Consider the following 230,686-nt stretch of genomic DNA (forward strand, 5'->3'; position numbering starts at 1 on the left):
ACGGGGCGGTGGCTTTTCAGCCCTACCGGGAGTTGTTTGCCAACGAAGTCTTTCCGTCCTCGGCCATCAATTACCTCGAAATCTATAACGCATCGGAAGGCTTTTTTGCCATTCAGGACGATCTGAAGCGCGTCGGCGAAATGCTGGTCATGCTGGATTACGGTATTTTCTACGAGTTTGTGCCGATGGAGGAAGCCGACAAGCCGTTCCCGAAAGCGCTGACCATCGAAGAGGTCGAACTGAATAAAAATTACGCGCTGGTGATTTCGACGAACGGCGGCCTCTGGCGCTACCGCGTCGGCGATACGGTCCGGTTTACCTCGCGTTACCCGTTCCGGCTCAAAGTCAGCGGACGAACCAAACATTTTATCAACGCCTTCGGGGAAGAGGTCATCATCGAAAATGCCGAAACCGCCATTACGCGGGCCTGCGAAGCGACGGGCGCGACGGTGAGTGACTATACCGCCGGACCGGTGTACATGGGCAGCGGCACCAACGGGCGTCACGAATGGATCATCGAATTTTCGAGCCTACCGAACAATTTCGACCGGTTCTGCACCATCCTCGACCAGACGATCCGGCAGGTCAATTCGGATTACGACGCCAAACGGTATAACGACATGGTGCTGAAACCGCCGATCGTTCACGCCGTGCCGCGCGGAACGTTTTACGACTGGATGAAAACCCGGGGGAAACTGGGCGGACAGCATAAAGTGCCGCGCCTGAGCAACAGCCGGGAATACCTCGACGATATTCTGGGTCGCCTGACAACGTTTTCCTGAAAACCGGTTTTCCTGAACGATGCCGCTCCGGCCGTTGTTCTTCCTCTGGAGTCTGTCTAATTTTGCGTGAATGAAATCCTTCAATATTCCGGCTTATTACCGCAGTCATATCATCAGTCCGCTGAAAGAATTTCGCCGGAAGCGCGATAAACTCAAGCGCGATTTTACGGCCACCGAACTTGATTTTGGGCCGGTACGATTTCTGGTGGCCCGGCACTTCGGTTTTTGCTACGGTGTCGAAAACGCCATTGAAATTGCCTACAAAGCCATTGCCGAGAATACCGGGAAACGCATTTTTCTGCTGAGTGAAATGATTCACAACCCGGATGTCAACCGGGATTTGCAGGAGCGGGGTGTCCGGTTCATTATGGAAACCTCCGGAAAACAGCTTATTCCGTGGGACGAGCTGCGATCCGACGACGTAGTGGTGATTCCGGCGTTTGGCACTACGCTGGAAATCCAGCAGAACCTGACGGACATTGGCCTCAACGTCGAGCAATACGATACAACCTGCCCGTTTGTCGAAAAAGTCTGGAACAAAGCCAGCCAGATCGGCCAGAAAGACTATACCGTAGTGGTTCACGGAAAACCGTCGCACGAAGAAACCCGGGCAACGTTCTCGCACAGCAAGGAAGCCGCCCCGACGGTGGTGGTCAAAGACATGAAGCAGGCCCAACGGCTGGCAACCTATATTACCGGCGAATCGCCCCGGGAGCAGTTTTACCACGAATTCAGCGGTCAGTATTCGGTCGGTTTTGATCCGGAGCGGGATTTACAGCGCATCGGTGTTGTAAACCAGACGACCATGCTGGCGTCGGACACGCAGCACATTGCCGACTACCTGAAAACCGTCATGATTCATCATTACCGGCTGATGCCGGAGGAAGTCGATAACCGCTTCGCCAACACCCGCGACACGCTCTGCTACGCGACCAACGACAACCAGGATTCGACGTACGCCCTGCTCACCAATCCGGCGCAGTTTGCCATCGTTGCGGGCGGCTACAATAGCTCCAACACCCAGCATCTTGTCGAGTTGTGCGATGAAAAACTGCCGACGTATTTCATTGAAACGGAGCAAAAAATCCTGTCCCGGACGTTAATCCGGCATTTTAATCTGTCCACCAAACAGGAAGTAGTGACCGAGCATTTTCTGCCCGATCAGGAACCGGTTACGGTTTTACTAACCTGCGGAGCTTCCTGCCCGGATGCGGTGGTCGAAGGCATTCTGCTGAAGATCGTTTCGTTCTTCCCGACGGCCCGGCCGGTGGCTGATGTCATGGCAGACGTAGAACAGCGGTTTGCGTCCTGAATAAGAAATCCGGACAAATGTCAGCCGATGGCAGTAAAAAGTAGACCGCCGGTTCTTTGTTTTGTCTGAAAGAAAGAACGACTACGAGCGGCCCGACCCCGGTCTGGAATGCCTGAAAACCGCCGTAGTAAACCAGATCATTAACAAATCATCAGAATGTACACCATCGGTATCAACACGTTTTTATTTACGTCACCCTTCACGAATGAGAGCGTGAAGTGGTTTGCAAAATTTGCTGAATGGGGTTTCGATACCGTCGAAATCGGCCTGGAAGATCCCGCCAACGTCGATCCACAACTGGTTAAACAAGCCCTCCTCGACGCCAAGCTGGGCTGCAAGACGGTTTGTGCCGCCATGGGCCCCGACCGGGATTTTCGCGGGGACGCCGAACAGCAGCAAAACGCCATGACGTATCTGAAAGGGTTGCTGGATGTTATGGAAATCATCGGGGCCGAGATGCTGGTGGGGCCGTTGTACTCCAGTGTGGGTCGGGCCGAGGCTACGCCCAGAGACGTGTATGCCGAACAGCAGAAAGCCGTCGTGAAAAATCTGAAAGAACTGGCCGCTTACGCCCAGAGCAAAGGTTTAAAAATTGCACTCGAACCGCTCAACCGCTTCGAAACGGACTTCATCAATACCGCCGATCAGGTCATTGAACTGGCCGATCTGGTAGGGAGCGATAATGTCCGTTTGCATTTGGATACCTTCCACATGAACATTGAAGAAAAGTTCCAGGCCGACGCGATCCGGAAAGCCGGGGCACGGCTGGAATTGCTGCACAGCTGCGGTTGCGACCGGGGGATTCCGGGTAACGACCACATCGACTGGGATTCGATCCGGCAAGCGCTGAAAGACATTGATTTCAAAGGCCAGCTGGTGATCGAGTCGTTTACGCCCGAAGTGAAAGCCATCGCCAAAGCGGCCGCCATCTGGCGCGACATCGAAGCCTCCGGCGAAGATATTGCCGTCAAAGGGCTCGCCTTCCTGAAAACCGTATAGGTTTTTAGAGCAAACGGGATAAGCAAGGAAAGACTTCGGGTAAAACCGGTGAAAGTCTTTCCTTTTTATTTTTCCCACCGTTAGTACGGATTGGAAAACCGGTGGTTCGGGCCGGTCTTTATTCCGAAAAAGTGATGAAGGTTTTTCCATCATAACGGCTCAACCCAAACGCTCGGGTGCCAAACCACAGATTACCCGTTTTATCCTCCAAAATGCTCCGAACCGAATTATTGACAAGGCCGTCTTTCGTCGTATAGTTTTTAAACGTTTTTCCGTCGTAACGAAATACGCCATTTTTATCGGTAGCGAGCCAGAGATACCCTTTTTTATCCTCCAGAATGGCAGTGATTCCATAACTCACAAAGCCTTCCTTTTCCCGGAAACTGGTGAATGATTTCCCATCGTAACAACAGGCGCCGTGTCTTCTGGTGGCAAACCACAGATTACCCGCCCGATCTTCTGCCATCGAAAAGATCATATCGTCCGTAAGATGTTCCCTGGACAGCGGATAAGTCACCTTGGGCACGTAGGAAGCTGCGGATCGCTGGTCTTCATTCGATCGGTAATATTCAGCAGCGGGCAAAAAGTTTTTGAACGATTTTCCATCATACTGCCAAACACCCCCACCGTTCCACGAGCAGAACCATAGAACACCGTTTCGGTCCTGTAGAATATCCATGATTAGCTGATAATGAGCTCCCAGATTGAAAGGATGATCATCATTATTCAGGAAATTAGTCAGGGTTCGACCGTCGTACCGATAAAGCCCTGTTCCCATCGTTCCAAACCACAGATTACCGCCCCGATCTTCGAACAGGCAAGTAATCCGAACCTTCGCCAATAGGCCCGGCTTTAAGTAGTTCGTAAACGTTTTCCCGTCATATTGACAGATACCGCTTTTCGTACCAAAGAGAATATGACCCGCTTTATCTTCTATAATTACGCTCACCTCGTTATCACTCAGTCCATTCCGGGTTGTAAAATTGGTAAAAGACTTTCCATCATAGCGATAAACGCCCTGTCCTCCGGTACTAAACCAAAGGTTACCCGCTTTATCCTGTAACTCACAGCCAACATTACCCGACTCAACACCCTGCGTCCGGATCAGTTTCGGTTGCCCTTCCCAAATTGATGGGCGCTTGCCGGGGCCGCCCCTGGGCGCGTTTGGCCCAGCCTGGCCGTAGCCGGACGTTGAAAAAACGAAGGCGAAAAGAAGAACTGCGCCGTAGGAAGCAACGGCGTCAAGCAACCCTTTCATCATGGGAATTCCGGTTGGATTTATCGGCAAATTAATACCGGCCCAAAACCGGTCAACAAAACCCTGTAAAAGAAGGTGAACGAAATGTAAAAGTTGCTGACTTACTGCTCCGACGCCCGAACGTTAACCTGAACCGGCGCGCTTTCATTGTGCAGACGATCCAGGGCCGTAACGACGTAGATGTAACGGTTATCCGGTGAGGTGGTACGATCGATAAACCGGGTTGTATTCTCACCTACGCAAATGGCTACAATCCGGGTGGGATCTTCGGTATCGATTTTATCCTTCCGGTCAAACCGGTAGACGACGTAGTACCGGGCCTTATCGCCGTCGGGGGCCGGATCGGGTTGCGTCCAGAACAGCTCCACTCCTTCGGGTGTGGAACTGGCTTTCAGCTCTTTAGGCGGCAAAGGCGGTTCCGGATCTTTCCACGGCATGGGAGGAATTAAAGCCGGATAGCGGTAAAAATTCGTCAGTAAGGTATCCCGCACCCCGTTCAGGTTGTCGGTCAACGACTTGGAGCTAAAGAAAATGCTGCCGTGAATCTGACTGAACTGGCGGTTGTAGTTCAGTTGCGTGCTCATTTCGTTCGGATCGTTCCAAGCGCGGTCGCGGGGCGTCGAGCGATTGATCCGAAACGCGCCCTGCCCAATATAGAGGTGTCGATTAAAACCGTTTTTCACCCACCAGTCCGTCAATAACCGATACGGAACCTTCTGAAAATCCGTGCTGAAATAAACCTGGGGCGCAATGTAATCGACCCATCCGTCGCGCACCCACTTGCGGGTATCGGCATACAGGTCAAAAAAAGACGTTAAACCGCCTGTCGTTTCCGACCCCTCGGGATCCTGGCTGCGGTTTTTCCAGACGCCAAACGGACTGACTCCGAACTTGACATACGGTTTAATGGTCTGAATCGAATCCCGAAGCTGGTGAATCAGCTGGTTGATGTTCTCGCGTCGCCAGTTCTGGAGGTTCATGCCGTTGGCATACGCCTTATACGTGGCTTCGTCCCGGATGACCTGTCCCGCAATGCCATACGGATAAAAATAATCGTCGAAGTGAATGCCATCCACATCGTAGTTACGAACAATATTGGTTACAACCCGGGTGACATAGTTCCGAACTTCGGGCAACCCGAGATTAAAGAGTTTCCGCCCACCGTACTGTAGCATCCACTCCGGTTTGCGGTTGCTGATGTGGTCGGACGTCACGACGGAAAGCTTACTGAACGTCGCGCGGTCGAGGTTAAACCAGGCATGAAATTCCATGCCGCGGTCGTGGGTTTCCCGAATCATGAATTCGAGCGGATCGTAAAACGGAACCGGGGGCAGGCCCTGTTTGCCGGTCAGCCAGAACGACCAGGGCTCGAAGCTTTTGGCATAAAAAGCATCCGCAGCCGCCCGGATCTGCACAACTACCGCGTTGATCCCCGCCCGCTGGTGCAGATCCAGAATCTTGATAAACTCCGCCCGCTGGCTGTCGGCGGGCATGCCGCGTACGCTCGGCCAATCGATGTTATCCACCGTTGCAATCCAAACCGCCCGAAACTCCCGTTTAGGTGGATTCTGCGCCACCAACGTAGCGGATAGCCCAGAGAACAGACAAACAAACACAGCCAAGAGAGCCCGGTAACAAAAGCGCATGCACAAACGGTTGATCACGAAAAGAGAATGGTCAAAGATACGGAAGAACCCCTTCGTCTTTCAAACTTTATTGGTATCGGGTTTATTGCCTATTCCTTCCGCCAACGCGCCGGAAGGCAGCCGTAAGTTTTTGGATTTTAAGAAGAAAGCGGTTTTTACAGAAAATGCCAAACGGGGAAAACCGCCTTTTAAGTACCGAATATTATTTGGAAAAAAATTAAGAACGGCCCATATTAATGTTGAACAGTATTTGGTATAACTATTGTATACAGTAATTTTGAGCAGAAAATGAGGCCGTAAAACCAATCATTATTTTACTTTTTAGTAAAAAATCCATATTTTTTTATAAAAATACAAGGATTGTGTTTAGTTTTGTGCGATCTCAGATTGGTTGGATAAAATTTTAAGTTCTCTACTCTTATGTCAAGCATCAAACTCGATCAGATCGATCGGAAAGTATTAGAAATTTTACAGACAAACGCCAAAATCACCAACGCTCAACTGTCGAAAGAAATAGGGTTATCACCAGCTCCGACGCTCGAGCGCGTTAAAAAATTAGAAACTTCGGGAATCATTCAGAGCTACCACGCTCAACTCAACCGGGATAAAGTAGGTCTGGGTGTCACGACCTTCGTGCAGGTGTCGCTGGTGGGCCATAAAAAACAGGTAACAGAATCATTCGTCAATGCCGTCAAAGAGATTCCGGAAATCATCGAATGTCACCATATCACTGGTTCGGGCGACTTCCTGTTGAAAGTAATTGCCAAGGATATCGCTTCGTACCAGGTGCTCATGCTGGAAAAAATCAACGAAATTGAAGAGGTTGCCAATACCCAAACGATGGTGATTCTTTCGACCTTCAAAGAAAGCAAAGTACTTCCCATTCCCTGATGGAATTAAGAGTTAAGAGTTATGACGGGGCCGTCCGGCGGTTGCTGACGCGTTCATAACTCTTAACTCATAACTCTTAATTTTTTAATTGCTACTTTACCCTTTTCTTCCCTTTCTTCGCTCTTCTCTGCGGATTTTCTTCAGGTTATCCAGGCCCTCTTTGGCTTCTTTGTGCTGGCTGGATTTGCGGTCGGCTTTGTCGATCACTTCCTTGAAATACGCCTGTGCCTGGTCGTAGTTCTTCTCCGAACTCGCAATTTTCCCCAGACTCAGCACCGACGCCCAGTAATAAGCCGCATCGTAGGAATTGGTCTGTTTGGCAAAATCAATGGTTTTCTGGTAGTATTGTTTGGCCTTCGCCGGATCGCGAAAATAGTGGTGGTGGTTGTACGCCAGAATGTAAGCCGCTGTCCGCCCGCCCACGCCTTCGTAGCCATCCATGCCATGCTCAATTTTACTCAGGATGCTGCTGGCAGCCGCCGTTGCTTCGTTGCTGTAGCCACGCACGAACGCCGTCCGGGCATAATACCGTTCGAAGTACGGATTATCCGGGTATTGCTGCCACATGTATTTCGCCAGATCATAGGCTTTACCGTATTCGTTCTCCATGCTGTAAATCTGGAGCAGAAAATACCGGGCCTCCGTGCGGGTGTAAAAAGCGTTGTTGGCGGTTAACTCCAGTTGCCGGATGCCTTCCGCTTTGTTGCCTTTCGGGAAAAACATTAGAATGGGTTTCAGGGCCGGGTAATTCTTCGGAATCCACTGGGCGTAATAATTGAACAGCCCGTCGCCAAAGAGCAATTCCGGCGTCAAATCGCCATTTCCCTTGCACTTGTCGAAGTATTTCAGCGCGTTTTTTCCGGCCCAGGTGGCCTTCGCCCACTTCTTCCGTTCGGAATACAGGCGGCCCTTAAAACCGTAGGCGGCCGCCAGGAAAAACGAGGGTTCTACCTTGTTGTCTTTGGTATCATACAACTTCTCTGCCTTCGTAATGGTCGTGTCCAGATACGCCAGACACTTGTCGTCGAAGTCGGTGTTTTCAGTATTCGGCACAATCTTCCACCACTCAGCCAGGGCCATCAGGAAGTACGGCATCGGATGATCGGGATACCGGAGCCGGAGCCAGTGAAACTCCTTGTCGGCTTCGTAAAATTTGTAATTATACAAGCTGTTGATAGCCTCCGCCGATTCGATCTGAACGCCGGGATGCTTCAGCAACATGTCGTATTTTTTGTCAAAATCAGCCAGTGAGTAGACCTGAGCTTGCGCCATGAAGGTCAACAAAAGGCCGATTAGAACAAGAATGCTTTTTTTCATTTTTTCAGGACACTAGTATGGTCTCCTATCAACGAAGTTTTTGAATTTCCAGTTTACGCAACCAAAAGTTTTTACGAACCCCCCGGATGCCTTACCTTTGACTTTTGCACAACTGGCACCGTATGCTGACCATTAAAGACAAAACGTTCGTCCCGTTTATCGATCAAAACAAGCTGAAAAACCGGATTGTTCAGTTGGCCAGCCAGATCAATCAGGACTACCGCGACAAAGAACCGCTGCTGGTGGTGGTGCTCAACGGCGCCTTCATTTTTGCCGCCGAATTGATGACGCACCTGACCATTCCATGCCGGGTTACGTTTATTCGGGTCAGTTCGTATCAGCAAACCGCGTCGACCGGCGTTGTCCGGGAAGTGCTCGGTTTAGGCGAATCGCTGGCCGGGCAGGATGTCATTTTGATTGAGGATATTATCGATACCGGTTTGACGATTCAGGAGGTTTCGCGCCAGCTGGCCGATCAGCAACCGGCCTCGCTCGAAATCGCCACCATGCTCTTTAAGCCGGAAGCGTTGAAAGTCGAAGTTGCCGTCAAATACGTCGGTTTTGAAATCGAAAACCAGTTTGTGGTGGGTTACGGGCTGGATTACGACGGTTTGGGGCGCAATGCGCAGGAAATCTTCGTGCTGGCTTAACGATCCACTTCGCCCATGACCACGTCGATGGAGCCAATAATGGCGACCAGATCGGCAATCATGGCCCCTTTCGAAATCTCGCTGATCACCGACAGGTTGTGGTAGGAACACGAGCGCGCCCGGCAGCGGAACGGCACATCCGACCGCCCGTCGGCCCGGAAAAAGAAGCCCAGCTCCCCTTTCGGAATTTCACCCCGGATGTAAAACTCCTGCGCTTTCGGCCGGATTTTCTTCGGCACAAGGGCCTGCGGATCAAAATCCCGGGTTCGCTTCAGATCGCCCGTCAGTTGCACCAGGCATTGTTCGGCAATTTTCACCGACTCCCAGCATTCCAGCACCCGCACGTAGTTGCGGTCCCAGCAGTCGCCCAGCGTCCCGACGGTCCCTTCGCCAATCGGAATGTCGAAATCCAGTTCGGGATACACCGAATAGCCATCGACCCGGCGTAAATCGTACCGCAGGCCCGACGCCCGCAAAACCGGCCCCGTGCAGCCGTAATTGATAGCGACGGACAATGGTAACACGCCCACGTTAGCCGTCCGCTTCACGAAAATCTTGTTTTCAGAAACGAGTTGCTGCATCTCCAGCAACTTCGGTTTCAGGTATTTCAGAAACTCCGCACACCGCTCCTCGAAGCCGATCGGCAGGTCATAATACAAACCGCCAATCCAGATGTAGTTATAGAGCATTCGTGCCCCGCTGACCCATTCGAGCATCCGTTGCAGGTGTTCGCGGTCGCGCATCATCCACAGAAAGGGCGTGTAAGCCCCAATATCCAGCGCGTAGGTCCCAATGGCGACAAAGTGCGACGCCAGCCGGTTTAGCTCAGCTACCAGCACCCGAATGTATTCAATCCGCCGACCGTCGGGGCGACTCAGCAGGTCCTTGTCGATGCCCAGCATCCGCTCCACGCCCATGCAGAACACATGTTCGCTGTTCATGGCCGCCATGTAATCCAGCCGGTCGACAAACGGCAGCGTCTGGTTAAACGGCATGGACTCGGCGTGTTTTTCGAAACAGCGGTGCAGATAGCCCAGGTGCGGCACCACATCGACAATGATCTCGCCATCCGTAACGATTTCCAGTCGCAGCACGCCGTGGGTCGACGGGTGTTGCGGCCCCATGTTCAGGATCATCTTCCCGGCGCCCAGCGAATCGAGCGTATATTTATTCGGCTCGGACGCCTGAAACAGGCCGGGCTGGTATTCGTATTGAACGGTTTGCGTGGTCATCGTAAGCCAAAGGTCGGAAGCGGGCGGGCAAAAATCAAATCCGGTTTACGGTCTACGGTTTTCCGTTTTCAGTACACAAGAACCGGTGGGTGAGCAGCAAACCCGATGGCGCGAAACCGCACCGTAAACCAGAAACCGTAAACCGTAAACTGTTTCCGCAGGCTTTTTCGCAATTATTTCACAACCAACCGTTGTGGTTCTTAAGACTTTATCTTACCTTTGCGTTCCTGTTTGAGAAAAATTTACAGCAATGGCTAAGAAAGGCAATAGAATTCAGGTAATTCTGGAGTGCACGGAGCAGAAGGACACGAATATTCCGGGGACTTCCCGCTACATCACGACCAAAAACCGCAAGAATACGCCGAGCCGGATCGAACTGAAAAAGTACAATCCGAACTTGAAACGCGTAACCGTTCACAAAGAAATTAAATAATCGTAACTGCGGGACTGCTCCCGACGATCCAAGATGGCAAAGAAAGTAGTTGCAACCCTGAAGAAGGAAGGTGGCGGTAAGAACTTCGCAAAGATTATCAAAGCCGTAAAATCACCGAAAACCGGTGCATACACCTTTAGAGAAGAAATGGTCCCGCTGGAAGAAGTACAAGCGGCTCTGAAGAGCTAGTCTTTCAGTACGTATGCTAATTCAAAGTCCCTCGGTCCTCGGTGGGACTTTTTTGTTTTTATCTTTGTTCGAGACAAAAGGCCCGGTTCTGAAACCGTCGCCTTATCCTCTACCATCAAAAGTCTAACGTCTACACAATGGGTCTGTTTGATTTTTTCTCGAAGGAAAAAAAAGAATCACTCGATAAGGGACTGGAGAAGTCCAAAGAAAGTTTTTTCTCGAAACTCAACCGTGCGGTCGTCGGCAAATCAACCGTTGACGATGAGGTGCTCGACGAGCTGGAAGAAGTCCTGATTACCTCTGATGTAGGCGTAGGCACAACCGTTAAGATTATCCGGCGCATCGAAGAACGCGTCGCCCGCGATAAATACGTTAACACCAACGAACTGGATCGCATTCTGCGGGAAGAAATTGCGGCTTTACTGTCCGAAAACAAATCCATTGATGTCGACGATGATTTTGCCCTGCCCGCCGGAAAAAAACCGTATGTCATCATGGTGGTCGGCGTCAACGGGGTTGGTAAAACCACTACCATTGGTAAACTGGCCGCGCAGTATCATAAACGGGGCAAGAAAGTGGTGCTGGGCGCGGGTGACACCTTCCGGGCGGCTGCGGTTTCGCAACTGAAGCTCTGGGGCCAGCGCGTGGGTGTTCCGGTGATCGATCACGGGATGAATACCGATCCCTCGGCGGTGGCTTTCGATGCCGTTAAAAAAGCCGTGGAGATGAACGCAGACGTGGTAATTATCGACACGGCGGGGCGGCTGCATACCAAAGTGAACCTGATGAACGAGCTGTCAAAAATCAAACGGGTCGTGCAGAAATTCCTGCCCGAAGCTCCGCACGAAGTCCTGCTCGTCCTCGACGGTTCCACGGGCCAAAACGCCTTCATTCAGGCGACGGAATTTACGAAAGCTACGGACGTAACGGCCCTGGCCATCACAAAACTGGACGGAACGGCCAAAGGCGGTGTCGTCATCGGCATTTCGGATCAGTTCAAGATCCCGGTCAAATACATTGGTGTCGGCGAGAAAATCGACGATTTGCAAACGTTCAGCAAGATGGAATTTGTCGATTCTTTTTTTAAGAAAGTGTAAAAAATAATTCTCAAATTCCACCGGTTAAGTTCATATATAATGACTGGTAATGGAAATAAACCTGCTAATTGCTTTCCCTTCTGGGCAGTCTGGGTCGTTGTAACGGCTTTTACAATCGCTTGCAAAACCAGCCCGGCCCGGAAACCGCTGCAGGGCATCTGCGGTACGGTTATTTTTAAATCGGGCAACCACATGCCCGGCCCCGACCGGCCGCAGCCGAAAGGCCAGCCGGTGGTTCGCGAGGTATTGATTTATGAATTAACCAAAACCGACCAGACCGAACCAACGGAAGACGGTTTTTACGCCCGCGTCAAAACCCGGCTCGTTAAAAAAGTCAAATCCAACCCGGACGGCACATTCTATGTCAGCCTCCCCGCGGGTACCTACTCGGTTTTCGTGCAGGAGGAAAAGGGTTTATACGCCAACCTGTTCGACGGCGACAATAACATTTTCCCGGTAACGGTCGAGAAAAACCGCCAATCCACGATCACGTTTGAAATTACGTATCAGGCGGTATATTAACCGGCTATGAACGTATTGAACACCTTTCTGATCACCACGGCCGTTCTGTTTCCCTTCGGCTGGGTTATCTACCGATTGATCCGGTATCCGGCGAAAGCCTGGGGTGAAGAGTCCCCGCTATCGATCAAAGTAGTGTACGAAGTCACGAAACGGGAATACTTTACGCGTTTCGACTTTCTGTTTTTGATCTTTTTCGTACCGATGAATGTACTCGGTCTGTATGCCTGCCTATTCGTACTGTTACCGGCGATCCAGGTCTACTGGCAAGGAATTATTGCAGCCGGCGGTCTGGCTGTTTTTACCTACACCTTATGGTGGTGCGTCCGCCTTTTCCAACTGGAATCCCAATACTGGCTGATTACCAAAGGAAAGACGATCACTCTGGACCCAACCGACCAAAGTATAGAAATCACGACGGAGGATGAAACCGTACGGATCACAGCGGATTATCTCGACAAAATTGAAAAACATTACCCAGGCCTTTCGTCGGGCAAAATGGTCGCTGGTTACGCGTATTTCATCTTCCAATTAAAGAACGGGCAGCCCGTTTACCTGAATGACAATAGAAGTTTTCTTCCGTATGTGATGGAGGCCTACTTCAAAACCGTCCCGATCCGGCGGGTCCCGCATAAAATTCCGTGGATAATTGCGCCATAACTTTCTCCTGAATTGTACTTTTCCGAACTTTGCAAAAATTCCCGGTGTTGCGTCAGGACGGTCATCGCCTTGGAGCTTAGCATTTTACTATTTTGAAAACAAAAGGATTACGTTCGAATAAAATCAATATTGTCACGCTGGGTTGTTCCAAAAATCTGGTCGACTCCGAAGTGCTTTTTACCCAACTCAAAGGCAACGGTTACAACGTTTCACACGAATCGAAGAAAGACGATGCCAATATTGTCGTCATCAACACCTGCGGTTTTATCGATAACGCGAAGGAAGAATCGATCAACACCATTCTGCGCTACGTCGATGCCAAGGATGCTGGTGTGGTCGATAAAGTCTATGTAACGGGCTGCCTGTCACACCGCTACAAGGATGAACTGGAGGTTGAAATTCCGATGGTCGATGCCTGGTTTGGCACCAACGAATTACCGCGTCTGCTCAAAACGCTGAAAGCCGATTACAAGCACGAACTGGTAGGCGAACGGCTTCTAACAACCCCGGCCCATTTTGCGTACCTGAAAATTGCCGAAGGCTGCGACCGCCCCTGTTCGTTCTGCGCCATTCCCCTCATGCGCGGTCACCATGTCTCACGGCCGGCGGAAGAACTGGTGAAAGAAGCCCAGTCGCTGGCCCGGCGCGGCACGAAAGAACTGATTCTGATTGCCCAGGATCTGACCTATTACGGGTTGGACCTGTATAAAAAACGCACGCTGGCCGACCTCATCCACCGCCTGGCCGACGTCGAAGGCATCGACTGGATTCGGTTGCAGTACGCCTATCCGTCCGGTTTTCCGATGGACGTCCTGGAGGTGATGCGGGAGCGGTCGAATGTCTGCAACTACCTCGATATGCCCCTGCAAACCGGCTCGACGGAACTGCTGAAAATCATGCGCCGGGGCATTACCCGCGAAAAAACCGAAGCCCTCATTCACAGCATCCGTGAGCGGGTGCCGGATATTGCCCTTCGTACCACACTCATCGTTGGCCACCCGGGCGAAACCGAAGCGATGTTTGACGAAACCTACGAATTTGTGGAACGGATGCGGTTCGACCGGCTGGGGGCTTTCACCTATTCCCACGAAGACAACACGCATTCGTATAGCATGCCCGACGACATTCCGGCCGATATCAAGCAGGAACGCGCCGACGCTATTATGGAGCTACAACAGGGCATTTCGTCGGAACTGAATCAGGAAAAGCTCGGCAAAACGTACAAAGTGCTGTTCGACCGGAAAGAAGGCGGTTTTTTCATTGGCCGTACGGAATTCGACTCGCCCGAAGTGGACAACGAAGTCCTGGTTCCGGCCAGCCAGTATGTGCGGCCGGGTGACTTTGCCAATGTCCGCATCACGGAGGCCCATGAGTTCGACCTTTACGGCGAAGTCGTTTTGTAACAAAAATAGCTAACTCGCTCTCCACCAAGCCGGTTTTTCAGTATATTTGGAGCCAACCCACCAGAGCGGTATGGCTTCACTCTACCGGTTTATTGCTTTTTTAGGGCTTCTGTTTCCGAGTTTCGTTCGGGCAGACCAACCGGTTATACCCATTCCGTCCGGCAATCAGTCGCTGATGCTGGACCACGACCTCTGGTTTATTCAGGATACGACGCACCAGCTCACCATCGACGCGGTGCTGGGCCCGGAAACGGCTGCCAGGTTCCGGCCCCATCCATCGCCGATTCCTAATTTCGGCTATACCAGCGGCAACCAGCATGCGTACCCGGCCTGGCTGCGTTTCAAACTCCAGAATCCTTCGAATCAGGTTCAGGCGCTATTTTGCGAGATTGATTTTTTTGCCTTCGACGAGCTGCAACTGTACATCACGGACGGCCAGCAGGTTCTTTACACCTCACCGGTCTACGGCTGGAAAACGCCCCTAACGCAGAAAATGGTTTACCACCGGAATTTCTGGTTTCCGTTTACGCTGCCCGCCGGGATGGAGGTTACCTGCTACGTCCGGGCCCTCAAAAGCCGGGGGGTGCAGGTGGTTCCGATCACCATCCGTCCCCAGGCAATTCTTGATACGTTTGTGCTCCAGGATTATGCTTTCTGGGGGGGCATTTTCGCCGTTTTCCTGTTTGTAACCGTTATTAGTCTGTTTTTTTACCTCACTACGTTTGACCGGATTTATGGAAAATACATCCTGTGCGTTCTCGGACTGGGCGGTTATTTCTTTATTAACGACGGTTTTCTCTACCAGTTTTTTTTCGAAGAACAGTTCCGAATGCCCAACCGAAATGTCTATTTCGTGTTTCCCTTGATGCTGTTTTTCTTCCAGTTGCTGTTTGTCCGCTCATTTCTGTCGCTGGAAAAGACGCCCAGCCGCCTGTGGCACCGGATTGCAACCGTTGCACTGGTGGGCGGCATTTTCTGCCTAACCTCTTTGCTGGCCGAATGGGTGTTGTACGTTCCACCCGCCGTGGAACAGGCCCTGATGCGGTTGTTTATCGTTTTCTACTGGCTCCCGATGCCGCTGATCTGGGCGTTTATCGTGATCAACCTGATTCAGAAATACCGGGTTCAGGAAGCCTGGCTCTATCTGGTGGCCGTCAGCCCGTTTTATGTGCTCAATTTTCTGATCATTCTCTGTAACCTCCGGCTCTTTCCGACGTATGCCTTTCTGGAAAGCTACGAGAACTACGCCCTGGCGGCCTTGTTCGAGGTCGTCGTGCTAACGTTCGGCCTGGCCTATCGTTACAAACTCATCCGCGACCGCAACGAACTGCTCAGCGACGAGCGTAACCAGCAGCAACGTCTGGTGTACGAAGCGCACGTTCAGGCGTTGCAACTCAAAAACGATTCCCTGCAGGAAAAAGAACGCATTGCCCGCGATCTTCATGACAATGTGGGGGCGCAGTTATCGTTCATTGTCAACAGCCTGCAGCAGATCGGCCGACAGGCTGAAAAGCAACCGGTTCCGAATACCTATCAACTCGCGACGCAACTCCGGTCCATCGTCGATTACACGCGCGAAGCCATCAAAATGCTCCGCGATACAATCTGGGCAATCCACCAGGAAAGTTTTACGCTGGACGAATTTGAGGAACGCATCAATCACTACGTCGGTCGCTACTTCCAGCAACTGGAACCGCTCCAGGTGACGATTCAGACCGAAGGCCAATTGTCCCAACCGCTAACCTCCGTTCAGGCCCTCAACATGTTTCGAATCCTGCAGGAAGCGCTGCACAATGTCGTCAAACACGCCCACGCCACGGAAGTGACGGTTTTGCTTCAGGCGAAAGAAGACGGTTCGTTCCAGTTAAGCGTCAGTGACAACGGGACGGGTTTATCCTGGAAACCGACCGACGAGGGTTCCCTGGACAATCATTACGGTCTCCGGAATATGAAAAAACGGGCTGAAGAACTCGGCGGCCAGTTCCGGATTTACTCCGATCACGGCACCGTCGTCGAAGTCGCTGTCTAACCTACCGCCGGTACGTTACTCCATCCAGACGGTTTTGATGTTCAGAAATTCCTTCATGCCGACTTCCGATAATTCCCGGCCAAAACCGGATAGCTTCACCCCGCCGAACGGCACGCGCGGATCGGAGCGCATCAGCGAATTGACAAACACCGAACCCGCCTGAATCTGGCGCGCCAGCCGGTCGGCCCGGTCCAGATCCCGCGTCCAGAGCGCCGAACCCAGGCCGTAGTTTGACTGATTAGCGAGCTTTATGGCATCGCGTTCGTCTTTGGCTTCCACGATAACCGCCAGTGGACCAAACGTTTCTTCATCGAAAGCCGTCATACCGGGTTTGACATTATCGAGCAGAATAGGCTGAACATTACAGCCGTCGCGCTGCCCGCCATGCAGCATGCGGGCGCCCTGCCGGACGGTCTCGGCGCATTGCCGTTCAATAGCATCGGCCAGATCAAGCCGCGCAACCGGCCCCATCGTCGTTGATTCCAGCCGCGGATCGCCCTGCTGAATCGCCTGAATGTGCTGAAGAACCCGGTCTGTAAATTCTTTTTTAACCGACTTTTCGACAATAAACCGCTTGGCCGCAATGCAGCTCTGGCCCGCGTTCTGCATCCGCGATTGCACGGCCACCCGGGCGGCCTTTTCCAGATCAGCGTCGGCCAGCACGATCAGTGCGTCGCTGCCCCCCAGTTCCAGAACGGATTTCTTAATCTGATTCCCGGCAATGGATGCCACCGATGCCCCGGCTTTTTCGCTGCCGGTCAGTGTGACGGCTTTTACACGCGGGTCTCTCAGAACGGTGTCTACGGTTTTCGACTCAATCAGCAACGACTGAAAAACCCCCTCCGGAACGTCACAGGCCCGAAAAATTTCTTCCATCGCCAGCGAACAACCGCTCACGTTAGCCGCGTGTTTCAGCACCCCCACATTGCCCGCCAGCAACGACGGCACCGCAAACCGGAACACCTGCCAGAATGGAAAATTCCAGGGCATCACGGCCAGCACCGTGCCCAGCGGCTCATACGTCACAAAACTCCGTTGTGCTTCCGTCTTAATGGTCAGATCAGCGAGAAATTTCGGGGCGTTTTCGATGTAATAGTCGCAACCCACTGCGCATTTTTCGACTTCGGCGATGGCTTCTTTCAGCGTTTTGCCCATTTCGGCTGTTATCAATTCCCCCAGCGGCTGTTTTTCCCGGCGCAGGTAGGCGGCTATTTTTCGGAAATAAGTAAGCCGGTTTTCCAGCGACAACGCCGACCAGTCGATAAAGGCCCGATCGGCCTGTTTAAGCTTTCGATCAAGCGCCGAAGCACTCAGGGCCGGATAGGCTTTGATTTTTTTCTGCGTGTACGGATTGACGGATGTAAAGTTCATGGCGCTGTGGTTTTCTGCATAAACCAAAAAATAACCCCAACCGATTGAGCAGTCAGGGCAAAGTAGTGGCAGAAATAAGGTTATTGAGGACAGGGAACCAGCGTTAACGGGCCCGTATCTCTCTCGATTTCCCGCACCAGCAGCACCATCGTATCAATCATCTGTTCGACCCGCTCCTGGCCGGCAATGGCATGAAAGTCCCGACGAACATCTTCCATGCAATTAAAAACCGCCACCAGCAATTCTTTGCCGCGCTCGTTGATAAAGATCAGGCTGGAACGCGAATCCCGCTCGTCCTTCATGGTATAAATATACCCATCGTCTTCCAGCAGTTTGACAATCTTACTCATCGCCTGCTTGGTGACCCCCGCCCGTCGGGCCAATTCATTATTGGTGATACCAGCGGCTTCCAGATTGCCCAGAAAGGCAATATAACTCGCTTTGAAATTCGTGAACCCTAATTCAATCAGGCGCTGTTCAATGCGCCGTCCTAAATAACGTTTTATTTTAGACATGATCCGGCCCAGCGACCGCTCACGCTCCTGATAGAAAAAATGAAAATCAAACGGTTGGGCAACCGTTACTCCATCGGTATTCATGACTCTCCTTTTTGTGTACGTATGGGCTAGACAAGTTACAATTTTTTCACGAAGTAATGCCAATAGATTCCTTTAGCGCCTGATTCAATCGCACGCCCTTATTAAAATTCTGTTAAAGCTAGCGAAAGCATGGTCAACCAAGTTGACTATCTGTTAACCAAAATTTACATTTGCACGAAGATAGTCAACCAGGTTTACCAAAACAAATTCATTAACACATCACCCGAATGGCATCAGATCAAACCACGCCCATTAAAAAGTATCTCCCGCGTCTGCTCGTGCTGGTCGTCCTGGTAGCCGCTGCTTTTTACGGTTTTCAGTCTTACCGCTACAACCAGCACTACGAAACGACGGATAACGCTCAGATTGAGGGCAGCAGCGCTCCGGTTTTGGCCCGGGTTGCCGGTTACGTCCAGCAGGTCGCCATTGAGGACTACGCAACCGTCAAACGCGGTGAAAACCTCGTCACCATCGATCCGCAGGAATATGAAGTCGTCCTGCAACAGGCCGAAGCCGATTATCAACAAACGCTGGCCGACCTTCAAACCGCCCGGGCCGATTTACAAACCGCCCAGGCCAGCCTGACCAACGTTCGGCAGAACCTGAAAGTGGCGCAATCGAATGCCGAGGTGCAATCGGCGCGGGTTTCCAAGGCGACCAACGACCTGAAGCGCGACGAAAACCTGTACAAAGGGCAATCTCTGACCCAGAAGCAACTGGACGACTCGCGCAATAACGCCGACGTGCAAACCCGGCAATACGAAGCCAATGTGCAACAGATTGCTCTGGCTAAGACTTCTGAAAACGTCGCCCAGGCGGCTATTGCCAAAGCGCAGGCCAGCATTCAGAAAGCAGAAGCGCTGCTCAACGTGAAACAGGCCGCCATCGACAACGCCAAACTCCGGCTGAGCTACGCCAGCATTTCGGCCCCCATTACCGGGAAAATCGGGAAGAAAAACGTGGTTGTCGGGCAATATGTCCAACCCGGTCAGACCCTGTTCACGATTGTCAATGACTCCACGTTCTGGGTAGTGGCCAATTTCAAGGAAACGCAACTGGAACACATGCGCGTCGGCCAGCCGGTTGACGTAAAAATCGATGCGTATCCGAATCTGGAGGTGAAAGGCAAGGTGGTTTCGCTGGCCGAAGCAACGGGTGCCAAATTCGCCCTGTTGCCGCCGGATAACGCATCGGGAAACTTTGTGAAGGTGACGCAGCGGGTTCCGGTCAAGATCGAGATTGAAAACCCCGCGAAATACAAGGACCTTCTGCGCGCCGGTCTGAGCACGGACATCGCCGTTAAAGTTCAATAACCTTATGGCACCAACAGGATTTAAAAGATGGATTGTGGTGATCACGACGGTGTCGGCGGCCATTCTGGAGTTGATCGATACGTCCATTGTCAATGTCGGACTGACACAAATGGCGGGGAATCTGGGGGTTACGATCGAAGACATTTCGTGGGTTGTCACGGCCTACGCAATTGCCAACGTGATTATCATTCCAATGACCGGTTTTTTGCAAAATTATTTTGGCCGGAAAACCTATTACATCGCATCGATCATTCTCTTCACGATTGCGTCGTATTTCTGCGGGATCGCCGACGATCTCTGGACCCTGGTCGCCTTCCGGTTTTTGCAGGGCATCGGGGGCGGAGCCTTACTGTCCACTTCGCAGGGCATCATGTACGACGCCTTTCCGCCCAACCAGCGGGCCATTGCCTCGGCGGTTTTCGGAATGGGCATCGTGATGGGGCCTACGCTGGGCCCCACGCTGGGCGGTTTTATCATCGACAACTACCACTGGAGCTGGATGTTTTTCATCAACGTCCCCATCGGAATTCTGGCGGTTTTTCTGTGCTCGACCTTCGTTGAAAAGATGCCGAACGAGTTTAACATCGACCGCAGCAAGATCAAAATTGACCAGCTCGGGATTCTGCTGCTGGCCGTCGGCATCGGTAGTTTGCAGTATGTGCTGGAACGGGGCGAAGCCGACGACTGGTTCGACGACAGCGCCATTCTGTACTTAACGGTTGCGGCCGCCATTTCCATTCCGTTATTCCTCTGGTGGGAACTCAAAACCGACAGTCCTGTCATGGATTTGCGGGTGGTAAAGAATCAGAATCTGGCGATCGGTTCCATTCTCGTGTTCATCATCGGATACGGTTTATTTACCTCGATTCTGCTGTTTCCGCTGTTTGCACAGCGCATTGTCGGTTATACGGCTACCAAAACCGGGAACATTCTGATTCCGGGCGGGGCCGTCGCGCTGATCATGTTCCCGGTGGTTGGGCGGTCGCTGGCCAGCGGAGTATCTCCGCGCCTGTTTGCCATCCTGGGTTATCTGGCGTTCATTCTGTTCTGTTTCATGATGTCGAACCTGGACGCCGACGCGGGTGAGCGTGACTTTACCTGGGCACTACTGGTTCGGGGCGCGGGTCTGGCCATGATCAATGCCCCGTTGATTAACCAGTCGATTTCAACGCTGAAACCGCAGGAACTGCCCACCGGCATTGCGTTCACGAACATGGTCCGGCAACTCGGCGGTGCGTTCGGTGTGGCCATCACGAATACCTACATCGCCCAGCGAACCGCCGTTCACCGCAGCGATCTGGTGTCGAACCTGCAAGCCGGTGATCCGGTGACCACCGACCGGCTGAATGCGATGGCCCAAAGCCTGGCATCCCGGGGCATGAATGCCCTTGATGCGGTTTCGGGCGCTTACCGGAATCTGGACGCCATTGTTTCCAAACAGTCCCTGATGATTTCGTACCTCGATACCTTCCGGTTGGCCGGGCTCTTCTTCGTTATCACCCTGCCGCTGTTGTTTTTGATGAAAAATAAAAAAATGGATGCCGCTACAGCCAAAGCAGCGGCTGATGCCGCCCACTAATTTTTAAAACGGATACGGTTTCCGCACCTATAAAGCACGTACAATGATACGAATACACCTAATTCTGGCATTGACACTGGCAACCGCCACGGTCCGGGCGCAAGCCATCCCGAACGATTTACGGGCGTTGATCAACCGGACCAATACGAATTTTCCGCGGCTGAAAGAACAGGCGCAGCAACTGCGGGCAGGACAGGTTCAGGTCGATATTGCCCGTTCGGCCTACCAGCCCAACATCACCGGCAACGGGCTCTATCAGTATGTAACGCCCGTAGCCCAGGCCACACTGCCCATCAACGGCAAGGATGCCACCATCCAGTTTCAGCCCAATCATAACGTTAACGCCAACATCGGAGTCGGGCAGACGCTTTATGATTTCGGGCGTACCGACGCCAGCATCCGGCAGGCCGCAGATCATGTGCAGATTCTGCAACATACCCTGGACCTGACCCGGCAAAACCTCGGCTATCAGGTGGCCGCAGCCTATTATGGCATCGGATTCCTGCAAAAAAGCATAACCGTTCAGGACTCCGTCATTGGAGTCGCGCAGCGAAACATTCAGGTTTTTGCCAACCGCCTGCAAAATGGGGAAGCCCTGCAGTATGATCTCTTGACGCAGCAGGTCCGTTTGAAAGCCGCTCAGAATCGAAAAATTGATTTGCAAAACAATCTGGAGCGCCAACGGGCGTTATTGACATACCTGACTGGTGATCCGAATCCGGCCATCAGTCCTGCTGCCGCTCAGTTTGAGGCACAGATCCAGCCATTCACAATTGAAGGAAGCCTGCAAACGGCTCAAACCAATAACAAAGAAATACAGTTAGCGCAAGACCGGGTCCGGGCCGCCCAGACCGATATGCTGGCTTATGAACGCAGCGGTCGGCCCAACCTGAGTTTCAGCGGGTCGGCGGGTTACCGCAACGGGTATCTGCCGGAAATTGGTTCGCTTAAATTCAACGTAGCCGCCGGAGTTAATTTGACCGTTCCGATTTATTCGGGAAAACGTTATAGTTTGCAAAACCAGGCCGCCCGGTTGAATCTGGACGCCAGCCGGTATGCCATCGAGAGTGCCAACGCACAATTGCGGCAAAATCTGGAACAACTGAATGCGGACATCCAGAGCAACCAGCAGCGGTTACAGAACCTGGAAACACAGGTGCAGCAAGCCCGGAAGGCCCTCGAAATTGCGCAGGTGCGGTTACAGTCCGGGGTAATCACACCGGTTGAATTGCAGAGCGCCGAAACCGGCGTGGAGGAAGCCGAACTGGCCCGGTTGAATTATCAGTACCAGCTTTTACTTAACCATCTGGAGTATAAACGATTGCTGGGCGAAAATTTGTGATAAACGGCAACGAAAAGTTCATTGTCTGGTAAACTAAAAAATAAAACCAGCGGTTTTTTAAGCGTGGCCCCTTACCCGAATAGCCGCTCACACCAGCAGATGCTCGTCTGCGCTATCTGACAACCTGAAAACAGCTTACGACTATGAAAGACCGCGTAACCAATATCCTCAAGAACTTTGGCGTCAACGAATCGGCCATTCACCCTACCGTTCACTTCACACGCGATCTGGGTCTGGACAGCTTGGATACGGTTGATCTAATCATGCAGTTGGAGCAGGAATTTGGCATCCGGATTCCGGACGAAGATTACTCGAAATTAACCACTTTTCAGGGCGTCGTCGATTACCTGCAAACCGAGCAGCACGTCGCTATTGTCTGACAACGACTCAACGACTCAAAAGCCGGAATATTCCCCAGGAGGAGCATTCCGGCTTTTTTTTGACCCGGTTTTTCTACTTTTTTAACAACGAAACTCCTCGTCCGATGAAACCGGGTTACATTTCCATCGATACCAGTGCGCTGCCCCGCAGCACCGGAACAACGTCGTACAGATCGTGTTGCAGGCAATAAATGATGTCTTTGTGAATACTCAGCCGATGGAGCCGCCGGACGTGGGAAGAGTTTGCCAGGAAGGCAGGCAGGTCATTTTTCCCCTGGGCGTAGAGCCGCCAGGCCATCAACCCGCTGTCTTCCGGAATCATGTATTCGTCTTTCAATCGCTCGATCAGCGCCCCGGCAAAAAGCGTATCTTCCAGGTTGACGCGCCCTTTCCAGCCCGCGCACAGAATCATGACGTCGTACCGTTCGCCCTGCAAATACCGGACAATAGCCTCCAGATTCAGGAAAGAACCTACCAGCACTTTCACCGCGTTCCGCGAACGCGTGATGGCGTACGTACCGTTCGTGGTTGTCATGGCGATGTTGGCCCCAAACAGACGCTCGTCCATGTAGCTGAACGGTGAATTGTCGAGATCGAACCCGGGGACCATTTTGGCATTCCGCTCGGCAGCCGCCAGATACCCCCGACTCTGCAACTGGCTGCATTCCTCCACCGTCGCCACCGGAATAATACTGTTGACACCGTGGGCAAAAGCCGTCACCATGCAGGACGTTGCCCGAAAAACATCGGCAACAACAACAATGGAATTTTCGAGGGAGTCCGCGTGGAGATGGAGTAAATCAGGAGTCAGACAAACGTCGATGGTTTTCATTAAAATAAAGAGCGAAAGAATGGAAGAGCGAAAGAGCGACCAGCTTTCACCCTAATCCGGTAGTAATTCGGTTAAACGATTAATTTTTTACGAAAGGTAGTTTTACGACTTGTGCTTTCAATAAACGATCGCGGACTTTGACGAAGATTTCAGAACCCGGTTTACTGTACTCCGTCGGAACGTAGCCCAGGCCGATGCCTTTGCCAAGCGTGGGCGACTGGGTCCCGGAGGTCACCTCCCCGATGCGGTTCCCATCGGCGTCGCAGAGTTCGTAATGACTGCGCGGCACCCCCCGCTCGATAAGTTCAAAACCAACCAGCTTCCGTTTCAGGCCCTGATTTTTCTGTTCCTGCAGCTTCTCGGAATGAACAAACGGCTTGGTGAACTTGGTCACCCAACCCAAACCGGCTTCCAGCGGAGAAACCGTATCATCAACATCGTTCCCATACAAGCAAAAGCCCATTTCGAGCCGTAGCGTATCCCGCGCGCCCAAACCGATGGGCTTGATGCCGTAGGGTTCGCCCGCTTTCAAAATAGCCGCCCAGACCGCTTCGGCCTGTTCGTTGGCGACGTAAATTTCAAAACCGCCCGCGCCCGTATAGCCCGTTGCCGAGACTATGACGTTGGGAAAACCGGCAAAATCCGTTTTCTCGAACGTATAATACGACATTGAATCCAGCTTGGCATTGGTCAAGGGTTGCAGCGCCTGAGCCGCCAGTGGGCCCTGCACCGCAAACAGACAGGTGCCGTCCGAAATATTGACCATCTCCACGCCATCCCCAAAATCGTTCTGGCTTTGGATCCAGTTCCAGTCTTTTTCGATGTTCGACGCATTGACCACCAGCATAAATTCGATGGGACTGATCTGATAAATCAGCAGATCATCGACGACACCACCCTGATCATTAGGCAAATAACTGTATTGCACCTTCCCGTCGAAGAGCAGTGAAGCATCGTTGGCCGACACTTTCTGAATCAGGTCGATGGCTTTTTCACCTTTCAGAATGAATTCACCCATGTGCGACACGTCGAAAATACCGACGGCGTTCCGAACGGTCTGGTGTTCTAAAAGATCGGACGAATACCGTACTGGCATCAGAAAGCCAGCAAACGGCACCATTTTTGCCCCCAGTTGTTCGTGGATTTTCTCGAGGGGGATGTGTTTTACTTCCATGCGAGTGGACGGTTGAGACTTGATCACGGGTTTTGATTCCACGCAGCACAGACGCACCGCTCTTTTTTACCCGAATTACAAAACTACCGAATTGTTGACGGTTTTCCATGTACACCAGACGCAGCTACCGGTTTCTATCCGGCTTTGTTTTTTTATTTATCTCCTCTTGCGTGTTTGCACAAGTCACCATTCAGGGTAGTGTGCAGATGGAAGGCAGCGAACAACCCGTTCCGTACGCTCTGATCAGCGAACCGCAGCACGGTTTTGGCACCTACGCCGACGCCCAGGGCCGGTTCTCAGCCCAGATTCCGGCCGGAATCGACACGTTGCTGATTAGTTGCGTGGGGTTTGAAAGTCAGCAGATTCCCCTCAGCAGCGTCTCCGACACGGCGGTTTTCCGGCTTCGTTCCAAGCCCAATGTACTAACCGAAATTGTCGTCAAAGGCCGGAAACCGCGTCTGGCCACGGTGGGTGCGATTCGGAAGCGCGCGCCGATTGTCTGGGGAAACTGTTCGGGTCGAAACATTGAATTTGCCCTGTTTGTCCGTAATCCGACCGGCATCCGGGGCTTTCTCCACCGGGTTTCATACCTGATTGCCCGCGGAGGAGTGCCGACGGCACCGTTCCGGGTGCGGATCTACGCCAATACCGATGGCGAACCAGGTCAGGATCTGCTCCCGCAAAGCGTTATTGCCGCCGGTCGCCGGGGGAATACCTGGTGCGAAGTCGACCTGTCGCCCTACCAGATTGCGTTTCCGAAAGACGGTTTATTCATTGCGATGGAATGGCTCCCGACCGACGAAGCCCGGTATAAATTTACGAATTCGTTTAAAATGCCCGATGGTCAGAAAAACGTGCGGGAGTGTTTCGGGCAATACCTGGCGTTCAACCGGGAGCTGCGAACGGCAACCTACTGGGAACGCATTAACGGTGGCTCCTGGCGACGCAACGCTCCCCTCGTCCGCACGGGTTTCGGCGAACACCCCGTCATCCAGGCCCGAATCGCGCTGGAATAAACCCCATCGCTGCTATCGCTGACCGGGATTTTAAATCCCGATCCATTGCTGCTGCGGAGTTCAACTCCGCAGCAGCCGATAACCTCATTGCTTCAGTAGTTTACGGCCCTGCAGGGTCTGGCCCTGTTCGTTCTGAATCAGGATAAAGAATAAACCCGCCGGGAAAGTTGATACGTCCAGTATGACAGAATAGCCGTTGTTAGTACGCTGCAAAACCGCCGAGCGCAGCACCAGCCCACGGGCATCGACCAGTACACTGCGGTATAACCGGTTCTGAGCCGACTCCGGAACAAACTCGATGGTCACCCGCCGGAAAGCCGGATTCGGAAAAACCCGCAGTTGCGTACCCGAACCCGGCGGAGGATTCACCGACGTAATGACATCCAGCTGAATTTCGGCGGACACGAGTTCGGCACAACCGTTTACATTCGCCCGAACCGCATACCGTCCAGACTGCGTGGCCGTGTAGGTTTGCTGCGTGGCTCCGGCAATCGGACTCCCGTTCAGGAGCCACTGGTTGCCAGTCACTGCATTGGATTTCAGGGTATAGCCGTCGCGGGTTAGGACGGGTGCCTGCGGATCCTTGAGGGTTACAACCACGGCCGTTGACGTCGCGGGCGGACATTCGCCCACGACCCGCACCTGGTAGGAACCTGCCTCCGAAACCGCCAGCGTGGCCGAGGTCGCGCCCGAAATTGGTTGCCCGTCTTTCAGCCACTGGTACGAATAGCCCTCCACCGCCTGGGCCCGCAGCGTCAGCGAGCTACCCCGGCAGATATCCGGGGACCCATCCGGCGTGATGGTTGCCACCACGGCCGAACCCGGTTTTGGCGTGACAGCCACCCGTGTCGCAGCCGGGCACCCACTGGCTTTGACCCGCAGGTTGTAAAGATAATAATAGGCATTCGTCAGGGTGTCGCTGTTGAACACCGACCCTTTCAAACTCACAATACCGGGAATCTGGAACGGAAAACCGGCAACCCCCGCATTGCTCCGAAAAATCGTGGCACCGTCTTCGTATTCGATGGCCATTTTATAGTTTCCCGCTTCGGGAATGGACAGATTCAGCAGGTATTCGGCCCCCGGATCCGTCGGATCATCGGACTGCTGGCCGGAAGGCGGATTCCCAACGGGAGTAGCAGGGTCACGCGTGGGAGTTACATCGAGGGCGACACTCGAAACCGGGGTTCCGTTCAGCCGTTGAACCGTGAAAATGATCCGCCCCGGACTGCCAATATACAAGCGCGCGCTTTCCAGCACCAGCGGCACCTGCGTGGAAATCAACGGCTGAGGACCAAAGTTGCCCGAATACGTGCCTCCTCCGAAAGTCTGTTTGGTCGCCGGGCCTACGGTTCCAGAAAACTGGTTCAGGGCGGCATAATAGGTTCCGCCGGCCGGCCGACGGAACGCAACAGCCTGGTTTCCGGCGCCAACCAGATTGCCCCCGGTGGGCGCATCGTACCAGAATGCGGTTCCGGCCCCCGTGTTGCGCAGCGACACCCCGTTGGTATCGCAGGCCGAAACCGAAAAACTGCCCTGCTCCGTCGAAGCCGCCGAGGTCGTCAAAATGCTGACGAGTTCGTCATTGGTGGTATTCTGATCACCCGCCAACCGGCTTTGAGCCGTAAACCGGTATGCCGTACCCGCCATCATCGTAACCGCCCCCCGCAGGAGTACTTGCGTTTCTTGACCCGGCCCTAAAACAGCCCGTACGGTATCGCGCAGGCTGGCAACCGCCGTTCCGAAAGGGGCCAGTACCTGCACCGTCACCGGAATATTACGTTGATCGGCAGCTCCGTAATTCCGAACCGTCACGGCCACCTGAAGCTCGGGCAAATTACAAAATCCGTTCTGGGGAGCCAGTAACGCACTAACTCCTACGTCATTCTGGGCGCGCGCAAACCGTACCAGATAGTCCTGTGTTTCGCCGTTGGCGTAATTCCCGCAGGCCAAAACCGCCCCGACATCCCCGGTTTCGACCGTTACAATCCGGAACCGGGTCAACTGACCCACCGTCAAACCGCCCGGTATGGTTACGGTGGTTGAAAAGGTGGCCGGTCCCGTCAAGACGCCCGAGGTAGCCACCCCTTCGTTGGCGTCGTCAAAATCACCATCCAGATTCCAGTCGATAAAGGCTTTCACCACAACCGGGCGGTTTTCTCCACAACTTCCCACCGCTACGCTCAGCGGCACGGGTAAGCCTACCGAAACGTCGGTCGCTACGGTTGTAAAGTCAGAATAGGTTTGACAACCGGCCCGTCCGGCCTGGTCGATCGTGCCAAACCGCACCCGGTCGATGTTGGCCGACCCCGTTGCCGTTGCAGCCGACGTACAGTAGGCCGTTCCGCCAACGCCACTAGCCACCAGTGCAAACTCCTGTTTCCCATTCCGCAGGGTGTTTTTGTGCGAAATCGTCAGCGTGTAGGTCTTCCCCGGTATGGCATCGGCCACCAGAATCTGCTCGACATTATCCCGGATGTTGTCGCCCCGCGTCGCCGGACTGGCCGGATTAGCCGGATCGAGCACCCACGGCTGGATGATCTGCGCGCCGTCGGCCAGCCGAATATCCAGGTCGTTGACCAGCCGGGGGCTGCGGTTATTCAGATTCGCCCCGGAAGCCGCCAGGGCTGTGCCTTCCGGATCCGTCCAGCAAATGGTAACCACCAGCGGCCCACGCCCCGACGCCACCAGCGATACGGTTTGCGTTTCGGACTGATTCAGCGTCCGTTCTTCCAAGAGGTGACTCTTGTCCGCATTACCAATTACGCGGGCCGCTTTTTCCGCATTCAGCAACCCCCAGCCAAACCGGTAATCGGGGCCGGGTGCATCGCCTGCTTCTTCGGTCGTATGCAGCGCCAGCCCTTTTAGCGTTGAAGAACGCATGAGTTGTCCGTCATGCAACTGAGCATAATATTCCTGCAACAACAGCAACGAACCGGATACGTTGGGAGCGGCCATTGAGGTCCCGGAAAGCGTCGTGTAGGCATTGTCATTGGCCGAACCGGTGGATAAAACACTGACGCCCACCCCCACCAGATCCGGTTTGATACGCCCGTCGTCGGTCGGCCCCCAGGAACTGAAACTCGCCAGCCGAACGTCCGCCGGTTGCCTGTATTCCGTAGCGATGCTGCTGACCGCGCCCACCGACAGAATGTTCTTGGCGTTACTATCGGTCGAAATCTGGTCGTAGCTACTCTGGTCCCTGCGCGTCGTCCGGCTCTGGGTGTTGCTACTGGCAATCCAGTGCAACGCTCCGGCACCCGGTCCGTTCTGTCCGTGCGTATTGCCCGCCGACTTCACCAGCAGATAATACGGAGCGGCTACGGCAATACGGTCCCAGTTGCGGGCGCCATTGCTGTAAATCCCAAATTTATAGTCTTCGGTCGCGCTGATGGTCGAATCCCCCCACCACTCCCATTTCACGTCCCCGGCTCGGTCGGCGTTAAACACCCAGCCCGCCAGCAGGTTATAGGAATGGTTAGAAATCAGTAAATCCGACGCGGCTGCGGCCACTTCGGCATTATCGTTCCCGAAATCATACGCTTTCAGATTGGCTCCAAAAGCCATTCCCCGCGCCCGGTTATTCAGGCCCGCCCCCATCAGGATGCCGGCCACGTGCGTGGGGTGGTTTTCTACCGTCTGCGAACTATCGCGCTGGGTCACCCGCCCGGTCAGCTCCACGTGTGTCGGACGCACTTTTCCACCGTCCCAGATGCCAAGTTTATCACGAACGGCAGCACTAGTGCCAGACAAGCGGAGACCGAGTGCTCCGCCGGTATAGAGCGCTGCGGTTCGGGTGGTTGTTCCGGCCCGGGTGGCGCTGCTGGTGGCGTTGAAAAGCAGATTCCCCTTTTCGTCCGTATCCTGAAGAATGAGCACCGTTCCGTCGGAGCGAACCTGCCGCACCGGAATAGCCCGGTTTCTGGCGATTTCAACCGCCCGGCGATAGGAAGGTCGCCGGTTTTGTTCCAGTTCCTGACTGATCCGGCTAAGGACGGTCCGTTGATTCGACGAATACAGCGGTTTCTGGGCCTGAGCGCCAACGGCCATTCCCACCAACAAGCCAACCCACAGAAATCGGAAACGTGACAGCATAAAAAAAGCTAAGCCCAACAAGTTATTAAAACTGTTGGGCTTAGCAGTAAGCTGAACGGATTTTTAATCCGTTTTCTATTAAACCGCCTTCTGGGCTGACAGTGTTACGTCTTTTACTTTTTTCGTCGTGCTGTTGGAAACCTCAACCCGGTACGTACCGTTTTCGGCATCTTTCAAACCAAAGTGGATCGTGTTGCCTTCCACCAGTTGTTGGCTGGCGATCACTTCACCGTTCATTTTCGATAATTTAACCGTAATGGGTTGATCATCGACCCGGTTGACAACAACCGTGACATTGGCTTTGGGAGCCGATTTCCCCACCAACGAACCAAGCAGTGATTGGGGGATAACGGCGTCAACGACACAAATCATAACAAAGCCCATTCCAAGGGCGAGTAACGAAGCTTTCAGTGTGGTGTTCATCTTTTTATTTGTCTACAGTGGAAAATCTCTTTGTTTTTGTTTCAACAAAGTAACTATAAAAAGATAATACAAAGTTCTCGCTAATTAAGACACTGATTTTCAGTGCAATTTCTATTTACACATCTTATTGCAATTGTATTTATCCGCACCAAATAATATTTCGAAGTTGCACAAAAAACATATGAAACATTTTTACTTATGCCGAATACTCAAGAATGAAAAATATTCGAAAAATTCAAAAATTCTTTATATAATACAATTTTATTTCTGCAGGACACGTACATTTTTCGACAAATCCTGGTGATTAGCTCCGTTGGACAGGGCCTATTCTACACGATCAGAAAGGATTTTGTGGCTAATTGGGACTTAAAACGCTGGAGAAACGTCGCTTTTGCCCCCTCCAAATAATGCAAGGGGCGCACCCGGTTTCCCTGACTGCTACCGCCCACCGGCTCAACAAATGCTTTGGGGTATCTTTTAAGACTGGCTGGTGTACCAGCCGGTTATTTTCGGGAACCGGAAGGCGGCTTGAATTTCACGCGGATAAAGCGCGGGCGATACAGATTAGGCTCTCTTTTCAGGACATCGAAAAACTTAAAACTATTAACATTGTAGGAAATCAGCAGTTCGCCCGCAGCCGAAAGCGCCGGGTGGGCCTTTGCATTGTAGGTGAATAAATCCTTGTCTTTTATATCGCTGGTCGTCCTGTAGAGAATGATCCGGGGCCCAAAAGGACCAACGGGCGATGGGCCAACCTGCATACAGATTTCCGGAAAAATGCCGCTCAACTGATACACCAGCGCATAATTCCCTTTTGACAACCGGCTCACACTCATTTCGTTGGAAACCGAATCACTCAACGCCACGACCGATTTAGGGTCGTCCGACCAGGTGGTTCCGTCCCAAAACCGCCACTGATCGAACGAAGCGATGCGATCTGGTTTGACGCGGGCGGCCACCAGTTTTTTGTTCGCCCCCTGGATGCCATAGACGTACACAAAACCATCCGGCTCCGCTTCACCGGCCGATGGTGCCCGGTTGACGATTCCGGCACCAAACGAAATGGTTTCTTCGCCGGGGGTGTAGTGGTTAAAGGGCAGGTCAATCTGCTGATGATCCGTGTAAGGAAACCGGCTGTTGCGGGGGACCCGAATCAGCGTATTCCCGGTTTCTTTAAACGGAAAACCCGACTGATCATGGGTATTGGTCATTTTATAGGCAAACAAAAACAAATCCTGGTTAGCATCGGGATTGACAAACCCATCGCCCAGCCAGAAGTACGTATTCGGATCCGGCTGACCGGTTTTAGGCGCGAAAACCGCTTTGTATCCCTCCTTGGTGCGGGCGGTTTTAAAGGCAATCAGGGTTGAATCGGGAGTGTTGCCCTTTAGCACGGCCACGGAATTATTGACCATGACGGAACCAGGTTTAAGCTGGCCGCCCGCAATTTCACCAATCATTGTATCGCTAAACACAAAGAGCAGGCTATCGCCCGGTTCGGCATCCTTTCCCGAAAACGGAATGGCATAAATCCCATCACCGCCAAACCAGCCGGATTTCCGCAGAAAGAGATGGGTCCACTCCGGGGCCGGTTCAACGGTAAACTCCGTTGCATTGACCGCTATTTCCTGCCTCGTCTGCTGTTCGTCAGCCGGTTTTGAAGTACACGAAAACCAGAAAGGCAGGATAAACAGGAGGCAATATTTCATCGATAAACGACTGGCTTTAAACAGGTAGCGGAATAAAAACCGCGTGCGCTACGACAACGCTTCGGTCGTTTCCGGCGTCACCACAACCGGTTTGGGCTCTTTTCCGGGCGGAATATAGTGCCGGAAAAAACTCCCGATTTTCATTTGCAGGACACCAAAAACGGCTTCTTTAAAAATACCGGTCGACATTTTGGATATGCCTTTGGTGCGGTCCGTGAAAATAATCGGCACCTCGGTCATCCGAAAACCGTATTTCCAGCTTAAAAACTTCATTTCGATCTGGAACGCGTAGCCGACAAAGCGAATATTATTTTGCAGAATGGCGGTCAGCACAGTCTTGCTGTAGCAGATAAAACCGGCCGTTGGGTCCATCACCGACATGCCGGTGATGAAGCGAACGTAAACCCCGGCGAAGTACGACATCAACACCCGCCCGATCGGCCAGTTCACCACATTGACGCCGGTAATATAGCGGGAGCCAATGGCCACGTCGTTACCACCGCGGGCGCAGGCGTCGTAAAGACGCACCAGATCGTCGGGATTGTGGGAGAAATCGGCATCCATTTCGCAGACATATTGGTACCCTTCGCCCAACGCCCAGCGAAAACCGGCGATGTAGGCCGTTCCCAGGCCGAGCTTCCCGCTTCGCTCCATCAAATGAAGCCGGTGGGCAAACCCGTCGGCGGCAAACTCCTGCTGCAATTCCTTCACCCGCCGGGCCGTGCCATCCGGTGAGCCATCATCGACGATCAGGATATCGAAAAGTGCCGGCAAGCTCAGGACTTTTCGGATAATAGCCTCGATGTTTTCAATTTCGTTGTAGGTCGGAATGACCACTAAACACTCTTTCAAGGTTCTGATTCGGGTTAGCGTTTCTCCCTGTAAGTTACTGGAAACCGGCCTGATTTCATGGATCTTTGGCCTTAAAATTTGTTAAAAATCACCCTCTCTACCCGCTCCGGCCAGCTGGGCGGCCAGCTCCCGGGCTTTTCGGATGCAGTCGGACAGGCTCGTGCCCTGGTACCAGTTGGCGCACACATACAGGCGACTGGACTGGAGCGCCGGAATCCGGGCCTTCACCGGTAGAATCCGGGCGTCATACTGCGGAATGGCCCGTTCCCAGCGGGTAATCCATTGCCGGTGCGGTTTTTCGGCCCGAATGCCAAACGCCTGGCTTAGTTCCTGATGCAGCCGTTGCTGAATCACCTCGTCGGGTTGCCGGGCGTTTTCCTCGCGCTGACTCCCCCCCACCAGACTGGTCAGGAGAACCTCATCAGCCGGACACCGGCCCTCGAACACCGAACTGCTCCAGATGTGACCAGAAACAAACCGGTTTTCCTGCCGGGGATTCAGGCCGCCAAAACCGTTAAGCGGGTGTTTGACATCGGCCCGTTTGTATACCGAATGAACGGCGGTCATGGGCGGATAATCGATTTGCCGGAGCAACGCAGCCAGGTCGGGCGAATGGGGCTTGAGCAAACCGGCGGCCGCGTTTGTATCGCAGGCCAGCACTACCGCATCGGCTGCGTACGAACCGCTTTGGGTTTCCAGCACCCAGCCGGTTTCGGTTTTCGTCAGCCGGTCTACCGAATCGTTCAAATTCAGGTGGGTCAGCCGGCTGGCCAGCGCCTTAGGCAGGGTTTGCAGCCCGTTGCGAAAACTGAACGACTGCCGACGGTTGGCGCCCGCATTTTTGATGAAGCCTTTCAAAACCGAACCGTACTCTTTTTCGTAGCTCAGCAACACGGGGAACGTTTCCGAAACCAGCAGCCGGTCGGGATCACCGGCGTAAATACCGGCCACAAACGGCGCCAGCGCATATTCGACGAGTTCCTGCGAAAACCGCCGACGGAAAAACTCACTCAGTGTTTCACCGGGCGACGAAACCGTTCGGTTGGTGCGTTCCCGCCAGATCGCTTTTTTGGTTTCCCAGCTAAAAAACGAGCTGAAAATCAGAGACAACGGCCCGGTTGGCAAGGGCTGGTAGGCCCCGTTCCGGTAAATAAACCGGGCTTTGCTAACCGGGTTGGCAAAGGTAATTTCCGGTGTTAATTCCAGTTGATCAATCCAGGCCAGCAAAGCCGCATCGCCCAGCAACGAGTTTGGTCCAAGTTCAATCAGGTAATCGGCTTCGCGCCGGGAGCGCATCAAACCGCCCGGTTCGCCACCGCGATCAAACAACCGATACGGTACGTGGCGCTGCTGAAGTTCATAGGCCAGCGTCAGGCCCGATATTCCTGCTCCGATAATGGCAATCATTTCTTCAGATTTTTGAGTCGGGCGGGGAGTTTGCCGGTGTTCACCGGAGCTTTTTTGCTGGTACTGTCCGCCGGTTTATTTCGCCGTTCCAGTTCTTCTACCACCTGCTTGTAAATACCGGCCATCTGGTCGGGGTTCGACGAATAATAGGTATAACTTTTTGAATACGCGGCCGTATCGACCTTATACTTCCGGAAAATCTGTTTCTCCAGCCGCTTATAAATCAGCGTATTACTATCCAGAGAAACCCGGTTCATTTTCGTCACCCGCGCTTCGGCGAGGTGAATTTCGGTCAGAACCTGGACCATTTTTGACTCCGGAATCAGATTATCCGGGGCTTCAACCACGTTATTCTGGCAAGCCTGCAACCCACTGACGAACAGCAACCAACCCAATAGTCGGAGAAAGCTGCACCGTTGCGCGTTCATTTTCGTTATTTTTGTCAACTGAGGCATTTGAGTGCAAATGTCGGGAATCCTGTTCGTATAACACGCGGCTATTCGTTCCTGAACAATTTTTAACAAAATTTTCGGTGATAATTGGTTCTAACAACACGATACACGAGTTTTTAGCGCGGCTTTACCAGTTTGAAATCCGGATCCGGAAAGCCGTCAATTCGCAGATGCGCGGAAGCTTTCGCTCCATTTTCAAAGGTTCCGGCCTGGAGTTCAGCGACTTGCGAACGTACCAGTACGGTGACGACGTGCGCGCGATTGACTGGAACGTTTCCTCGAAAGGCCACGGCACGTTCGTGAAGATTTTCCGGGAAGAAAAAGATCAGACGGTTTTTTTCCTCGTCGATGTCAGTGCCTCGCAGGAAATCGGAACCACGGGCCGCTCCAAACTCGATACGACCCGCGAAGTCTGTGGCGTTCTGGCCCTGTCGGCCATCAAGGAAGCCAGCCACGTGGGCATGTACTGTTTCTCGGATCAGAAAGAAAAATACCTGAAACCGTCGAACAGCCTTAAACAGGGTTACCAACTGATTGTCAATCTCTTCAAACTAAAACCGGAGTCCGTCCGCACCAACCTGGCGGATGCGCTGCTGTTTACGCTCAATGTATTAAAACGCCGGAGCGTGGTTTTTCTGGTGTCGGACTTCATCGATTCGGGCTACGAACACAACCTGAAAGCCCTCGCCCGGAAACACGATCTGGTGGTGATTCATACGTACGACCAGCGGGAAACGAACCTGCCCCGGCTGGGCATCATTCCGGTTTACGATACGGAAAGCCGCCGGACCGTCTGGGTCAATACTTCCTCGCCGGGCTTCCGCAACGGCATTAAACAGACCTTCCGGCAGAGCCAGCAGCAACTGGAGCGGTTTTGTAAACAATACAATGCCGATTACGTGGCGCTCGATTCGCAGGCGGATTATGTCCCGCCCCTCATTGAACTGTTTCGGGTCCGTAAAGCCCGGTGAGTCGTTAACCGTCCCTAACCATGCCGAAAGAACCCAAACCGTTTGCCCGATTCCGTCCGCAACCCGGCCTCATCCGGCGGTTTTTCGTTCTTTATGCCTGGTTTTTTCTTCCGGTTTCTTTGCTCCCAGCCTTCGCCCAGGTTCCCAAAGGCGTTTTCCTGACCGACACGATTGAGATCGGGAAACCGTTTCAGTATTCGCTCAGTATTCGCCACCGTGCGAACATCGATGTGCTGTTTCCGGATACCAGCCGGCATTTTGCGCCCTTTCTGGTACGTGATATTTCGATTTTTTCGACCAAAACCGACGCCAAAGGTAGCCTGGACAGTTCGGTTTATACCCTAATTTCGTTCGAAACCGGGCCGCTGCAGACGTTGCGCACCCCGGTGCTGCTGCTGCGAACGCCCACCGACAGTATACGGGTCTTCTCCAATACCGACACGGTCCGGCTGCGGCAGCGGATTCAAACGCTGCGCCCCGACACGCTCCGCTTATCGACGGCCACCCAGGTGGTCATGCTTCAGCAACAGATGAATTATCCGCTGTTGATGACGATTGTCCTGGGTATCTGTGCACTGGCGGGCGTTCTGTTCTTGTTTTTTGGCCGGACGATTCGGACCCGCATCCGGCGCTACCAGTGGTTCCGGCAATACCAGGATTTTCAGCGTTCGTTCCACCGGCTGACGCGCAACATTGGCCCCGAAACCGCCCACGACGATGCGGGCCGGGCCGTGGTCATCTGGAAGAAATATATGGAGCGGCTGGAGCGAAAACCGTTTACATCTCTGACCACCCGCGAAATTGTGGAACTGGTGCAGGATGATCGGCTGGCCGGTGCACTGAAAGAAATCGACGGGGTGATTTACGGCAGTATGTATTCCGACCATACTCAACAATCGCTCCGGGTGCTGAACGAAGTGGCCGACAGCGCCTACCAGCGCAGCAGTCTGCGTTTGCAGGAGGAGAATGCGGCCGTCACGACCTGAATACTTTACGGATGGAATGGTTTTCGTATCAATGGTTTACAAGTACGCAACTGCGCCAGTTCACCTGGGCGCATCCGATTTATTTGTACGCCATTCCGGCGATTTTGCTTCTTTTTGGATTGCGGGCCCTGTTGTCGGGGCGTTCGCAGCAGCGGCTGAGCGTGGCGCTGAACCGGACGGAACTCCAGCCCACCCTGATTGGGAGCCTGCGGTATTTGCTGCCGATCAGTTTGTTTATCAGCCTTGCGCTCATTCTGATGGCGCTGGCCCGGCCACAACTGATTCGCGAAGAGCCCGAGCGGGTCGCCGAAGGCATCGATCTGATGCTCGCCATCGATATTTCGTCATCCATGGCCGAAACCGATCTGAAACCGAATCGGCTGGAGGCCGCCAAACGCGTGGCCCGGGCTTTCGTCAAAAGCCGCCGGAACGACCGCATCGGCCTGGTTATTTTTGCCGGAGAAGCCTATTCCCTTTGCCCGCTAACCACCGATCACGAATTGCTGAACAGCTACCTCAACGACCTGGATGACAGCATGATCAAAACATCCGGCACGGCCATTGGCAGTGCCCTGGCGGTTTGTATCAACCGGATGCGGGAATCGAAGGTGAAAAGCAAGGTGACCATTTTGCTCAGCGATGGCGACAACACGGCGGGCAATCTCGATCCGGTGACGGTCGCTCGGCTTGCCAAAGCATTCAACATCCGGATTTATACGGTGGCCATTGGTCGGCAACCGCTGATGCAGGTTCCTAACACCCTGGCTACGGTAACGATGGACGAAGGGATTCTGACCACCATTGCCAACATTGGGGGCGGGACCTTTTTCCGGGCGGGAGATGCGCCCCGTTTGCAGGCGGTTTTTAACGAAATCGACCGGCTGGAAAAAGCGCCCGTCAAAACCGTGGTTTACAAGGATGTGAAGGATTTTTACCGCATGTACCTCTATTGGGCCGTGGTGTTCCTGCTGCTGACGCTGTTCCTGAAGAATACCATTTTTGGAAATATTTTGGAAGATTGAATTAGGGAGGAAAGACAAGAGACATGAGACAAAAGACTAGTTGCTCTCCTATCTCTTGTCCCCTGTCTTTCGTCTTTTGTCTAACTATGCTATTAGCTTATTACAACGAAAACTACATTGAAGCGGGGCTGGATGAAGTCGGGCGGGGCTGCCTGGCCGGGCCCGTGGTGGCCGCTGCGGTTATTTTGCCGAAAAACTACACGCATCCGATCCTGAACGACTCGAAACAGTTGACCCGGTTTCAGCGCGAGCAGTTACGGGAAGAACTCCAGCGCGACGCGCTGGCCTGGGCCGTGGCCGAAGTCTCGAACGAAGAGATTGACCAGATCAATATTCTGAAAGCAAGCTTTCTGGCGATGCACCGGGCGCTGGATGAAATCATGAATCAGGTGGGCGGAATCAAGCCGGATCATCTGCTGGTGGATGGCAACCGGTTTGTCAATTACCCGATGATTCCGCATACCTGCATTGTGAAAGGCGACAGCAAATTTCTGTCGATTGCGGCCGCGTCGGTGCTGGCAAAAACCTACCGCGATGAGTTGATGGAAAAACTGGCGATTGAGTTTCCACACTACGGCTGGGAACGGAATGTCGGTTATCCGACACCCGTTCACCGCCGGGCGATTCTGGAACACGGGCCGTGCCGCTGGCACCGGATGAGTTTTCGGCTGGTATAAATTTTGGAGGCAGTTTCCAACGCTTTGTCCCTCAACGGTATCCTGCTGTTATCTGCCTTTACCTAAACTCCTATGAAAACGATTCCCTGGCTGCTGTTGCTGCTGCTGGTCATGGCCTGCAACCGCAAAAACGACGATGCCATTCTGGCGCGGGGGCAATCCTTTCGCCTGATTCGAACGGATTATTACGGTCTCCCGGCCAATCCGTCTTCGTTTCGGTCAACCCGCTACGACTATGATGAGAACAACCTCATCCGCGAAGTAATTACCGACAATTCAACTGGCGCGGTCGAGACTAAACAGGTTTACCGCTGGTTGACTGGAAATGTCCTGCGCGTCGAACAGCATTTCACCAACCCGCCCTGGTCGGGTAGTTTTCTAGCGGGACTGCCGTTGAAAATGTATTCCTACAACGAGACGCTTTATAACGCCGACACCACGATTCGCGAACGGAAAAATTACATAGTTCAGCCCGATAACACCATCGACTACCGTTCTTCCACAAAGTTCGAATACGACAGCCAGAAACAAGTGACGAGACGGAATACGTACACGACTGATGGCAAACTGGCTTCCTATACGTTGTTTCAGTATGATAACCGCGGAAATGTGACAAGAGAAGATCGGTATACCGATGTGTCTAAGGGCGCCCGGCCCAATATCAGTACTACTTACGAATATGATAATGCCCCAAATCCGTATCGTACGGTCGGGTTACATTCAGAAATCAGCTGGTACATGAGTACCAACAATATCGTCCGCCAAAAATCGATCAACCTGGTTTCAGCCAGCAATACGGATGAGCAATGGACGTATGAATACCGTTCTGACGGTTATCCGGCCCGGCAGATTTACGCGGATGGCCGGAAAGAGGATTTTATCTATTCAAACTGACCATGAGAGAACCTGACCGACCACACTCACCAGTTGTAAACCGGAACCGGCCGTGTTCGAGATGGCACCTCCCAAGTCCGGTTCTTCTTCCTTTTCTGTTCCTATTGATTCTGGTAACGGCCTGTGACCGAAAAAACGATGAGGCCATTCTGCCCCGTGGTCAAGCCGTTCGCCTGATTCGACACGATTATTACGCGGACCCGGCCAAGCCCACGACCGTCGAATCGACATACTATCTATACGACCCCAATAACCGCATTCAGAAAATCATCACCCATAGACCTGATGGCAACCCGGATAGCCAACTGATTTTTCACTGGCTTAACCCGACCACCCTCCGGGTCGAGCAATACTATACGAATCCACCCTGGTCGGCGACCCGCGTTTCCAACCTGCCGTTAACGCTCTATTCCTATACCGAAACCGTTTACAATGCGGATACGACCATTAAGGAGCGAAAAACCTATACCCTCGTTGACAACAAAGCTGATTACCGGTCATCGAGCTGGTTTACCTACGATGCGAACAAGCGGATCATTCGAAGAGACATTTATGATACCAGTAACCGGCTGACTTCTTCCGTTTCTTTTACCTACGACAACCGGGGGAATGTCACTCAAGGAACAGAAAGCCCTGTATATGAATACGATACTGCCCCAAACCCTTACAAACCCGTTCGGATCGATGCGGAAATCAGCTGGTTTATGAGCGCTAACAATATTGTTGGCATCCGGTCGGTTAATCCAACGACGGGTATGGAGAACGTGGAGCGTTACCGCTACGAATACCGGGCCGACGGTTATCCCATCCGGATGATTTACCCCGATGGCCGGAAAGAGGAGTTTATTTACAACCAATAAGTATACGGTTTTCAGTATATGGTTTACGGTGTTTGCTACGCGTCAGCTACCGTAAACGGAAAACCGTAAACCGTTACCCTTGCTTCGGGCGTTTGTACAACGGCACGGTGCTACACGGTTCGCCGAACATGATGCTCTGGGCCACCGGCCGCAGCCGGCGCGTGATCTCGACATAAGCCGCCGTTGGCACCGGTACGTTGCTGCACCCTTTTACCACCACACGGGCGTCGCGGTAATCGTCGATATTGATGCGGTTGATGGCGTCGAAATAGAGTTTTTCTTCCAGATCCTGCAACGAGCCAAACACCACCGTGTGGGCGTGCGGTTCCAGCTGAATCGTCAACAGCATGTATGCCCAGGTCGGCACGATGGCATCTTCCGAACAGGTAACGGCCACATTTTTCCCGGCATACTGACTCCAGTCGTGGGTTTTGATGAATTCCCGGAAGTCTTTTTCCTTCAGAATCAGCCCCATAAACAGGTTGTCTTTCAAGTCGTACACAACCCGCTCGCCGGGATGGTAATAATCTTCCAGATCGAGCGATACCAGGCCGCTTTTGGCCACGCGATTGACAATCAGTTCGGTTTCCATACCGGCTAAACAACCAACTTCTTCGGCTTGGTTCCCACAAAATCCTTTAGGTAATATGGTTCAAAACCGGCGACATCTTCAAACCGGTTTTCCCGATAGGCCACAGCCGCCAGTTGCCCGACGGTTTTGGCCGACGGATGAATAAGCGGGTCCGGAAAAACCGCATTCGGCTGATGCCCCAAAACCGCCCGGCATTTGGCCGCGCCATTCCCGAAAAAGACAACGGGCTGTTGCATCAACAACTCCGCAAACGACTGATCATCAATAATCTGAGCCGAAGTTGGCATTCGTTCCCGGCCTTCTGCATCATAAATTGCACAATAGACTTCCATCCGCCGGGCATCGAGCATGGGGCAGAGCGCATACGAAGGGGGATAAAAACCGCTTAGTTGGCGGGTCATCGCTTCGAGTGTATTGATCGCCAGCAGCGGTTTATCGAGCGCAAAGCACAGCCCCTTCGCCGTCGAAACCCCAATCCGCAAACCCGTATAGGAGCCCGGCCCCTTGTCAACGGCAATGGCATCCAGGTCTGAAAGCTGGTAACCACTGTGTTGCACGGCATTCTGAATCAGTGTCGTCAGCATTCCTGACGACGATTTTTCGGTAAACAATTCGTAACAGGCCAGCACGGACCCGTCGCGGTGCAGCGCCACAGAACAGACCGTCGTGGACGTATCGAGGGAGAGAATGAGCACAGATAAATGATAATGATGAGTTAAGAGTGATGAGTTAAGAGTTATTTGAACGCGTCCGCCAACCGCTGGGCGGCCCCGTCTTAACTCATCACTCTTAACTCATACCTCCTTAAGGTTTTCCTTTCAAAATAGACTGATACCGGTTCATGTCGTTGAACAGGTCGAGGGCGGCTTTGACTTCCGGATCGGTCGCAAACGAAGCCTCTTTCATGCCCTTCTGCAGGTAATAATGACCGACAATTTCCTGCTCGAGCAGGGTTTTCAGTTCGCCTTTGAACGTCGCCAGATCCACTTCTTTACTGTGCGACAACTTCGTTCGCAACGCCTTCAGTTGGTCCTGAATCTGATCGAACGATTTTTCTTTCTTGGCCGAAGCTTCCAGCGTTCCCAGTTCTTTTTCGACCTGCGTCGTATAGTCATACTCCTTGTCTTTCAACCAGGTAACAAAATCCTGGTATTCGGTGTCGGTCAGGTGAAATTCGCGGGCGGGTTTGATCGTCGGGTGTTCGTGCCGGTATTTGACGGCGTAATCGAAAATCAACCCCCGGTTGGTCAGACTGAGCGCAATGGGCGCGGGCGTACTCGGTTCGACCGGCACATCCGGCGTAACGCCCCCGCCATCGTAAACCGTGCGACCGGCTTTGGTTTTGAAGGCGGTTTTCAGCGAATCCGGAATCTTGCCCACGCTGCCGTCGGGGTTGCGGTGGCTGTAGTCGATGGCCTGGATGCAACGGCCGCTCGGAATATAATATTTGGCCGTGGTGATTTTCAGTTTCGTGTTGTAGGAAAGTTCGCGGGTGGTTTGCACAAGCCCCTTTCCGTAGGTCAGTTGCCCCACCAGAACGCCCCGGTCGTAATCCTGAATAACGCCCGAAACGATTTCGGCCGCCGATGCGCTCCGGCTATTGGTCAGCACCACAATCGGCATTTCCAGATCCAGGGGCGGATTCAGTGCCGTATACGTTTTATTCCATTCGGTCACTTTGCCTTTGGTCGTCACAATCTCCGATTCGCGCGGCAACCAGATGTTGGCAATATCGATGGCCATATTCAGCAAACCGCCCGGGTTTTCGCGCACGTCCAGGACGAGTTTCTTCATGCCCTTGCCCTTCAGTTCGGTAAACGCATTTCGAACTTCGCGCGAAGCCGTTCCGGTAAAATCCTTCAAATCAATGTAACCGACCTCGTTGGTAATCATGCCGTAATAGGGTACGTTGGTCATTTTGACCACATCGCGCGTTACGTTCAGGTCGATGGGCGCATTGCTGCCAAACCGCTTGACGGTCAGTTTCACCGCCGTATTCGTTTGTCCGCGCAGCAGTTTGTCGGAATCGGCTTCACGCCGGGTTTTGATGTCGACACCGTCGATTTTGAGGATTTCGTCGCCAATCCGCAAACCGGATTTCTCGGCGGGTGTTCCTTCATAAATCATCATGACGATGCTCCGTCCCTGCCGGGACCCAATGAGCGCCCCGATGCCGTTGTAGCGCCCGGTGGTCATCGTCATGTAGTCTTCGATTTCATCTTCGGCGAAGAAGTTCGTATACGGATCCAGCGATTTCAGCATGGCGTCGATGCTGGACTTCACCATGCGGTTCGGATTCAGCTCGTCGACGTAATAGAGATTTAGTTCTTTGAACAGGGTCGCGTAAATGTCCAGGTTACGGGCGATTTCAAAAAACCGGTCGTCGTTGCGGAACGAGTAAAAGCCAAGGCTTCCTGCCAGGAGGGTCGCGCCCAGGGCGACGGTCAGACGTTTACGCGTAAACATGTTTTTATAGATTAAAGACGCAAGACAGGAGAAAAAAGACGTTGAAACAGCCAAAGTGTCGCTTGTCTATCTTCTCATTTCTTTCATCTACACACGAGCCAAAGCTAATTTCATACTTTTTTCTATCTCTTCAAACGAAATTTTCTCGCGGGCGGTATATAAAAAGACAATATAAGCCGGCGGTTGCTTCGGTTTGTCGGGTGTGCCCCATAAAAGTGACTTGTTCTTCCGGTAGGCTTCCCGAACGCGACGGCGGATGAGGTTGCGGTCGACGGCTTTTTTGAAATTACGACTGGAAACCGAAATCAGGATGGCGGGCAGCGGATCGGTCCCGGCTGGATGGCCACGTTCGGAGTCGGCGGTGTAGAGGAGTCGAAATGGAAAAAGGTAGAACGTCCGCGTGGTCGCACTACCTTTCTGAAATAACTGTCCGATGGTTTTTTTACTGCAAAGCCGTTCGGATTTCGTGAACGTTTGCTTCATGGTTCGTTTAAGGTTTGAGGTTTAAGGTTTAAGGTTGTTTTCACACATTAAACCTTAAACCTCAAACCTTAAACGACTCATTAAATCTTAAACCGATCGCCTTTTTTCTCGTCTGAAACCGTCAGTTTATGACGTCCTTTGGCGCGACGAGCGGCCAGAACCCGGCGACCATTGGCCGAGGCCATGCGCTCACGAAAACCGTGTTTGTTCCGGCGTTTGCGGTTCGAAGGTTGAAACGTTCTTTTCATGACTTAGTATATCTTAAAAATCCCTATTTTCAAATGAGTCTGCAAAGGTAGACAATGTTACGGAACGAAACAAGTTTGAATTGGAGATTTAGCGTTTTCATCAACAAGGGGTTATATTCGCAACTATGCACTACCGTATTTCTTCCAGCAACCCTTCGTCCCGAATCATTGAAGTTGAGTTTTTTCTGACGGATCTTTCCAGCCCCACCGTTGAGTTGCAACTCCCGGCCTGGCGCCCCGGTCGGTATGAACTGCAAAACTTTGCCAAAAACATTCAGCGGTTCGAAATTTTCGACCCCACCGGCAAACCGCTACCCTTTCAGAAAATCACCAAAGACCGCTGGCGGGTGCAAACCGAAGGGGTGTCGGCGCTGGTAGCCCGGTATACCTATTACAGCAACGTCATTAACGCCGGAACCAGCTACGCCGACGACCGGCTTTTATACCTCAATCCGATCAATCTCTGCCTCTATGCCGACGACCGCCTGCGGGAAAACTGCACGCTCGAACTGGTCATTCCCGACAACTGGCAGATTGCCTGCGGTTTATCAAAAACCGGTTCTCAAACGCTGACGGCTGCGGATTTTTACGAACTGGTGGATTGTCCGCTGATCGCTTCACCGGATTTGCAACGGGCCGATTATGAAGTAGGCGAAACGGTTTTTCACGTCTGGATGCAGGGCGCGATCAAACCGGACTGGGAACGCATCACGCACGATTTCCGGCGGTTTTCGGAAGCCCAAATCCGGCTTTTCGGCTCGTTTCCGGAAAAAGAGTACCACTTCCTGACCCTGATTCTGCCGACGGCGTTTTACCACGGCGTCGAACACCGTAATTCCACCATGCTCGTGCTCGGCCCGAACGACGAGGGCGAAGGACTGTATACCGACTTGCTGGGTGTTTCGTCGCACGAACTGTTCCATGCCTGGAACGTGATTCGCATCCGCCCGGCGGAATTGCTGCCCTATGATTTTACGAAGGAAAATTACTTCACAACCTGCTTCGTGGCCGAGGGGGTGACGACGTATTACGGCGATTTAATGCTTCGTCGGGCGGGCGTTTTCGACGATGCGGCCTACTTCAAAGAATTTCAGGTATTGCTGAAACGCCATTTCGAACCCAGTGGGCGGGCCTTTCAGTCGCTGGTCGAATCGTCCTGGGATTTGTGGCTGGACGGTTACGACAAGGGCGTACCGAACCGGAAAGTGTCGGTGTATTACAAAGGCGCTACTGTGGCTCTGATCCTGGATTTGCACATCCGCCGGAAGTGGAACCACGAACGGTCGCTGGACGATGTGATGCGCCTGATGTGGGAGCGGTTTGGCAAACCGTTTGTCGGGTATACGCTTGGAGAATACCGCGCCGTGACGGAAGAAGTGGCCGGCGAGCCCCTCGACTGGTATTACGACCATTGCATTTTTGGCAACGAACCGCTGGAAAACCGGCTCAACGACTACCTGGCGTTTATTGGTTTGCGACTCGAATCCGACACGACGGATCTGGTGAGTGCGCCCTCCGTTCTGCTAACGCTCGTTGATGACGCAGCAGGGCAGCAAAACCGCCTGCGCTGGCTGGGCGAACAGTCACGACTGGCGTAGCAACGTAAAAAATCCCCTGACAGAGCTTCCACTGTCAGGGAAGGACTTACTGTTTCTTCCTGGCACGCATCTCGGGCAGGGTTTGTCCGGTATCCCCCTGCGCGGCCTGGGGCGCATCCAGCGTGTTCGTAGTGGTGTCGCCCTGAATGCCCATGATGCTGGTATCCTGAGCCATTTCCGTCGAGTCAACGCTGGTGGCGGTGTTTTCCGTTTTGGAATTACAATTCAAGCAGAAGACCGTTAACAGCATTCCCAGCCCGATGGTCAGGCTGCGGCTTCCTTTTTTCAGGTTGTTTTCCATGATAGTATGAACGTTGAGTTAGTAATCCGATAACGCCGGCTGGCCGGCGTTGTTCCCAAAAACAACCCAATGGCCCCCACGCTAACAATCTTCGGAATGCGCCGTTAACTTTTAAACCGCCTTTGTTTCCGACAACATTTTTCCGTATCTTAGCTTGTTATGAATTTCAAGCTGACTTCAGAATTTAAACCCACTGGCGACCAGCCGCAGGCTATTGAAAAGCTGGTAAAAGGGATTCAGGAAGGCGAACCTTCTCAGGTCTTATTGGGTGTTACCGGCTCCGGAAAAACGTTTACGGTAGCCAACGTCATTGCGCAGCTTAACCGCCCAACGCTCGTACTCAGCCACAACAAAACGCTGGCGGCTCAGCTCTACGGCGAGTTCAAGCAGTTCTTTCCCGACAATGCCGTTCATTATTTCATTTCATACTACGATTATTACCAGCCCGAAGCGTTCATCGCGACGACGAATACGTACATTGAAAAAGACCTCGCCATCAATGAAGAAATCGACAAGCTGCGGCTGGCAACGGTTTCGGCCCTGATGAGTGGTCGGCGGGATATTGTCGTCATTGCGTCGGTTTCCTGCATTTACGGCGCGGGAAATCCGCGGGAATACCAGAAAAGCATCATCCGGCTGGGCGTGGGAGAAACCATCAGCCGCAACCAGTTTCTTTTCAAGCTGGTTGAAATCCTCTACAGCCGGACCGAAGTGGAATTTACCCGGGGCACGTTCCGGGTGAAGGGCGATACGGTCGATATCTTTCCCGGTTACGCGGATTTTGCGTACCGGGTCATTTTCTTCGGTGACGAAATCGAAGCCATTCAGCGCATTGATCCGGCTTCGGGCAAAAAACTGGCCGACGACCGGATGATTGCCATCTTCCCGGCCAATCTCTTCGTAACCGGCCGCGATACGCTGAACATGGCCATTGGCGAAATTCAGAACGATCTGGTAGCCCAAATCCGGTATTTTGAATCGGAATTCCGGAATCTGGAAGCCGAGCGGATCAAGGAACGCACCGAGTTCGACATTGAAATGATGCGCGAGCTGGGCTACTGTTCCGGTATTGAAAACTATTCGCGGTATTTCGACCGGCGACTGCCGGGACAGCGGCCGTTCTGTCTGCTCGATTATTTCCCCGATGATTTTCTGACGGTGGTGGACGAAAGTCACGTGACAATGCCGCAAATCCGGGCCATGTGGGGCGGTGACCGTTCCCGGAAAGAAGCACTCGTCGATTACGGGTTTCGATTACCCTCGGCGCTGGACAACCGGCCGCTGACGTTCCAGGAATTTGAAGAATTAACCGACCAAACCGTTTACGTCAGCGCGACCCCCGCCGATTACGAACTGCGCCGGAGTGAAGGCGTCGTGGTCGAACAATTAATTCGCCCGACGGGTCTGCTCGATCCCGAGATTCAGGTACGGCCCAGCCTCAACCAGATCGATGATTTGCTCGAGGAAATCGACAGTCGCGTCAAACGCAAGGAACGGGTTTTGGTGACGACACTGACCAAACGCATGGCCGAAGAACTCAGCAAATACCTGGAGCGGGTGGGCATCAAAGGCCGTTACATCCATTCGGAGGTCAAAGCCCTGGATCGGGTTGAAATTCTGCGGGAATTGCGGCTGGGTGTTTTTGACGTCCTGGTGGGCGTCAACCTGCTGCGGGAAGGACTCGATTTGCCGGAAGTGTCACTCGTCGCGATTATGGATGCCGACAAAGAAGGCTTCCTGCGCGACATCCGTTCGCTGATTCAGACTATTGGGCGGGCTGCCCGAAATGCCAACGGGAAGGTGCTGATGTATGCCGACCGCATTACGGGCTCGATGGAAAAAGCGATCAGCGAAACCAACCGCCGGCGCGAAATCCAGATGGCTTACAACCTCGAACACGGGATTACGCCCACGACGGTTTTGAAATCCCACGACGCCATTATGGGCCAAACCAGCATTGCCGATTCACGGCCGGCGGTCAAGCAATACTACGTCGAGCCCGACGAGTTCCGGATTGCCGCCGACCCGGTGGTGCAATACATGGGGAAAAACGATCTGGAGCAGGTGATTAAGGAAACGCAGCAAAAAATGGAAAAAGCCGCCAAGGAGTTGGATTTCCTTGAAGCGGCTCGTTTGCGCGATGAGCTATTTCAACTGCGCGATCGCTTGAAAACAGCTCAGGTATAAGATTCTGTTCCGGCGGGCTAAAACGGTATGAAGTTAGTCCGCCGGAACAGAACTAGTTTTAAGCCATGGCGGCTTCTTTCATGCGTTCCGCGTTTTCGGCGATCCGGAGCTGCTCGATAAAATCATCGATGTTACCGTCCATCACCGACGGCAGGTTGTAAACCGTCAGGCCAATACGATGGTCGGTGACCCGGCTTTGGGGATAATTGTACGTCCGGATTTTGTCGGACCGGTCGCCACTGCCCACCATCGACTTGCGCTGTGAACTAATTTCGTCGTTGTGCCGCTGTAACTCGATTTCGTACAGCCGCGACCGCAAAACCGTCAGGGCTTTGTCGAAGTTTTTCAACTGCGAACGTTCATCCTGGCACTGCACGACCAGACCCGACGGAATGTGCGTCAGCCGAACCGCCGAGTAGGTTGTGTTGACCGACTGCCCGCCCGCGCCCGACGAACAGAACGTATCTTTCCGAACGTCGTTCATGTTGATCTGCACGTCCACTTCTTCGGCTTCGGGCAACACCGCCACGCTGGCCGCCGAGGTATGAATCCGGCCCTGCGATTCGGTGGCCGGAACGCGCTGCACGCGGTGAACGCCCGATTCGAACTTCAGTTTGCCGTAGACGTCTTCGCCTTCAATCTGGGCAACAATTTCCTTATAACCGCCGGAGGTGCCTTCCGTATAATCCATCAGCGACATCCGCCACCCCATGCGGTCGCACAGGCGCTGGTACATCCGGAAAATATCTCCCGCAAAAATGGAGGCTTCGTCGCCCCCGGTTCCGGCCCGAACTTCGAGGATGACGTTCTTGCTGTCGTTCGGGTCTTTCGGAATCAGCATTTCTTTCAATACTTCCTCCATCGGTTCCCGCTGCGGCTGGAGCTCGTCAAGTTCGGCCTTGGCGAGTTCGCGTAAGTCTTCGTCGCGCTCCGTCGCCAGAATTTCCTTGGCACCATCGATATCCTGCAACAGCTTTTTATACTGCTGATACTGCTTGACGATCTTGTCGAGGTCTTTGTACTCCTTGCTCAGCTTGGTGTATTTCTTCTGATCCGAAACAATTTCCGGCATCATAATTTGCTGAGAAACCTCCTCAAACCGCTCTTTTATGGCTTCTAACTGGTCAATCATGGGATAGAAAAGATTCAGGACAATCGCATAACGAAGCAGACGGCCTAATTTTCATACAAATCTACGAAAATTCGGTCAGACCACGGTTCCGCCGTACATTTGTCAACGAAACGGCCCGTTGCATCGTTATCCAGCTAAATGACAAGAATATATCGCACTAAGTTCCTCCCCATGAACCGTATCGTTTCGAATTGGTTTTTTCTTCTCAGTGGGCTGTTTTTCGGCCTGTATTTCACGGCCTGCACACCCGACCGCAACCAGAATACCAAAGAACTGGCGCAGGAAATGAACGACCGGAAAATCAAACGGGTCACGGATGCCCAACTGACAACCACCGTCGATGAATGGGGAAAATCCCTCGTGCAAACCGCCCGGAAAGCGCTGACGACCGAGTTGCAGAAAAATACCGGCGACACCGCGCGCTGCTCCGTGGGAAACCTACCGGTCATTCAGAAACTGGCGAAAAAATACGCCGTGACCATCGACCTGCTGAGCGCGAAGGATACGGCCAACCCGGTTTTAAACACCAAGGAGCAGGAATTGCTAGCGGCTTATTTCTACAACGCCCAGAACAACCTTGAACAAAACGACAACATCCAGAAACTGAGCGACACGTTGTTTGTCTATAATGCCCCTGTCGCGCCCGACGATCTTATCTGCAAAACCTGCTCAGACCAGGCAACACCGCCATTCGTGGTCTGGCGCGTGGTTTTCAAAAAACGGGAAGTCATCCGGCGGATCGATCCGAAGAAACTGCAATAACACGTTTCGTAAAACCGTACCCAACCCTTTTGACCGCTATCCGGGCCTCAGCCAACCGAATAGCGGTTTTTTAATTCAGAAAAGAAATGGCTTTGCGCCTTTAATTGGACAAAAAAACGATCAAATAGTACCGCAGAAACAACGATTTTGTATTTTTGACACATTCGCGTTCCATCCCTTATCTATCTAGGAATTTCACGTATGAGCCATCTGAACAACAAACCAGATCAGTCGGTTAGCCGTCGCGGTTTTGTCAAAGCCTCGTCGCTGGCCCTGGCCGGAGTGACCATTCTGCCCCGTCATGTACTGGGCGGAAAACAGGCCAACGGGTCGAGGGTGATTGCCCCTTCGGACAAATTGAACGTTGCCGGGGTCGGGATCGGCGGTATGGGCAAGAGCAACCTCAACGCCTTGGCCCCTACCGAAAACATTGTCGCGCTCTGCGATGTCGATGAGAAATATGCGGCCCCGGTTTTTGAAAAATACCCGAATGCCAAGCGGTACAAGGATTACCGCAAGATGCTCGAAGCCCAGAAAGACATCGACGGCGTGGTGGTGGCCACGCCCGACCACCTGCACGGCGTTATTACCTCGGCGGCCATGAAGCTCGGCAAGCACGTTTACGTGCAAAAACCGCTGACCGTGACGGTCTGGGAATCGCGCGAGCTGGCCCGGCTGGCGAAAGAAAATCCGAAAGTTGTCACCCAGATGGGCAACCAGGGCCACTCGAACGACGACGCCCGGCTGATCAACGAATGGATTGCCGACGGCGCGATTGGGAAGGTGCAGGAAGTGCACGTCTGGACCAACCGCCCCATCTGGCCGCAGGGCATGGATTTTCCGAAAGAAGCCGTGGATGTGCCCTCGACCCTGGATTGGGAACTGTTTCTGGGGCCCGCTCCGCACCGGCCCTACAATCCGGCCTACACGCCTTTCAAATGGCGGGGCTGGGTCGATTACGGCGCGGGGGCACTGGGCGACATGGGTGCGCACCTGGTCGATCACCCCTACTGGGCGCTGGGCCTGAACCCGCCCATCAGCGTGGAAGCGTCTTCGACGCCGTTCAACAAGCAGAGCTACCCGGTGGCGTCGATGGTGACCTACGAATTTGAAACCAAAGACAAGAAAAAACCGCTGGTCATGACCTGGTACGATGGCGGTATTCTGCCGCCGAAACCGCTGGAGTTTGGCGACGGTCCCGTACCGAAAAGTGGCGGGGTCCTTTACGTCGGTACGAAAGGAAAACTCTTCCACGAAACCTACGGCTCCAAACCGCGTCTGTTGCCGCAGGAAAAAATGGATTCGTACAAAAAACCGGCGCAAACGATTCCGCGGGTGGGCATGAGCCACGAACGTAACTGGGCCGAAGCCTGCAAAGGAAATGGCAAAGCGGTTTCGCCGTTCGAATACGCTGGTCCGTTGTGCGAAACCATGCTGCTCGGCATCGTAGCCCTCTACAAACAGGGCACCAAGCTGAACTGGGATACCAAAACCATGCAGTTTACCAACGCCCCGGAACTGAACCAGTACCTGAAACGCGAATACCGCCAGGGCTGGGTGATGTAGTTGATTCGACAAGAGAGGTTAGACAAGAGACGAAGTGTACAGGTTCTTGTCCAACCTCTCTTGTCTCCTGTCTTTTCTCTTGATATTCAATGAAAAAAAACCTCCTGACCGCACTTTTGGCGGTTTTAGCGCTACCTCTTTTTGCCCAGACGCCCAACACGCTTACTCCTCAGGAAAAAAAGGACGGCTGGAAATTACTCTTTAACGGCAAGGATGTTTCCGGCTGGCATACGTACGGCAAAACCGGCATTGGCTCGGCCTGGATCGTCGATAACGGGGCACTGAAACTGAATGTACCCGAACGCGCCGGAAACAAGGCCAAAAACGGGGGCGACCTGGCCACCGATCAGACGTTCACCGGTGATTTTGAGTTTAAAGCAGACTTCAAAGTCGAGCGGTTTACCAACAGCGGGATTTTCTTTTTTGTGACCGAAGCCCCGCAGCACAAGGAAATCTACCATACGGGGCTGGAACTGCAGGTGCTCGACAACGCCATTTATGAAGGTGCGCCGGAAAACACGCACCGGGCGGGTGACTTTTTCAGCGTGGCCAACGCGCGCATCCGCGAACCGAAACCCGTAGGCGAATGGAACCAGATTCATTTCAAGCTGAAGGGCAGGGTTCTATCGGTGTATATGAACGGTTATCTGATTCAGGAACACAACCTCGACAGCGACGACTGGAAAAAACGCATTGCCGCCAGCAACCTGAAAACCGCCCCGATCAGCAAAGGACAGTATGCCGGGCGCATCGGTTTGCAGGATTGGGGCAGCAGTGTCTGGTACCGAAACATCAAGATCCGGCCGTTATAAAACGTCAGCCTAAGGCTCCATTCGCTGATTTTGTCCGTTCCTCTCTTTTGTTATTTCTTTGCCCGTTCTTCGTTATATTTGTTTTACAAAACCTAAACAAATATGAATCGGCCGTATTTAGGCGAGTTTGAAGAACTAACGCTGCTGACTGTTGCCATGCTGAACGGGCAAGCCTACGGCGTAAGCATTCTTGAGGAAATTGAAAAGCAAACCGGCCGCATGGTCAGCCTGAGCGCGATTCATGCCACCTTGCAGCGGCTCGAAGAAAAAGGCTATCTGAGTTCGAAAATGGGCGGAGCTACCACCGAGCGCGGAGGTCGGCGGAAGCGGTTTTTCACCGTTACGCTGGGCGGAACCCGGGCGCTGGAAGAGATTCACAACACCCGGAATCACCTCTGGAATCTGATTCCGAAAACCAATCTGGCCTGATTGTTGGGCCGCTTTACGGCGGCAAACCCGCATCGCTTGTATTGCCATTCATGTATTCCTGTGGAAACGTCCGAACCATGATTCCACATTCTGTGTTCACAGTCAAAAATCCCGTTTTCATGGACTGTCAGTACCTCCCGCTAAACGCTACCGGCCAGTTTTCGTCTCTGTTTCTCGACTACCTTTCCCAACACGAAGCCCTTCAGTCCTATTACGACCGTTTTCCGACCCTGGAAGCGTTTAAAGAACAAATCAAAAACCGGGCGTTCGACGATAGCAAGCGCCAGACGCTGGTGGAGGTTCTGGAACGACAGTACCACCACATTCCCAATAAACCGGATTTTACGATTCTTCTGCAACCGAACACCTTTACCGTTACGACGGGCCACCAGCTCAATATTTTTACGGGGCCGCTTTACGTGCTCTACAAGTGGATCACAACGGTCAACCTGGCTAAAAAGCTGAACGAAACGTATCCGGACTACCGGTTTGTACCCATTTACTGGATGGCGTCCGAGGATCACGATTTTGCCGAAATCAATCATTTTACCCTCTTTGGCAAAAGCTACACCTGGGAAACGGAGCAGCGCGGGGCCGTCGGGCGCATGAACCCGCAGGAACTGAAAACCGTGTTCGATCAGATGCCGGAGAAACTGTTCCTGTTTGAAGACGCCTACCTGAAACAGACTACCCTTTCCGATGCCGTGCGCTGGTACGTCCATGAACTGCTGGGCCAGGAAGGGCTGATTTGCCTGGACCCCGACGATGCGGAACTGAAGCAACTTTTTGCGCCCGTTATCAAGGACGAACTGCTGAACCAGGCCACAGGCGACATCGTGACCCAAACCAGCGAGCAACTCGAAGCGCTTGGCTACCGCACCCAGATCACGCCCCGCGCCATCAATCTTTTTTACCTGGATGACCAGCTCCGGGAGCGAATCGTGCTGAAGAAAAAGGCCGATGGAACCGAATGGTACGAAGTACTGAATACCGAACGGCGGTTTTCGAAAGACGAACTGCTGACGCTGGCCGACGAGCATCCGGAGCATTTCAGTCCGAACGTCGTGCTGCGCCCGGTGTATCAGGAAGTGATTCTGCCCAACCTGACCTATATCGGTGGCCCCTCCGAAGTGCCGTACTGGCTGCAACTGAAGGGCGTTTTTGCGTATTTCCGGATTCCGTTCCCGCTGCTGATGCCCCGCAATTTTGCGTTGTATGTCAACCCGGCCAGCGCTAAAAAAATGGAAAAACTGGGCGTATCGCCCGAAGAACTGTTCTGGGACGACGTAAAACTGCGCCGGACCTACACGCAGCGGATCAGCGAAAACTCCCTCGATCTTTCGGAGCAGAAAACCTGTCTGCAACAGTGTTTTATGGAAATTCTGCATAAGTCCGTTAAAGTTGACAAGTCGCTGGAAGGGGCTGTGCTGGCCGAGCAAACCCGGTTGATGCACACCATCGATCACCTGGAAAAGCGCCTGAAACGCACCGAAGAGAAGAATTACGAAACGGTATTAAGCCAGCTAATGACCCTGAAAAACAAGTTATTTCCGAACGGCGGCATTCAGGAGCGGACCGAAAATTACCTCAATTTCCAGTTGAACGACCCGCAATTTGTCCGGAAGCTGCTGGCGGTTTTCGATCCGCTGGAATACCAGATGCTGATAGTGAAAGACTGACCGCATGACCAAAGCCGAACTGCGCGCCGAGTTTCGCCAGAAGCGCCGGATGCTACCGCAAGCCGAGTGGCAAACCCGTTGCGAAGCCATTACCGAGCGGTTTTTCGGGATCTTTTCGCCAAAGCCGGATTTCGTTCTCAGTACGTTTCTGCCCATCGAAAACCAGCAGGAAGTCGATACCTGGCTGATTGTCCGGCGGCTCTGGCGGGATTTTCCGGCGGTTCGGGTAGCCGCGCCCGTGACGGACCTGGTGGCCGGAACGTTGGAACATTACGCCATCGCCCCGGCGACCGCATTCACGAAAAGCCGTTACGGCATTCCCGAACCGCATTCGTTGTCCCGTATTCAGCCATCGTCGTTCGATCTGGTGCTGGTCCCGCTGCTGGCCTTCGACCAGACGGGCCAGCGCGTGGGCTACGGGGGCGGTTTCTACGACCGCTTTCTGGCGGAATGCCGTCCCGACTGCCTGAAGCTGGGCCTGTCGCTGTTCGATCCGGTCGACCGGATTGCCGATGTTTTTGAAGGCGACATTCCGTTGGATGGCTGTCTGACGCCCTCCCGGTCCTGGACGTTCTCCTGATCGCTTCTATTGCTTCTTTTCGTAGATTACCGGAATGAAACGTTATGCATTCGCGTGTTTTATGTGGCTGACTATTCAAACCGCTCTGGCGCAGAAAACCGGGGCCGCGCCCGAGGTCGCACTCAACGCCGTGATGGCGCGCCATTTTCCGGCCAGTCAGCCCGGCGGGGCATTGCTGGTAGTAAGGGATGGAAAAACCGTCTACAACCGGGGCGTTGGGCTGGCGAACCGGGAAACCCAAATGCCGATTACGCCCGAAACCAATTTCCGGATGGCATCGGTTTCCAAGCAGTTTACGGCCCTGTGTATTCTGCTGCTGGAAAAACAGAAAAAGCTGTCGTTCGACGATACCCTGCTCCGGTTTTTCCCGGACTTCAACCCGCACGTCGGCCAGAAAATCAAACTACGGCATTTGCTGACGCATACCTCGGGCCTGCTGGATTACGAGTCATTACTGGCTTCCGACCGAAAAGACCAGATTTTTGACGCCGAAGTGCTGGAGTTGCTAAAACCGCAGGACTCCACCTACTTTGAACCAGGCAGCCGGTTTCGCTACAGCAATTCGGCTTTCTGCCTGTTGACGCAGGTGGTGGAACGGGTTGCGAAACAACCGTATCTGGATTTCATCACCGAGCATATTTTCAAACCGCTGGGCATGAATCAGACGACATTGTACGAACCTGGTCGCACCATTCCGAACCGGGCGATGGGCTACGCGCGGAATCCCGACAATACCATCCGGTTTTCGGACCAGAGCGTAACGAGCGGTACCAAAGGCGACGGCTGCGTCTATACTTCCCTGACGGATTATAAAAAATGGAACGATGCCCTGACTACAAATCAACTCGTTAACCTGCCCCAGCAGCTCGAACGTGTCCAGGTTCCACTCAACGGACCCGCAAACGGTTTTTACGGTCTAGGCTGGTTTTTCACCCAAACAAAGACCGGTACGCAGGCGTTGTTTCATTCCGGCAGTACGTGCGGTTTCAGCAATTGCGTGGTCTGGATTCCGGCGCAGAAAACACTGGTTGTTCTGTTTTCTAACCTGGCCGATAACCACCGGCCTTTTGCGGACATTCTGAATGCCTTAAAACCGGCTATTGAACTTTCGGGCGACATCTGGGCGTTGCACAATCTGACGAATTGACTGGCTATTTCAAATAGCATCCCACTTGAAATAGTCCCGGGAATTCTTAATTTTACAACCCGATAACTGGCTTACTAATAGCTACCTTACTATGGCATTTACTGAAACCGAGAACAATCCACTCAGCAGCCTGGAACAATGGGAAGACGATCTGCTGATCCGCTACCCTGAACCAGAGCATAAAGCAAAAGAAGAATACCGTAATTACGATAATCCGGCCCGCGATACGGTGCGGGAGTTCTACCGGCTGAACCACACGTACCAGACGTATGATTTCGTGCAACAGAAGCGGGCGGAGTTTCTGAAATTTGACAAGAAGGAAATCCCGGTCTGGGGGGCCATGGAGTTTTTGAACACGCTGGTTGATGATTCGGACCCGGATATTGAACTCGATCAGTTGCAGCACCTGCTGCAAACCGCCGAAGCCATTCGCGCCGACGGCCACCCCGACTGGTTCGTACTGACCGGTTTTCTGCACGACATGGGCAAGGTGCTCTGTCTATTCGGGGAGCCGCAATGGGCCGTGGTGGGCGATACGTTCCCGGTGGGCTGTGCACATTCCGACCGCATTGTGTATCCGGAATTTTTCGAAAGCAACCCGGATTCAAAAGACGAACGGTATAATACCAAATACGGCGTTTACAAGCCCAACTGTGGCTTGCGGAATGTCACCATGTCGTGGGGCCACGACGAGTACCTGTACCACATTACGAAGGATCACCTGCCCGAACCGGCGCTGTACATGATCCGGTATCACTCGTTCTACGCGCAACACCGCGAAAACGCCTACGATCACCTCATGGATGATCATGACCGGGAGATGTTCAAGTGGGTCAATAAATTCAACCCGTACGATCTGTACTCGAAAAGCCCGGTTACGCCGGTCGTGTCGGAGTTGAAACCGTATTACGAAGACCTGATTGCGAAGTACTTGCCCGCAACGATTCGGCTGTAAAATCTTTTTAGCTATACAGAAAGCCGGTGTTACAACATCGGCTTTTTTGTTTATCAGGGCCATTACCACGTCATAAAAGCTCTTCACCTCTTTCCCTCTCAAGCTACTCCAGAAATCAAGTTCACCGATCAACCTCCTCTTATAACTCACTGAATTTCCGAAAACGTCAGTCATTCGGCTCCATACCGGCTGAGTTTAAGTTTCCGGTAATCGACTTTGACTGCCCGATCGCAGGCTAGCTAATTTTGTGTGATGGATTAACCGCGTAGCATACCGGTAAGAAGGATCACTTTTTAGTTTAGCAGTCCGAAGAGCAATCGTAACGGGCCCACTACAGTAACCGGGAGGAATGTGAGCGGATCAACAGGGTGTACCAGTTCATTATTGATAAGTATGCCCCCGCTTCTTTTCGACCCAAACCGGTTTTTTCACTATTAGCTTCGGAATATTCAATTTTTCGTTGATTTGAAAAGCTTTTTGTAGCTTTAAATTCCGTACTAGCCACCGATTTCAATGCTCCTTACCTTTATCGCGCTTTATCTCCTTTCCAATCTTGCCATCGGGGCCTGGGCGGCCCGAAAAGTTACCAGCAGTCAGGATTTTGTGCTGGCCGGTCGGCGGTTGCCGCTGGCACTGGCAGCTTCGGCCACGTTTGCGACCTGGTTTGGGTCGGAAACGATCATGGGCGCTCCGGCCACGTTTGTTGAGGGCGGTTTGCTGGCCATTATTGAAGAACCGTTTGGATCGGCGCTGTGTCTGTTTATGGTCGGTGCGTTCTACGCCCGACCCCTCTATCGCCTGGGCATCACCACCTTTTCGGATTACTTCAGCCTGCGGTTTGGCCGATCGGCCGAGTTCATTTCGGCGGTTCTGGTCATTCCTTCTTATTTTAGCTGGATTTCGGCCCAGTTCATTGCCATCGGGATTGTGCTCAATCTGGTAACTGGATTGCCAATTTTCTGGTGTGTTGCGTCCAGCGCGATCATTGTCATGATTTACACGATGATGGGCGGAATGTGGTCGCTATCGATCACCGACTTCCTCCACAACATTATCATTGTCATTGCCCTGATTATCATCGCAGTCATCCTTTATAATCAGACAGGAGGATTGACCACGATCATACAAAAAACAAAACCGGGTTTCTTCAATCCACTCCCCGCTCCCACCTTCAAAGATAGCGTGAGCTGGGTTGCCGCCTGGATCACCATCGGCCTGGGTTCCATTCCGCAGCAGGATGTGTTCCAGCGGGTGATGTCGGCGAAAGATGAACGAACCACCGTCCGGGCGTCGTATCTGGCGTCGTTTCTGTACATCACCATCGCCATGCTGCCGCTATTTATTGGTCTGGTAGGCAAGCAATTGCACCCGAATCTGGGCCAGGACAACCAGATGCTGATTCCGAATATGGTGCTGCAACAAGGCAGTATGCCGCTCCAGATTCTGTTTTTCGGCGCCCTGCTATCGGCCATTTTAAGCGTGTCGAGCGGAGCCATTCTGGCCCCGGCCACGGTTTTTGGGGAGAACATTTACCGGTTTTTCCGGCCCGATAGCAGCGATAAAACCCTATTACTGATTATCCGGCTCGCCGTGGCTGCCATCACCGTCATCTGCGTGGGGATGACGGCCACCCGCGATGTCAACATTTTTGAGCTGGTTGGCGAGTCGTCGGCTTTTAGCCTGGTCTCCTTATTTGTGCCACTGACGGCCGGTTTATACTGGAAACCGGCCAATACGCTGGGCTGTATTCTGGCGATGCTGATCGGCATTACGGTTTGGTTCACCTGTCTGGCCATCGAAACCGACTATCCGGCCCTGGTGTACGGATTACTGGCCAGTGCCGCCGGTATGGTGATCGGTTCGCTTCTTGCCGTCAAAACCCCTTCAACCCCGTAACCGGTTTTAGAAAAAAGTCTGGTCGATCTTCCCGATGTAACCGGGGCTATTTTGCGATAACAGCAAATCCTGAATGTTCCGCCCCACGTTCGGGTATAGGTTCAGGGCGTCGAGCTGGCTCACCGGTTTCCAGGCAATGGCCCGCGCCGTCGTTTCGGCCGGATTGAGCTGCGGAATGCCACCAATCAGCTGACCGGCAAAAACCACATGCAGCACGTCCGGCTTGTCGGTTTCCGGAGCTATTACCTCCCCGAAAAACGCAACCGGGCCGATTTCGACCTCCACCCCTAACTCCTCCTGCAATTCCCGGACAAGGGTATGTTCCAGCGTTTCACCCTTGTCGGGATTGCCGCCGGGCAGGCAATAGACATCCGCATCACCGTACCGGTAATGCAGCAATAACACATGATTATTCTCGATCAGAAGCACCGCAGGGCGTACTTTCATAGTGGGGAAAGAAATTGTTGGATTGAACAGTAAAGTACGGCAAAACCGGTACTTTTAACACTATACTTTTAAACCTGTGTATGAAAACGATTCTAACGCTCCTCAGTATTTTTTGTTTGTCAACGGGTATTGCCAGCGCAAAAGATGCTATTCTGGTGTTTTCAAAAACCAAAGGGTTCCGGCATAAATCCATTGAAGTGGGCAAGGCGAGTCTCTGGAAACTGGGCCAGGAAAACGGCTTCAGCGTCGATACAACCGAAAATGCCGATCTGTTTACGCCCAACAACCTGAAAAAATACAAAGCCGTGGTGTTCCTGAGCACGACCGGCGACATTCTGAATGCCGAACAGCAGGCGGCTTTTGAGCAATACATTAAAAAAGGGGGCGGTTTTGTCGGTATTCATGCGGCTGCCGATACCGAATACGAATGGCCGTGGTATAACCAACTGGTGGGTGCTTACTTCCTGAGCCACCCGAAGCAGCAGAACGCCGAAATCGAAATCGTGGACAAGAAACATCTTTCGACCAAAATGCTGCCCGACCGCTGGAAACGCTACGATGAGTGGTATAACTACAAAAGCATTGTAGACGGCATCAAGGTGCTGGGGAAACTGGATGAGAAAACCTACGAAGGCGGTAAAAACGGCGATAACCACCCCTTCATCTGGTACCGCGAGTTCGATGGCGGCCGGTCGTTCTACACGGGTGGCGGCCATACCGACGAATCCTACAGCGACCCGCAGTTCATGGCGCACGTGCTGGGGGGGATTAAGTACGCCATGGGGAAAAAGAAATGATTATTACACAGAGTTGATCAGGGTTTATCAGAGTTAACCGGAGAAAAACCCTGATCAACTCTGTGTAACAACTTAAGCGATCTTGATCTTCCGCCCGGTTTCGGCGGCCTGGTAGGTAGCGGTGATGATTTTCATATCCTGCATCCCCTCCTCGCCCGTGATGTGTTTCGGCAGTTGTTTGCCGTCGATCAGGTCCTTACAAATCCCGTCCATGTGCATCGCCTGGTGATTGACCACCGGTTTTTCGATCGGTCCTTTGCTGGTCATGCCTTTCAGCGGCCCGTAGCCAAACGCCGGACGCAGTTCAAACCAGCCATTTTCGGCCGACGCGTACAACCGCTCCACGCCAGCCGCGTAGCTCGTCGTTGAGGTTGACGTGATGCCACCCGGAAATTCGAACTGCCAGTACATCCCTTCTTCCACGTCTTTGAATTTCTCCGGGTTCGTTTTGGGGGCAAACTGCGCCGTCACGGAAATGGGTTCCAGACCCGTCACCAGCCGCACACCCTGAATGGCGTAGATGCCCACGTCCATCATCGGTCCCCCGCCCGCCAGCGCTTTTTTGAGTCGCCACTGGTTCGGATCACCGGCTTTAAAACCGTCGCTCGCTTCCAGAAACTTCAGGTTGCCGAACACTTTTTCCCGGCCCAACCGCATCATTTCCTGCGTGAAGGGTTCGTAATGGAGCCGGTAGCCGATGGCCAGCTGGCGGTTAGCCTTTTTACAGGCGTCGATCATATCCTGACATTCTTTCACCGTAATCGCCATCGGTTTTTCGCAGATCACGTGTTTTCCGGCTTTGGCCGCCCGAATCACATACTCGGCATGCATCGAATTCGGCAAAACCACGTACACGATATCAATGTCTTTGTTATCAATGATGCGGTCAAACGTTTTGTAATCGTAGACGTTCGCTTTGGGAATGTTATATTTTCCCATCCATTCCTCGGCTTTGGAAGGTGTTCCGGTGACGATACCCGCCAGCCGGACGTGTTGGGTCTGCTGCAAGGCCGGAGCCAGCTGATTCTTTGCATAACCACCCAGCCCGACCAGCGCCATGCCTAGCTTACGGCCCTGCTGCAACGGTTCGCCAAGGTGCGAAACAAGGGTATTGATCCGGGCAAACTGGTCCTGCTGATTCAGCGTACCGGCATAACCGGCCAGTGGTAAAGAAAGCGCCGATGCGCCGATACCCTTCGAAAGTTTTTGTAGAAAATCGCGACGGTTGGAATTCATCATAGAGAAGATAGAAGTGAAACAAGAGCGTAGTGATAAAAAAAGTCATAAACCGTACATCTCTACTCTCCTGGCTACTTTCTCATGTCTTCGTACATCATTCGGCCCGGACCGTGATTTGAATGTTGGTGTTGCGGCCTTTGTCGTCGGCGCACGAAATTTTCAGTGCGCCGGGTTGCGGACTAAAGAAAACGCCTTCCGTCGGAGCCGCTTTTCGGTACAATTTATCGTTCAGGTACCAGTACACCTCTTTCACTTCGTTGTCGGCCTGGCAACTCAGCTGCAATTGCTGCGGCTGGTTCGGATTGATAAAATACTCGCTGCCGTCGTTCGGGCTCATAATCTGCGGCCCCTGCCGGGCAAAAACGCGGGTGCAGGCCGGATTGTGGGGCGGTATTTTGGCGTACGGAATCCGCCGACTTTCGTAAAAGGCAATCAGTTCGGGAGCCAGATTGGGATACAATTTTTGAACCGCATCATCGGTTCCGGCCGTTTCGGGCAGGCAATGGGCGCAATACGAAACCGTACCGATGGCGTTCGTCCAGACGGTTTTCCGATGCTGACACCGGTGGTACGGCGAAACGCCCATGATGGCGTAATCGACAATTTTGTGTTCGCAGAATTCACCCGGGACGTCCCCGGTTTCGGCGCAAACCTGGCGCATCGACAAACTCTTCGGCATCCGAAACCAGCCGCTGGACGAGTTGTAATCGATCGCGTTGAAAATACTGAATAACAAGGGCGTGGCAATATTCGCTCCGCTCAGTTCGGGAACTCCCTCGCCCGAAAAATTGCCGACCCACACACCCACCGTATACCGTTTGTTGTAGCCAATGCTCCAGGCATCCCGCCGACCGTAGGACGTGCCGGTTTTCCAGGCGATGCGCGGCAGGTGGTAGCTATTATCGAAATTATTAGGCAAATCCGGGCGCGTAATCTGCGTCAGTGTGTTCGTAATCAGAAAAGCTGCGTCCGGCGAAATCAGGCGGTTTTTTCGGGACGTTCCTTCTGCTTCGTTCGGAAGGATGTAGCTGAGATTTCGGGCCTCCCCGCCGTTGGCGAAAGCCGCAAAAAGACGAGTGAGTTCCTCCAGCGTGACCCCGCATCCGCCCAGAATAACCGATAAACCCAGACTTTTCGACTGTTTTTTGATGGTTTCAAATCCGGCTTTTTTCAGGAGATCGACAAATTTGGGCGTGCCAAGCTGCTGAAGGGTTTTTACCGCCGGAACGTTCAGCGAATTGGCCAGCGCCGATTCGACCGTGATAGGCCCGTAAAACTGCCGGTCGTAATTCTCGGGTTCGTAGCCGGAAAAGCTCGTTGGTACATCGTTCACTACGGTTTTGGGCGTCATCAACCCCTGGTCGAACGCCAGCGCGTAGAGCAGCGGTTTCAGCGTACTCCCCGGCGACCGCACCGCCCGGACGCCATCCACCTGCCCACCGTCGTAGCGGTTCCGGAAACCCGCCGAACCAACGTAGGCTTCCACCGCCATCGTCTGGTTATTGACCACCAGCACAGCCGCATTGTGAATGTTCATCGCCCGCACCCGCCCGACGTAATGGGCCACCAGTTGTTCCGTCTGCGCCTGCCGGTTGGGCAGCAACCGGGTATGAATAACCGGTTGGTCGGGATGGCTTTTCTTCAACCGCAGCGCCAGGTGGGGCGCCCGACTCGGCAAGGCCCGGCGGTAGGCATTCAGCGGTTCCGCCAGCGCGTCGACAATGGTTTCGTCGGGAAATAATCCGGTTTTTCGAAAGCGGTTTAGCCAGCGGTTTCGCTCCTGCACGATGCGTGTATTGTTTATGCCCAACCGCAGACTCGACGGACGGTTCGGAATGATGGTCAGCGTAGTCACTTCGGCCAGGCTCAGCAATTGGGGCGGTTTTCCCAAATACAGCATCGAGGCCGATTTAATGCCTTCAATGTTCCCGCCATACGGAACCAGGTTTACATAGAGTTGCAGAATTTCGTCTTTGGAATAAAAAATCTCCAGCTGAATGGCGCGAAACAATTCAATGATTTTGCTGCCATACGTCCGTTCGCGCGGTTCCAGCAACCGGACCACCTGCATGGTGATGGTCGACGCGCCGGATGTCCGGCGGCCCGTGGTCAGGTTCCGAAAAACCGCCCGAGCCATGGCGACCGGGTTGAAACCGGGGTGGTAATAAAAGTACCGGTCTTCTTTCTGGAGAATGGTTTGCCGGAGAACCGGCGTAATTTCAGCCAGTTCGGTCGCCAGCCGCCACTTGTCGTCGTCGCTCAGAAAAGCGTGGAGAACCGTGCCATCGGCCGCCGTGATTACCGTCGAATACCGGGGGCGAACTTTCAGCGGAAACGCCAGAGTCAGTCCCAGAAACAGCACAAGGACGCCCAGCACCGGCTTAACCCAGCGCTGTTTCCAGAGTTTTTTGGTGATGTGACGTAATTTTTCCAATATGCACTCCTTAAACGGTCCGTTTATCAGATCGCCATTTAGCAAGCAATAGGACGTATTTCCCGCTTTTTAACTCCTTTTGTCAATGAAAATCCAGTTTTTTGGGGCCGCCCGCACCGTTACCGGCAGCAAACATTTGATTACAACCCAACGCGGAACCCGTATTCTGCTCGATTGCGGTCTGTTTCAGGGCATCAACACCGACGATCTCAATCAGTCTTTCCGGTTTAAAGCCGCCGAGGTCGATTATCTCCTTCTCTCCCACGCCCATATCGACCATAGCGGATTGATTCCGCGACTGGTCCGCAAGGGGTTCAGCGGACCGATTTACTGCACGCCAGCCACCGCCGACCTCTGCCAGCTTATGTTACTGGACAGCGCCCACATTCAGGAAAAAGACCTGGAACGGGTCAACGAGCGCCGGAAACGACAGGGCCGTCCGTTGCTTGACCTCCTCTACGAAACCGCCGATGTGGAGCGCGCCCTGGCGCTGATCAAAACCGTCGACTACGGGCAAACCTTCTGGCTCAGCCGCGACGAAGTCAGCGTGGTGTTCACGGATACCGCGCATTTACTCGGCAGTGCCGCCATCAGCCTGACCGTTCGTGAACCCGGCCCTCAGGGCGAACCCACCGAGAAGCGGCTGTTTTTCAGTGGCGACATTGGCCGTCCGCACGACAAGATACTTAAAATGCCGGAGCCATTCCCGCAGGCGGATTACATTCTTTGCGAATCCACCTACGGCGATAAACGGCACGAACCGGAACCCGACATGCAGGCGCATTTGCTCCGGATTGTACACGATACCTGCGTGGTACGCGGAGGAAAACTGATCATCCCGGCGTTTGCTGTCGACCGGACGCAGGAACTGGTGTATGCGCTGGATCAGCTCGCCAATCGCGGTGATTTACCCCGTTTGAACGTGTACATCGACAGTCCGATGGCGGTAAAAGCGACGCACCTGATGAAAGAACATGAGGAATGTTTCAACCCGGAAATCCGGGCCTACATCGAAAAAGATGGTGATGCGTTTGCGTTCCCGAACCTGCATTACATTTCGGACGTCGAAGATTCGAAAGCGATCAACACCCGCGACGAGCCCTGCATCATTATTTCGGCCTCGGGCATGGCCGAAGCCGGGCGGATTAAGCACCACATCAAAAACAATGTGGAAGATTCGCGCTGTACGATTCTGATTGTAGGCTATTGTGGTCCCGAAACCCTGGGGGGCGCGTTGAAACGGGGCGATGCACAGGTAAAGATTTTTGGAGAAACGTTTCAGGTCAATGCCGATGTGGAGGTGATGGATTCATTCAGCGCCCACGGTGATTACCAGGAGATGCTCGATTTTCTGTCCTGCCAGAATCCGGCCCAGGTGAAACGGGTTTTTCTGGTGCACGGCGAATACGACCGGCAGGTGGTTTTCCGGCAGAAACTCCAGAGCGCCGGTTTTGAAAATGTGTATATTCCGTCCCTGTACGAGTCGGTGGAAGTGTAACCGGTTTTGAAAAATAATAAAAACCGGCTCAGCCCATAAAAATTTATGCCAGGGGGACTTGCAAATAAAATGAAAAAGCTTCATCTTTGCAGTCCCAATTCATGGGTACCAATGATGCCGAAGTGGTGAAACTGGTAGACACGCACGTTTCAGGGGCGTGTGAACGTGAGTTCATGCGAGTTCGAGTCTCGCCTTCGGCACAGCATTAAACCCGTAGCTAGCTATAAATCAGCAAGTTACGGGTTTTTTGTTTTGGTCGGGGGACGTTTTGGGGGACGGAATTCAAAATATTCTTGTGATAGATATGAACGGGTTCAAAAAAAATGAAATAGAAAAGTGGTTGTTAGGCCATGAAAACTCTTTTGGATACTACAAATGGCTTGAAAAAACAGGGCAATTTGAAGAGCGGGATGAAGTCAACCTTAATGCTTTAGAAAAATTAAAACTTCCAGCGCAGGTATTGTTAAAATATAAAGAAAAAATAGAATCAGAATTTGGCATTACAATAAATATAGTTGACTTCTGGAATAAGTATTATGCGGATCTAAATATAACAGACCCAGAAACCAAAGAAAAATTTAAAGAAGAAAGTATTATAAAGCAAATTATTAAATATGCAACAGAGGAAAAAGAAAAGTTTGAAAAAGCTGCAAATAGCATAAGGCCCGAAAAAGAGAAATCAGAACAGATCGAAATTGCAACTTATGAAAGATATTTTAGTAAGAAAGAATATTATGATTTCACAATAAATGCATTAAAACAATTTTCAATTATTAATGAACAGGGGGAGTACATGCTACAAAATCGAAAAGAAGGTATTGTGTCAGGCTTTATCGATGCACTCATAATGAATGACATTTTCCCTAAACAATCTGATAAATCAGCTCATGAAACATTTTGCAAAATACTCCGAATTGAATACAAGCGCTTTAAAAGGGAGAGCAAACAATATGATGAAATGAAAAAAAAAGTTGATAAATATTGCAAGGACTACAAAAAACACCTTCAAACACAGACTGATTGAAATTGTCCTGAAATTGTCTTAATCTGTCCTGAATTGTCCTGAAAGATAGAATTCCTTTGCAGTGTCAATAATTTAAAAAAATGAACACTGTAAGAACACTCCAAATTGAGCAAATTGACGCTCAAACGATTTTAGATAGGTTTTCTTCACTAGAAGGGGCTTTAAATGAGATTAAAGCCCACATTTCTCCGCAACAACCTAATGCTTTTCTAACTAGGCAAGAAGTAGCAGACATCTTCAAAGTTACAAAAGTAACTATCTGGGACTGGACCAAAAAAGGTTTAATAAAGTCTTATAGAATAGGAAATAAAGTAAGATACAAGGAGTCGGAGGTTATTTCAGCAGCAGCGCTTATTAAAAATAAATCCACAATCTAGATTTTGGGTCCCATATTGGATTGTAGCTTATTTAAGTCCGAAAGCTACGCCATGTCCGGACTAAAAATTTTTTGGCATTAATAACAAGTGGAAAAAAGTGTAAAAACATAAACAAAAATGATTGATACAATAGAAATAGTTCAAGATTTTGACTCGGTTAAAGAGTTGGAAGCTTGTATTCAAATTTTAGAGAAAAAGTATATTATTGATAAAAGTACAACTGTCAGTAATGATAACCTAAAACCAATAAAAACTTTCTACACATGTTGGGACAAAGGCTTTAAAATATGGATAATACAAAATAAAATATACTTACAAGGCAGTCTTACAAAATTATATTTTGGTAATAATTATCAAACATTAAATAGCAGGCAATTAATCAAAGCTTATGAAAAATTGAAAGCTAGGTACTTTTTTATTAATTGGAATAAGGCAATCCATAAAAGGATTGATTTAGGGGTAAGCTTTAGACTTTCTACACCTCCTTCGTTTACAATTAGAAAAATTATTGGAGGAAAAAGAATGAAGAAGACTGTATATAAGAGCAATGGTGAAAGTGTAATTATTGGAAATAACTCGAATCAGATAATTTTTTATGATCAAACAGAAAGTTGTAATAAAGAACTATCAAAGAATTCAAATATAAAAACGATACCAGACAATTTATTAAGAATAGAGTATAAAATGTTAAAATTGCATACAATTGAAAGGCATTTTGGAAGTAAAAATATTACTATTGATTATATCTTGACGAATATGCATTTTTTACCTAAAATTTGGTATTCAATGTACTGTAATGCTGAAAAGGATTATTCAACAAATATTGGTTTGTTTAGTAATAAAAAAGAAATGGAAATAAAAGCCATTATTCATTATGGGATTGAATCATTAAAAAATGAGCTCGTGGATAGCTACAAATCTAAAAGATTAACAAGAAGTACAAAGCAAAATATACAGAATTATTTAGGAGATATATTAAGTTATCAATCCGAATACACAAAATCCTTAAATAGTATGAAAATATTAGATAATAGAGCAGAAAGATTTGCAAACTGCAACAGTTTCATTAGAGCTAATATTTCCGTCTAGTCTTTTAACATAAGGAAAAATTAAATAAGAAAAGTATGGCTTACACAACAGTCACTTCGCTTCCTCTTAAACTAAGCTACCTTAATAGAAATGGGTTTTTGAAGAAAGGAAATAAGATTACAGGGAAATTAGTTTGGAAAAACCAATTCGGTGAAGTACTCGCCGAAGCAAAAATAGAAACATATAATTCAACTAATGAAAAAGGGTATATCAAACTGACTTACGATTTGAGGGATGGGCAGAGTGGTATTTATATGAGTTTTGATCAAGTGATATTTCTAGAATCACGAATTAGCAATTTAGGTAAAGGAAATGTATTGTATTTTATATGCCCAACAACTGCCACATGTTGCAGAGTATTATATAGAGTGGACGAAAACCATATTTGGCAAGGAAAAAATGCTTACGATACACAGATTTACTATCCATTACAAATATCCTCCAAATCCCAATACCAGAATGAAAAATATTGGAATATGAAAGACTCATTAGTAGAAATTATAAGAGAAAAATTCACCCATTATTACAAAGGAATACAAACAAGAAGAGCTAAAAGATTTTACAAAAGACTAGATAAAATATTGAAAATTGAAGAAACGATGTTAAAGCCTTAAAAATTCATTAACGTATTTTAAAAGTAAATTACCACTAAGTATATTTCACAAATATCATTATTAGATAATATCGAGAAAAATAAAGTCAACCCCAAAAAAAATTATCAGAAATGGTCGTATTCTTTAAAGATTTAGATTCACTAATTTACCAAGGATTATAGGTGCGTGTCCTTTAAATTATCACCTACCCCCCATCTATATTGTTGAAGAATAAAAATAAGTCCTGAGCCTATTACGCGAAATTTCTGACAAAAAGTAAGTGGAATTAATAAAAGTATTTTAAATGATGAAGGTTAATTTGGTTTAGTATCATCAAAATCAAATTTTATATCTAGTTTTAAAAGATAGGCTTCTATTTCCTCTCCTCCTTTTCCGCTAAATTTTGTTAACACAAAATTTTCAGATTCTGTATTGCTGCTTACCTTACTCCCCTTAATTATATAATTTGTAGATTTATCTAACCTATGAGGAGATCTATAAACATACGCTTTTTCAGACGCAACTGTAAAATAGCGCGTTACAAATTTATTATATGTCAAAGTTTCAGACTTTTCCTCAGTGTCTTTTTTCTCTACTTGCGGTTCTGGATTTTTATACCCTGCATCACTATATGGGTCGTACAATGCCCACATAATAGTTTCAGTACCCCTTGAAATTAAAGTTTCTTTAACTAATCCAATGTTATAACGATAATAATAAGCGCTTATAACAATACGGCCTTCCTTTTGTTTTTCATAAGCATGTTCAGATTGTATTACTAAGTATTTTACCTCACTACCAGCTTCTTGTATTGTCTTAAAGAAGGCTGTACATTTATTTCCATCCTCTTTTGATATCCATGTAATTTTTTCCCCAAATTTCGGAATTGTAAATAAGATAGATGGTGGATTAAATATTTCTTCACGCCTATCTGCTATTGAGCTATTTCTTATTGTTCTTGTAATTACAACTTTGTTATTAGAAACTTGTAGGTATCTGGTTATAATACTAATTGGTTTGTTTTGAAAGCTATTAATTTCTTTAATTATATAACCACCGTTCATATCATATCTAAATTCTCTTCTTCTCATCATGTCATACACCATCTTACCAGTTTTAGGAGAAACCATATAATAGAAGAAGTTCTTTAACTGACCAGCAGGTAAAATCCAATTTATTGTTTCATTTTGTGCATACATTAGGTGGCTAATAAAGGATAATGTTATCAGGAATAAATACTTTTTCATATTGTAAAGTGTTTTTTGCCACAATTTACAAAGTTATTAATACTTGTCAACGAATCCGATGACATCTTTTAGTAATCGGTCACTCAACTTGCTAGCGCTAGCAAGTTGTCATGGACAAAAAGCAATTTTTAACAGAATTAGGGAATAGGATAGTTCAATTAAGGCTGGATCGGGGATGGAGTCAGGCGGATTTAGCGCGCGCTTGTTTCAAAGATAGACAAAGTATCGAGCGTTTGGAGAATGGAAAAATTAACCCATCAATTTATTATTTGAAAGAAATTGCAGACGCTTTGGAAGTACCACCTAATAAACTATTAGAATTTTAAAAGCAAATAAGACCAATGAATGAGTGTACAAAATGTAAATAACTTTGGTAATAATATACTAATTAACACTGGTCACCAAAAAAGAAAGCCCGGAAGTTCCGGGCTAATTCATGTATAGGCATTGTCCTAATACGTATAGTTCGGTTGGGTTGTATACAAATTTGCCTTCATAATGCGGATGTTATGTCATTAAGCTTAAAAGCTACTTATAACCTCATTTCAAAAGCCGTTGATGCACTACGGCAATACATCCATTTAATTCTTCTTTGCCTTCTTTCTATCGTCAGCCTTTAGTTGAGTCGCTCCATCCAACTTACTCCTGAAATTGGCGATACTGGTGGGATGTATTACATTAAGTGTGTCAGGTTCATAAATTGAGTTTAAGCCGATCGCCAAAGATAATTGACAGTTGGGCTAACGTTTGATTCCAGTTGTGTACCGGCTTGTTCCATTTACTGGTGATATTTTCCTGTACTAAGAACAGCAGTTTCATCAGCGCTTCATCGGATTGGAAGGCGCCTTTTGATTTGGTAACCGCTCGTAATTGGCGATGGAAGCCTTCAATGATGTTCGTCGTATACATGATCCGGCGGATGTCTTTATTATACTGAAAATAGTTCGACAAACGGGGCCAGTTCCGACGCCAGGATTCAATGACTTTGGGATAGCGCAGGCCCCAGTTACTTTCAAGTTGATCCAAATACCGTTCCGCTCCTTCTTTGGTAGCCGCTTTGTAAACCAGTTGCAGGTCTTTCATAAACGGTTTGACATCTTTATGGGAAAGGTATTTCTGTGAATTACGGATTTGGTGGACAATACAGAGCTGGACTTCAGTATGTGGAAAGATCGTTTCAATCGCTTCGGCAAAGCCCTGAAGGTTGTCGATGCAGGCAATAAACACATCTTCCACACCCCGGTTCTGGAGGTCTGTCAATACCTGCAACCAGAACTTAGCTCCTTCATTTTCACCGACATATAGGCCTAATAGCTCTTTATAGCCTTCCTGGTTGAGGCCAATAATGCAGTAAATGGCCCGTGTAACAACCCGGCCTTCATGACGTACCTTGTAGTGAATAGCGTCCAACCAGACAAAGGGATAAACTCGTTCCAGTGGCCGGTTACGCCATTCCTGAATCAAAGGCAGAATTTTATCCGTCACCCGGCTGATGGTAGCCGTTGATGCCTCCAAGCCGTACATATCCATCAGATGGTCTCGAATGTCACTGTAGGAGGCTCCTCGAGCATAGAGGGCGATGATTTGTCGATCTAAATCAACGCCTAAGGTACGCTGACGTTTGGCAACCATCTCGGGCTCAAAGCTACCATTGCGGTCGCGTGGAGTAGCCAGTTCGACTGTGCCCAGGGAAGTCTTGAGGTCTTTCTTCCCCTTTCCATTCTTGCGGTTAGGCGTTTGGTCTTCCTGTAGATGAGCTTCCAGTTCGCCTTCCAGACTCTGTTCCAGAAACTCTTTCAAGAGTGGGGTTAAGACGCCATCCCGGCCCAGAAGGCTGTCACCGGCCTTCAATCGGGCTGCGGCATTCTTCTTGAATGCTTCAAAATCAAAGGTTTGCTTGTCCATAAGTTGTTAGATGTAAGGTAGTCATTTCCTTTCATCTGACACACTTTATGTAATACTCTCGTCGTCACTCAGGACACACGAATCTGCGTAAATGATGTATTGCTCGGCTTTTGTCCGGATTGTACTCAGTAAGTCGTAATCAAGCGTGGTAACAGACTCCGGTTCGTAGCAGAAGTAGTATGCTGTGCCTTCATAGACACCCAGGCGGTAAGGTTCGTCGGAGGGCTCATCAGCCACGGTACCTTTGGTTTCAGTAAACCAGATATACTGCCGGATTTTATCAGTGCTAACGGCCGGATTTAGATTGCCGTCGTCGTCAAACAGCCGTTCGCCAAGCGTGTAAAAGTTGAAGCTGCCACCGGTGCCTTCTTTATCACCGTATCCTTGCATAACCCGACGTACCCGCTCAGCGGTAATGGTTTCAGCGTATTCTTCCATTTCTACTAATATGAACTGCCTATTGCCGCTGATTCCTTTGTTAAGATTCAACACGGCTTGTGCAGTTGTACCACTACCAGCGAAAGAATCTAATACTATATCACCATTATTTGAAGCTATATGAATGATTCGTTCAAGTAAACGAACTGGCTTTGGGGTATCGAACGCTGTTTGAGTCCCATAAATTGATTGAATGTCTTTCTTCGCTTCATCAGTATGACCTACTTCTTCATGATTCCACCAAGTCCAAGGTACAAGCCCTTCAACCTCACTCAAATATCGGATAATACTTGGTTGCGCATTCCCATCCTTTCCAAAGTATATTCTACCCTCAGCTAAAAGCTGTTTGTAGTTCTCCTCGACAGTAGACCAGCATCTTCCCTCTGGAGGATTATGAACGACGCCTGTCGGAGTGGTTATGGGATACATTTGATTAGCCCTGTATCCTTGCGCTGTCATTGGTATTGTTCTGTAACGGCCTTTAGGATCATTGGTTGGATTCTTATATATTTTGGCCTGATCTTCCGTTAAGGCGACTTTATTTCTTGATTCTTTAAAAGCCAGAGGGTTTTTCGCATACACTAAAATGTACTCATGAGCATCTCCAATTGCTTCTCTATTTTCTCTGGAATACCTCTTTTGCCATACGTTACAGGCGATGAACTTATTTCTTCCGAAAATTTCATCCATTAATAATCTTAACGAAGCCACTTCACTATCGTCAATTGATATCCAGATACTTCCATCACTTGACATCAATTTTTGTAATAATTTCAATCTCGGGTACATCATACATAGCCACTTATCGTGTCGGCTGAGATCCTCGCTCTCCTTCCCTACGACTTGCCCTAACCAGCGTTTAATTTTGGGGTCATTCACATTGTCGTTATAAACCCAGCCCTCATTGCCGGTATTGTAGGGGGGATCAATGTAGATGCATTTTACTCGTCCTTCGTACTGAGGCAATAGAGCCTTTAAGGCTTCTAGGTTGTCACCGTGAATAATCAGGTTTTGCCCTTGAGTGTTGATCGTTTCGGAATTTTCTTCAGTCTTGTCGGCTGTAAACGTATATTGATGATCGAGTACGCGAAAGGGGACGTCGTGGTGGTGGTTAACAACTTTCTCTTTTCCAATCCAGTGTAAACTTGGCATGATGGGCAGCAGCGGGTAACAATTAATTCAGATTATCAAAAGTACCATAACCCAGGAAATTTGCCTGTTTTTCTGAAGATCTTTTAGCTGTTCATCACTATATTGAATGCCGTTATACCCGTCTTTTATGCAATTCACTGAGTTAATTAGTACGTTAGAAGGGCTTCATCAGCAGCTTAGTCAGCAGGTGGCTCGTCAGGCCGATCAATTATTGACCCTTCGCAACTATTTGTTTGGATTTTATATTGTCGAGTTCGAGCAGCATGGCACTGATCGTGCTACTTATGGCCAACAACTGCACAAACGCTTATCCATTGAACTGCAAAAATATGGTATTAAAGGTGCATCTGACCGTTCCCTGCGTCAGTATCGCCAGTTTTACCTAACCTATCCTCAAATTTGGCAGACGCTGTCTGCCAAATTCAAACTACGTGATTTCGAGCTCATTCGTCCGAGGGATGAAAACCGAGACGTAGGAACTGATCAAGACTTACCCGCGCTTGATCCCGCCCTTATGCTAGACCGGCTAACTTACTCGCATTTTGTCGAACTGCTAAAAGTAGATAATCCATTATTACGCCGATTTTATGAAGTCGAAGCGCTGAAAAACAATTGGAAGGTCCATGAGCTGAACCGGGCGATCACGACGCTGCTAGCTGAACGTACCAGCCTATCAACCGATAAAGCAGCCCTAATCGCTCGTATACAGGAGAATCAACCAGCTGGTCTGGAGGATTTAATCCGGAATCCGTACTTGCTGGAATTTCTGGGTTTACAGGAAAAACCAGAGTACACAGAAAATGATCTTGAAAAAGCCATCATCGACAATCTGCAAGACTTCTTGCTTGAGTTGGGACGAGGATTCTGCTTCGAGGCCCGGCAAAAGCGCATCAGTTTTGGTAACCGACACTACCGAATCGACCTGGTTTTTTACCATCGGATTTTGAAGTGTCATGTGCTGATCGATCTTAAAATTGGTGAGTTTGACCACGCAGACGCTGGGCAGATGACGGTGTACCTAAACTACTACAAGGCTAATGAAATGAGTGCTGGTGATAATCCGCCGGTTGGAATCATTCTTTGCGCTAGTAAAGACAGTTCTCTAGTGGAATATGCTACGAGCGGATTAGCTAATGAAGTATTTGTATCGCAATATCTAGCGGAATTGCCTGATAAAGAACAACTGAAGGCTTTAATCGAGAGAGAAAGCCAAGGTTTTAAAGCATAATTTTTAGGCATCTTTTGACCCTGTCCGCAGCTACAGCTTATGTAACTGCAGGTTGTGTTGTAGATGAGGCCATATACTGCTGGAATAAGGTCTTAGCGTACTCCCGACCAAAATGACGAATCAGCGGACGATTCATCAAACATAAAAACCCATATGCTACGCCACAAGCTATAAATATAGTTGTTCGACCCTCTAAATACCGATTCAAAAAATAACCGATTACAGAAAATCCCGTTGCCAACAATGCTCCACCCATCAAATTCCGCATGAACCCATAAGCAATATTACGCCGGCGAACCATCTTGTTTTCTCGAACCCGCTCTTTTATGCGTGAAACAGCTTCAACGATCCAGCGTCGGGCTTCCAAGGGGTCTGCCTGCTCCTCCTGCTGGTTAAGTAAGGTGATACTAAAATCTGTTTTTATTCGGAGATGAATGGCGTTTTTAACGCCTTTACCCATTTCCTGATTTTGATATAAAAGCATATTGGTCGTCGAGAGCTGTTCTTCAAGGGGTTGAAAAAGCATTTTTGACAAGTAAATGTTAATTTGGATTAGCAGAAAGGAAAGTGAAGCCCAAAACAGGGCTGGAGTAACCTGAACGGTTTCCCATATTGTTTTAACCGTCTGAATGTCCACACCCACCTGTTTGGCAAAAATGTCAGCTATAATAGCCAGTGGAATCGATGTTAATAAAGCTGGAGCATATTGGGCTGACCAGTAGTATTGATCAAATTTGGGGATCATGCCGGTGTGATTTGGGATTCGACAAAATAAAACATTCGGCCAGCCGGATGAATGCTACAGGATGCTTGGCCTTGACTATCTAAAATGATCATGACGGGTTCAGATGTCATATACTCTTTTTGTTGAGCAATGCTACTGAGACTTTTTAAGTCGGTAGAACTTGGTTTATTATCTCCAGTAGGGTGATAATGCCACTCGCCTAGATAAACCCATCTATTCCGCTCGTATTGATCATCTAAGAACTGCTGACAAAACTGAATATCTTTCTCAAAGAACCTTGGCTGTTTTATCGCCTTGGGACCGGGGCCGGATGCCGCCTTAATTTGAACAGTTCCTGCTTCATCTTTGTAACCGACCAATACCCCGCCGGTTTCAATGCGTCTATCCTGGGCAATCTCGTCACGCATCGTGGTCAAAATAGGATTAGGAAGGGATAGGTTAAACGGATGTTGCTCATTACAGTATGGACAGGCTGGGTTGGGTGGTAACCACCCGCGCTGCAACGTGAAAGGCTGAGCCCCGAGCGTCGGTACGTCCGGCTCGGTCGACCAGAGCCAGTGATTTTCATCTTTTGGTAGCCGGTCTTGAAGGTGATCCAGCAACAACCGGCTTGTCAACGCCGAAATCAATTTTAAGTCAGCCGCGCTGGCCGGTCGCACTGGATTATTACATTCATTAACGATCGTAGGCAAAGATGGATCTTCGACCAAAACAACAAAACGGGGATCGCCCGCTGCGGCATATAAACTCAAGCAATGAAAACACGCATCCTGCCCGGGTATAACACGGAAGATTCGGGCCGCTTTACCACCTCGTAGAGCCCGTGCGTAGAATATGGTGTGCCGACTAATCACCGCTTGTTCATTAAGATAACCTTCTACGTTATCGTCTGCGATTGTGGAAAGACCTACGGCTCCCATCTCCATATACTCGTTGATTGGAGTTACTAGAACGTTAAGGCCGTACCGAAAAATTGAAATAAAGGGGTTATGTAGCAGCAAGTGCATACCCGTCAGTTGAACCTTAGCTTGGCCCAATTCTTCAAGACCACCCAAGTGCCTCACCACGTTGTGAGCATGCAGAATTTCCTTATCTACTAGCGTAACAGTCCCGACGCCTGCTTTACCAATGGCATCCGCCACCTCACTGCCCAAAGAACCACAGCCAAGTAAAACCAGATGGTGAGCTTGCAAAGCAGTCCTATCCGCCCGGCCCTGGTTTCGTAAATGGAAAGAGGTATCACTTAGTAGTTCTGACCGGATAGCGGCTAACTGATCGTAACTCCCTTCCAGCATCTGCCCCAGTAACTCGGGCGTAAATTCGCCAATTAAGGTATGGGCCGTTTGGGTGTTCTTCGTAAGTCGAAACAACTGCCACTCTAACTCACCCCGCCGGTTTGCATATCGAACAGCAATGTCAATGTAATCCGGAAGTCGCTTAATTTGCTCACCGATTACGTTAAAAAGCCGCTGATACCCATACTGACGGTCGCCATTGCCGAGCAATTCTACAAATTCACCGATATCGGCAAAGGGCGTGGGCTCGTGATCCAAATGAAACCAGTGACCACGCAGTAAACGACCCGACTCAATTTCCTGATCGATAACCGGCCGTTTCGTTTCCAGATCGGCCTCCGTTTGAATTACTTCCGGAAGAAAAGAGTGCCATTCATTAATTGATCGGGTCACAAACAAACCCGCTTTGTTTTGATTCCGGATAAATAAGCCCCGGTAGATGGTCTTCTCGGTTAAGTAAAGGGTTCCTTTTGGGATGTAGGTTACTCGCACGGCATAAAAATCTCCCTGTTCTACGCTAGCATCCAGATATTCGGGGGGATATAATATTTCCACCGAAGTTAATTTCTGGCGGAAGTGCGTATACAATTCAACCTCCGAACTGTCAGGTGGAAAGACTCCTGTCGTTAGGCCAGCCAACCAATCCCGTACCCGGTGTAAGACTTGATCAATCGGGTAAAACTTGGCGACATTATCCAGGTAATCCGCTTCTAAAACGCACAGCTCCCCTGTCGGCATTTGATGGCGCCGGTAAAAGAACTGAACTTCATCCGCTAATTGATCCGCTAAGGCCGCAAACGTTCCAGCAGCTAACGTTTTTAGGCGTTCAGCCGAGAGCGGTCGTTGAAGTAAGAACACCGAGGGCAGCGAATAAGGAGTTGATTCGCTATAAGCAATGAGAACAGCGTAACGAAGGATGTGCTCTCCCCGGACGAGTACTTCGCCCGTGGAAAGAAAGAGGTTGTCAAGGACCTGATAATGTTCTTGGTAGTTAGCATCCTGCTTTAAACGGACGCTCTCCTGCCGAAAATAGTCTGGATGCCTTTTAAACCACCACATACCCACTGCCCATTGGTTGACGATCGATCCGAGTTCCGTGTGATCCGACGTAAGCGACGCTGGCCATTCGATCCCGCAGGGATTCTTCTTTCGGTGGATTTTTGTCAGTATCATCCGTGCCGTAGGCTTCGACCAAACGCTTATCTACCTGAATATCCATCGTGCCATCATCGGTAATGTCCACGATGACGCAAATTTTTTGACCGCCTTTGTAATCTCCCAAATGAAATATCCCCTCTTCGTCAATATGCTGTCGATAAATCGCCATCGCTTCATCATCCGGATGTTTATGGGGACTATCAGTTTGTTTAGGTGCGCTAACAATCAAGTAGGCCGGCTGCATTTGTTTAAGGTGAGCATCATACACCTCCTCGTCTTCCCGACTGTCCTTAAAAAAAGTATAGGAGCCATGGTGACTTGCACTTAATATATTAGTGGGCAGCTTATTAAAATGATAAGTAGTAATATGGTCTTGCCAAGCAGTTTTGTCTGAATCGCCAGTAATTAAAATGTGCTTGGGATTGCGACCGTACGAAAATTTGATGACCCCACACTGCTCGTGAATCCGCCGGTTGCGCGCATCGCCTTCTTCTTCGGCAATGTCATCACACAAGTACTCCGACGGCGAAAGCACCACGTAGTCAATTAACCCCAATGGTTTGATCACCTCCGTGTCGTCGGTTCGACGGATTTTGTTTATATCATCCGTTCCTTTTAAGTGATACTCATTGGCTTTCCCCACTTTTCCCAGTACGTAACGCAACTCCGCATACGCATCCTGGTGTTTACCCGCCGGTTTATGGTTCGAGTGCCATACCTCTGTGATGCCAATTTCATCATAAATGCCCCTTATCCCGCCTACATGATCGTCGTGTGGATGAGTGTTTATGAATACATCGATCTGACCACCATCGACAAACAGGTCTTTAAATAAAGCGACTAAATCCACTTCTCCCGGTTCTTTATCCCAGTCTGAGTCCACGAGTATGAATTGGTAATCGCTAGTTTGTGGCCCCGTGGGAATGACCATCAAGGTTGATTCACCCTGGCCCGTGTATAAAAAAATCGTACGGAAAATACCGGGTAATTTGGGTATGATTACGTCTTGCGCAGTATTTAGCATAAGGATGTAAATATTTTAAGATTAAAAGTATATTTACTTATAAGAATACCGAACCGTGACAAAGGTCCTTGTCACGGTCTTTACTTTAATTAGAGAAGAACTTCTTGTCCCACCATGAAGCTACTTAACCAAAAGCCTAAGACCATTCTGGATGATCCTGATGAGGATTTATTGATAATTATGTCAATGGTGGATGATCCATCAAATCGGGAAAAAGCTTTCCAGGAATTCTATAATCGATATGCTCAGTTTTTGTATAATTATATTTGCCGAATCGCCAACAACCAGTTAACCATTCATGAAATGGTCGACATATTTGATCAGACATTTTTAATCATTTATCAAAAAAGTGGACAATTTGATGCTCGGGGAGAGAGTGACTCTAATATAATTCGAATTAAAATCCAGGGTTGGCTAGCCCGAATTATAAAAAATGTCTTTTTAAAATACATAGAAGAAAGATGGAGTACTCCGACGGAATCGCTTGATTTTGAAAATGATTACGTAGACGAATCAACCTTAGAAGAGGAGGAAGAGCAAATAACGTATTCTTATCAGTTGGTTGATCAAGCTTTGAATCAGTTGCCAGAGCGGGAACGACATATGCTAGTTACCTATTTACAGTATTACAAGAAGGGGAACGGCAATCAATCGCTTAATCTTCCGGATGAAATATTAAAGGCACTATGCAAGCGTTATGGAACTACTCCCGGCTACTTTCGACAGATTGTAAAGCGCAGTAAGGATAAAGTCGATCAATACGTAAGAGCCCATTATAAACCCGAACTGGATAAAAGCCATGCAAAACGAAAATAAACGGCCAGACCAGGCAATGAATGAACCGATCAATCCCAGTTTGCTTTGGTCACTTAAGGTCCATGGTTTTCTTTTTCCAGAAACGGATGAGGAGGTAGAAGCATTTCGTATAAATCACCTATCCAATCCAGATCCTCTACCTGACTTTCTGACAGACCCAATGGCTATATTCAATCGGCCAAGACAGCAACCTAGGATCGAGCCAAAATGGGATGCATCTTCGGAAATTGGTTCAATCTTGGCAATGGCAGCTCGTGAAGGAGGAGATATACCAGAGGATGTTTTAAAACAAATGGAACAAGACCGGCAGGAGGCTCTCAGAAGGAAAAAATCATGAGCAGTTTTTTATACTGGAATGCCCGACAGCGAGTAGTGGCGGAATTAGCAGAAACAATCTCAACAGGTTATTTTAAACGTGCCCCCATAGATCCAGCCCTCATTGCCGACGAAGAAGGAATAACTTATTGCTGTGGTTACTACCAAAATGCTTTCGATGGTTTATTGCACTATCAGGATGGACGTTTTCATATATTTCTAAATCTAAATCGGTTAGAAGCCTACGAAAAACCACGCACGCGCTACACCTTTGGCCATGAACTAGGTCATTATTTCATGGATGATCATCGCTATGCTCTCCAAAATGGGAAGACGCCCTCTCACCCCTCGTTTAATCACCTTTTTCAAAAAAATCCAGTGGAACAGGAAGCGGATTATTTTGCCTCTTGCTTACTGATGCCCTCTGGTCTATTCCGCCAACAATGTTATCGGTTGCCCTTGTCGGAGACATTACTCGTTACTTTGGCAAATCATTTTCAAACCAGTATTTCGAGTGTAATTTTCAGGTACTTTAATTTGAACCAGTATCCAATGGCTATCATTATTTCGAAAAATGGTTTGATCAATCGGGTTATGGCAACAATAGACTTTCCATTTCGCAAAAAGCCGGTAAAAGATAGCCCTGTCCCCCCCTCGACGGTTGCAGGAGAGTATTTTTATCAAAACAAAAGTTACAACTCGGCTGAAATTTTATATGCTGATGATTGGTTTTCAGATGATACAGCCAGTTCCCAACAGATTTTTGAGAAATGCTATTATATAAAAAGAAACTCTATATTGAGTATAATATGGAAGAGAAATGGATAGTATTACAAATGCGTAAAATTTAGTATTTTTAATACATACAAAGTTGAGCTTATTTCGTATTGAACATTTGAAACGTTAATTATAAGACTTTTGATGAAGATAAATAGTATTATTAAAAAGCAAAGAATTGACAATGTTCTCAATTCATCTAAAGAATTGCCTTACGAGGAGAAAATGAGTAGGATATATGATTTTCTTCGAGAAGAAGAAAATGAAAGAAAGGCCGAACATGATGATATCGGTGCATTTATAGAAACAAAGAAAGAATTGCCTTCTAAACAACGAGCTTTCGAATTAATTAACTTTTATTATAATAAATATGCAAAAAATTTTGGTGATAATGAGTACATAGTATTTTTAATCAGTAGAGGAGTTGAATTTAGACATTATCAATCGTCCATCAGCTCAGTATGGAGACAAATTTCAATTGATAAGATTAAGGAGGTGAGCTTTTCATCAACCAATTTACAAACCGGAGAATATATTGAAGTTGAAGTAAATGAAAATATTGATTTAGAATCCATAGAAGTAGAAAAATCAGATACATTTCACGTACCGGATTTTTGGTTTGGTGATAGAAATGAAAGACAAACTATTGATGCAACTATGATTAGAGTAGCTCAGTGGTGTAATATTTCAGGTTTTGACCCTTATTGGCGTAGACTTTTCCATGAAACAGATATAGCAACTGTCTTCCAGACTGAAGATAGATATATGCAGTTACAATGGTTGTATTCTATGTGCCGATCGGAGAAAGCAATTAATCTGATGCAATCTAAATTACAACTTTCACTTGACATTTTAGCGTTAGGCGATTATAAAATTGGGCTGCCATGGAGGTTTAATAGTTACCATCATAAAACTGGTGATAGAATACCTTCTACTTCAACGTTTATAGCTGCTAGTTTAATATTTTGTATAATTAGATTAGGTCAAAAAGAAAAATATAAAGAACTGTTAGCTAGTGCTAAAGAATTTGTACTTAGAGCACAGGGAGAAAAAGGGGGATGGAAAGCTTGTTCATTTTATAAAAAACCTTCTATTGAAACTACGGCATTATGCATCCATGCATTGGCATTATTAAACTATGATGAATGCCTATATGCTATAAAAGAAGGAGCAAATTGGCTCATTGGAGAACAAGACCCATGGGGGCTTTGGTTTGAAGATTCAAATTATTTTGTAAGTTCTCCTTTCTTAACTGTACTTGTACTAGATTCTTTGGAGATTAGTGATGGAAATACCAAAAGCTTAACTTTTGACTTTGATTTTCAGATACAACAGTTAGCAGTTGGAAAACCTGCTGTCCATATAGAGAATCAATATGTATTTCACCAACCGCAAATTGGAGTTGTAGGTACTAGAGCAATCGCAAAAGAGAATAGTTTTCGACAACTCATTAGTGCTGATAACAGATTAAATAGTCTTATTTCTGAGTTAGAAGTACTCATACAACGCACTAAAGAAAAAGCACAGGAACCAGAAGAATTTATAGCCTTAAGTGAGGTTGCAAAAGCTTACAAGGCAGCTTCAATAGGTAATCTAGACGCAGCCAAAGAATTGTTAATTGCATCTGGAGAGAGTACAGTTGGATTAGCTAAAGAATTAAAACTTGATAATATTTTAAAATTGTTAGAATAATATCAATTAGGATGCTGAAAAAGGCTAAGCAAAAAGTACAATTTACAAGTCTTCACATTTAAAACGTGCTCAATTTAATTGAGCACGTTTTAAATGTGAATTTATTCGTTTGAAAGGTTAAGCACCAATTTGTTTTTTTATGAGATCAGTCACGATATCAACACCAATATCTTTTGCAGTAGTAAAAACCCATGTGCCCGCTGCTTTCAAATGTTTTATTACTTGATTACCATCTTGTTGTTTTGAGGCATCCTCTGCTTTTGAAACTTCTAAAACCGCTTCTAATTCTTCGGAAGTTTCTGCTTTTCTTTTGATCTCTGATTTTAAGATAGAAAGTTGTTGGCTGAGTTCCGAAAAGTTGATATCAAGAGGTAATTGATTGTTGACTTGCTGAAAAGTGTTATTGGACGCAGTAGCATGTGATCCAACGGCGCCAATTTGCGAATTATTAAATGTATTTTCGTCTCCCATGACTAATTTATTTATAGTTAACTGAAATTCACTACTAAACGCTTTGTTTTTAAATTCAATACACATTCTAATTATAGAATTTCCATATCTATTATTTAATAATCTTTCATAACAGTTATTTTCAATACTACTACATAGGTAATAACCTTTTTGTAATACTCTATTAAAAGACGCCAAATTATTGTTAAAATCTAACAGGCATCCATAACTTGAATTATGTGTTTCTAAATTAGTGTGAACAACAATTATTGAAGATAGAATCAAATGTAAAATAGAATGTTTTTGAATTAAATAGTTGTACTTATCCTCTAATACATTTCCATCCAAATATTTAAGTGATATTAAAACGACGCAGGAAGGAGTTTCGCTTGACTTTGTACCTGCTATAAATAGATTGCTTAGGCCAAATTTTGATGCCCTTAATTCTCCATTATAAAAAGCGATTAGTAAGTCATCCTTCTCATAACCTTGCTTACTCCGTTTATTATCTAAGTAATAAAGCCCTTCATCATATTCTAAAAATGGTTTCACTAACGGACTATTTATATCTTTAATAGGTGGTAAAAGATAAAAGCTGAAATCCGATTGACACGAATTTGCAATATTTATTGCGTCCCTGCAAACTGCTTCAGTTTTATGATCTGATACCAAAATTACATTCTTCAAGGAATAGGCTTTTCTATTAATTTAAAAACAAATATATAAATAAACAATATTTAGTAAATATGAAACAACTTTTAATATTAATAAATTTTAAATATGATAGTTTTTCGTCATCAATGCATCAAAACTAAAATTAAATGAAATCATGTTCAAGTTAACATAGTACATTTGTCTCAGAACTCCAACTTCTTTATTTTGAGCATCTTAGATAATTAAATAGCCACCAGGGTGTGCAAGTCAGCAGTTAAAATAAGTAAACCCCATTTATTATGATCTGACCCACACTGGTCAATTTTGCAATCTTGGCCACCCCATAGGAAAACCTACCTTGTATTCTTAGTAGCAAGCTATCTTAAATCTTGGAACCTTACCAGGTTATAAACCTAAAGGGCCACCCCGTTGCGCTTCGGTGAATTTCGACGGTTGACCTCAGCCCTAAAAACTGGACTGTATTAAATACGGATTTTGGGACGGCTCACCGCTGCAGGGATTTGAATAAACTATAATAGACAAATTGATATGAAGAAACAGGCACTGGCAATATATAGCTTTCAGTTCAATTTTGCTTGTACACAAATTCACTATATTTAAGTTTTAACAAAAGCAGTTTTTGCATAAACAATTCTCTTATGCCACATCAAGTTGATTACCTATACTCTATTGAAGTTTTATAACAAATGCATGACGCTGGTAGTGGCTTTGTGATATTCTTCTAATTTTTCGACAAGTGAGGTGTTCCACGGAGTTGGGCAGGCAAGCTTCCATCTTATTACAAGGCTTAAACGCACGTTTAAGCCTTGTAATATTTGCCGTTTTTTCATATTTTAGAGTGTTTCAAATTTATGAGCTGTGATAAGACAGGAGTTAATTCAGGCATATTTCGATATTCATGATGTGCTGTTCAAACTTGTATCAACAACGGACAAGGCGTTGCGCCCGCAGGGGCCGCGTTCGCAAATAGAAGAGCATGGCGATGGCCTTATGCAAAAAGCCTTGCTTCATGCCACAACGATACGAAGGTCCCTGGATAAAGGTTATTATTATTCTAAGTTAGAAGAAAGGCTAATTGAGTACCAGTTGGATTCAATTACAACCATGACAACAATAAGGTCAATGTATGAGGCTATGTTAACCTTTAACCATATATACATAAATCCACCAACCTTAGAGGAAGTACAGATGCGGTTTTGGTTATGGGTCATTTCTTCCGCCATATCGAAAAAAGGCTTGACTCCTGATGTGTTCTCTCCTGATACCGAGGATACAAAAGATGTAGATTACCAACTTCAGAAAATCGTTGAATTGCTAAGAAATTCTCGAATTTTTTCCACGCTCGGTCAAAAAAGTCAACAAATCCTACAAAATAAATTGTGCGCAACACCAAGTGGTAAGTGGGAATATTTTATTGCAAATGGAGATTTACAATGGGCTGAAGGAATAAAAGGACTGGTGAGCCGCTTGACTGTTCGACCTAAAATTTTTGATAACATTTATAAGGTACTCTCTTTAGACACTCATGCAACATTTGAAAGTATTAATAATATGCTGTACCCTGATCGTTTACCTCCGAGTAGTGACACCAGCAATTCTGACGATAGAGATGGAGTCATTACGCTCGCTATGATAGTTCTAGTCTTGTTGATCCATGACTATTGCACTTTTTTTAAAGGAGTACGGCAAACCTTCAATCAACTTCCAGAAAAATACAAGTTAACCGTGAATAACTTCATTGAACAAGTAAAAGGCCCTGAATTTCAACTGTGACCTAATATGGCAAAGAAAAGAGCAACTAGTGGTAATAGCCTTCAAAGGTATGTAGCCTATTACCGGGTTTCAACCGAGAAGCAGGGTCGCTCCGGATTGGGACTTGAAGCCCAGAAGCTGGCCGTGCTTGGGTTTACACAAGGGTTACCGATTGTCGCAGAGTTTACCGAGGTGGAGTCCGGAAAGAAGAATCAGCGGGTACAGCTGCAATTGGCCATTGATACAGCAAAGAAACAGGGTGCAACGTTGATTATTGCCAAGCTCGACAGGCTGAGTCGCAATGCTGCTTTCATTTTCACCCTTCGGGATTCAGGAGTCAATTTTCAGTGCGTCGATATGCCCGATGCCAATACGCTGACCATCGGGATCTTTGCGACGCTGGCCCAGCACGAACGCGAGCTGATCAGCGGACGAACCAAGGCAGGCCTGCATATCAAAAAGCTACAGGGTATAAAGTTGGGTAGCCCGGAAAACCTGACGGCCGAGGCTCGGTTGAAAGGAACCGAAGCAACCAGGCGTAATGCTACCCAAAATGAAAATAGCCGTCGGGCCTCCGCTCTGATCGCGGAGTGGAAGGCGCAGGGAAAAACGTACGCACAGATTGCGGATCGGCTAAATGAATTTGGATTTAGAACTCCCAGGGGTTGTCCGTTTCAGGGTACTCAGGTTATGCGGATTCACCAACGCGACAAAAACTTATAAAAAAGGAAATATTCAGTTAATTATAGGAAAATGAAACCGGCAAATAAGACATCAACAATGCCTCCTTTTAATCACCTAGGTGAGTACAATCATAGGCCTTTCTTGTATCTACTAAGTAAGATACCAACGGTATATACAACAAGAAATCATTCTATATGCACCGAGTATTGGTCAACTATACCGGTTGGCCTTTATGAAGGAGACGAAGCTTTTAGACTTGTTGATGACTATTATGATGTGGTTATTGAAAAGATAAAAGACATAGTTTCTAAACAATCTATAATTTATTGGAAACACCTTAGTCGTTCCTATAAACTAGATACATGGGGGGAAGACAAGCAAGGGTACACGGTGTTTAACTGCCGAGAGTTTTTAGATGCCTGCATTCATACTTATGGCAAAACAGGCCTGTGCGACAAGGTGGCTTATTCAAAAAAAACGGCAATCCACCACGTGTTAAATGGCCTTTTACTGAGGCATGAATTTACCGATGAAAGGAACTTTATTCAAAGATCAGCACCAATGATTGTGTTGACACGATTTAATGCGTTGGATTTAAATAACTACTTCTCACTCTGCAAATTGGTGTATGAACTTTGGAGAATCAGCGCAGCATATAGAACGTTTGGCTTTGGGGGGGCTCTGAGGGTAAACCATGACCCTTACAGGATGTATTGGTTAGACAGAGATGCGGACGAAGAATTTTTGGCAAATAATTTTAATTTAAGGCTAAATAAAGTCAAAACAGTAAGCTCTAGTACTGGAACGGCCTTTAATTCATCGGATCTGGAGGGTGGTTTTTCCGGGATGGTTCCTGTTGTAAACATCTTCAACCAAAAGATTCATGAAAGTTTAATCGAAGCTTATTTCGGAGTCAGAGGTGTTTTTTTAAGGCCAAATCATGTTTACAATCCTTTTTCTATTCAAAATTTTAGAACGGCTCATTTACCTTTCAATGAAGGATTCTTATCAAAGTATAAATTTTCAGTTGACTCTATTTATATAGTAATGTATGCGCTAATGAAAATATTTAGTAATCATAAGATCGGCCGGCGAGATTTAAAGGGATTTGCCCACTTCTTTAATATGGGTTATGCTGAGCCGCTGCCGAAAAAAGTGGTTCTAGATGAAAGTAAGTTAATCCTTGACGCAATCGTTAAAGACAAGTATTGGGACTTATCGGAAGAGCAGCTTCAATCAATTGATTTTGAGAAAGCTTTCGATTTTTTATGTATCCAGGAAAACAGAGACAAAAGAGATGTTCGGTTTGATGGAAATATTGAGCCTATGTTTTTTTCAGACGGCAGTGACAATTATATGATTGATTACGTCTGGCTACGAGATAACTTATTTCATATCTTCAACAAAGTCAAAATCGAGTCAGAAGATTTTAAAGGCGCACTCCTCGAAAAATATTTGGGCATTTCAACTGTTTTTGAATCATCCTCAGGAAGATGCAATAACAAGGATGGTGAAAAGCAAATCGACTTTGCCGTAATAGTTGATAAAATATTAATTATCGCTGAGTGTAAGGCTAAGACGCAGTCATTGGCCATTGCGACAGGAGACCAAAAATCTATTCAGCACAGAATCGACAATGTAATTGACCTGGCGATTAATCAGGCAGACGAAAAGGCGGTCTTTTTAGCTGAAAATCCAATAGGGTATAATTACACTATTGCGCATTTAGATTACATTTTACCCATCGGCGTCTCTGCATTTGAAGAATATCCGCCAAGTAGGGACCTTAAATACTGGATTAATGATTATACTCCTAGAATTTTAAGTGCTTCTGAATTTCAAGCTTTCGTTTCTGAATCAAGAGAGTCTTTCCAAGGGATATACAATTTAATTCCAATCAAAAAGACAATGCCACCAGTATTTGACAACGTATAAAAAAAAGAATTGAGCGATTAAGACTATTACAAAAACCGTTAATAAATAAACTCACAAAACTCAGATGGAATCAATCAGCCATGATCAGAATAAGAACACTTATAAGCATAAATAAACTGGGCGTTCCCGACTTTTTTATCCAACCGATGCCCGCTGTGCCGAGGGTTGGGGAGAAGGTCGACATTGGAAACTTCCTAGATACCGCTCCAGATGTTTACGAAGATCTGCTTGATCAGACTACAGTTGACTGGATTAAAGGGGGTATTCATGAAGTTAAAGACGTGCTTTGGCGCGCAGACAATGAGGGTTATTATGCAGTTCTAGGGTTTGACCGTTGGGATGATTTGCCGTAACGTGCTGCTCTTTAATAAGCTATCAATTTCCAATGACCTACCAGAAACAACCCAACCCTTATATTGGACCAGATGGTCGGATTATTCCAGGCATGGCTGGACTGGCCTCCGTGTTCGCTAAGCAGGAGGATGAAAAGTGGTTAGCATCCTTATCCGAAGAGGAGCGCGCGGAAGAACTTCGCCAGCGCTGGCAGCTGCACGAGCACATGAATATTTCTATGCCTGCGGAGTATAACCTTAAATAACCGCAGCCTGAAGGAGTTAGCCCGCCTGGCGAAGGTGGATCAAAAGATTACCCTTCACCCGCCCAGCATAGTTTTGCCGATAAAGCCCGCCGGCGGATGAAGGAGACCCAGCGATACCTGGACCGTTTTGATCGGGAAGGGTTAGATATAGCGATGGATGCGATGTTTGGGAATGATTTAAGTATAATCTAAATGGTTTACCATCAACATCAACTTACCATCCTTATCGCGTTGAGTATAACAATCTTTAAGTATATCGTTTTCAAGACTAATACTCCAGTCTGTTGCCTGTGTTTTACTTCTGAAATTAAGCCAGCTATTGATTATGGGATCTATGTCGACCTGCGTTAAATAATCTCCTAAGGTGACTCCAGAGGGAATAAAACTAACGGTTCCAAGTGCATTATCAAGACCGGCTAAATCGAAAAGTAGATACAATTGAATCTTCTCTTTTAGCAGGCTTTCTTTTAGATCGTTAAATTGGCTATCAGGATCATCATACAACTTAGTAGCCTGTTCTCTGTTTTCTGGCTCATGGGAAATAATGAATTTCGCCTTCTTTTTATTGTAGGTTGTAAAGTCTGCCGATTGTAACAGGCTAAATATGCACACAATCAAATCATTTTGATTCTGAGCAATCTCATCATTGTATTTAAAGCCCTTCATATGGGTTTTGTACAGCCGGGAAACCTGATGGTTAAAATCTTTTATGATTTCTTCGCCTGTAGTCAATGGTGCTACCAAAGTGTAGTGAAGGCAGGCTTTGAATAATTCAAGTAGCTTAAAAGTATTTTCCTTCTTTGTTAAGATATAATATTTCTTGCTAGGGTCAAGCGTGTAACAATCGTTAACCAAGTTCGCAAGTTCGTCTTTTGACTTTATTGATTTTTTTCCCAACCTCTTACGAGTTTTGCTTACTAACTTATGAAGAGCTTGGTCAGTCAATAATTTAAAAATTGGTGCTTCAATTGAGTTAATGTCACTATTGTCAGAGAAGTATATATTTCCCTCGTCTTGCCTTTGATTTATAACCGTTACAAAATAGTTGATTTCATCAAAACACAACCCTTTGCCTCTTTCAGGATGAGCAATAAAATGGCCTAACTCTTTCGTGAAAGAGTTTTGATCAACGAGTTCGCGCACCTCCATAAGAAGTAATTTAACGTCGTCTTCATCAAAAGTTTTCTGGCCAATTTTGTTAATGTATCCCAGGATGGCGTTCCTCCTTTTTGGGTTAAGCATATCACCGATTAAAGGCTAACTAATACTCAATTCCGACTAAACTATTGGCTGATTATCTTCCTCAGGCAGGGCGTAGTTGGGCCTCTCTTTTTGATTGTAAATACCGATAACGGCTTCCCGGGCTAGTACCCTTGATTTTCTCTCCCCTTTCCAACAAAACTAACTTATAGCTTCCGGTTTACTTCTGCGTGGAAGTAATAAGTATTGATCACTTCCACGCAGAACGCACTAGTCAAATCGTATTAATACTGCCGGAAAGTTGCTACTTGTGATTGCTTTCGGACGGGCAGGCACCGGGTTACCCTGATAACCATAAATTCATTACCGAATTTCTCCCGAGCCTCAGCGCGGCTACTGGCCTGCATGTGATAATGGGTGTTGACCCCTTCAGTGACATAGTCGATCCTATACCATCTTAATTTTCTCATTGTTCAAGTGAGGGAAAGCCACTATTTAATTTTTTGTTTAAGCTGAGATTGTATCAACCCCTATAAAGTTGGAGAGTTTTCTCAAAACAGTTTAGTCCGTTAAGCAACCTTCAGTAGTTATCCACTCGGGTTGATTCTGGAGTTGCTCTGACCGTAATTTCATACCTTCCTGCCATTTTCGATTAGGTGTCACATTCTTGATTCCTCCATGAATGCGACGCTCGTTGTAAAACTTCACGAAATCGTCAATTGCAAGCTGGGCGGCGGCGGCCGTCCGATTCATAATAACTGTCGAATTCATACCGGATCAGTAGCTCACGCTCTAAAATGCTATGATACGCTTCTATATAACTATTTTCCTCCGGCGTCGCCACGTGCGTAAACTCTTGCTCCGCCTGCTGATCACGTAAAAACCGCTTTACCAGATGCGAGACGAATTGAGAGCCATTATCATTGCGGATTTTCACCCCTTTTAAGCCATAGGCTCGCTGAATGTGCAGAAAAGCTCGGACGACATCGGCCTTCCGAATGCTTTTCTGGAAAAGGGAATAAAGAATTTTTCGGCTATATACATCCAAAATACTGTAAAGCAGATAATTCCGCTTCTCGCCTTTCACCCAAACATACTTGATGTCATGACAGAGGTACTCTAAAGGGTATTGAGCATCGATTTTCCGGTGACTTACCCACTTGCGAGGACCTGTTGATCGGATCGTGATGCCCAGTAAAAGATTATGCTCTTTTAAGAGTCGATATACTTTCTTGGGATTAATCCTATAGCCCTGTTCCCGCAGATGATCGGTCATCTTTTGATAGCCATAACAAACGAGTGGATCCTCTAGCAGTTGACGCACCGCGTCGATCACCGTCTGGTTAGTGACTCTTCCTCCACCCGCTAGTGGGGTATGAGTGGAAGCCTGGCGCCCTCTACGCCCCGATTTAGACTGATAGTAGAAGCGGCTTTGTGCTAATCCCAACCAGCGGCAAAGCTTCTGGCGTGAGATACGATCCTGATATTGATTCACCAACATCACTTTTTCATGGGATGGACACCCGTTTTTTTTAACAGTTCGGCCATTACCTCCAGCTCCAAGGCCTGTTTAGCAACGATACGCTTAAGCCGTTCGTTCTCAAGTTCGGTCTCCCGGGCTTGGTGGTCAACTCTCTTATAGCGGTTCGATAAGCCGGCTAAACCGCTGTTTTCGTACTTATGCTGCCACTTACGTAGCAGAGAAGGCGATAGATTATATTTACGGCAGGTCTCCGTTTTACCCTCTCGTGAGGCCTCCTTCAGAATCGATTCTCGATGCTCCGGTGTAAATACGCGTTTTTCCTTTTTCATTTCCTTTAAAGTTAGTGACAAATCCTTTTTAGATTTTGTCTCCAACTATTTATGGGGCTAAGACAAGATAGCTCACGAACGATCTGTTTGCTCTGATCTATTAGTTCTTTCAACTGAGCACTATCGTTGTCTATCGTGGTTATGGTGGTACGGCGGCCTTCCTTCCGGACGCGTTTATTGCCGGCCACGTATTCGCTCGTGTTATGACTACGATCCCAGTTGCTATTGTTTTCCGCCCGGAATGCGGCTAGCTCATCAGCTAACCGATTAATGGAGCCTTGTGTAATTGGCTGAATCGACGCTCGGTTCCTCTGAGCTGATGCCATCGCGCCCAGGGCTTTCTGGGAGGCAATGCCGGTGGTTTCGTGCAGCAACACCCCTTTTTCCGATGCCAGCCGTTTGACATCGGCCCACGGAAACGGGGTATGGCCGCCGTCATTGATGGCATCCAAAAGACTGGCGTAGCGGCCGGCCCGGGACTTACGGGTGATGTGCTCCCCGCCTTCGACTTCCACGTCGTTGAAGGCGCCGGTTCCCCGGATCCCGCCCTGTTCGTGGGATGGGCCTTCGAGCCAGCCCCCTTCCCGGAAGGTTTGGGAGGCACTTGATGCATTGGCGGCTTTTACCTTGGCTTTCAGTGAGGCAAACGTTCCAAGGATGGTGAAGCCCGCGGCAATAGCGGAGGCCAGACCAACGAGGCCGAATTTTGAATTAACCCGGTACTGCTCCGAAATAGCGGCAATCAGGTTAGCAACCGTCAGGGCATTCGTTGAAATCAGCGCGCCCGATTCCAGCAGCATTTGAGTTTTGATAGCCCGGCGACGTACCTGTTCTTCCTGGGCTTTTTGTGTCTTTAGGGCATCAAGCTCCATCTGCCGCAGGGAAAGATTCGAGGCCGTTCCGGACTCTTGAAGACGTTTCTCTTCCGAAATCTGCTCCTGTTTTTTTTGAATCTCCTCGTCGATCTTGCGGATGCGTTCATTGCTGGCATCGATTGACGCCTGAGTCATTATCGTGATGGTATCGGTCATTGCCTTTTCCATCGACTGGACAGCCTGCACCTGGGCCGCAAAATCTTTTGCGAGCTTATCCTTCTTTTCGGGGTCTTTTTCGTTTTTGCTTGGGTCGCCGGCTAGTAGTTCATAAATACTTCCAAAAGCGGGTTGCCGTTGTAGCTGCTTGAGTTGCCCCTGGACCGTAGTGATTCGTTTCTGGATCGCCTGCCGCTCCTCTTCGGTGGAGGAGTCTCCAAACTGCTCAATTAACTTCAATCGTTCGAGCAACCCCTGGGCTTCCACCTCCAGCAACCTCATTTGGGCCTTTCGCTCCAGATCGTAGCGGCCACTGATTTGCGCTTCCGTTACGGCCTTTTCCGCGTCAGCTAATTTTCCTGCGTTCTGCTGCTCATTTAGTTTCAGCTTGCGTTCCAAATCCAGCTGTGCCAGTTCCTGATCACGAGCTTTGATAAGTCGTACCTCATCGTTTGACCCCTGTCTGACCAGCTTTAGAATTTCACTGTATTTCTGGCGAACTTTCGTTACCTGCTGGTCGTATTCACTACCAATTAATTCATCGACCTTGTCTTGGTGCTCTTGCACTTCGTCGATCTCTTTTTTGTAGAACTCCTGCTGCTCCCGCTGCAGCCGGTCGTTGACCGCCTGACGACGGCGTTCGAACAGTTCAACTTCACCCGTTGACAATTCGGTCGACGTGTCGGCGATCGGATCCCCGTTTTTGTCGAACTTTCCGGCCTTGGCACCCGCGGCCAGCTGCTTTAATTTCAGAAAGGCCTGCTCTTCCTGATTGATCATCAGGGTATCGAGCCGGGCCTTTTCCTGCAGGTAGGCCGATGAGTCTTTTTTCAAAGACTCGAGTCGTTCCTTACCGTATTCGTTCTCCAGATCCTGCAGTTCGGACTCGTATTTCTCCTTTAAATCGAGGGCTTTTTTCTGCTGGGCGGAAAGGATTTTAGCCTGCTTTTCGCCGGCTTTCTTCTCTTTGGCCTCATCATCGAGTGCGGCCTTGGCAGTGGCTTCATCCCGCATCTGCTTCTGTTTCTGGGCCGACTTGAGCTGCTCTTCGGCCACCTTGACAGCCTGTTTCGCGGCCGTCAGCTCGGCTCCCTCCGCCGTGAAGGTTTTACCCTTCAACAGCCCGCGATCGGCCACATCCTTGTACTGGGCCCGGGCCTGAACAACCTGCTGTTTGCGGAACTCGAGTTCTTTTTCAGCAGCCTTAATCTTCGCCAGCGTTTCGTCATACTCCTTGCCAGATTCTTTCCGCTCAACCTCAAGGCGCTCGTTCAAGCTAGTCGCAACTTGTTGACGGGCCTGGCTGATAATCGACTTCACCCGGGCCTCTTTGGCAGCTGCTTTTTCCTGATCTTCTATATTGCTTCTGCGCTGTTCTAGGAATGCGTCAATGCCGGCATCTATTTTTCCTGTCAGCATATAGGCTCTTGCAAACGCAATCAATTCGCTTTTACCACTGCGGAAGCCATTAATCATCCGAGTAATGCCCTGCGTTATTTTCCGGAAAAAACCATCCTGCGACTCGCCCATGTCCCGGAACAGGCCCACAAAGGCCGTCCCCAGCTTGTCCAGATCCGTGGCCAGGTTGTTGATGTTCGTCTTTTGCTGGGCGTAGGCGGTGTTGGTGCCGGTCAGCGAAGCGGTCAGGCCGTCGATTTCCTTCCGATTATCGAGGATCTGTTTAGCCGCCAGTACGTTTTCAACCCCAAACTCCTTAGTGATCTTAGTGGTAGTATTAAATTTCTTCGAAGCGTTCTCCAGTGCCGTGCTCAGGCCTACTACAGAAGGGCGCAGGTCTTTATCGGTTGAACTCTCAAGTTTTAGGAAGATATTCCTCATTTGAGTCCCTGCCTCTGCCCCGAGCACCATATTCTTAGCCAGTATTTGGACTAAGGCATTACTCTGCTCAAAGCTGATGCCGGCCGAAGCCAGCGCAGATCCAGACGCTTTGAAGGCCGCAGCCGTGTCCTTTATCTCCGACGAGCCCTCCTTTGCTCCGGCCGCTAAGACGTTCACAAAACGGCTGGCCTCTTCCGCTCCGGCATTGAACTGGTTCAACGAGCCCAGCAGCGATTCGGCGGCTTCTTCCAGGGAAATATTGCCGGCCGCATCCTGAAGGGCTATCACCTCCTTGGTCGTCTGCACCAGCAGTTCCTTGTTCTCCAGCAGTTCGGGTTTGATTGAGCCGACCGTCTGGAAGGCCTGCACCATGGCCAGCGCCGACTTGCCGGTTTCCTTCTCAAACTCGATCGCCTGGTCCCGCAGGAACTTGAGATCGTCACCCGTGGCCCCGGTGATGGCCGATAACTGCGATAAGGCCCGGCCAAATTCAGCCGGACCCCGAACGACCAGATCAAAGGCTTTGTCCAGGGCGAACAGTCCCCCGACGATGCCCGTCAGTTTACTGCTCAGGTTCTGGCTCAGGTTTCCCAGCTGACCACCCAGACCGCCGGAACCCGAACCGGATCCGGAGCCTCCACCCCGTCCGGATCCGGGCGTAAACCGGCCCCGGCTGTCACGGCCCTGACCACCATCCCGGTTCTGGCCTTCGCGGCCGCGGTTAAACTTCTGCTGCTCGTCGTTGAGCTTTTTAAGCTGATTGGTAACGGTTAAAATTTCCTTCTGCAACCGGGCGTATTTACCGACTGCGGTAAACTCAGCCTGCCGGCGGTTTAGCTCAGCCTGAACGGCTTGCAGCCGTTTGATTTCGGCTTCGTAAGATTTAGCCGAGTTTGTGATCTGGGCGTAAATGCGGGTATTCTGGAGCAGCTTCGAATTGTAGTTGGTCGCCGATCGGGCCGCTTCTTTAAAGGGGTCACTCTTTTTGGCACGGTCTTCTTTGTCGGCTACTTTATCAAATGCAAAGCCGACCTTCTCCAATTTTTCGAGAATTCGCAGGTCAAGATCCCATATACTTTCGACTGGTTCAGCCATGTTATTTCTAGTTTAATTAGTTCGATGGATTGGTTTAACGCTTTCGTAAACTGCCTGCAAACGCTCGTTGGTAACATCCAGGAGTATCCCCATCCGGTTCACCAATACATCGGTTTTCTCGGCTCGGGCCTGCTGAAAGAACATGGTTAAGCTTAGGTAAAATAGGTTGGGCTGGGTGAGTTCGATCCACTCTTCAATGGCGTCGAGGAGCAGAGAAGGAAGGTTAGGTTCAGAGTCCTTGCCGTTCATAAACTGGGCGGCTGGAATCATGTTACCTTTTAGCGTTTGAATAATGTAGGCCTCCAGCAGAGCGCATTCATTGTCGGTATGATGTTCGGCGGTCAGCTCTTTCAATAGTCGGTCTTTTAAACTCTTATCCATTGAATGAAAATTTACTGGACCGAACACGAACCCTTTCTAGTGATAGAATTGATTTACCCGCTTCAAATAATAGCCTGAACAACAGAGGCACTTGTTGCTTATGACCGCAGTCAGTATTGAACGATTTCACTGATTTAATTCCAAAACTTTGCATCTTTTCGCTGCGGAGTTAAGATTAATGACTGTATTTCTGATACCTTCTTTAATGCCTTAATTTACAACAATTTAAGGCTTTTTACAAGCTCATATTCTTTACTGTTGATCAGTAAAAGCAGTCTCTTTTCTACAGTTCAACGAAAACTTTAATTTGTTTATGTCTCGTAATACAGGTTACAGATTTTATTCTCAGAATGAGAAAAAAAATGTTCTCAAAATGAGAAGATATCTTCTCATTTTGAGAACATTTTAAGTTTAAGTCGGGATGGAGTCGGCATTAAGTCGGCTACAGGACTTAATAGCTTATGATGTTATTTATAGTGATTAACTGCAAATACATAAGATTCCGTACCTATTTTCTCCAGCGTAACCTTAATTGAGCCACCTGACGGGGGGTACAACATTACCGTGTCTCCTAACAACATATTATTTTTCCTACCGTTAAAAACGGCATAGACTCCTGTAGCTTTACCACTAATAAACTCGTCTTGTACCCCTACAAAGTACTCCCCATCAATCGGCCGTGTGAGTGATTCGTTCCCGCCCCTTGGAAGGGTGATTCTTTTTAAGTCAACGGGTAAGTTTAGTACTTCATCGTAAAACTTAGCAGTGCCTTTGAATCTCTCCGTTTCAACAGCAATAATACTACTCGCATTGATAACGGTTTTAAATCTAGCAATCACATTGCTGATGATGCTGTCGACTTTACTTGTGTCCGAACCTGAATTATTTCTTATTTTTTTTAAGTCTTCAATTAACTTTTCTAACTCCTCATTTTCTGTAGTTACAATTGTTGATTTAGACTCAAGTATTCCGACAATCTGGCCTAATTGCCGGTTGGTGATTTCGGAATTTTTAATAGAATTTTGCTGATAGTTACTATCTCTTGTAATAATAATGTCCCCATCTGGTTTGTCTATTCTTTTTTGCAGCAAGCCAGCCCCAAAGCCAAGTGCGGCACCCAGCAGCGTAGTAACTATGGCCACAGCCCACACTTCTGATATAAACATTCTTTTTTTTGGTTTAGTAGATGGTTTCTCCATGATTTGAAAGTTTAACAGGATTTGTAGTCCTTATAAGTTGATTTAAAAATAGATAGATTACAAAATATAGTTTATCCCCTTAAGATAAGAGGTTTATAGGCAAGTGGAATGGCTTAATTCCTACATAAATAAAAAACCATCCTTTCTGCTGGATTCGGATCATAATTCATATTGACCATCTAGGTAAAAAAACTTATCTAGGTGGTCAACATTTGATAGGAATCAAGTGGGACTTGAACTTGAGAACCCCTTTGAAAAGCCATAATCCTAGTCGTATACTCCGTTCATGGCCTGGTCAACTTCATCGGTGTCCAAGTCATTTAAATAGGTTTCCGTCTGTTTTATCGACGAGTGCCCCAGCGCCTGCTTCAGAGCGTAGATATCTACCTTCTTGCGCTTTGCCATTTGAGCAAATGAGTGGCGGGCAGAATGGGTTGAGATTGGTTTTTCGAAATCCAGCAGCTGGGATGCATCCTTAAGGTACTTATTGGCCATTGTGGTCTTATTCTCAATCTCAATCAATAGCCTATATTCGTTTTCTTCGACAGTTTCGGAGGGGTCGTGTTCCCATTTGAGCCAGGGAATCAGAAAAGCGTCAGGCCGCTCCGGACAGTGGAATTCGCTGATCAGCGCCCGGGCCTTCTCGTTCAAACGGATGGACATGAGCTTTTTGGTCTTGCGCTGCACAAACTCCACCCGGCTTCCTTCTTCGGTTACATTGTGGTTGCGCAGAGTCAATACATCTGATATTCGTGATCCGTATAAGTGGAACTGGAGCAGGTAGGTTTTCAGGCTTCGGGCAAGGGGGCGTTTGTGGGTGCTCATCGCAAGTTGCTCCAGCTGCTGAATCTGATCCTGCCGGAGTTTGACCTTGGGCACTTTGATGGGTTTGGTTTTAAACCGCCGGAAGGGCAGTTTAGAAATCAGGCCATCGGCTAACGCGTCGCGTACAACCCATGCCATCCAGCCAAACCGCCTGTGCAGTGTATTCTCGTTGTTGGGTTGATCGGTTTTAGTGCGGCACCAACGAAAGAAATCAATTAGAAACTCATCGGTCACCTCCATGAGCTCCAGATCCGTTTGTTGAAGCGTATGCAAGTACTGACGTAATGTGTGCAGGTAGGAGGTGTACCGCTTTGCGCTGGCGAGGTTTTGATTTCTATTTTTTAAATGGATCAAAAATTCAGCATGTTTCAGGAATGAGGTAGATGCTGGGTCGGCTTTTGGCAGGACGGGCTGCCGGCTTGCCTTCCAGCTGGAGTAATTGATTTGTAAGATTTCCGGACCAGAGAAACCCTTCCCTTCTGCCTCGAAGGCTTCTAGGATCTCTTCTATTTGGCACCGGCGCTCCCGGATCTTTTCGTTGAGCGTCAGATAGCCAGGTTCGTAGAGGTTCACCTGGCCACTGATATTCCAATTGGCTGGATTGATATAGCATAGGGTTTGATAGGAAAGCTTACGACGGTGGAAAATTCTGATTTTGATGGGCCAGCGACCATCTTTTCTTGGTTTATTGATCAGAACAATTGCAATTGTTGCCATAATGAAAGATAAAAAAAGGCCGTAATACTACGGCCCGGATGGTGAAAAAACTGTTGGTGCTTAACGTTTGCCGTACATCTGTCTGAGGATTCGACAGAACCGAAAACCGTTCCAGATCTTAAGGATGAACAAGACTACATAAACCAGTTTAATTCCTGTATATCCCAAGTAATCAAAGACTAGCTGTATTATCATGGCTTTATTTCTCAATTAAGCTAAGCTGGCAACAAAGGCGTTTTCTTTAGGCTATCGGTCGATGCTGACGAAGTTGAAGTTCTGGAGCTTAGAAATGAGCCCTGAAACTCGTTAACAATTTGTAAGACTTTATCTAAATGGCCTAAGCGTTCGCAAGCCGCAAGAATGGACTCCCCTTTTTGAAGTTCAAACGTACTGGCATTGATACCGTAATCCTGCTTCAATCGGGCATAGATGTTAGAGTACGTTTCTTCATGGGAGAACCGCGTTCCCTGGCAATATTGATTAACCGCCTCACGAATCCTATCCCGCAGTTTAGGCTCTGAATCCGGCTCGACATAATCTTCTGTCTTTTCGTGCGACTCCTCTGTAGTAGCGGAGGCAATTTCTAATTGTTGCCCCTCGCCGGCCGGAGCTTCGTGGCTATGTGAAGGTGTTTCCGGCTCCGGTTGTGGTAAGGAAAATGGGATAGAATTGGTTGAATGTAAATTGCCCAGCACAGCATTAAGTTGCTCGAAAGTTTTGAATTGGCTGGTAACAAAACTCTTAAATGCCTCTTCCAGGATAGCGATTCGACTTTCAAGGTCTGTTGCAGGCCTGTGGTTTTCATTGGCTAGCCCCTGAGCCTGTTGATCACATGGGCGATCCTTCGTAATAAAATCAGTCAGGCTTCCCCGGGTGGGAAGGCGTTGTTTTTTTAACTCCCTTTTTACAGAAATCAGAGCAGCGGCAACATTTTTTCCTTTGCCTTTTGGCTCGTTTAAAGCAGCCTCAATGGCGGCCTCCAGGCTAAGTATGTATAGAAGCCGTTTGCCCTCGGATTTAAAACTAACGTATTGTTTCTTTTGAAGCCATCCAAATTTCAGAATACGAGCCTTCATCCAGTCGGTGAAGTAGCGATCCTTCGTGCCGCCCCACAGCTTGTAAAGGTCGTAAGCGTACACGGCCGCACGTCCACCGATTGTATAAACACTGGGGATCGTGCTACTGCCTGGCAGGCAGTTGGGTACCGCCGGTTGATCGGTTGCTATATTGCTCATGGGATTATGCGAAATCGCTCGGTTTGATGGGTTCGACGCTTGATAGGTCAACTTTTAAGGCCTTACATCCAGACTGGACTTCTGTTTCACAGGCGATGTAAGTTGGAACAGTAACGGTTAGCTTATCCATTATTCTGCCCCCCTTCCATTCGCTCGGCGAGCTGCTTAATAGCCTGTTCCGTTTCACCCAACTGAGCCACAAACGTCATCAGGTAGATCATACGGTACGTCGTATTCATCCGGTAAGGCTCCGTGTCGTCTTCGCTTCCAAAAACCCAGCGCCCAATAACATCCCTAAGGGTTTGGATCCACCCACCGGCCGAGTCTGTATCCAGAAAATCCGTAATCAACCCTTGCCTTTCGGCCTGCAACTCCCCAATTCTTTCGGATAAGCTACTGCGCAGACCACTGTTAACCGGTGGGGCGATGGCCGGTGGTGGAGGAACTAATACTGTGTTGCTGGGTTGTATACCCTCGGCTTGGTAACCCGCGCCACGATCCGACTTGTCCAGGAAGGTGTCCCTAATCTGCACCGCATCGTTAAGTTTGGCCAGGAAAGTAACTAGTTCGGTAATATTTAAGGCGGTTGCGTTGTCATACCGATTGCTTGCCTTAAAATCAACCTGGTCTATCCAGCCCTGCAACACGTCATTCAACGATTCGATCCAGGCGCCTGCGTCGCATTTTGCAAACAGTTCATCAGCTAGCTTGAGAATCTTACCCTCCCACTCTGCAATCTCCTTCGCAAACTTATTAGGCTTGCAGTCTAAATGGTTTTCGGGAGGCAGTTGTTGCTTGATGGCCTGATCAATGACGTGCTCAAAGGCTCCAAAGAGGTTGCGGTAGTGCCAGCGTTCAGCTTCCGATCCGAGCATCATAAGCTCGGATGTCAAAAAGTGACGATGGATTTTTTCTAAACGCGCCTTAAGTGCCAACCCCTTATCAGGGCGTGCCGCTTCCGTGGCAATGTAGCGTCTTGGATGGGCAATACCTGGCTCCCCAAGTGAATGTTCCCGCCGTTCGTCCTGCTGGGTTGAGGGTTCGGCCTGATTTTGCACCGATGGCTCAAAATGTGGGGTTTGGGTTGTGGAAGCCCCTTCCCGGGTGTAATTTTGTCCCGTTAACATTTTCACAAAAAGTTTAAGTGTTAATAAAAGGACCCCGTCGCTGCTACTGTCCAAGGTGTCAAGCGACGGGGTTACTCGTTTACAGACGGCTCAAATAATCAATTTCTATTCCCCGAAGGATAAGCCATGAAGCTTGTCCCTACTTGAATTAACCGTTTTTAAGAATTTGTTATTTGAGTCAACAGTCAAATTTAGACATTGCCATACTGAATAGCAAGGTGTAGCAAGCTAAAGCAAGGTGTTTATTAGAAAGTTTATAGAGGGGAAACCTTTAATCTGATAAATGGTAGAGGTTGACTTACTTTAATCCACTTAATCTTTTCTTTATTTCTTCTGACCGCTTTTTTAATGCCTCTGCACTTACTGCTTCGATGTTATCATACAGATAGTTAATCGCCCTTGAGAGAACATCTACCTGCTTTTCACCAAGAATCTCTGCCATGGCGATTATCTTACTATTATCAGATTCAGATATGGCGAATGTCTTATTATGTTTCTTCATCGGCAGACAATTTTTCTAAAATTACCATATCACACAGTATGAAACAAGGTTATCCAAGGTAGAGCAAGGCAAACTAATCATTTTGTTTCGTAGATAGGAAAGAATAACAACTCCATATGCACAAAAAAAATCAGCCCGGCTTCAATGAAGCCGGGCTGATCTAGCAGAGACTAAAATTCCTTGTTGTTCCCTTCAAAGATACACAAAAGCCCTGGGTTATAATACCATTGTCTCAGCTTTATGATATAATTATTATATAAAAGTTGCCTTGAATGGTACTTATTTGTTATAGTTGCACAGCAACAGACTAAAACTCCATGATGATTGAGCAACCTGACCGCATCGACCCCGGCGAAATTTACCGCCTTGTACCCGGTGAGCGCCTGCAAATCCCCCTGTATTCATCCTACGTAGCCGCGGGTTTCCCCAATGCTGCTGAGCACTACATCGAGAAAGTTATTGACGCCAACGACCTGTTGATCCACAACGAGGAAGCTACCTATTTTGTCCGGGTGGGTGGTGATAGTATGTCCGGCGACCGCATTGAGCCGGGGGATATCCTGGTGGTGGACTGTTCGGTCAAACCCACCGATGGGCGGATTGTCGTGGTGATCTTAAACGGTGAGCACGTCTGCAAGCGCATTCATTACGCGGGACGGATGGTGGTGCTCCTGTCTTCGAATCCCAAGTACGATCCCATTTACGTGCACGAAGGCGAAGATTTTCGGGTGTTTGGCGTAGTCACGCGGGTTATCATGAAGACGTTATGAGAGTTATTGGAATTGCGGACGCTAATAATTTTTACGTAAGCTGTCTTCGCAGCTTTAATCCGAAACTCATTGGACAACCCGTTATTGCCCTTTCCAACAATGACGGCTGTGTGGTGGCCCGCTCGAACGAAGCAAAAAAATTAGGGATCAAAATGGGTCAGCCACTCTATCAGATTCAAAAGAAAGTGGCTGACTACAACGTGCAGGTATTCAGCAGTAACTACGAGCTGTTCGGGGATATGTCCCGGCGTGTCTTTGGTACAATGCAGCGGTTCGTGGGCGAGTTTTTTCCCTACAGCGTCGATGAAGCCTTTTTCGCGTTCGACAGCTATGAGCACATAGACCCGGGCGTCGAAGAGTTCTGCCGGTTTATCCGCCAGACGGTGGACCAGTGGACCCGCATCCCCATCAGCATTGGCTTGGCCGAAACGATGACGCTGGCAAAGGTGGCTAATAAGTGGGCTAAGTCGCACCCGGAATGCCAGGGTGTGTTCTGGCTGGATACGCCTGAAAAGCGCGATGAGATCCTGGATCAGTTTCCTATCGAGGATTTATGGGGTGTAGGACGGCAGTATCAGGAGCGCCTAAAGCGGCACGGCATCAAAACGGCTCTGCAACTGAGTCGAATGCCCCACGACTGGATTCAGCAGTTTATGACGGTGGAAGGTCTCAGGCTGATCTACGAACTTCAGGGCATTCCCTGCCGCAGCCTCGACACGGAGCCCTTGCACAAAAAGTCCATCTGTGTGGCCCCCAGCTTCGGCCGCAAGGTGACCCAGTATAGCACCGTTTACGAAGCGATGGCCACCTATCTGGCCCGGGCCGCTGAGAAGCTCCGGCGGCATGGCTCAGCAGCGGGGGTGGTAACCGTGTTTCTGCATACCAACCGGTTTGACCGGATCGGTCCCCACCACTACGGTAGTCAGTCGGTGGCCTTACCCCATCCGAGCAGTTCGACAACCGAACTATTGAATTATGCCGAGCCCCTTTTAAAGGCCATCTGGCGGGACGGCTACGACTTTCAAAAAGTGGGTGTAATCCTCAACGAGATTGTGCCGGTGGAGCACCAGCAGAAGCTGATTTTTGCCGATTCGCCGGATCCGCGTTATAACGTGCTGAGTCAGGTCGTCGACCGACTGAACCAAAAGCATGGTCGGGATAAGCTCCGGGTGGCGGCCCAGGGCTACGATAAAAGCTGGAAGATCAAGCAGCGCTACCAATCGCCGTGCTACACCACGAAATGGAGTGATATTTTAACTGTAAAATAATAACCTATACTCTTAAGAATCCGCTTTTTTCGGAAGGTTTAACCGATCATCGCTTTCGGATTACACCTGCTAGACACCACTAATAAGTAAAAATATTTGACCACTCGGAAGAGACCTCAACTTTCTTTTTGACGGGGTAACTAAATTGACCGCTCTACTTTATTTGATTATTTTTGATCTCACTTCCTTTACAAACTATGTCGCATAAAGGTTGATATGGTCCTGAAAATCCGGACACGAAACTTTGTTAACTTCGTGTACCATGAACCAATTCCAACAACCAAAACGGAAGTATACCGCTGAGTTTAAGGCCGACGTGCTGCGGCTGGTTGCCAATGGTGAACCCATTATGGCCGTAGCCCGTAAGATGGGCATTAGTGATAGTCTGATTCACGCTTGGCGAAAAGCGGATGGGAAAGGGGAAAAGAAACCCGATCAAAGCCTTCAGCAGGAAGTTGATAATTTACGCAAGCAGCTACGCCAAGCTGAGATGGAGCGCGAGATATTAAAAAAAGCTGTCGCCATTTTCAGCCGACAGACGTAAGGCAAATCTATCGATTTATTCAGGCTGAAGAAGGTAATTTTCCTGTACGATTGCTCTGTAAAATACTGAACGTCAGTAAGACTGCCTATTACACATATCGTAGTGGAACAACGTTCACTCCGTCAAATAACAATCTAACTATGACCACAGCCATCGACAAGATCTTCTGGGAAAACTCAAGGCGCTATGGCAGCCGTCGTGTCCTGGAAGCGCTGAAAGAGCAAGGCATCAGGGCTGGTCGTCATCGGGTACGTCGTTTGATGCAGCAACAGGATTGGCGAGCCATTCAACCGCGTAGTTTTGTGCCGAAAACGACTGACTCCCGGCATGGCTTAACGGTTTGTGCCAATCGGTTGATTGAGTTGGGTAAGCCAACTGCACCGAACCAGGCTTGGGTGGGCGATATCACGTATCTACCTCTTTCAGGTGGTGTATGGGCTTATCTGGCGAGTTGGATGGATTTGTTCTCTCGGCGTATTGTCGGCTGGTGGGTCGATACACACATGAGAGAAAGTCTGATTATCAAAGCATTTGACCAAGCCATTCAGTTGCGTCAACCCAAACCGGGCTTGATTGTCCATTCGGATCGAGGTGGCCAGTATTTCGGGCATCATTTCAGAAAACGACTTGATAGATGGCAGTGTAAGCAAAGTATGGCCGAAGCGGATAACCCTTACCAAAATGCTCATGCCGAGTCTTTTTGGGGTCGATTAAAAGCAGAGTTGTTAGAAGGTGGCTGTTTTATGAACCTACAAGATGCTCGCGACGAGTTGTTTAACTATATTGAAGGGTATTATAATGTGCGTCGATTGCACTCGGCGTTAGGCTACCGTTCCCCAATTGCTTTTGAAAACCAATTTTACCAAACAGTTTTATCAAACTCTCAAAAGTAAAGTGTCCGGCCAAACAGGACCACCCCAGGTCCCATCATCTGCGTGGAAGATGATGAAGATGATCAGTTTTTGCTTAAACATTCCTTTCAACAACTGGATATTCCTAATCCCATTCGGTTCTTTGCCAACGGGGAAACGGCCTTAGAGTACTTACATACCACCTCGGAACAACCCTTCCTAATTCTGTGTGATATTAACATGCCCCGCCTAAACGGAATCGAATTACGCCGTCAGATCAACGCTAGTGCCTATCTAAGGAAGAAGGCCGTCCCCTTCGTGTTTCTGACCACCTCTGCAAACCCAGAAATGGTAAGAGAAGCTTACGATGAGAGGGTTCAGGGGTTTTATCAGAAAGCTGCAACAATTACTAGACTTCAGCAGCAGCTGAAACAAATTATAGAGTATTGGCAAGGTTGCTTGCACCCAAACAGTTTTGATTAATAATTTTCAACAAAACGACCTGATCAGTAGCCAAGTGGTACTAGGGCAAACACGTTACTCAAGCTGTATAACAGGTCCCCCAGGGCTACGCGTAGGATAGTGGGGCAATGGGGCAGCAACCCTGAGTCCGCAGGGTTGCGCGAGTACGCATCTTCCGTTTTCTCTGTCTTATCTGCTCCAGGCCCAACAAGTCCGGATCGTTTTTGTTATAGCTCCATAAGCGTGCTGTTTTTAAGGGAACAACCACCGTTGGTTGTACTGGCCGGGCTTCAAAGAGAGGCCCGGTTTTTTATTGCTGGCACTTGTAAAGGATGACCCGTTTGTTTAAACATCCTTTTTAAAGAGTTCAACAAACGGGTATTGGCTGGTCCACTTCCTCATTTTGAGCAACATAATTAGAAAAAAAATATTGGTAGAGCGTGTTCAAAAAGGTACGTTAACTTACTTGCAGCATGTTCCTTTATTTCTCCTACCTATCTTCGGATGGATATACACTAAACTGTAGTCTGCATTCAGAGAGCCTTGAAATCCACCTGGATACATTAAATAGCTTTGTTGCATTCGGCTATGGGCTGATAGAAGCCTATCTGATTGACGAAGAAGGCCGGCGGACCGACTTACCCATTGAAGTCTTTGATGGCCGGCCCATCGGTCCTCATTTACGGGAATTGCAAGAGCAATACCAGTTGGTATTAAGTTTCTAAAGGCCCTAGTAGGATGAAAAACGCTAGTAGTAAGATAATTGCCCCTAGATATATTAAGCACCGTAACCTGTACTCGTATGTGGTTGTTCTTTTCTTCCCGATGTCTATTTGGAGAAGTCCACCCGTTTAGTCTCTACTGCCGCCAGATTGAGGAGCACTTCGAAGTGCTCAATAGCTTTGTAGCGGCCGGTTATAGGCTGGAAGAGGCCTATGTGGTGGATGAAGGCAAACGGATTGACTTGCCACTGGAGGCTTTTGACGGTCAGCCCATGAGTGCCTCCCTGCGCGAACTGCAGGAGCAGTACCAACAGGTACTTTCCTCCTAGGTAGACTATGCATCAGCCAGGTTAGCTAGTCTCTGGAGCCTCAAGCAAAAGCCCAAAGGTGGAATAATCCCACCTGATGATCTGTAAAAGCTTCACATCATCAGGTGCAAAATGTGCACAGAAAGGTACAGCCATTATTTTCGGCGTATTTACCAGGCGCCCGAAGAAAACTTTAGTATTGCTATCGAGTAAGAGTTACAGACCCGGTTTTTTGCCGGGTTCTGTTTTAAAGAAGTGTACAGGACCATTCAATAGGACTTTTGGAAGAAGTTAGCCTCTCCATAGTAGGTGGTCGTATTTTAGGATCTTAATGATTTGAGATTCGGTGAATCGCGTCTTTTTCATAAGAGTCAGTTTAAAATTAGCATTTTTCTCTAATTCTAAACGGTCCGAATTTTAGGGATACTTACACAGCCTTATTGTTCCATTTATATGACGATGGGCTGTATACGTATCGAATTACCTGCCTCCTTTTCCCCTTTCCAACAAAAAAAGCCCCCCGTTCTGGAGGCTTGGAATGACTGAGTGGTGACGGTGGTCTACGTTTTTTGGGGCGGCTTAAGCTTGTCTTTTCGCTTCTGCTCAAACTCCTTTCTTTCCCATGCAATCAGGCTGCAATTCGCCGGGAACTGCCGACGAAGCGGTTCAATATGGCGAGCCACCTGGTTGTGATTCTTAAGGATCATCGGCTCAGCACCGGAGCGAGCGTCTAATGCTACCGCCGTGCCGTGTACGCTGATGTAAAACTCTTGCCCTGTGGCATCTTCCAGACCTATTACAAAAGACATTGTGTGAAAATCTGAATCTGAATTAACGCTCATTTTGGTCTCAGCTTATTGGGTGTGGATGTGAGCCCTTCATTCCTTTCCTCAATGTTACTATTTTTTTGGGGACTCAACTCTCCTTTCTCTTCCTGCACTTTCCTTTTAAAATCCGGCTGTTCCATGAAGCTAATGGTTTGTCCTTCCTTGATGCTAACCTGTGCCTGTGGCTTGTGAAAGCCATTACTTTGACGTTCGATAGCTTTGAAAGTAACGGTATCGTTTGGCCCATTGTGTTGGAATTCCAAATGCTTCATAATTCGCTGGATCGTCGCGGCCGATTTGCTTTCATACATAAGTGTACCGTTCTGATCCATGATAGCGTAGGGCATCCGTTGAGCCTTTTCAACCTGGCGTTTTAAATCTTCGCAAAAGTCTTTGCCACAGGATTTATCAAAGCCGATACGCTTTCTTACTCCGGCAACGTCCAGAATTACTTCACTGACGGCCTGTAGTGCTGGCCCGGTTTGAGGAACGTGGATTGCGATCTGTCCTTCCTTCTGGGCGACGTTTATTAACTGGCTGCTTAACTCTTTAACGGCTGCCGGATCATTGGCCAGCGGACTAAATTGAGCGCGCAGGTTATCATTGTACAAACTCAGCCGGTCAAGAATAGCGGCACGATGGGTCTGATACTTTTCTGACTCAGGCAGCATATAGCCTATGCGGCCCAATCCCGTCACCGTTGCAGTTATAGGCAGGTGATTCGCCACAAGCTGCTGAACAAACTGCAAATCGTACTGATGCCCCTTCGTGTCATTATCAAAGGCCAGCGTTATTTTCCAGTCTGGTGACTTATCCAGAGAAGATATGTAGCGACTGATCGTGTTAGTCTGCTCTGATGTGAGCTGGCCACCCGTTGAGAAGTAAACGGTATCGAATGCATCATCACCCTTGATCGCGCGCAGTTGTTTATGAGCCATTGCGTCCAGTACACTTTCTGTTATCACAAAGTGCTGTGGCTTGGGGGGAACGTTGGAAATGAAGACACTGGCGTACCGGTCGCTGCCAGGTGCGTGTATCTTCAGGTTGTCATTGCGAATCTCAAAACCCATTACCTCTGGCGAATGCCCGTTGTAGTAAGGAAAGGCGACATTATGAAACGCGACATAGCGCCCGGCCGGATTGTTTTGAACAGTTAAAAAGTCATCCGTACGCCCCGTGTCTTTGTTGAGGTAAGAAACCTGGGTAAGCGCCTTGCCGGAAAACTCGGGACTATTGGAAATAGAGGGGTCGATGTGGCGTTTCAGGAGATAATTATCGGGCTCCAGTGGGCGAAGATCCAGAAGATCCTTTGTGAAGGTCTGCCGGGGGTTGGGGTCAGACTTCACCTCGACGGCCTGCCGATTTCGGGCCGTTTGGCTCGGGTCAACATTCAGGTAATCATAGAGTACATCCGTAATGTTTCTAAACTCATGTTGTCCTGGCCGGTTGAATGTAGAAAAGATGGTTGGCAGGCGGTTTCGTACAAAGTCAACAATGGTACCCGAGTCCGAGAAGTCCCCCGCCCGTTGGTAAATCTGCTGGGCAGGGTCCTGTGGATTCTTAACAATGATGGTGTCATTGTGCGTAGGGTGATGTAAGACGGGGCGGCTTAACCCCTTGTGAGCCTGCGGTTCATATCCATAGTGAACCGCCAGTTCGATTATTGAGACGTTGGCCCTCATCTCCTGAACGGGAATTAAATTAGGGAACCGCGTCTTTAATTCTTCAAATTTTGTGGTCATGGCGTTTATGATGCCCGGAGTTTTGGACCTGCCTTCTTAATTTGCTCGTTACCGTCGTCAGGCGTGCTCTGCTTGATTGCCTCCTGTTGGGCGTTACTGTTAATGGTGTGTCCTGTCTTCTGTTCTAGTCCGAGGGTTTGATCGGTCTTGGCTCCCTCGTTGTTAAGGGCGAGTTGCGGCTTAAACTTGTCTTCTGTTTTGATAGAAACCCCGGAGCGGCTTAGGTCCGAGAATTGAAGGCTCTGTTTGCCGACATTAATCGATACGGTTGCATCGTAGGGTTCGCCCTTTTGGTCCTTTAGGCCGCTAAGCTTAACCGGATGACCGCAGGCTAGGGCAATTTGCTGATCGCGCGTCAAATCAATTCCTAACAGTTTAGAAGGCAGCGTTTCGGGATTCACCCGCCAAACGTCCACCGTGTTGGTTTCTTTATCCACACGCAAAAAACCTGCCACAAAACCACCCTTCTCCGGCATTTGAATAGCCTGATTTACAAATCCTTTTTCTTTAAGCTCATCACGCTCCTGCTGCGTAAGCCGAATGTCCCCTACCTTATCTGGAATCAATAAATTTTCATGTACTGGTGTGACGCGAAGCTGCGGGCCTTGCTCGGTAATGGCAATCCGAAGGCGTCCCTGTAACTGGAGATCGTTCGGTAGTTCCAGGGTTAAAACGGGTGTTGATCGGCCATGAAACAGCGCCTTTTCTACATCAGGGTTGGCTGCCAGGAATTCTTTGGTAATGCCTACCTCGTCCAGTTTCTTTTGAAACTGAGGACGCTCAGCGCCGATCTGTTTGATAATGGCCTCCTGTTCAGCGGAGTTGAGATAGCCGTCCGTAATGGCGTACTGTGTTGCGGCTGCGGCCTGCTGTTGAGTAGGGGCTAAATTGTCGATAGCTTCGGCCTGAGTGCGGGCATAGGTGCTGTTTTGCATGGCAAAAGGTGCGTTTAAGTTGACATACGTAAAACTATAAAAATACCATAAACTCAGTAGCAATTTTTATACTTTTGTTCGCCAACAGTAGCAATATATGAACACATTGATTCATTTTATTGGGATTTTGACCGCATCACTGCTCTTATGTCACGGTGTAGTGATGGCGCAGGCGCCAGAGGAACCGGACTCTGTTCGGCAGGCGTGGGACTCGCTTACGGTGTCGCTGCTAAAGACCAGCCGGACCTATGCTCAGGTTGATCGGCTGATTCAAGCTATAGACTTACAGCCGGAATATCTTGACCGGCTGCCCTCTACCTTTCCTGTGGCGGTAACCATTAAGGAGTTTAGTGTTTCATCCCCTTTCGGACTTCGTAAACATCCAGTCCACAAGCAAACCCGTTTCCACGGTGGCATTGATGTGAGAGCAAAGAAAGGATTAGCTGTAACGGCTACCGCAGCGGGTATTGTTAAGCGGGTGGGATATGATCCGGGGCTAGGTGCCTTTGTCCAGGTGGTACATGGCTTTGGCTTTGAAACAATCTATGGGCACCTGGCGAGCTATTGTGTTCAACCAGGCGAGCCGGTTAACAGGGGGCAGGAGATTGGAAAGGTGGGCCAAACGGGACTAGCGACCGGCCCACATCTACACTATGTAGTAAGAAAGAATGGAGAATCGATAGACCCGCTGCACTTCTGTTTCCTGCTTAGAAGGCGCTTATGGCTGCTTAAAGAGGGGTCTGCTGGGGCTGATTGAAATCATCGTCTACAGGCAGTATCTTTCTTTCTGCTGGCTTAAAACCTAACCTGTTCATCTGCTCCACAAGTTTTGCACGGCCCGCCGTAAAAAGCCGTTCAAATTCCTCCAGCGACTCATTGATTTCAAGCAAGCTGTTACCGGGGGCTAAGATCATAGGTACGTCCTGCTGAGTGTCTTCCAGAATCCATGTCGGATTATAGCCGTACTGCCGGTAAAACTTCAGCAGCAGCACGAGCGACTCCGTTTTACCCTTTAAACCGTCTTCCATTCGGAGAACCACCAACCGGTCTAATCCCAATCGATTGGCTACCTCTTTGGAGGTCAAGTCCTCCCCTAATCGCTCCGACAAATGTTTGCGTACAAACCGCAACCGTTGACCAATCCCTTCTTTTAGCACATTCATTGTGTTTAATAGTGAGTGCGGCTATTTACCCGAGATGCGGCTAGTTTCCGATTCAATGATGTTTTTCACCTCTGCCTTGATTTGTAAATAGTTGTCCCGCATAATCTTTTCCAGATTTTCACCGTCTTTAGCAAAAATAGAAAAGTTAGGCAGTTTTTTGTACTTCTGCTCTTTTTTAAAGTCGGCTTCATCGACTACAATCTGAGCGTTGAAAGACTTTAGGGGCGTTTCCTGCCCGAAGGTATCCGCAAACACTCCCACGAAACGACCACCGCTCAGCGAGGCGATTTTATCGGCGGGAACCTTCCAGTTTAGCTCGGTGGAAATGCCGTGTGTCACATCTTCCGACTGAATGTTGATGCTCTCTTTGCGCTGCACATTTCGACCTAGCCGCTCCTGCATCGCTTTTGCGGTTGATCCCGATACCTGGCCACAGATTACGGAACCAACGGTATTTTTGATCACCTCGGCCTCGGCTTTGCCATAGTCTTTTTCCAGCTGGCTAAAGTCCTGCATGGCAATCGTGATGGCTACCTCGTTGCTACGGGCCGTATTGATCAGCCGGTCAATGCCCCGGAAGTAAATAGTTGGCAGCTCATCAATAATGATGGATGACTTACGCTTACCCGGTTTGTTGATCAGGCGCACCAGCCGGGAGTTAATCAGACCCAGGGCTGCCGAGTAGATTTCCTCCCGATCGGGATTATTGGCTACGCAGAGGATCTTGGGAGCCTCGGAATTATTAATATCCAGGCTGAAGTCATCGCCCGACAGTACCCAATAAAGCGCGGGGCTGATAATTTTGGTTAAGGCAATCTGAGCACTGGCAATCTGCCCCTCCAATTGTTCCATGGCGTTCCCTTCAAAAGCGGATTCAAACGGACGGATCAGATTCTCCAGCTCGGGGTCAACCTTAAGAAAGGGCAGAATCGTACGGTAGTTCTGGGTAACCATTTCGGCCAGGTGCGGGAAGGTGCAGTACTTGCCTCCTTGGTAGTTTCTCAGAAACCACAGGATAGCCGATACGTACTGAATGGCCGAATCAATGAAGAAATCTCCTTCCTTCTGAATCCACTTTTTATTCAGGTTCAGCATCATCACCTTGGCCGTTTCGTTGGAGTCGGCCACGTCGGTCATGTAGCGGGGGTGAACCGGATTGCAGCGGTGAGAGTTGGCCGGGTTGTCCAGATTGATTACATAAAACTTAAAGCCTTTCAGTTTAGCCTTGTGCCGGGCCATCGCATTGAAGGCAACCAACGATAGCGAAGGGAACTTATAATCGTAGAGGTACATACAAAAGCCTTTTTCAATCTGCTGGCGAATGATGGGGTTGACCACACTAAAGGTCTTGCCGGAGCCGGGTGTACCTAGAATCATCGTAGCCCGAAAGGGATTGACAATATTGATCCACCCCTTTCGAATCATTTTTTTGAATTGATACAGGGTAGGCAGGTTGATGGAATACTCGTTTTGAACCAGGCGCTCTTCCTGCGGGAAGGTTTCGTTTTCATCATTGGAGTTATCCTCTCCCAGATTAACCTTCATGAGCCGTTTAATGCCCTGAATGCCTTTGATGATGTAGAGCAGCCCAACGAAAGATAGGCCGGCATAGGTTATGGATGTACCAAGCAACCCGAGTATTGAGATAAACCACTGGCTATGGCTTCGTAGCATCAGCGTACTACCCAAGAATAAACCCATCCCAATGGCAAGATCAACGGCTACCTTTTTGCGGGTTAGCTTTAGCGATTTAATACCTCGGGTAGATGCCGCAAACAAGACAAAAAGAACACCTGCGGCTAGCTTCAATGTCCAAGGCGTCTTAATAAGGTTGGAACTGTTGGCAAGTCTCAGTAGAGCGTTCTCAACGTACTTGTTGGAAAGTCCGAATGCCTGAAAGCTGGAATAGAGTTCCAGGTAGAAATGAAAGGCTAATACTGCAAACGCAGCATACAAAAAGGTTTCGTTGGCCTTTGTCTGGTCGCGGCGATCTTCTCTCATAAACGTGGTCCTTTTTTTCTGGTCATTTTCTTTAACTCCTGTTCACTCTCGTGTTGATCATCCCCCTGCCCTATCGCGTGTAACAGGTCACGAACCGTTGAGGCGTTTTGTTCGGGCTCTGCTTCGGGTTGTGTTTGATTGGCTTGTGGCCCAAATTCGCGCGATACAGCACGATTTTTACCCGAGCTAATTTCTGGTTCAGGTATAGCCTCAAACTCGTCTCCTAGTTTATTTTTAAGCGCAGCCGCCGAAAGTCCTTTCCCTAGCTCACTGCCGGAATAAATAGCTTTCTGCTTTTCGTCAATAAAGCTTACCCCGAAGAGGTTGCCATCCTGGCTCTGATGCGGTACAATGGCCACGTTGATGCGTTCAAGCCGCTGATGAAGCTGTGCCCAGGAGGTCACCCCCTCTAGCTGCCCCTCCAGAACCTTCCGCATGCGGGGCGCGCCATCGCCTTTGGCCTTTTTTCCGGAGTTAATTCGGCGCTCGACGGTATCGAGGGTAGGCTGTTGGCGCAGGCTGCTGGCCTTAAAGCCTACCCCCTGCCGCTCCTGCTCGTTGGCTACCGTATAGACTAGCCCGGGCTTCTTGCCTTCCAGCGGCACCTCGACGGCTTTGACATTGTAAAGACCCAACAACTGGTTATACTGCGCCATGCTGCTAAACCGGTAATCGTTAAGGACTGTCAGCACCACGTTGGTTACAGCCTGCTTCAAATCGCCCTGGCCGTACTGCACCGGCTTCAGGTCCGGCGCGCCAAGCTTTCTTCCAACCTTCTCTGCCTCGACCAGCCCGAAGTCTTTTTCCAGTTGTTGCCGCAACCTGTTAGACTTTTGCCGCTCGAACTGATCGGAGATCCGCTTGCCTTTTTCGTCGACTCGAACCGAGACGATATGCACATGGGTGTGATCGGTATCAAAGTGTTGATAGACGGCGTAAGGCTGACGGCCGAAGCCCATGCCAATCATGTACATATCCGCTAGTGAAAGCAGCTCATCCGAGGCTGGCTTTTCGCCTAGCGCCAATGACAAGCTGACGTGAAAGGTCGGCTTTGTCACCCGTTCATTAAGGGCGGCACGCTCTTCCAGGATGTAGGCCACCTGTTGTTTGCCAGCCTGCCGGGGATCGATCACGATACCCGCATAGTTGCGCAGGGCCAGCCGCTCTGCCTCCCCTTTCTCAACCTTCTCTTCGTTGTAGTAAACCGCCCCTCGGGGGTTAGCTCCAGTAGAGATTCGTGCGACCATCTGGTTATGCCTTGTTAGTAAACGCGCTCATCAAACTGCGAAGTCTGACTTCTATTTCCTGCATCCTTGAACTCATTTCCTGCGTCTCTTTTTGCAGGTTCTGATAGTCTGTTGTGCTGTTAATTCGCTTTACAGACTGGTTGATATTGGATCCTATCTTGGTTATATCGACCCGAATTTCACGTATCAAATCCAGCATTTGATCGTCTTGTGATGAGGTAGGGACGGCTAGCTGTAACGGCTTTTCTAGGCAAATGGCGCGAACAAACGTAGAGAAATCCGGCGCGTTGGTGGTCGCCATTCGGGTTTTGAGCCGCTGGTATTCATCTTCCGTAAAGCGAATCCGAACGTTCATCGTGCGCTTTTCCTTTTCTTCCTTCTTGGGTCTGCCTCCTTTATTCCTTTCCCATTCCATTCCGTCTAAATAGTTAAAAAATAAGCCGACTTCGGAGGCTTATTCGGTGCGATCATCGTAAAGATGATAAAAAGTTTTTGTCCCACAAAAACACATCTTGCTTTTCTCCACCGAGAAACTTTTTTTGGTGCTTGAACTGGGGTAGTTTGTAACTTTAGTGACTTGTCATTTTGTCAACTTAACAACCCTTCTTTCGTGCCACTCCCCACCCCAGGCATTGCCCTTATTGTTTGTCATTTTGTCACTTTATTGACTTGTCAAAGATGTAACAAGTCGCCTAAATAACCCGTATGCAATACTATAGCTTGACTTGTCGATTTGTCAGCTTCACACATAAACATATTTGTTACAATACACCCTGTTAAAATTGTTACTTGTCATTTTGTCAACAAGTAATATGAATTACAAAAAACTTTATCACTTTATCACTTTGTCGTTTAATAATTTTGTCAATAAATAATTTTGAGGTTTAGTAATTTTGTTACTTACTTTGGTTGAAAACAAACGTACTCTTCTTATGACTCCGCAAGTCGAACCACAACAAGCCGGCACTCCTGCCGAGAGTATCCAGCGCCCAACGGTTATAGCCTTCGCTACCCAGAAAGGCGGGATGGGCAAAACTACCCTTTCCGTTCTGGTGGCATCCTGGCTGCACTACAAACGGGGCATCAAGGTTGCCCTGCTCGATGTCGATAGTTCCCAGCTATCGGTCTATAATCAGCGCATAAGTGAGCACGAACACATGGACGCAGAAACCGCGGCCAAACTGGATGAGCAGGACATTGAACCTTACAAGATTTTGTCGGGTGGCCCGGGGGATGTGCCCCTGCTATTAAGCCAGCTACCCGCAAATGTGCAACTCGTATTGGTTGATATGCCGGGAAGTATTGATGTGGAAGGTTATGAGGTAGCCATCAGCAAGCTGGATTACCTAATCGTTCCCATGGAGACCTCGCGTTATGCGGTAACCACTGGCTTTAGTTACCTCAATGCAATCCGGGAGCTTGACCTGGTACCGGCTGAGCGTTGCCGTGTCGTATGGAACCGGTACAAACCGTCCCGTGATGGTGAGATTGCGGATCAGTTGGATCAGAGTTTTGCCCAGTATGGTTTTAAGTCCCTAAAAAGTCGAATCCCTCAGCGCGACTCGTATCAGGATTCGACCAACCTGTCAACACTTTTTCCAATGCCAACCTCGTACCTGCGCAACAGCGGGCTGAAGGAGTTATTTGCAGAAATAGAGTCTTTACTATTAACCACCAACAATGATGGCAGAACAACAAAGTAAAACCAAATTGTCCGATGTAGCCAAGCAGCAGCATGCCGCCAAGGCCAGTAAATTCAGTGCCATGATGGTGCCTCCTCCACCGGTTCACCAAACGCCTGCGCCCGCTCCTTCTCCGGTAGAAGCTTTAAAACAGGAGTCAACCCCAGCCGTGGAAGAAGCGCCCATCGCGGAAACTCCGTCGGCCCCTGAACCGGTAGCTGCCGTTGCTCCCGCGACAGCCCCGGCAGTCAAACAACCGGCAGTGACTCCTAAGCCAGTCCGCTCCCGAAAGTCGGCCGCCCTGTCGATGGATGATGTGATCGAAGAAGCACCGCCGAAAGGGGAGGCATACCCTCGTCAGGTTCGGGTGTCGGAAGTGCACCACAAGCTGCTCAGACGCCTGGCCTTTGAGTACGACAAAAGCATCAATCATATTTTGTATAACCTGCTGGAGCAACTTGATCAGGCTTACCAGCGTGAACAACAGAAAGGAGGGCAATGATATGTTAAGCGAATACACCTGGGGAGACTTCTGGCTAGTGGTTGGAAGTGCCGTCGTTATCTACTACATCGTTGTAGGCTGGGTCTTTTACCGTGAGGATATCCGAGACTTTTTAACTGGATCCCGGGCCAGCAAAGAAACCCCTTCAGTGGCCACAGATCCGGACGTAGAAGAAGACGACTCGGACCTGTTCGAAACGGTGCCTTATCCAAGCACCTCCGCTTCGGCGGAGGTGCTGACAGAAGCGCCCGCGAAGCCTAGGAAGGAGCGTAAAAAGCGCGAAAAGAAAGCAGCCAAGAAGTCCGTTGATCAGGAGCCCGCTCCGGCCCTAGACCCTGCCCCGGCGAGAGAGCCAGCACCGCAAGAGAAAGAGGTTGACCTTCCCGATACGCCGGTTGCAGGGGATGTGGTAGAGGAGGGTTTTTTGGGCGACTTGGTTGGCGTCTCAATACCTCTTGCTGAAGAGTCGGTTGAAAGTATTGTTGAGGCCGCCAAAGACCTTGATGTTCACGATGATGGCACCGTAACGGCTAAACCGGAAGCAGGGGAGGCCCCGCAGCGGTTAGCCAAGCTTGCCAGTCGCCGGGCCTTACCGGCTGATCTCGACAATCTGCCGTTCAATCGATAACCCTCACTAAAATGACCTTTTCACACTTCGTACTGTACTTTCTGCTAGCGGTAGGCGTTGTTCTCAGTTTCCGCCTGGTCATCTGGCTCAGCGGCTTTTCCTGCCGAGTCATAATGATGTTCACACGCATGGGATTGCCCGCGGTGGCCAAAGCCCTGCTACAGCTTGTGGCTTATGATCGCAGCACATACCTGAAATCACGTACCCTCTACTGGAATCAGGTTCACATTCGCTTCCTGCTGTTTTGGGGTGCAAATGCCCTGCTACTATTCTTTCTGCTATTTCTGCGCGCTGGCAACAAAATCCACGCCGTTGGGCCTTATTGGATGTGCTGCCTGATGCTTTTCATTGCCTACCGCTGTCTGGTTACACTCCGCAGCGATGTTGACGCTAATGATGCCGAGATAGCTCAGGAAGGACCCCGAAATCCCTACTCACCTGGGCAACCTACCTACGTGCGTCAGTTGGATTATTTGGATGAGCTTTTCAGTGTCGGATAATTTTTTTAGCCTTATAGGTGCAAAATTTGATACTAGTTATTAATTTAGAACGTCTTTTTGCACCCAAAAGGCCATATTTAGCCCAAAAGACCATTTCTAACCGCACAGGCCATGAATAACAACCCTCGTATTACTAATCGGTGGCTAGCCGTTACGGCTGCTGTTTTGTTGGCTCAGATTGGGTGCTTTGCGGGTCAACCGCTCACTGATCCTGCCTCTGACTCTGGCTCATTGGTTCGTCTGATATCTGACCACGTTCCGGAAATAGCCTTCACCGGAGCCGGGTTAACGTTTGCCTATATGCTGTTAGGGATTTTTATCGCCTGGAGAAGGGCAAGAAAGCGGGAACAATCCACCGATCAGGGCTAACACGTAGCATTCTTTTTTCAACTACATAAACTCTTCTACACATGTTACGAAAACTAGCCAATACGACAGGGCCCCTGCTTTTTGGGTTTGTAGTCGTCATCTGCGTCCCTTTTTTTATTTGGTCGATGTCGTCAAACCCTTTGGTTGCAGTGACGCCAGAGGATTTTAAAGACCACAAGGAAGTCTATACCTACTATGACCTAGTGGAGTCACAGGCCAGGGTGTGTTGGCTTTGGCTGGGCCTTATTGTAGGTGGCTTATCGCTCCGAAACATGTATTTAGGCTTCCGTAAAGCAAATCGACCTGCTTAGGGTTTCTGTGCGCTTTTTCAATCAGTTCATATAGTTCCACCTTTTAACAAATCCAGAGTTATGAATTACCGTACTCTTTTTTCCGCAAAGCGACTGGCTACTCTAGCCATCTTAATGTTTGCAAGTGCTGCCGCCATGGCGCAGCAACCCGGTGGGGGTAACGGCGCAGGGGCATTGAACAGCGCTGCTCAGACCATTCGGGGTTACGGGCAATCAGCGAACACCATTGTGCTGGCCATTGGGGTGATCGTCGGACTAGTCGGAGCCATCCGCGTCTACAGCAAGTGGCATAACGGCGACCCCGATACGATGAAAAGTGTCACCGGCTGGTTTGGAGCCGCAATGTTTTTGGTGGCTGTAGGCGCGATTTTAACGTCCTTCTTTGGTTAAGCCGGATGTTGGAAATTAACAAAGGCATTGGCAAACCCGTAGAGCTAAAGGGACTGAAAGGAAACTACCTGTACCTGGCAGTTGGTATTGTTTTCAGTAGTCTCCTCCTGGCCCTTATCCTCTACGGGATCCATGCCAATGCGTACCTGATTACCGTCGTCGTACTTACCATTACCCTAGGTGGCCTGTGGTACTGTATGCGAATGTCAGCCAAACACGGAGTCTGGGGGCTCACCAAGCAGGAGGCCACCCGTTCACAACCCAAAGCAATCATCTTTTCTTCCGCCAAACCATTCGCTCAACTCCGTGAGACTAAACGCCAGAGCCATAGAAAAGGCACTGCCTTTGCTGGCAATCGAAAATAACTGCATCGTCAGTAAGATGGCAGACATAACGGTTGGATACCGGGTGTTACTGCCGGAAATCTTCACCCAGTCCGCCGATGATTACCGGTCTCTTCATAGCGCGATGTGTAAAGCCATCAAAATGCTGCCGGTTGGGACTGTCCTTCACAAACAGGATTGGTTCATTGAAGAGAAATATCGCACCCATCAGCACCAGGCCAACGCCAGTCATGAAGATACGAGCTTCCTAACAATGGCCTTCGAGCGGCACTTTGTTGAGCGCCCGTTTCTGAATCACTACTGCTACCTCTACATCAGCAAACTGCCCAAGGCCCGGCAGAAGCAGAAAAGCAATCGCCACAGCCTGACCCGTCGGCGGCTTGTTCCGCGTGATCAGGTTGACCCTAGAGAGCTTCAAAGTTTCTATGATGCCATTAATCAATTTGAGAGTATTTTGATCGATGGCGGGATTACGGTTCAACGCCTGAAGGATGAAGACCTGGTGAGTGAGAAAGGGGATAAAGGGATTATCCCGAATTACTTCCGGCTAGAGCCAGACGGCACCAAGAAGATTACCCTGGAAGACTGGGACATTGATGGACACGTTAGGGTAGGGGATAAGGAAGTTATCTGTTTCACCCTTTCCGATGTAGATGCCATGCCTCCTGCCATTGATGTGATGGGCAAATACACCCCGCTCTCATCCGACAGTACGCAATTTGCGGTCGGCAACGTCTTGCCAGTAGGTTTGATGCTACCCTGTAATCACATCTACAATCAGTACATTACCATTGAAGACGGCCCGACCTCTTTGCGCGAGTTCGAACAACAGACACGACACCTGAACTCACTGTCTCTGTACTCCAACGAGAATGCCATCAACCGGGACTGGACGCAGCGTTACATTCAGGAGGCTATCCAGCAGCAGCGCACCGTTTGCCGGGCCCATTATAACCTGATGGTGTGGACCCAAAAGCCTGAGCAGATTGATTACATACGCGCCCGGGCTTCGTCCGCCATTGCACAGCTAGATTGCCTGCCTAAGCACAATACACAGGATGCTGCCCGTTTACTGTGGGCCGGTATACCGGGAAATGCGGGCGACCTGCCTTTTGATGATACTTTCTATACGTTCGTGGAACAGGCGGTTTGTATGTTTAACCTGGAGTCATCCTACCGCAGCTCATTATCACCCTTTGGCATACGTCTCTGTGATCGCTTCGGTAAACCGGTTTGGGTAGACCTGTCCGATGAGCCAATGGAACGGAGTTGGACGACCAACCGGAATAAGTTTATCATTGGCCCCTCTGGATCCGGAAAGTCTTTCTTCACCAACCACATGGTTCGTCAGTACTACGAACAGGGGACGCATATCCTGCTGGTTGACGTGGGGCACTCTTACCGGGGGCTATGTGAGATGATCAATCAAAAGACCCACGGTAAAGACGGCGTTTACCTGACCTACGAAGAGGATCGGCCGATTACATTCAACCCTTTCTATACGGAAGATGGGCAGTTTACCATCGAAAAGAAAGAATCGATCAAAACGCTGCTGCTGACCCTGTGGAAGAAAGAAACGGAAGCCTTCACCCGCACCGAGGAGGTTGCCCTGTCGGATGCCGTTGAGCAGTACCTGAAGGAAATCAAAAAAGACCCCAACTCTGCCAGCTTTAACGGCTTCTACGAATACTGCGATTCTGAGGATGGATTCCGCAAGTACTTGGACGAAAAGAAGTACGAGCGAGACTACTTCGACGTTCAGAAGTTTCTTCTGACCATGCAGCCCTTTTACAGGGGCGGCGAGTATGACTATCTACTGAACTCTGATTTGAAGATCGACTTGCTTAACAAGCAGTTTGTCGTCTTTGAACTCGATAACATCAAGGATCACCCGATCCTTTACCCGGTGGTAACGCTGATCATCATGGAAACTTTTGTATCTAAGATGCGCAGACTCCAGGGTGTTCGTAAGATGATCCTGATTGAAGAGGCATGGAAAGCAATTGCCAAGGAGGGTATGGCCACTTACATCCAATATCTATTCAAGACGGTTCGGAAGTACTTCGGAGAAGCGGTAATTGTCACGCAGGAGATTGATGATATCATCGGCAATCAAATTGTCAAAGATGCTGTCATCAATAACTCGGATTGTAAGATTCTACTGGACCAATCCAAGTATCAAAACCGATTTGATGAGGTTCGCCAACTGCTGGGTCTTTCCGAGAAGCAAAAGCAACTGGTGCTGTCGGTTAACAAAGACCTCGATACCCGTCGAAAATACAAAGAGGTATTTATTGCGCTAGGGCTTTACTCTAAAGTCTATGCAACCGAGGTTAGTCTGGAGGAGTATGCTGCCTACACAACTGAGCAAAGAGAGCAGGTGGAGGTTCGTCAGCGGGCAAAACAGGCCGGGGGTGATATCCAGGTCGCCATCACTGACTTTGCCGACGCGCGCCGATTTAAGACCATCGCCTGATTTCTGTAAAAACTCAGAAAAATATTCCCAAAAAACAGCCAGAAATATTCCTGACCGTTTCCTAGCGGTCTTTAAAAACCTGATGCTATGATTTTACTTCAGATTCCCGGACAGGGTACCTATGTTGATTATGGGTTCTACAGCAAGTTCGAGTCTTTCGAAAAGACTATTACCCAAGCTTACCAGGAGGTGCTTCAGGGCATGGGTCATTTTGGTGACGTGGCCGCGGGCATCGCCGGCATTGCGTCCTTTTTGTTCATTGGGTTTCGAGTGCTTCGCCACCTGGCCTACGCCGAGGGCGTGGATGTTTGGCCCCTGTTACGTCCCTTTGCTATCGGATTTCTGGCCCTCAACTTTACGATCGTAACGGATTTCGTTGGCGCCATGATCAAGCCGTTGCAGGCTGCTACCCAACAAATGGTAGATGTTCAAACATCACGGGTCCAGCAGATCGAAGCCCTGCGCCTTCAGAAACAGCACGAAAAGCTGTTGGAGCTTAACAAGCAGATTGATGACACCAGCCTATGGCAGACAGGGCAATACATCAACCTGTTGGTAGAAAAGTACCGAACGTATATTAATGAGGGTTTTGACGCCTTTCTTAAAAACCTCTTCTACGCCTTTTTTCTGGCCGTGCGTCTGGTGATACTTACTGTGCAGGCTTTCTTTTTGATTATCCTGACCATGATTGGCCCGTTAGCTTTTGCCATTGCCATTTTTCCGGGCTTTCAGGACAGTCATTTACTGTGGATTGCCCGCTTCATTCAGGTTTCGCTCTGGTTTCCACTGGCCAATATCTTGGGGTCGATTGTAGGGTATTTGCAGGGCAAGGTATTGGCCCTGCAATACCTCGAGCTAACAAACAACGTCCCTCCGGAAGGGCAGTCGGGTGACACCATTTATCTGGTGTTTATGATCATTGCGACGCTTTCCTACCTGACCATACCCACGATTGCCAGCTACATCATTTCCTCATCCGGAGTAGGCTCTGCCATGCAGCGGATTACGAGCATGAGCACCTCAATGGCGGCCGCCGCGGTCAGTGCGGCTAGTCCGGCAGCAATGGCCGGCGCGGGCCTGGTGGGTAAAGGAGCTATGGGCGTGGGAGGGATGGTTGTCGATGCGGGGAAAATGGCCCTGGGGGGTACGATTATGGCGGGACAAGCGGTGGCCCAACAAGCCGCTTACTACGGCCGGGCGGCCCAGCACGAAATGCGAAATATCACCGGTTCCAAACAACAATCCTGATAAGTTATGACCCCCAATCAAACCTTTTTTAAGTCGCTGCGGAATCTGGAGACTTCCTACCGCAATATTCGCATACTGGCCTTTGTCGTCGTGGGCGCATGTGTCGTGATCACCGTCAGTGCTTTGGTGTTTGCCTACCGGGTGAAAACCGAGGCTGACAGCCGGATTTACGTAGTGGAACAAGGTAAAACACTTATTGCCGCCCTTCGGCAGGATGTCAGAGAAAACCGGCCCGTTGAAGCTCGCGACCACATCAAGCGCTTTCACGAACTGTTCTTTACGCTGGACCCTGATGGTCGCAGCATCGAAGAGCATATTAACGAGGCCCTTGCTTATGGTGATGAGAGCATTTCCCGCCTGTATCTGGACATGAAAGAGAACGGATACTACCGGGACATGATTCAGGGCTCGGTTTCGCAGGAGATCCAGGTAGACAGCATTCAACTGGACTTAAACCAGTACCCTTACCGGTTCCGTTCCTATGCCCGTCAGCAGATCATCCGGCCTACTAAGATTACGACCAGGCGCCTGATTTCTGCGGGGTACCTGCGCAACGTTAGCCGCTCAGAGGCAAACCCTCACGGTTTTCTGATTGAAAAGTTCGAACCGATCGACAACACCGACATAGAAGAACTAAAACGATGAAATACCTGGGGAAAGTGATTCTAGGCATTGGGAACTGGATTTCCGGACTATCTAACCGGTCGCGGGCCATTCTGGTCGCTGGGATGCTACTGCTCCTGCTGGGAGGTAGTGTAAATAAGCTTATTGGCGCACTAAACCGGCCAAGAGAAGCACAACCGCAAGTTAGTCCCGATCAGATTATCAAGCCTATGCAGCAACTCTTTAAGCAGGTCAGTGTGCCGCGTTCGGATTTGCGAATCGAAAAGGACTTACGCCGACTGGACAGCCTGGCCACTGAGTATCGCACTAAACAACAAAAAACGCCATGAGTACCGCCACTGCCACGTTAGCATCATCTGATGATGCGTTCTTTCATCGGCGCAAAGCCTATCTGGTCTTCCCGGTTATCGTTGTGCCTTTCTTGGTAGCTCTCTTCTGGATTAGCTCCGGGGGTAAAGGCGCCTTACAAAGCGAGAGCGCAGCAAATTCCGGCTTCAGGGGCTTTAACATGAATGTGCCCAGTGCTGAGGACTCTGATTTAAAACAACAGACCGTTGAGCCGCCTTTAGTGGGCAATACCGGGGGACAAACCCTGTCGAAATTCACGAATGCCGAAAAGATTGCCACCAGTAATGGACTGCGGACGCTGCCCAATGACCAGGCCACTGAACCGACCGTTACTCAAGCAATGAACACGGCTTCAAATCCGCCTGCTCCTCAATCAGCGGCCCCCTCGGCACAACACACCGCCCAGCCTCAAAAGTCCCGCAGAGCTCACAAAAACGGCACGCAGCAAGGCTTTCAGTATCATGCTCCACAGCCCTACTACGTCAATTCTAACCAAACGGATCAACAGCTTGAAAATCAACTTAACTCCTATCAGTCCGTCCGCAAGGGGGCCAGTCCCAATCAGGCCACTTCATTGGCTGAGTCAGTACCCGCTGCCTCAACAACGAATTCCGGCCGCACACCGAATTTTATTCAATTGGCTGACAATACAACCGCGTCCCGGCTGGATCGAGAAACCCCTTCTCCAGTAGTGGAAAATCCATTCAATACGGCTCCGGTTGGCGGTAATCGGCAGCAGGGCGTTGTGACGTCCCTGCAAAGTTCAGGCTACAACAAGCGGTCGGTGATCACGCTGATCCCCGCGGTGGTTCACGATGATCAGAGCGTCAAGGCCGGACAACCCGTTAAACTACGGCTTACAAAGGCGGTGGTCATCGATGGGATCCGGGTACCGGCCAATACGATTGTTCACGCGAGTTGCCTGCCCGATGGCGACCGCCTGCGGCTGGTGGTGCAAAACCTGCAACTGGGGAATCAACTAATTCCGCTCGATCTGGAAGCGGTGGACCTGGATGGGGGAACAGGGTTAAACGCGCCGGGGCTATCGGATCAGTTAGGGGAGCAGCTCAAATCGTCAGCGGTGCAGGGGGTGAATTTGCCTACCCGCAGTATGCTGGTCAATACGGTCCTGAATGCCGCCCGGTTTAGTGCCTCCTCTCAGGTTCGTCAAAGTCAGATTCACCTCAAAGGCGGCTATCAGTTACACCTAAAATCCATCTAACACCATGAAACAGCTATTTTTAATTACCTTCTTTTTGCTTTCTGCAGTAAGCTCCTGGGCCCAGATCGCCTACACCCGCACGCTGGACCAGACAGCCTTCCAGTCCTCTTATAACATTGCTGTAACGGCCAATAAGACCACGCACCTGATCTTTCCTTATGAGATCAAATACGCCGATCTGGGCAGCAAGGAACTGGTCGGCGAAGCGGTGGGTAACGCCGGTAATGTGTTTCGGGTCAAAGCTGCCGGTCGGTCACTGATGGAGAGTAACCTGACCATTATTACGGCCGACGGTAGGCTGTTTAGTTTTTTGGTCAATTATGAGGAAGTTCCGCAGGTCCTGACCTACGATCTGACCAAACTTGGGGCGGCTTCACTGGCTCCCAAGTCAGCCAGGGTTAGCACCGGATCAAACGCCCGTCTGGCGGATCAACTCAACGGACTAGGGGAACTGGCCATGAGTTCTAAGCGCCGGATCAAACATATTGGCACCCAGCAGCAGGGGGTGAATCTGCACCTGAAGAATATCCTCTACCGCGAGGATGTGATGTTCTTGGTGCTGGGTCTGGACAATGATTCCAAAATGGATTTCGATCTGGATTTTCTGCACGTGTTTGTCACACAGGCCAAAAAATCCGGGGAAAGTTCTACCTCACAGGACATGTCCATCGAGCCAATTAAGGTTTTTGATGCTGATGTAACCACCGTGCCGCACCGTAAGGAGATCACCAAAGTCATTGCCATTAACCGCATGACGCTGGAGAAAGACCGTAGGCTGATGGTACAGGTCAATGAAAAGCAAGGGGGCCGAATGCTCACCTTGCCGATTGGAACCGAAGAACTAGCCGCTGCCCGTCCGCTATGAAAAAGCTTTGGATAATCGCCTCCTTTGTTTTCGGGTTGGTGACAGCCAGTAAGGCGCAGCTCCACCAGGCCGGACAAACCGCGTTCGAGTTGTCGGCGGGAGCCGTCGATGGCTTCCGGCTACCGGATCAGGACAATTTCGGCTACTTCGCTGGGTTGGCCTTTAGCAAGTACCAAACGCGTTATTTATACTGGAAGGTTGGGGCTCACCTCAACGAGAAGCGGTACGCTTACGATGCCGTTCGGGTACCCCTGCAACAATGGCTCGGTACCGCTGAAGTATATACGCGGATTCTGGGCCGGGTCAGCCGATCACTGATCATCAATGCCGGAATCGGGGCGGCCGGCGGCTATGAGTCGATCAACAATGATCGCCGGACGGTGGAGGGTGCCCGCATCACCAACCGCTCCACGTGGATTTTTGGCCCTACGGTAGCCATTGAAGCGGAATACCTGTTGACTGGCAACCTGGTGCTGCTGGTGCGAGCTAAGGAGCATTACCTGTTTCGCTCTTCGGTAACACCCACGCGCTTTAACGCTGGCATTGGAATCAAGATTATTTTACCCGCAAACGACGAAGAATGAAAAAGCTATTTAACATCAGGACTCTATGGGTCGGGCTGCAATCTGTAGTTATTCTGCTGGCCGTTGCAGGCTGTCAGCAAGAAAGCCTCGACATTCAGGGGCCCTATCGAATCAAGTTTAGTGCGGCTCCGGTTTCGGCAGTTCTAAAAGTAGGGGAGCAGACGCGGGTTTACCTGAATCTGCAAACCGATTCGTACTACTCTCAGACGGGCTATCGGCTGGTGTTTTATCAGCAAATGGGTTTAGGTCGGCTTTCGATGGATTCAACGGCTGTTCCTCAGAAAGTACCGGTACCGCTGGCGCCGGGACGCTCATCGTGCCTGTTTACCCCGGCTGCGGCGGGGACAAATCAAATTGTCCTGGTAGCCCAGCAGGAGCGGGGCTATACCCAGCCTGATACCGTGCGCATCAACTTTCAGGTCACTCCTTAATCCCCATTCCCATGAAAAAGCTACTTACACTTCTTTTCGCTGGTCTGCTGGCTACGGGCGTGGCTCAGGCTCAAATTATTAATCTATCGGGTGATAGTGAAACTGAGCAGGCGGCAAAGCTGGAAATCATCCGGATTATTCAGGAGCGTATCCAGAAAATGACCATTGCGGACATTAACTCCCGTATTGTCGTTTCCAAAGGGGTTACTAACTATTACAAGGTTGCGGAAATCTTAAAGATGCACGATGATCTCTACGGGCTCCGCTCCAGGTATGTGACAATGGCCAGCAACCTGGAAGGCCATTCAGCCTTTCGAAACGGTTTTTCATACAATTACATGGGCCAATACAATTCACTTATGGAAAAGGCGAAAATCATTAAGACCCAGCTTCAGACCGTTACCAAGTCGGGAAATATGATTCAATTGCCGCCGTTGCCTATTTTTAACGTCCAGTTTGCTACCAATACCGGTAGTAATCCAGCGAATGACCTTTCTCAGCAGATGACGGATTTGATGGCCTCATACGGTGTATTGGCTCCTGAAGACTGGGATAAACTGGATGAAGCCACCCGGCTGGAGTTGCAGGGGAAATTAATAAAAATGAAAGAAGACCTCTACAAACAGACGATTGCCAAGGGGCAGAGCAATGCTACCAAGCTGGTTACACTTGTGGCCAATATCATAGCCCCCGGATTAGGCGGCATTCTGGCGGGAGTGAGCTCAGGCAACCCCATTAACACGTTGGTGGGCTATGTGACCGATAACTTTCAGATGCCTACTGAGTTTTATACCTCTGAAACCCTGAAGCTAACCGACTCGGAACGGATTAAGATTATTGACGATCTGCACATCAGAATGTCTGAGCTTTATCAACAAACAGTCGCATTGGGTACCAACATGAGCACGGAAGCAAAGAAACGCTTTGGTGAGTTGAATGAACAGCGAAACGACATGATTTTACACGGAACAAAAAAATAGGCGTATGAAAGCGATTCGGGCGGCTACGGCATTGTTGTTTATAGCATTAATGGCAGGATGCAACAAGGATCCTGATATTGACCTGCCTGACTATCTGGTGATGCCGTCTAGCCTCGCAAATTACAAAGGGTCAGGAAGAATAACCATCAACGGTGGGATTACCCTGGCCGCTCAAGGCCGTGAACAGGTGCAGGATGGCGGCACGGTCTCAGGGGTTGGGGCTTCGGCCTCGGCTGGGGATGAGGTTTGGATGTATGCAACCTTTAACCAGCCCCGAACCTATGAGCAGTCTTCCATGGTGCCTGCCGAGCATCGATCTAATGCCACGCTAACGATCATGCGGACAATCAACAAGGGATCGTACCCTATGGGCCTTATGACGCCGAATCCGCGGGGTGAGATTGCTGATCTGGTGTTGAACTTGCCGGGACCGGTTACCTACATCACCAATGCCGGCAGCCTGACTATTGAACAGTCAACACTTGTGCGCCAGGAGGGTAGTTCGAGCCTGTACCGGATTCAGGGGACATTCGACGCCAGCCTGACCGGGTACGGCACCAATGTAACCAATAAGAACCCGCAGGTTACAGGCACATTCGATGTATTGGCTGTAGCAAACTAGCGAAATCGTCCAGCCTGTCTGGAAAAATAAAGTCTTTCGAGAGGGTGGGTATTTGATATCCACCCTCTTTTCACGTTTGCCACACGAGGGTCGTTACATAGCAATTATGCAAGTGTTCAATTATATTTGATTGCTGAGTATAACTAACAAAAAAAGACCACACCTCCGCAAGTGTGGTCTTAATGTACTCTTTTTGAACCACCGGGGACTGATTGGCATCGACGCTCCCGGACAATCAATAGCTTATGAGCGATAAAGTAAAGATAAGCGATTTAAGTATTCAAATCAACTTCCCTGCCTGGGAGAGGTTCAATCTGGAGGCCCTCACCAACGACGGCGTTGTCCTGTTTCAATACCTGGTCTTTCATTGCCAAAATGTTGCTGAATGGACCCATTCAGATAACGATATTAAGCTGGAGCTTGGCATTAAGCGCAGCCGGTTAAACACGCTCCGGGATAAGTTTCTGAAAATGGGAATTCTGGAGACCAGAGTAACGCTTAATCAATACGATAATAAGATTACCGCCTATCGTCTCCTCTACTCCGAAATTGCTAAGCCTGATAACCTGAAGAAGATCTACCGGGAAAAGACCCCCTCAGGTATTGCAATTGACTTAGCAGGATACAGCCGTCTATACAGGCAGCTGGTGCAGGATCAACCAGCGGGGGGAGCTAAACCCAAACCCAAGAGTGCCTATCAGCAAACGAGTGATCAATACAAAGCGCAAGTTTTCGCTATTAAGCTGGAGGAGCTATACGCAAGTCGATTAGAACACTTCAATAGCAAGCAAGGTGCCGGTAAGAAGATTGCCGGTGCTGTAAAATTCTCTCCCAAACATATTCAGAGCCTGGCCAACGTCATTCGTCATTTTGATAACGATGAATATGTCAGAAACGCCTTTGTTGCATTCATTGATGAGTTGTTTGCGAAAATGGTGGGAGGTAGCCCCGAGATACTGACCACTCTCCCCAGAAGTCCCTTGAACTACTTTCTAAGCTATTCAAATAAGGTCACTAATGAAGATGAAGGCGGAGACTTTGCGGGCCAAAAATATGCGATGATTTGGCGCTTTGGTGACTTTTATGCCGCTCGTTACACAAAGGGGTAATGTTGAATCCAACTAATAACCATAGGGTACGTTGAAAACAACTAACCCTATGTTGTTTTCAACGTACTGGTACGCTGATTTCGGCTATCCCGTACGTTGTTTTCTGCACTTTATATATAGAATACTTAATACAATAGTTCAGAAATAAAAAACATAAAGTAAAACTAACCGGCCAGCACAGCCTGCTGAAGCAGGTGGTTAGCTGGCTGGTTAATCTTTTTAAATAAAAAGTTGGAAAGGGGGGTAAGGATTACGAAAACTATTAAGCCCCAAGTGGATCCTGTTTCTTTAATCAGCTCAACCCCGAGCGTATAAGATCCGGAAGATTGTGTACGCATTCCATCTGACTTTTAAGTTTCAAAAAACGGCGCGTGTGAAGCGTCGGCTTTTCTCTGTAGTACTTTTTCCGATGTGGCTTGAAATAGCTGTCCAGCGCCAGCTTATATTTTGCGGTAGCATCCAAAAACGCGTTTAGCGACCGGGTATTTTTTGACATTGCCTGACGCTGATACAGTGCGCCAATTAGTGCTTTGCGAGAAACAAACCGCCCACCGCCATCCAGCAGATCACGGCAACGATCCCCGGTAACTGGACAGATCATATACCAGAATATACCCTTACCGAGGTTGCTTTTTACCGGCTCCAGATCCACTACCTGGGAGCGCACCTGGCCATCATAATGATATTCTAGGTTTAAGCATCCCCCCGTATCATCACCGTCGAGGAGTATCGTAACGTTAATGCTGGCATAGACCTTTCCAAAGCGGCTCCAGGTTAACGTTCTTGGCTGAGGTACACCACTCATCCATCCATACCTTTTAAAGTCGCTGAGCGAGAATTTTAGCTGATCCTCGAAAATGATTGGATGAATAGATCTACGTGGCATAAGCTGTAATGCAAGGAGGGGTGTCAGAGAAATTAACCTAAAACTCTAAGGAAAATGAGGTTTCGGGGGTTTGTTCAATGCTCATAACGCTTTTTTTCGTCCTTTGCCGGCATGCTCCCCCAAATATATTCATCTAAGTAGCCTCAAAAGTTTCAGGTTTTTTCAGGTTTTGAGCAGGAAACAGCCTTAAAATTGTCAGAAATACACCCTTTCTTACTCACTAACACTGCATGGTATTTCCCTTTGGCGCGCCCATAATGAGATTTAGAGCGCCTCTACTTTGATGTTTTTTATAAGAGCAAGTTCATCACCATAGTTTCTAAAGCCTACTCTACCAGTCGAGTTCATTTTAGTAATATCTCCCATAAAGACCATATCATCACCAATAAAGAGTCTTACTTCTTTTCCCCTTACCTCAACTTTATAAGGCAGCCACGTATTCTTTATTATTTTGCCGTGTATTTCGTTTAAACCGGTATTACCTGTCCAAATCGCTTCCTTAATATTTGCTCTCAACACATCCGCATTTTTAGGCTCGAAGTGGAGCGGCTTTATCTCATCTAGTCCAATTTGAAGCATAAAACCATCTTCTGGCGATTTTGCTCTTACAACAACACCAAGGCAGTGTCTTATTATATAGGCCTCAAAAGAAAATGAATAGTTCTCCCAGTCATCACCTATACGTGTCAACCCAGGAAATTCTGATCCTGTCACTTTAAGCTCGCCATTTATCACTGTCCACGAATTCACATTTTCCCAATTATCAGATAAAGGCCGGGATAGTTTGCCTTCAAAAAGTTTTTTCGGTTTGTTTCTATTGGTGATTCTATTCCGTATAAAACGATACAAATACCAGCCTGTAATGAGTATTGATATAGCTAATAATACGAATAAAGTAATTTCGAACGGGTGGTCCAACAAGTATAAATTCTTCTTGAAGTAATAAACGGCGAGCGTAACTAAAAACACTATAAGGGCCTGGATTCCTGTTGCTATCACCTTACTCCAAACAGGATCTTTCCAAATCCCAAGCCACCACGACCAGAGGTTTTTCATGCGTATAAGACTAATGAAGTTTGTATTTGCGTTGTCGTCGTGGGTCCTGGCTTCGAAGCATTTCCGCTAGTGCAGATGTATTATGATCTTTAATACGCCACGAAAGCCTGTTGAGCTGTTGAACATCTGCCCTCTATCGACAGTTGCAACTCAATCTATGGAACTCTTTATTCTCACACGTATATAATTGACCGGTGAAAAGTCTTCTATTGGTTTCAAAGGCGGCTCCTTGCACCATTCAGTAGCAACCTTTGAAGCAGAAAAATCGGCCCCGGCCGGAGCTTTTGCGCGCCGATGGGTGCCGATCTAAATAGTTAGTTGGTGTAACTACCGGCCGGCAGCGGCTCGGCCTGGTGCGGGCCAGAGCGGAGCAATGACCGGTTGTTGTTTTTGCCGGGCTTGCCATAGGTCATATTGCTGTTGTAGATCGAGCCATTGTTCCGGCGTCGAGGTCGGGAAGGCTTGGGCCAATGTAAGGGCCATTTGCGGACTGATACCCGCGTGACCATTTATAATTTGCGAAAGCGTCTTCCTGCTGACCCCTAGAGACTCAGCGGCCTGCGTGACAGACAGGCCTACGCCATCCAGGTACAAGTCTTTCAGAATTGCGCCTGGATGGGAAGGATTGTGCATAATGCTCATTTTGAATTTTTGGTTTAGTCAACATACGCAGTTCGTTTGCGCGTCCTGATCGCCATTAGTGGTAATCTTCATAGTTGACATCGTACGCTTCCAGTTTCTTTTTGTCAAAGCGGAAGGTAATACGATAATTGCCGGTCACACTGACCGCGTATTCTCCTTTTCTATCCCCTTTTAACGGGTGAAAGTTGGACCCGGGAAAATTCATCCCTCTTGGATCCCTGGCTACGTTGAGCAGTGAAAGAATATTCTTAATTCTTGGAATCTGCTTGGCGGGTAGTCCAGATTCGATGCCTTCTTCAAAGAGTTGCTTCAACCCTTTGTGTTTGAACGATGAGATCATCTGTCAGTTTGAAAAAGTAAATTCATCATAGCTCCCGTTCTTGTCGTTTGTTATATTGGATATAAGTTACTGTTACCTGTTACGTAACAGGTAGCAAAATTACGCAATAGAAATCGAAAAAAACTTATGATTAAGAATTATTTTTTGATTGATTGCCTGGCGGCTCGGCGGGGAATACTTTTAATTCTTTCCGGATTGGGTTCTACTTCAAAAAGAACCCAATCCTTTTAACGTGTTTTAACAACACTTTTAACTCTTTTAGACAAAAAATAAGCGTAGTATTTTACTGATAATCTGTCACTTATAAAGACCTGTTTAGCATTTAGGTCCGTAGTTTTAGCATTTAGGTCCGTAGTGACTCGCATTTAGGTCCGTAAAAATGGCCGTTTTTTAGCATTTAGGTCCGTAGTGACTCGCATTTAGGTCCTTAGGTAAATATGGCCTTTTACCAATCTGGATTAATCCCAAAAGTATACTTAGGCATATTGTTAGCCCCAAGGGTAACCTTATGGCCTAATAGCAAACCGATATCCGTTGCGATTTTTATTGCTCTTTCAACAACTTTCTGTGTGTATGAGAAGGTGCGGGTTGGGTCTCTCATGTAGTTCTCTGCCACCTTCCAGAAAAGGTTTTCTGCATAGATTTCTGGATTATACCCGAATTTTGTGACACCTGATGCTGCGTTAGCCTTAGCGTGAGCCAGGTAGCGGATCAGCCTGAATGTTGACTCCGGTATCTTATGCGATCCACCGTTCGCCATTACGATACGGCTTAATAGGTCTTCGGGCAGGGAGATGTATTTCGATTCGATCTGATCTCTAAAAACAGGGTTTAGGCGTATAATTACTTCAGTTGTCTGATTGATAATAACACCTTCGGAGCTAAGCTTGGTATTTTTGTGGTTGTAAACATTCAGTAGTGGCTCGAAGCCCTCTATCTCGCTGATATTTCTTGTGTTATCAGTGTTGCGTTGTTCTCTTTTATATCTGATAAGGGCCCTTTTTTCTGGATTATTTGCCAGTTCGAGGAGCATATCTAGAACAATCCGCATATCCCTGCCACCAATGTTTGAATTAGGTCGGTACTCTTTAGCAATCTCGTAAAGGGTTAGAACTAGCGTTGCGGTCTTCCTGGGCTCTCCTTGTAAGTCAGGATCTTTGCTGAACCTTAAATCTTTGCCAGTGTTGTTTTCTGGGACTACCGCATTAGGGTCCGCATTCCCGGTATAATAGTCATCAGATAATTTATCGAGATTCTGACTCTTTTGGTGCAGCAGTTTAGAAAGGCAGATCAATAGCTTTTCTTCGCCGGGGGTGAGCTTGATGCCATCCCCCCTTTCATTAATCCAGTCAGTAGAAACCCCTTTTGTGGCAGCAATTTGCCTTTGTGTAAGCGGTTTTAGTTCACTAAAGAGCGATGTCTGGTTAGACAAGGCCTGCGCTTTTTTGGCCGCCCTGGGCCGATTATCTTTAAGCGCCTGTTCGGCTAGGGTTGCTGCCATTTTGAAGTTGCCGGTTTTTACTCGACCCTGCGGCTTAGCCGAAGGCAACATGAATTCGCTCTTTTCAGGTACTATTGGCTGAGCCTTGACCTTGCGATTAGTCCGATCCTGCTTACTCATTCTGCTACACTTTATCGGAGGTTAAACTTAAACTCTGGGCATAATCTTCGTAGTACTCTCTGTCATACTCAATGCTATTTGCGTCGGGATAAATAGCAAACCGATCGTTTCGCGCCACCGCATCAGGTGTTCGACGTCCGTATTTCGGCAAAAAGGACTGTTCAGCACTGAATTCTTCAGCGACCTCGTTAAGGCGATCTACGTAGGCTTTTGGCTGATAGCCGGTTTTGCTCATAAATTCACCAATCGCCCTCATAATTGCCTTTCCTGTACGAATTAGCCGTTCTGCATGAACTCGCCATTGTGCTATAACAGGCTCCAGGGTATTATTCGGGGTGTCGGTCAGGAATTGAATTTTCTGATCGCTCACCTTAAGCTCGGCAAAATGATATTGTTCTTCCTGAAGGATATAATCAAGCATTTTCTTCTTTTTGCCCTCCTCCAGCTCCGACACCATCACATTAAAAAAGTCCTGAGTTTGTTGATAGGATTCCCACAGCATTGCATATCCGGTTATGTAGGCCATATCTTCCCGAAGTGCATACCGAAATTGCTCGAGCGAAGTCAAGGCCAATAATAGCTGCCGATCCCACTCTATGTACTGATTGAAGATGTTCTTCTCTCTTTTGGTCGATATGGAGGCATCGATAGCGGCCAGCTCCTCCTCTGTTAATAAGGGCACCTGCGCCGTTTGAATTGAAGCATGATGCTCAAAAAAGGGCATTATTCGATCCTTGATTGATTGCTTTGGCTTCGGCCTGGGCAAGACCACAGATTCGCCACTTTTTTTCTTTGTTGTCATTCTAGAAGACACTTGTTTTAAAATCCATAATCATCATCTACCTTCTCACTAGTGCCCATGGTTAAAATATGTCCATTGACATGCGGGGTTGATTGATCGTGAAAAGCCCTGTTTTTTATAACACCAGTATTGCCATCAAACAGAAGGAGCTCACCTTTTCCAACCCCCGTAGTGCGACCGCCCCGAAATTTAGTGACTTCTACATACAGATCACCATACTGAGCCAGCGCTGCCACATCCTCCAGCTCCTTCTCGGTACCCAGTGCTTTCTTGTGTAGATTCCAGAATCCAACAATGCAGTTGGCGATCTTTTCGATATCAGAGGCATCGGCGATCAGGGTATTATGCATCCGGAAAGGGTTCGTTACCTGCCGGTTGTATTGAGCACAGATAATAACGGGGAGCCCTGTATCAATGGCAGCATTTTTAAGATCCAGACAAACCTGTTTCAACTCCTCGGCGCGTGGGCCATTTTTAAACTTCTCTTTTCGTAGGAGCTGCATGTAGTCGATAAAGATCCCGCCGGCGTTCCCGTGCTTGGCCAGGTAGCGGATCGAATCAGCCAGTGCTCCGGATTCAAACTCAGTATACCGAATAGCCAGGCGCCCAGTATTGATATAGTCTTTGAAAAAGTGATCCTTATATTGAAGGAACAGATCCCGGCTCTCCCGTTCGATGTATTTTAGTTTGTCCTCGCCCTCTTCCCGGTAGTATGACCGGATGCTCTCCCGGTTATTGTTGCTGATTTTTTTTCCAATAAAGGTGCTAAGGGTGGTGATTGTCACACTGTCGGCATCCTCCTCATAGCTAAACAAATAAAAAGACTTCGCAGGGTCCGCCTTAGCGACTTTGAGTAGACTATTGATCAGAAAGGTCGTCTTACCGTGATTCGTGGGAGCACAAATCAGACTGACCGCTCCGGCCGGAAACTGGAGCTCCTCCCCATCGATGATATAGCCGGTCTTTAAATTGTTGGGCTTTACTTTCAGCCTGGCTCCAAATTCACTTTCTGCCGTCGGGATGACCAGCTCAGAAAATTCAACCTGCAAATTCTTGGCTCTGATCTCCTGAACACCTTTAGCCAGTGCCTCAATCGTGCCCTGTACATCTCCAGTGGCCTGCTTATTTTTGATGCGCCCTAATAAATCTGTTATCGCCTGGGTTTGCTCCAGTTGCAGTTTATTAAAATGCAACTGGTCGGTTTTTTCCTTTAGTGCCTCATGGCTAATGCCCAAATCCTGGAGCCCCGGCTCTTTCTCAACTACCTTTAAAAACAGATCTCTTTCGATGGGATCTGTCACCAGGCGAGAAAGCTCGGCAATTTCCTCCAGCATCGAATCAATTTCTTTCGGAGTCAGGTCCCGGCCTCCATTCGCTTCCTGTATGTCACCATATTTAGCCACGATCAGGTAAAAGCGGTAAACATATCCCGGGGTAGCCTGATCGATGATCTGTTGAAGGCGCTGGGGGCCACTCGACCGTAGCACATCGTCCGGGTCGTTACCCTCAGGAAGAATAGCAACGAATGGTTTTACATCCGGATATTTTAGCAGCAGGTCCAAGGCTTTTAGGGTTCCCGTACGTCCAGCCGAGTCGTTATCCAGCATCAGCGTGATTCGTTTGGCTTTCCCCTGGATGGCGATTTCAATCTGAGCCTGAGAGAGAAGGGACCCGCCGATGGCCGCTACATTTTCAATTCCAACCGCCGAACAATGTAAAGCGTCGAGGACACCTTCGACGATAACCAGATCTTTGTTCTGACGGATCGGCTTGAGATTAAATAAAATATTGTTTCTGTCTAGACCTTGGGAATACATGTATTTAGGCTCTTCGCCCGTGGTGGAGCGAAAGACCATGCCGCGGGCTCGGCCAACCGAATCCCGGTAGGGGAAGGAAAGAAAGTGTGTACGGCCCAGCGTCTTGTTATTGGCGAACAGATTCAGGATTTCACTTTCCGTATATCCCCTTTCACGTAAAAAAGCTTCGATGCTTTCTTTCGGCGGTACCAACCCAGCTTCCATTTTGGGATGGTCTTTATCCGAGTAGCTCTTGGCTCTGCGTAAAAAGTATTCCGTATTATAACCGCGCTTATCGACTAGATAGGTTATGATGAGCTGCGCCCGGGTTGACTTGTTGTGCGGATTTCCTGAATTATGAAGGCAATCAATGAAGAATTCGTTCAGATCTTCCCATAGCTGAACCTTTCGACGAAATGCAGCCTGGCGCTGCGCGTCCTCCTCGTTGAGAGCCGGGCCGTTCAGAGAAACGCCGGCCAGCTGCGCCATCAGCCGGAAAGCTTCTCCATCGCTGAGACTGTCACGGTCTCGTAGGTAATCCCAAATGGATTTACTGCCCTTGGTAAAATCACAAAGGCGGTTAGGGATGTCAGCCAAGACGGCGACCTTTCCATCTTTACCTTCCGACCCGTCTATTTTGACTCCAGTCGTAGACTGCCATCCTTTGTTAAATCGAACAAAGCCAAACTCCGGCAATGCTCTGTCCATGACCTCAAACAGGGCAGGGTAAATCTCCTGCTCGGCTATTTCCGTTGCTGATCGGTTGCTCATGAGTTGAAAAAGTAAAATGTCCGCTAAGAAATCTGAAAATTTGCGCTAAATGAGTTAGTAAAAATTCGCAACTTATTGAAAATCAGCGCTTTTGCTAATGTTTTTAGCTCGATTTACCATTTCGTCGCCTATAATTTCTTACAGAATCGGACATTAAATCGCGTAGGGCGTTAGAGACGTTCATTCCCCGCTCGGCACACATGGCGGAAAAGTCTTCTTTAAGTTTAACAGAAAGCTTTATTAACAAGGTGGTTTGGTCGCTATCGGACTTAATCTTATCCATCTGATTTTCTTCGTTTTATTACCGGCCGGTAAGGTAGAGACAATCTTTCTAAATTAAAAGAAAAACACCAAAAAAAGTATATACAATGTATATACTAGCACCTAAAAAAGCGTATATACTTTTTATATACACCTCTATTACAAGGCTTAAACGCTCCTTTATGTCCTGATGCCTCTCCCCTTCTGATTTTATGTTGTTGGAGGTAAAATCTTGTAAGAATATGTCAATGGCATTTTACAAACGTCCGTTTGTAAAATGCCATAAAGCCCTATCTTTGCCCATCAGGTCGGAAAAACACCGGCTGTTGACGGATAGATTTTATCGATGAAGTACGTTTGCTATTACCGCGTCTCGACCAAAGCTCAGGGCCGCTCGGGCCTGGGGCTCGGCGATCAGCAAACCATTGTGGGCCGCTACCTGCGGAACACCGATGAGATCATTGCCGAGCTGACCGAAGTGGAATCGGGCAAAAAGAGCGACCGGCCCAAACTCGTCGAAGCCATCCGCATCTGTCAGCAGCAGGGCGCCAAACTGTTAATTGCCAAGCTCGACCGGCTCAGCCGCAACGTGGCCTTTGTCATGACGCTGCGGGATTCGGGCGTCGACTTTGTCGCCTGCGATCTGCCCGACGCCAACACGCTGACGGTGGGTATGATGGTGACCTTTGCCCAGTATGAAGCTGAGCGTACATCCGAGCGTACCCGAGCTGCGTTGTCCCAAAAAAAAGCCCAGGGCTTTAAACTAGGTAAGCCCGAAAACCTGACATTACAAGCCATTCAGAAGGGTGAAGCAGTCCGGGTAACGAATGCGCGAACCAATAAAGCCAATATACAGGCTACGGAGCTAGCCGCACTCTACCGCAGTAAAGGAATGACCTATGGCCAGATAGCAGATAAGCTCAACCAAACCCATTATCAGACCCGGAGAAACAAGCAGTTTGACGGAAAAGCCGTTTATCGGCTGCTTCAACGGATAGCGACTTAAACCTTTACGACCGATCAAGAACCGGTTACCTTGAAAAATAGTTTTATTGGCGTTATATTAGACTGGTATGAAGCTGGTGTATCGATTGAAGGCTGGGGAATTGGACAAATGGGGTGAGGAAATTCGATCCAAGCTTGCCCCGGACGACTCGTTGACGATTACTATATCCATTGGTAAAGAATCAAATGTGGCTGAAATTCCTGTACAGGCCGGTTCAATTGATGCAGCAGCCGAGATAATGCAAATGATCAATTTAGGAGTTTGGCTACAAGCAATAAACCATGACACATATCATCACCATTGAAACCAAAAATGCTTCTCATTTTGAGCAGATTAAAAAGCTGGCTCAACAGTTAGGTGTATCTGCCATCGAAAAGCACGAAGAGGAAAAGCCCATCAACCAGGCGGCTCAGCAATTCTTGGACCTACAGAAAAAGTATCCCCCTCGAAAGGTATCTAAAGACATCAATATCAATGCCATTATTGACGAAGTAAACCGATAGCAAGTAGTGAAGTATTTTGATACCGATGTCATTATCAATGCTGTCGTCGAGCAAGATATAGTAAAACACCAGGAAGCTAAAGAATTAGTTTTCAACGCGCTGAATGATAATACATTTATCATTTCTACCTTGGTGATCCAAGAAACAGGTTATGCATTAGCTCGGATTGGTTTACCGGTTGAGGAAATTGAAAGAAACTTGGCTTTTTTCAGTTCGCTCAATGTCTGTTTGGTTGAACATGCTGCTTTGAATAGAGGGATTGAGCTAGCTAGTCTTGTTGGTTTTAAAAATATGAATGATTGTATCCATACAGCCGTTGCCGAAAGCATTAATTGCGAGCAGCTTTTTACCTACAACCAGTCAGATTTCAAGCGTATACAAAAGAATACCAGTTTAACTATTAGCATTCTTTAAAAATTGAATCAGGTTGAACAAGCCTTTAAGGATGTTAAATAGACTTCTTTGGACTTATATCGTTTCGATATCCTGCGTTGTGAAAACGTTAGAATGCTAAAATCAAGATGCAATAGATTTCACCGCGTCATGCCAACCTCACTTTTCGATTTGCAGTATCTTTGAACTACTGCCTCATCACCACGCTAATCCGATTATGCTATGGGAGTCGCTGACGAAATCTGGCAAGCCTTCATTACTGCTCATCCCGAAGTCGCTCAAGGCCGATTAACACTCGAGCAGGTCAACCAAAAAATGGCCGCTTTTATGCAGGCCCGCAACCAGCAGCCGCTTCCGGATTTCGAAGGCCTCTCCCCTCAGCAGATGCATTCGTTACTGGGCGACCCTTGGGGAAATAACTCACCCCTGTGTTTCCCGCCTGAGATGAATGATTCACTGCTGGATCGGATTCCTTTTTTTATCTTGATGGAAGTTCTCTATCAGCACCTACTGGTGCAGCCCATCAAACTGACCCCCAAGGGCAACCTGCCCCTGGCGCTGTGTCGAGAGCTCTATGAACGCAAGCTCCTCGTACAGGAGGATATCGAAGAAGGCATTACCAAAAAGATCTCGGAAGACAATGTGGCCTTTCTGCAGGCGCTGAAAGTCTGCCTGATGCTGAGCCCCTACGTGAAAAAACGACAAAATGCACTCACGTTGACCAAAGCGGGCGGGCAGGCTTTGGCCAAACAGCGAAGCGTGCTCTTTAAGCAGATGCTCCAGGACTATACCCACCGTTTTAACTGGGCGTATCTGGATCAGGCCCAAACTCCGGCGGGGCAGTTCGGCTGGGCCTATTCGCTGTACCTGGTCCACCGCTACGGCAGCCAGTGGCAAAGCACGGATTTTTATGCCACTAAAGTCTTAAAGGCCTTCCCCCACTTGCGAGAACCGATTCCCTCGGCTCGCCTGGCGGGTTCCTGGTTGGAATTTGAGCGGGTGTACCGCTGGCGCTTTGTCGAGCAGTTTGCCCAGTGGTTTGGGCTGGTCGAACTCCAACAGCAGTCCCGGCGGGTTTATAATCCCGATCCGCTGCTGATGAGAAAGACCCCGCTCCTGGATGACCTCTTGCGCTTTACTTTGTAAACCAGAATGCCTGCGAAAGGGCTTCCATCTTCCCCTAATTGATAAAATCTTGGAAATGGGAAGGAAGATCCCAACCAGCTAAAAACGGATCATTCAAATGAAAGATGATCCTGGTACGGGCTTCTCAGGAAGGTTACAAACGGGGAACGTCCTTTTATCATTTGCAGTAACAAACACCTCTACTTTGGTAAGGTCCACCGACATAAACCGATCGATTAAGTGACTGTTGTGAGCACAGCTGCTCTTGGGCCTGCACGGTGAAACTAATGCACATTAACTGCCGAACATTACGCTGAAATGGGGCGGCCAGGAAGCGGCCACCGAATAACCATTGGGGGCAATCTGCAAACCAAGCTATGGCATGCCAACGTTTACAGGTGAACAAGGGGAAAAACAAAATGCCTTTATTCTGCAAGCGTTCTGGAAAGGAGGGTATATCTTTCACCGTATCCGCAAACTAAACATTTTTGGATTTCCGGACTTAGTATACTAAACGGCGCTTCTGTACATACCCTGGTCATGATCCCTGAACAACAACCAACCGGCCGGGCCCTTCAAGCCAACCGCCACCTGCGAGAACGGAATGCACAGCTGGTCCTTGAAACCAAGACCCGGTATCTGGTAGCGAGTAAGCACCTAGGAGAACAAAGTGGCCTATCACTGGCCGGGGCAGGTTTAGAACCACAAGCGGCATTGAAGCTCCGGCAACCCCAAGAAGTTGAGGAGTTGAAACAGCAGAACCGCCAGAATCGGCTGGCCCTGCAACAACGTCACCTGCAGGAACAGGCTGATTGTACCCCGCCAACCGCCGGTAGGGGGCGAGCGAGCCAGCAACAATAGCCTTAACGTTGGGAATACGAAGGTATACCCCTTCAGGGGTGGTGACCGATCGGCAGGGCACGTTGGCCGGGCGTGGGTCTGCTCCTGGATTGGGGCCCGTCAACCACCGTCTCTTTGACGGATCCGGACCCAATAAGTCCGGCTAATTTTTGTGGTATCTCTAGAAGTGTACTGATTTATAAGCGTACTGTTTCTAAGGGGACAACCGCCGTTGGTTTTATTGGCCGGGCTTTCTAGGAACCCGGTTTTTCCTGGGGCAAATGAGCAAACAAAAACGGCCTGGCCAGTAGCCAGGTCATTTCGAATACCCACCGTATCAGGCACTACGTTCACTCAATAGCATACCCCTGGATAAGGAGGCAATGGGACGGGAAGGTTCATGACGCCCCAACGGAAATGGCAGGATTCAAGAGTTTATGACACAACCCACGTGGCGTCGACCCGCCCGGACGCACGAGCTGCCATTGTAGAAGAACCGTCCGTCTAATAAGGCTCTTAGACAGTATTCCAAACCATTGAATTGGACAATCAGCAAGCTCAATCGCTTTAAAAGAATGCCCCCAAAGCCCTTCCGGGTCAACTCAGGGTAATCGTTCGGTAAGCAACAGAGGTAGTGGTATCCAAGAAAATGTCCTTCGTGTACGTAGTCGTCCCTTCGGTGACCACTACCTGATAAATCCCGTCCGGCAACGCTGCGATATTAAACCGAATCCGTGCGTTAGAAGTAATGGGCTTACGGACTAAGACCTTGCCATCTTTATCAATGAGTCGAATCAATGAGTTTTTTCCTTCGGCATTCCGGACCGTCACCTCAAATCGGCTATTTTTCAGGGGCAAAACGGTTGTTTGCATCCGCTCGTCACTGTAGGGCATACTCAGGGTGCCATCCTGGGCAAAGCTGGCTGAGGAGATAAGGCCTAATAAGGTAAGCAGCAAAGAGGTGTTTAGCGTTTTCATCGTATTTAGTGTTTACTAAGGTTGGTTTCTGTTTGCCGGTGGCGATGTGCTCCCGACTTTCGATACAAAGCAACTCCAATCCAGGGGATTAAAAAAATGCAATCGACCAGTTGGGCGCAAACACCTATAGAGACCCCACTTTCACCTAACAGTCTCAGTATTAGATTCCTTTAAGCAACCTACCGGTCTTCATCGATTAAAAGGGGGAGTTTAAAGTCGTTGAGCGTCCGCTCATCGACCCACAGGCTTTTTAATCTTGGACAATGGGTAAGATCAACCCAGAAGCAAATCCGGTTTGTTCATCGCCTCACGTAACGCTGAAATAAACCCTTTCCTGACCATGCACCCCACGGACGATAAATTTTAAACCGTTAAGTAGGGTCATCCGGCAGAGGGACTCTTGATTCAACCCGCAAACGTGGTTGCGATTTATATTTATTGGTGTACTGAACTACTTTCATCCTTTATTCGTAGTAAGGATAGATCCCTCTAATTGCACGCTGAGGTAAGACCATTGGATCACCAGCGTGCCATTTGCAAGAGGAGCCCCCAGTTAATCCGATCCCGCCCTATTCGGCGGACCTGCTTGACTTTACGTAAGGAGAAAGCAATCCCGGTAAACGGCCCTTCATCACCCCTGGCCGACTCTTCATTCTTCCTTTATCGTTTTTCATCGTACCTTTTTTCATCAAGCTTATGAAAGCTCCTCTTACGCTATTGGCTGTTGGGCTGCTGAGTTCCGGCCTGGCCCAGAGCCAGATCGCCACCCCCTCCTCCACGAGTCACAGTCCGTCCTTCTCTACCGACTCCTTAAAAAGCCGCCCGGTAGCTCTTATGCCCACGACGGATCAAACGAACGTTACGACCCCGCTGGCCCGCGTAATTCAGGTTCAGGATTATTCTGCTAATCAAAGTAGCACGGCTATGACGCTGGCCCCTGGGAAGGACCAGGCCACGACTACTCCGACGACCCGGCCAGGGCAGAAACGAGATTACAAAAACGTTGCTTTGGGCGTCTATGCCGGCTTGAACACCTCCCGCTTTGCCGGAGAGAATGGCAATGGTGACGCGTTGGCGGGCCGTTTAGGCTACCAGGCAGGCGTGTTGGTACGAGCCGGTGGCCGGCTTTATGGGCAACTCGGAGTCGAGTACCTGGCGTCCAGTTCCAATTTCTACCGCTTCGCTGACGGAACAACCGTCAGCGCCCTTCAGGATCAGATCAACATTCAATATGTACAAATTCCCGTCTATGTTGGTTATAAGCTGGTGCAATCCTACCGGGGCATTTCCGCCGTTCGGTTGCAGGCGGGTCTGGAATATGCCAATCGGATCAGTGCCAATAGCCGTTCTTTTCACCTCGAACAGTCCCAGATTAAGAGTGGCACCTTCAACGGTCTGGCGCAGTTAGGCTTCGACATCGGTCCGGTGCTGATCGATCTGACGTATCACCATGGCTTTGATACTACCATCCAGGTGGTTAATGAAAGTGGATTTGCCGGCTCGCAACGCAGAGTACTGAGTGCCAGCCTGGGCTGGAAGTTTTAATTCGACAGGGTAGTCTCACCGGGTAGGTGGTCTTCGCTGGCAGCCTGGTGAGTCTTCTGTCCCTGAAACTCAGCCTGGAAAAGTAAACCGCTGATAGCATCAGTCAGGATCCTTGTTCAGGTAGCCCCTCACGCTGAATGATCCTGCCCCTGTCCACTTTTAATCGTAACGCTCTTTTTACGTAACTGTTACCCCATAAACGATGGAAACGATCCTATTAGTCCTGCTGGTTATGGTGCTGGCCACCTTCCTGGCGGGTATCAAAATTGTACGCCCGACGCATCGGGGATTAATCGAACGGTTGGGCAAATACCACACATTCGCCAATCCGGGCTTTCACTGGATAATCCCCTTTATCGATCAAATGTATAAAGTCAATACGACCGAGCAAATGGTGGATGCCCAGCCCCAGGAAATCATTACCAATGACAATCTGAATGCCCGGGTGGATGCTCAGGTCTATTTCCGAGTCATTGAAACCGAGGCCAGTGTAAAGAGCTCCCTGTACAACGTCAATGATTACAAAATACAAATTGTCAACCTGGCCCGCAGTACGCTGAGAAATATCATCGGGACCCTCACCTTGCGTTCGGCCAACAGCGAACGGGGTAAAATGAACGCGGAATTGCATACGACGCTAAAAAACGAAACGGCAAACTGGGGGATCATTATTATACGCACCGAATTAAAGGAAATCGATCCGCCCAAAGATGTTCAGGAGACCATGAACAAGGTGGTGAAAGCGGAAAACGAAAAAATTGCGGCGATTGATTATGCAACGGCGGCAGAAACGGTAGCCGATGGCGTAAAACGGGCGAAGATTAAGGAGGCAGAAGGGTATAAACGAGCCAAAGTCCTGCATGCAGAAGGCGAAGCCGAAGCCATTAAGCTGGTCAATGTGGCCGCCGACGAATACTTTACCGGGAACGCCCAGTTGCTCAGGAAGCTGGAGGCCCTGGAGAATGCTTTAAGCTCCAATACCAAGATTGTCATTCCCAGTGGCTCGGAGTTGATTAATGTAATCGGAGAAATGGCTGGCGTGCTGCCGGTGCCTGTCAAGACGGAGACGACCGAAGCGCGCAAGCAGGATCGAGTACCCAGTCCGGTCTACTAAACCGGTAATCTTCAACTCAAATAGGGTTAAAGGATTGGGCTCACCGTGGCAATCAGGCGGTCAAATCCGCTGCCAGAATCGTCAAGGCATCCGAGCGGAAAGCCCAGAGAGGTAACGAAGGCTCCGGAAGGCAGCCTCAGCCTACCTCGGGGTTGAAACTTTTCAGGTGGTCGACCCCGGTTGTGTGGGAGGACTACACCAGCACTCTGGGATAGTAGTGGCAGGAGTTTCTGTATTGCCTGACCCACAGGCTATAGAGAAATCTTTCTGTATGAAGTTGTTTTCAGGTATTCAACATTATGAACCGCTTTGTTGTGGTTTAAGATAAACAATTCACCCCTGAGCCTTTCTGCCGACGGCGGTCTTTGAAGTTGCCGGCTTAACGACTCGTAACCATCCAGCTGCCATGAACCATCAATCCGCATTGCCAATCGCCGAGTATACGCTTGCTTATCAAGCTTTACGGGATACGACCTGGCTGCTCAATCCGGCGGACCCCACCAATGGGGTAAACGGACTCATTAAAAAAGGGGAAACGATCTGGTTCCATCGGGATCATGTGGGCAGCGGACCGTCCTGGACCCAGGTTTGTCTGCGGGATCGGAGCCTTCCTTATGTCCATCTGGTGGACTTTGAGAAAATCATCGTCGAATCATCAGAAGGGCTCTGACATGCAGGCCCGGCGTTCTACACTCCTAAACGATGATCGGTATGACTCATGAAAACCCAAAAAAGACCCCAGGTGGTCAGCAAGTTCTCGCCAATCGCCACTTGAAAGAATGGAAGGCGCAGGTAGCGTTTGAAACCAAGTCGCGCTACACGTTGGCGAACCAGCATCAACACGAACGAACTCGCTTATCGATGGAAGGTAGCGGTTCTGAGCAACTTGCCGAACTGAAGGCTCAGCAAATGCGGCAGCTTCAATTCAGGAAGCTTCAGAATAATCAAACCCGTCAAGCTCTTCAAACCCGTCACCTGAAGGAAAAGGCCGAATTCAACCCAGACATAGGCATGAATGGAGCGACTGCTTCCAGGGGATCAAGTTCTCACTAGTTCGTAGGTTTGAATCAGTAGCCCCCCAAAAAGACTCCCCTGAGCGGGTAGGGTGTGATTAGATAGTTCTTGAACTGCCTACCGTTTGTTGATTGCGAATACAAGTTTAATGGGCGCAAAATGTTCCTTTGAGGCAAGTCCTCCAAAGCTGGGCCTATTCGTCCAGCCTGGAAAGGGAAGCCGTATAAGCGGCTTAGTCTATTAGTCGGTACGGCTGGCGCGAACCGCTCTGCGTCATGTTCACGCCAGCTAACAGGCCATGCAATGATCCTGACAGCCTCTACCTGGATCCCGGTAATGTCTCAGGGATTCCGTTGTGGGGAATTCTCCTGACGATTCCACTCATCAGGGTTACGACTGGGTTGGAAACCCGGGCCTGCCAGAAGTTGCCTAGGCATCGAAAGAAGAAGGCAATTAAAGCCGCCGGCCTGGCACCTTACTTGAAAATAAAGTGTTTACAAGTAGCTACCTCTTCAACGGCTCTCCTTACTCTTCCCTCGTGGGCCGTTCATCCGCTTAGCACTCGGTTAGGAGAACAACTTTATTTACCGAGTACGTTTCCTGTTGCATAAGCTTTGCCTTCACCAGTCGATTTTCACTCATTATTCACTTGCACCATGATCTTACTGCCTTTTAAAAGCCATCTTCCCATTCCGTACCTGGCGGCTGGAATCAATAGTTACTTACAAAAAGTCTTCCGGCCCATGATTGACCAGCAGTGTCGGATCCTTCGACCATTCGGACCCGGCCGGGGCAACTGGCCTCATTTCCTGGCAGCCATTCCCCTGAGGGAGCCGGATCGGTCAGACCGGCCCGCGTTTTTATCCCAATGGCCATCTGATCCACTTAACTCTTTTCATCATGAAGCTTAACTTTAATCAAATCGATATTCCTTTTCAGGTGGGTCAGGATGTATTCATCCATCAACCGCTTCATTACTGGGGAGAAAACCGCCAACTAACGGTACCTCATTTTTCGGGAGTGATTCAATCGATTGAAGTCTGTTTTAACCCTAAATCCCGGTTTCTTAAAACAGAAAGTCAGGCATTTACGCTGCTGATCGATCTGATCAAGTATGAGATTCTGCCGCATAGCCACTTCAATCCGTTTGGCCAGGTTCAGATTTTTGATTTTGTGGAGTCTTCGAAACTTTTCCAGTCGGAAGCCGCCTTGCTTGAATCTACCCGAACAGAATCTTCCCCTTATTATCCCTATTATGCCTCCAAAGCGGTGCCTGTTTAAGTAAAGGAGAAGAAAAGGTTCCGAATGCTTTATCACTAAAATTATCACCATGCTGATCCACGTACGATTTTTTGTTTACGAGGACTCGGGTCGTCATACGGCCCACCATTTACAGGCTGATACCAATGTGAATTCATTGGCTGGCTTCAACTACGGGGTACCCTTAATTCTTGCGGAACAAACACAGGAAACTAAGCCAAAGTCATATGTGATCGCCGATCTTCCTTTTCGAAAAGACCGGAGCGATTTGCTGACTGATACCGTGCCGGTCTATGATATTTATTTAGCCCATGAAGAACAGTGGAAAGAATTTAAACCAGCCTATTCTCAACTGACGGACCCTTGGTACGGCCCCTCTTTGTAATGACCTGATAGAACGGGATAATGCGTTAACATGAACCGAATTTTGATGAGAAAGCTATTAGAATGGGCCGCTAAAGAGTTAACCACTCGGCATCGCCTTCGGAAAAATCAGGTATTGGGCCAGATGAATCACGCCGGGCCGGATTCAGTAGAATTCACCTTTCTGGACATGGACCACCCTGAGCAGGGGGCCGTAGAACTTCTGCAGATTCAGGTTAGTAGAATCCCCCAACGCCCCAATGATCGCTCACCGGTTATTTCCTGTCAGGTTTCTACACTGATGGAAGTCGCCCCCAGATCGGATAAGGGAAAGGATCATACGAAGGTATTGCGATTTGATTCAACTCAGGATGTCATTCACTGGCTTGAAAACAATACTGTTAGCTAACCGCTTACGAAAAGACCAAAAAGAACTAACTCAGTATTAATCATGATCCACAAACAGCGCCTACAAGTAGCCGTACGGCCAATTCCGGCGGACAAAATGCCTTATATTGTTCGTGGTAAAGCTTATACAGTTTTGCATCTGACCAGCGAGCAGGCCGCCAAACGATTTGATTTAATCCCCCAGTTTCAACGAATACCTTTAGGATCAGAACCCGACCACGTATGACTATTATCTCTGATTATCTATTTATCCAAACCAAAGATGGGTTGGTCTGCCGGGTGCCAGTGCAACTCCCGGGGGTAGAGACTCCTCTTCAGGCTGATGAAAATACCGCTGCAATTATAGTTGCCGGTTTGAATGTATCTCAGTGGGTCGGCAAAACGTTGCATGTTACCATTGTAAAGGCATTCATATCGTTAGTAGGCTGGCAGACTAATCATGATTTTCAGGGCTATCACAGAATTGTTAGAAATAAGGCGGTTTCCGGAAGTGGCATTGCTTAGAACGGTAAAAAGCCATCCGGTATTTTACACCTTAAGCGGTCAAACAGAGGGAGTAAATTTGCGTTTGAATCAATCCTGCTGTTCCTGACATCCATCTAATAGCGAAGTGTGGGCGTTTACTTTAGGGCAGAGATTCTACCCAACTTCTACTCTTTATTTGTTCTATCGTAAGGCTGGTAGATCACCACTTCGCCTGTGAGTAATTTTAAAATTGTATGGTCATAAATTATGGAAGATTACTTCAATGACATAGATCAGGCTTATCATCCAGCGGATTTGGAGAAGTTGAGAGACATTCGGGAAAAACTGGTAAACCTTAGAAGGCTTAAAAAGAAATTCGGTCCGGAAAGAGTTGAAATAGAGACAATTGACTCTCCGGTTCATCAAACTATGGGTGTGGTTTTTCAAAAAGGCTTGGAAGTCCTAATAAAGTCAACTAACGGCCAACTAGAAGTCTACCTTTTAAAACCATTGAATGATGAGGTTCACCAAGCTTTTACGCAGTCAGTTTTAATCAGTATATCCGATTAATTGCTTATCTCCACGTAAAAGATGAAATGGATTAGAGTAGGCCTATATACCTAAAATGATGCTTATGCTCCCATACTGGGCAACTAATACCCCGTGTTTCCAGTTGATCCCCTGCGTTGCCATACTCTTAATCAGGGAACTAAACCCTGTGAGCCCTATTCAGGCCTTTTAATGGTCATTGGCATGATTTTGTCACTAGTACCCACAAACCCCTTTAGCCACCTTGGAATAAAAAAGTAAATGCGAATCACCAAGGGCCGACAAACGGTTGTGCGCATAACAACGCAAGCGAATGACTTCCTCTTGCCAGTCTTTCAAAACAAACCGTCTGCCTCCGCACCCAATCCATACCACGATAAAGGGGATGATCTAGCCACTACATCCAAGAACGGATAAGGCTGAGCTAGCGCTGAAAAACCGTAAAGACCTTCTGTTTGGTACTCAACGATATGAAAAGAAGCCCTGGTCAATTATGATCAGGGTTTTGTTTTACCCTCCGCTCAGCCTGTCTTACTGCCACTACTGATGAATTTACCTCTCAATCTCACCACCTGCGTAGTTGTAACCTCCCAAGAAGAATGATTGAAATAGCGCCGTTCTCAAAAGGCATTTCATCTTTTTTACCCCCGGACGTATGAATAATCAAATTTCTTTAAACTGGAAGATGCCGATTTTGGTATGCCCTACCAGCCACCAAACCGGCGTGATTCGCAAAGGTGAAACCATCTGGTGCCACACCGAGCTTTTGGACAGTGGTCCTCTTGGCAACCCGCCCAATTGGCAGATGGCTGAGTAGCTTTTGTGCATCCTCACTTCGTTAGCGAAGCTGAAATCTTGAGACGAACGGACTTGTCCATTTTACCCTTTATCGGCCGGGTGAGTTAAAGACCTGCCTCATAGCCTTCCAGTGTCCGAATATCGGTACTGGGTTCAAGAGCGGGTTTTTCCTGCGATTGCAGCTGACTGACTAGGGTTGCAAAGCTGTCGTTACCAATGTCAAGGTCTACCATGGGTTTTATTAGGCCCGTTCGTAAATTAAAAATCCATCCGTGCAAGCAAAGCGATTGGCCACGTTGCCAGGCCGCCCGAATCAGGGGGGTACGAATCAGGTTGTGGACCTGTTCGCGAACATTCAGTTCCACTAACCGGTCCAGTTTCGTTTGCTCGTTGGGCATGCGGTCTAGTTCCTCTTTGTACGTATCGCGGACATTCTTAATATTTTGTAGCCAATGAGCGATCAGACCCATGGGCTGATGGTCCAGGGCGGCTTTGATGCCGCCACATTCATAATGACCGCAGACAATAATATCCTTGACCTTCAGGACATCGACGGCATACTGCACCACACTTAACACATTAAGATCAGATACCACCACCAGGTTAGCGATGTTACGATGGACAAACAGCTCGCCTGGCTGGGTGCCGATCAACTCATTGGCATCCACCCGGCTATCAGAACAACCGATCCACAGGGCGGTTGGCTGCTGACCTGTCGAAAGCGCTTCAAAGTAGGTCTCATCCAACTCCAGTTTATCCTGCACCCAGGCTTTATTATTCAACAGAAATTTCTCGTAGTCAAGCACCGTGTTTTTGATTTAGCAAGTATGGGAGCGAATGGATCGATTAGCTGGAACCTGTTTTTCGTACACATTGGCTTTTCGTTCGCCGGGTAGTGGCTCGAGCCATTCCCCGTAATTATTTTCCAGAAAGTAGGGTAACGGTGGCGTTCCACAAAGGTCAATCTTTACTTCCCCACGGGTTGATAAGCTTCTACTTCCTGAATCAACCGACCGATGTGATGTTGCAGATAGATCCGTTGATCGTCTATAAAAAAGGCCAGTTCATTGCTGTAATCAGTGGTAAAAAAACAACCATTGGCAAAATAGCCGTTGCCCTGATCAAAGTAACGGTTCAACCGGTTATGCTGGAGTTGAGTAGGTAAATCATCACGCAGTGCGGGAAGAGACGAGCGCATCCAGACGATCAAGGAGGTGATATCCTGTATCTTCCCGTGCACACCTACCGTATCGAAGAATTCTACTTGCTGGCCCCGCTGCCGGGCCTGAATCAGCAACGCGTCAACCGCTATGATTAATTCGGCAAAAGGAATGTGCCAGGAAGCGTCCTGGGCCGAATCCCGCTTGAAGGTGGGTGATTCCATCAGTTCATGAGCCCGTTTCAGGCAGTGGTTCAATGGATCAATGGATGGTAGGGTAGTCATACGAGTGGGATAAATGAGTGGAAAAGCCTTTGCGATAGGCAGATGAAAAAGAAATTACCAAACGCCCAGCGTAAAACCAGAGAAATGCCAGTAGACCGGTTTGGGTCTTACTGTGCCATAGCGTTATCTTCAGGTAAGAAACAACTAGAGGTCCGGTCGGCCAGAATCCGATAGATCGTGTCAATGGATAACGGCGTTAGGAGGAAATTGATTCAAAATCAGGGTGTTATTAATTACAGCCTCCTGCTTTCGATCAAAACGGGTACTAAAATATCTTAGGTCGGTTTGTTCAGGTCCAGGTTTAGCTTAAGCGCACCAGGCTACCTTTATACGTCAAGGATGTTTCACTTAAACCGCTAGTCCCACTTACCGGTGCAGCACCCGACGGTTGGGTGCTGCAGGCCAAGGGAATATGACTTTCAGTGGCTAACATACCTGAGGTAGGATCTAAGCCAATCCAGCCCGCACCGGGGATAAACACCTCCGCCCAGGCGTGCAAGGCCAATGAATCCACCGGGGATGTACTCGGCATTTGAGAAAGTGATTGATCATCGGCTAGCTGGACCAGGTAACCCGAAACAAAACGGGCGGCCAAACCCAGGTGCCGAAGCAGTTGCACCAGCAGCCAGGCCGAATCCCGGCAGGATCCCACCGCCCGCTGTAGGGTTTCTTCCGCTGACTGGACGCCCGGCGCCAGCCGTTCGCTGTAGGCAATGTCCTGATAAAGTTGTTGATTCAGATCTATTAGAAAGTCGACCGTTCCTCTCCCGCTCCGATTGACCTGCCTTAGCCACTGCGTCAGCAAAGGCCCCGGTTCCGTCAGCTCCAGGTAAGCCGCCAGGTCTTTTGTCAGCTGGGCATCATACGCAAAGGGAAAGCCCAGGGCTTCCGGATCCAGCAGAAAGTCAAAGGGGTTCACCGGCTGGAACTGGGCAATCAGATGAACCTGGATGGTCATTTTTTGCAAAGCATCCGCAAAATCGATGCGTGCCACAAAATTCCCAAAGGCGTCTTGCTGCCAGTGGATCGCATGGTTTTCGGGCTGAACCGTAAGGGTATACGATTCAAGGGTGAGACGGCTATGCGCCGCCGGCCGCAGCCGAATCAGCTGGGGGGACAGAAAAACCCGCCGGTCGTAGGTGTACTGGGTCCAGTGGTTAAGAGCAACACGCATAATGAAACGAAGGGGCTTAGGGAAACTTAGACTTTTTCAAACACCAACCGGTAATGATCCATGATTTCGCGCTGAAAACAGACCCGGTTGGGGCTCCGGCGAAAAACGGCCATCAAATCCTGAAAAGGCTGGTTGGTCAGCAACCGCGGTAGCAGCGACAGATACAGGGCGTACTTTTTTAAGTTGAAAGCCCGAAACCGTTTCCGCCATTGACCGATGGTTTCGATGTAATCCAACCGCCCGCTGGCCTGGGCCGAAGACAGCGTTACGCCCCGGCCCAGCGCCCCGCGTTCTTTGGCGTAGCGTAGAAACGGTCCCCAGCCGCAGCCCATGTCGAGCAGTCTGGAGCCTTTGCCAATGTGTAAGCTGTCGGCGATAAAGCGGTGCTTCTGCTGCTGGGCCTGCTCCAGCGTTAGCTTGAAATTACCGTTGTACATCGCCCCGCTATAGTCGCCGGTTTGCCCCATGCTGAGCCGAAATAGTCGATCGATGGTGGAGTAGGTAAACGCCAGATCCTGTTGATTTGCCATGGTGTTTGTGAAGCAAGTCCTGGCTTAGGCAGCCAGGGTGGTGGACGGGCGACCTAATAGTTTCAGCAGCCGGTAGTGAGAGCGAAGCGCCGAGAAGAAGCTGGGATTTTCCAGGTAGGGAAGATCAAAGTCCTGCGCCGTTTGCCGGATAATGGCCGTCAGGGCCGGATAGTGAATGTGGCAGATTTTAGGAAACAGGTGGTGTTCAATCTGACGGTTTAGACCGCCACAGAAAAAGGCGGCTATGGCCGAACGGGGGGCAAAGTTGGCCGTCGTGCGCAGCTGGTGAACCGCCCAGGCTTCCTGAATTCCCACACCTTCGGTGGGGACCGGAAACGCCGTACCCTCCACCACGTGGGCTAACTGAAAAACCAGCCCGATGATCAAGCCTTCCACTACGTGCATCACTACAAAACCAATCGCCAGTTGCCCAAGCGTGATGTCCAGAAGCCAGTAGGGCAGCACCAGAAAAAAGAAATAATAAGCGGCTTTGCTCGCAAACAGCATGATGTACTGCTGACGGGGATGCACTGAATTGTCATACTGCCCAATTTGGGCCTTGAAAAACTTGAGATAGTCCTTGCGAAACACCCAGGAAAGGGAAGCCAGGCCGTAGAGCGGAAAAGCATAGTAGTGCTGAAAACGCTGCCAGGGCCGCAGGGGCTCATCGGTATCGACCCGGATCAGGCCCGGCGCAATTTCGATGTCCTCATCGTGGCCCGGAATGTTCGTATACGTATGGTGCACCACGTTGTGGGTGATTTTCCAGACGTAGGGGTTGGCCCCCAGCAGATAAAACGTGTCGCCCAGCAGGCGGTTAATCCAGCCCTTCGATGAAAAAGCACCGTGCAGGGCATCATGCGAAATGTTGAAGCCGATAAAAGCGGCAAAAGCGCCTAATCCTACGCATAGCGCCAACATGGCCCAGGGGCCAAATTGGTTTGACAGTAGCAGGCCATAGAGCGTCAGATAGCCCCCTAAAAAAAAGAGTGCTTTGGTCCACATGGCGCCATTGGCGTGGGTGGAAAGGTCCTTTTCTTTGAAATAGGCGTCGACCCGCTGACGGACCGTGGCAAAGAAGGGGGATCGGGTTGTGTTGATGAATTTGAGTGGCATAAAGAACAAAAGAATGTCAGGTAAAGAGTTGGCCAACCTGTGGCAGTTGGCGCAGCATGGGTAAAGCCAAAAGGCCATTTGGGGTCAGTGAATAATCGACCCGGGAGGGCAGTTCGGCGTAGACGTTTCGACGGAGTACGCCCAAGGCTACGAGTGCTTTCAGCTCGCCGGCCAGCATTTTCTCACTGATAGCGGGTAGTTGCTGCCGGAGTTGGCCGAAGCGAAACGTATGTTCACCAAGAAGTAGAATCAGGTACAATCGCCATTTGCCCGATACGACGGCCAGGACTTTGCGGATGTGGGTATATTCCACCTCAAGCGGTAAGTTGTTTCGGTTCTTTTGGGGCATCGTAGTTGATTTTAGACCATGAACCGATTTAATCAGGTCACCCACCGGGCCCCAGGTAAAACCAGAAAAGGGAAGTGATACGTAGAAAACTTACAGGTGTTGTAAGGAAACGGACTGTTAAGGCTAAACCGTCGTCGGGCGGCTGTCGCCGACGATTTTACAACTGCTGAAGTGAGGAAAGTAACCGGTGAAGCCTCGGTAGAGACGCTCTAAAAGGCCTTATAAACTTACAACGTTGTAAGTAACCAACTAAGTTCACGGGCTGTAAAATTTAGCAGTATGGGCTGATCAACGTGTGCCATGATTATTGGAACGGCCAAAGCCTACCACTCCTAGGAGTCTTTAGGCCGCTGCCGGTGATCTCGGAGGGGTTCGAAAGAAAGCACAGTAATTTCAAGCCGCCTTGCCGGGACAGCGTTTACAACACGAGCTTTTCTTTGGATGCTTTCTTAGTACCGGGACCGCCGGACGGTCTATTTAGTAAAGAAGTCCAATTTGACTTCATTGGTGTAGGGCGGTTTCAGGGTAATCCAACCGTCCTAATTTTGGGGAAGCTTACCCCAAGGAGTGATATTCTCAGGCAACTGGCTGAAGCGGTTTATTCCCTTTTCCAACAGTTCTGTCTTGTTTGACCAAAATTTATAACTTTCTGAACCTACTGTTCTATATAGCTTTTTATTTACTTTTTCTTAAAAACAACGGGCCAAAAAGTAGGGCCACAGAATTTATTGCGATTAACTTGTTGGGACTAACTTGTTGAGCCTATCTGTTCACGTTTTATAAGTAGCATTAAATCATTTTAAAAATACCAATTTTTAATTCTGTGATAGTTATTAAGCTAGAATCAAACCTGGTTTCAATTGGAGCCGCTCTTTAAATTCTTCTGGAATGGATGGCCAGTGCTCAGTTAATAAATCAACTAGTTGCCGACCATTGACAGTTCCTATTCGTGGATAACCAGATTCTGTTGCTATGTCGAGAGCGGCTGCTTGAAAATCGGCCGTGGTGACAAATGCCCCTTGTGCTCCAGCTGGTATGTTGGCTCGAAGTGCTTTTACTTCTTTAGCACTTATTCGTGCGTTAATTTGGTAGCGTTTAACCTGAACGATCAGTTGAATTTTTGCCATGTTAGCTATATTAAGCTGACCTCGTACATCAACTCCACCATCGTGAGGCTGACCCGTGTGCTGAGCCTCAAAGCCAACAGCTGTCAATAGATGCATTATAAGCAGTTCAAATTCCGTAGCATCAAGTTCTAATAGCCGTTTTAAAACCACTTCTGTGTGATTGTGGCTTTGCTGGATGACGATTGGGGAAGCAAGTTCAGGTCGCTTTATAGTCTCGAAGAATTCAGTATCATTACTGATCTGAAAAACTGTTAAGCTGGATCCGAGTGTATTTTGCATTGGAATCGACAATGATCCACGACGTATTACATTTGATGACCAGCTAATCTTCTTTCTTTGTGTGAAAGGACAACCGTCAGCATCTGTTCCGAGGAAATAGGGATTTTCTTGCACCTGACCATAATGTAATATATTGGTGTCAGCTGCCGGAGTGATTACGTAATCATTAGGCTTAATGTCAAAAAGAAAACGGGCTATTTGGCCAACGTGTTGGCCAATTACAAGATTACTAGTTATCAAAGGATTAGCATCTCGGTAAAGTTGTTTGATTGCTTCTCGGTCATGGATACGCGCAAGATCTTGACCATCAAGCCAACCTACCGCAGCATAATGGCCATTCAGAAACCGGCTTGTATACTGACCGTACATAGCGCGGATGCAATAAACACTTGGCATAAGCTGTTCTATTCAACTAAAAAAATGAATAAATGAGACTATTTATGGAAGGTTAGCTATGATAAGCTTGCTGATTATCAGTTCATTTTTAGGCCTTTTTTAATTGTATACCATAGTCAAAGAGGGATCCTACAATTCTCGAATTGTATTGCTCACATCTGCTAGGGTATAAGCGCCTTTTACTTCTTTGGTCTCGAACACCATAAAATATCGGTAATTATTACCGGCCTTACTTGCCCAAAAATTTCCTAATCTGACCTTTTCTGCTGAGTCAGGTCCTTCCAAATAATCGCCTTTAGTCTCTAATAATATGATTTTGCCACGTTTAGTAACGACAATAAAATCAGGATAATGGTTGATGAAGCCATTGATGACAAAGCCCCGCCCACGTTCTAAGTTGCGCGTCCAAAAAGCCACACTCTCTAAATTGGCAATAGCATCGATTACCTTTTCTTCAAACGAGTTAACCTTGCCTTCACGGACATACAACGATTTGATCAGGTCTTTACCCGTTTCCGTAGGAGCAATGGTACTTGGAAAGGTAAAAGACGGACGAAGGAATAATTTATCTTTATCGAGCCATAAACCGAACATTTTTTCAGCGTGCGCTGTGGTAAGAACTTCGATCTTCTGTTTGATGCGTTGGCTATAGTTGTACTCCTGAGCAATTAAGTCCTGAAACTGTTCTTCAGTTAAATCTTCGAGTACCTGCCGAATATACCACTCGACATCCTTATCTGATATTGGCTTAAAATTTCCCAGCCGTTTTAAAATTTGGCGTGTCATGGTCTTGATCTGCCCATCACGAGTCTGATTGGGAAGAATATTGCCTAATAGTGCATCTTTAATATCCCCATCGATATGACTGAATCTAGGAGTATACTCGTTTTTGTTGCCTTCTTCTAAATCTACCTTGTACAGTTCCGAATCGACACTGCCAAAATCAATGTTTCGGTCCGCTTTTCGTAGGTTAAAATCGGATAATAAGGCTTCTTTTTTCAACAGAACTTCTTCATCACCAAAAATGCCGGTTGAAACACGTTGGTAAAACTGCGGCAATTGGATTGCCTTGGCCTGGTCCTGGAACTGATCTTTGAATTTGTACTGATTGACCAGATCTGCCAGTAAAGGAGATGTTTCTTCTTCCATTTTTTTCACGCGCTCGTCAAATTGAACGGATTCATCCAGGGCTTTCTGTACAATATCGGAAATATCTGTACCCGTCGATGATCCGTTGTCTTCGGGCAAGCCGCTAAGGGGAACTGTGCCGACATACTGGATTGCTGCGGCATCAAGCTCGTCATTGTTGGAAGAATTGGCCGTATTCTGTACGGGAGTAAAAAGTAATTCGAGTGGATCACCAACGGAATTGACCACCGGCTCGTTGTCTGGGGCTTCAATGGCCCGATAATCTTTTGCACTGAAACCGGCTTTATTCAATCCATTGACAATGTTTTGTAACGTTTCCCGGAATTTCGAGGAAGCGGTTAACACATAGCTTAGATTCAGTAAGGGTGATTTATGGCGTCTAACGTGCGGCTGGCGCAGTACCCGACCCAAAATCTGCTCCACATCGACTGCCGATGAGCGGTCAGCCAAAGAGGCCAGGATATAGGCAAACGGACAGTCCCAGCCTTCTTTCAACGCATTGACGGTGATAATGTATCGAACGGGGCAATCAGTAGACATAAGATTAATACCCTTCAATTCGTCAATAGTAGCCGTCTTGATCTTAATCTGATCGCCGGGAATACCCGCGTCAACAAGTGTTTTCTTAATTTTTTCAAAGGTTTGATTGTCTTCTCCGGTTTTGGGTTGGGCTTGAAACAGCACGATGGGCCGGATGTACTTACCTCCGGTTTTACGCTCCTCATTAGCCAGCAGTTCAAGTCGTCGTTGTAAGCTTAAAGCGGAGTTGATAACCTCTATACGTTCTTTTTTCTGGTTGTAAACGATTACCGGCAGCTTCACCATGTTTTCTTTCTTCAGCTCCAGTGCGTCCACAAAACTGATGATGTTGCTGTTTTTGCGAGGAGTTGCTGTCAGGTCCAGGATAAAAGCCGGATTGAGGTTGCGCAGCATCTCGACACTGAGTTCGCTTTCAGCATTATGGCTTTCGTCGACGACTAGAACAGGGGATAGGCTCCGGATAACATTGATGACCGCCGTTTCGTCGGTCCCTTCCAGAATATGCGTGGTGGCATTGTTGCGTTCTGTATTGAAGGAGGCAAAGCTGATGTTGTTACCGTTTTCCTGGAACAGTTTCCGATCTTCTTTATTTTTGGCCCGAAGAGAATCAAAACTCATCACAATGATGCTCAATTGCCCCTGTATGGCTGTTGCGTTGAAACTCGCTCCGCTGATTAGGGCCTGTTTGTCGTAGATTTCGACGCGGTTTTGAAAATGCGAATTGATTTTCTGTCGGTACGGATGATCAGGGTTGCGCAGGTTCTGGATGGTTTGTTGTAAAATGGGGTTTGAAGGAACCAACCAGACGACAACATTGGCTGGCTGTCCGGATGGGCCGTTGGATTCAACCTTTTCGAAAATCGTTCGGAGGGCGTTGCAGGCAATAAAGGTCTTTCCACCGGCTGTCGGGACTTTAATGCAGATGTGGGGTACCGGATGGCCTGCCGCATCCTGCACATTGTTCTTGTAGGGTTCGACAATGGTACCGGGAAAAGGCCGATAACCCTTGTTCAGCCAAAAATCATAGAAAGAATCACGCACCCGGCCATTGGTACGTTGCAATTGATCGAGAAACAGGCCCAAGTCGTTTATAACGCCCTGTTGATACGGTTTTAGCTCCATAGCATTTACAGCCGGGTGATGTCGCGGGGAATTTTCTTGAAAATGATGTGCTTTTGTTGCAGATAGTCGTCACGGATGTATTACATTAAGTGTGTCAGGTTCATAAATTGAGTTTAAGCCGATCGCCAAAGATAATTGACAGTTGGGCTAACGTTTGATTCCAGTTGTGTACCGGCTTGTTCCATTTACTGGTGATATTTTCCTGTACTAAGAACAGCAGTTTCATCAGCGCTTCATCGGATTGGAAGGCGCCTTTTGATTTGGTAACCGCTCGTAATTGGCGATGGAAGCCTTCAATGATGTTCGTCGTATACATGATCCGGCGGATGTCTTTATTATACTGAAAATAGTTCGACAAACGGGGCCAGTTCCGACGCCAGGATTCAATGACTTTGGGATAGCGCAGGCCCCAGTTACTTTCAAGTTGATCCAAATACCGTTCCGCTCCTTCTTTGGTAGCCGCTTTGTAAACCAGTTGCAGGTCTTTCATAAACGGTTTGACATCTTTATGGGAAAGGTATTTCTGTGAATTACGGATTTGGTGGACAATACAGAGCTGGACTTCAGTATGTGGAAAGATCGTTTCAATCGCTTCGGCAAAGCCCTGAAGGTTGTCGATGCAGGCAATAAACACATCTTCCACACCCCGGTTCTGGAGGTCTGTCAATACCTGCAACCAGAACTTAGCTCCTTCATTTTCACCGACATATAGGCCTAATAGCTCTTTATAGCCTTCCTGGTTGAGGCCAATAATGCAGTAAATGGCCCGTGTAACAACCCGGCCTTCATGACGTACCTTGTAGTGAATAGCGTCCAACCAGACAAAGGGATAAACTCGTTCCAGTGGCCGGTTACGCCATTCCTGAATCAAAGGCAGAATTTTATCCGTCACCCGGCTGATGGTAGCCGTTGATGCCTCCAAGCCGTACATATCCATCAGATGGTCTCGAATGTCACTGTAGGAGGCTCCTCGAGCATAGAGGGCGATGATTTGTCGATCTAAATCAACGCCTAAGGTACGCTGACGTTTGGCAACCATCTCGGGCTCAAAGCTACCATTGCGGTCGCGTGGAGTAGCCAGTTCGACTGTGCCCAGGGAAGTCTTGAGGTCTTTCTTCCCCTTTCCATTCTTGCGGTTAGGCGTTTGGTCTTCCTGTAGATGAGCTTCCAGTTCGCCTTCCAGACTCTGTTCCAGAAACTCTTTCAAGAGTGGGGTTAAGACGCCATCCCGGCCCAGAAGGCTGTCACCGGCCTTCAATCGGGCTGCGGCATTCTTCTTGAATGCTTCAAAATCAAAGGTTTGCTTGTCCATAAGTTGTTAGATGTAAGGTAGTCATTTCCTTTCATCTGACACACTTTATGTAATACTCTCTACTGGTGGTAATATCCGGAACGCTATCATACCAGGTTTCATCCCGGTTATATTCATATTCTGCAGAAATAACACCTGTGAACTTTTGTTTTTTTAATTCCCGGATAACGCCAGCGATATTGGCAGCACCAGTACCCCAGTGGACATCGTGAGCCTGCTTATTGCCTTTTTCGTTTAGATCTTTCATATGTGCAGCAACAAGGTGTCCATCAAGCTTTTTCAGACAGTCGACCGGGTCAAGACCCGAGCGTAACCAGTGACCAATATCGGCGCAGGCACCCATCCGTTTGCTCTGCCCGTTCAATGCCTTCAATACACTGTCCGGACTCCAGTAATGGGAGGGTCTTGCATGGTTATGAATCGCAACGTTGATTTTATAGTCATCACATAATTTCGAGACAAGTGGCAAATCTTTGGCATCAGGTTCCGCTGTAAACGTTTCGATTCCCATCGCTTTCCCAAAATCAAACAATTGCCGCCAGTCGGCTTCGGTATGCGGAGTAACAACCCCGTAGGCGACGAACTTCACTCCTTTTTCCCGGAGCATCTGAAGGATTTTGTCGCGGGTGGCTTTATCCATGTGGTAATCGGTTTTACCAGCTAAGCCTCCCCCAATTTCCTGCCCCGTAAATCCTTCTACGTAGCTTAGTCCACAGGCTTTAATTTTATCAATCGATTCAAAAAAAGTGAATCGCCGGAAGGTAGACGTTTGGACGGCCAGCTTCCAGCCCAGTTTTGATTCCGGGTAAGGCACATTACGGGTAGCGTCTGGGGTCAGATCCCGGACCTTTGCGGCCACGAAGAGGGTGCCCAGGATCAGAAAGCTGGTTACTATTTTTCCGGTTTTCATAGATATCGATTTGGGTTTATGGAATTCAAGTTCTCTTTTAGTGGCGTATTAGACGGTTTTTAAGGTTGGAACCGCCTGTTCTTTCACTTTTCCCTCCCGGAACAGCAGCAGGAATAAAATCAGGACAATACCCGCAATGGCCGATGGAATCATCCAGATGGTCGTCCAATCATGCGAGCCGTTCGGTCGTTTCCAGGCATCGATGATCACCCCCGAAATCAGCGAACCGATCATCATGCCTATGCCATAAGTAGCGAGTGTAATTAAGCCCTGGGCCGAACTCCGGAACCGGATATCGGCCTGTTTATCCGTATAAATCTGTCCAATGACGAAGAAAAAATCAAAGCAAATACCGTGGAGAACAATACCGGCAATCAACATCCAGTAGTTGGCATATACATCCCCGTAAGCAAAAAAAATGTAGCGAAGGAACCAGGCCAGCATGCCCAGTGCCAGCATTTTTTTTACGCCCAGCCGCACAAAGAAAAACGGCATCAACACCATAAACAGCAATTCGGAAATCTGGCCCAGCGATTGTTTTCCCGCAGCCGATTGCATGCCAATTTCGTTCAGAAATGGGTTCGTAAAACTGTAATAAAACGAAAGGGGGATGCACAAGGCAATGGAGGCCAGAAAGAAAACCAGGTACGACCGGTTTTTCAATAGTCGGATGGCATCCAGCCCCAGAATTTGTCCCAGACCTCCTTTTTCGCCCTTTTTCAGCGGTGGTGTTTTCGGTAGGATGAAGCTCAATAAACCAACCGCCCCAGAGGCAACAGCAGCCATTTTAAAGGTTAGGTTTAATTGGCCGCTCTGTTCCCAACCCAGCCAGCCGATGGTGACCCCGGCAACAACCCAGCCAAAGGTTCCAAAAACCCGAATCGGAGGAAATTCTTTGTCTGGATTTTTCAATTGCCGGAAACAGATCGAATTGGCCAGGGCCAGAGTGGGCATGTAAAGAATCATATAAAGGAGGATGCAAAGGTAAAAGCCCTGGAAAGCAGTTGCTTCGGAGGCCCTCCAGAGTAAAACCGCACCGGCCAGGTGTAAAACCCCCAGCACATATTGCGCCGAGAAATAGCGGTCCGCGATGAGTCCAATCACAAAAGGGGGAATAATTGCGCCGATGGATTGGGTCAGAAAAGCTACACCCACTTCGGTACCGCTGGTTTTTAAATTGTGAATTAAAAAAGTACCCAGCGTAACGAACCATGCCCCTTTTATAAAGAACTGAAGGAACATCATTACGCATAATTTAAGTCGGTTCAGGAAAGTCATGGCCTGGTTTTAATGGACTGTGGCTGCACAACCGCCAATCCGTACATGTGAAATCCATTATTTTTCGGGTAAAGCAAAAGCGACGTAGGTGTCACCGGACTTATTACCGACCTTACCCCCACCGCACGCAATGACCACATACTGTCGCCCGTTTACCTGATAGGTAGCCGGGGTGGCAAAGCCCGCAGCCGGCAGTGGGGCTTCCCACAGAACAATGCCGGTTTTCTTATCAAAGGCCCGGATTTTTTCGTCTTTGGTGGCCGCAATGAAAACCAGTCCACCTTTGGTAACCAGCGGCCCTCCGTAGTTTTCCGTTCCGGTAATAGGAATGCCTTTTTGGGTCAATTCCGGGTATTCGCCCAACGGAACCTTCCAGATCAGTTTGCCACTTTTCAGATCAACGGCGTTGAGTGTTCCCCAGGGTGGTTTGATGCCTGGGTAGCCGTCTTTATCCAGAAAGCGATTTAAGCCGGTGCTGGTATAGGGAACTTCAGCCGGTATACTTCCGGCGGTTCCATCCGTATTCTTGGCATCTCGTTCATTCCTTACGGGTTTAAGGGCAGATGACATCACGGCTTCTTTTTCCGGCAGTTTGAGCAGGAAAGTCAGCAAGGCTCGTTTTTCACCTTCCGGGATCTGATTAAAGGCCGGCATCATATTACGCCCATTTTCAATGAGTTGCCGAACCTGCATCTCATTGTATTTCTTGTTCAGGCCCAGCAGGGAGGGAAACGACGCATTTCCTTTCAATTCCGGACCGTGACAAGCTATGCAATACCGACTGTAAACCGTTCGTCCAATCCCCGCCAACGACTGATCCCCAGCATCCGATTTGGGAACATCGATCATCACCTGCGACCAGGGCAACTCACTGCTATTGACATACAAAATCTGGGATTCCAGGTCTACCGCAGCACCACCCCATTCGCCCCCACCGTCAAACCCCGGGAAGATCCAGCTACCCTCCTTGCTGGGCGGAGAAAATTTTGCCCGGTGTTTGATCTGGTTATACTTCTCGAGCAAATAAGCATGTGTTTCCGGCGTCAGATCACTGACATCTTCGGGCTCGAATTTTTGCCGGGCAAAGGGCTCCGGAAGCGTCGGTATGGGTTGGGTAGGCCAGGGTTTTTCACCGGGAAGTCCCTGGGTCGGAACCGGTATTTCCGGTATGGGGAACAATGGTTTTCCCGTAGTTCGGTCGAGCAGAAAGATGTAGCCGTGTTTGGTAATCTGGGCCACCGCATCAATGTTTTTTCCATGATGTGTAACGGTGAGCAGATTGGGGTTAGCGGGTAGATCCCGATCCCATAAATCATGGTGGACAACCTGATAATGCCACAAGTATTTCCCGCTGGCCGCATCCAGCGCCAGCAGGCAATTCCCGAATAGATTGGATCCTTTCCGATGCCCCCCGTAATATTCCGTGCTGGGGGATGCGGTCGGAATATAAACGATGCCGCGTTTTTCATCCAGCGCCATGCCCGCCCAGCTATTGACTTTGCCAAACTTTTTCCAAGCGGTTTTATCTTCCCAGGTATCATACCCGAATTCGCCCGGATGCGGAATGGTGTGGAAAATCCATTTTCGTTTTCCTGACCGAACATCATACGCCCGGATGTGGCCCGGTGCTTCACTAACCCGGGTGCCAGTTATTAACAAATCCTGGTAAATAACTCCGGGGGTAGTCCCCGCTAAAAAGCTGTTTTCCAGATTTTCACGATCCAGGTTTTCTTTCAAATTGATATAGCCATTGGTGCCAAAACTGCGGATCAGTTGACCATTAGCAGCATTGACGGCGTACAGTTTGGCACCGGAGCTATAGAAAATTCGTTGATCCGTTCCTTTTTCATCCTGCCAGTACATAACGCCCCGACTCACCTTGTAAAAATTCTTCGGATTTTCGTTGGGCTCTTCCGTAGCCGGGTCAAACACCCACTTGGGCGTTCCGGTAGCAGCCTGTAAGGCGACCAGTTTTGAACGGGGGCTCACGCCATAGAAAACTCCGTTGATGACAATCGGATTGCATTGGTTCTGGCTGCGGTTATTAGGGTCTTTGTCCGCTGAACTATACGTCCAGGCAACCTGTAAAGCCGCCACGTTGTCAACGGTAATTTGCTCATTGGACGAATACCGGGTGCCGTCTTTGCTCCCCGCGTACGCCGTCCAGGATTGATACGTATTCACTGAAGAATTCCGGCATGAACAAGTCCAGAGTACCATCATGGGAATCACCTTCCACCATCCTTTTTTCATACTATTTACCAATAATTTCCCCGGCAGGGCCTGAATAAATGCAGTGTTCAAGTCCTGTTACCTGTCAGAAATCCGTTTTGCGAGGGATTAATAACCCGGGTTCTGTTTTAGCGTCGGTTTTCCGTTTTCGTAACTATTGTCGATGACTTCCTGCGGAATGGGCAAGATCATATCAGGAACCCGGGTATAAACCGCCCCTTTCAGGAACGTTCGGGTTTGGGATTCGGCCGCGATGTAGGCATTGAATTCCTCCACATCAGCCCCAAACCGGATGACATCAAAAAAGCGGTGGCCTTCCAATCCCAGTTCCAGTGTTCGTTCGTACAGGATCGCTTTGAGGGCCGCTTCTTTGCCCGCAAAAGCGGGATGACCGGCGGGATACAGCCCGATTTTATAATTGGCGGCCGGACCGGTATTGGTCGCATTCTGCACCCAGTTCGCCGGGTTGGACGAATTCTGGACCATCCGGTTCCGAATCTGATTGACGTAGGTTCTGGCTTTTTCCAGACTGCCCACACGGGCTTCCAGCTCGGCGGCCAGCAACAGTACATCAGCAAATCGGATTATATTGACATTCAGGGCATTGAAAGCCGTTCCCGCCATTTGATAAATGCCGTCTTCGGACTTTCGAATGTGGAATTTCTTCTGGATATACGGCCCTGATTCAACCGGCGTGTAGACCCAGTTTGCGCCGGGGTTAACACCGTAATCGAGGAACGGAATGCCCCGGCGGCCCAGGCTCCAGTCGAGTCGTGGATCTACAGGAGCGGTTTCCGGCACAAACGGATCAGACGACTTTAATCCATCGTCATTTTTGATCCCCTTCGGGTTGGTCGCGTACATGTCCAGATAGGGTAATCCTTTTTCATCCACCCGGAAATGATCAGCAAACCACTGCGAAGGCGTGTAAAAGCCTGATCCGCGTCCCATGCCGGGGGCTTCGGGGTTTTTTCCTGAAGCTCCCCGGATCTCCATGTTGCCGTTCGTGGTACTGTTGGTTCCATCGTTGGCAGAGTGCTGCACCGCAAAAACCGACTCGACCCCATTCTCCTTGGTGGCATCGAAATTGTCGTGATAATTTGCTTCCAGCGCGTATTTCTGTCCTTTGGTCGTTACGCCATTGGCGACCACATCATTCAGCACCGTCAAGGCTTCGGTATAGCCGTTGGGCGATTCACCCTCATTAGCCCGGTAAATCAGAATTTTGGCGTAGTAAGCATCGGCCGCCCATTTGTTAGGCCGTCCCGGATCGGCCTGCGTTGGCGGTAGATTTTTCCGGGCAAAGTCGAAATCCGCCTGAATCTGTGGCCAGATATTTATGTAGTTTCCGGATGCGTCGGTGTTGGGAACCCGAAACTCGGAAATGGATTCCACCCAGGGAATGTTTTTGTACCACCTTTTTAACAGAAAATAGTAATGGCCGCGCAAAAACCGGGCTTCGGCCGCGACCTGGGCACGCTTGGCTTCGGTGATGTCTTTTACATCAGGGAGAATGCTCAAAACCGTGTTACACAAAAAAACCGCATTGTATAAAAACCGGAAGTTCGCTCCGGAACTGTTGGTATTTACTTCATAACGTTCCATGAAATTCATCCACGACTGATCCGTCAGGGTAGATCCTTTGTGCGCTTCCCCACCCATGATCCCGATCATAGCTCCACCTGGGGTGTTCATGCCGTAACTGGCCCAGTCGTTGGTCCCATTCAGTTGGGAATATGCCCCAATCAGCGCCTGCTGAATGCCGGCAGCTGTCGCTACCGTGCTGACGCTGTAGGAACCCACAGGAAGCTGCGTTAAAAATTCGTCCTGACACGAAACCAGCGGCTGGCATAATCCCAGCAGCAGTAGGAGTCGATAGTATTTTTTCGTTTTCATGATTGTAAGGGTTGATCGGAATGGATTACAAACCGAAGGAAATTCCAAAAATGATTTGTTTAGGCGTCGGGTCATACGTGTTAACGACCCCCATAGAGGTATCACCACCACTGGACAAACTCACGCCCGGATCGAGCAACGTCGATTTGGTGAAGGTGAACAGGTTCTGCGCCTGGACATAAACCCGGAGTTGATCCAGTTTTAGTCTGGAAGCCAGGTTTCGGGGAAGCGTGTATCCAGCCTGCAAGGTCTTCAGCCGAACGTAGGACGCATCTTCCAGAAAGTAATTAGTAATGTTTGACGAAGAATAACTGTCGCTTAAATCCAGCTTGGGCAATTTAGCCTTGTCGCCCAGTTCCGGCGTCCACGATTCGTAGAGCATTCGTTTGCTGCGCCCCGTCGTAAAGGTCTGGAAATCGACCACATACCGTAGGTAATTAAACACCTGCCCACCCTGATTCCAGAACAGGAAACAGTTAAAATCAAAATTCTTGTAAGCCAGTGAGATGTTCAGGCTGGTTTGAAAATCAGGGTGCGGACTGCCCAGAAACGTCCGGTCGTTGCCGTCGACTTTGTTATCTCCATTGATGTCTTTGATTTTCCACCGACCCACCGCAGGAGTCAACCAGGTACTATGGTCAGCGCGATACCGGTCAACTTCTTCCTGGGTATTAAAAAAGCCTTCGATCTGATAACCGTAAAAATAGGAGATCGGGAAGCCTGCTTTTGTCAGCGTGGCATTGCCTATCCGGGTATTACCTCCTGCCTGAGTAGCCAGCGGGTTATCCAATACCCGTATCACTTTATTTTTATAGTGTGAAAAAATCAGGCCAATATCATACCGTAATCCGTTGACACTGCCCCGCTGGGTGAGACCCAGGTCAAGGCCGGTGTTGAGCAATTCGCCAATGTTGATGGCGGGCTGGGTCACGGTCGGGCCGGTAAAGGGTGCCAGATTCGTGGCCAGCAAGTCCGTCGTTCGTTTTTTATACCAGTCCAGATTTATCTCCAGCTTCGACGAAAAAAAAGCCGCATCGAAGCCCAGGTTAAGGGTATTATTTTTTTCCCACCGTGTGTTAATATTCCCCAGTCGGGAAGGGGTCAGGCTCACCGTTCGGGCGTTATTCGCTCCGGAAATCCCGTAGGAATTGTTATCATTATTGGTATAAATCGTATACTGGTTGTTATTGTCAACACCATTCTGATTGCCAATGATCCCCCAGCTTCCGCGCACCTTCAAGTCGCTGATCCAGGTACTGTTTTTCAGGAATTCTTCAGAGCTGATGCGCCACCCAAGGGCCGCCGAAGGGAAATAGCCCACCCGGTAATTCCGGCTAAACCTCGATGACTGGTCCCGCCGAACGGTGGCATTAAAAAAATACTTGTCGTTAAAGGTATAATCGACCCGGCTAAAGAGGGAGAACAACGAATTCCGGCTGAAACTTCCACTGTTGGTTTGCGCCCCGGTTCCCGCCGATAACACCAGAAAGTTGGGGTCGTTATCAATCGCTAAGTTCAACCGGGTAGCACTCATGGAATTATTATAAGCGTTAATCGCTTCAGAGCCCAGCAGGATTTTAAACGTGTGCGGACCGACGGTTTTGCTGTAATTCAACGTGCTGGTCCAGGTCCAGGTGTTGCCCTCGCTCTTGGCCTGGGTCAACGTATTGGGCGGAGCCACATTCTGGGCATTTTCGTAGGTAACCTGCGTCAGATCCAGGGAAGCATTGCTGGCGTAATCGATTCCGAAAGAGGTTCGGGCGGTAAGTCCTTTTAGCAGATCGGCTTCCAGGTAGGTATTTCCCAGAATGCCCAGGCGCGTGTTCTGATCAAATCGGTTTCGCCAAGTTTCAGTCACCGGATTGCTGCTGAACTGCGGCTCGCCCCCCAGGCTCGGCGCAGCGGCTCCGGCCGGATTGCCGAATGAATCCCAAACCGGAATCAGCGGGTGGATGGTCATTACCGTGGAGGCCCAGGTCTGTGGTGCTTTGTGTTGCTGGTAGACAATCTGCAAGTTTTCACCGATGCGGATATTTTTGCCAATGTTAAAACCGGTGTTTGCCCGAAGTGAATACCGGTCAAATTTGGCGTATCGGCTGGCAGTATTTCCCTGGCTGAAATAATTTAAGCCTACGGCATACACGCCCTGTTCGCTGCCGCCGGTGGCGCTAACCTGGTGGTTGGTGATGTAGGTTGAATTAAACACCTCATCGGCCCAGTTCGTGTCGGACGATTTGACAATCTGGTGCGTCGCAAAATTATAATTCGCCGGATCGATCAATGACGCATATTTTGCCTGCTGGGCCGGTGTGCCATTTTTCAGGGCTTCCAGTTCGGCTCCCCCAATCCGGGCACCGTTGTCAACCGCCAGAATATATTCCGGAATAACAGGTGTTGGCCCGCTACCGTATTGCGGATGACTCCAGTCGGCATCCCCTACTTTCCGGCCCGCTCCGGTCATCGATTTCCAGTACAACTCGCCATTTTCCTGCGCATTCAAGACCTCCGGAAAATCCCGTTTACTGATGTAATTGACCCCGTGATAGGAATCGACGGTAATTTTTGATTTCCCGGGTTTGCCTGTTTTAGTGGTGATAATGATGACGCCATTGGCGGCCCTTGCGCCGTAGATCGAGGCTGAAGCCGCGTCTTTCAACACCTGAAACGATTCGATATCGTTCGGATTTAGATTTACTACGCCCGCTCCCCCCGCCGGCACGCCGTCAATAATGTACAGCGGATCAGACCCGCCAAAAGAACCGAACCCACGAATCCGCACTTTTCCCGCGCTACCGGGTGTTCCGTTGGAGCTAATGACAACGCCCGCAGCCCGACCCTGCAATTGGGTGGTGATGCTGCCCGAGGGCGTAGTCAACAAATCCTTGGTATTGACGACCGAAACCGAGCCAATGATGTCTTTTTTCTGTTCCTTGGAATAACCGGTCACCACAATTTCGCTCAGCGACTTAATATCTTCTTCCAGGGTAACCTCCAGAACACCCGAGACCGGAATGGCAAGTTCCTTCGTACCAAAACCGATGTACGAAATGATGATAATACCGTAGCGGTCGGGAACAGTCAGTGAAAATTTGCCGTCTGAACCGGTCGTGGTGCCAAGGGTGCTGCCTTTAAGCAGAACGGTTGCACCGGGAATACCGTCACCGTTCCTGGCGGACACTTTCCCCGTTACGACCACCTCAACGACGACCTGCTCCATAACCGGTTTGGGTGATGCCGCTTTCTTCTCCGCTGGCGCCGGTTTGGCCGGCAGGATGATGTACGAAGTCTCGGAAAGTTTCTCAAACGTCAGTTGATAGGGAGCCAGCAATCGCTTTAAGGTTTCCTCTACCGTCGTGTTCTTTTGTTTTACCAGTCTCGAATCGACGATAAATCTGGCTACCAAGTCGGTATCATAATTAAAACTGACGTGGTACATTTTTTCAAACTGCAGTAGCACATCCGTTAACTTCTCCCCCTGTTTTTGTTCCGGATGAGTCCAGTCAAGAGTTGCAGAGCGCTTTGCAGAGGAGGAAAAAAGCTGGGCTTTTGCGAATGGTTTACACCAAACCATCAGCAAGATCAGAAGTTGTAAAGGTCGTTTCATAGGAATTTAGGAATAGTAAGACAATAGGTGTTCCGCCAGACCTGTTGGGGCTTGGTAGAGACTTGGGTTGTAACAAGCGTGGATTACGCTTTTTTAATAAAAATGTTTTCTCCTTTTTGGGTGACAATTAAATTGAAAGCCTTGCTGATAGCGGTTAAAAGATGATCCACTCGATTAGCTGAGCTGGACCCGGTAAATCGTTTTGCCGCCAACTCTGGCTGACCAAACGTGACGTGATATCCGTACGTATCTTCCAGGGTACGAGCCACCTCTGAAAGCGGAGCATTGATAAAAACAAGTTTATTCTGTTGAAAAGCTGCGTAATTTTCGGGATTGGCGACCTGTCGTTTATCGAACCGATACGGTTTTTCATAGACTGCCAGCAACTCCCCGGGTTTTAAAATAACCGGTGCAACGGCGGTTTTCGCTTGACTACCCAAAATGGCCAGTTGGACCTTTCCTTCGCTGAGAACCACTTGTTTTTTCTGGGAGCGGCTCGTTACCGTAAACTTCGTCCCCAACACTTCCACCTGCATCTGCTCATCCATATTGACCCGGAATTTCTGATGGTTTTGCGTGTGGGTCACCGAAAAATAAGCTTCTCCCGCCAGGTTCACGGCCCGTTCTTCGTCGGACGACCACTGTTTTTTGTAGGTCAGCCGGGAATTCCCGTTCAAGACAACCATCGACTGATCGGGTAGAATAATTTTTTTAACCTCACCAAACTTCGTTGTGACCGTCAGGGCGACCTCTTTCTGTTCCTGAAGGGTATAAAAAACCGTACCTGCCAGCAAAATACCAATGAAAACAGCGGCTACCTGATACCATCTCGTATACAGACGACGCGTTAGCGCCGGTTCGCGCTCTGGCCCCCACCGGCTGGCGGGGACTTTTTCCGTTTGCGACTGAATCCGATCCCACAAGGCCTTTACGCGGGCTTCCGGGAGAGCCCGGGGAGTAAACTCAATGGATAACAGGATGTTACGGGCTTTCTCGACCTCCGGTTTTCGATCTGGATTATTCGCCAACCAATTTTCCCAAAACAGCTTGTTTTGCCGATTGGGTTGTAAAATCCAATCCTGAAACAATTCGTCTTTGATAAAATCGTCTGCTGTAAATTGTGAATAATCCATGGGGGCAGGAATTGTCGATTAGCCTTTTTGATAAGAAAGAGTAGAATCATTAAAAGTCCATCAGAATTTCTAAAATTTTTTCTGTTTCTATTTTTAAAACGCTAATCAGAGGAGCTTACCCAATCTACCGGAGCTCTATATACGTAAATCAACTGAAGCTTCTTTATAGACGTTCAACAGTTTCATAAACGCCTGGAAGCAGGGGGTATAATCATGCCAGGTACGCGCGGTAACCAGATTACCATCAACGACGGTGGGTTGATTCACATAAAAGGCTCCTCCCTGTTCAGCGTCCAAAGCACATTTGGCCACGGTCGTTACGGTTCGTCCCTGAATAACCCCTGCCGCGCTCACAATTTCGATTCCGTGGCAAACGACGCCCACCGGTTTGTTCGCTTCAAAAAAATGCCGCGTAATCCGCATCAGATCGTTGTCATAGCGGAGGTATTCCGGTGCTCGGCCACCGGAAACGAACAACCCATCGTATTCGGTGGGGTCTACATCCCTGAACGCAATTTCGGCCCTGATATGGTAGCCGGGCTGCTCTTCGGTAATATCCCAGGGGATCGCGCTACTGGGTGGGATTTCGTGTAACACCATGTGGTAGGTTCGTGCCTGGGGCCCCGCTACAACAACCTGGTAATTATCCTCCGCTATTCTAAAAAAAGGATAGAGTGTATCCACCGTTTCGGTGGCATCTCCAATGGGCATGAGCACTTTTCGGGTTTTGGTCGGTTTTTCTGCGCCGTTCATTCGGGTTAAGTAATAAGGGTGATTCTTTCTGATTACGAGTATCCTTCCACTCTGGTAGCTTCCGGAGGCCCTCTCACTTATACAAAGAGAGTTGATGGTAAAACTCCATCATTTTTTTAATAGAAAACAAAAATCCAATTGTTAAGAAACTGTCTAAAAATTGATCTTGGCCCAAATTCCGGACAGTGATTAATTTGAGGACCAGACGTTCATTTGTTCATTTTTTACTCTTGAAATTAATTCATCTGGCCGGGGCCGCCCTTTAGGTTTGAGAGCTGGTAAGAAACCAAGATTAGGTAACTTGCCAACAAGTGAACAGAGCGGGTTATCCTATGGGGCCGCAGAGTACCAGCTCTAGGCGCGGAACGGTCCGCCGTCGCGGTCAGGTCCCGCCCTGTTTTTACTTGCTTCAGGCTCGTATGGAAATTCGGGCGTTAAGGCCGCAGGGGCGGTCCCACCATTAGCAAGGGATTGAGCACGAAAGCAAGTGACTTGTCGGAACTCTAAATTATCGTTTCTTATGGACATTCGCTATTTCATTGGTGTTGACATCTCAAAAGCCACTTTGGATTGGGCGGTCTTTGATGGCCAAACTGTTGTCCTGCAAAGTCAGTCGGCCAACACAGAAATGGGCATTAAATCAACGGTCAAGTTGTTCAAGGCCTTGCCAGGCTTTACAGTAGCTACATCGGTCTGCTGTATGGAGCATACCGGCATTTACAACGCCCATGTGCTTGCCCACCTAGCTAAACTTTCGTTGCCCCTTTGGTTAGAAAGCAGCTTTCAAATCAAGAAAGCGGGCGGATTGCAACGGGGCAAAACCGACGCTATTGATGCAGTCCGTATTGCCTATTATGCGTTTCGCTTCCGCGACCAGCTGCGGCTTTGGCAACCACCCCGACCCGTTTTGCAAAAACTGGCGGCTCTCAGTGCCCTGCGTCAACGCCTGTTGGTGGTCCGTCAACAACTCCAACAGCCGATGACTGAACAGCAAGGCTTCATTGATGCGGCCCTCCAAAAGCAACTCATGAAGAGTTGTCAGGCTTCTCTCAAGGCCCTTACTACCGACTTGGAAAAAACCGATCAACAAATTACCCAACTCATTCAGACCGATGAGCGTCTAAAAGAATTGTTTGCCTGGATAACCTCCGTGCCCGGCATTGGTAGTGCGACGGCAACCGAAGTGTTAGTCGCTACGGACGAATTTAAAACGATCACTGATCCCAAAAAACTCGCCTGTCATGCCGGCGTGGCCCCTTTCGAATACCGATCGGGCAGTAGTGTGCGAGGCAAAACCAGCGTGAGTCAACATGCCCGAAAACGGGTAAAATCGCTCTTTCATTTGGGCGCTATGTCAGCTATCCGTATAAAAGGAGAACTGCAAGATTATTACCGACGGAAAGTGGCCGAAGGCAAAAACAAAATGCTCGTTTTGAACGCGGTTCGCAACAAACTGATCCATCGGGTCTGCTCAGTCGTGCACCGCCAGCAGAAATATGACAAAAATTATGTCCCATTACTTGCATAAACCATGGAAATCCGTGCGGTCAGCCCATTTGGTGAGCTATGAGCTTGTCCTGAACCCTTAAAAGTGAGCCAGTGAAAAGTAGGGTAAAAAACTTAACTTTCACTAGCAATCGAAAAGGGGAATGAAAGCAAATCGATTTACTGAATCCCAAATTGTGGCGATTCTCAAGTGTGTTATTCCCCGTTTAGTATGCCAGCAGCGGTTAGAGCCTAGGCCGCTTGTTTAAACTCGATTGGCGTTAAAAATCCTAACGCCTGATGAGGGCGTTTTGTATTATAATCGTCCAGCTAGGTTAGCAATCGAATAGGCGCTCAACACTTCGCGCCGAAAGCTGCCATTGAAACGCTCAATATTGGCGTTTTGAGTTGGCTTACCCGGCTGAATCCAGTGCAGCTCGATTCCGTTATGTTCACACCACTCGCTTAGGAGCGCACTGATAAACTCCGGCCCGTTATCGCAACGTAGTTTGGCAGGCTTCCCAGACGCATCCACCAGCCGTTGTAGCAGGCGAGTTACCCGACCGCACTGGCAGCCGTTTACGCTTACGCCGGGGTAAATTCAGCCCCATCTGACGATACACTCGCCAGGTACGCTTATGATTAAAGGCCTCTCCCAACCGTCGGAAACGGTGATGAATTTTCCAGAAGCCCCAGCCAGGATGCTTTTGGGATACGGCTTCGATGGCCTGCTCAACGGCCCCATCAGGCTGACGCTTACTGGAACGGTCGTAGCTCCGGCGGTTTAGACCTGCCACTCGACAGGCCCGGCGTTGGCTGAACGCCTTGGCTTTGACCATCCACTGCGCCAGTTGTCGGCGGTCGGCAGGCTTACCACTTTTTTTGGAGGGCCTCCTTGATAACTTCGTTCTCCAAACTCAGTTCGGCGTACATTTTTTTGAGACGACGGTTCTCTTCCGCTCCGACGGCCCGGTTCCAACTCTTTGAGCCGTTTCACGTCGGCCACCTGCATGCCACCGTACTTACTTTTCCAGTTGTAAAAGGTTGCTTCGCTGATACCGTGCTGACGAATAATCTGGGCAACTGTCAACCCTGTCTGCTGATGATTGAGGATAGCCACGATCTGGGCTTCGCTGAATCGTTTTGCTTTCATTTTCTTCTCCTTTGTGAAAAGTTAAATAGAATCCTCTACTTTTCACTGGTATACCTTTAGGGGAAGTTTACAGGAAAACCTTCCGATCAGCAGGTTGACGCCCAAGGCCGCCTGCCCTACGCTCGGAAGGTTTTCGACATTAAAACAGCGTTCCGGAACCGGTTTTCGCTTACAAATTCTTCTTCTTCAACTCACTCACCGCGTGATTAGCGGCCCGGGCCGTAATGGCCATGAAAGTCAATGACGGGTTTTGCGTCGAGGTGGAGGTCATGCAGGCCCCGTCGGTGACGAACACGTTCTTGCAGTTGTGAAACTGGTTCCACTTGTTGAGCATCGACGTTTTGGGATCTTTCCCCATTCGGACCCCGCCCATCTCGTGGATGTCGAGACCGGGGGCTTTGTCGGGCTTGTCGTGCGTCTGGATGTTGGTAAAACCGGCCAGCGTCAGCATTTCGGTCATCTGCTCGTGAAAGTCCCGAATCATTTTCTCGTCGTTATCGTCGTAGCCCACCGACACCCGCAGTTGCGGAATGCCCCAGGCATCGGTCAACACCGAATCAAGGGCCACGAAACTCTCTTCCTTCGGAATCGTCTCGCCCATCATGTGCGAACCAACGCGCCAATTGCCGTATTTCCGGCTGAACAAACTGGCTTTCAGGTCTTCTCCAATGCCCGAGGTATCTGTATCCATCACCCGGCTTCCGCTGAAACCGGCAGCATAGCCCCGCAGGAAATCCGTTTCCTGCTTGAAAACGTTGCGGAACCGTGGAATGTAACTGCCGTTGGGCCGGATTCCGTCGGTCGTTTTGTCCAGCAAGCCTTCGTATTCCGCCGAAATTGTTGTCCGGAAATTGTGAAAAGCCATGTATTTGCCCAACAGCCCGTTGTCGTTGCCCAAACCGTTCGGAAACCGGTTGGATTTGGAGTTCAGCAGAATCAGGTTGGAGTTCAGACAGGCCGCATTCACGAAGATGATACGGGCGTAATATTCCGTGGCCTGTTTGGTGTGCGCATCAATCACCCGCACGCCCGTGGCTTTATTTTTCTTCTCGTCGAACAGAATCGAATGCACGACCGAATCCGGCCGAAGCGTCATTTTTCCGGTTCTGGCTGCCCAGGGCAGGGTCGAGGAGTTGCTGCTGAAATACCCACCATAGGGGCATCCGCGCTGGCAGATATTCCGGTTCTGGCATTGCCCACGGCCCTGTTTCAGGTGAATTTCCTTGGGCTGGGTCAGGTGCGCACACCGCCCAATGATAATCGGACGAGCACCTTTGTAATGCCGCGCCATCTGGTCGGAGAAATGCTTTTCCACGCACGACTGCTCGTGCGGAGGCAGAAACTCGCCGTCCGGTAATTGCTCCAAACCGTCTTTATTGCCGGCCACCCCGATAAACCGCTCGACGTGGCTGTACCACGGTGCCAGTTCGGCGTAGGTCATGGGCCACTCCACCGCAAAACCGTCGCGGGCCGGGCCGTCGAAATCATATTGCGACCAGCGTTGAGTCCCCCGCGCCCACATCAGCGACTTCCCGCCGACCTGATAGCCGCGAATCCAGTCAAACGGTTTTTCCTGGACGTACGGGTGTTCAGCATCTTTGACAAAAAAATGGGCCGCGTCCTCGTTAAAGGCGTAACACCGGCTGGCAATCGGGTTGGCGTCTTTCAGCGCCTTCGGAATCTGCCCCAGGTGTTCAAACTCCCAGGGATTCATCATGGTCGTGGGATAATCCGTCACGTGTTTCACGTCACGACCGCGTTCCAGCACGAGCGTCCGCAAACCGTGATCGCAGAGTTCTTTGGCCGCCCAGCCTCCACTGATGCCCGAGCCAATAACAATCGCATCAAACGTGCGGTCTTTTACCGAATCAATATTAAAATAAGCCATAAAGAGGAAGGTCAGTTGTTCACAATGTCCACGCAGCCGTGGTAAAAACCGGGCGCCATCACGTATTTCCGGACATTCACCAAGTAATACTCGGAGTTGGTATAGCCCCGGATGGTCAACCCTTTGATCAGCTTGGTAAACTGCTGCGTTTCGGGCTCAGCCGCAACGCTCATCTGCCGCAGCAGGTCGGTGCGCTGGGGGCTGTCGCAGGCGACAAAGGGTTTCTGGTAGGTTTGCTGCGCCAGTGCATCGGTTTTGGCCAGGCCCGCTTTGAGCAATTCCTGGGCCGAGGCATCGTAGCAATCGTTGATCATGCGGAACACGAACTGGTGTACTTTCAGCGATTTCGCCCCTGGGGTACTGGTTTCGGGGATAAACGTCTCGACCAGTTCGGCCATTAGCGTTTCTTCAGCAGCGGATACGGTAGTGATCGGCCCAACCGTTGCGGGGGTCCAGCCGGTTGCCCAGGCGGGCAGGGTGACCAGACTCCCGGTGGCCGCGATCAGGCTTTTTAAGGCGGTACGGCGTTTCATTAATAATGGGGTTAGCAATACAAAAGTAAGAAATCTTTCAGGGATCCAGAATTTTAGTTCGGTTTCTACCCAAAAACGGCGAAAGCGAAACGACGGAAAATATAGTTTTACGGTTTTCCATCTACTTCGTTTCGCCCGACAAGGGCACCAACCGGGCCGATAAATCAGGGGTTTTCATGTCCTTGTCGAGCGGAAACATGGGCCGCTGGATGCGCTTATAGGGCAATCGGAACAAGTCCTGATCGACCCCGCCGGGTGTCAGGGCCATAATCCAGTCGGCCTGCATAGCGTACAGCTCGGGTTCAAGGTAGCCGATTTTAACGACCACGATATCGGATTTTCGGGGATTCAAGCCCAGGCGGGTAAAATCGATTTCCTTGTGATACGGTTTGCGTTTTTGCGTAACGATCACGTTCACGCTACCCACTTTGACCACCACTTCCACCTCCGCATTGATATCTCCTTTCACAATCGACTGCACTGTTCCCTTGATCGGCACCGGTGGTGCAAACCGGGCATCCACCCGCGCACCAGCCGTGCCTTCCACCTGACCGCCGACGCCAGCCGCCAGCGCCTTTTTCACCAGTTCCGGGTCGGGAATCGAAGCATAGATCAGTGAAGGGCCCTTTTCCTGCTGAAACTCCGGGCGCGCCAGCAATTTTGTGAGCGTCCAGGTCACGTCGCCCGCGCCCCCGGCGGTCGGATTATCGCCGGTATCGCTGATAAAAAACGGACGTTTGGAACTGACAAGGGCTTTTGCCAAAACTTCATCCAGCGTACCCGTTGGCGCGACAAAGTCAAACTGGTTGCGAACGTTCCAGAATGCCTGCGCCAGTTTTTCGGCCGACTGGGTCACGTTGGCTTTGTCGTCGCCCACCACCATCACAACGGCGTGGTTGCGGGGCTCGTCGGCCCAGGCGTAACCGATCCAGATGGCGGCATCGACAATACCGGGTTGGTTGTCGGCCAGCGGAGCAACCTGTTGATACAGACTCTTGCCCGGTTCAATGCGTGTGCTGGTTTGTTCGCCCGGCAACAGAATCGGAATAGGAATCCAGGCTTTGTAGGCCGGTTTTCCCTTGCCGCTTTTGATCCGGTTGATCAGGTTCACCACGGCCCGTTCCTTGGTTTGCATGGCGTCTTCGTGCGGAGCCATCCGGTAACAGGTCATCAGATCCGTGTTTTGCGCCAACCGCCACGACACATTGCCGTGCAGATCCATGGAGGTAGAAATAAGCGTTTTATACCCAATCACCTTCCGAATTCGGGTAATGAAATCGCCTTCTGGATCGTCGAGCCCCTGCACGCTCATCGCGCCGTGAATATCCAGGAACAGTCCGTCGTAGGGGGCGTATTTTTTGAGGGAATCCAGCGTTTTGTTCACCAGCGATTCGTAGGCTTCGCGCGTTACGGCCCCGCCCGGCAGCGACTTTCCTACGATGGTCGGCACCCAGACGGCCTGTTTGCGCAGGGGCGCAACCGGCATCAGAAACGGATAGGCGTTATAGACTTCCCCGCTGTACCGGGCGTGAAAGGCTTCTTCGTGCGTCACCGCCGGCGAAAACGTGCTGGATTCGATGCCTAAACCGGCAATGGCGATGCGGGGTAGTTTTGCGGTTTCAGGAGGGTTCGAAGGCTGAGCCAGTCCGGCACTTACCACCGAAAGCCAAACCGTAAGGCTAAAAAAAAGGCGTTTCATACCGACAAGTTAACGCATTTCGACCAGCTTTAAAATTTGAGAACAAATCCCTCTTTATCTACTATGAATTCAAAACTGCGTTCTATTTCGGGTAAGTCAAGCAGTTTTCCCGTTATTTTGAGAATAAGTGATTGAATTCGAAGTCACTTCCCGAAGCATAGCAAAACAAAACCGCTCCCAAACGGCTAGCCGTACCGGCTCATTCTACGCCCTTGAAAGCCGGTTTCCGGCGGAGAAACACAAAACCGGCTTCTTCGCCGATGATTTCCAGGTTCGGATGGTAGCGGTACTGGTCGATGTTGATGTTTCGGGTGACGAAAAAAACCGGCTTATCGACCGGGCCGTTGATCAGCCAGTCCTCGTTATAGCTGTTGAGATTGGTAGGCGGTTTTTTCCGGAAATAAAACAGATGGGCGTAACTTTTGTAGCCAATGGGTTCCACGTAGATGTCCTGGCCCTGTTTGGCCTCGTAAAAATCGATAACCGCGCCCTGCGTGTACCGCTCAATTTTTGGCACAATCGTCGGCAACACAAACCACAACAGCAGGGGCGTTGCCAGAAACAGGGCCACCATACTCCGAATGGGTTGCTGCGACCGAAACCATAAAATGCCGATAATCGCCAGTCCGTACGCCGTTCCGATAATCCACTCCCAGCCCTGCCAGTCCACCGGCGCGGTCAGGTTGGCAGCTGCAAACCGGTCTTTGATCAACGGAATCAGGTCGGCGGAGTGCATTCCAGCCAGGGGCAGGGCCGTAATGAGCAGCGCCAGCACCCCGCCAATGAGGGCAATCCCGACCGTCAGCCAGCGGTTCCAGGACAACCGGCCGTTCACATACTGGTACAAAACCGTAGCCGCCAGGTACGAAACCGGAAACCAGGCCATCGACGAATAATGCACGATTTTGGTCCGGACGATGGAAAACAGAATCATGACCACCCAGAACAGAATGATCATCCAGCGCCGGAACAAAGCCGCCGGGTCTTCCGCTCTTTCGGATTTGGAATCCGGAAGATTAGCTGCCGCGGATTTGAAATCCGCAGCTGGACTGTTCCAATCCAAACGAACCGCCCGCCCGCCCGGAAAGAAACCGCGAATTGCCAGCAACGACATGGGAAAACAGCCGAGCAAAACGACCACGAAATGGTAGTAAAACGGTTGCTGATGCCCCGCGTCGGGGGTCGAAAAAAGCCGGACCTGGTAGCGAAAAAACTCTTCAAAAAACCAGAAACCGTTCTTGATCAACTCCAGCCCAAACCAGACCGACGCCACTGCCAGTGCACAGCCGAAAGCCGCCAGCGCATTTCCCAAACGCAGCACCGGGCGAAACCGTTGCCAAGCCCAATAGACCAGAAACGTCAGCCCCAGCAGTAACCCACCGACCGGCCCTTTGGTTAACACCGCCAGCCCGACGAATAAGCCGGAGAAAACCGCCTGCCGGGTAGCGGTGGATGTGCCGTAGGCCGAAACCGCCCGGGCCATACACCAGACACTCAGGAAGATAAACAGGTTGAAGGTGGGGTCGATAATTCCGGATTTGAAATAGAGGTGGGGGGTTAAAGAGCCGAAATACGCCAGCGCCCACAAAAGGCCAAAGCGTTTGTCGACCAGCTTTTTCCCCAGCGAATACAGCACCAGCAGCGTGACGACACCCACCACGGCGTTCGGAAACCGGGCGGCAAACTCGCCAATACCGAACACCTTCATCGACAACACCTGCAGCCAGAAAAACAGGGGCGGTTTTTCCCAGAACGGCTGGAAATTGATCTGAACCCGCGTGTAATTACCCGACACGATCATTTCCCGCGCCGACTCGGCGAAGTTGATTTCATCCCAGTCAAACAGGTGAACCCGGCCCAGAAACGGAAAATAAAACAACGCTCCGGCCAGGATGAGTAACAGCGGAATCAATCGTGAGGGAATTCGGGGCATAGTGCGGGGATTAAGTGTGCAAAAGTACGCAAACTCCCCGTTCCATTATGCGGTAGCGTGTATCTTTGCAACTTCACTCTAAAACGCTGCTGATGGCAACTCCCATTCGAATTGGAGTCATTAACGTCTCGGACCGGGCCAGTGCGGGTATTTACGAAGATATTCCCGGTAAAGCCGTCGTCCGTTTGCTGACCAGCTACCTGAGCTGTGCCTGGGAACCGGTCTACCGCGTCATTCCCGATGAACAGCCGTTGCTGGAAGCGACGATGATTGAACTGGCCGATTCGGAACGCTGCTGCCTGATCGTGACTACGGGCGGCACCGGCCCGGCGTTGCGCGATGTGACACCCGAAGCCACCGAAGCGGTTTGCCAGAAGATGTTGCCGGGATTCGGAGAGTTGATGCGGCAGGAAAGCCTGAAATTCGTGCCGACCGCCATTCTGTCGCGCCAGACCGCCGGGATTCGAAACCAGACGCTGATCCTGAATTTACCCGGCAAACCCACGGCCATTGAGCAATGCCTGTCGGTGGTTTTTCCGGCTATTCCGTATTGCATCGACCTGATCGGCGGCCCGTATCTGACGACGCACGAAACGGTGATGAAGGTATTTCGTCCCAAATCGGCCTGATGGTTAGGACTTATTGGCCTGCCCGTTGAGTTGCCCTTCAATCCAGTCCATGCCCCGGCTTAACAGCGCCTGCATAAACCGGACCCGGTTATCGAAGTCCTCGCTGGCGGTTTTGCCCTCGTTCAGAAAATCACGGATCAGCCGGATATTATCGATGAGTTGCAGGTTGGTTATGATCTCGTCGGTGTCGGTACGGTATTCGGAAAAAGCGGGTAAACCGGCGTCGAAGTGCTGGTAAAACAAATGACCCCGGGCCGTCCGGACGGCGCATAGAATCCCACTGCTGCGGCTGGTGGAAGGCGACAGACTCCCTTCCAAACCACGCTTCAAGACAATGACGGCATCAAAACCGGCCATCAGCGCCAGTTCCGCCATTTTCATCTGGGCACCCACCTGAAACACTGATGTTACCAGAAACCGGGCGCTACACGGATTCAGAATCCGTTCGAGTGTCGATAAAAAGGGTCGTTTGAGAATGATTCGCCGACGATCAACCCACCGATTAAGCGCGGGGGAAAGCGCCTTTTGGTCGAGCACCCAGCCGAACGGTTCCGGTGGGGTATTGATTTCGTGGTTGCTCTGTAAGAGCTGACAACCCAGAAACAGGTACAGATCGTGGGCGTTCAGGGTATAATTCGGCCCCGGTGTTCGCCCAACCACCGACAGGGCTCCGTAACCGCGCTGGCCGAAAAAGTGCGCCAGCAATGGCGTTATCAAATACGTATGCTCGACGCCATCGAACGGTTCGGCCAGTTGCACCAGCGGCCGGTCAACGCAGCTCAGTTGCCGAAAACCGGGTGTGATGGTTTCCATGGCCGCATCATACAGGCCTTTATACTCGCCATTGGACGCATTCCGAATGCGTAAAATACTGGCTACCATACCTTTGAAGGTCTCGCAATCGTCTTCCAGAAACAGGAAGTTACCCAGTTGATGGGCTTCACTGGGACGAAGAGTGTGGCCTTTCAGCAGTTTTGTCGCAATCGGAAACAGGTTCGTGGGCAGGTCCGGACAAGCTTTGTTGATAAAAAAAGCGGGATTCAAAAACGCCCCTTTCCCGAAAACCGTTTCCAGTGCCTGCTCTTCCGGTGCCGGCCCCTTGGCTAATAAAGCGCCTAAAAAAGCGCCTTTTTGCAGCGGATCGGCCTGGCCTGACAGCAAAACCTGCCGGCATTCTTCCACCAATGCGGGCGGCAACGGCCGGCGACCTTGTTTCCCGGCACCAAGATGCTGAATACCCCGGCCTAATGCCGTCGTAGTAGGGTCAGCGGTGGGTTGCGGCAGGGACATATTAAGCGGGGACCTTTGAATTTTAACCTGAAATTACAAAAAGTGATAGCTTTTATTAGCAAATACGATAGATTTCAATCTACAATTAAGCAAAAAACCAAATATTCATTGACATACACCCCTTTTAATAACTTATTTTATTGAAAAATAGCCATTCTGCCAAATAGGCATTTTGAATCAGATAGGTAGTCTGTTTAGAAGACTGGCAGGCCCGTAATATACTGGCTGTATGTAATTATTTTAAGAGTTTTCTGGACATGACTGCGAATTTTTTAAAAACGAAGTCTCCGGCTGTGCCAGGTTTTGGGATTTTGGTCCCAATACCGGTTCAGCAACCCAAAAACAAGGACGGAAGAAAGCGTTCCGATGATGGAGCCCACATAGACATCTTCGACAAAGTGTTGAAACAGATAGACGCGCGAATAGGCCGTGATCACCGCCAGTAACGCCCAGAACCAGCCCCGGTTTTTGCGATCATCCAGCAGAGCCAGCAGGCAGAAAACCGCAAATGCCGTGGTGGAATGCCCGGACGGAAAGCTGTTATAACTGTGAATATCCAGCCCGTCGATCACCCGGTATTGCCAGTCGGAGTGTTCGAAGTATTTCACCGGGCGCAGCGAACCGGCGAACACCAGTTCTTTCAGCACGCGGACAATCAGCGTCGAGAGCAGAAACGACACGGCGCCCATCAGCGCCAGCCGGAACGACCGAAACAGCAGAATGACAATGACAATCACCGCAAAAGCTCCATCCCCCAGGTAGGTGATATTCCGAAAAAACAGATCCCCGAGTGGCGCGTTATGCGCATTGACCCATTGCATCAGTTCCGTTTTGGTATAGAGGAGCATCAGAACGCTCACCAGTATGAAGAAAAAAAGATAGACTATAAAAAAGGAACGATTCTTGACAAGGACTTCCATAATGGCTAAAATAAATGTATACTTTGGTGCACAATGTTAACAATGAATAGCCCGTATCCGATTGATAGCCGGATATTGCTACCGGTATGAGGCCCACCTCTCCGCCCGGACTGCCATCCGCGACGCTAATGCAACCTTCCTACCGCCGAATTGGCTGGCTCTTTACGCTGGCCTGGGGAAGCTTTCTGGTTTTCCGGCGGCTGCTGCGCGAAGGAATGTGGGCCGACGGAATGACCTACGCGGCCATTTCCCGCAACATGGCCCTCGGAAAAGGCTCGTTATGGTCGCCGGTTTTTTCGAGTTCGTTCTGGCTGCCCTACAATCGGACCGAAACCTTTTACGAACACCCGCCCCTGCTGTTTTACCTGCAATCCTGGTTCTTCCGGCTTTTGGGCGATACGTACGTTACCGAGCGCGTGTATTGCCTGCTGGTTCTTGTGCTCATCATCGTTCTTATGGTTCAGTTATGGTGGCAGCTCGTCCCCGAACGCCATCCGCTTCACCGTTGGGAATGGTTCCCCGTCCTGCTGCTATTTACCTGCCGACTGACGGAGTGGACCTACGGACAGAATTACCTCGACGCGACGATGAGCCTGTTCTGTCTGCTGGCGGTCAAATATACGATTGAAGGCTGGCAAAACCCCAAACGATGGTTCCGAACGGGTGCCATCGCGGGCGTGTCGCTGCTGGCTGCCTTTTTATCGAAAGGACCCGTAAGTCTGCACGTCCTGGCCGTTCCCGGCTTGTTCGGGCTGCTTTTCGTACGCCCGATTCAACTGGCTCCGGCCGTTCGCTGGACGTTGTTCCTGACCGGCGGTTTTGGTGTATTACTGGCGCTCCTGCTCCTTCATGAACCCGCCCGCCTGTTTCTGCAACACTATTTTAACCAGCAGGTCTGGGCGGCCCTGCACAACAAGCGCGAGCTCATTTCGCACACAAGCGGTTTTTTCGGACGGACCTACATTGTCAAAATTGTGCTGATCAACGTGGCGCCTTCCCTCCTTCTGATGGCCGTTTTGTGGGGAATAAACCGGTTGGGAACCCAAAGCCGTGGGATGGTTCATCCGCTTTCCGGCATGAGCCGGTTTTACATCGCCCTGGGCCTGGCTGCCACCCTGCCCATCATGGCCACCACCAAACAGTTTGATTATTACGCCGTTCCTGCTTTGCCGTACCTGGCCCTGGGGCTGGCCGCCTGGATTGGACCGCAATTGCTGAAGGTGGTTTCGACCCTGTCGTTAAGCAAGCGCAGCGTACGGTTTATAACTGCGCTGGGCGTACTGGCCTGCCTGCTCACCGGGGTTTACGGAATCCGGATCGCCGGAACGCCCTATCATAGCTACGCAGCGATTCTGGCCGATGTGCAGAAAATCGGCACCGTTGTTCCAACCGATTCCAAGATTGGGGTTTGTCCCGACATGATGGCCAGCGCCCTGCTGCATTGTTACATTCAACGCTACCACCGGCTGGAAATGACGACCCTGGCCAACCAGCCCGCTTATTTTCTGGCCGACCCGAAATGCCGGGATGCCCAGCAGTCGCAGTTGGCAGAGGCCGGATACCGCCCCGTTTCCATTTCGTTAAAAAGCTATATTCTTTACCACCGGGCTTCGCGCCGGTTTTGACAAAGCGAGTGTAAAATAGTGGCTAACCTTTTCTGATTCAGAAATAGTTCGTAACTTTGCGGACTATTTTGAGAAGAGTGTGAAGGAGTTGCAGAAATATACCCTTTCCATTGGTAGCCTGGAAAACAAATCGTACGAGTTCGACTTTGAATCGGGCGATGCGTTTTTCGAAGCCATGGAGCAGGAACTGATTCAGCACGGATCGTTTAAAACGCACCTGGTGCTGACCAAGTCCTCGTCGATGGTTCAACTGAATTTTCACATTCAGGGAACCGTGGAACTGATTTGCGACCGCAGTCTGGACCCTTTCGACGAGCCTGTTGACATTCGGGAACAATTGTTTCTGAAATATGCCGACCGCGCCGAAGAGCTGACCGACGAAATCGAGCTGATTCTGTGGGATACCCAGCAGATCAATATTGCCCGGTATCTCTTCGATTTTATTGTCTTGTCGTTGCCGATGAAAAAACTGCATCCGCGTTTTCGGCAGGACGAAACCGAGGAGGACGAAGAACAGGAAGGCAAGGTGGTGTACCGGTCGGATGCCGCCGAAACCGGGGACGAAAGCCAGGAGCCCCCGATCGATCCCCGCTGGGACTTATTACGAAAATTGAACAATAATTAATACCGCTGTTACGACTTTCGTGCCGGTTTTCGGTTCCGGAAGAAATGGCAAGATAGACAGACAATTGACAAAATAAAGTTATGGCACATCCCAAACGCAGACATTCAAGCACCCGTCGGGACAAGCGTAGAACCCACGATAAACTGACCGCAAAGGCCCTGTCGTTCGATGCAACAACGGGCGAAATCCACGTTCGTCACAAAGCGCACGTCTTCGAAGGCAACCTGTATTACAAAGGCAAAGTAGTGATCGAAAACTACGCACCGACTGCCTGACCTTTCAGGCTCCACCCTCCCGAAGGGGCTTTTTTCAGATGATCGAAAACCTCTTTCAGTAGGTTGGGGACGAGAAGTATTTCACAGGAATCTACACCAGATGAACGTGAAATACTTTTTTATTGCCGGGCAACTAGTATTTTTACACGTTCGTTTACCAATTCAGCGCACCCAAACCTGGTTCAATGAGAATCGCAGTCGACGCTATGGGTGGCGATTTCGCTCCGGAGGCAATTGTGGAAGGAGTCGTGATGGCCACTACGGAATTACCCAGTGACGTTACCATCGTATTGGTGGGGAAACAGCCGGTAATTGAAAGCCTTCTTCAGAAATATAATTACGCAGGTTCCGGCGTGGAAATCGTCCATGCCGAAGATGTCATCGAAATGGGTGAGCACCCCACGAAGGCGCTCTCGCAGAAACCCAATTCCAGCATCGGAGTTGGGTTTAAACTTTTACGCGATAAGCTCGTCGATGCCTTTTGCAGCGCCGGCAATACCGGGGCCATGCACGTTGGTGCCCTGTTCAGCATCAAGGCCATTGAAGGGGTCATGCGCCCCGCCATTGCCGGTTTTGTGCCCCAGTTGAGCGGTAAATTTGCCGTAATTGTGGACATCGGTGCCAACGCCGACTGCAAACCGGAAATGCTGCTGCAATTCGGCGAAATTGGCTCCATCTACGCCCAGTATACCTTTGGAATCGATAAACCGCGCGTGGCGTTGATGAACATCGGCGAAGAAGAACAGAAGGGTTCGCTGGTGGCCCAGGCGGCTTACCAGTTGCTGAAAAACAGCCGAAAAATTAATTTTGTCGGCAACATGGAAGGGGGTGACTTTTTCCGCGATAAGGCCGATGTGATCGTCACCGACGGTTTTACGGGCAATATCCTGTTTAAAATGGGCGAATCCATTTACGAAATCACCAAAGAACTGGGTTTACAACACGACTTTACCGACAAAACCAATTACGAATCCGTAGGCGGCAGTCCGATTGTCGGTGTGAACGGAAACGTGATCATCGCCCACGGCATTTCATCGTCGCTGGCTATCAAAAATATGCTTAGTCTGGCAAAACGGCAGGTCGACTCCGGCGCGTATACCAAAATTGCCCAGGCTTTAAGTTAACATTAGACACAAGATATACGACATGAGACAAAAGATTAGTGATACCGGTACCTGGATGTTAGCTCCCGGCGACTCTATTGTCTTTATTCTCCCTTCTTTTGTCTTTCAAATTGATTGCACCCCCGAGTATGAACAGTAGAGCGGCAATTACGGGCGTATACGGCTATGTACCGGACTACATCCTGACCAACGCAGAGTTGGAAAAAATGGTGGATACCAGTGACGAATGGATCACCAGCCGCACCGGTATTAAAGAACGACATATTCTGAAAGGCGAAGGGCTGGGCACGTCGCACATGGCGGCCAAAGCCGTGGAAGGACTGCTGGCCAAAACCGGAACCGATCCCGGCGAGGTTGAACTGCTGATCTGCGCCACCACCACCCCGGATTACGTGTTTCCGTCGACCGCCAATCTGATTTGTGATATGACCGGCATCCGGGCCATCGGCAGCTTCGATATTCAGGCGGCCTGTTCGGGATTCGTGTATGCATTAACGATTGGCTCACAATTCATCGAGACCGGAAAATATAAAAAAGTGGTCGTGGTGGGCGCCGATAAGATGTCGGCCATCGTCGATTATACCGACCGGACCACCTGCGTCTTATTTGGCGACGGTGCCGGGGCGGTTTTGCTGGAACCGAACGCGGAAGGCAACGGCGTGCTGGATTCCATTATTCGCTCCGACGGTGCCGGGCAGAATCACCTGGTTCAGAAAGCCGGCGGCAGCCGCTACCCACCTACCCACGACACGATCGACAAACGCTGGCATTATGTCTACCAGGACGGACCGTCGGTTTTCAAGTTTGCCGTCAAAAACATGGCCGATGTTTCCGCCGAAATCCTGGAACGGAATCACCTGACCGGCAACGATATTGCCTGGCTGGTGCCGCATCAGGCCAACAAACGAATCATTGAAGCCACCGCCAACCGCATGGGCCTCGGCATGGACCGGGTCATGCTCAACATCCATAAATACGGAAATACCACCGCAGCAACCATTCCGCTCTGCCTGTTCGACTACGAATCGCAGTTGAAAAAAGGTGATAACCTGGTATTGGCCGCCTTTGGGGGCGGTTTCACCTGGGGAGCGGCTTATGTAAAGTGGGCCTATTAATACGTTTAAGGTTTCCGGTCTAACGTTGAACGTCCTTGGCGTGAACGGAACCGTACCTTAAACGTTGAACATTAAACGTTAAACTACCAGAATGGCAACGACCGCAGATCTTCGGAACGGACTCGTTATTAACTTTAATCACGACCTATTCCAAATTATTGAATTTCAACACGTTAAACCCGGAAAAGGCGGTGCATTCGTGCGCACAAAACTGAGAAGTCTGACGTCGGGGAAAGTACTCGATAATACCTTCAACGCAGGCGTTACCATTTATCCGGTTCGGGTAGAGCGTCGCAAATTCCAGTACCTCTACAAAGACGAAGCCGGGTATAACTTCATGGACAACGAAACGTTCGACCAGATCAACCTGACGGGCAAAATCGTGGAAGGAGCCGATTTGATGAAGGAAGGCCAGGAGGTGGAAATCCTCATCAATGCCGAAACCGAAACACCCCTGACGTGTGAGATGCCTCCGTTCGTAGAACTCGAAGTTACGTATGCGGAACCGGGTATTCGGGGCGATACGGCCAACAGCCCCAAAAAGAAAGTGGAAGTCGAAACCGGTGCGACCATCATGGTGCCGCTGTTCATCGAGCAGGGCGATAAAATCCGGGTCGATACCCGTACATACGATTACGTTGAACGCGTTAAATAAGCTTTAGAAATTATGAATTATGAGTTATGAATTATGATTGTATGCGTCAGCCAACTCATATTCATAGCTCATAATTCATAACTCAGCAAGAGATGGATACGAAAGACATTCAGAAACTCATCGACTTCATCGCCCAGTCGGGCCTGGACGAGGTCAGCATTGAAACCAACGAACTGAAACTGAGCGTTAAACGCTACGGTCAGGCGGTAGCCACTTCCAGCCAACCGGTTTTACCGGCGGCCGCTCAGCCCGCATCGCCCGCTCCACAGCCTGCGGCTTCAGTTCCCGTCGTTGCCAGCCCGGCTCCCAAAGCGGATACGTCGAATTTCCTGACCATCAAATCTCCGATGATCGGTACGTTCTACCGTTCGGCCGGGCCGGATGCCAGCGCCTTCGTTGAGGTAGGTGACGAGGTAAAACCGGGTAAAACCGTCTGCATCATCGAGGCCATGAAACTCTTCAACGAGATCGAATCCGAAGTAAGCGGACGGATTGTCAAAATACTGGTCGAAAACGCGACACCCGTGGAATACGACCAACCTTTGTTCCTTGTTGAACCTATTTAAAGAGCGAAAGAGCGAAAGCGTGAAAGGGTGAGTCATTAGCCCCCTTTCGCTCTTTCGCTCTTTGGGTCTTTCACTCTTTATGTTTAAAAAAATACTCATCGCCAACCGGGGCGAAATTGCGTTGCGGATTATCCGGACGTGCCGCGAGATGGGCATCAAAACGGTAGCGGTTTATTCGACGGCCGACCGTGATAGCCTGCACGTGCGGTTTGCCGACGAAGCAGTTTGCATTGGCCCTCCGCCCAGCCGCCAGTCTTACCTGAATATTCCCAATATTATTTCTGCCGCCGAAGTAACCAGCGCCGACGCCATTCACCCCGGCTACGGTTTTTTGTCGGAAAACGCCGAATTTTCGCAAATCTGCGCGGATTACGGGATAAAGTTCATTGGCGCCACCGCCGAGCAGATCAACGCGATGGGCGACAAAGCCACAGCCAAAGCTACGATGAAAGCTGCTGGTGTGCCGGTCATTCCGGGTTCTGACGGGCTGCTGGAATCGGTCGAAGAAGGAAAACGTCTGGCGGCCGAAATGGGTTATCCGGTAATCATCAAAGCCACGGCCGGCGGGGGTGGTCGCGGAATGCGGATTATCCGAAGTGAAATCGACTTTGACAAAGCCTGGCTCGACGCCAAGATGGAATCCGGTGCGGCCTTCGGCAATGATGGGTTGTACCTGGAAAAATACGTCGAAGAGCCCCGTCACATTGAAATTCAAATCGTTGGCGATCAATACGGCAAAGTCTGTCACCTGTCGGAGCGGGATTGCTCCATTCAGCGTCGGCACCAGAAACTGGTAGAAGAAACGCCCTCGCCCATCATCAGCACCGAACTGCGTGAACGCATGGGCGAAGCGGCCATCAAGGGGGCATCGGCCATCGGGTACGAAGGAGCGGGTACCATTGAATTTCTGGTCGATAAGCACGGGAACTTCTATTTCATGGAAATGAACACCCGGATTCAGGTGGAGCACCCGATCACGGAAGAAGTAACAGATTTTGACCTCATTAAAGAGCAGATAAAAGTAGCCGCCGGCACACCCATTTCCGGTAAAAACTATACGCCGAAAATCTACGCGATGGAATGCCGCATCAATGCGGAAGACCCCGCCAACGGTTTTCGCCCTTCGCCGGGTAAAATCACCAATCTGCATTTCCCCGGCGGCCACGGTGTCCGGATCGACAGTCACGTGTACAGCGGATATACCATTCCGCCGAATTATGACTCGATGATCGCCAAGGTGATCGTTTCGGGGCAGTCGCGCGAGGAGGTCATCACCCGGATGAAACGGGCGTTGCAGGAATTTGTGATCGAAGGCATCAAAACCACGATCCCGTTCCACATCAAGCTGATGGACGATCCCAAGTTTCAGTCGGGCCAGTTCAATACGTCTTTCCTGGAAGGATTCGATTTCAGTACCCTCTAACCCGTACCCCGGTTTGTGGGTCCGCGAAACCGGAAGCTGGTACCAGCTTCCGGTTTTTTTATGGCTGTTCGCCCATCAGCGAGAGAATATGCTTCGATTTTTCCTTTTAGTGCCCGCCGATCAGTGGTAATCAGGAGTAGGACGAAATGATTCTAAATCAGTATATTTGACCCAATATGAACCTGCCGGCAACGGGCCTCAATACGGTCCTGATCACAAACAGGTTCTTTTATTTTACGGCATCGAACGTCCTATGAGAAAAGCCTTACTCGCCCTGTTCACCCTGTTTTCGTTATCCACCTTTGCCCAAAGTGACGACGAAAAAGCCGTTCGGGCCACTATTTCCCAGCTATTCGACGGCATGCGAAAAGCCGATACGACGCTTTTCAAGGCGGTTTTTGCGCCGGGAGCCTCGTTGCAGAGCGTTGCGAAGAACAAAGAAGGTGTTATCAGCGTCCGGACTGAGGCCATACCCGGTTTTGTAGCTTCGGTCGGAAAACAGAAACCGGGGACGCTCGACGAACGGCTGTCGGCGTATGATGTCAAAATTGATGCCGAACTGGCCCTGGCCTGGACACCGTACGTGTTCTACTACAACGGCCAGAAAAGCCACTGCGGTGTCAATGCGTTTACGCTGGTGAAAATAAACGGCTTCTGGAAAGTACAGACCATCATCGACACGCGACGCCGGGAAGGCTGCCCGGATTACTAGTTAATAAAATACAAGTCTAGATCGGCGTATTATTTGCGTACTTCTGGTATTTCAACAGTGGTGAATCAGCAATTTCTTTTTCAAGATCTTTTATACGCTCCCTAATACTTCCATTGTTTAGCGATTGGCGTTCCAGCGCAATGCCAAAATGATACATTTCATCATCATAACTGCCTTCTAAGAAGATCAGATTACTGCGCAGATAATTATCATACTCTTTTCCATTTTTATGAAATTCTTTCGCACGATGAAGGTATTTTAAGGCAATCTGGAAGTGGGAAGTAGAATCGTGAATGACCATAGTACCTTCTCCTACCATGGATTCAATAAGATTTTTTGTTTCGTAAGGATCTTCTTTTTTTACACCGTCAATTAAATCAATCAACCGGGACAATTCATAATATTTTAACCAACGGCCTAATTTAGCATGACATGCCGCTTTGAAAGAATTGGAAACATAAGGGTTAACACCATATATATCAATAGTCTGAATCATTTCTAATAAACAAAAAACAGAGTTAATAACTATATTTTTAAAATCAACTTTCTTCTTTTGAAAGCCCGGCACTAAAATAAATTTTTCCAGGAAGTTATAAAATTCAGACTCACCAGCTAATGAGAAGGCTTTCAAATCAATTCTATGACCGATCTCATCTATTTCTATTTTATTTCTTTTGAAGAATCTAAAAGGCTGATCTTTCCAATCTACTATTTCTTCAAAATATACTTTCAAAATTTCATCATTTATTATTGACATTACATCCATTTCAAGCATTCGAGTCATTTTCGATGAAATAGTCTGATACTGATTTATTAAAACCGTTTCAGGAATATTTCTAATAATTTCATCTAGGCTATCGCCCTTAATAACAGGATAATCTTTTGACCGCAACTTAAACTTTGCAAAAAGTAGTAACGCTTCTTTTACATCTGGACTATTAGAAATATTAGTATAATTATTTCTGGCAAATTCATCGGGGTGTGGCATCCCTTCAATACTTGTAATTACATTCTTAAATTTATAGATCTGAGGCCTATCAGTCGAATCGCTGTTCCAAGAAGCGACTTCTAGAAGCATAGCTAACAAAGAAGTCTCGATTTCAGTATAGATATTATGATATCTATTAAACAAATTTATTTGCTTGCCATCAGAATTTACATTAAATCGATTAAGTAAAAGCAATATTTTCTTTAGTTGTATCCCAAAACTAGTCAGCAACCCAGCTTTTGAGTTAAACCTTCCAGAGAGATAATAAGTAAAAATGGTAAAAGTCACAAGTTCACTCCGGGCTATTTTTCCATTATAAACCCCTAAAAAATACTTATCAGTAATAATATCCCATCTTTTTTTTCTAGTTTCATTATTAGTAAACGTATTGCTTAAATCTTCAAAAATATCCCAGAAATTTTTCAAATAATGCTCACTCTCTTTAATTTCATTATCCTTTATGCCAGAAAATATACAATCACCAAGACAGGACAAAGTAAAACCAAGAACCTTTAGGGTATTTTTCGATATATTTGTACGCCTATCAAACAACAAACTAGATGCGCAACTAATCAGCTTTTTTAAGCTAGAAGTTTCTGTTATATCTTTAAAGTATTTTCTAGGAATATTATTTACAGATTGTAAACAATTATATAAACTAACTCTATAAAACTCTAAGGCCATCTCAGAGAATTGTTCATCCTTATTTTTTAATGAAACTATTTTAGAAGATAATTTCCTATTTTCATTAGCGTATAATCCATTTTTAAATACATAAATCCATTTCGACCCTTTATGCTTTACATCAGAAAGATGAGTAATTTGATTGGATAAAGCCTTAAATCTACCTTTGTATTGTTTTTTCTCTTCGATTAAAATATGGTTGCTATCCTCTACACCTAGCGATCCTTGTAATGTATTAAAAATATCATCATTATTAATTATTCTGTGTAGTAAATGATTTGTCCTTGTAATTGAAAACGTTAAAACCGAAAAATTCTTATAATACAATAAACCCGCTATATTATTCAAAAAGTCTGCTTTTATTAAAAGAGCCTCGGCCTTGTAATCGCATTTAGTAAATAAGTTATCAAATGCAATAATGGTTTTCTCTATCCAATCATATGAAACACCATTATAATTATACTTTTCAATAATACATAAATAAGCAGAGCAGGCTAAATTATATAATTTTATTATTTCCTGATTCCTTTTATTATAGTAAGGAGAATCATTTTCGGTAATAGTTTGCAATTGATTCATACAATCAGTATAATATCCCACCGCATTTTCAAAATTCCCCATTCGCTCATGAATAAGACCAAGCTTAAGTTTAAATACTGTAATATTAATAGATATATCAAGGTTTGGCTGCTTTGCTATAGGCAAAAATTGAATCCCATCGCTATACGCCACGCATGCATTATCATATTCTTGGTCGAAGTAATAGGCATCACCTAGTAGTCCATTTAAAAAACAGATTGATCTTATAAATTCTTGATTGCCGCTATCAATAAGGCTTATATTATAATTATTTCTAATCTCTAAAATCTTTTCTTTTAAATGGTGTTTCACATAAAACATCTCATCCAGTGAGAAGTTAAATGCAGCTAATTCGTCTTCAAATATTTTTGATAAATACTTTATTTCGTTTGTAGTCCGACTCAAAAATTTATAATCAAACATCCCAATTTCAGTCTCGCGTAAATGGTTTATATTAAGATATTTAATTAATTCGTCCACAAAATACCTAAACAATGGATTCCTATTATTAGTAAATACTTCCGGGATTAATTCAAGATTTTGAGTAGAGAAAGCAAAGGGATGGTATTTCAAAATATGATCCATTAAATAAGGCGTAGACACCAAAATATTATCACTAAAATCCTTTAACACAACGCTTTGGCTCATCAGAAAGGGTCTATATAAATATGTTATAAACCCAAAATGATATTGATTTTTATAAGAAAAGGATAGAAAAAGTTTAGGCTTATTATTCTTTCTTTTAATAATTACATTGTGATAGTGAGGTTTGTTGTATTTAGGATGGTCCTCACTAATGACATATTCTTCAATTATTCGTACAATTTTTTTAGGAGAACCATTACTACGATAGGTTAAAAAAACGATAAATGTTTGCAGCGTATAAATAACTTTTAATAGCTCCTTTTGATAATCACTTGAAGATAATCCTCTGAAATTTAATTCTTTATGCTGAGTGTTTATGTAATTATAATAGTCTCTCAGGAAATTTCCTCCTGTATTGAAGCCTTCAGGTATAAGTATATGGGAAAGATACAGCTCGGCCATAGCTGAAAGCGTATTACCTCCACTATTTGGGTATACGGACTCTTTTAAAAAACTATCAACATAGATTATTTGGTGAAATATACTACTAATAAAAGACTCTCTATCTGAAATATCTGCCAACGAGGCATCAAACATTTCTCTGCCAGCGATAAAAATAAATTTTGCTTTTGCTTCAGTTACGAAATACTTCAATGATGACAAAATGTTAATTATAGCTTCGCGCCTATTTTTGGTTTTGTCCATTTTTAGATTAGCGAACCTATCGTTTTGAATAACATCTTCTTTTTCATTATAAAAACCCTTGCCTAACCCCGGTTCTACTTTATCTAATTCATCAAAAACAACAACAAATTCATTAATATATGTTTCGAAACTATTATATTGATCTAAAATAGAAATTAGTTCCGTTTCTATTTCTTTTGAATTTAATATTGCATAAGATTTTGTACTTTTATTAAAAAACCCAAATGGCATTTTTTCACTCATACTCTGCATGCCGGTTTCTTTTGTTAAGCTTGCATTAATATTCTCTTCTAGCTCAACTAATCTTTTATAAAGCATTTGTTCTATTACAATCTTTTCTTTAAAATATTTAGTATATTTAAATGTTGGAAACCTTAATACAATTTGCTCAAGTATATTTTTTATCGCATATATTATGCAGGACAACAGAAAACTAATTATTATTAAGAGTAAAATAGCGCCAAACTTTTTATCTAAGTCATCTTCAAGGATGCTCTTTTTTTCATCTTTAAAAAAATCAACTAATCGAATATACTCATCACTAAAATAGACAAACGGCACCCAATTTAATATTTTATGACTTTCTCTAAAATACTCCAATCGTTTCGATTCTATTCTGGCTCTAATAACTCCATTTATTGAATCTATTTTTAGCCTATTATTTATAAGTGAGTCTAATTCTATACTTGTCATTTCTACCCGTACCGAGTCGCTATTCTTGAAAGAATCGACATTTTCATCTCCAAGGCTTTTAGTATATTTTAAAGGCTTAATGTATATTAGCAATCCAAGAAGTAAAACAAAAGACCCAATAAGTATATTAAAAAAACTAAAAGTCCCTCGAAGTTTAACAAAAAAATTCTGTTCACAATAGTATATTAACTTTGAGGTAATTTGCTTTAATATATCCTTCTCGTTTAAATCCGATTGAGCAAAGCTTATCTTTATTTGTTTTACATTATTTTCAATTGCTATATCTGTGCGTTTATTAATTTTCCTATGTTTGGCATAAATGGCTAAAACGCGTTTGACAAAACTTGTCTTCCCCATTCCTCTATAGCCTGTTACAAGGTAGGACCCATTGGCTCCACTAAACTTTAGAATATTAAGCAATTGGTTTTCGATAGCCCGTCGACCAATAAAAATCTCTTTGTTCTCATTACCTGTATCTCCGTTGCCTTCAATAGGATTATGATTAAATTTATAATCTGGTAGCTCGAGAAAAACATCTTTTATAAATGCTTTATACCCGTATTTAAATTTAGTCATGTGTTAATTATTTTTCTTTAATATACTTTTGAAAACCATCGTATTCTTGATTTATTCTTTCGTCATCTTTAAGCTCACTCAATAAAAACTCCATTATTTTATCTTGATGTTTTGAGCTCTGGCTAGGGTAATTTATTAGATATTCCAAGATTTTCAATTTTATTTGCAGATCCTCTTCTCTACTTATCTTTTTCAAAAAATAAAAAGCAACACCTAATATCATAAGAATATGTAAAAGAGAAATATAAATCTTAAACTCTACCGATAAAACTGTCGATACAATTAAAAAATTTAATAACAAAATCATAATCGCTATAAAACAAAAAAATTTCCACGTCAAAGTAACTTTGTCATTAGTTTTGAGAATACTAAGTTTCTCGTAATTAGCTTCTTCAAAAACTATCAGCTTTTTCGAATACACTTCCATATGACCAAGTTGTTTATAATAACTTTTTTCATTTATATCTTGCAATGGTATATTTGCAAAAAAGGCTATACTTTTAACAAATTGTTCAATAGAATTTCGACTAAATTTAAAAAACACATCTTTATTAGCTATGTTTAACGATACTGTATTATTATATATATTTAGATTATTTAGTATTTCGTTTATTTTGTTTTTTCTAATAGTATCCTTTTCTTTATTTTTAATCTCTTCAAATTTTTCAATTATATTTCCAATTTTATTATTAAATGAGTCTGTATAATAGAGCATATCTTTATTTGTTTATAATGTTACAATTACGCCATCAACTCTCATCAATTGTATTCTTACTATGCATTCTTCACATGCTTATATATAATACATCCCTTACTATTTCAACTATTGCTCAATAATAAAAACAGTATCTTCTACCACTAAATTTGTAGTAGCGTATACTTTTACCAGAGCAGGCTTGAAGTTAAGATTTGAAAAAGTTATGAAAATTATCTCTTCCTAGTAACTTTTTATCAGCTACTATAATTGAAGTTATTATATTTTGTATTGATTATTTCTTCGTTAAACAGGTCCAAAATCTAAAATACTCGCCTAAGGTTTTGTGAGCAAAATACCTAATCGATCAATTTGTAATCTTTAGAGAAAGTCTATTGTATTTTCCACAATGATAAACGAGATGGGACTCTTCTGCAAGATTGATTAAAAAAATATTAAAATAATTTTTATTGATCCGTGAGTACGTCTGTAAAGTTTATGCTTGGACACTACAGATCCTGAGAATGACAAGCTATTTCTGTGAGCTAACGCCCTTACGGATTCACGGAGCAATAATGCTACTAGTATTCTGTATTTATGCCTTTACTTAGGATAATTGTCTTTTTACTCCCCTCGCCACTTCGGCAACCGCTTCTCCAGAAAAGCTGCCATGCCTTCCTGCGCATCGGCGGTTTGCTGAATCCGCTGAAACTGCTCGTACAGATAAGCCTGCTGCTGATCCGGCGGAATGGTTTTTAATTGCTGATACGCCTGCAAACCGAATTGCATGGCGGTCGGCGAATGCCGTTTGAGTTCAATCACCAATTCCTGAACGGTTTTTTCTACCTGTTCATCCGGCACCAGTTGCGTCACCAGCCCAACGGCCCGGGCGTCGGCTGCGGATAACGTCCGGGCGCGAAGGCACAGATCGAGAACCGTCCGGGCGGGCATGATTTCAAGTAAGCTGGCCATCACCTGAAACGGAAACAAACCGCGTTTCACTTCCGGCAAACTGAACGTAACCTTATCAGCCGCAACAACATACGTACAACCGGCAATCAATAAAAAACCGCCGGCATAGACCGATCCCCGCACCTGCGCAAGGCAGGGTTTGTGCAGGTCCGCCAGCAGGTCGGCCAACCGCACCGGCCCGGCGGGGGGCGGAACGGTTACATCCAAGGGTTCGCCCGATGACAGGCTTTTCAAATCCATTCCGGCACAGAACACATCGCCCGCAGCGGCCAGAACCACAATCCAGACCTCCTTTTCGTACCGCGCATAGGTCAGGGCAAAGGCCAGTTCGTTGAGCAACGTGGGGTTCAGCGCATTCTTCTTTTCGGGCCGGTTGAGCGTCAGCCTCAGAACGTGGTCCGTCTGATTCGCCAGTAAATACCGGAAAGAGTCCGTTGAAAAACCGGCGGTTTGTTCAGGGGTATAAAGCATTCTTTTTCAGGGAGAATTTATGCAAAAATCCCGCGCCCGTAATACTACAAAATTGAGCGGTCCGGTTCAACAAAACCTGATCAACGCCCGTTTTTCATTCGCTCTGCGGATTCGTTTCGCCAGAAAAAAGCTGCGTTGTTGCAGCAAGCCGGAAACCCTTCCACGGTCACTATTGACTGATGGCCCGGGTAAATGATTCAGGAAGTCTTGGTAGATACGGCGGCTCCGGCACCGCAGTCGGCGGGTTGGTACACCCACAAAGTCATCAAACGGTAAAGCTCAGAACAACTGCTTCCAGGTGCCTTTGATGCGGTTGTATTTCAGTGTGCTGGGCAGGGCTTTCCACCAGTATCGGTTCATTTCGACGGCAAACGAAGGCTGCATGTAACAATTGATGGCGCAGCCCTCACATCCCGGCAAGCGCCCTTCCAGCGCCACCAGCTTCTGGACTTCTTCCGAACGATAGAGGTTGTACAGATCGCCTTCAATCGGGAAGTCTTTCAGGCCGAGGTGGTAGCAGGGTAACACCAGTTTATTTTCGGGCGAAATCACGAGCGTCGTGCTTCCGGCCAGACAAATTGGGTCATTGACGTGGTTGCCGCCATCGCGCCGGAGCTGGATAAAGGCGTCGTTGAGGTAGACATTTTTCTGCTTACCCCACCAGGTCATTTCCTGCAGCGATTTTTCCGAAAAACCGGCCCCGGTTTCCACCTCATTGTATTCAAAAACCGGGTTCAGGATCAGCACCAGGTTATTGGGCAGGCAGATTTCTTCGTGCAGTTGCCGGATCTGGTGAACATTGTGTTCAAAAACCGTAAACAGAATATCGGGCCGCTCGCCCAGTTGACGGGCCAGGGCGATGGAATCCATCACCTTGGCGAAGCACTTCACCCCCCGCGATTTATCGTGTTCTTCGGCAATCGGCGAATCCAGCGAAAAATGCAGCATATCGACCAGGCCGCGCAGACGCTCGGCGTATTTCGGATACAGTAGTCCGTTGGTCGTGATGGTGGTAATCAGGCCGAGCGCCTTGGCTTCGCGGAGCAGGTCGTCGAGCTGGCGGTGGAGCAGCGGTTCTCCGCCCGTAAAATCCACCACCCGGACGCCCAGCCGTTTCAGGTCCCGCAGGTTTTCGCGCACGTTCTCCGGCGTCACGTAGGGCGACGGCCGTTCCCAGATGTCGCAAAAACTACAGGTCGCATTGCAGCGATAGGTGATGTAGTAATTGCACAGAACGGGATGAGAGACAAGGCGCATGAGCGTACGGTTTCTGAGCTACTGCAACATTTTAAACAAGGCCGTCAGTTTCTCTTTCAGGTCTTTCCGGTCAATGATGAAGTCCAGAAAACCGTGTTCAAGCACGAACTCGGCGCTCTGAAAGCCTTCGGGCAGGTTTTTGCCGATGGTTTCGCGAATCACACGCGGCCCGGCAAAACCGATCAGGGCACCCGGTTCGGCAATATTAAAGTCGCCCAGCATCGCGAATGAGGCCGTCACACCGCCGGTGGTCGGGTCGGTCAGCAGGGAAACGTACGGGATTTTTTCGTTCGATAACAGCGCCAGTTTGGCCGAGGTTTTGGCCATTTGCATCAGCGAAAAACCGGCTTCCATCATCCGGGCACCCCCCGAACGCGAAATCATCAGGAACGGCGTCCGGGTTTTCAGCGAATGGTCGATCGCCCGCGCAATTTTCTCACCCACCACCGAGCCCATCGATCCGCCAATGAAGTTGAAGTCCATGCAGGCTACCGTAACCTCCAGATCGTTCATTTTGCCGTACGCCGACCGAACGGCATCTTTCAGCTGTGTTTTGGCAATGCTGGCTTTAACCCGCTCCGGATACGGTTTCGTATCGACAAATTTCAACGGATCGGCCGAGGTCATGTTGGCATCCAGTTCAGTAAAAACACCGTCGTCAAACAGGAGTGCGAAATACGCATCCGACCCAATTTTTTCGTGGTAATTACAGTGAACGCAGGTATAAGCGTTGAGCTTGTGCTCCCGCGTGTGCATGATTTTCTTGCAGTTCGGGCATTGGTACCATAAACCGTCCGGCGCTTCGCGCTTCATCTCGGTCGGCGTATTGATCCCTTTTTCTTTACGGATAAACCACGACATAGGTTGTCAGTCTCCAGTTAACAGTTCGAAATCAGTCGCTTTACTTTGAAAGCAGGGGGCAAAGATAGTAAGAAAACGGCAGGCACGGTCAACGTTCAAGGTAGTACTTTCGGCGAACGGGTTCAAACCGTTCAATCGCATACCGCAACGCCGTGCGCGGGAGCCGCCCGGCATGGTCGTGCAGAAACTCCTCGAGCGCATCCGGATTTTTCTTTCCGACTTCCCGCAGCATCCAGCCAACCGCTTTATGAATCAGGTCGTGCCGGTGGCTAAGCAACAACTCAGCGACCCGAAAAGTGTCCTGAAACTGGTTTTTGCGAATAAACGCCAGCGTCGATACCATCGCAATCCGTTGCGACCACAGGTGGTTTTCGCGCGCCAGTTCGTATAAAATGCTGCGGTCTTTGTTCAGCAGGTAGTTGCCGACAATGCCCGGGCTACTGGTATCGACCAGATCCCAATTGTTGACGAATTCCTTATTGCGCAGGTAATAGTCAAAAATCAGCTTTCGGTTGGCATCGTGGGCTGGTTTGGCCTGGTTGGTCCAGATAATCAGTCCCGTCAGCCGGCATTCGTGGAACGGGTCACGCACCAGCTTTTCGGTTTCGCCGGGCGGTAATTGCCGGTAGTGTTGAGCGATCAGCCGCTGCTGCGGCACCGATAAGCCCAGAAACACATCGCCTTCACCGTATTGCCCCGGCCCGGTTTTGAAAAATCGTTTAAAAAAGGCGGCTTTTTCGGGATCGGCCTGGGCCTGCAAGGCGGTTTTAACGTCCTGATAAGTCATTGATCTGCTTGAACTAAAACCGGAATGGGTTGTTATTGGAGCAACCGAGCGTAATTTCGGTCCAACGAAAATAAACGAATGAACCCAAATCCTACCGAACCGGTCAGCGAAAATCCCATCATTATTATTGTCGGTACCAACCGGAAAAATTCCATGTCGCGCCAGGTCGCCGAGTATTACCACGCGATCCTGGAACGGATGGCCATACCGAGCCATATTCTGGATCTGAGCGGGCTCCCGCCCGATTTTGTCATGACGGCTTTGTACGAAAATACGGGAAAGAATCCAGAATTCAACCAATACAAGGAGGTGGTCGAACGGGCGAAAAAGATGGTTTTTATCGTTCCCGAATACAATAATTCATACCCCGGCGTCCTGAAAGCTTTCATCGACGGCCTGAGTTACCCCAGCGGTTTATCGAACAAAAAAGTGGCACTGGTCGGCCTCTCGGCCAACCACCAGGGCGGGGCGCTCGCCCTCAGCCATTTAAACGACATTTTTAGCTATCTGGGCACCCATACGCTGGCGTTACGCGTGAAGCTGGCACAAATCCGGAATTACTGGAAAGAAGGTACGCTGCACAACGACCTCTACAAGATGCTCCTGCAACAGCAGGCCGAACAACTGATTGAGTTTTAACAGCCCGGACAACCGCCGGTTTTACCATTTCCCCGGAACAGCCTCCTGTTCGCGGGCGGCATACCGCTCACGGGCTTTCATAATCGGGTCACTATGATGGGCGGCCCACTCGCCCAGTTCAATAAGCTGCCTCAAAAAACTGTGGCCTAACGCGGTCAGTTCGTATTCGACCCGGGGCGGTATTTCGGGATACATCCGCCGGTTTACCAGCCCATCGCGCTCCAGATTCCGCAGTGTGACGGTCAGCATTCGTTGCGAAATCCCATCAACTCGTTTCCTGAGTTCATTAAACCGCAGGGTTCCGGCATCGCCCAGGTGAAAAATAGACAAGGCCGACCATTTATCGCTTAACCGGTCCAGAATGTCCCGAATGGGGCACGGAGCTAGTACGCCGGGGGTCGGCTCCAGAATTTTCTTCAGCTTTTTTTGTAAGCTATCCTGCTGAGAATCAACAATAGTTCCGTCCATGTGCCTGACTTATGACGACATGCCTTCTTGCGGCATCCTTGGTTACTGAATAGTTTTGAGTTACCAAAAGTAACTAAGAAACGTTAAATCAGCACGATATGATTGCCATCACCGGAGCTTCTGGCCATTTAGGAAAAGCCACGCTCGAATTTTTACGGACCAAAACCAGCCCGGATTCCCTCGTCGCCCTCGTCCGGGACCCGGCCAAAGTAGCTGACCTGGCTGCCCAGGGCATACAGGTTCGCGCGGGCGATTACGATGACTCCGCTTCGTTGGTCGCCAGCCTGGCCGGTATTGATACACTGGTCCTGATTTCCAGTTCAGTAACGGGTCCGGAACGGGTTCGGCAACATACCAACGTTATCGAGGCCGCGAAGGAAGCCGGTGTGAAGCACGTTTTTTACACCAGTGCGCCCAAGCCCTCATTAGAAGCCCGGTTTACGCCCGCCATCGACCATTTTCTGACCGAGGAACTTCTGAAAGAATCCGGGTTGACGTACACCATTTTCCGGAATAGTATTTATCTGGATGTCTTGCCGGGGCTCGTAGGGAATGCGGCTGAAACCGGGCAACTGTTTTATCCGGCTGGCGAAGGTAAGGTGAGTTTTGTGTTGCGGGCCGACATTGCCGAAGGACTGGCGAATGCGTTAACCACCGAAGGGCACGAAAACAAAATTTACGAGATCGGGGCTCCGCTTTCCTGGTCGTTCAAAGACATTGCCGCTGTGCTCAGCCAGAACGGGAAAACCGTCGAATACATCGATATCCCGACCAGGGCGTTCGAAGCGGAGCTGATGAAGCACCTGCCTGCGCCGGTTGCTAAAGTGTATACGGGTCTGGCTGAAGCCATCAAACACAACGAGCTGAACGAACCCGATCCTGCTCTGGAAAATCTGCTGGGTCGAACGCCGGTGAGCCTGGCCGAATTTCTGAAAAACCGGGCCTGAAAACCGGGTTGACACCAACAAAAAAGACTCCCGAACAGGAGTCTTTTTTGTTATCTTGTTTCCGATCAGCGTCTAATCGTTCAGACGAGTGCGAATAATATCACGTTCGTCGAGCAGCGGAATTTCGTACAAATTCACTTTCTGACGAATAAACGCCGGCGTTTCCAACTCCCGCTCCCGCTCCGGCAGCCTGGTTTGTGTAAAGCTTTCGATCATTTTCTGGATTTGCAGCAGATCATCCTCCCGCTTCTCATCGACCAGAATATCTTCGAGGTTGGCGTAATTGCCCCGTGTTGGTGTCTCTTCGTAAACCCGCGGCAAGGGGGCCGTTACCCCCGTGGGCGTAGGTTCAAGGGTCTCCCCGGTTTCGTCTACGGTTTCCAGCTCCGGCTTCAACTCTTCCTCAATGGGGGGATTTTCAATCACTTCTCCCTTTTTATGTTGCGGCTGTTGCCAGTTGGTCGGCGGAAAATCCGGTCGTTCGGTGGGCAGATCAAAACCGGCGGCAATCACCGTCACACGGAGGTTTTTACCCAGCGTTTTATCCTTGATCGTACCGTACTTGAACAGATGCGCCTGCTTGTCTTTCCCGATTTTTTCTTTGATGTAACCGGTAATGATTTGCAGTTCTTTCATGGTGGTACGAGCCTCCGGACCCGATGCCATCGTGAGCAGAATCCGCTTCGCCCCCCGGATATCGCGGTCGTTGAGCAACGGCGAATTCAACGCATCCTGAATGGCGCTCAGCGCGCGGGCGTCGCCTTCAGCATCGGCCGACCCCATCACGGCCTGACCAGCGCCTTCCAGCACCCGCTTCACATCCATGAAGTCAACGTTGATTTCACCCTGAACGGTAATGATTTCGGCGATACTTTTGACGGCATTCGCCAACACATCATCGGCCTTTGCAAACGCCTGATCCATCGGAAAATCTTCAAAGATTTCCGCCAGTTTATCGTTCAGAATGACCAGAACCGTGTCGCAGTATTCCTTCAGTTCCTCGATCCCGCGCATGGCCTGATCGAGCTTCTCAATCCCTTCAAAATCGAACGGAGCCGTCACGACAGCAATCGTCAGCAGACCCATTTCGCGGGCAATCTGCGCAATGACGGGGGCCGCTCCCGTACCGGTGCCCCCTCCCATCCCCGCCGTGATGAAAACCATCTTGGTGGGTTCGCCCAGCAATTGCCGGATGTCTTCCGTATTTTCCAATGCCGCCTGCCGGCCTACTTCCGGATTCGTTCCGGCGCCCAAACCGGACGTCAGCAGGGCACCCAACTGAATTTTCGTCTTGACAGGACTGTTGGTCAGCGCCTGACGATCGGTATTACAGACGATGAAATCGACATCTTTCACCCCCATGCGAAACATGTGGTTGACGGCATTACTTCCGCCCCCACCGACGCCTATTACTTTAATGATGGGTTCATCTTCCTCGTCGGGGAACTCAAACCTCATGCCATATTCCAATGCCTCTGGCATACCTCCTACTGTTTGGTGCGCTGTTAATTACTTGATATTTCGGAACGCTATGCGTTGCCTTTCCAATCGACTTTCCTTACTGATACCGGTCATCGGGACCGAGGTCTTTGCCGAGATCATCATTCAGGAAATTTTGAAACCATTTCAGAATACCGACTTTTTCCTTCGGTTTTTCGGGGGCTTTGCCGCCATTCGTCGGGCCATGACCGTGGCCATATCCCGGGCCCGATCCGTGACCATTGGTGCCATGATGGCCACCCACCGGGGTCAGCACCGCGTGCTGGAGCGGAATCCGGTCGTCCAGCCGTTTGAAACCGGCCCAAACCAGCCCAACCGCCGTGGCAAACGCCGGGTCGCTCACCAGATCCGCTTTCACATTATGCTCCAGTTGATCCGGAAAACCGATCCGCACATCCAGGCTCGTTACACGCTCGAAAATCCGTTCGATGCCCGAAATAGCCGCCGTTCCGCCCGTCAGGACAACACCACCGACCAGTTTATCGCGGTAACCCGACCGGATGATTTCGGCCTGCACCATAGCGGCAATTTCTTTCAGGCGAGCTTCGATGACCAGCGCTACATTCTTCAGAAGAATGTCCTTGGGCGGACGACCGCTCAGATTCGGAACGGCCACCACCTCATTCAGCCGGAAATCGCTCGGATCCGCGCTGCCGAATTTCGTTTTCAGCAATTCCGCCTGTGTCGGCAACACCCGGCAACCGACTTCGAGATCGGAGGTCAGGCTGTTGCCCGCGAACGGAATCACCGCCACGTGCCGGAGCACGTTTTTGTGATAAATCGCAATTTCCGTAGTTCCTCCGCCGATATCGACCAGGGCCACGCCCGCATGTTTTTCCTCATCGGTTAAAACGGCCAGAGCCGACGCCAGGGGCGCCAGCAGAAACTTGTCATTTTCCAGCGGTTCTTTCTGGGGCGAAACCGAACGGGCTCGCTGAATGCATTTGCGGGTATACGAAGCCGAACTTGTCTGGGCCGTAATAACCTGAAAGTCAGCTTCCAGCTTAACGCCAATTCGACCAACGGGATAGTCAATATTTGATTCGCTATCGACTGTAAAATCCATTGGCAGCACGTGCACAATCTCCGATCCGGCGGGCAGTACCGAACGGTACATATCGCCCACAAGATGGTCGATGTCATCGGCCACGACTTCGTCGCCGGGCGAGGTGCGCGTAATGCTGCCGTGTTGCCGACGTGCCGTCACGTTTTGCCCCGAAAAGCTGACGTTGACAACGTGAATATCGATGTTAGCCTGCCCGGCGGCTTCTTCGACCGCCCGGTTGATGGCTTCAACGGTTTGACCGATATTGACCACGGAACCTTTCGTGACGCCTTTTGAGACGGCTTTTCCAACACCCAGTACGTCTAGCCGGGGGTGGTCGTTATTGCGGATAAGACGGCCGGCCACGGCGCACACTTTGGTACTGCCAATGTCCAGGCCTACTATAATTTCTTCCTGCTTAGGTATCATTCGCACACGATCTGGTTACGGTACTGCACACTTACCCTTCGGTATCGGTCCCACCCCTTCAAAGGTAGTATATGCTTGTAAAATAATTTTATCTTTTCAAATTTCGCTTCCAGCTCTACGGGCTGGCCAATTTCAATCAGGCAGTCGCCCACCTGCGGAATCAGCGTCACTTCGCGGTTTTTGTCGACCATCACCTGCGCGATCTGGGCTTTCCAGAACGGATCGGTTTCAATCTGTTTCAACAAACCCAGCAAGGGTTTGTTTTTTTCGGTTGTCAGGGATTTCCGTTCGCTGAAATACGGCCCGGAGATCAGCGTGACCCGTGCCGTGTAATTCATCGAAAGCGGAAACCATTCGCCGTCTTCGGTCAAATAATAACCGGCATAGGCCGATTTGTCCTCACCACCGTCCGGAACCAGCCGCGCCAGCGGTCGCTGCTGCTTGATATCGGCAATCAGAATTCCTTTCAAATCCCGGAAAACCTGACAGCTTTTCACTAAGCCATTCTGTTGAAGACGCTTTTCCAGCTTCTTCAAGTTGATATTGGCGTAATCGTCGCCCAGGAGCGGGTCGGACCCGTCGTTGGTCAACGTTCGCAGAACATCGTTTCGGTTCAGAAACCGATGCCCGTCTACTTCGTCCATTCGGATGTCGATGCCTTCACATTGCCGGTGATTTTGCCGGTGTTCCGTAAAGGCAATCAGCCCCACCAAAATGGCTAAACCGGCTACGGTCAGAATGAAAGTTCTATTTAAGGGAAAAATAGAAAACATCCGTCGTTCTTAACTCTAAAAAAAATTAATTTTTATTGATTGGTCTGAAACAGCTCCCGCAATGCCGGAATCATCTGATCGATGTCACCCGCGCCGATGGTGGCTACCAATTCGGGCGGATTACGTTGTAAAATTCCGGGCAGTTCTGCTTTGCTGCACTGAATTTTCTCTTCCGCTTGGATCTGCTGAAAAATCAGGTCGGCGCTGACGCCTTCGATGGGCAGTTCGCGGGCCGGATAAATATCGAGCAGGATGACACGATCCGCCAGCGAAAGACTTTGGGCAAATTCAGCGGCAAAATCCCGCGTCCGGCTGAAGAGGTGCGGCTGAAAAATAGCCGTTACCTTCCGTTCCGGATACAGGGCTTTTAACGACGATAAAAATGCCGAAACCTCCGCAGGATGGTGCGCATAATCATCGATAAATATAACATTTTTTGATTGGAGTATGTACTCGAACCGCCGTTTTACGCCTTTATAATTAGCGAGTGCTTCGCCGATGGCTTCCGGGGTCACACCGACCTGCAAGGCCGCGGCCGCGGCCGCCACGGCATTCTCCACATTGTGAAAACCGGGTACCTGTAATGCCACCTTCTCGATAACACCTTCAGGATAAACGATATCGAAAACAAACCGGGCGTTTTCAATCCGCAGATTTCGGGCATAGTAGGCGCCTTCCGCTAACGAATATTCATACACGGTGGCCGGGGTCGAAGCGGCCAGGGCCAGCCCTCGTTTCATAAACAGCGTCCCTCCGGGTTTGATCTGCCCCACAAAGGCCCGAAACGAATCCAGGACGGAGTCGTGACTCCCGTAAATATCCAGGTGATCGGCATCGGTCGAGGTCACAATGGCCACCTCCGGAAACAGGGTCAGAAACGAGCGGTCGAACTCATCGGCTTCAACCACGCAAATGACTTTCGACAGGTCGTCGGTCGGTTCGTTGAGCAGAAAATTGGTGCCGTAATTCTGGGTGATGCCCCCGAGAAAGGCCGCACAGTTGACACCGGAACTTCGCAGGATGTGGGCGACCATCGACGAGGTCGTCGTTTTGCCGTGGGTTCCGGCAATGGCTACGGTGGTCATCCGCCCGGCCAGCAGGCCCAGCACCTGTGAGCGCTTCTGCAACGTAAAACCGTGTTCGGTCAGGTAGACGTATTCCCGGTGGGTTTTCGGAACGGCGGGCGTGTAAATCACCAGGGTTTCTGCCCGGTTTTCCCGGAAATGTACCGGAATCTGCTCGATATCTTCCTCAAAATGAATCGACATGCCTTCCTGCTGCAGGGCGTCGGTCAGGGCCGTCGACGTCCGGTCGTAGCCCGCGACTTCGTACCCATTTACCAGAAACCAACGCGCCAGCGCACTCATGCCAATGCCGCCGATGCCGAGAAAATATACGTACCGAATGTTATTCATTTTTTATGGTTTACAATGGTGTGGAGGGTTGAAAAAGGGGTAAATGTACATTTGAAGTCCTTTTCAACCCGTTCGCTACCAGTCCTGTTATTTTATCAATTTCAATACTTCTTCCGCGATTTCCCGGGCGGCTTTGGGCCGCGCCAGGCCGCTGATATTCTGACTCAGGGTGTGCTGCTGCACCGGATCGTCCAGGAGCCGCAGGGCCGCCGGAACGAGCTCTGCGGGAGCCTCCCGATCGGCGATCAGCAAAGCCGCATTCCGGTTGACCAGACTCAGCGCATTTTTCGTCTGGTGGTCTTCCGAAGCCGCCGGAAACGGAACCAGAATCGCCGGTTTTTTGACCAGACACAATTCCGACACCGACAAGGCCCCCGCCCGCGACACCACCGCATCGGCAACGGCGTAGGCCAGGTCCATTTCGTAAATAAAATCAAACGCTTTGATCCGGCTGGCGCCGGCATCGGCAATGGCCTTTCGGGCCCGCTCGACAAAAACCGGCCCGGTCTGCCAAACCACCTGATAACCAGCTTCAATCAGCAAGCGAAGATCTTTTTCAATACTTTCGTTAATCGTCCGCGCCCCCTGGCTGCCGCCGATGATTAACAGGGTTTTCCGATCAGGTTCCAGCCCGAAAAACGCCAGGCCGTCCATCCGTTTGGTGCCCGCCTGGATAATGTCCGTTCGGACCGGATTGCCCGTCAGGATTATCTTCTGCGCCGGAAAAAACGCTTCCATGCCGGGGTAGGCCACGCAAATGGTTTTCGCCCGACGCGCCAGCAGTTTATTCGTCAGGCCCGCGTAGGAGTTCTGTTCCTGAATCAACGTCGGAAGGCCTTTGAGCGATGCTGCCAGCAAAACCGGTCCGCTCGCGTATCCGCCGACGCCCACGGCCACATCCGGCCGAAATTCCCGAACGACCTGCTGCGCCCGCAGAAAACTCCGGCCCAGCTTAAACGGAAACGCCAGATTTTCGAGCGTCAACTGCCGTTTGATCCCGACCACCGGCAAACCGATAATCCGGTAGCCCGCCCGGGGGACTTTCTCCATTTCCATTTTTCCTTCCGCCCCCACAAACAGGATTTCGATGGTCGGATCGATGGTTTTTAATGCATTGGCAATGGCAATCGCCGGATAAATATGTCCGCCGGTTCCCCCGCCACTGATGATCACGCGTTTTGGCATACAATTGACGCAAACCGTTGGTAGTCGGTTATGGGTTTACGGTTTATAGTTTACGGTGTTTCCTATAAACCGTAAACCAGGTCCATGAGAAAACTACGTCGCTTTGATCAGATTGCTCTCATCGGCTTCCCCGCGACTCACACTAATGATGATCCCGATGGCCGTTCCGGTGAAAAGCAGCGACGTACCGCCCATGCTCAGCAACGGCAACGGCTGGCCCGTCACGGGGACCAGCCCGACCGAAACCGCCATGTTGATCATGGCCTGAATGACAATACTGAACGTCAGGCCCGCCGATAACAAACCGCCATACGCCCGATTGGCCTTTCGAATAGCCCGCATCCCCCGCCAGAGCAGGTAGAGATACGCCAGAATAATGACGATACCACCAATCAAACCGTATTCTTCGACGATCATGGCAAAAATAAAGTCGGAATACGAATGCGGCAGAAAATTACGCTGGTGGCTGTTGCCCGGGCCCTGCCCGTAAACACCACCGTGGGCCAGCGCGATGTAGGATTGCGCCACCTGAAACTCGGGCGGTCGTCGCCCATTAAGCGTTTCCCAGTAATTAGTTATGCGGCTGATCGACGTCTTGGCCCGCTGCCCGAACATCAGCGCAAAGCTCCCCATGACTACGCAAAACACCACCATGAAGGCCAGGTATTTCGTCGGTACACGCCCGATGAACATCAGCAAAAAACAGGTAGCCGCCAGCAGAGCTGCCGTCGAGGCATTGCTTAACACGATACAGGCGCAGATAATCCCAATCCAGCCAATCATGTTGACCAGCACGCTCGGGTCATACTGTTCCTTTTTAATGTGCTGCCGCTTGGCCAGCATGGCCGCCAGGTTCGAAATCAGGGCCAGTTTCGCCAAATCCGACGGCTGAAACGTCTGGTTGATCAGCGGAATCGTGATCCAGCGCGAAGCCTCGTTCAGGTTCGTTCCCTTAAAATACGCCCACAGCAGCAGCGGCACCGACAACCACATGCCAAACCGCGACAAGCGGGCGTAATAAATGTAATTAAACCGGTGGGCCACCCACATACAGGCCAGTCCCAGTACCACCAGCGCCCCGTGTTTAAACAGATAATGCTCCGTCGATTGCAGCTTCTGGTAGGCCATCGTCCCCGTCGCGCTGTAGACCACGGCGATACTCATAATCGACAAAAACAACACGACGCCCCAGATGTGGTAGTCGCCCTTGATGTTGTTTTTTAACCAATCTTTCGCTGAAATAGTCATCCCTTCGAGGAGTTAAGAATTAAGAGTTATGAGTTAAGAGTTAATGCGTCAGCCAACCGCCGGGCGGCCCCGTCATAACTCTTAACTCATCATTCTTTTAACCGCTTCTTTAAACTGGTTGCCCCGGTCTTCGTAGTTCCGGAACAGGTCGAAACTGGCACAGGCCGGTGAGAGCAAAACCGTATCGCCCGGACTAGCCAGTTCCAGCCCTTTGGCAACGGCTTCGTTCACGTCCTGGGTTTCAAACAGCGTCGGAACACGGTCCGAAAAATAGCGAACCAGTTTCTGATTGTCTTTGCCCAGGCAAATTAAGGCTTTTACTTTCTCCTTTACCAGCCCCGCAAGCTGATCGTACTCATTTCCTTTGTCCAAACCACCGGCAATCCAGATCACCGGGCTCGTCATACTTTCCAGGGCGTAATAAACCGAATCGACATTTGTGGCTTTGGAATCATTGATGAACTGAACACCCCGGATTTCACCCACCGGCTCGAGCCGGTGGGCCGCATTCCGGAACGTCAGCAGCCCCGCGCGCAGCACATCCGGCTGCACGCCAACCACCTGGGCCGCCAGCGTTGCCGCCAGCATATTAATCGCATTGTGTTTTCCTTTCAGGGGTAAATCGGCCAGCGGAATCTCAAAATCGTTGACCACCAGAAAACCGTCTTTCAGGTAAGCCCCCGGCTGGGGGGTATCAATCAGCGAAACCGGTAACAAACGGACGTCCGGTTTTTTCCGGTCGAGTTCTTCGCGGATCACCGCACTTTCCTGGTAGTAGATAAACGTATCGTCCGGACGCATGTTTTGCAGAATCCGAAACTTCGAGTTTACGTAATTCTGAAACCGGTATTCGTAACGGTCCAGATGGTCGGGCGTGATGTTCAGCAGGATGGCCACGTTCATCCGGGCCTGGTTCATATCATCCAGCTGGAAACTACTCAGTTCCAGGACGTAATAGTCGAAGGAGTGCTCCAGCACCTGCCGGGCGAAACTATCGCCGATGTTGCCCGCCAGCCCGACGTTTAGCCCGGCGGTTTTCAGGAGGTGATAGGTCAGGAGCGTCGTTGTGGTTTTACCATTGCTGCCCGTAATGCCGATGAGCCGGGCGTTGGTGTAACGGGCCGCCAGTTCAATTTCCGAGATGATCGGAATATTTTGCTGGCGCAGCTTCTGGATGATGGGGGCTTTTTCGGGAATACCGGGGCTCTTGACCACCTCCGTCGCCTGCAGAATTCGTTCTTCCGTGTGCTGACCTTCTTCAAACGGGATTTCAGCCTGCTCCAGCACCTGCCGGTACGATTCCTGCAAAAGACTTCTGTCCGACAAAAAAACCGTATACCCTTTCGCTCTGGCCAGTAAAGCAGCGCCTACTCCACTTTCTCCCCCACCCAGAATAACCATCATCCCCCTGTTAACGTCCATAAAATTATGTGCAAACCGTTGACAAAAATAGAGGTTTCGCCGTTGTCTGACCGCCGGTTTTGCAATCTTTTTCTCGCAAAAAAGAAACCCCGCCGGAGAGCAGGGTCAATGGGGTGGGTACAGTGGAAAGATTATGCCTTCTTTTCCATCGAAGACGACATCCGTAACCGGTTGGCAGCCTTCACAATAAGGAACACGACCCAGGCTATAATCAAAAACTGAATAACCGTGTTGAGAAAATTACCATACCGAATCGCTACTTCCGGCGTTTCACCAACGGCTTCTTTCAGCACGACTTTCAACTGGCTGAAATCAACACCACCGGTTACAATTCCCAGAATAGGATTGATGATATCCTCAACTAAAGAAGTCGTTATCTTGCCAAAAGCGGCTCCGATAATAACACCGACGGCTAAATCCAGCACGTTACCCTGAGCAATGAACGTTTTAAATTCCTTTAGCATGGATCCTGTGGTTAAGTTGGTTCGCAGGAAGTTATAAAATGTAACCGTTTTGTCAAATTTATTTACGCAAAAAAGAAGTTCGCTCCGTTCGCGCTGTCTGACAAACCGGGCTATATTTTTTCTTCCACCCACACGTTCATTTCGGTCAATGTCATGGCTCCGTATTGCGTGGCCAGCGCCACATCGGCCGCATCCCGGCCATACGCCACCACAATGCGGTTGCCGCGCGGTTCTTGCTGGGTGGCATCGAAGGTATACCAACGCCCATCGACAAAAGCTTCGAACCAGGCGTGTAAATCCATCGGTTTGAGCTGGTACAGATAGCCCACCACCATCCGGGCGGGGATGTTGAGACTGCGACAGAGCGAAATGCCCAGATGCGCAAAATCCCGGCAGACGCCGGTGCGTTTTTCGGCGGTGTCGACGGCCGAGGTACTCGCGTCGCTCGTGCCGTACTGATAGGTAATATGCGATTGAATCCAGCTTCGGATGGCTTCCACCTGATCATAGCCCGGCGTTGCGTCGCCGATAATATCGACCGCCAGTGGTCCTAACCGGTCAGACTGGCAGTAGCGGCTGGGCAGCAGAAATTGCAGCACATCGTCGGGTAAATCCTGAACCGGCACAAAAGGTGCACCGGGGGCCACATCGATCCGATCAGCGGTTTCGGCAACCAGGGAAATCTGAACGCTGAAGGAGCCTTCCGGCGCGACGAGCCGCTGGCATAAATTGCCGTACAAATCGGTATATTCGACGACGGGAATGTTAGGCTCAATCTGGTATTCTTCGGAGATAATCCATTGCCCGGCACCGGAGCGAGGGCGTAACATCAGCACCAGAGGTGCAGGAGCCGGAACGTCGTAAAGGAGTTCGCAGCCGGCAAAAAGTTTCATAAACCGTTCGTAAAGAGGTAGTACTAGCAGGGCTAAAGCCATCTAACCGCAATGAGGTCGAAAATGTTCTCCATTTTCCGGAACCAATCGCGAAATGATTCCGCGCCCTGCCCCTCTTTCCAGTAACACAAAAAGGGGCGATTCGCCCCTTTTTGTGTACTGCCGGATTTTTTCACCAATAACCCGGTCTGTTCTGAAAACCGTATCCGTGGGGATTAAGCCGCAATGACTGCTTCGGCCAGAACCAATACCTTATTATTCAGAACTTCGACCACTCCGCCGTCAACGGTAAAGGTTTGATTACCGCTTCCGGTGGCCACCGTGATCGGCCCGCGCACCAGTGTGCTGACAATGGGTGCGTGATCGTTCAGAACCTGAAACTGGCCTTCGCTGCCCGGAAACGTAACCGCCGTGGCTTCGCCAGTGAAAACTTTCCGATCCGGTGTAATGATTTCCAGATGCATTTTTTTATCGTTTAAGGTCTAAGGTTTAAAGTTTAACGTAGTTTTTTGAACCTTGAACGTCAAACTTTAAACCTCAAACGATGCGTTACTTTCCAGCTTCTTTCATCAGACGCTCGCCTTTCGCGGCTGCGTCGTCGATCGTACCCACGAGGTTGAAAGCCGCTTCGGGCAGGTGATCCCACTTGCCGTCGATGATTTCGTTGAAGCCCCGGATGGTTTCTTCGATCGGGACAAGCACCCCTTTCAAACCGGTGAACTGTTCGGCCACGTGGAACGGCTGCGACAGGAAGCGTTGTACGCGACGAGCCCGGTTTACGGTTTGTTTGTCTTCTTCCGAAAGTTCTTCCATACCGAGGATGGCGATGATATCCTGCAATTCCTTGTAGCGTTGCAGAATTTCCTTCACGCGCTGGGCGGTGTTGTAGTGTTCATCACCTACGATTTCGGCCGTCAGAATCCGGGAGGTTGAATCCAGCGGGTCAACCGCCGGGTAGATTCCTAACTCGGAAATTTTCCGGCTCAATACCGTCGTGGCATCCAAGTGGGCAAACGTCGTAGCCGGTGCCGGGTCAGTCAAGTCATCGGCCGGTACATAAACCGCCTGAACCGACGTGATCGAACCGCGTTTGGTCGACGTAATCCGCTCCTGCATGGAACCCATCTCGGTTGCCAGCGTGGGCTGGTACCCTACGGCCGATGGCATCCGGCCCAACAGCGCCGATACTTCGGAACCCGCCTGGGTAAACCGGAAGATGTTATCGATAAAGAACAGAATGTCACGGCCCTGGCCGGTTCCGTCTCCATCGCGGAAGTGTTCGGCAATCGTCAGACCCGACAAGGCAACCCGGGCACGGGCGCCGGGAGGCTCGTTCATCTGTCCGAAAATAAAGGTCGCCTGACTTTCCTTCAGCGTCTCAGCATCTACTTTGGACAAATCCCAGCCGCCTTCTTCCATGGAGTGCTTGAATTCATCACCGTACTTAATAATTCCGGCTTCGATCATTTCGCGCAGCAGGTCATTGCCTTCGCGGGTACGTTCACCCACCCCGGCAAATACCGACAGACCGGCGTAGGCCTTGGCGATGTTGTTGATCAATTCCTGAATCAAAACGGTTTTTCCTACTCCCGCACCACCAAACAGACCGATTTTGCCCCCTTTGGCGTATGGTTCGAGCAAGTCGATTACCTTGATCCCGGTAAACAGAACTTCGGTTGATGTGGCAAGGTCCTCAAACTTCGGAGCCGCCCGGTGAATGGGCAAACCGCCGGTGCTTTGGGGTTGGGGAATTCCATCGATGGCCGTTCCAACGACGTTGAACAGACGCCCACGAATACCATCACCGGTCGGCATAGTAATCTGAGTACCAAGGTGAACAACGGTCATGCCGCGCTCCAGCCCTTCGGTAGCATCCATCGAAATCGTGCGAACCCGGTCTTCACCAAGGTGCTGCTGGCACTCTAATATAACTTTTTGGCCATTGGCTTTCGTGATTTCCAGGGCGTCCAGAATCGCCGGTAGACGCGACCCTTCGCCCTCAAAACTCACGTCAACAACCGGGCCGATTACTTGCGTAACTTTACCCGTATTCGTTGCTGTTGCAGTTGTCATGCTATGAAGTTGAGAAATTTAGTAGGCGTAATAAATGCGACCGCAAAATTAGGAGATAATTTGCTTAAACCCAAGTTGCCTTTTCATGTATTTTCAAGATTTATACGACGAAATCGTTTTTGTTCCAATTAGTTCGCGAATCCGGGACCCACCGCCACCGTTTGCACAAAACAAAGATTACGGCCAAAGTTTACATAAACGTGGGGAACTGTCTATCATGGGCTGTTCGGCTTACCGACCTGAAACCGGTACCAGAAAGCTTACAAAGCCCCGGGCCGGTTCCTGGTGCGGTCGTAACCGGCTTTTTCTCAGCCAGAACCAAACAGGAGGCACTAACTGCCCGTTCGCAGCGTTGCTTAACAGAGTTTGACCGGCCCGTTTCAAAACCCGGGCCGGTTTATTGGTAGCATTATGTTTTTTTTCTGGAAGAACTGGAGAACAGGCCATCAAACGGCCTATTGGACGGGTTTGGTATTGTTTAGTACGGCCCTTGTCGGCCTGGTCTGGGCCTGGATGCTGGGCCTGCAAAATGTCGTGCGCTGGGATGTCCTGAGCGAATTGACCGAACTCCCGGCCCCGATTGGTACGTTTACCGATGGTTTGTTTGATTATCCGGTCAACGGTAAAGCCTATATCGTAACCGAACAATTTGTGGCCTCGGCCATGCGGGTCAACGGCCTGGCGGCCCGGCTGGTTACGCTCGGCATCTGTGCGGGACTGGCTTTCGTGCTGGCCGCTATTTCCCGGCTCCCGCGCTGGTATTACCGGATTACCATGGGGGCGATGATTGTCCTGCTGGCGACGTTCCGGCTGGAAGTCCTGCAATTCCCCGGTTTTCTCGGAACGGCGCTAAACGGCCGCTTGCCTTTTGTGGTCATCGCGCTGGTCCTCGGTCTGGTCAGTTATTATTTTCACGCCTTCCGAATCGACATTTCTCTGCCGGTTCGGTTGCTGGTTTTCGCCGGACTGGCCCTGGTGGGCTGGCTAGGCATCGACCAACTGGCCGAACAGCCTGCTCCGGCACTCGCTTTCATCGGATACGCCCTGCCGGGGCTGCTGCTGGTGTCGCTGGTGTTTATCTTCTGGATTTCGGCGGAAATCATTGCCGCGCTGGTGTATGTAACATCAGTCGCCCGGAATAACCGCAGCGACGGATCGGGCCGGCCCCTCGGTTTGAATAACTTCCTGCTGATCAGCTTGCTGTACCTGGCCAATCTGTTGCTCATCTGGCTGAGCAACACCAAAGTCATTAGCTGGAACCCGGTGGTCATCAGTCCGTTTATTCTTTTCCTGATTTCACTAATCCTGGGACTTTGGGGATTTCGGCAGCAGCTGCGGCAAAGCGAGAACTTCCTGTCGTTCCACGAAGCAGGGGCCTTCCTGTACCTGGGCCTGTCGCTGGTTACGACCTTAACGATCACCTACGCGTTTGCGTCGGCCAACGACCCGCTGATCGAAGCGCTGGAAGATGTCATTGTCTATACGCACCTGGCCACCGGGCTGGTGTTCGTGTTGTATACGGTTTTTAACTTTCTGCCGCTGTATCGGCAGGCGTTGCCGGTTTATAAAGTTTTCTATAAGCCGACCCGGTTTTCGTTGTTGCAAACCCGGCTGGTTGCTGCCATTCTGGCGGGGGTGATCATCGGGCTGGAAAATTTCTTTCCGTTGAATCAGGCAACGGCCGGTTATTTCAACACCGTCGGTGATTTTCATGCCGCCACGGGCGAAGTCCGCATTGCCGAACAATATTACACCCTCGCCCTGAACAGCGAATTTCAGAACCACAAGTCGAACTACGCCATGGCCTCGCTGGCGCTGACGCAGGGTGACAAGGTAACGGCAGCTTATTATTTCAAACAGGCCCTATTGAAGCAGCCGTCTCCGCAGGCCTACGCCGGTTTGACCTCGGTTTTGCTGGACGACAACCTCTTTTTTGAAGCCGTCAAGATGCTGCAACGGGGCATTCGGGCCTTCCCGAAAAACGGCGAATTGCAGAATAACCTGGGTTACCTGTACGCCAAAACCAGCGTGGCCGACTCGGCTTATTATTATTTAGCCGCAGCCACCGGCCATACCGCCCGCGAAGAGGTTCCGCAGACAAACCTGCTGGCATTCTGGGCGCGCAATCCCCAATTGGTTTCGCTCGATTCGCTGGCTAACGCGTCGGAACCCCGTTCCTACGAATCCTACGAAGCCAACCGGGCAGCTTTGGCTTTTTTCGGCCAAACGCCCGACAGCACCTCCGTACAACGACCCGGCTGGCTCGACGAATCGGGCACTACTGACGGGTTGAGTGTGGGCCGGTTTGCCCGACTGTATAATTACGCCGTCCGAAACCGGGCGACGGATACCACGCTGCTGAGCAACTTGCAGCGCCTGGGCGAAAATCCGGCGAATCAGGACTTTACGGATGATTTACTGTTTGCCCGTTCAGTCGCGCAGTATTATACCGGTAACAAACGAACAGCGTTTGAGCTGACCGACCAACTGGCGCGCGATAATCAGCGAAATGGCGGTTTCTACCATTCCGTCATCGGTCTTTGGATGATGGAACAGGGCTTATACCGAAAAGCCGCCGACCTGCTGGCGCAGAATACGGACACGCTGTCGATGTATTACCAGGCGCTGGCACTCACCAAAGCCGGAGACCCGCTCATGGCCCGCTCCCTCTGGGAAACCGCCGGTCGGAATGATGCCGGGGTGCGAACGCTGGCTGAAGTTTTATACGGCCGGAAAAAACCGGAAACGGATCTGGAAAAAGCGTTTGTGTTGCTGTATGACCCGCTGCTTGAGCAGGCTGGAGCGCAACGGGCGCTGTATGCATCGATGCAGGACAACAATCTGAAAACCGTGGTTGCCTCAACGCTGGTTAAACGGTATCTGGCGGCCCGGCAGCAAGCAGTTGCCCAGAGTTGGTACGAGCAAATTCCATGGGAAGCCCAATTAACGGCGTATGCCGGATCGGCCATGACCGTTGCTTACCTGCGGCTTCGGAACGCCAATGGCCAGTACGATCAGACGATCGCGGACGCCCGGCAGGCTGTAATCCCGGTTTTTCAGGCCGAAAAGGCGTTCATTGTTGCGCAGGCATACGAGGGCAAACGGCAGATGGCGCAAGCCCGGCAGGCCTTCGAAACCGCCGTTCGACAGGCACCCTTCAATGCCGAAATCGTCGCCGTAGCGGCTGCGTTCGAACGCCAGCGGGGCCAGCCCGAGAACGCCTATAACCGTGTGCTGGAAGCCTTACCGATGAATGAGCAAAACCCGGATTTGCTGAAAATCTACGCGCTGCTTTGCTTGGATCTGGGCCTGACCGATTACGCCGATGAGAGCCTGGCGCGGCTGCGGACGGCAACCTCCCCCGCCGATTATCAGGCATTTTTGACAAACTATCAGGCGAAACGTGCGTTGATTGAAAAACAGCGGGAGTCATTTCAATAAAATCCGTAAGTTTATCAGGTTGTTTTTTACCTCCAACCGCTTATGGAAAAGCAACTTCACTGGGTTAAAGAAGCGTTCAGTCGGCAGGTTGTCATTATGGATGGCGACCGGGCCGTTGGCGGGATGCAACGTGACCTGTTGGTGCGGGATGTGGATGCGTGGCTGAACGATGTACATGTGTTTTTCGACGTTCGGGGATTTCTGATCCACTCGGTCACTATTCACGACAAAAACGCCAACGACCACATACTGGGGCGGATTGATTTCGAAGGCTTCGGCGGGGCCGTTGTCCACCTGGAAACCGGGGAGACGTATCGCTGGCACCGGGAAAATTTCATGATGCACACCTGGAGTCTGGTCGCCGACAATGCCGCCCAAACCGGGCAGGAAATCATTCATTACGACCGAACCCGGCTCTTTCTGGCCGACGAGGGTAATATTGAACTGGTGACTGAAATGCCCAATGCCGAAATGCTGATTCTGACGGGCCTGTTTGTCCGAAATTATTTCCTGCGCCGACGCAAAATCGCGGCTACCTAACCTCAACTTATCTTGTTGTACGGAAAACCGAATGCTGTTCACAACTGATCATGAGCAAGAATATCATAGAAACCCACGAGATCTCCAAACGGTATGTGATGGGCAGCGAGGTCATCGAAGCCCTGAAATCGGTGACCATTACGGTTAAAAAAGGCGAATACGTGGCGTTCATGGGACCTTCGGGTTCGGGGAAATCCACGTTGATGAACATTGTCGGCTGTCTGGATACCCCAACCTCAGGTTCGTATATCCTGAACGGCCAGGACGTCAGCAACATGAGCGAGAACGCGCTGGCTGAAGTCCGGAACAAGGAGATCGGCTTTGTGTTTCAGACGTTTAACCTGCTGCCCCGCCAGACGTCGCTGGAAAACGTCGCGCTTCCGCTGATTTACGCGGGGTACAGCAAAGCCGACCGGACCGAAAAAGCCATGCAGGCGCTGAAAAACGTGGGGCTGGAACATCGCGCGGGCCACCGCCCCAACGAACTGTCGGGCGGGCAGCGGCAACGGGTCGCCGTGGCCCGCGCGCTGGTCAACGATCCCAGTATTCTGCTGGCCGATGAACCCACCGGAAACCTCGATAGCAAGACGTCGTACGAAATCATGGATCTGTTCGACCAGATTCACAGCAAGGGCAATACCGTGATTATGGTGACGCACGAAGAAGACATTGCCGAATACGCCCACCGCATCGTCCGGCTCCGCGACGGGCTGATCGAAACCGACCGCGTCAATACCAATATCCGGAAGGCCCGGTCGTTTATTCAGACCGCTGACGAGTCCTGATCGTCGGCGGAAGTATCTATCGGGCGGATTCGGGAAAGCTAAAAAATGTTAAAATCCGGTCGGGTCCTCCAAAAACGCGTAGCTTGCGGTTGAATCGCGACCCCGGTTTCCGGATTGTATGAAAAAAACGCTCCTTTTTCTCTTGTTTTTGGCCCTGATAACCCGGGCTGGAACAGCCCAAAACATCCGGAGCGGCTCGGTGGTCGATCAGGCCAGCCAGAAACCCATTGCCTCCGCCACGGTCCAGAATTCGACCCTGCTCCGAATGGTGCTCAGCAGCGAAACCGGGCACTTCCGGCTGACGGCCAATCCGCACGATACGCTGTTGATTTCCTGCATCGGCTACAAAACCGTCCAGTTGGTGGTCCCGGAGGATGCCTCGGAATTACGGGTGGAAATGGTGCAGGAAGTGAAACTGCTGAACGAAGTCGTGATCAAAGGCTGGACCGAAAGCCGGTTTAAGGAAGAATTCCTGAAGCTGAATATGGCCGACAAACCGGTTATCGAGATCAAAACCGCCCCGGAACTGGTCGGCGCGTCGCTGGGCAACGTCGGGCGTATGGGCTACGATTACAAGACGCTGGCTCCGAAACTAACGATGAAAGGGCCGATCTCGGCGCTGTACGGGAAGTTTAGCAAAGAAGCGAAAACCGAACGCAAACTGCAGCAACTCAACCAGTCGGACCTGAACAAAAAACGCTACCAGTCGCGCCTGGACCCAGTCTGGATTTCACGCATCACGGATTTGAAAGAAGAACGGCTGACGGCCTTCCTGAACTTCTGCAAACTCCCCGAAAATTTCGTACTGGAAGCTACCGAATACGACCTGATCGTTGCCATTCGTGGGTGCCTGAAAGAATTTCTCGTTCAGGAACAAACCCAGAAAGGTTAACCGCCTGCCGCCTTCTTGAGTTTAATTCAATGACTGCTGCAATACTTTATCAGCCCCGGTTTTAACCGGGCGGCCTTCAGGTCCCATTGGATACAAACCGAACCGTTTTAACGGTTTCACCCACAATAAACCGTTAAAACGGTTCGGCGGTGCCCGATGGTTTGATTTCTCTTTCCCCACCGCTAAAGCGATGGGCTAATAGAAGGGAATCTGGTGGTTAATTGATTCCTGCCAATTAATCTGCGTGGCCGTAACAAATTGCTTTTTAACGGGTTGTTTACTTATTTCCGGTAAAGAACGGCAAGACATGAAAGCCCGGCTGAGCATCGAAGTCAACCCAGCCACCCCGCTGCTGTAAATGATGTGTTACGGAACCACCTTCGAAGGCGAGATGATTCAGGCCGCCAGCTGGACGTTAAAGGAACAAGTCGGGTTTGATCAGCAACACGTCAGCAGCCGCGACTGAGTTTCGTATCCGATTTCCCGGTTCAGCAACGTGCCGGAAACGGAGGTTTTTGTGATCAATCGACCGACTGAAAAACCGCTGGGTGCCGGTGAAGTCGCCCAGGGTCCGGCAGCCGCAGCCATCGCCATTTACCGGGCCTGTGGCCAGCGGATTCGGAACATAGACTAAGAAGTGAGACCAGAGAATAAAGACTTTTAAACCGGGAAGTAGCAGAAAGACAGGAGAGTAAAGACTTGCGGCAACTGGCATCAAGCATCCAGTATCCCAAACATCCAGCATCTTTCACCAAACCTCAAACCCCATCTTCTATGGCTACCTTGAAAAAAACATCGTTTGCGGTACTGCTGCTGTTGAGCGCTGCCTTTGCTCCGCTGCACCACGGTTGGGGCGATTATGACCAGACAAAGGTGCTGGATTATACGGGCATCATCGAAGAATCGAAGTACGAAAACCCACACGCGACCGCCCGGGTGAAAGACAAAGACAAAACCTGGCTTGTGTACCTGGCCCCCACCAGCAGGATGCAGGAACGGGGCGTCACGGCTTCGATGCTGAAAAAAGGAACGTCGCTCCGCATCGTGGGCTACCCGCACAAAACCGTTAAAACCGAAATGCGGGCGGAGCGCATTTTCATCGACGGCACGAAATACGAGATGCGCCGATGATCGTTCCCGTCGAGTGGCTGCAAAACATCGAAAACAGTACGCTGGCGTCCACCATCCGGCAGGCAACCTGGCTGTATCCGGGTCTGGAAATCGTTCACCTTATCGGCATTGTGCTGCTGGTGGGCGGAGCCTTTGCCTTCGATTTGCGGCTGCTCGGCTTTTCCCGAACCATCCCGGTGGCCGACCTCGCCACGCACGTTTTGCCCTGGTCGCGCCGGGGGCTGCTGCTGGTAGTGCCTTCCGGAATCCTGCTGTTCACGACCAATGCGGAATCGCTGGGCAACGACCCGATGTTCGGGCTAAAACTGGTTCTGATTGCGGTGGCGGGAATCAACGTGGCCATTTTTCACCGGATTACTTTCCAGTCACCGGCGGACTGGCGAGCCGGACACATACCAATCGGTGCCAAAGCGGCTGCGGTTTGCTCCCTGGTCGTCTGGCTGGCCACCATTGCCTGTGGTCGGCTGCTGGCGTACTGATTTCCGAAAACCGCCTGAAACAGCAAAGCCAGCGGTTCGCATCGCTGGCTTTACACGCGCTTGGAAAGGCGATTTACCGAATCGGGGCCAGATGCCAATCCTGATCGGGGTCACAACGCTGATACGATGTTTGCTTGTTCATGATGGTTGTTCATTTATAGTTCCTAATTTTTTTAGGCAGGTTAGCACTTATTCTTCCGGGTCGTCCAACCGTTCAGAAAGTTGCTAAGGGTTCATCGAGCCTGTCTCTCCCCCTTTCTGTATAAATCCCACCGCACCGGCGTCCCGGACCTACTCGCAGAAGGAATTGCGATGATGATGCAAAGGTAAAAGCCGGTTTTTTATTTTCCAAACTAAATCTATATTTTTTGTAGGCTAATAAACCAGCGTGGTTTGAAAATCAGCCCATAGCCGGTTTTACGTCAACTACCCCGGTAAAGGCCGGTTGGAATATGAAAATAAAACCGTAGACGCGGGGCGCCTACGGTTTTTCTGGCTTTATGATAAAGCCAGACCTTTTGAAAAGAAAGTATTCACACGTTTCGTAACATGACTGAAAACCGGAACAGACGTTTGGGTTACTTCACTACAGAAACCGCCTTCGGTTGAACCGAAACGCCCTGATCTACGCGGATCACGTAGGCTTTACCCCCCACGCGCTCGATGGCTTCGGCCACGGCCTCCGGGTTTTCGGGCGCGTAGGCAAACATGCAGCCGCCCCCACCCGAACCGTTGATTTTGCCACCATACGCCCCGGCTTTGAGTGCTTCCTCGATCATGCGGTCAATTTTGGGCGTCGAAACCCGCTTGGCATCCCGCAGGCTGGTCTGGTGAAGGCTTAACAAATCCCCCAGCCGGTGGTGGTCGATGGTGTCGCTTCTGAACATTGCCAGCGCTTCCCGCAGCACATCCCGGTCCGACAGGTTGCCCTTCAACAAGGCCATTTCGTCCGGCGTTAAAACCGGGCCGTACGTATCGGCGGCTTCCTGCGGACAAGCCGTCAGCGAAAACGACGGATCATGCCGCCGGATTTTCTCAATCGCACCCAGCATCCCGACCTTGACGTACCGTAATACGCCAATCGTATCTTTCGGTTGTTGGGAATCGCCCAGCACAAACGAACCGAGTGCGGGTTGAAAGGATTCAAGATGAATGGCCGGTTTTGATTCCAGGTAAATCACCCCGCCGACGGCCGTGGCGTAATGGTCCATCATGCCACCGGGTTCGCCGAATTCCAGTACTTCAGCGGCATGAGCCAGTTCGGCCAGCCGCCGGGACGACAACTGCTGCGGATTATCGGCCAACTGACTCAAAACTCCTAACCAACTGATCAGTAGGGCCGATGAACTAGAAGTCCCGGCATTGATCGGAATTTTACCCCGAACATCTCCCTGTATCCCCCGGGAAAACCGGAATCCTTCCCGAAACAGAATATTGACCGCGCTCCGGAAATAATCCCGGTCGTGCTGGTAATTCAGCGGCAGGTTTGCGAGTGAAAACTCCTCCCGAACATCAATATCGGGCAGCGACAGACGAACTTCCGGTTCCGAGATCGGCCCGGCGGTAATCTGGACGCGTCGGGAAATGGCCGCAGCTATCACCGGCAAGCCTAGGTAGTCCTGGTGCTCACCGAACAGACAGATGCGGCCGGGTGTGGATATAGATAAGGGAAAAGTCATACGCATACGATTCAGTTTAGGGTAATTGGGAAAAGTCAATGACGGGTGCTTTCTGGAGCGGTTGCCGGGTATATTCGGTATTGAGCGGAACGTATTCGTCGAAAAAGCCGCAGTTTTTCAGGAAAAACCAGTTTTTTGCGGGGAGTAATCCGCCCGCGTAATCCTGCCGGAAACCCGCCCGGGCGGTGGCATCGCCGGTAAATTTGGCGGATAGGACTTCCTGCCAGGCTCCTTCCTTGCTCCGAACCCACTGATTACCAAAGGCTACTTCCCGGGCCACGTTCCCGGTATTGGGCACAAAGTTTTCCAGAAACGAATGAAATGATTTCAGATACGTTGTCGTTTTGGGGCGTTTGAAGCTGGCGATCAGTTGCCAGGTACCCGATTCGGCTTCGGAAAAATAAGCCGTGTACGTGGTGTAGTTGTTGTCGGTGGGACGGCCGCGCAACAAAAACCGGTACGTTCGGCCCACCTTCCAGTTGTAGCGCCGGTAACTTTGCCCACCGGAACCTTCGTTGCCAAAATCATTGGTGGTTACGCCCTCGCCTTTTTTCTCCAGCAAAATTTTCTGATCCTCCGGAATCTCGTTCGGATTGTCGGTTTTGAACGGACTCCAGACCGAGAACAGAATCCGGCGCTCGCTCGGCGAGTTAACCTGCATGCCAAAATAGCCCTCGGCAAAACCGGTCGCCATGAAATAAGAGCCGATCACGTCGCTGCCTTCCGGAACAGTGATTTCGTTGTAAAACCACTCCGTATCCGTATTTTCGGGCAACGTATATTTCAGATGCACCGACGGCCCGCGCCGGCCCCAGTAAAAGTAATTGCCTTCGTTGTTACGGACAAAAACCGCCTTTTCATTCACGGCCTCCCCGCTGATCCCCAACTCGCGCACCAGCCCAAAACGGCTTCCGGTTTTGGTAAGACCCTGTAGATCAATCCGGACGTAACCCGGTTTCTTGATTTTCCACTCACCCAGATAGTATTCTTTTTCCCCCTTGCCGCTGGCCAAAAACTCCGCCTTCTTTCCCAAAACCGTCACCCGGATTTTGCTTTCGCCCTCCGGAACGCTGAGCGTGGCCGAAAGCTTCAGTTTCCCGGCGCGGTCCAGCCGGACATAGGTGGAAACAACGGTTTCGGGATCGCTCCAGCCCGTCAGGCCCTCGTTGGTAATTCGGGTCGAACGGTCGGACGCCTTCGACACCCAGGTATTGCCCCCAACGGGAACCGACAGGCGATTCGAATCATGTGAATCGCCCGTCGGCCTAAACAACCAGGTATGGAGTAAAAAAAGGATTTGGGTCAGATAAATCATTCGGAACTACCTACAACGGGTTCTGTTTCAGGTTGGAATTTAGCACAATTTCGGCTTCCGGAATCAGGTGAACCACTTGCTTGTCGTCGGGAGGCACGGTTTGCTGGCCCGTAGTAGTGTTGTGAAAACCGGGGTAATTGCGCACCAGACTCCGGCCATTCCGGAACAGATCGTAAGCCCGGTGGCCTTCAAAGGCCAGTTCGAGCCGCCGTTCCTGCAACACCACGTCCAGAACGCCCGGTAATCCTTTCAGATCGGTTGTTGAGAACAGTTCCGTGCCGCTCAAACCCGCCCGCTGGCGAATCTGGTTCACATCGGCGATGGCTTTGTCGGCCTGGCCGGTTTTGGCATAGGCTTCGGCCCGGTTCAGGTATACTTCCGACAACCGCAGCAGAATCGGCGAACTCAGGGTGGCGATACCGCCCTGGTTGGAAAACTTCGTGACGTACACCTTGTCAATCCCGTTCCGTTGTTCCTGCGTCCCCTGCGCCGTGAGTTTGCGCACCAGAAAAGACCGCCGTTTATCGTTCGGATATTTATTGACCAGATCCTGATAAGCCTGCGACGCGTAGACTTCACCCCAGCCGACACCGCCCGGCGAGGTGTACAGCATCGAGCCCAGCGAGCTCCAGCCCCGGTCGTCTTTCAGGGTGTGTTTGATTGCCAGAATAACTTCCTTGTTCTGCTCATTTTCAATCGTGTAGAAATCCGGCACCTGCGTGGGCGTCGCCAGCGAAAACCGGTTTTCGGTAATCACCAGATCAGCGTATTTGATCGCATTGGCATTGTCGTTCATGTACAGATACACCCGCGAAAGCAGCGCATTGGCCGCCGTGGCCGTGGCATAACTGCTGGTCCGCGAAACCGTCATCAGTTTAGCGGCTTTCTGTAATTCGCTGGAAACGAATGCATAAACCTCTTTTACCGTGGCCCGGGCGGCATTGTCGTCGGCTTTCGTGTCGGTTTTGATGATCACGCCCAGATTCGTTTCCGGACTCTGGGTATAAGGCCGCCCGAACAACCGGACCAGATCAAAATGAACACTGGCGCGCAGGAAGATATTCTCACCCAGAATCTGGTCCATCTCCTTCGATGTTCCTTCCTGAATGGCTCCGATGACCTTGTTGCAACCCACAATGATCTGATAGGCTTTGCGGTAAAGCTGCAGGGCATTGCCCTGATCGGCGGTGTGCCGATAGGTGTACGTCAGAAAAAGAGGGTCCGTGGTGGTTCCGCTTAGTGTTAGATTATCCCCCGGATACTCATTCATAATGAACAGGTTACGGGTATAATCCAGGTCTTTCAGGAAAGTATAGTTGCCGTCGGTAGCCGCCCGCAGGCCCTGAGCATTGCCCAGAATGGCTGATTCAGACAATCCATTGTACGGTGTAGTATCGATTTCACAGGAGGTGGTCACCACCACACAACCCAGCAGCAGCAAACGCGAAAGAGTTAATTTCATGGGTGTTGATGATTAAAAGTTAAACTGGATTCCAAACACATATTTTCGGCTGAATGGGTATTTCGTACCAACTTCCCCGGTTTCCGTCACATCAGGATCGATCCCCGAAAACTTCGTGATCGTGAAGAGGTTATCGCCCGAAAGTGTCAGCCGTACGCCGTCCAGTTTCGCCTTGCTGATCCAGGCCGCCGGCAAATCGTACGACAGGCTGATGTTGCGCAGACGCAGGTAGCTACCATTTTCGAGGAACCGCGACGATGGCCGCTGGGCGTTGTTGTTACCACCGATGACATACTTCGGATGCGTGACGATGTCTCCCGGTTTTTCCCAGCGGCTCCAGCCCTCCTGTAAAGCCATCAGGTTATAGCGGTCGTAAGCCCCGTCGTTGTCGAACAGGTTCCGGTCGCCGTTGTAAAGAACCGCCCCGGTGCTGTAGGTGAAGAAGGCATTCAGTTCCAGGCCGTTCCAGCTCAGCACCTGCCGAAAACCGCCGAACAGCTTGGGATTGGCGTTGCTGCTGATAAACTGAAGGGTCGCGTCGTTGTAGTTATTGGTCGTGGTGCTGCTGCCGTCGGTGCCGACTTTTTCCCAGAGTGGTCCACCGGTTTGTGGATCGACGCCCATCCACCGACGCATGTACCAGCTATTGAGCGGTTGATCAAGTGCGTAGGGGCGCTGGCCGTTGGCAACAAACGTGCGGTCGCCGTAGAGTTGCGTTACCCGGTTCCGGTTCAGGCCGGCGTTGACGTCCATCCGCCATTTCAGAGCGGTTTTTTGCAGAATATCCGCCGACAGGACCACTTCCATCCCTTTGTTCCGAACGGCGCCTACGTTTTCGGTGATGAACGAATAGCCGCTGGTTGCCTGCAACGGTCGGTTGAACAGCAGGTTGTTGGTCAGCCGGTTATACAGATCCACCGTTACCGAAAGCCGGTTCCACAAGGTCGCGTCGACGCCAAAGTTGGCGTTCTTCGATACTTCCCACGACAGGTTCGGGTTTTCGATCCGGGTCGGGTACGCCGACGGAATACCGGCGTATTGTCCGGTCAGGTTGTAGAGGCCCTGGGCGGCATAATCATCAATACCGTCGGCGTTGCCGGTTGTCCCGTAGCTGAGCCGGAATTTGAGGTTGGTCACCAGCGGATTGCTGCGCAGAAAGGCTTCGTTCGAAGCATTCCAGGTCAGACCGACGGCGTAGAAATTACCGTATTTCTTATCCCGGCCAAACTTCGACGAACCATCCCGGCGGAACGAGGTGGTGATGAGGTATTTTTCCTGATACCCGTAATTGGCCTGAAACAGGTAGGACGAAAACGCATTGTCGGTTTTACTACCGCCGATGGTTTCGGGTTGCGAAGTAGCGTCCAGAATGTTCAGGCCGGAGAAAATCCCTTTGCCCGTTGCCGACAGCGATTCGTAGTAATAGGTCTGGTATTCATAACCGGCCAGCCCATCGAGGCTGTGGCCGCCGTTGAAACTCTGCCGAAACCGCAATAGATTCGAAGTCAGCAAGGTATAATTGCGGGTGTTGGTATTGGAAAGGCGTCCCTGCACGTCCAGCGCACTCGGTCCCCGCATGTCCTGGCTGCTCTGGCTGCCGTAGTAGCTGGTCTGCGCCCGGTTGGTGGTCGTCAGTGTCAGCCACGGCAGCAGATCGTATTCGGCCTTGAAAAGCAGGTCGCCCGACAGCGTATTTTCCTTGAACGTGTTAAACTGGCGGTTGTAAATGAAGTTGGAATTGTCGCGTCCGTACCATTTTTTCGCGCCCGTTACCGGGTTGTAGGGTTGCCCGTTGTAGTACGGATCGTCATAGGGCAAATACGTATAGGCCGCATACAGCGCACCGTTGCTGTCGTCGTAGCCGCGCGTGTACAATCCGGCTCCGTTGACATTGATCCGGAATTTGTCGCTGATGTTGTGGCTGAAATTCAACCGTCCACCAAACCGGTCCAAACCGGTTCCCTGCAAAATTCCCTGTTCCTTGTAGTAATTGCCGCTCAGAAAAAACCGGGTTTTGTCGCTGCCACCCGATGCGCTCAGTTCGGCCAATGTGTTCGTCGCGGTCCGGAAAGCCTGGTCGAACCAGTTCGTGTTGGCGTTGGCTTCGGGGCTTGGCAGGTAATTGTTGACGTTGCCGTTGGGCTGGTCGCGCAGGTATACTTTTTTCTGCAAATCGTAGAGTTGTTGACCGTCGAGCAGCCGGAAATTACCCAGACTCAGCGTACCGATGCCCTGATTCAGGCGGGCCGTCATCCGGGTTTTACCGGCAGCGCCCCGGCGGGTCGTAATGACGATAACCCCGTTGGACGCCCGGGCGCCGTACAACGCCGTGGCCGAAGCATCCTTCAAAACCGTCATCGATTCGATGTCGCTGGGGTTCGGAATCCCGCCAATGACCCCGTCAACGACGTAGAGCGGATTGGAACTGGCCGTCAGCGTACCGACTCCGCGGA

Annotated in this window: 211 protein-coding genes, 1 tRNA gene, 2 pseudogenes and 1 riboswitch (2 of these 215 cut by a window edge); of the genes and pseudogenes, 111 read left to right on the plus strand and 103 right to left on the minus strand. The window is 49.5% G+C overall.

Annotation, left to right across the window (positions count from 1 at the left end; all coding sequences use genetic code 11):
- The 3 genes from ACFPMF_RS14870 to ACFPMF_RS14880 all read left to right on the plus strand — a co-directional run.
- Nucleotides 1-782 carry the 3' portion of a GH3 auxin-responsive promoter family protein gene (locus tag ACFPMF_RS14870; protein WP_379846368.1) on the plus strand. It extends 745 nt beyond the left edge of the window, so 782 of the gene's 1,527 nt are visible here — the last part of the coding sequence; its start codon lies off the left edge, out of view; the stop codon is at nt 780-782.
- Nucleotides 783-852: 70 nt separating this feature from the next.
- Entirely contained in the window at nt 853-2,094 is a 1,242-nt protein-coding gene (locus tag ACFPMF_RS14875; RefSeq protein WP_379846370.1) for a 4-hydroxy-3-methylbut-2-enyl diphosphate reductase, read from the plus strand.
- Between the two features lie 156 nt (nt 2,095-2,250).
- Complete coding sequence (locus tag ACFPMF_RS14880; RefSeq protein WP_379846372.1) at nt 2,251-3,093, plus strand: sugar phosphate isomerase/epimerase family protein; 843 nt, start codon at nt 2,251-2,253, stop codon at nt 3,091-3,093.
- Between the two features lie 118 nt (nt 3,094-3,211).
- Here ACFPMF_RS14880 and ACFPMF_RS14885 read toward each other — a convergent pair whose 3' ends face one another.
- Together ACFPMF_RS14885 and ACFPMF_RS14890 are read right to left on the minus strand one after the other, a co-directional pair.
- Complete coding sequence (locus ACFPMF_RS14885; protein WP_379846374.1) at nt 3,212-4,351, minus strand: ligand-binding sensor domain-containing protein; 1,140 nt, start codon at nt 4,349-4,351, stop codon at nt 3,212-3,214.
- Nucleotides 4,352-4,452: 101 nt separating this feature from the next.
- Nucleotides 4,453-5,967: a glycoside hydrolase family 10-like protein gene (locus ACFPMF_RS14890; RefSeq protein WP_379847194.1), complete on the minus strand. Its 1,515-nt coding sequence runs from the start codon at nt 5,965-5,967 to the stop codon at nt 4,453-4,455.
- A gap of 28 nt (nt 5,968-5,995) precedes the next feature.
- Between ACFPMF_RS14890 and ACFPMF_RS14895 the strand changes: the two genes are divergently transcribed.
- Both ACFPMF_RS14895 and ACFPMF_RS14900 read left to right on the plus strand, forming a co-directional pair.
- On the plus strand, nt 5,996-6,256 hold the full coding sequence (locus ACFPMF_RS14895) for a hypothetical protein (protein WP_379846376.1): 261 nt from the start codon (nt 5,996-5,998) through the stop codon (nt 6,254-6,256).
- A 161-nt stretch (nt 6,257-6,417) separates the two neighbouring features.
- Nucleotides 6,418-6,888: an Lrp/AsnC family transcriptional regulator gene (locus ACFPMF_RS14900; protein WP_379846378.1), complete on the plus strand. Its 471-nt coding sequence runs from the start codon at nt 6,418-6,420 to the stop codon at nt 6,886-6,888.
- A 96-nt stretch (nt 6,889-6,984) separates the two neighbouring features.
- On the opposite strand, the gene ACFPMF_RS14905 is transcribed toward ACFPMF_RS14900, so the two are convergent.
- On the minus strand, nt 6,985-8,205 hold the full coding sequence (locus tag ACFPMF_RS14905; protein WP_379846380.1) for a tetratricopeptide repeat protein: 1,221 nt from the start codon (nt 8,203-8,205) through the stop codon (nt 6,985-6,987).
- Between the two features lie 122 nt (nt 8,206-8,327).
- On the opposite strand from ACFPMF_RS14905, the gene hpt reads away from it, so the two are divergent.
- On the plus strand, nt 8,328-8,855 hold the full coding sequence (hpt, locus tag ACFPMF_RS14910) for a hypoxanthine phosphoribosyltransferase (RefSeq protein WP_379846382.1): 528 nt from the start codon (nt 8,328-8,330) through the stop codon (nt 8,853-8,855).
- On the opposite strand, the gene ACFPMF_RS14915 is transcribed toward hpt, so the two are convergent.
- The gene (locus ACFPMF_RS14915) at nt 8,852-10,087 is read right to left on the minus strand and encodes an NADH-quinone oxidoreductase subunit D (RefSeq protein WP_379846384.1); all 1,236 of its coding nucleotides are present in this window, start codon (nt 10,085-10,087) and stop codon (nt 8,852-8,854) included. The two genes, hpt and ACFPMF_RS14915, sit on opposite strands and share 4 nt — an antisense overlap.
- 250 nt (nt 10,088-10,337) lie before the next feature.
- Here ACFPMF_RS14915 and rpmG point away from each other — a divergent pair, with 250 nt between their 5' ends.
- The 7 genes from rpmG to ACFPMF_RS14950 all read left to right on the plus strand — a co-directional run bounded on the left by rpmG (nt 10,338) and on the right by ACFPMF_RS14950 (nt 16,417).
- Nucleotides 10,338-10,520: a 50S ribosomal protein L33 gene (gene rpmG, locus ACFPMF_RS14920; RefSeq protein ID WP_111627437.1), complete on the plus strand. Its 183-nt coding sequence runs from the start codon at nt 10,338-10,340 to the stop codon at nt 10,518-10,520.
- Nucleotides 10,521-10,553: 33 nt separating this feature from the next.
- Nucleotides 10,554-10,709, plus strand: coding sequence for a DUF4295 domain-containing protein (locus ACFPMF_RS14925; protein ID WP_379846386.1), 156 nt, complete (start codon nt 10,554-10,556; stop codon nt 10,707-10,709).
- A gap of 137 nt (nt 10,710-10,846) precedes the next feature.
- Nucleotides 10,847-11,806: a signal recognition particle-docking protein FtsY gene (gene ftsY / locus ACFPMF_RS14930; protein WP_379846389.1), complete on the plus strand. Its 960-nt coding sequence runs from the start codon at nt 10,847-10,849 to the stop codon at nt 11,804-11,806.
- A gap of 39 nt (nt 11,807-11,845) precedes the next feature.
- Nucleotides 11,846-12,328: a hypothetical protein gene (locus ACFPMF_RS14935; protein WP_379846391.1), complete on the plus strand. Its 483-nt coding sequence runs from the start codon at nt 11,846-11,848 to the stop codon at nt 12,326-12,328.
- Nucleotides 12,329-12,334: 6 nt separating this feature from the next.
- Nucleotides 12,335-12,985, plus strand: coding sequence for a PH domain-containing protein (locus ACFPMF_RS14940; protein WP_379846393.1), 651 nt, complete (start codon nt 12,335-12,337; stop codon nt 12,983-12,985).
- A gap of 92 nt (nt 12,986-13,077) precedes the next feature.
- The gene (gene rimO / locus ACFPMF_RS14945; RefSeq protein WP_379846395.1) at nt 13,078-14,388 is read left to right on the plus strand and encodes a 30S ribosomal protein S12 methylthiotransferase RimO; all 1,311 of its coding nucleotides are present in this window, start codon (nt 13,078-13,080) and stop codon (nt 14,386-14,388) included.
- 70 nt (nt 14,389-14,458) lie between these two features.
- Complete coding sequence (locus ACFPMF_RS14950) at nt 14,459-16,417, plus strand: sensor histidine kinase (protein ID WP_379846397.1); 1,959 nt, start codon at nt 14,459-14,461, stop codon at nt 16,415-16,417.
- A 15-nt stretch (nt 16,418-16,432) separates the two neighbouring features.
- Here the strand turns inward: ACFPMF_RS14950 and ACFPMF_RS14955 are convergent, their stop codons facing one another.
- Entirely contained in the window at nt 16,433-17,788 is a 1,356-nt protein-coding gene (locus ACFPMF_RS14955; RefSeq protein ID WP_379846399.1) for an NAD-dependent succinate-semialdehyde dehydrogenase, read from the minus strand.
- An 80-nt stretch (nt 17,789-17,868) separates the two neighbouring features.
- Complete coding sequence (locus tag ACFPMF_RS14960) at nt 17,869-18,387, minus strand: MarR family winged helix-turn-helix transcriptional regulator (protein WP_379846401.1); 519 nt, start codon at nt 18,385-18,387, stop codon at nt 17,869-17,871.
- 227 nt (nt 18,388-18,614) lie between these two features.
- Between ACFPMF_RS14960 and ACFPMF_RS14965 the strand changes: the two genes are divergently transcribed.
- The 4 genes from ACFPMF_RS14965 to acpP all read left to right on the plus strand — a co-directional run bounded on the left by ACFPMF_RS14965 (nt 18,615) and on the right by acpP (nt 23,001).
- The gene (locus tag ACFPMF_RS14965) at nt 18,615-19,700 is read left to right on the plus strand and encodes an HlyD family secretion protein (protein ID WP_379846403.1); all 1,086 of its coding nucleotides are present in this window, start codon (nt 18,615-18,617) and stop codon (nt 19,698-19,700) included.
- A 4-nt stretch (nt 19,701-19,704) separates the two neighbouring features.
- On the plus strand, nt 19,705-21,279 hold the full coding sequence (locus tag ACFPMF_RS14970; protein ID WP_379846405.1) for a DHA2 family efflux MFS transporter permease subunit: 1,575 nt from the start codon (nt 19,705-19,707) through the stop codon (nt 21,277-21,279).
- A 43-nt stretch (nt 21,280-21,322) separates the two neighbouring features.
- Nucleotides 21,323-22,621: a TolC family protein gene (locus ACFPMF_RS14975; RefSeq protein ID WP_379846407.1), complete on the plus strand. Its 1,299-nt coding sequence runs from the start codon at nt 21,323-21,325 to the stop codon at nt 22,619-22,621.
- 143 nt (nt 22,622-22,764) lie between these two features.
- Nucleotides 22,765-23,001: an acyl carrier protein gene (gene acpP / locus ACFPMF_RS14980; protein ID WP_379846409.1), complete on the plus strand. Its 237-nt coding sequence runs from the start codon at nt 22,765-22,767 to the stop codon at nt 22,999-23,001.
- 115 nt (nt 23,002-23,116) lie between these two features.
- Here acpP and ACFPMF_RS14985 read toward each other — a convergent pair whose 3' ends face one another.
- Nucleotides 23,117-23,833, minus strand: coding sequence for a 2-phosphosulfolactate phosphatase (locus ACFPMF_RS14985; RefSeq protein WP_379846411.1), 717 nt, complete (start codon nt 23,831-23,833; stop codon nt 23,117-23,119).
- A gap of 79 nt (nt 23,834-23,912) precedes the next feature.
- On the minus strand, nt 23,913-25,007 hold the full coding sequence (gene gcvT / locus ACFPMF_RS14990) for a glycine cleavage system aminomethyltransferase GcvT (RefSeq protein ID WP_379846414.1): 1,095 nt from the start codon (nt 25,005-25,007) through the stop codon (nt 23,913-23,915).
- A 170-nt stretch (nt 25,008-25,177) separates the two neighbouring features.
- On the opposite strand from gcvT, the gene ACFPMF_RS14995 reads away from it, so the two are divergent.
- On the plus strand, nt 25,178-26,023 hold the full coding sequence (locus tag ACFPMF_RS14995) for a carboxypeptidase-like regulatory domain-containing protein (RefSeq protein WP_379846417.1): 846 nt from the start codon (nt 25,178-25,180) through the stop codon (nt 26,021-26,023).
- An 84-nt stretch (nt 26,024-26,107) separates the two neighbouring features.
- On the opposite strand, the gene ACFPMF_RS15000 is transcribed toward ACFPMF_RS14995, so the two are convergent.
- The 6 genes from ACFPMF_RS15000 to ACFPMF_RS15025 form a co-directional block, all read right to left on the minus strand.
- Nucleotides 26,108-30,118 (minus strand): S8 family serine peptidase, encoded by a 4,011-nt coding sequence (locus ACFPMF_RS15000; RefSeq protein ID WP_379846420.1) that lies wholly within the window; start codon nt 30,116-30,118, stop codon nt 26,108-26,110.
- Nucleotides 30,119-30,196: 78 nt separating this feature from the next.
- Complete coding sequence (locus ACFPMF_RS15005) at nt 30,197-30,541, minus strand: hypothetical protein (RefSeq protein WP_379846423.1); 345 nt, start codon at nt 30,539-30,541, stop codon at nt 30,197-30,199.
- 503 nt (nt 30,542-31,044) lie between these two features.
- Nucleotides 31,045-32,250: a DUF4185 domain-containing protein gene (locus ACFPMF_RS15010; RefSeq protein WP_379846426.1), complete on the minus strand. Its 1,206-nt coding sequence runs from the start codon at nt 32,248-32,250 to the stop codon at nt 31,045-31,047.
- Nucleotides 32,251-32,298: 48 nt separating this feature from the next.
- Complete coding sequence (locus ACFPMF_RS15015) at nt 32,299-33,102, minus strand: polyprenol monophosphomannose synthase (RefSeq protein ID WP_379846429.1); 804 nt, start codon at nt 33,100-33,102, stop codon at nt 32,299-32,301.
- Nucleotides 33,103-33,183: 81 nt separating this feature from the next.
- On the minus strand, nt 33,184-34,509 hold the full coding sequence (hemG, locus tag ACFPMF_RS15020; protein WP_379846432.1) for a protoporphyrinogen oxidase: 1,326 nt from the start codon (nt 34,507-34,509) through the stop codon (nt 33,184-33,186).
- The gene (locus tag ACFPMF_RS15025) at nt 34,506-34,937 is read right to left on the minus strand and encodes a DUF4296 domain-containing protein (RefSeq protein ID WP_379846434.1); all 432 of its coding nucleotides are present in this window, start codon (nt 34,935-34,937) and stop codon (nt 34,506-34,508) included. The genes hemG and ACFPMF_RS15025 overlap by 4 nt, the downstream gene beginning before the upstream one ends.
- 128 nt (nt 34,938-35,065) lie before the next feature.
- On the opposite strand from ACFPMF_RS15025, the gene ACFPMF_RS15030 reads away from it, so the two are divergent.
- The 6 genes from ACFPMF_RS15030 to ACFPMF_RS15055 all read left to right on the plus strand — a co-directional run bounded on the left by ACFPMF_RS15030 (nt 35,066) and on the right by ACFPMF_RS15055 (nt 40,371).
- The gene (locus ACFPMF_RS15030; RefSeq protein WP_379847197.1) at nt 35,066-35,932 is read left to right on the plus strand and encodes a DUF58 domain-containing protein; all 867 of its coding nucleotides are present in this window, start codon (nt 35,066-35,068) and stop codon (nt 35,930-35,932) included.
- Nucleotides 35,933-35,952: 20 nt separating this feature from the next.
- Nucleotides 35,953-36,918 carry a hypothetical protein gene (locus ACFPMF_RS15035; protein ID WP_379846436.1) on the plus strand — a complete coding sequence of 322 codons (966 nt, stop codon included), beginning with the start codon at nt 35,953-35,955 and terminating at the stop codon, nt 36,916-36,918.
- An 11-nt stretch (nt 36,919-36,929) separates the two neighbouring features.
- Nucleotides 36,930-37,940 carry a vWA domain-containing protein gene (locus ACFPMF_RS15040; protein WP_379846438.1) on the plus strand — a complete coding sequence of 337 codons (1,011 nt, stop codon included), beginning with the start codon at nt 36,930-36,932 and terminating at the stop codon, nt 37,938-37,940.
- Nucleotides 37,941-38,026: 86 nt separating this feature from the next.
- A complete protein-coding gene (locus tag ACFPMF_RS15045) occupies nt 38,027-38,617 on the plus strand; it encodes a ribonuclease HII (protein ID WP_379846441.1) in 591 nt (196 codons plus the stop codon).
- A gap of 72 nt (nt 38,618-38,689) precedes the next feature.
- Entirely contained in the window at nt 38,690-39,511 is an 822-nt protein-coding gene (locus ACFPMF_RS15050; protein ID WP_379846443.1) for a hypothetical protein, read from the plus strand.
- A 104-nt stretch (nt 39,512-39,615) separates the two neighbouring features.
- Nucleotides 39,616-40,371, plus strand: a complete 756-nt coding sequence (locus ACFPMF_RS15055; RefSeq protein ID WP_379846446.1) for a hypothetical protein — start codon at nt 39,616-39,618, stop codon at nt 40,369-40,371.
- Between the two features lie 73 nt (nt 40,372-40,444).
- Here the strand turns inward: ACFPMF_RS15055 and ACFPMF_RS15060 are convergent, their stop codons facing one another.
- The 5 genes from ACFPMF_RS15060 to rpmH all read right to left on the minus strand — a co-directional run bounded on the left by ACFPMF_RS15060 (nt 40,445) and on the right by rpmH (nt 44,160).
- The gene (locus ACFPMF_RS15060) at nt 40,445-40,963 is read right to left on the minus strand and encodes a DUF2480 family protein (protein WP_379846448.1); all 519 of its coding nucleotides are present in this window, start codon (nt 40,961-40,963) and stop codon (nt 40,445-40,447) included.
- Nucleotides 40,964-40,968: 5 nt separating this feature from the next.
- Nucleotides 40,969-41,658 carry a tRNA (adenosine(37)-N6)-threonylcarbamoyltransferase complex dimerization subunit type 1 TsaB gene (tsaB, locus tag ACFPMF_RS15065; RefSeq protein ID WP_379846451.1) on the minus strand — a complete coding sequence of 230 codons (690 nt, stop codon included), beginning with the start codon at nt 41,656-41,658 and terminating at the stop codon, nt 40,969-40,971.
- Nucleotides 41,659-41,767: 109 nt separating this feature from the next.
- Nucleotides 41,768-43,429 (minus strand): S41 family peptidase, encoded by a 1,662-nt coding sequence (locus ACFPMF_RS15070; RefSeq protein ID WP_379846454.1) that lies wholly within the window; start codon nt 43,427-43,429, stop codon nt 41,768-41,770.
- An 87-nt stretch (nt 43,430-43,516) separates the two neighbouring features.
- Nucleotides 43,517-43,912: a ribonuclease P protein component gene (rnpA, locus tag ACFPMF_RS15075; RefSeq protein ID WP_379846457.1), complete on the minus strand. Its 396-nt coding sequence runs from the start codon at nt 43,910-43,912 to the stop codon at nt 43,517-43,519.
- An 80-nt stretch (nt 43,913-43,992) separates the two neighbouring features.
- Nucleotides 43,993-44,160 (minus strand): 50S ribosomal protein L34, encoded by a 168-nt coding sequence (gene rpmH, locus ACFPMF_RS15080; protein WP_111628991.1) that lies wholly within the window; start codon nt 44,158-44,160, stop codon nt 43,993-43,995.
- 125 nt (nt 44,161-44,285) lie between these two features.
- Here rpmH and ACFPMF_RS15085 point away from each other — a divergent pair, with 125 nt between their 5' ends.
- On the plus strand, nt 44,286-45,758 hold the full coding sequence (locus ACFPMF_RS15085; protein ID WP_379846462.1) for a M61 family metallopeptidase: 1,473 nt from the start codon (nt 44,286-44,288) through the stop codon (nt 45,756-45,758).
- A 46-nt stretch (nt 45,759-45,804) separates the two neighbouring features.
- Here the strand turns inward: ACFPMF_RS15085 and ACFPMF_RS15090 are convergent, their stop codons facing one another.
- Nucleotides 45,805-46,059 (minus strand): hypothetical protein, encoded by a 255-nt coding sequence (locus ACFPMF_RS15090; RefSeq protein WP_379846465.1) that lies wholly within the window; start codon nt 46,057-46,059, stop codon nt 45,805-45,807.
- A gap of 159 nt (nt 46,060-46,218) precedes the next feature.
- On the opposite strand from ACFPMF_RS15090, the gene uvrB reads away from it, so the two are divergent.
- Nucleotides 46,219-48,246, plus strand: a complete 2,028-nt coding sequence (gene uvrB, locus ACFPMF_RS15095) for an excinuclease ABC subunit UvrB (protein WP_379846469.1) — start codon at nt 46,219-46,221, stop codon at nt 48,244-48,246.
- 58 nt (nt 48,247-48,304) lie between these two features.
- Here the strand turns inward: uvrB and prfA are convergent, their stop codons facing one another.
- The gene (prfA, locus tag ACFPMF_RS15100; protein WP_379846472.1) at nt 48,305-49,378 is read right to left on the minus strand and encodes a peptide chain release factor 1; all 1,074 of its coding nucleotides are present in this window, start codon (nt 49,376-49,378) and stop codon (nt 48,305-48,307) included.
- A gap of 171 nt (nt 49,379-49,549) precedes the next feature.
- Here prfA and ACFPMF_RS15105 point away from each other — a divergent pair, with 171 nt between their 5' ends.
- The 9 genes from ACFPMF_RS15105 (at nt 49,550) to ACFPMF_RS15145 (ending at nt 59,204) form a co-directional block, all read left to right on the plus strand.
- Nucleotides 49,550-50,140 carry a hypothetical protein gene (locus ACFPMF_RS15105; RefSeq protein ID WP_379846475.1) on the plus strand — a complete coding sequence of 197 codons (591 nt, stop codon included), beginning with the start codon at nt 49,550-49,552 and terminating at the stop codon, nt 50,138-50,140.
- Between the two features lie 201 nt (nt 50,141-50,341).
- Nucleotides 50,342-51,706, plus strand: coding sequence for a Gfo/Idh/MocA family protein (locus ACFPMF_RS15110; protein ID WP_379846478.1), 1,365 nt, complete (start codon nt 50,342-50,344; stop codon nt 51,704-51,706).
- A gap of 89 nt (nt 51,707-51,795) precedes the next feature.
- Nucleotides 51,796-52,518 carry a 3-keto-disaccharide hydrolase gene (locus tag ACFPMF_RS15115; RefSeq protein ID WP_379846481.1) on the plus strand — a complete coding sequence of 241 codons (723 nt, stop codon included), beginning with the start codon at nt 51,796-51,798 and terminating at the stop codon, nt 52,516-52,518.
- Between the two features lie 102 nt (nt 52,519-52,620).
- Entirely contained in the window at nt 52,621-52,947 is a 327-nt protein-coding gene (locus ACFPMF_RS15120) for a PadR family transcriptional regulator (protein ID WP_379846484.1), read from the plus strand.
- A 119-nt stretch (nt 52,948-53,066) separates the two neighbouring features.
- Nucleotides 53,067-54,626: a bacillithiol biosynthesis cysteine-adding enzyme BshC gene (gene bshC / locus ACFPMF_RS15125; protein WP_379846488.1), complete on the plus strand. Its 1,560-nt coding sequence runs from the start codon at nt 53,067-53,069 to the stop codon at nt 54,624-54,626.
- Between the two features lie 4 nt (nt 54,627-54,630).
- Nucleotides 54,631-55,206: a 5-formyltetrahydrofolate cyclo-ligase gene (locus ACFPMF_RS15130; RefSeq protein ID WP_379846491.1), complete on the plus strand. Its 576-nt coding sequence runs from the start codon at nt 54,631-54,633 to the stop codon at nt 55,204-55,206.
- Between the two features lie 34 nt (nt 55,207-55,240).
- A complete protein-coding gene (locus tag ACFPMF_RS15135; protein WP_379846494.1) occupies nt 55,241-56,353 on the plus strand; it encodes a serine hydrolase domain-containing protein in 1,113 nt (370 codons plus the stop codon).
- Between the two features lie 91 nt (nt 56,354-56,444).
- Nucleotides 56,445-57,308 (plus strand): inositol oxygenase family protein, encoded by an 864-nt coding sequence (locus tag ACFPMF_RS15140; protein WP_379846497.1) that lies wholly within the window; start codon nt 56,445-56,447, stop codon nt 57,306-57,308.
- 513 nt (nt 57,309-57,821) lie between these two features.
- Nucleotides 57,822-59,204, plus strand: coding sequence for a high affinity choline transporter 1 (locus ACFPMF_RS15145; RefSeq protein ID WP_379846500.1), 1,383 nt, complete (start codon nt 57,822-57,824; stop codon nt 59,202-59,204).
- A 6-nt stretch (nt 59,205-59,210) separates the two neighbouring features.
- Here ACFPMF_RS15145 and ACFPMF_RS15150 read toward each other — a convergent pair whose 3' ends face one another.
- Entirely contained in the window at nt 59,211-59,651 is a 441-nt protein-coding gene (locus ACFPMF_RS15150) for an NUDIX domain-containing protein (RefSeq protein ID WP_379846503.1), read from the minus strand.
- A gap of 80 nt (nt 59,652-59,731) precedes the next feature.
- Here ACFPMF_RS15150 and ACFPMF_RS15155 point away from each other — a divergent pair, with 80 nt between their 5' ends.
- Complete coding sequence (locus ACFPMF_RS15155) at nt 59,732-60,448, plus strand: ThuA domain-containing protein (RefSeq protein ID WP_379846506.1); 717 nt, start codon at nt 59,732-59,734, stop codon at nt 60,446-60,448.
- A gap of 72 nt (nt 60,449-60,520) precedes the next feature.
- Here the strand turns inward: ACFPMF_RS15155 and ACFPMF_RS15160 are convergent, their stop codons facing one another.
- Both ACFPMF_RS15160 and pbpC read right to left on the minus strand, forming a co-directional pair.
- Nucleotides 60,521-61,687 (minus strand): Gfo/Idh/MocA family protein, encoded by a 1,167-nt coding sequence (locus tag ACFPMF_RS15160; RefSeq protein WP_379846508.1) that lies wholly within the window; start codon nt 61,685-61,687, stop codon nt 60,521-60,523.
- A gap of 94 nt (nt 61,688-61,781) precedes the next feature.
- Nucleotides 61,782-64,121 (minus strand): penicillin-binding protein 1C, encoded by a 2,340-nt coding sequence (gene pbpC, locus ACFPMF_RS15165; protein WP_379846511.1) that lies wholly within the window; start codon nt 64,119-64,121, stop codon nt 61,782-61,784.
- An 85-nt stretch (nt 64,122-64,206) separates the two neighbouring features.
- On the opposite strand from pbpC, the gene ACFPMF_RS15170 reads away from it, so the two are divergent.
- The 6 genes from ACFPMF_RS15170 (at nt 64,207) to ACFPMF_RS15195 (ending at nt 68,723) form a co-directional block, all read left to right on the plus strand.
- Nucleotides 64,207-65,619, plus strand: coding sequence for an MBL fold metallo-hydrolase RNA specificity domain-containing protein (locus ACFPMF_RS15170; RefSeq protein WP_379846514.1), 1,413 nt, complete (start codon nt 64,207-64,209; stop codon nt 65,617-65,619).
- A 116-nt stretch (nt 65,620-65,735) separates the two neighbouring features.
- A tRNA-OTHER gene (locus ACFPMF_RS15175) sits at nt 65,736-65,819 on the plus strand.
- Nucleotides 65,820-65,923: 104 nt separating this feature from the next.
- The gene (locus tag ACFPMF_RS15180; RefSeq protein ID WP_379846517.1) at nt 65,924-66,643 is read left to right on the plus strand and encodes a hypothetical protein; all 720 of its coding nucleotides are present in this window, start codon (nt 65,924-65,926) and stop codon (nt 66,641-66,643) included.
- A gap of 80 nt (nt 66,644-66,723) precedes the next feature.
- Nucleotides 66,724-67,020, plus strand: a complete 297-nt coding sequence (locus ACFPMF_RS15185; RefSeq protein WP_379846520.1) for a helix-turn-helix domain-containing protein — start codon at nt 66,724-66,726, stop codon at nt 67,018-67,020.
- A gap of 117 nt (nt 67,021-67,137) precedes the next feature.
- Nucleotides 67,138-68,109, plus strand: a complete 972-nt coding sequence (locus ACFPMF_RS15190; RefSeq protein WP_379846523.1) for a phage/plasmid replication domain-containing protein — start codon at nt 67,138-67,140, stop codon at nt 68,107-68,109.
- 35 nt (nt 68,110-68,144) lie between these two features.
- Nucleotides 68,145-68,723 (plus strand): hypothetical protein, encoded by a 579-nt coding sequence (locus tag ACFPMF_RS15195; RefSeq protein WP_379846526.1) that lies wholly within the window; start codon nt 68,145-68,147, stop codon nt 68,721-68,723.
- 293 nt (nt 68,724-69,016) lie between these two features.
- Here ACFPMF_RS15195 and ACFPMF_RS15200 read toward each other — a convergent pair whose 3' ends face one another.
- Entirely contained in the window at nt 69,017-69,949 is a 933-nt protein-coding gene (locus ACFPMF_RS15200) for a hypothetical protein (protein ID WP_379846529.1), read from the minus strand.
- Between the two features lie 110 nt (nt 69,950-70,059).
- On the opposite strand from ACFPMF_RS15200, the gene ACFPMF_RS15205 reads away from it, so the two are divergent.
- Nucleotides 70,060-70,275 (plus strand): helix-turn-helix domain-containing protein, encoded by a 216-nt coding sequence (locus tag ACFPMF_RS15205; protein ID WP_379846532.1) that lies wholly within the window; start codon nt 70,060-70,062, stop codon nt 70,273-70,275.
- Nucleotides 70,276-70,642: 367 nt separating this feature from the next.
- Here ACFPMF_RS15205 and ACFPMF_RS15210 read toward each other — a convergent pair whose 3' ends face one another.
- Together ACFPMF_RS15210 and ACFPMF_RS15215 are read right to left on the minus strand one after the other, a co-directional pair.
- A complete protein-coding gene (locus tag ACFPMF_RS15210) occupies nt 70,643-71,854 on the minus strand; it encodes an IS256 family transposase (protein ID WP_379846535.1) in 1,212 nt (403 codons plus the stop codon).
- Nucleotides 71,855-71,899: 45 nt separating this feature from the next.
- Nucleotides 71,900-73,444, minus strand: coding sequence for a site-specific DNA-methyltransferase (locus ACFPMF_RS15215; protein WP_379846538.1), 1,545 nt, complete (start codon nt 73,442-73,444; stop codon nt 71,900-71,902).
- A gap of 127 nt (nt 73,445-73,571) precedes the next feature.
- Here ACFPMF_RS15215 and ACFPMF_RS15220 point away from each other — a divergent pair, with 127 nt between their 5' ends.
- Complete coding sequence (locus ACFPMF_RS15220; RefSeq protein WP_379846541.1) at nt 73,572-74,672, plus strand: PDDEXK nuclease domain-containing protein; 1,101 nt, start codon at nt 73,572-73,574, stop codon at nt 74,670-74,672.
- Between the two features lie 37 nt (nt 74,673-74,709).
- On the opposite strand, the gene ACFPMF_RS15225 is transcribed toward ACFPMF_RS15220, so the two are convergent.
- The 3 genes from ACFPMF_RS15225 to ACFPMF_RS15235 are packed head-to-tail and all read right to left on the minus strand — an operon-like array spanning nt 74,710 to nt 78,894.
- Nucleotides 74,710-75,417 carry a hypothetical protein gene (locus ACFPMF_RS15225; RefSeq protein WP_379846544.1) on the minus strand — a complete coding sequence of 236 codons (708 nt, stop codon included), beginning with the start codon at nt 75,415-75,417 and terminating at the stop codon, nt 74,710-74,712.
- On the minus strand, nt 75,414-77,771 hold the full coding sequence (locus ACFPMF_RS15230; RefSeq protein ID WP_379846547.1) for a ThiF family adenylyltransferase: 2,358 nt from the start codon (nt 77,769-77,771) through the stop codon (nt 75,414-75,416). Before ACFPMF_RS15230 ends, ACFPMF_RS15225 begins: the two co-directional genes overlap by 4 nt.
- Nucleotides 77,758-78,894 (minus strand): ComEC/Rec2 family competence protein, encoded by a 1,137-nt coding sequence (locus tag ACFPMF_RS15235; RefSeq protein ID WP_379846550.1) that lies wholly within the window; start codon nt 78,892-78,894, stop codon nt 77,758-77,760. The genes ACFPMF_RS15230 and ACFPMF_RS15235 overlap by 14 nt, the downstream gene beginning before the upstream one ends.
- 114 nt (nt 78,895-79,008) lie before the next feature.
- Between ACFPMF_RS15235 and ACFPMF_RS15240 the strand changes: the two genes are divergently transcribed.
- The 4 genes from ACFPMF_RS15240 to ACFPMF_RS15255 all read left to right on the plus strand — a co-directional run bounded on the left by ACFPMF_RS15240 (nt 79,009) and on the right by ACFPMF_RS15255 (nt 82,494).
- Entirely contained in the window at nt 79,009-79,710 is a 702-nt protein-coding gene (locus ACFPMF_RS15240) for an RNA polymerase sigma factor (protein ID WP_379846553.1), read from the plus strand.
- On the plus strand, nt 79,694-80,047 hold the full coding sequence (locus tag ACFPMF_RS15245; protein WP_379846556.1) for a hypothetical protein: 354 nt from the start codon (nt 79,694-79,696) through the stop codon (nt 80,045-80,047). Before ACFPMF_RS15240 ends, ACFPMF_RS15245 begins: the two co-directional genes overlap by 17 nt.
- Nucleotides 80,044-80,853 carry an ImmA/IrrE family metallo-endopeptidase gene (locus tag ACFPMF_RS15250; RefSeq protein WP_379846559.1) on the plus strand — a complete coding sequence of 270 codons (810 nt, stop codon included), beginning with the start codon at nt 80,044-80,046 and terminating at the stop codon, nt 80,851-80,853. Before ACFPMF_RS15245 ends, ACFPMF_RS15250 begins: the two co-directional genes overlap by 4 nt.
- Nucleotides 80,854-80,943: 90 nt before the next feature.
- On the plus strand, nt 80,944-82,494 hold the full coding sequence (locus ACFPMF_RS15255; RefSeq protein WP_379846563.1) for a prenyltransferase/squalene oxidase repeat-containing protein: 1,551 nt from the start codon (nt 80,944-80,946) through the stop codon (nt 82,492-82,494).
- Between the two features lie 117 nt (nt 82,495-82,611).
- Here ACFPMF_RS15255 and ACFPMF_RS15260 read toward each other — a convergent pair whose 3' ends face one another.
- Nucleotides 82,612-83,631, minus strand: a complete 1,020-nt coding sequence (locus ACFPMF_RS15260) for a hypothetical protein (RefSeq protein ID WP_379846566.1) — start codon at nt 83,629-83,631, stop codon at nt 82,612-82,614.
- A gap of 846 nt (nt 83,632-84,477) precedes the next feature.
- Here ACFPMF_RS15260 and ACFPMF_RS15265 point away from each other — a divergent pair.
- The 5 genes from ACFPMF_RS15265 (at nt 84,478) to ACFPMF_RS15285 (ending at nt 88,588) form a co-directional block, all read left to right on the plus strand.
- Entirely contained in the window at nt 84,478-85,392 is a 915-nt protein-coding gene (locus tag ACFPMF_RS15265) for a hypothetical protein (RefSeq protein ID WP_379846569.1), read from the plus strand.
- Nucleotides 85,393-85,398: 6 nt separating this feature from the next.
- Nucleotides 85,399-86,094 carry a recombinase family protein gene (locus tag ACFPMF_RS15270; protein WP_379846572.1) on the plus strand — a complete coding sequence of 232 codons (696 nt, stop codon included), beginning with the start codon at nt 85,399-85,401 and terminating at the stop codon, nt 86,092-86,094.
- A 30-nt stretch (nt 86,095-86,124) separates the two neighbouring features.
- Complete coding sequence (locus tag ACFPMF_RS15275; RefSeq protein WP_379846575.1) at nt 86,125-87,990, plus strand: hypothetical protein; 1,866 nt, start codon at nt 86,125-86,127, stop codon at nt 87,988-87,990.
- Nucleotides 87,991-88,070: 80 nt separating this feature from the next.
- Entirely contained in the window at nt 88,071-88,343 is a 273-nt protein-coding gene (locus ACFPMF_RS15280; RefSeq protein ID WP_379846578.1) for a hypothetical protein, read from the plus strand.
- Nucleotides 88,344-88,375: 32 nt separating this feature from the next.
- Nucleotides 88,376-88,588 (plus strand): hypothetical protein, encoded by a 213-nt coding sequence (locus tag ACFPMF_RS15285; RefSeq protein ID WP_379846581.1) that lies wholly within the window; start codon nt 88,376-88,378, stop codon nt 88,586-88,588.
- Between the two features lie 177 nt (nt 88,589-88,765).
- Here ACFPMF_RS15285 and ACFPMF_RS15290 read toward each other — a convergent pair whose 3' ends face one another.
- The 10 genes from ACFPMF_RS15290 to ACFPMF_RS15340 all read right to left on the minus strand — a co-directional run bounded on the left by ACFPMF_RS15290 (nt 88,766) and on the right by ACFPMF_RS15340 (nt 101,551).
- Nucleotides 88,766-89,830 (minus strand): hypothetical protein, encoded by a 1,065-nt coding sequence (locus ACFPMF_RS15290; RefSeq protein ID WP_379846584.1) that lies wholly within the window; start codon nt 89,828-89,830, stop codon nt 88,766-88,768.
- A 673-nt stretch (nt 89,831-90,503) separates the two neighbouring features.
- Nucleotides 90,504-91,289 carry a DDE-type integrase/transposase/recombinase gene (locus ACFPMF_RS15300; RefSeq protein WP_379846590.1) on the minus strand — a complete coding sequence of 262 codons (786 nt, stop codon included), beginning with the start codon at nt 91,287-91,289 and terminating at the stop codon, nt 90,504-90,506.
- Nucleotides 91,289-91,600 (minus strand): transposase, encoded by a 312-nt coding sequence (locus ACFPMF_RS15305; protein WP_379846593.1) that lies wholly within the window; start codon nt 91,598-91,600, stop codon nt 91,289-91,291. The genes ACFPMF_RS15300 and ACFPMF_RS15305 overlap by 1 nt, the downstream gene beginning before the upstream one ends.
- Before the next feature lie 11 nt (nt 91,601-91,611).
- The gene (locus tag ACFPMF_RS15310) at nt 91,612-95,565 is read right to left on the minus strand and encodes a phage tail tape measure protein (RefSeq protein WP_379846596.1); all 3,954 of its coding nucleotides are present in this window, start codon (nt 95,563-95,565) and stop codon (nt 91,612-91,614) included.
- Between the two features lie 12 nt (nt 95,566-95,577).
- Complete coding sequence (locus ACFPMF_RS15315) at nt 95,578-95,946, minus strand: hypothetical protein (protein ID WP_379846599.1); 369 nt, start codon at nt 95,944-95,946, stop codon at nt 95,578-95,580.
- A 467-nt stretch (nt 95,947-96,413) separates the two neighbouring features.
- Nucleotides 96,414-97,145: a hypothetical protein gene (locus ACFPMF_RS15320; protein WP_379846602.1), complete on the minus strand. Its 732-nt coding sequence runs from the start codon at nt 97,143-97,145 to the stop codon at nt 96,414-96,416.
- Between the two features lie 267 nt (nt 97,146-97,412).
- Nucleotides 97,413-98,687, minus strand: a complete 1,275-nt coding sequence (locus tag ACFPMF_RS15325) for a phage integrase SAM-like domain-containing protein (RefSeq protein ID WP_379846606.1) — start codon at nt 98,685-98,687, stop codon at nt 97,413-97,415.
- 215 nt (nt 98,688-98,902) lie between these two features.
- Complete coding sequence (locus tag ACFPMF_RS15330; RefSeq protein ID WP_379846609.1) at nt 98,903-99,922, minus strand: hypothetical protein; 1,020 nt, start codon at nt 99,920-99,922, stop codon at nt 98,903-98,905.
- Nucleotides 99,923-100,044: 122 nt separating this feature from the next.
- Nucleotides 100,045-101,103 carry a hypothetical protein gene (locus ACFPMF_RS15335; protein WP_379846612.1) on the minus strand — a complete coding sequence of 353 codons (1,059 nt, stop codon included), beginning with the start codon at nt 101,101-101,103 and terminating at the stop codon, nt 100,045-100,047.
- 244 nt (nt 101,104-101,347) lie between these two features.
- Nucleotides 101,348-101,551: a hypothetical protein gene (locus tag ACFPMF_RS15340; RefSeq protein ID WP_379846615.1), complete on the minus strand. Its 204-nt coding sequence runs from the start codon at nt 101,549-101,551 to the stop codon at nt 101,348-101,350.
- 320 nt (nt 101,552-101,871) lie between these two features.
- Here ACFPMF_RS15340 and ACFPMF_RS15345 point away from each other — a divergent pair, with 320 nt between their 5' ends.
- The 7 genes from ACFPMF_RS15345 (at nt 101,872) to ACFPMF_RS15375 (ending at nt 106,497) form a co-directional block, all read left to right on the plus strand.
- The gene (locus ACFPMF_RS15345; RefSeq protein WP_379846618.1) at nt 101,872-102,321 is read left to right on the plus strand and encodes a LexA family protein; all 450 of its coding nucleotides are present in this window, start codon (nt 101,872-101,874) and stop codon (nt 102,319-102,321) included.
- Nucleotides 102,318-103,589 (plus strand): Y-family DNA polymerase, encoded by a 1,272-nt coding sequence (locus tag ACFPMF_RS15350; protein WP_379846621.1) that lies wholly within the window; start codon nt 102,318-102,320, stop codon nt 103,587-103,589. The genes ACFPMF_RS15345 and ACFPMF_RS15350 overlap by 4 nt, the downstream gene beginning before the upstream one ends.
- 262 nt (nt 103,590-103,851) lie before the next feature.
- A complete protein-coding gene (locus tag ACFPMF_RS15355) occupies nt 103,852-104,133 on the plus strand; it encodes a transposase (RefSeq protein WP_379846624.1) in 282 nt (93 codons plus the stop codon).
- Between the two features lie 17 nt (nt 104,134-104,150).
- The gene (locus ACFPMF_RS15360; protein ID WP_379847200.1) at nt 104,151-105,026 is read left to right on the plus strand and encodes an IS3 family transposase; all 876 of its coding nucleotides are present in this window, start codon (nt 104,151-104,153) and stop codon (nt 105,024-105,026) included.
- Nucleotides 105,027-105,068: 42 nt separating this feature from the next.
- A complete protein-coding gene (locus ACFPMF_RS15365; protein ID WP_379846627.1) occupies nt 105,069-105,467 on the plus strand; it encodes a response regulator in 399 nt (132 codons plus the stop codon).
- Nucleotides 105,468-105,919: 452 nt separating this feature from the next.
- Nucleotides 105,920-106,171, plus strand: a complete 252-nt coding sequence (locus ACFPMF_RS15370; protein WP_379846630.1) for a hypothetical protein — start codon at nt 105,920-105,922, stop codon at nt 106,169-106,171.
- A 164-nt stretch (nt 106,172-106,335) separates the two neighbouring features.
- Entirely contained in the window at nt 106,336-106,497 is a 162-nt protein-coding gene (locus tag ACFPMF_RS15375; RefSeq protein WP_379846633.1) for a hypothetical protein, read from the plus strand.
- Nucleotides 106,498-107,036: 539 nt separating this feature from the next.
- On the opposite strand, the gene ACFPMF_RS15380 is transcribed toward ACFPMF_RS15375, so the two are convergent.
- Genes ACFPMF_RS15380 through ACFPMF_RS15390 form a run of 3 tightly spaced genes read right to left on the minus strand, consistent with a single transcriptional unit; the run spans nt 107,037 to nt 109,980 of the window.
- Nucleotides 107,037-107,318, minus strand: coding sequence for a hypothetical protein (locus ACFPMF_RS15380; RefSeq protein WP_379846636.1), 282 nt, complete (start codon nt 107,316-107,318; stop codon nt 107,037-107,039).
- On the minus strand, nt 107,315-109,045 hold the full coding sequence (locus tag ACFPMF_RS15385; RefSeq protein WP_379846639.1) for a toprim domain-containing protein: 1,731 nt from the start codon (nt 109,043-109,045) through the stop codon (nt 107,315-107,317). Before ACFPMF_RS15385 ends, ACFPMF_RS15380 begins: the two co-directional genes overlap by 4 nt.
- A gap of 5 nt (nt 109,046-109,050) precedes the next feature.
- On the minus strand, nt 109,051-109,980 hold the full coding sequence (locus tag ACFPMF_RS15390) for a DUF3945 domain-containing protein (protein WP_379846642.1): 930 nt from the start codon (nt 109,978-109,980) through the stop codon (nt 109,051-109,053).
- A gap of 97 nt (nt 109,981-110,077) precedes the next feature.
- On the opposite strand from ACFPMF_RS15390, the gene ACFPMF_RS15395 reads away from it, so the two are divergent.
- A complete protein-coding gene (locus ACFPMF_RS15395) occupies nt 110,078-110,737 on the plus strand; it encodes a M23 family metallopeptidase (protein ID WP_379846645.1) in 660 nt (219 codons plus the stop codon).
- Here the strand turns inward: ACFPMF_RS15395 and ACFPMF_RS15400 are convergent.
- From ACFPMF_RS15400 to ACFPMF_RS15415, 4 genes are read right to left on the minus strand one after another with little or no spacing between them, the layout of a single operon-like run.
- Nucleotides 110,709-111,143, minus strand: a complete 435-nt coding sequence (locus tag ACFPMF_RS15400; RefSeq protein WP_379846647.1) for a helix-turn-helix domain-containing protein — start codon at nt 111,141-111,143, stop codon at nt 110,709-110,711. The genes ACFPMF_RS15395 and ACFPMF_RS15400 overlap by 29 nt on opposite strands.
- Nucleotides 111,144-111,164: 21 nt before the next feature.
- Nucleotides 111,165-113,144: a YWFCY domain-containing protein gene (locus tag ACFPMF_RS15405; protein WP_379846649.1), complete on the minus strand. Its 1,980-nt coding sequence runs from the start codon at nt 113,142-113,144 to the stop codon at nt 111,165-111,167.
- Nucleotides 113,141-114,391 (minus strand): relaxase/mobilization nuclease domain-containing protein, encoded by a 1,251-nt coding sequence (locus tag ACFPMF_RS15410; protein ID WP_379846652.1) that lies wholly within the window; start codon nt 114,389-114,391, stop codon nt 113,141-113,143. Before ACFPMF_RS15410 ends, ACFPMF_RS15405 begins: the two co-directional genes overlap by 4 nt.
- A gap of 4 nt (nt 114,392-114,395) precedes the next feature.
- Nucleotides 114,396-114,806, minus strand: a complete 411-nt coding sequence (locus ACFPMF_RS15415) for a plasmid mobilization protein (protein WP_379846654.1) — start codon at nt 114,804-114,806, stop codon at nt 114,396-114,398.
- Between the two features lie 517 nt (nt 114,807-115,323).
- Here ACFPMF_RS15415 and ACFPMF_RS15420 point away from each other — a divergent pair.
- The 6 genes and pseudogenes from ACFPMF_RS15420 to ACFPMF_RS15445 form a co-directional block, all read left to right on the plus strand.
- On the plus strand, nt 115,324-116,094 hold the full coding sequence (locus ACFPMF_RS15420; protein ID WP_379846657.1) for a ParA family protein: 771 nt from the start codon (nt 115,324-115,326) through the stop codon (nt 116,092-116,094).
- Entirely contained in the window at nt 116,075-116,575 is a 501-nt protein-coding gene (locus ACFPMF_RS15425) for a hypothetical protein (protein WP_379846660.1), read from the plus strand. Before ACFPMF_RS15420 ends, ACFPMF_RS15425 begins: the two co-directional genes overlap by 20 nt.
- The gene (locus ACFPMF_RS15430; protein WP_379846663.1) at nt 116,550-117,203 is read left to right on the plus strand and encodes a hypothetical protein; all 654 of its coding nucleotides are present in this window, start codon (nt 116,550-116,552) and stop codon (nt 117,201-117,203) included. The genes ACFPMF_RS15425 and ACFPMF_RS15430 overlap by 26 nt, the downstream gene beginning before the upstream one ends.
- An 11-nt stretch (nt 117,204-117,214) precedes the next feature.
- Nucleotides 117,215-117,703: a hypothetical protein gene (locus ACFPMF_RS15435; RefSeq protein WP_379846666.1), complete on the plus strand. Its 489-nt coding sequence runs from the start codon at nt 117,215-117,217 to the stop codon at nt 117,701-117,703.
- A 740-nt stretch (nt 117,704-118,443) separates the two neighbouring features.
- Nucleotides 118,444-118,773 (plus strand): DUF4134 family protein, encoded by a 330-nt coding sequence (locus ACFPMF_RS15440; protein WP_379846670.1) that lies wholly within the window; start codon nt 118,444-118,446, stop codon nt 118,771-118,773.
- Nucleotides 118,774-118,778: 5 nt separating this feature from the next.
- Nucleotides 118,779-118,997: pseudogene (locus tag ACFPMF_RS15445) on the plus strand (DUF4133 domain-containing protein); the annotation flags it as partial.
- Between the two features lie 30 nt (nt 118,998-119,027).
- Here the strand turns inward: ACFPMF_RS15445 and ACFPMF_RS15450 are convergent.
- Nucleotides 119,028-119,165 carry a hypothetical protein gene (locus ACFPMF_RS15450; protein ID WP_379847217.1) on the minus strand — a complete coding sequence of 46 codons (138 nt, stop codon included), beginning with the start codon at nt 119,163-119,165 and terminating at the stop codon, nt 119,028-119,030.
- On the opposite strand from ACFPMF_RS15450, the gene ACFPMF_RS15455 reads away from it, so the two are divergent.
- The 10 genes from ACFPMF_RS15455 (at nt 119,119) to ACFPMF_RS15500 (ending at nt 129,626) form a co-directional block, all read left to right on the plus strand.
- Nucleotides 119,119-121,593, plus strand: a complete 2,475-nt coding sequence (locus ACFPMF_RS15455; RefSeq protein ID WP_465262191.1) for a TraG family conjugative transposon ATPase — start codon at nt 119,119-119,121, stop codon at nt 121,591-121,593. The genes ACFPMF_RS15450 and ACFPMF_RS15455 overlap by 47 nt on opposite strands.
- Before the next feature lie 87 nt (nt 121,594-121,680).
- Entirely contained in the window at nt 121,681-122,841 is a 1,161-nt protein-coding gene (locus ACFPMF_RS15460) for a hypothetical protein (protein WP_379846672.1), read from the plus strand.
- Nucleotides 122,842-122,847: 6 nt separating this feature from the next.
- On the plus strand, nt 122,848-123,486 hold the full coding sequence (traK, locus tag ACFPMF_RS15465) for a conjugative transposon protein TraK (protein ID WP_379846674.1): 639 nt from the start codon (nt 122,848-122,850) through the stop codon (nt 123,484-123,486).
- A gap of 304 nt (nt 123,487-123,790) precedes the next feature.
- Nucleotides 123,791-125,035, plus strand: a complete 1,245-nt coding sequence (gene traM, locus ACFPMF_RS15470; RefSeq protein ID WP_379846676.1) for a conjugative transposon protein TraM — start codon at nt 123,791-123,793, stop codon at nt 125,033-125,035.
- A gap of 4 nt (nt 125,036-125,039) precedes the next feature.
- Nucleotides 125,040-125,900, plus strand: coding sequence for a conjugative transposon protein TraN (gene traN, locus ACFPMF_RS15475; protein WP_379846678.1), 861 nt, complete (start codon nt 125,040-125,042; stop codon nt 125,898-125,900).
- Nucleotides 125,897-126,484 (plus strand): conjugal transfer protein TraO, encoded by a 588-nt coding sequence (locus ACFPMF_RS15480; protein ID WP_379846681.1) that lies wholly within the window; start codon nt 125,897-125,899, stop codon nt 126,482-126,484. Before traN ends, ACFPMF_RS15480 begins: the two co-directional genes overlap by 4 nt.
- Nucleotides 126,481-126,915, plus strand: a complete 435-nt coding sequence (locus tag ACFPMF_RS15485) for a TraQ conjugal transfer family protein (protein ID WP_379846683.1) — start codon at nt 126,481-126,483, stop codon at nt 126,913-126,915. The genes ACFPMF_RS15480 and ACFPMF_RS15485 overlap by 4 nt, the downstream gene beginning before the upstream one ends.
- 11 nt (nt 126,916-126,926) lie before the next feature.
- On the plus strand, nt 126,927-127,895 hold the full coding sequence (locus ACFPMF_RS15490) for a hypothetical protein (RefSeq protein ID WP_379846685.1): 969 nt from the start codon (nt 126,927-126,929) through the stop codon (nt 127,893-127,895).
- 4 nt (nt 127,896-127,899) lie between these two features.
- The gene (locus tag ACFPMF_RS15495) at nt 127,900-128,517 is read left to right on the plus strand and encodes a hypothetical protein (protein ID WP_379846687.1); all 618 of its coding nucleotides are present in this window, start codon (nt 127,900-127,902) and stop codon (nt 128,515-128,517) included.
- A gap of 245 nt (nt 128,518-128,762) precedes the next feature.
- Nucleotides 128,763-129,626 carry a hypothetical protein gene (locus ACFPMF_RS15500; protein ID WP_379846689.1) on the plus strand — a complete coding sequence of 288 codons (864 nt, stop codon included), beginning with the start codon at nt 128,763-128,765 and terminating at the stop codon, nt 129,624-129,626.
- 292 nt (nt 129,627-129,918) lie between these two features.
- On the opposite strand, the gene ACFPMF_RS15505 is transcribed toward ACFPMF_RS15500, so the two are convergent.
- The 7 genes from ACFPMF_RS15505 to ACFPMF_RS15535 all read right to left on the minus strand — a co-directional run bounded on the left by ACFPMF_RS15505 (nt 129,919) and on the right by ACFPMF_RS15535 (nt 137,540).
- Nucleotides 129,919-130,512, minus strand: coding sequence for a hypothetical protein (locus ACFPMF_RS15505; RefSeq protein ID WP_379846691.1), 594 nt, complete (start codon nt 130,510-130,512; stop codon nt 129,919-129,921).
- A gap of 264 nt (nt 130,513-130,776) precedes the next feature.
- Nucleotides 130,777-131,568 carry a 3-keto-alpha-glucoside-1,2-lyase-like domain-containing protein gene (locus ACFPMF_RS15510; RefSeq protein ID WP_379846693.1) on the minus strand — a complete coding sequence of 264 codons (792 nt, stop codon included), beginning with the start codon at nt 131,566-131,568 and terminating at the stop codon, nt 130,777-130,779.
- Nucleotides 131,569-131,895: 327 nt separating this feature from the next.
- Nucleotides 131,896-132,210 (minus strand): HigA family addiction module antitoxin, encoded by a 315-nt coding sequence (locus ACFPMF_RS15515; RefSeq protein ID WP_379846695.1) that lies wholly within the window; start codon nt 132,208-132,210, stop codon nt 131,896-131,898.
- Between the two features lie 55 nt (nt 132,211-132,265).
- Nucleotides 132,266-132,550: a type II toxin-antitoxin system RelE/ParE family toxin gene (locus ACFPMF_RS15520; protein WP_379846697.1), complete on the minus strand. Its 285-nt coding sequence runs from the start codon at nt 132,548-132,550 to the stop codon at nt 132,266-132,268.
- 445 nt (nt 132,551-132,995) lie between these two features.
- Nucleotides 132,996-134,171 carry a hypothetical protein gene (locus ACFPMF_RS15525; RefSeq protein WP_379846699.1) on the minus strand — a complete coding sequence of 392 codons (1,176 nt, stop codon included), beginning with the start codon at nt 134,169-134,171 and terminating at the stop codon, nt 132,996-132,998.
- 4 nt (nt 134,172-134,175) lie between these two features.
- Entirely contained in the window at nt 134,176-134,973 is a 798-nt protein-coding gene (locus ACFPMF_RS15530) for a hypothetical protein (RefSeq protein WP_379846701.1), read from the minus strand.
- A 17-nt stretch (nt 134,974-134,990) separates the two neighbouring features.
- Entirely contained in the window at nt 134,991-137,540 is a 2,550-nt protein-coding gene (locus tag ACFPMF_RS15535) for a toprim domain-containing protein (protein WP_379846703.1), read from the minus strand.
- 607 nt (nt 137,541-138,147) lie between these two features.
- Here ACFPMF_RS15535 and ACFPMF_RS15540 point away from each other — a divergent pair.
- From ACFPMF_RS15540 to ACFPMF_RS15560, 5 genes are all read left to right on the plus strand, one after another.
- Nucleotides 138,148-138,807 (plus strand): recombinase family protein, encoded by a 660-nt coding sequence (locus tag ACFPMF_RS15540; protein WP_379846705.1) that lies wholly within the window; start codon nt 138,148-138,150, stop codon nt 138,805-138,807.
- 67 nt (nt 138,808-138,874) lie between these two features.
- Nucleotides 138,875-139,111 carry a hypothetical protein gene (locus ACFPMF_RS15545; protein ID WP_379846707.1) on the plus strand — a complete coding sequence of 79 codons (237 nt, stop codon included), beginning with the start codon at nt 138,875-138,877 and terminating at the stop codon, nt 139,109-139,111.
- Entirely contained in the window at nt 139,089-139,310 is a 222-nt protein-coding gene (locus ACFPMF_RS15550; RefSeq protein WP_379846709.1) for a hypothetical protein, read from the plus strand. The genes ACFPMF_RS15545 and ACFPMF_RS15550 overlap by 23 nt, the downstream gene beginning before the upstream one ends.
- 6 nt (nt 139,311-139,316) lie before the next feature.
- Entirely contained in the window at nt 139,317-139,724 is a 408-nt protein-coding gene (locus tag ACFPMF_RS15555; protein WP_379846711.1) for a type II toxin-antitoxin system VapC family toxin, read from the plus strand.
- Nucleotides 139,725-139,925: 201 nt separating this feature from the next.
- Nucleotides 139,926-140,849, plus strand: a complete 924-nt coding sequence (locus ACFPMF_RS15560) for a hypothetical protein (RefSeq protein ID WP_379846713.1) — start codon at nt 139,926-139,928, stop codon at nt 140,847-140,849.
- A 675-nt stretch (nt 140,850-141,524) separates the two neighbouring features.
- On the opposite strand, the gene ACFPMF_RS15565 is transcribed toward ACFPMF_RS15560, so the two are convergent.
- Both ACFPMF_RS15565 and ACFPMF_RS15570 read right to left on the minus strand, forming a co-directional pair.
- Complete coding sequence (locus tag ACFPMF_RS15565) at nt 141,525-141,686, minus strand: hypothetical protein (protein WP_379846715.1); 162 nt, start codon at nt 141,684-141,686, stop codon at nt 141,525-141,527.
- Between the two features lie 579 nt (nt 141,687-142,265).
- Nucleotides 142,266-142,646, minus strand: a complete 381-nt coding sequence (locus ACFPMF_RS15570; RefSeq protein ID WP_379846717.1) for a T9SS type A sorting domain-containing protein — start codon at nt 142,644-142,646, stop codon at nt 142,266-142,268.
- A 696-nt stretch (nt 142,647-143,342) separates the two neighbouring features.
- Here ACFPMF_RS15570 and ACFPMF_RS15575 point away from each other — a divergent pair.
- The 10 genes from ACFPMF_RS15575 (at nt 143,343) to ACFPMF_RS15620 (ending at nt 150,181) form a co-directional block, all read left to right on the plus strand.
- Nucleotides 143,343-144,191 carry an outer membrane beta-barrel protein gene (locus ACFPMF_RS15575; protein ID WP_379846719.1) on the plus strand — a complete coding sequence of 283 codons (849 nt, stop codon included), beginning with the start codon at nt 143,343-143,345 and terminating at the stop codon, nt 144,189-144,191.
- Between the two features lie 202 nt (nt 144,192-144,393).
- Nucleotides 144,394-145,305, plus strand: a complete 912-nt coding sequence (locus ACFPMF_RS15580) for an SPFH domain-containing protein (RefSeq protein ID WP_379846721.1) — start codon at nt 144,394-144,396, stop codon at nt 145,303-145,305.
- A 406-nt stretch (nt 145,306-145,711) separates the two neighbouring features.
- Entirely contained in the window at nt 145,712-145,975 is a 264-nt protein-coding gene (locus ACFPMF_RS15585; protein WP_379846723.1) for a hypothetical protein, read from the plus strand.
- Between the two features lie 41 nt (nt 145,976-146,016).
- Entirely contained in the window at nt 146,017-146,358 is a 342-nt protein-coding gene (locus tag ACFPMF_RS15590; RefSeq protein ID WP_379846725.1) for a hypothetical protein, read from the plus strand.
- Between the two features lie 861 nt (nt 146,359-147,219).
- Complete coding sequence (locus tag ACFPMF_RS15595; protein ID WP_379846727.1) at nt 147,220-147,600, plus strand: hypothetical protein; 381 nt, start codon at nt 147,220-147,222, stop codon at nt 147,598-147,600.
- A gap of 49 nt (nt 147,601-147,649) precedes the next feature.
- Nucleotides 147,650-147,964: a hypothetical protein gene (locus ACFPMF_RS15600; protein ID WP_379846729.1), complete on the plus strand. Its 315-nt coding sequence runs from the start codon at nt 147,650-147,652 to the stop codon at nt 147,962-147,964.
- A gap of 45 nt (nt 147,965-148,009) precedes the next feature.
- A complete protein-coding gene (locus tag ACFPMF_RS15605) occupies nt 148,010-148,351 on the plus strand; it encodes a hypothetical protein (protein WP_379846731.1) in 342 nt (113 codons plus the stop codon).
- 221 nt (nt 148,352-148,572) lie between these two features.
- Nucleotides 148,573-148,854 carry a hypothetical protein gene (locus ACFPMF_RS15610; RefSeq protein WP_379846733.1) on the plus strand — a complete coding sequence of 94 codons (282 nt, stop codon included), beginning with the start codon at nt 148,573-148,575 and terminating at the stop codon, nt 148,852-148,854.
- A gap of 228 nt (nt 148,855-149,082) precedes the next feature.
- Nucleotides 149,083-149,385, plus strand: coding sequence for a hypothetical protein (locus tag ACFPMF_RS15615; protein ID WP_379846735.1), 303 nt, complete (start codon nt 149,083-149,085; stop codon nt 149,383-149,385).
- A gap of 634 nt (nt 149,386-150,019) precedes the next feature.
- Nucleotides 150,020-150,181, plus strand: coding sequence for a hypothetical protein (locus ACFPMF_RS15620; protein ID WP_379846737.1), 162 nt, complete (start codon nt 150,020-150,022; stop codon nt 150,179-150,181).
- Nucleotides 150,182-150,266: 85 nt separating this feature from the next.
- Here ACFPMF_RS15620 and ACFPMF_RS15625 read toward each other — a convergent pair whose 3' ends face one another.
- The 16 genes from ACFPMF_RS15625 to ACFPMF_RS15700 form a co-directional block, all read right to left on the minus strand.
- Nucleotides 150,267-150,968, minus strand: a complete 702-nt coding sequence (locus ACFPMF_RS15625; RefSeq protein ID WP_379846739.1) for a carbonic anhydrase — start codon at nt 150,966-150,968, stop codon at nt 150,267-150,269.
- 161 nt (nt 150,969-151,129) lie between these two features.
- Nucleotides 151,130-151,606 (minus strand): hypothetical protein, encoded by a 477-nt coding sequence (locus ACFPMF_RS15630; protein ID WP_379846741.1) that lies wholly within the window; start codon nt 151,604-151,606, stop codon nt 151,130-151,132.
- Between the two features lie 301 nt (nt 151,607-151,907).
- Nucleotides 151,908-152,780 carry a transglutaminase family protein gene (locus ACFPMF_RS15635; RefSeq protein WP_379846744.1) on the minus strand — a complete coding sequence of 291 codons (873 nt, stop codon included), beginning with the start codon at nt 152,778-152,780 and terminating at the stop codon, nt 151,908-151,910.
- A 26-nt stretch (nt 152,781-152,806) separates the two neighbouring features.
- Entirely contained in the window at nt 152,807-153,310 is a 504-nt protein-coding gene (locus tag ACFPMF_RS15640) for an SAM-dependent methyltransferase (protein ID WP_379846746.1), read from the minus strand.
- 24 nt (nt 153,311-153,334) lie between these two features.
- Nucleotides 153,335-154,426: a fatty acid desaturase family protein gene (locus tag ACFPMF_RS15645; RefSeq protein WP_379846748.1), complete on the minus strand. Its 1,092-nt coding sequence runs from the start codon at nt 154,424-154,426 to the stop codon at nt 153,335-153,337.
- A gap of 16 nt (nt 154,427-154,442) precedes the next feature.
- A complete protein-coding gene (locus ACFPMF_RS15650; protein WP_379846750.1) occupies nt 154,443-154,775 on the minus strand; it encodes a winged helix-turn-helix transcriptional regulator in 333 nt (110 codons plus the stop codon).
- A gap of 833 nt (nt 154,776-155,608) precedes the next feature.
- Nucleotides 155,609-156,577 (minus strand): DUF2034 domain-containing protein, encoded by a 969-nt coding sequence (locus ACFPMF_RS15655; protein ID WP_379846752.1) that lies wholly within the window; start codon nt 156,575-156,577, stop codon nt 155,609-155,611.
- A gap of 129 nt (nt 156,578-156,706) precedes the next feature.
- Nucleotides 156,707-159,388, minus strand: a complete 2,682-nt coding sequence (locus ACFPMF_RS15660; protein ID WP_379846754.1) for a DEAD/DEAH box helicase — start codon at nt 159,386-159,388, stop codon at nt 156,707-156,709.
- 100 nt (nt 159,389-159,488) lie between these two features.
- Nucleotides 159,489-160,700: an IS256 family transposase gene (locus ACFPMF_RS15665; RefSeq protein WP_379846535.1), complete on the minus strand. Its 1,212-nt coding sequence runs from the start codon at nt 160,698-160,700 to the stop codon at nt 159,489-159,491.
- Between the two features lie 31 nt (nt 160,701-160,731).
- Nucleotides 160,732-161,610: a sugar phosphate isomerase/epimerase family protein gene (locus tag ACFPMF_RS15670; protein WP_379846756.1), complete on the minus strand. Its 879-nt coding sequence runs from the start codon at nt 161,608-161,610 to the stop codon at nt 160,732-160,734.
- A gap of 48 nt (nt 161,611-161,658) precedes the next feature.
- Nucleotides 161,659-162,888 carry a nucleoside permease gene (locus tag ACFPMF_RS15675; RefSeq protein WP_379846759.1) on the minus strand — a complete coding sequence of 410 codons (1,230 nt, stop codon included), beginning with the start codon at nt 162,886-162,888 and terminating at the stop codon, nt 161,659-161,661.
- Nucleotides 162,889-162,945: 57 nt separating this feature from the next.
- Entirely contained in the window at nt 162,946-165,072 is a 2,127-nt protein-coding gene (locus ACFPMF_RS15680) for an outer membrane protein assembly factor BamB family protein (protein WP_379846761.1), read from the minus strand.
- Nucleotides 165,073-165,228: 156 nt separating this feature from the next.
- On the minus strand, nt 165,229-167,016 hold the full coding sequence (locus ACFPMF_RS15685; RefSeq protein WP_379846763.1) for a RagB/SusD family nutrient uptake outer membrane protein: 1,788 nt from the start codon (nt 167,014-167,016) through the stop codon (nt 165,229-165,231).
- Between the two features lie 25 nt (nt 167,017-167,041).
- Nucleotides 167,042-170,419, minus strand: coding sequence for a SusC/RagA family TonB-linked outer membrane protein (locus tag ACFPMF_RS15690; protein ID WP_379846765.1), 3,378 nt, complete (start codon nt 170,417-170,419; stop codon nt 167,042-167,044).
- Nucleotides 170,420-170,703: 284 nt separating this feature from the next.
- Complete coding sequence (locus tag ACFPMF_RS15695) at nt 170,704-171,753, minus strand: FecR family protein (protein ID WP_379846768.1); 1,050 nt, start codon at nt 171,751-171,753, stop codon at nt 170,704-170,706.
- Between the two features lie 135 nt (nt 171,754-171,888).
- The gene (locus tag ACFPMF_RS15700; protein ID WP_379846770.1) at nt 171,889-172,506 is read right to left on the minus strand and encodes a DJ-1/PfpI family protein; all 618 of its coding nucleotides are present in this window, start codon (nt 172,504-172,506) and stop codon (nt 171,889-171,891) included.
- Nucleotides 172,507-173,026: 520 nt separating this feature from the next.
- Here ACFPMF_RS15700 and ACFPMF_RS15705 point away from each other — a divergent pair.
- The gene (locus ACFPMF_RS15705) at nt 173,027-174,034 is read left to right on the plus strand and encodes an IS110 family RNA-guided transposase (protein ID WP_379846772.1); all 1,008 of its coding nucleotides are present in this window, start codon (nt 173,027-173,029) and stop codon (nt 174,032-174,034) included.
- A 209-nt stretch (nt 174,035-174,243) separates the two neighbouring features.
- On the opposite strand, the pseudogene ACFPMF_RS15710 reads toward ACFPMF_RS15705, so the two are convergent.
- The 5 genes and pseudogenes from ACFPMF_RS15710 to ACFPMF_RS15730 form a co-directional block, all read right to left on the minus strand.
- Nucleotides 174,244-175,144: pseudogene (locus ACFPMF_RS15710) on the minus strand (transposase).
- 169 nt (nt 175,145-175,313) lie between these two features.
- The gene (locus ACFPMF_RS15715) at nt 175,314-177,032 is read right to left on the minus strand and encodes a GMC oxidoreductase (RefSeq protein ID WP_379846774.1); all 1,719 of its coding nucleotides are present in this window, start codon (nt 177,030-177,032) and stop codon (nt 175,314-175,316) included.
- A gap of 11 nt (nt 177,033-177,043) precedes the next feature.
- Nucleotides 177,044-177,565, minus strand: a complete 522-nt coding sequence (locus tag ACFPMF_RS15720) for a gluconate 2-dehydrogenase subunit 3 family protein (RefSeq protein ID WP_379846776.1) — start codon at nt 177,563-177,565, stop codon at nt 177,044-177,046.
- 121 nt (nt 177,566-177,686) lie between these two features.
- Nucleotides 177,687-179,264: a M81 family metallopeptidase gene (locus ACFPMF_RS15725; RefSeq protein WP_379846778.1), complete on the minus strand. Its 1,578-nt coding sequence runs from the start codon at nt 179,262-179,264 to the stop codon at nt 177,687-177,689.
- A gap of 199 nt (nt 179,265-179,463) precedes the next feature.
- On the minus strand, nt 179,464-181,197 hold the full coding sequence (locus ACFPMF_RS15730) for an ArnT family glycosyltransferase (protein WP_379846780.1): 1,734 nt from the start codon (nt 181,195-181,197) through the stop codon (nt 179,464-179,466).
- 92 nt (nt 181,198-181,289) lie between these two features.
- Here ACFPMF_RS15730 and mog point away from each other — a divergent pair, with 92 nt between their 5' ends.
- On the plus strand, nt 181,290-181,826 hold the full coding sequence (gene mog, locus ACFPMF_RS15735) for a molybdopterin adenylyltransferase (protein ID WP_379846782.1): 537 nt from the start codon (nt 181,290-181,292) through the stop codon (nt 181,824-181,826).
- Nucleotides 181,827-181,829: 3 nt separating this feature from the next.
- Here mog and ACFPMF_RS15740 read toward each other — a convergent pair whose 3' ends face one another.
- Together ACFPMF_RS15740 and ACFPMF_RS15745 are read right to left on the minus strand one after the other, a co-directional pair.
- A complete protein-coding gene (locus ACFPMF_RS15740; protein ID WP_379846784.1) occupies nt 181,830-183,116 on the minus strand; it encodes an anthranilate phosphoribosyltransferase in 1,287 nt (428 codons plus the stop codon).
- Nucleotides 183,117-183,388: 272 nt separating this feature from the next.
- Nucleotides 183,389-183,976 (minus strand): phosphatase PAP2 family protein, encoded by a 588-nt coding sequence (locus ACFPMF_RS15745; protein ID WP_379846786.1) that lies wholly within the window; start codon nt 183,974-183,976, stop codon nt 183,389-183,391.
- A 188-nt stretch (nt 183,977-184,164) separates the two neighbouring features.
- On the opposite strand from ACFPMF_RS15745, the gene ACFPMF_RS15750 reads away from it, so the two are divergent.
- The 9 genes from ACFPMF_RS15750 (at nt 184,165) to ACFPMF_RS15790 (ending at nt 192,156) form a co-directional block, all read left to right on the plus strand.
- Nucleotides 184,165-185,661, plus strand: coding sequence for an ArnT family glycosyltransferase (locus tag ACFPMF_RS15750; protein WP_379846788.1), 1,497 nt, complete (start codon nt 184,165-184,167; stop codon nt 185,659-185,661).
- Nucleotides 185,662-185,740: 79 nt separating this feature from the next.
- Nucleotides 185,741-186,286 carry a YceD family protein gene (locus ACFPMF_RS15755; protein ID WP_379846790.1) on the plus strand — a complete coding sequence of 182 codons (546 nt, stop codon included), beginning with the start codon at nt 185,741-185,743 and terminating at the stop codon, nt 186,284-186,286.
- A gap of 80 nt (nt 186,287-186,366) precedes the next feature.
- Nucleotides 186,367-186,561: a 50S ribosomal protein L32 gene (gene rpmF, locus ACFPMF_RS15760; protein WP_038121838.1), complete on the plus strand. Its 195-nt coding sequence runs from the start codon at nt 186,367-186,369 to the stop codon at nt 186,559-186,561.
- A 185-nt stretch (nt 186,562-186,746) separates the two neighbouring features.
- Complete coding sequence (plsX, locus tag ACFPMF_RS15765; protein WP_379846793.1) at nt 186,747-187,685, plus strand: phosphate acyltransferase PlsX; 939 nt, start codon at nt 186,747-186,749, stop codon at nt 187,683-187,685.
- Between the two features lie 128 nt (nt 187,686-187,813).
- The gene (locus ACFPMF_RS15770; protein ID WP_379846795.1) at nt 187,814-188,800 is read left to right on the plus strand and encodes a beta-ketoacyl-ACP synthase III; all 987 of its coding nucleotides are present in this window, start codon (nt 187,814-187,816) and stop codon (nt 188,798-188,800) included.
- 91 nt (nt 188,801-188,891) lie between these two features.
- Nucleotides 188,892-189,455: an elongation factor P gene (gene efp, locus ACFPMF_RS15775; protein ID WP_379846797.1), complete on the plus strand. Its 564-nt coding sequence runs from the start codon at nt 188,892-188,894 to the stop codon at nt 189,453-189,455.
- Between the two features lie 92 nt (nt 189,456-189,547).
- Complete coding sequence (gene accB, locus ACFPMF_RS15780; RefSeq protein WP_379846800.1) at nt 189,548-190,021, plus strand: acetyl-CoA carboxylase biotin carboxyl carrier protein; 474 nt, start codon at nt 189,548-189,550, stop codon at nt 190,019-190,021.
- 79 nt (nt 190,022-190,100) lie between these two features.
- Nucleotides 190,101-191,444: an acetyl-CoA carboxylase biotin carboxylase subunit gene (accC, locus tag ACFPMF_RS15785; protein WP_379846802.1), complete on the plus strand. Its 1,344-nt coding sequence runs from the start codon at nt 190,101-190,103 to the stop codon at nt 191,442-191,444.
- 253 nt (nt 191,445-191,697) lie between these two features.
- Nucleotides 191,698-192,156, plus strand: coding sequence for a nuclear transport factor 2 family protein (locus tag ACFPMF_RS15790; protein WP_379846804.1), 459 nt, complete (start codon nt 191,698-191,700; stop codon nt 192,154-192,156).
- A 16-nt stretch (nt 192,157-192,172) separates the two neighbouring features.
- Here the strand turns inward: ACFPMF_RS15790 and ACFPMF_RS15795 are convergent, their stop codons facing one another.
- From ACFPMF_RS15795 to ACFPMF_RS15820, 6 genes are all read right to left on the minus strand, one after another.
- Nucleotides 192,173-196,966 (minus strand): ATP-binding protein, encoded by a 4,794-nt coding sequence (locus tag ACFPMF_RS15795; protein WP_379846806.1) that lies wholly within the window; start codon nt 196,964-196,966, stop codon nt 192,173-192,175.
- A gap of 7 nt (nt 196,967-196,973) precedes the next feature.
- The gene (locus ACFPMF_RS15800) at nt 196,974-197,681 is read right to left on the minus strand and encodes a hypothetical protein (RefSeq protein WP_379846809.1); all 708 of its coding nucleotides are present in this window, start codon (nt 197,679-197,681) and stop codon (nt 196,974-196,976) included.
- A 603-nt stretch (nt 197,682-198,284) separates the two neighbouring features.
- Nucleotides 198,285-199,103, minus strand: coding sequence for an enoyl-CoA hydratase/isomerase family protein (locus ACFPMF_RS15805; protein WP_379846811.1), 819 nt, complete (start codon nt 199,101-199,103; stop codon nt 198,285-198,287).
- A gap of 279 nt (nt 199,104-199,382) precedes the next feature.
- Entirely contained in the window at nt 199,383-200,360 is a 978-nt protein-coding gene (locus ACFPMF_RS15810; RefSeq protein ID WP_379846814.1) for a radical SAM protein, read from the minus strand.
- An 18-nt stretch (nt 200,361-200,378) separates the two neighbouring features.
- Nucleotides 200,379-201,221 (minus strand): acetyl-CoA carboxylase, carboxyltransferase subunit beta, encoded by an 843-nt coding sequence (gene accD, locus ACFPMF_RS15815; protein WP_379846817.1) that lies wholly within the window; start codon nt 201,219-201,221, stop codon nt 200,379-200,381.
- A gap of 88 nt (nt 201,222-201,309) precedes the next feature.
- Entirely contained in the window at nt 201,310-202,008 is a 699-nt protein-coding gene (locus ACFPMF_RS15820; RefSeq protein ID WP_379846819.1) for a DNA alkylation repair protein, read from the minus strand.
- Nucleotides 202,009-202,086: 78 nt separating this feature from the next.
- Here ACFPMF_RS15820 and ACFPMF_RS15825 point away from each other — a divergent pair, with 78 nt between their 5' ends.
- Nucleotides 202,087-202,647: an NADPH-dependent FMN reductase gene (locus ACFPMF_RS15825; RefSeq protein WP_379846822.1), complete on the plus strand. Its 561-nt coding sequence runs from the start codon at nt 202,087-202,089 to the stop codon at nt 202,645-202,647.
- Nucleotides 202,648-202,668: 21 nt separating this feature from the next.
- On the opposite strand, the gene ACFPMF_RS15830 is transcribed toward ACFPMF_RS15825, so the two are convergent.
- The gene (locus ACFPMF_RS15830) at nt 202,669-203,115 is read right to left on the minus strand and encodes a winged helix-turn-helix transcriptional regulator (RefSeq protein WP_379846824.1); all 447 of its coding nucleotides are present in this window, start codon (nt 203,113-203,115) and stop codon (nt 202,669-202,671) included.
- A gap of 98 nt (nt 203,116-203,213) precedes the next feature.
- Between ACFPMF_RS15830 and ACFPMF_RS15835 the strand changes: the two genes are divergently transcribed.
- A complete protein-coding gene (locus tag ACFPMF_RS15835; protein ID WP_379846827.1) occupies nt 203,214-204,062 on the plus strand; it encodes an SDR family oxidoreductase in 849 nt (282 codons plus the stop codon).
- Between the two features lie 72 nt (nt 204,063-204,134).
- Here ACFPMF_RS15835 and ftsZ read toward each other — a convergent pair whose 3' ends face one another.
- From ftsZ to atpD, 11 genes are all read right to left on the minus strand, one after another.
- Nucleotides 204,135-205,544 (minus strand): cell division protein FtsZ, encoded by a 1,410-nt coding sequence (ftsZ, locus tag ACFPMF_RS15840; protein WP_379846830.1) that lies wholly within the window; start codon nt 205,542-205,544, stop codon nt 204,135-204,137.
- A 76-nt stretch (nt 205,545-205,620) separates the two neighbouring features.
- The gene (gene ftsA / locus ACFPMF_RS15845; RefSeq protein ID WP_379847206.1) at nt 205,621-207,036 is read right to left on the minus strand and encodes a cell division protein FtsA; all 1,416 of its coding nucleotides are present in this window, start codon (nt 207,034-207,036) and stop codon (nt 205,621-205,623) included.
- Complete coding sequence (locus tag ACFPMF_RS15850) at nt 207,033-207,809, minus strand: cell division protein FtsQ/DivIB (RefSeq protein ID WP_379846832.1); 777 nt, start codon at nt 207,807-207,809, stop codon at nt 207,033-207,035. The genes ftsA and ACFPMF_RS15850 overlap by 4 nt, the downstream gene beginning before the upstream one ends.
- 32 nt (nt 207,810-207,841) lie before the next feature.
- Nucleotides 207,842-209,224, minus strand: coding sequence for a UDP-N-acetylmuramate--L-alanine ligase (murC, locus tag ACFPMF_RS15855; RefSeq protein ID WP_379846834.1), 1,383 nt, complete (start codon nt 209,222-209,224; stop codon nt 207,842-207,844).
- 87 nt (nt 209,225-209,311) lie between these two features.
- A complete protein-coding gene (gene murG, locus ACFPMF_RS15860) occupies nt 209,312-210,409 on the minus strand; it encodes an undecaprenyldiphospho-muramoylpentapeptide beta-N-acetylglucosaminyltransferase (protein WP_379846837.1) in 1,098 nt (365 codons plus the stop codon).
- A gap of 93 nt (nt 210,410-210,502) precedes the next feature.
- Nucleotides 210,503-211,657: an FtsW/RodA/SpoVE family cell cycle protein gene (locus ACFPMF_RS15865; RefSeq protein ID WP_379846839.1), complete on the minus strand. Its 1,155-nt coding sequence runs from the start codon at nt 211,655-211,657 to the stop codon at nt 210,503-210,505.
- Between the two features lie 81 nt (nt 211,658-211,738).
- On the minus strand, nt 211,739-213,079 hold the full coding sequence (murD, locus tag ACFPMF_RS15870; protein ID WP_379846842.1) for a UDP-N-acetylmuramoyl-L-alanine--D-glutamate ligase: 1,341 nt from the start codon (nt 213,077-213,079) through the stop codon (nt 211,739-211,741).
- Nucleotides 213,080-213,210: 131 nt separating this feature from the next.
- Complete coding sequence (gene mscL / locus ACFPMF_RS15875) at nt 213,211-213,543, minus strand: large-conductance mechanosensitive channel protein MscL (protein WP_379846844.1); 333 nt, start codon at nt 213,541-213,543, stop codon at nt 213,211-213,213.
- A 110-nt stretch (nt 213,544-213,653) separates the two neighbouring features.
- Nucleotides 213,654-214,436 carry a transglutaminase family protein gene (locus tag ACFPMF_RS15880; RefSeq protein ID WP_379846846.1) on the minus strand — a complete coding sequence of 261 codons (783 nt, stop codon included), beginning with the start codon at nt 214,434-214,436 and terminating at the stop codon, nt 213,654-213,656.
- A 215-nt stretch (nt 214,437-214,651) separates the two neighbouring features.
- Nucleotides 214,652-214,900 (minus strand): ATP synthase F1 subunit epsilon, encoded by a 249-nt coding sequence (gene atpC, locus ACFPMF_RS15885; RefSeq protein ID WP_379846848.1) that lies wholly within the window; start codon nt 214,898-214,900, stop codon nt 214,652-214,654.
- 85 nt (nt 214,901-214,985) lie between these two features.
- Nucleotides 214,986-216,509: a F0F1 ATP synthase subunit beta gene (gene atpD, locus ACFPMF_RS15890; protein ID WP_379846850.1), complete on the minus strand. Its 1,524-nt coding sequence runs from the start codon at nt 216,507-216,509 to the stop codon at nt 214,986-214,988.
- A gap of 468 nt (nt 216,510-216,977) precedes the next feature.
- Here atpD and ACFPMF_RS15895 point away from each other — a divergent pair, with 468 nt between their 5' ends.
- The 6 genes from ACFPMF_RS15895 to ACFPMF_RS15920 all read left to right on the plus strand — a co-directional run bounded on the left by ACFPMF_RS15895 (nt 216,978) and on the right by ACFPMF_RS15920 (nt 223,777).
- Entirely contained in the window at nt 216,978-219,950 is a 2,973-nt protein-coding gene (locus ACFPMF_RS15895) for a hypothetical protein (protein ID WP_379846852.1), read from the plus strand.
- Between the two features lie 42 nt (nt 219,951-219,992).
- Nucleotides 219,993-220,490, plus strand: coding sequence for a hypothetical protein (locus ACFPMF_RS15900; RefSeq protein WP_379846855.1), 498 nt, complete (start codon nt 219,993-219,995; stop codon nt 220,488-220,490).
- 50 nt (nt 220,491-220,540) lie between these two features.
- Complete coding sequence (locus ACFPMF_RS15905) at nt 220,541-221,275, plus strand: ABC transporter ATP-binding protein (RefSeq protein ID WP_379846857.1); 735 nt, start codon at nt 220,541-220,543, stop codon at nt 221,273-221,275.
- A 118-nt stretch (nt 221,276-221,393) separates the two neighbouring features.
- Entirely contained in the window at nt 221,394-222,167 is a 774-nt protein-coding gene (locus ACFPMF_RS15910; RefSeq protein WP_379846859.1) for a carboxypeptidase-like regulatory domain-containing protein, read from the plus strand.
- A gap of 774 nt (nt 222,168-222,941) precedes the next feature.
- Complete coding sequence (locus ACFPMF_RS15915; RefSeq protein ID WP_379846862.1) at nt 222,942-223,298, plus strand: DUF6152 family protein; 357 nt, start codon at nt 222,942-222,944, stop codon at nt 223,296-223,298.
- A complete protein-coding gene (locus tag ACFPMF_RS15920) occupies nt 223,295-223,777 on the plus strand; it encodes a DUF6644 family protein (protein ID WP_379846865.1) in 483 nt (160 codons plus the stop codon). Before ACFPMF_RS15915 ends, ACFPMF_RS15920 begins: the two co-directional genes overlap by 4 nt.
- 152 nt (nt 223,778-223,929) lie before the next feature.
- Nucleotides 223,930-224,046: riboswitch (SAM riboswitch) on the minus strand.
- Between the two features lie 309 nt (nt 224,047-224,355).
- Here ACFPMF_RS15920 and ACFPMF_RS15925 read toward each other — a convergent pair.
- The 4 genes in view from ACFPMF_RS15925 to ACFPMF_RS15940 are tightly spaced (at most 16 nt apart) and all read right to left on the minus strand, a layout consistent with a single transcriptional unit that may run on beyond the window.
- Entirely contained in the window at nt 224,356-225,456 is a 1,101-nt protein-coding gene (locus ACFPMF_RS15925) for a mevalonate kinase family protein (protein WP_379846868.1), read from the minus strand.
- A 16-nt stretch (nt 225,457-225,472) separates the two neighbouring features.
- Complete coding sequence (locus tag ACFPMF_RS15930; RefSeq protein ID WP_379846870.1) at nt 225,473-226,771, minus strand: DUF3472 domain-containing protein; 1,299 nt, start codon at nt 226,769-226,771, stop codon at nt 225,473-225,475.
- Between the two features lie 10 nt (nt 226,772-226,781).
- Nucleotides 226,782-228,233, minus strand: a complete 1,452-nt coding sequence (locus tag ACFPMF_RS15935) for a RagB/SusD family nutrient uptake outer membrane protein (RefSeq protein WP_379846872.1) — start codon at nt 228,231-228,233, stop codon at nt 226,782-226,784.
- A 12-nt stretch (nt 228,234-228,245) separates the two neighbouring features.
- A protein-coding gene (locus ACFPMF_RS15940; RefSeq protein WP_379846875.1) for a SusC/RagA family TonB-linked outer membrane protein crosses the window boundary here: on the minus strand, nt 228,246-230,686 show its 3' portion. Its footprint extends 487 nt past the window's final position; the window shows 2,441 of its 2,928 coding nt (coding positions 488-2,928); its start codon lies beyond the right edge, outside the window; it ends in the stop codon at nt 228,246-228,248.

The sequence above is a fragment of the Larkinella bovis genome, assembly GCF_042655385.1.
Taxonomy (GTDB): domain Bacteria; phylum Bacteroidota; class Bacteroidia; order Cytophagales; family Spirosomataceae; genus Larkinella; species Larkinella bovis.

What these genes read in the sequence shown, in the direction of transcription:
- ACFPMF_RS15110 (WP_379846478.1), top strand. Translation starts at nt 50,342, where the DNA reads ATGAGCCATCTGAACAACAAACCAGATCAGTCGGTTAGCCGTCGCGGT.
- ACFPMF_RS15575 (WP_379846719.1), top strand. Translation starts at nt 143,343, where the DNA reads ATGAAAGCTCCTCTTACGCTATTGGCTGTTGGGCTGCTGAGTTCCGGC.
- ACFPMF_RS15660 (WP_379846754.1), bottom strand. Translation starts at nt 159,388, where the DNA reads ATGGAGCTAAAACCGTATCAACAGGGCGTTATAAACGACTTGGGCCTG.
- ACFPMF_RS15035 (WP_379846436.1), top strand. Translation starts at nt 35,953, where the DNA reads ATGCCGAAAGAACCCAAACCGTTTGCCCGATTCCGTCCGCAACCCGGC.
- ACFPMF_RS15630 (WP_379846741.1), bottom strand. Translation starts at nt 151,606, where the DNA reads ATGACTACCCTACCATCCATTGATCCATTGAACCACTGCCTGAAACGG.
- ftsZ (WP_379846830.1), bottom strand. Translation starts at nt 205,544, where the DNA reads ATGCCAGAGGCATTGGAATATGGCATGAGGTTTGAGTTCCCCGACGAG.
- ACFPMF_RS15370 (WP_379846630.1), top strand. Translation starts at nt 105,920, where the DNA reads ATGTTCCTTTATTTCTCCTACCTATCTTCGGATGGATATACACTAAAC.
- ACFPMF_RS15720 (WP_379846776.1), bottom strand. Translation starts at nt 177,565, where the DNA reads ATGAAACGCCGTACCGCCTTAAAAAGCCTGATCGCGGCCACCGGGAGT.
- ACFPMF_RS15170 (WP_379846514.1), top strand. Translation starts at nt 64,207, where the DNA reads ATGAAAATCCAGTTTTTTGGGGCCGCCCGCACCGTTACCGGCAGCAAA.
- ACFPMF_RS15270 (WP_379846572.1), top strand. Translation starts at nt 85,399, where the DNA reads ATGGCAAAGAAAAGAGCAACTAGTGGTAATAGCCTTCAAAGGTATGTA.
- accB (WP_379846800.1), top strand. Translation starts at nt 189,548, where the DNA reads ATGGATACGAAAGACATTCAGAAACTCATCGACTTCATCGCCCAGTCG.
- ACFPMF_RS14940 (WP_379846393.1), top strand. Translation starts at nt 12,335, where the DNA reads ATGAACGTATTGAACACCTTTCTGATCACCACGGCCGTTCTGTTTCCC.
- ACFPMF_RS15185 (WP_379846520.1), top strand. Translation starts at nt 66,724, where the DNA reads ATGAACACTGTAAGAACACTCCAAATTGAGCAAATTGACGCTCAAACG.
- ACFPMF_RS14880 (WP_379846372.1), top strand. Translation starts at nt 2,251, where the DNA reads ATGTACACCATCGGTATCAACACGTTTTTATTTACGTCACCCTTCACG.
- accD (WP_379846817.1), bottom strand. Translation starts at nt 201,221, where the DNA reads ATGTCGTGGTTTATCCGTAAAGAAAAAGGGATCAATACGCCGACCGAG.
- ACFPMF_RS15620 (WP_379846737.1), top strand. Translation starts at nt 150,020, where the DNA reads ATGAATAATCAAATTTCTTTAAACTGGAAGATGCCGATTTTGGTATGC.
- ACFPMF_RS15150 (WP_379846503.1), bottom strand. Translation starts at nt 59,651, where the DNA reads ATGAAAGTACGCCCTGCGGTGCTTCTGATCGAGAATAATCATGTGTTA.
- ACFPMF_RS15880 (WP_379846846.1), bottom strand. Translation starts at nt 214,436, where the DNA reads ATGAAACTTTTTGCCGGCTGCGAACTCCTTTACGACGTTCCGGCTCCT.
- atpC (WP_379846848.1), bottom strand. Translation starts at nt 214,900, where the DNA reads ATGCATCTGGAAATCATTACACCGGATCGGAAAGTTTTCACTGGCGAA.
- ACFPMF_RS15900 (WP_379846855.1), top strand. Translation starts at nt 219,993, where the DNA reads ATGGAAAAGCAACTTCACTGGGTTAAAGAAGCGTTCAGTCGGCAGGTT.
- ACFPMF_RS15640 (WP_379846746.1), bottom strand. Translation starts at nt 153,310, where the DNA reads ATGGCAAATCAACAGGATCTGGCGTTTACCTACTCCACCATCGATCGA.
- ACFPMF_RS15830 (WP_379846824.1), bottom strand. Translation starts at nt 203,115, where the DNA reads ATGGACGGAACTATTGTTGATTCTCAGCAGGATAGCTTACAAAAAAAG.
- efp (WP_379846797.1), top strand. Translation starts at nt 188,892, where the DNA reads ATGGCAACGACCGCAGATCTTCGGAACGGACTCGTTATTAACTTTAAT.
- ACFPMF_RS15210 (WP_379846535.1), bottom strand. Translation starts at nt 71,854, where the DNA reads ATGGACAAGCAAACCTTTGATTTTGAAGCATTCAAGAAGAATGCCGCA.
- ACFPMF_RS15200 (WP_379846529.1), bottom strand. Translation starts at nt 69,949, where the DNA reads ATGAAAAAGTATTTATTCCTGATAACATTATCCTTTATTAGCCACCTA.
- ACFPMF_RS15090 (WP_379846465.1), bottom strand. Translation starts at nt 46,059, where the DNA reads ATGGAAAACAACCTGAAAAAAGGAAGCCGCAGCCTGACCATCGGGCTG.
- ACFPMF_RS14960 (WP_379846401.1), bottom strand. Translation starts at nt 18,387, where the DNA reads ATGAATACCGATGGAGTAACGGTTGCCCAACCGTTTGATTTTCATTTT.
- ACFPMF_RS15925 (WP_379846868.1), bottom strand. Translation starts at nt 225,456, where the DNA reads ATGACTTTTCCCTTATCTATATCCACACCCGGCCGCATCTGTCTGTTC.
- ACFPMF_RS15850 (WP_379846832.1), bottom strand. Translation starts at nt 207,809, where the DNA reads ATGTTTTCTATTTTTCCCTTAAATAGAACTTTCATTCTGACCGTAGCC.
- ACFPMF_RS14950 (WP_379846397.1), top strand. Translation starts at nt 14,459, where the DNA reads ATGGCTTCACTCTACCGGTTTATTGCTTTTTTAGGGCTTCTGTTTCCG.
- ACFPMF_RS14915 (WP_379846384.1), bottom strand. Translation starts at nt 10,087, where the DNA reads ATGACCACGCAAACCGTTCAATACGAATACCAGCCCGGCCTGTTTCAG.
- ACFPMF_RS15190 (WP_379846523.1), top strand. Translation starts at nt 67,138, where the DNA reads ATGATTGATACAATAGAAATAGTTCAAGATTTTGACTCGGTTAAAGAG.
- ACFPMF_RS15415 (WP_379846654.1), bottom strand. Translation starts at nt 114,806, where the DNA reads ATGGAATGGGAAAGGAATAAAGGAGGCAGACCCAAGAAGGAAGAAAAG.
- ACFPMF_RS14955 (WP_379846399.1), bottom strand. Translation starts at nt 17,788, where the DNA reads ATGAACTTTACATCCGTCAATCCGTACACGCAGAAAAAAATCAAAGCC.
- ACFPMF_RS15505 (WP_379846691.1), bottom strand. Translation starts at nt 130,512, where the DNA reads ATGCCACGTAGATCTATTCATCCAATCATTTTCGAGGATCAGCTAAAA.
- ACFPMF_RS15790 (WP_379846804.1), top strand. Translation starts at nt 191,698, where the DNA reads ATGAGAAAAGCCTTACTCGCCCTGTTCACCCTGTTTTCGTTATCCACC.
- ACFPMF_RS14970 (WP_379846405.1), top strand. Translation starts at nt 19,705, where the DNA reads ATGGCACCAACAGGATTTAAAAGATGGATTGTGGTGATCACGACGGTG.
- ACFPMF_RS15010 (WP_379846426.1), bottom strand. Translation starts at nt 32,250, where the DNA reads ATGAAATATTGCCTCCTGTTTATCCTGCCTTTCTGGTTTTCGTGTACT.
- ACFPMF_RS15050 (WP_379846443.1), top strand. Translation starts at nt 38,690, where the DNA reads ATGAAAACGATTCCCTGGCTGCTGTTGCTGCTGCTGGTCATGGCCTGC.
- ACFPMF_RS15510 (WP_379846693.1), bottom strand. Translation starts at nt 131,568, where the DNA reads ATGAAAAACCTCTGGTCGTGGTGGCTTGGGATTTGGAAAGATCCTGTT.
- ACFPMF_RS14935 (WP_379846391.1), top strand. Translation starts at nt 11,846, where the DNA reads ATGACTGGTAATGGAAATAAACCTGCTAATTGCTTTCCCTTCTGGGCA.
- traN (WP_379846678.1), top strand. Translation starts at nt 125,040, where the DNA reads ATGAAACAGCTATTTTTAATTACCTTCTTTTTGCTTTCTGCAGTAAGC.
- ACFPMF_RS15495 (WP_379846687.1), top strand. Translation starts at nt 127,900, where the DNA reads ATGAAAGCGATTCGGGCGGCTACGGCATTGTTGTTTATAGCATTAATG.
- ACFPMF_RS15670 (WP_379846756.1), bottom strand. Translation starts at nt 161,610, where the DNA reads ATGAAAACCGGAAAAATAGTAACCAGCTTTCTGATCCTGGGCACCCTC.
- ACFPMF_RS14975 (WP_379846407.1), top strand. Translation starts at nt 21,323, where the DNA reads ATGATACGAATACACCTAATTCTGGCATTGACACTGGCAACCGCCACG.
- ACFPMF_RS15490 (WP_379846685.1), top strand. Translation starts at nt 126,927, where the DNA reads ATGAAAAAGCTACTTACACTTCTTTTCGCTGGTCTGCTGGCTACGGGC.
- accC (WP_379846802.1), top strand. Translation starts at nt 190,101, where the DNA reads ATGTTTAAAAAAATACTCATCGCCAACCGGGGCGAAATTGCGTTGCGG.
- ACFPMF_RS15135 (WP_379846494.1), top strand. Translation starts at nt 55,241, where the DNA reads ATGAAACGTTATGCATTCGCGTGTTTTATGTGGCTGACTATTCAAACC.
- ACFPMF_RS14985 (WP_379846411.1), bottom strand. Translation starts at nt 23,833, where the DNA reads ATGAAAACCATCGACGTTTGTCTGACTCCTGATTTACTCCATCTCCAC.
- ACFPMF_RS15005 (WP_379846423.1), bottom strand. Translation starts at nt 30,541, where the DNA reads ATGAACACCACACTGAAAGCTTCGTTACTCGCCCTTGGAATGGGCTTT.
- ACFPMF_RS15345 (WP_379846618.1), top strand. Translation starts at nt 101,872, where the DNA reads ATGATTGAGCAACCTGACCGCATCGACCCCGGCGAAATTTACCGCCTT.
- ACFPMF_RS15390 (WP_379846642.1), bottom strand. Translation starts at nt 109,980, where the DNA reads ATGCAAAACAGCACCTATGCCCGCACTCAGGCCGAAGCTATCGACAAT.
- ACFPMF_RS15380 (WP_379846636.1), bottom strand. Translation starts at nt 107,318, where the DNA reads ATGAGCGTTAATTCAGATTCAGATTTTCACACAATGTCTTTTGTAATA.
- ACFPMF_RS15665 (WP_379846535.1), bottom strand. Translation starts at nt 160,700, where the DNA reads ATGGACAAGCAAACCTTTGATTTTGAAGCATTCAAGAAGAATGCCGCA.
- bshC (WP_379846488.1), top strand. Translation starts at nt 53,067, where the DNA reads ATGGACTGTCAGTACCTCCCGCTAAACGCTACCGGCCAGTTTTCGTCT.
- ACFPMF_RS15180 (WP_379846517.1), top strand. Translation starts at nt 65,924, where the DNA reads ATGAACGGGTTCAAAAAAAATGAAATAGAAAAGTGGTTGTTAGGCCAT.
- ACFPMF_RS15485 (WP_379846683.1), top strand. Translation starts at nt 126,481, where the DNA reads ATGAAAAAGCTATTTAACATCAGGACTCTATGGGTCGGGCTGCAATCT.
- ACFPMF_RS15580 (WP_379846721.1), top strand. Translation starts at nt 144,394, where the DNA reads ATGGAAACGATCCTATTAGTCCTGCTGGTTATGGTGCTGGCCACCTTC.
- ACFPMF_RS15290 (WP_379846584.1), bottom strand. Translation starts at nt 89,830, where the DNA reads ATGCTTAACCCAAAAAGGAGGAACGCCATCCTGGGATACATTAACAAA.
- mog (WP_379846782.1), top strand. Translation starts at nt 181,290, where the DNA reads ATGGCAACTCCCATTCGAATTGGAGTCATTAACGTCTCGGACCGGGCC.
- ACFPMF_RS15685 (WP_379846763.1), bottom strand. Translation starts at nt 167,016, where the DNA reads ATGAAAACGAAAAAATACTATCGACTCCTACTGCTGCTGGGATTATGC.
- ACFPMF_RS15730 (WP_379846780.1), bottom strand. Translation starts at nt 181,197, where the DNA reads ATGCCCCGAATTCCCTCACGATTGATTCCGCTGTTACTCATCCTGGCC.
- ACFPMF_RS15715 (WP_379846774.1), bottom strand. Translation starts at nt 177,032, where the DNA reads ATGGCTTATTTTAATATTGATTCGGTAAAAGACCGCACGTTTGATGCG.
- ACFPMF_RS15700 (WP_379846770.1), bottom strand. Translation starts at nt 172,506, where the DNA reads ATGAACGGCGCAGAAAAACCGACCAAAACCCGAAAAGTGCTCATGCCC.
- ACFPMF_RS15305 (WP_379846593.1), bottom strand. Translation starts at nt 91,600, where the DNA reads ATGAAAAAGGAAAAACGCGTATTTACACCGGAGCATCGAGAATCGATT.
- ACFPMF_RS15085 (WP_379846462.1), top strand. Translation starts at nt 44,286, where the DNA reads ATGCACTACCGTATTTCTTCCAGCAACCCTTCGTCCCGAATCATTGAA.
- ACFPMF_RS15750 (WP_379846788.1), top strand. Translation starts at nt 184,165, where the DNA reads ATGCAACCTTCCTACCGCCGAATTGGCTGGCTCTTTACGCTGGCCTGG.
- ACFPMF_RS15070 (WP_379846454.1), bottom strand. Translation starts at nt 43,429, where the DNA reads ATGTTTACGCGTAAACGTCTGACCGTCGCCCTGGGCGCGACCCTCCTG.
- ACFPMF_RS15675 (WP_379846759.1), bottom strand. Translation starts at nt 162,888, where the DNA reads ATGACTTTCCTGAACCGACTTAAATTATGCGTAATGATGTTCCTTCAG.
- ACFPMF_RS15615 (WP_379846735.1), top strand. Translation starts at nt 149,083, where the DNA reads ATGGAAGATTACTTCAATGACATAGATCAGGCTTATCATCCAGCGGAT.
- ACFPMF_RS15770 (WP_379846795.1), top strand. Translation starts at nt 187,814, where the DNA reads ATGAACAGTAGAGCGGCAATTACGGGCGTATACGGCTATGTACCGGAC.
- ACFPMF_RS15385 (WP_379846639.1), bottom strand. Translation starts at nt 109,045, where the DNA reads ATGACCACAAAATTTGAAGAATTAAAGACGCGGTTCCCTAATTTAATT.
- ACFPMF_RS14895 (WP_379846376.1), top strand. Translation starts at nt 5,996, where the DNA reads ATGCACAAACGGTTGATCACGAAAAGAGAATGGTCAAAGATACGGAAG.
- ACFPMF_RS15410 (WP_379846652.1), bottom strand. Translation starts at nt 114,391, where the DNA reads ATGGTCGCACGAATCTCTACTGGAGCTAACCCCCGAGGGGCGGTTTAC.
- ACFPMF_RS15705 (WP_379846772.1), top strand. Translation starts at nt 173,027, where the DNA reads ATGGACATTCGCTATTTCATTGGTGTTGACATCTCAAAAGCCACTTTG.
- ACFPMF_RS15820 (WP_379846819.1), bottom strand. Translation starts at nt 202,008, where the DNA reads ATGACTTATCAGGACGTTAAAACCGCCTTGCAGGCCCAGGCCGATCCC.
- ACFPMF_RS15395 (WP_379846645.1), top strand. Translation starts at nt 110,078, where the DNA reads ATGAACACATTGATTCATTTTATTGGGATTTTGACCGCATCACTGCTC.
- ACFPMF_RS15025 (WP_379846434.1), bottom strand. Translation starts at nt 34,937, where the DNA reads ATGAACGCGCAACGGTGCAGCTTTCTCCGACTATTGGGTTGGTTGCTG.
- ACFPMF_RS15610 (WP_379846733.1), top strand. Translation starts at nt 148,573, where the DNA reads ATGACTATTATCTCTGATTATCTATTTATCCAAACCAAAGATGGGTTG.
- ACFPMF_RS15285 (WP_379846581.1), top strand. Translation starts at nt 88,376, where the DNA reads ATGACCTACCAGAAACAACCCAACCCTTATATTGGACCAGATGGTCGG.
- ACFPMF_RS15515 (WP_379846695.1), bottom strand. Translation starts at nt 132,210, where the DNA reads ATGAGCATTATGCACAATCCTTCCCATCCAGGCGCAATTCTGAAAGAC.
- atpD (WP_379846850.1), bottom strand. Translation starts at nt 216,509, where the DNA reads ATGACAACTGCAACAGCAACGAATACGGGTAAAGTTACGCAAGTAATC.
- uvrB (WP_379846469.1), top strand. Translation starts at nt 46,219, where the DNA reads ATGAATTTCAAGCTGACTTCAGAATTTAAACCCACTGGCGACCAGCCG.
- ACFPMF_RS15805 (WP_379846811.1), bottom strand. Translation starts at nt 199,103, where the DNA reads ATGCTTTATACCCCTGAACAAACCGCCGGTTTTTCAACGGACTCTTTC.
- murD (WP_379846842.1), bottom strand. Translation starts at nt 213,079, where the DNA reads ATGGACGTTAACAGGGGGATGATGGTTATTCTGGGTGGGGGAGAAAGT.
- hpt (WP_379846382.1), top strand. Translation starts at nt 8,328, where the DNA reads ATGCTGACCATTAAAGACAAAACGTTCGTCCCGTTTATCGATCAAAAC.
- ACFPMF_RS15920 (WP_379846865.1), top strand. Translation starts at nt 223,295, where the DNA reads ATGATCGTTCCCGTCGAGTGGCTGCAAAACATCGAAAACAGTACGCTG.
- ACFPMF_RS15655 (WP_379846752.1), bottom strand. Translation starts at nt 156,577, where the DNA reads ATGCCAAGTGTTTATTGCATCCGCGCTATGTACGGTCAGTATACAAGC.
- ACFPMF_RS15500 (WP_379846689.1), top strand. Translation starts at nt 128,763, where the DNA reads ATGAGCGATAAAGTAAAGATAAGCGATTTAAGTATTCAAATCAACTTC.
- ACFPMF_RS15740 (WP_379846784.1), bottom strand. Translation starts at nt 183,116, where the DNA reads ATGTCCCTGCCGCAACCCACCGCTGACCCTACTACGACGGCATTAGGC.
- ACFPMF_RS14965 (WP_379846403.1), top strand. Translation starts at nt 18,615, where the DNA reads ATGGCATCAGATCAAACCACGCCCATTAAAAAGTATCTCCCGCGTCTG.
- ACFPMF_RS15560 (WP_379846713.1), top strand. Translation starts at nt 139,926, where the DNA reads ATGGGAGTCGCTGACGAAATCTGGCAAGCCTTCATTACTGCTCATCCC.
- ACFPMF_RS15825 (WP_379846822.1), top strand. Translation starts at nt 202,087, where the DNA reads ATGAACCCAAATCCTACCGAACCGGTCAGCGAAAATCCCATCATTATT.
- ACFPMF_RS15865 (WP_379846839.1), bottom strand. Translation starts at nt 211,657, where the DNA reads ATGACTATTTCAGCGAAAGATTGGTTAAAAAACAACATCAAGGGCGAC.
- ACFPMF_RS15585 (WP_379846723.1), top strand. Translation starts at nt 145,712, where the DNA reads ATGAACCATCAATCCGCATTGCCAATCGCCGAGTATACGCTTGCTTAT.
- ACFPMF_RS15275 (WP_379846575.1), top strand. Translation starts at nt 86,125, where the DNA reads ATGAAACCGGCAAATAAGACATCAACAATGCCTCCTTTTAATCACCTA.
- ACFPMF_RS15570 (WP_379846717.1), bottom strand. Translation starts at nt 142,646, where the DNA reads ATGAAAACGCTAAACACCTCTTTGCTGCTTACCTTATTAGGCCTTATC.
- ACFPMF_RS15400 (WP_379846647.1), bottom strand. Translation starts at nt 111,143, where the DNA reads ATGAATGTGCTAAAAGAAGGGATTGGTCAACGGTTGCGGTTTGTACGC.
- ACFPMF_RS15545 (WP_379846707.1), top strand. Translation starts at nt 138,875, where the DNA reads ATGAAGCTGGTGTATCGATTGAAGGCTGGGGAATTGGACAAATGGGGT.
- plsX (WP_379846793.1), top strand. Translation starts at nt 186,747, where the DNA reads ATGAGAATCGCAGTCGACGCTATGGGTGGCGATTTCGCTCCGGAGGCA.
- traK (WP_379846674.1), top strand. Translation starts at nt 122,848, where the DNA reads ATGACCCCCAATCAAACCTTTTTTAAGTCGCTGCGGAATCTGGAGACT.
- gcvT (WP_379846414.1), bottom strand. Translation starts at nt 25,007, where the DNA reads ATGGAAGTAAAACACATCCCCCTCGAGAAAATCCACGAACAACTGGGG.
- ACFPMF_RS15320 (WP_379846602.1), bottom strand. Translation starts at nt 97,145, where the DNA reads ATGGAGAAACCATCTACTAAACCAAAAAAAAGAATGTTTATATCAGAA.
- rpmH (WP_111628991.1), bottom strand. Translation starts at nt 44,160, where the DNA reads ATGAAAAGAACGTTTCAACCTTCGAACCGCAAACGCCGGAACAAACAC.
- ACFPMF_RS15145 (WP_379846500.1), top strand. Translation starts at nt 57,822, where the DNA reads ATGCTCCTTACCTTTATCGCGCTTTATCTCCTTTCCAATCTTGCCATC.
- ACFPMF_RS15650 (WP_379846750.1), bottom strand. Translation starts at nt 154,775, where the DNA reads ATGCCCCAAAAGAACCGAAACAACTTACCGCTTGAGGTGGAATATACC.
- ACFPMF_RS15590 (WP_379846725.1), top strand. Translation starts at nt 146,017, where the DNA reads ATGACTCATGAAAACCCAAAAAAGACCCCAGGTGGTCAGCAAGTTCTC.
- ACFPMF_RS15310 (WP_379846596.1), bottom strand. Translation starts at nt 95,565, where the DNA reads ATGGCTGAACCAGTCGAAAGTATATGGGATCTTGACCTGCGAATTCTC.
- ACFPMF_RS15115 (WP_379846481.1), top strand. Translation starts at nt 51,796, where the DNA reads ATGAAAAAAAACCTCCTGACCGCACTTTTGGCGGTTTTAGCGCTACCT.
- ACFPMF_RS15810 (WP_379846814.1), bottom strand. Translation starts at nt 200,360, where the DNA reads ATGCGCCTTGTCTCTCATCCCGTTCTGTGCAATTACTACATCACCTAT.
- ACFPMF_RS15800 (WP_379846809.1), bottom strand. Translation starts at nt 197,681, where the DNA reads ATGCTCTATTATACAGACTCATTTAATAATAAAATTGGAAATATAATT.
- ACFPMF_RS15905 (WP_379846857.1), top strand. Translation starts at nt 220,541, where the DNA reads ATGAGCAAGAATATCATAGAAACCCACGAGATCTCCAAACGGTATGTG.
- ACFPMF_RS15235 (WP_379846550.1), bottom strand. Translation starts at nt 78,894, where the DNA reads ATGCTAAATACTGCGCAAGACGTAATCATACCCAAATTACCCGGTATT.
- rpmG (WP_111627437.1), top strand. Translation starts at nt 10,338, where the DNA reads ATGGCTAAGAAAGGCAATAGAATTCAGGTAATTCTGGAGTGCACGGAG.
- ACFPMF_RS15040 (WP_379846438.1), top strand. Translation starts at nt 36,930, where the DNA reads ATGGAATGGTTTTCGTATCAATGGTTTACAAGTACGCAACTGCGCCAG.
- mscL (WP_379846844.1), bottom strand. Translation starts at nt 213,543, where the DNA reads ATGCTAAAGGAATTTAAAACGTTCATTGCTCAGGGTAACGTGCTGGAT.
- ACFPMF_RS15540 (WP_379846705.1), top strand. Translation starts at nt 138,148, where the DNA reads ATGAAGTACGTTTGCTATTACCGCGTCTCGACCAAAGCTCAGGGCCGC.
- ACFPMF_RS15795 (WP_379846806.1), bottom strand. Translation starts at nt 196,966, where the DNA reads ATGACTAAATTTAAATACGGGTATAAAGCATTTATAAAAGATGTTTTT.
- ACFPMF_RS15325 (WP_379846606.1), bottom strand. Translation starts at nt 98,687, where the DNA reads ATGGCAACAATTGCAATTGTTCTGATCAATAAACCAAGAAAAGATGGT.
- ACFPMF_RS15915 (WP_379846862.1), top strand. Translation starts at nt 222,942, where the DNA reads ATGGCTACCTTGAAAAAAACATCGTTTGCGGTACTGCTGCTGTTGAGC.
- ACFPMF_RS15155 (WP_379846506.1), top strand. Translation starts at nt 59,732, where the DNA reads ATGAAAACGATTCTAACGCTCCTCAGTATTTTTTGTTTGTCAACGGGT.
- ACFPMF_RS15245 (WP_379846556.1), top strand. Translation starts at nt 79,694, where the DNA reads ATGCAAAACGAAAATAAACGGCCAGACCAGGCAATGAATGAACCGATC.
- ACFPMF_RS15725 (WP_379846778.1), bottom strand. Translation starts at nt 179,264, where the DNA reads ATGAAACGCCTTTTTTTTAGCCTTACGGTTTGGCTTTCGGTGGTAAGT.
- ACFPMF_RS15195 (WP_379846526.1), top strand. Translation starts at nt 68,145, where the DNA reads ATGGCTTACACAACAGTCACTTCGCTTCCTCTTAAACTAAGCTACCTT.
- acpP (WP_379846409.1), top strand. Translation starts at nt 22,765, where the DNA reads ATGAAAGACCGCGTAACCAATATCCTCAAGAACTTTGGCGTCAACGAA.
- ACFPMF_RS15045 (WP_379846441.1), top strand. Translation starts at nt 38,027, where the DNA reads ATGCTATTAGCTTATTACAACGAAAACTACATTGAAGCGGGGCTGGAT.
- ACFPMF_RS15230 (WP_379846547.1), bottom strand. Translation starts at nt 77,771, where the DNA reads ATGTGGTGGTTTAAAAGGCATCCAGACTATTTTCGGCAGGAGAGCGTC.
- ACFPMF_RS15910 (WP_379846859.1), top strand. Translation starts at nt 221,394, where the DNA reads ATGAAAAAAACGCTCCTTTTTCTCTTGTTTTTGGCCCTGATAACCCGG.
- murC (WP_379846834.1), bottom strand. Translation starts at nt 209,224, where the DNA reads ATGAATAACATTCGGTACGTATATTTTCTCGGCATCGGCGGCATTGGC.
- ACFPMF_RS15440 (WP_379846670.1), top strand. Translation starts at nt 118,444, where the DNA reads ATGAATTACCGTACTCTTTTTTCCGCAAAGCGACTGGCTACTCTAGCC.
- ACFPMF_RS14900 (WP_379846378.1), top strand. Translation starts at nt 6,418, where the DNA reads ATGTCAAGCATCAAACTCGATCAGATCGATCGGAAAGTATTAGAAATT.
- rnpA (WP_379846457.1), bottom strand. Translation starts at nt 43,912, where the DNA reads ATGAAGCAAACGTTCACGAAATCCGAACGGCTTTGCAGTAAAAAAACC.
- ACFPMF_RS15425 (WP_379846660.1), top strand. Translation starts at nt 116,075, where the DNA reads ATGGCAGAACAACAAAGTAAAACCAAATTGTCCGATGTAGCCAAGCAG.
- ACFPMF_RS15520 (WP_379846697.1), bottom strand. Translation starts at nt 132,550, where the DNA reads ATGATCTCATCGTTCAAACACAAAGGGTTGAAGCAACTCTTTGAAGAA.
- ACFPMF_RS15105 (WP_379846475.1), top strand. Translation starts at nt 49,550, where the DNA reads ATGAACCGTATCGTTTCGAATTGGTTTTTTCTTCTCAGTGGGCTGTTT.
- ACFPMF_RS15225 (WP_379846544.1), bottom strand. Translation starts at nt 75,417, where the DNA reads ATGATCCCCAAATTTGATCAATACTACTGGTCAGCCCAATATGCTCCA.
- ACFPMF_RS15350 (WP_379846621.1), top strand. Translation starts at nt 102,318, where the DNA reads ATGAGAGTTATTGGAATTGCGGACGCTAATAATTTTTACGTAAGCTGT.
- ACFPMF_RS15280 (WP_379846578.1), top strand. Translation starts at nt 88,071, where the DNA reads ATGATCAGAATAAGAACACTTATAAGCATAAATAAACTGGGCGTTCCC.
- ACFPMF_RS15405 (WP_379846649.1), bottom strand. Translation starts at nt 113,144, where the DNA reads ATGAGAGAAGATCGCCGCGACCAGACAAAGGCCAACGAAACCTTTTTG.
- ACFPMF_RS15535 (WP_379846703.1), bottom strand. Translation starts at nt 137,540, where the DNA reads ATGAGCAACCGATCAGCAACGGAAATAGCCGAGCAGGAGATTTACCCT.
- ACFPMF_RS15420 (WP_379846657.1), top strand. Translation starts at nt 115,324, where the DNA reads ATGACTCCGCAAGTCGAACCACAACAAGCCGGCACTCCTGCCGAGAGT.
- ACFPMF_RS15550 (WP_379846709.1), top strand. Translation starts at nt 139,089, where the DNA reads ATGACACATATCATCACCATTGAAACCAAAAATGCTTCTCATTTTGAG.
- ACFPMF_RS15595 (WP_379846727.1), top strand. Translation starts at nt 147,220, where the DNA reads ATGAAGCTTAACTTTAATCAAATCGATATTCCTTTTCAGGTGGGTCAG.
- ACFPMF_RS15300 (WP_379846590.1), bottom strand. Translation starts at nt 91,289, where the DNA reads ATGTTGGTGAATCAATATCAGGATCGTATCTCACGCCAGAAGCTTTGC.
- ACFPMF_RS15835 (WP_379846827.1), top strand. Translation starts at nt 203,214, where the DNA reads ATGATTGCCATCACCGGAGCTTCTGGCCATTTAGGAAAAGCCACGCTC.
- ACFPMF_RS15450 (WP_379847217.1), bottom strand. Translation starts at nt 119,165, where the DNA reads ATGTCTGCCATCTTACTGACGATGCAGTTATTTTCGATTGCCAGCAAA.
- ACFPMF_RS14875 (WP_379846370.1), top strand. Translation starts at nt 853, where the DNA reads ATGAAATCCTTCAATATTCCGGCTTATTACCGCAGTCATATCATCAGT.
- ACFPMF_RS15930 (WP_379846870.1), bottom strand. Translation starts at nt 226,771, where the DNA reads ATGATTTATCTGACCCAAATCCTTTTTTTACTCCATACCTGGTTGTTT.
- traM (WP_379846676.1), top strand. Translation starts at nt 123,791, where the DNA reads ATGAGTACCGCCACTGCCACGTTAGCATCATCTGATGATGCGTTCTTT.
- ACFPMF_RS15355 (WP_379846624.1), top strand. Translation starts at nt 103,852, where the DNA reads ATGAACCAATTCCAACAACCAAAACGGAAGTATACCGCTGAGTTTAAG.
- ACFPMF_RS15000 (WP_379846420.1), bottom strand. Translation starts at nt 30,118, where the DNA reads ATGCTGTCACGTTTCCGATTTCTGTGGGTTGGCTTGTTGGTGGGAATG.
- ACFPMF_RS14925 (WP_379846386.1), top strand. Translation starts at nt 10,554, where the DNA reads ATGGCAAAGAAAGTAGTTGCAACCCTGAAGAAGGAAGGTGGCGGTAAG.
- murG (WP_379846837.1), bottom strand. Translation starts at nt 210,409, where the DNA reads ATGCCAAAACGCGTGATCATCAGTGGCGGGGGAACCGGCGGACATATT.
- ftsA (WP_379847206.1), bottom strand. Translation starts at nt 207,036, where the DNA reads ATGATACCTAAGCAGGAAGAAATTATAGTAGGCCTGGACATTGGCAGT.
- ACFPMF_RS15250 (WP_379846559.1), top strand. Translation starts at nt 80,044, where the DNA reads ATGAGCAGTTTTTTATACTGGAATGCCCGACAGCGAGTAGTGGCGGAA.
- prfA (WP_379846472.1), bottom strand. Translation starts at nt 49,378, where the DNA reads ATGATTGACCAGTTAGAAGCCATAAAAGAGCGGTTTGAGGAGGTTTCT.
- ACFPMF_RS15605 (WP_379846731.1), top strand. Translation starts at nt 148,010, where the DNA reads ATGAGAAAGCTATTAGAATGGGCCGCTAAAGAGTTAACCACTCGGCAT.
- ACFPMF_RS15215 (WP_379846538.1), bottom strand. Translation starts at nt 73,444, where the DNA reads ATGCCAAGTTTACACTGGATTGGAAAAGAGAAAGTTGTTAACCACCAC.
- ACFPMF_RS15460 (WP_379846672.1), top strand. Translation starts at nt 121,681, where the DNA reads ATGATTTTACTTCAGATTCCCGGACAGGGTACCTATGTTGATTATGGG.
- ACFPMF_RS15525 (WP_379846699.1), bottom strand. Translation starts at nt 134,171, where the DNA reads ATGAGTAAGCAGGATCGGACTAATCGCAAGGTCAAGGCTCAGCCAATA.
- ACFPMF_RS15140 (WP_379846497.1), top strand. Translation starts at nt 56,445, where the DNA reads ATGGCATTTACTGAAACCGAGAACAATCCACTCAGCAGCCTGGAACAA.
- ACFPMF_RS15330 (WP_379846609.1), bottom strand. Translation starts at nt 99,922, where the DNA reads ATGAGCAATATAGCAACCGATCAACCGGCGGTACCCAACTGCCTGCCA.
- ACFPMF_RS15240 (WP_379846553.1), top strand. Translation starts at nt 79,009, where the DNA reads ATGAAGCTACTTAACCAAAAGCCTAAGACCATTCTGGATGATCCTGAT.
- ACFPMF_RS15480 (WP_379846681.1), top strand. Translation starts at nt 125,897, where the DNA reads ATGAAAAAGCTTTGGATAATCGCCTCCTTTGTTTTCGGGTTGGTGACA.
- ACFPMF_RS15435 (WP_379846666.1), top strand. Translation starts at nt 117,215, where the DNA reads ATGACCTTTTCACACTTCGTACTGTACTTTCTGCTAGCGGTAGGCGTT.
- ACFPMF_RS15635 (WP_379846744.1), bottom strand. Translation starts at nt 152,780, where the DNA reads ATGCGTGTTGCTCTTAACCACTGGACCCAGTACACCTACGACCGGCGG.
- ACFPMF_RS15530 (WP_379846701.1), bottom strand. Translation starts at nt 134,973, where the DNA reads ATGACAACAAAGAAAAAAAGTGGCGAATCTGTGGTCTTGCCCAGGCCG.
- ACFPMF_RS14885 (WP_379846374.1), bottom strand. Translation starts at nt 4,351, where the DNA reads ATGAAAGGGTTGCTTGACGCCGTTGCTTCCTACGGCGCAGTTCTTCTT.
- ACFPMF_RS15600 (WP_379846729.1), top strand. Translation starts at nt 147,650, where the DNA reads ATGCTGATCCACGTACGATTTTTTGTTTACGAGGACTCGGGTCGTCAT.
- ACFPMF_RS15060 (WP_379846448.1), bottom strand. Translation starts at nt 40,963, where the DNA reads ATGGAAACCGAACTGATTGTCAATCGCGTGGCCAAAAGCGGCCTGGTA.
- ACFPMF_RS15315 (WP_379846599.1), bottom strand. Translation starts at nt 95,946, where the DNA reads ATGGATAAGAGTTTAAAAGACCGACTATTGAAAGAGCTGACCGCCGAA.
- hemG (WP_379846432.1), bottom strand. Translation starts at nt 34,509, where the DNA reads ATGATTGCCATTATCGGAGCAGGAATATCGGGCCTGACGCTGGCCTAT.
- ACFPMF_RS15120 (WP_379846484.1), top strand. Translation starts at nt 52,621, where the DNA reads ATGAATCGGCCGTATTTAGGCGAGTTTGAAGAACTAACGCTGCTGACT.
- ACFPMF_RS15205 (WP_379846532.1), top strand. Translation starts at nt 70,060, where the DNA reads ATGGACAAAAAGCAATTTTTAACAGAATTAGGGAATAGGATAGTTCAA.
- ACFPMF_RS15695 (WP_379846768.1), bottom strand. Translation starts at nt 171,753, where the DNA reads ATGGATTATTCACAATTTACAGCAGACGATTTTATCAAAGACGAATTG.
- ACFPMF_RS15220 (WP_379846541.1), top strand. Translation starts at nt 73,572, where the DNA reads ATGCAATTCACTGAGTTAATTAGTACGTTAGAAGGGCTTCATCAGCAG.
- ACFPMF_RS14905 (WP_379846380.1), bottom strand. Translation starts at nt 8,205, where the DNA reads ATGAAAAAAAGCATTCTTGTTCTAATCGGCCTTTTGTTGACCTTCATG.
- ACFPMF_RS15340 (WP_379846615.1), bottom strand. Translation starts at nt 101,551, where the DNA reads ATGAAGAAACATAATAAGACATTCGCCATATCTGAATCTGATAATAGT.
- ACFPMF_RS15130 (WP_379846491.1), top strand. Translation starts at nt 54,631, where the DNA reads ATGACCAAAGCCGAACTGCGCGCCGAGTTTCGCCAGAAGCGCCGGATG.
- ACFPMF_RS15160 (WP_379846508.1), bottom strand. Translation starts at nt 61,687, where the DNA reads ATGATGAATTCCAACCGTCGCGATTTTCTACAAAAACTTTCGAAGGGT.
- ACFPMF_RS15935 (WP_379846872.1), bottom strand. Translation starts at nt 228,233, where the DNA reads ATGAAATTAACTCTTTCGCGTTTGCTGCTGCTGGGTTGTGTGGTGGTG.
- rpmF (WP_038121838.1), top strand. Translation starts at nt 186,367, where the DNA reads ATGGCACATCCCAAACGCAGACATTCAAGCACCCGTCGGGACAAGCGT.
- ftsY (WP_379846389.1), top strand. Translation starts at nt 10,847, where the DNA reads ATGGGTCTGTTTGATTTTTTCTCGAAGGAAAAAAAAGAATCACTCGAT.
- ACFPMF_RS15645 (WP_379846748.1), bottom strand. Translation starts at nt 154,426, where the DNA reads ATGCCACTCAAATTCATCAACACAACCCGATCCCCCTTCTTTGCCACG.